Annotated in this window: 184 protein-coding genes and 3 pseudogenes; 71 read left to right on the forward strand and 116 right to left on the reverse strand. The window is 66.5% G+C overall.

Translation table 11 applies throughout. The annotated features are described in order from the left end of the window. The 5 genes and pseudogenes from RBB34_RS04685 to RBB34_RS04705 form a co-directional block, all read right to left on the reverse strand. A pseudogene (locus tag RBB34_RS04685) lies at nucleotides 1-248 on the reverse strand (IS630 family transposase); the annotation flags it as partial. Nucleotides 249-285: 37 nt separating this feature from the next. Next, nucleotides 286-1,572, reverse strand: a complete 1,287-nt coding sequence (locus tag RBB34_RS04690) for a TRAP transporter large permease subunit (protein WP_306118038.1) — start codon at nucleotides 1,570-1,572, stop codon at nucleotides 286-288. Then, entirely contained in the window at nucleotides 1,569-2,093 is a 525-nt protein-coding gene (locus RBB34_RS04695) for a TRAP transporter small permease (protein ID WP_306118039.1), read from the reverse strand. The genes RBB34_RS04690 and RBB34_RS04695 overlap by 4 nt, the downstream gene beginning before the upstream one ends. Next, the gene (locus RBB34_RS04700) at nucleotides 2,093-3,094 is read right to left on the reverse strand and encodes a TRAP transporter substrate-binding protein (RefSeq protein WP_306118040.1); all 1,002 of its coding nucleotides are present in this window, start codon (nucleotides 3,092-3,094) and stop codon (nucleotides 2,093-2,095) included. The genes RBB34_RS04695 and RBB34_RS04700 overlap by 1 nt, the downstream gene beginning before the upstream one ends. Nucleotides 3,095-3,168: 74 nt before the next feature. Continuing rightward, nucleotides 3,169-4,287, reverse strand: coding sequence for an aminotransferase class I/II-fold pyridoxal phosphate-dependent enzyme (locus RBB34_RS04705; protein WP_306118041.1), 1,119 nt, complete (start codon nucleotides 4,285-4,287; stop codon nucleotides 3,169-3,171). Between the two features lie 152 nt (nucleotides 4,288-4,439). Here RBB34_RS04705 and RBB34_RS04710 point away from each other — a divergent pair, with 152 nt between their 5' ends. Beyond that, nucleotides 4,440-4,823 carry a RidA family protein gene (locus tag RBB34_RS04710; protein ID WP_306118042.1) on the forward strand — a complete coding sequence of 128 codons (384 nt, stop codon included), beginning with the start codon at nucleotides 4,440-4,442 and terminating at the stop codon, nucleotides 4,821-4,823. A gap of 13 nt (nucleotides 4,824-4,836) precedes the next feature. On the opposite strand, the gene RBB34_RS04715 is transcribed toward RBB34_RS04710, so the two are convergent. The 3 genes and pseudogenes from RBB34_RS04715 to RBB34_RS04725 all read right to left on the reverse strand — a co-directional run bounded on the left by RBB34_RS04715 (nucleotide 4,837) and on the right by RBB34_RS04725 (nucleotide 6,891). Continuing rightward, nucleotides 4,837-5,631, reverse strand: a complete 795-nt coding sequence (locus RBB34_RS04715; protein ID WP_306118043.1) for a GntR family transcriptional regulator — start codon at nucleotides 5,629-5,631, stop codon at nucleotides 4,837-4,839. A 211-nt stretch (nucleotides 5,632-5,842) separates the two neighbouring features. Further along, a pseudogene (locus tag RBB34_RS04720) lies at nucleotides 5,843-5,941 on the reverse strand (IS66 family transposase zinc-finger binding domain-containing protein); the annotation flags it as partial. Continuing rightward, the gene (locus tag RBB34_RS04725) at nucleotides 5,932-6,891 is read right to left on the reverse strand and encodes a LysR substrate-binding domain-containing protein (RefSeq protein ID WP_306118044.1); all 960 of its coding nucleotides are present in this window, start codon (nucleotides 6,889-6,891) and stop codon (nucleotides 5,932-5,934) included. The gene RBB34_RS04725 and the pseudogene RBB34_RS04720, both read right to left, overlap by 10 nt. Nucleotides 6,892-7,002: 111 nt before the next feature. Between RBB34_RS04725 and RBB34_RS04730 the strand changes: the two genes are divergently transcribed. From RBB34_RS04730 to RBB34_RS04755, 6 genes are read left to right on the forward strand one after another with little or no spacing between them, the layout of a single operon-like run. Further along, a complete protein-coding gene (locus RBB34_RS04730) occupies nucleotides 7,003-8,703 on the forward strand; it encodes a CocE/NonD family hydrolase (RefSeq protein WP_306118045.1) in 1,701 nt (566 codons plus the stop codon). Next, nucleotides 8,696-10,384, forward strand: coding sequence for an ABC transporter ATP-binding protein (locus tag RBB34_RS04735; RefSeq protein ID WP_306118046.1), 1,689 nt, complete (start codon nucleotides 8,696-8,698; stop codon nucleotides 10,382-10,384). The genes RBB34_RS04730 and RBB34_RS04735 overlap by 8 nt, the downstream gene beginning before the upstream one ends. A gap of 13 nt (nucleotides 10,385-10,397) precedes the next feature. Further along, nucleotides 10,398-11,936 carry an ABC transporter substrate-binding protein gene (locus RBB34_RS04740; protein ID WP_306118047.1) on the forward strand — a complete coding sequence of 513 codons (1,539 nt, stop codon included), beginning with the start codon at nucleotides 10,398-10,400 and terminating at the stop codon, nucleotides 11,934-11,936. Nucleotides 11,937-11,988: 52 nt separating this feature from the next. Beyond that, on the forward strand, nucleotides 11,989-12,906 hold the full coding sequence (locus RBB34_RS04745; protein ID WP_306118048.1) for an ABC transporter permease: 918 nt from the start codon (nucleotides 11,989-11,991) through the stop codon (nucleotides 12,904-12,906). A 3-nt stretch (nucleotides 12,907-12,909) separates the two neighbouring features. After that, nucleotides 12,910-13,740 carry an ABC transporter permease gene (locus RBB34_RS04750; protein WP_306118049.1) on the forward strand — a complete coding sequence of 277 codons (831 nt, stop codon included), beginning with the start codon at nucleotides 12,910-12,912 and terminating at the stop codon, nucleotides 13,738-13,740. After that, the gene (locus tag RBB34_RS04755) at nucleotides 13,638-14,705 is read left to right on the forward strand and encodes a hypothetical protein (protein ID WP_306118050.1); all 1,068 of its coding nucleotides are present in this window, start codon (nucleotides 13,638-13,640) and stop codon (nucleotides 14,703-14,705) included. The genes RBB34_RS04750 and RBB34_RS04755 overlap by 103 nt, the downstream gene beginning before the upstream one ends. A 300-nt stretch (nucleotides 14,706-15,005) precedes the next feature. Here the strand turns inward: RBB34_RS04755 and RBB34_RS04760 are convergent. The 8 genes and pseudogenes from RBB34_RS04760 to RBB34_RS04795 all read right to left on the reverse strand — a co-directional run. Next, nucleotides 15,006-15,203, reverse strand: a pseudogene (locus RBB34_RS04760) (IS3 family transposase); the annotation flags it as partial. Between the two features lie 85 nt (nucleotides 15,204-15,288). Continuing rightward, nucleotides 15,289-18,423: a glycoside hydrolase family 38 C-terminal domain-containing protein gene (locus tag RBB34_RS04765; RefSeq protein ID WP_306118051.1), complete on the reverse strand. Its 3,135-nt coding sequence runs from the start codon at nucleotides 18,421-18,423 to the stop codon at nucleotides 15,289-15,291. A 6-nt stretch (nucleotides 18,424-18,429) separates the two neighbouring features. Further along, nucleotides 18,430-20,166 (reverse strand): ABC transporter ATP-binding protein, encoded by a 1,737-nt coding sequence (locus RBB34_RS04770; RefSeq protein WP_306118052.1) that lies wholly within the window; start codon nucleotides 20,164-20,166, stop codon nucleotides 18,430-18,432. Between the two features lie 4 nt (nucleotides 20,167-20,170). Beyond that, nucleotides 20,171-21,118 (reverse strand): ABC transporter permease, encoded by a 948-nt coding sequence (locus tag RBB34_RS04775; RefSeq protein ID WP_306118053.1) that lies wholly within the window; start codon nucleotides 21,116-21,118, stop codon nucleotides 20,171-20,173. Nucleotides 21,119-21,138: 20 nt separating this feature from the next. Beyond that, on the reverse strand, nucleotides 21,139-22,146 hold the full coding sequence (locus RBB34_RS04780; RefSeq protein WP_306118054.1) for an ABC transporter permease: 1,008 nt from the start codon (nucleotides 22,144-22,146) through the stop codon (nucleotides 21,139-21,141). Between the two features lie 68 nt (nucleotides 22,147-22,214). Then, nucleotides 22,215-23,954, reverse strand: coding sequence for an ABC transporter substrate-binding protein (locus tag RBB34_RS04785; RefSeq protein WP_306118055.1), 1,740 nt, complete (start codon nucleotides 23,952-23,954; stop codon nucleotides 22,215-22,217). 74 nt (nucleotides 23,955-24,028) lie between these two features. After that, nucleotides 24,029-24,709, reverse strand: coding sequence for an MBL fold metallo-hydrolase (locus RBB34_RS04790; protein WP_306118056.1), 681 nt, complete (start codon nucleotides 24,707-24,709; stop codon nucleotides 24,029-24,031). Between the two features lie 12 nt (nucleotides 24,710-24,721). Continuing rightward, nucleotides 24,722-25,549, reverse strand: coding sequence for a phytanoyl-CoA dioxygenase family protein (locus RBB34_RS04795; RefSeq protein WP_306118057.1), 828 nt, complete (start codon nucleotides 25,547-25,549; stop codon nucleotides 24,722-24,724). A 61-nt stretch (nucleotides 25,550-25,610) separates the two neighbouring features. Between RBB34_RS04795 and RBB34_RS04800 the strand changes: the two genes are divergently transcribed. Then, the gene (locus RBB34_RS04800) at nucleotides 25,611-26,543 is read left to right on the forward strand and encodes an AraC family transcriptional regulator (RefSeq protein WP_306118058.1); all 933 of its coding nucleotides are present in this window, start codon (nucleotides 25,611-25,613) and stop codon (nucleotides 26,541-26,543) included. Between the two features lie 65 nt (nucleotides 26,544-26,608). Here RBB34_RS04800 and RBB34_RS04805 read toward each other — a convergent pair whose 3' ends face one another. Both RBB34_RS04805 and RBB34_RS04810 read right to left on the reverse strand, forming a co-directional pair. Then, entirely contained in the window at nucleotides 26,609-26,914 is a 306-nt protein-coding gene (locus RBB34_RS04805) for a hypothetical protein (protein WP_306118059.1), read from the reverse strand. 71 nt (nucleotides 26,915-26,985) lie between these two features. Then, nucleotides 26,986-27,459 carry an ester cyclase gene (locus RBB34_RS04810; RefSeq protein WP_306118060.1) on the reverse strand — a complete coding sequence of 158 codons (474 nt, stop codon included), beginning with the start codon at nucleotides 27,457-27,459 and terminating at the stop codon, nucleotides 26,986-26,988. Nucleotides 27,460-27,657: 198 nt separating this feature from the next. Between RBB34_RS04810 and RBB34_RS04815 the strand changes: the two genes are divergently transcribed. After that, nucleotides 27,658-28,218, forward strand: coding sequence for a TetR/AcrR family transcriptional regulator (locus RBB34_RS04815; protein WP_306118061.1), 561 nt, complete (start codon nucleotides 27,658-27,660; stop codon nucleotides 28,216-28,218). A gap of 115 nt (nucleotides 28,219-28,333) precedes the next feature. Here RBB34_RS04815 and RBB34_RS04820 read toward each other — a convergent pair whose 3' ends face one another. Beyond that, entirely contained in the window at nucleotides 28,334-28,525 is a 192-nt protein-coding gene (locus RBB34_RS04820; RefSeq protein WP_306118062.1) for a hypothetical protein, read from the reverse strand. 179 nt (nucleotides 28,526-28,704) lie between these two features. Then, nucleotides 28,705-29,715, reverse strand: a complete 1,011-nt coding sequence (locus tag RBB34_RS04825; RefSeq protein ID WP_306118063.1) for a LacI family DNA-binding transcriptional regulator — start codon at nucleotides 29,713-29,715, stop codon at nucleotides 28,705-28,707. A gap of 226 nt (nucleotides 29,716-29,941) precedes the next feature. Between RBB34_RS04825 and RBB34_RS04830 the strand changes: the two genes are divergently transcribed. The 4 genes from RBB34_RS04830 to RBB34_RS04845 all read left to right on the forward strand — a co-directional run bounded on the left by RBB34_RS04830 (nucleotide 29,942) and on the right by RBB34_RS04845 (nucleotide 34,255). After that, nucleotides 29,942-31,258 carry an extracellular solute-binding protein gene (locus RBB34_RS04830; RefSeq protein WP_306118064.1) on the forward strand — a complete coding sequence of 439 codons (1,317 nt, stop codon included), beginning with the start codon at nucleotides 29,942-29,944 and terminating at the stop codon, nucleotides 31,256-31,258. 119 nt (nucleotides 31,259-31,377) lie between these two features. Beyond that, nucleotides 31,378-32,265 carry a sugar ABC transporter permease gene (locus tag RBB34_RS04835; RefSeq protein WP_306118065.1) on the forward strand — a complete coding sequence of 296 codons (888 nt, stop codon included), beginning with the start codon at nucleotides 31,378-31,380 and terminating at the stop codon, nucleotides 32,263-32,265. Next, nucleotides 32,262-33,116: a carbohydrate ABC transporter permease gene (locus RBB34_RS04840; protein WP_306118066.1), complete on the forward strand. Its 855-nt coding sequence runs from the start codon at nucleotides 32,262-32,264 to the stop codon at nucleotides 33,114-33,116. Before RBB34_RS04835 ends, RBB34_RS04840 begins: the two co-directional genes overlap by 4 nt. Further along, nucleotides 33,113-34,255 carry an enolase C-terminal domain-like protein gene (locus tag RBB34_RS04845; RefSeq protein ID WP_306118067.1) on the forward strand — a complete coding sequence of 381 codons (1,143 nt, stop codon included), beginning with the start codon at nucleotides 33,113-33,115 and terminating at the stop codon, nucleotides 34,253-34,255. The genes RBB34_RS04840 and RBB34_RS04845 overlap by 4 nt, the downstream gene beginning before the upstream one ends. 245 nt (nucleotides 34,256-34,500) lie before the next feature. Here the strand turns inward: RBB34_RS04845 and RBB34_RS04850 are convergent, their stop codons facing one another. From RBB34_RS04850 to RBB34_RS04930, 17 genes are all read right to left on the reverse strand, one after another. Further along, the gene (locus tag RBB34_RS04850) at nucleotides 34,501-35,676 is read right to left on the reverse strand and encodes a M14-type cytosolic carboxypeptidase (RefSeq protein WP_306118068.1); all 1,176 of its coding nucleotides are present in this window, start codon (nucleotides 35,674-35,676) and stop codon (nucleotides 34,501-34,503) included. A gap of 1 nt (nucleotide 35,677) precedes the next feature. Further along, nucleotides 35,678-36,730: an aldo/keto reductase gene (locus tag RBB34_RS04855; protein ID WP_306118069.1), complete on the reverse strand. Its 1,053-nt coding sequence runs from the start codon at nucleotides 36,728-36,730 to the stop codon at nucleotides 35,678-35,680. A 2-nt stretch (nucleotides 36,731-36,732) separates the two neighbouring features. Then, the gene (locus tag RBB34_RS04860; protein ID WP_306118070.1) at nucleotides 36,733-37,080 is read right to left on the reverse strand and encodes a TIGR04076 family protein; all 348 of its coding nucleotides are present in this window, start codon (nucleotides 37,078-37,080) and stop codon (nucleotides 36,733-36,735) included. Then, nucleotides 37,077-38,732 (reverse strand): hydantoinase B/oxoprolinase family protein, encoded by a 1,656-nt coding sequence (locus RBB34_RS04865; protein ID WP_306118071.1) that lies wholly within the window; start codon nucleotides 38,730-38,732, stop codon nucleotides 37,077-37,079. The genes RBB34_RS04860 and RBB34_RS04865 overlap by 4 nt, the downstream gene beginning before the upstream one ends. Continuing rightward, complete coding sequence (locus RBB34_RS04870) at nucleotides 38,725-40,398, reverse strand: hydantoinase B/oxoprolinase family protein (RefSeq protein WP_306118072.1); 1,674 nt, start codon at nucleotides 40,396-40,398, stop codon at nucleotides 38,725-38,727. Before RBB34_RS04870 ends, RBB34_RS04865 begins: the two co-directional genes overlap by 8 nt. Next, nucleotides 40,395-42,446: a hydantoinase/oxoprolinase family protein gene (locus RBB34_RS04875; protein ID WP_306118073.1), complete on the reverse strand. Its 2,052-nt coding sequence runs from the start codon at nucleotides 42,444-42,446 to the stop codon at nucleotides 40,395-40,397. Before RBB34_RS04875 ends, RBB34_RS04870 begins: the two co-directional genes overlap by 4 nt. 9 nt (nucleotides 42,447-42,455) lie before the next feature. Further along, complete coding sequence (locus RBB34_RS04880; RefSeq protein ID WP_306118074.1) at nucleotides 42,456-44,051, reverse strand: ABC transporter ATP-binding protein; 1,596 nt, start codon at nucleotides 44,049-44,051, stop codon at nucleotides 42,456-42,458. Next, nucleotides 44,048-44,890, reverse strand: a complete 843-nt coding sequence (locus tag RBB34_RS04885) for an ABC transporter permease (protein WP_306118075.1) — start codon at nucleotides 44,888-44,890, stop codon at nucleotides 44,048-44,050. The genes RBB34_RS04880 and RBB34_RS04885 overlap by 4 nt, the downstream gene beginning before the upstream one ends. Before the next feature lie 2 nt (nucleotides 44,891-44,892). Continuing rightward, entirely contained in the window at nucleotides 44,893-45,903 is a 1,011-nt protein-coding gene (locus tag RBB34_RS04890; protein ID WP_306118076.1) for an ABC transporter permease, read from the reverse strand. A gap of 9 nt (nucleotides 45,904-45,912) precedes the next feature. Beyond that, nucleotides 45,913-47,526, reverse strand: coding sequence for an ABC transporter substrate-binding protein (locus RBB34_RS04895; protein WP_306118077.1), 1,614 nt, complete (start codon nucleotides 47,524-47,526; stop codon nucleotides 45,913-45,915). Further along, nucleotides 47,523-48,254 (reverse strand): GntR family transcriptional regulator, encoded by a 732-nt coding sequence (locus tag RBB34_RS04900; protein ID WP_306118078.1) that lies wholly within the window; start codon nucleotides 48,252-48,254, stop codon nucleotides 47,523-47,525. Before RBB34_RS04900 ends, RBB34_RS04895 begins: the two co-directional genes overlap by 4 nt. Further along, nucleotides 48,251-49,063 carry an alpha/beta hydrolase gene (locus RBB34_RS04905; RefSeq protein ID WP_306118079.1) on the reverse strand — a complete coding sequence of 271 codons (813 nt, stop codon included), beginning with the start codon at nucleotides 49,061-49,063 and terminating at the stop codon, nucleotides 48,251-48,253. The genes RBB34_RS04900 and RBB34_RS04905 overlap by 4 nt, the downstream gene beginning before the upstream one ends. After that, nucleotides 49,060-50,235, reverse strand: coding sequence for a M14-type cytosolic carboxypeptidase (locus RBB34_RS04910; RefSeq protein WP_306118080.1), 1,176 nt, complete (start codon nucleotides 50,233-50,235; stop codon nucleotides 49,060-49,062). Before RBB34_RS04910 ends, RBB34_RS04905 begins: the two co-directional genes overlap by 4 nt. A 350-nt stretch (nucleotides 50,236-50,585) precedes the next feature. Next, entirely contained in the window at nucleotides 50,586-51,323 is a 738-nt protein-coding gene (locus RBB34_RS04915) for a GntR family transcriptional regulator (RefSeq protein ID WP_306118081.1), read from the reverse strand. Nucleotides 51,324-51,415: 92 nt separating this feature from the next. Next, nucleotides 51,416-52,414, reverse strand: coding sequence for a Gfo/Idh/MocA family oxidoreductase (locus RBB34_RS04920; protein WP_306118082.1), 999 nt, complete (start codon nucleotides 52,412-52,414; stop codon nucleotides 51,416-51,418). Further along, a complete protein-coding gene (locus RBB34_RS04925) occupies nucleotides 52,411-53,202 on the reverse strand; it encodes a creatininase family protein (protein ID WP_306118083.1) in 792 nt (263 codons plus the stop codon). The genes RBB34_RS04920 and RBB34_RS04925 overlap by 4 nt, the downstream gene beginning before the upstream one ends. Then, nucleotides 53,202-54,656: an aldehyde dehydrogenase family protein gene (locus RBB34_RS04930; RefSeq protein ID WP_306118084.1), complete on the reverse strand. Its 1,455-nt coding sequence runs from the start codon at nucleotides 54,654-54,656 to the stop codon at nucleotides 53,202-53,204. Before RBB34_RS04930 ends, RBB34_RS04925 begins: the two co-directional genes overlap by 1 nt. A 171-nt stretch (nucleotides 54,657-54,827) precedes the next feature. Here RBB34_RS04930 and RBB34_RS04935 point away from each other — a divergent pair, with 171 nt between their 5' ends. The 5 genes from RBB34_RS04935 to ugpC all read left to right on the forward strand — a co-directional run bounded on the left by RBB34_RS04935 (nucleotide 54,828) and on the right by ugpC (nucleotide 59,548). Further along, entirely contained in the window at nucleotides 54,828-56,102 is a 1,275-nt protein-coding gene (locus RBB34_RS04935; RefSeq protein ID WP_306118085.1) for an extracellular solute-binding protein, read from the forward strand. 143 nt (nucleotides 56,103-56,245) lie between these two features. Beyond that, nucleotides 56,246-57,130 (forward strand): sugar ABC transporter permease, encoded by an 885-nt coding sequence (locus RBB34_RS04940; protein WP_306118086.1) that lies wholly within the window; start codon nucleotides 56,246-56,248, stop codon nucleotides 57,128-57,130. Next, nucleotides 57,127-58,017, forward strand: coding sequence for a carbohydrate ABC transporter permease (locus RBB34_RS04945; protein ID WP_306118087.1), 891 nt, complete (start codon nucleotides 57,127-57,129; stop codon nucleotides 58,015-58,017). The genes RBB34_RS04940 and RBB34_RS04945 overlap by 4 nt, the downstream gene beginning before the upstream one ends. 8 nt (nucleotides 58,018-58,025) lie before the next feature. Continuing rightward, nucleotides 58,026-58,457, forward strand: a complete 432-nt coding sequence (locus RBB34_RS04950) for a RidA family protein (protein ID WP_306118088.1) — start codon at nucleotides 58,026-58,028, stop codon at nucleotides 58,455-58,457. After that, nucleotides 58,457-59,548: a sn-glycerol-3-phosphate ABC transporter ATP-binding protein UgpC gene (ugpC, locus tag RBB34_RS04955; RefSeq protein ID WP_306118089.1), complete on the forward strand. Its 1,092-nt coding sequence runs from the start codon at nucleotides 58,457-58,459 to the stop codon at nucleotides 59,546-59,548. Before RBB34_RS04950 ends, ugpC begins: the two co-directional genes overlap by 1 nt. 81 nt (nucleotides 59,549-59,629) lie before the next feature. Here ugpC and RBB34_RS04960 read toward each other — a convergent pair whose 3' ends face one another. Then, nucleotides 59,630-60,868, reverse strand: coding sequence for an MFS transporter (locus tag RBB34_RS04960; RefSeq protein WP_306118090.1), 1,239 nt, complete (start codon nucleotides 60,866-60,868; stop codon nucleotides 59,630-59,632). Nucleotides 60,869-61,179: 311 nt separating this feature from the next. Between RBB34_RS04960 and RBB34_RS04965 the strand changes: the two genes are divergently transcribed. Then, a complete protein-coding gene (locus tag RBB34_RS04965) occupies nucleotides 61,180-62,292 on the forward strand; it encodes a pyridoxal phosphate-dependent aminotransferase (protein ID WP_306118091.1) in 1,113 nt (370 codons plus the stop codon). 107 nt (nucleotides 62,293-62,399) lie between these two features. Here RBB34_RS04965 and RBB34_RS04970 read toward each other — a convergent pair whose 3' ends face one another. Then, on the reverse strand, nucleotides 62,400-62,666 hold the full coding sequence (locus RBB34_RS04970) for a sel1 repeat family protein (protein ID WP_306118092.1): 267 nt from the start codon (nucleotides 62,664-62,666) through the stop codon (nucleotides 62,400-62,402). 428 nt (nucleotides 62,667-63,094) lie between these two features. Further along, nucleotides 63,095-63,802, reverse strand: coding sequence for a glutathione S-transferase N-terminal domain-containing protein (locus RBB34_RS04975; protein ID WP_306118093.1), 708 nt, complete (start codon nucleotides 63,800-63,802; stop codon nucleotides 63,095-63,097). 158 nt (nucleotides 63,803-63,960) lie between these two features. On the opposite strand from RBB34_RS04975, the gene RBB34_RS04980 reads away from it, so the two are divergent. The 6 genes from RBB34_RS04980 to RBB34_RS05005 all read left to right on the forward strand — a co-directional run bounded on the left by RBB34_RS04980 (nucleotide 63,961) and on the right by RBB34_RS05005 (nucleotide 69,577). Next, on the forward strand, nucleotides 63,961-64,152 hold the full coding sequence (locus RBB34_RS04980) for a hypothetical protein (protein ID WP_306118094.1): 192 nt from the start codon (nucleotides 63,961-63,963) through the stop codon (nucleotides 64,150-64,152). After that, on the forward strand, nucleotides 64,149-64,328 hold the full coding sequence (locus RBB34_RS04985) for a hypothetical protein (protein WP_306118095.1): 180 nt from the start codon (nucleotides 64,149-64,151) through the stop codon (nucleotides 64,326-64,328). Before RBB34_RS04980 ends, RBB34_RS04985 begins: the two co-directional genes overlap by 4 nt. A gap of 52 nt (nucleotides 64,329-64,380) precedes the next feature. Further along, on the forward strand, nucleotides 64,381-65,901 hold the full coding sequence (locus RBB34_RS04990; protein ID WP_306118096.1) for an AMP nucleosidase: 1,521 nt from the start codon (nucleotides 64,381-64,383) through the stop codon (nucleotides 65,899-65,901). A gap of 37 nt (nucleotides 65,902-65,938) precedes the next feature. Then, entirely contained in the window at nucleotides 65,939-67,243 is a 1,305-nt protein-coding gene (locus RBB34_RS04995) for an MFS transporter (protein WP_306118097.1), read from the forward strand. After that, nucleotides 67,240-67,719, forward strand: coding sequence for a cupin domain-containing protein (locus RBB34_RS05000; RefSeq protein WP_306118098.1), 480 nt, complete (start codon nucleotides 67,240-67,242; stop codon nucleotides 67,717-67,719). The genes RBB34_RS04995 and RBB34_RS05000 overlap by 4 nt, the downstream gene beginning before the upstream one ends. A 133-nt stretch (nucleotides 67,720-67,852) precedes the next feature. Next, the gene (locus RBB34_RS05005; RefSeq protein WP_306118099.1) at nucleotides 67,853-69,577 is read left to right on the forward strand and encodes an electron transfer flavoprotein-ubiquinone oxidoreductase; all 1,725 of its coding nucleotides are present in this window, start codon (nucleotides 67,853-67,855) and stop codon (nucleotides 69,575-69,577) included. A 19-nt stretch (nucleotides 69,578-69,596) separates the two neighbouring features. Here the strand turns inward: RBB34_RS05005 and fghA are convergent, their stop codons facing one another. The 4 genes from fghA to RBB34_RS05025 are packed head-to-tail and all read right to left on the reverse strand — an operon-like array spanning nucleotide 69,597 to nucleotide 72,289. Then, the gene (gene fghA, locus RBB34_RS05010; protein WP_306118100.1) at nucleotides 69,597-70,439 is read right to left on the reverse strand and encodes an S-formylglutathione hydrolase; all 843 of its coding nucleotides are present in this window, start codon (nucleotides 70,437-70,439) and stop codon (nucleotides 69,597-69,599) included. Then, the gene (locus tag RBB34_RS05015; RefSeq protein ID WP_306118101.1) at nucleotides 70,436-70,849 is read right to left on the reverse strand and encodes a type II toxin-antitoxin system VapC family toxin; all 414 of its coding nucleotides are present in this window, start codon (nucleotides 70,847-70,849) and stop codon (nucleotides 70,436-70,438) included. Before RBB34_RS05015 ends, fghA begins: the two co-directional genes overlap by 4 nt. Before the next feature lie 8 nt (nucleotides 70,850-70,857). Then, nucleotides 70,858-71,139: a hypothetical protein gene (locus RBB34_RS05020; protein ID WP_306118102.1), complete on the reverse strand. Its 282-nt coding sequence runs from the start codon at nucleotides 71,137-71,139 to the stop codon at nucleotides 70,858-70,860. Between the two features lie 40 nt (nucleotides 71,140-71,179). Next, nucleotides 71,180-72,289, reverse strand: a complete 1,110-nt coding sequence (locus RBB34_RS05025) for an S-(hydroxymethyl)glutathione dehydrogenase/class III alcohol dehydrogenase (RefSeq protein ID WP_306118103.1) — start codon at nucleotides 72,287-72,289, stop codon at nucleotides 71,180-71,182. A 121-nt stretch (nucleotides 72,290-72,410) separates the two neighbouring features. Here RBB34_RS05025 and RBB34_RS05030 point away from each other — a divergent pair, with 121 nt between their 5' ends. The 3 genes from RBB34_RS05030 to RBB34_RS05040 all read left to right on the forward strand — a co-directional run bounded on the left by RBB34_RS05030 (nucleotide 72,411) and on the right by RBB34_RS05040 (nucleotide 75,334). Beyond that, nucleotides 72,411-73,022 carry a hypothetical protein gene (locus tag RBB34_RS05030; protein WP_306118104.1) on the forward strand — a complete coding sequence of 204 codons (612 nt, stop codon included), beginning with the start codon at nucleotides 72,411-72,413 and terminating at the stop codon, nucleotides 73,020-73,022. Between the two features lie 36 nt (nucleotides 73,023-73,058). Continuing rightward, complete coding sequence (locus RBB34_RS05035; protein WP_306118105.1) at nucleotides 73,059-73,877, forward strand: uracil-DNA glycosylase; 819 nt, start codon at nucleotides 73,059-73,061, stop codon at nucleotides 73,875-73,877. Between the two features lie 212 nt (nucleotides 73,878-74,089). Continuing rightward, nucleotides 74,090-75,334, forward strand: coding sequence for an MFS transporter (locus tag RBB34_RS05040; protein WP_306118106.1), 1,245 nt, complete (start codon nucleotides 74,090-74,092; stop codon nucleotides 75,332-75,334). A 12-nt stretch (nucleotides 75,335-75,346) separates the two neighbouring features. Here the strand turns inward: RBB34_RS05040 and RBB34_RS05045 are convergent, their stop codons facing one another. Continuing rightward, entirely contained in the window at nucleotides 75,347-76,300 is a 954-nt protein-coding gene (locus RBB34_RS05045; protein ID WP_306118107.1) for a DMT family transporter, read from the reverse strand. 291 nt (nucleotides 76,301-76,591) lie between these two features. Here RBB34_RS05045 and pepN point away from each other — a divergent pair, with 291 nt between their 5' ends. Beyond that, nucleotides 76,592-79,249, forward strand: a complete 2,658-nt coding sequence (gene pepN, locus RBB34_RS05050; protein WP_306118108.1) for an aminopeptidase N — start codon at nucleotides 76,592-76,594, stop codon at nucleotides 79,247-79,249. A gap of 368 nt (nucleotides 79,250-79,617) precedes the next feature. After that, complete coding sequence (locus tag RBB34_RS05055; protein ID WP_306118109.1) at nucleotides 79,618-81,930, forward strand: ATP-binding protein; 2,313 nt, start codon at nucleotides 79,618-79,620, stop codon at nucleotides 81,928-81,930. A gap of 136 nt (nucleotides 81,931-82,066) precedes the next feature. Here the strand turns inward: RBB34_RS05055 and RBB34_RS05060 are convergent, their stop codons facing one another. The 33 genes from RBB34_RS05060 to RBB34_RS05220 form a co-directional block, all read right to left on the reverse strand. After that, entirely contained in the window at nucleotides 82,067-82,552 is a 486-nt protein-coding gene (locus RBB34_RS05060; protein ID WP_306118110.1) for an acid-shock protein, read from the reverse strand. 59 nt (nucleotides 82,553-82,611) lie between these two features. Continuing rightward, nucleotides 82,612-85,584, reverse strand: coding sequence for a bifunctional [glutamine synthetase] adenylyltransferase/[glutamine synthetase]-adenylyl-L-tyrosine phosphorylase (locus RBB34_RS05065; RefSeq protein WP_306118111.1), 2,973 nt, complete (start codon nucleotides 85,582-85,584; stop codon nucleotides 82,612-82,614). 146 nt (nucleotides 85,585-85,730) lie between these two features. Next, nucleotides 85,731-87,152 carry a HAMP domain-containing sensor histidine kinase gene (locus RBB34_RS05070; protein ID WP_306118112.1) on the reverse strand — a complete coding sequence of 474 codons (1,422 nt, stop codon included), beginning with the start codon at nucleotides 87,150-87,152 and terminating at the stop codon, nucleotides 85,731-85,733. Next, nucleotides 87,149-87,820: a response regulator transcription factor gene (locus RBB34_RS05075; protein ID WP_306118113.1), complete on the reverse strand. Its 672-nt coding sequence runs from the start codon at nucleotides 87,818-87,820 to the stop codon at nucleotides 87,149-87,151. Before RBB34_RS05075 ends, RBB34_RS05070 begins: the two co-directional genes overlap by 4 nt. Nucleotides 87,821-87,990: 170 nt before the next feature. Further along, nucleotides 87,991-89,505: a Do family serine endopeptidase gene (locus RBB34_RS05080; protein ID WP_306118114.1), complete on the reverse strand. Its 1,515-nt coding sequence runs from the start codon at nucleotides 89,503-89,505 to the stop codon at nucleotides 87,991-87,993. Nucleotides 89,506-89,738: 233 nt separating this feature from the next. After that, a complete protein-coding gene (locus RBB34_RS05085) occupies nucleotides 89,739-90,965 on the reverse strand; it encodes an alpha/beta fold hydrolase (RefSeq protein ID WP_306118115.1) in 1,227 nt (408 codons plus the stop codon). 28 nt (nucleotides 90,966-90,993) lie between these two features. Next, nucleotides 90,994-91,467 carry a cytochrome c-type biogenesis protein gene (locus tag RBB34_RS05090; RefSeq protein WP_306118116.1) on the reverse strand — a complete coding sequence of 158 codons (474 nt, stop codon included), beginning with the start codon at nucleotides 91,465-91,467 and terminating at the stop codon, nucleotides 90,994-90,996. Beyond that, nucleotides 91,464-93,473 (reverse strand): heme lyase CcmF/NrfE family subunit, encoded by a 2,010-nt coding sequence (locus RBB34_RS05095; protein WP_306118117.1) that lies wholly within the window; start codon nucleotides 93,471-93,473, stop codon nucleotides 91,464-91,466. The genes RBB34_RS05090 and RBB34_RS05095 overlap by 4 nt, the downstream gene beginning before the upstream one ends. A gap of 136 nt (nucleotides 93,474-93,609) precedes the next feature. Beyond that, nucleotides 93,610-94,086, reverse strand: a complete 477-nt coding sequence (gene ccmE / locus RBB34_RS05100; protein WP_306118118.1) for a cytochrome c maturation protein CcmE — start codon at nucleotides 94,084-94,086, stop codon at nucleotides 93,610-93,612. After that, entirely contained in the window at nucleotides 94,083-95,282 is a 1,200-nt protein-coding gene (ccmI, locus tag RBB34_RS05105) for a c-type cytochrome biogenesis protein CcmI (RefSeq protein WP_306118216.1), read from the reverse strand. The genes ccmE and ccmI overlap by 4 nt, the downstream gene beginning before the upstream one ends. A gap of 89 nt (nucleotides 95,283-95,371) precedes the next feature. After that, nucleotides 95,372-95,809 carry a hypothetical protein gene (locus RBB34_RS05110; RefSeq protein ID WP_306118119.1) on the reverse strand — a complete coding sequence of 146 codons (438 nt, stop codon included), beginning with the start codon at nucleotides 95,807-95,809 and terminating at the stop codon, nucleotides 95,372-95,374. Nucleotides 95,810-95,902: 93 nt separating this feature from the next. After that, nucleotides 95,903-97,267 carry an ATP-binding protein gene (locus RBB34_RS05115; RefSeq protein WP_306118120.1) on the reverse strand — a complete coding sequence of 455 codons (1,365 nt, stop codon included), beginning with the start codon at nucleotides 97,265-97,267 and terminating at the stop codon, nucleotides 95,903-95,905. 13 nt (nucleotides 97,268-97,280) lie between these two features. Then, a complete protein-coding gene (locus RBB34_RS05120) occupies nucleotides 97,281-97,970 on the reverse strand; it encodes a response regulator transcription factor (RefSeq protein ID WP_306118121.1) in 690 nt (229 codons plus the stop codon). A gap of 82 nt (nucleotides 97,971-98,052) precedes the next feature. Further along, complete coding sequence (locus RBB34_RS05125; protein WP_306118122.1) at nucleotides 98,053-98,424, reverse strand: hypothetical protein; 372 nt, start codon at nucleotides 98,422-98,424, stop codon at nucleotides 98,053-98,055. An 86-nt stretch (nucleotides 98,425-98,510) separates the two neighbouring features. Next, complete coding sequence (locus RBB34_RS05130) at nucleotides 98,511-98,717, reverse strand: hypothetical protein (protein WP_306118123.1); 207 nt, start codon at nucleotides 98,715-98,717, stop codon at nucleotides 98,511-98,513. 45 nt (nucleotides 98,718-98,762) lie between these two features. Then, on the reverse strand, nucleotides 98,763-102,704 hold the full coding sequence (locus RBB34_RS05135) for a glycoside hydrolase/phage tail family protein (RefSeq protein ID WP_306118124.1): 3,942 nt from the start codon (nucleotides 102,702-102,704) through the stop codon (nucleotides 98,763-98,765). Between the two features lie 3 nt (nucleotides 102,705-102,707). Continuing rightward, complete coding sequence (locus RBB34_RS05140) at nucleotides 102,708-103,178, reverse strand: NlpC/P60 family protein (protein ID WP_306118125.1); 471 nt, start codon at nucleotides 103,176-103,178, stop codon at nucleotides 102,708-102,710. After that, the gene (locus tag RBB34_RS05145; protein WP_306118126.1) at nucleotides 103,156-104,052 is read right to left on the reverse strand and encodes a DUF2163 domain-containing protein; all 897 of its coding nucleotides are present in this window, start codon (nucleotides 104,050-104,052) and stop codon (nucleotides 103,156-103,158) included. Before RBB34_RS05145 ends, RBB34_RS05140 begins: the two co-directional genes overlap by 23 nt. Beyond that, nucleotides 104,049-104,663, reverse strand: a complete 615-nt coding sequence (locus RBB34_RS05150) for a TIGR02217 family protein (protein ID WP_306118127.1) — start codon at nucleotides 104,661-104,663, stop codon at nucleotides 104,049-104,051. The genes RBB34_RS05145 and RBB34_RS05150 overlap by 4 nt, the downstream gene beginning before the upstream one ends. Before the next feature lie 8 nt (nucleotides 104,664-104,671). Further along, the gene (locus RBB34_RS05155; RefSeq protein WP_306118128.1) at nucleotides 104,672-105,244 is read right to left on the reverse strand and encodes a phage tail tape measure protein; all 573 of its coding nucleotides are present in this window, start codon (nucleotides 105,242-105,244) and stop codon (nucleotides 104,672-104,674) included. Continuing rightward, nucleotides 105,237-105,467 (reverse strand): phage tail assembly chaperone, encoded by a 231-nt coding sequence (locus tag RBB34_RS05160; RefSeq protein WP_306118129.1) that lies wholly within the window; start codon nucleotides 105,465-105,467, stop codon nucleotides 105,237-105,239. Before RBB34_RS05160 ends, RBB34_RS05155 begins: the two co-directional genes overlap by 8 nt. Then, a complete protein-coding gene (locus RBB34_RS05165; RefSeq protein ID WP_306118130.1) occupies nucleotides 105,457-105,783 on the reverse strand; it encodes a gene transfer agent family protein in 327 nt (108 codons plus the stop codon). Before RBB34_RS05165 ends, RBB34_RS05160 begins: the two co-directional genes overlap by 11 nt. Next, nucleotides 105,780-106,193 carry a phage major tail protein, TP901-1 family gene (locus tag RBB34_RS05170; protein WP_306118131.1) on the reverse strand — a complete coding sequence of 138 codons (414 nt, stop codon included), beginning with the start codon at nucleotides 106,191-106,193 and terminating at the stop codon, nucleotides 105,780-105,782. Before RBB34_RS05170 ends, RBB34_RS05165 begins: the two co-directional genes overlap by 4 nt. A gap of 30 nt (nucleotides 106,194-106,223) precedes the next feature. Continuing rightward, nucleotides 106,224-106,628: a DUF3168 domain-containing protein gene (locus tag RBB34_RS05175; RefSeq protein ID WP_306118132.1), complete on the reverse strand. Its 405-nt coding sequence runs from the start codon at nucleotides 106,626-106,628 to the stop codon at nucleotides 106,224-106,226. Then, nucleotides 106,618-106,785 carry a hypothetical protein gene (locus RBB34_RS05180; RefSeq protein ID WP_306118133.1) on the reverse strand — a complete coding sequence of 56 codons (168 nt, stop codon included), beginning with the start codon at nucleotides 106,783-106,785 and terminating at the stop codon, nucleotides 106,618-106,620. The genes RBB34_RS05175 and RBB34_RS05180 overlap by 11 nt, the downstream gene beginning before the upstream one ends. Beyond that, on the reverse strand, nucleotides 106,782-107,120 hold the full coding sequence (locus RBB34_RS05185; protein WP_306118134.1) for a phage head closure protein: 339 nt from the start codon (nucleotides 107,118-107,120) through the stop codon (nucleotides 106,782-106,784). The genes RBB34_RS05180 and RBB34_RS05185 overlap by 4 nt, the downstream gene beginning before the upstream one ends. 2 nt (nucleotides 107,121-107,122) lie before the next feature. Beyond that, nucleotides 107,123-107,686, reverse strand: a complete 564-nt coding sequence (locus RBB34_RS05190) for a phage head-tail connector protein (protein WP_306118135.1) — start codon at nucleotides 107,684-107,686, stop codon at nucleotides 107,123-107,125. 99 nt (nucleotides 107,687-107,785) lie between these two features. After that, on the reverse strand, nucleotides 107,786-109,006 hold the full coding sequence (locus RBB34_RS05195; protein ID WP_306118217.1) for a phage major capsid protein: 1,221 nt from the start codon (nucleotides 109,004-109,006) through the stop codon (nucleotides 107,786-107,788). 77 nt (nucleotides 109,007-109,083) lie between these two features. Beyond that, complete coding sequence (locus RBB34_RS05200) at nucleotides 109,084-109,773, reverse strand: HK97 family phage prohead protease (RefSeq protein WP_306118136.1); 690 nt, start codon at nucleotides 109,771-109,773, stop codon at nucleotides 109,084-109,086. Next, nucleotides 109,748-110,134, reverse strand: a complete 387-nt coding sequence (locus RBB34_RS05205; protein ID WP_306118137.1) for a DUF6107 family protein — start codon at nucleotides 110,132-110,134, stop codon at nucleotides 109,748-109,750. Before RBB34_RS05205 ends, RBB34_RS05200 begins: the two co-directional genes overlap by 26 nt. After that, entirely contained in the window at nucleotides 110,131-111,294 is a 1,164-nt protein-coding gene (locus tag RBB34_RS05210; RefSeq protein WP_346432526.1) for a phage portal protein, read from the reverse strand. The genes RBB34_RS05205 and RBB34_RS05210 overlap by 4 nt, the downstream gene beginning before the upstream one ends. 84 nt (nucleotides 111,295-111,378) lie before the next feature. Further along, nucleotides 111,379-112,677, reverse strand: a complete 1,299-nt coding sequence (locus tag RBB34_RS05215) for a terminase family protein (protein ID WP_306118138.1) — start codon at nucleotides 112,675-112,677, stop codon at nucleotides 111,379-111,381. Further along, a complete protein-coding gene (locus tag RBB34_RS05220; protein WP_306118139.1) occupies nucleotides 112,577-112,969 on the reverse strand; it encodes a hypothetical protein in 393 nt (130 codons plus the stop codon). The genes RBB34_RS05215 and RBB34_RS05220 overlap by 101 nt, the downstream gene beginning before the upstream one ends. Nucleotides 112,970-112,990: 21 nt before the next feature. Here RBB34_RS05220 and RBB34_RS05225 point away from each other — a divergent pair, with 21 nt between their 5' ends. From RBB34_RS05225 to RBB34_RS05240, 4 genes are all read left to right on the forward strand, one after another. Continuing rightward, nucleotides 112,991-113,569 carry a DUF983 domain-containing protein gene (locus RBB34_RS05225; RefSeq protein WP_346432524.1) on the forward strand — a complete coding sequence of 193 codons (579 nt, stop codon included), beginning with the start codon at nucleotides 112,991-112,993 and terminating at the stop codon, nucleotides 113,567-113,569. Nucleotides 113,570-113,746: 177 nt separating this feature from the next. Further along, nucleotides 113,747-115,837, forward strand: a complete 2,091-nt coding sequence (locus RBB34_RS05230; RefSeq protein ID WP_306118219.1) for a PBP1A family penicillin-binding protein — start codon at nucleotides 113,747-113,749, stop codon at nucleotides 115,835-115,837. Between the two features lie 77 nt (nucleotides 115,838-115,914). Beyond that, nucleotides 115,915-116,502: a DUF1214 domain-containing protein gene (locus RBB34_RS05235; RefSeq protein ID WP_306118140.1), complete on the forward strand. Its 588-nt coding sequence runs from the start codon at nucleotides 115,915-115,917 to the stop codon at nucleotides 116,500-116,502. Beyond that, nucleotides 116,499-117,056, forward strand: coding sequence for a hypothetical protein (locus RBB34_RS05240; protein ID WP_306118141.1), 558 nt, complete (start codon nucleotides 116,499-116,501; stop codon nucleotides 117,054-117,056). The genes RBB34_RS05235 and RBB34_RS05240 overlap by 4 nt, the downstream gene beginning before the upstream one ends. A 7-nt stretch (nucleotides 117,057-117,063) precedes the next feature. Here the strand turns inward: RBB34_RS05240 and RBB34_RS05245 are convergent, their stop codons facing one another. Continuing rightward, complete coding sequence (locus RBB34_RS05245) at nucleotides 117,064-117,273, reverse strand: hypothetical protein (protein WP_306118142.1); 210 nt, start codon at nucleotides 117,271-117,273, stop codon at nucleotides 117,064-117,066. An 81-nt stretch (nucleotides 117,274-117,354) separates the two neighbouring features. Between RBB34_RS05245 and RBB34_RS05250 the strand changes: the two genes are divergently transcribed. Continuing rightward, nucleotides 117,355-118,272, forward strand: coding sequence for a hypothetical protein (locus RBB34_RS05250; RefSeq protein ID WP_306118143.1), 918 nt, complete (start codon nucleotides 117,355-117,357; stop codon nucleotides 118,270-118,272). 10 nt (nucleotides 118,273-118,282) lie between these two features. Here the strand turns inward: RBB34_RS05250 and RBB34_RS05255 are convergent, their stop codons facing one another. The 3 genes from RBB34_RS05255 to RBB34_RS05265 are packed head-to-tail and all read right to left on the reverse strand — an operon-like array spanning nucleotide 118,283 to nucleotide 121,077. Beyond that, entirely contained in the window at nucleotides 118,283-118,642 is a 360-nt protein-coding gene (locus tag RBB34_RS05255; RefSeq protein WP_306118144.1) for a DUF1491 family protein, read from the reverse strand. Between the two features lie 7 nt (nucleotides 118,643-118,649). Continuing rightward, nucleotides 118,650-119,555 (reverse strand): peptidoglycan-binding protein, encoded by a 906-nt coding sequence (locus RBB34_RS05260; protein WP_306118145.1) that lies wholly within the window; start codon nucleotides 119,553-119,555, stop codon nucleotides 118,650-118,652. Next, nucleotides 119,533-121,077 (reverse strand): HAMP domain-containing sensor histidine kinase, encoded by a 1,545-nt coding sequence (locus RBB34_RS05265; RefSeq protein WP_306118146.1) that lies wholly within the window; start codon nucleotides 121,075-121,077, stop codon nucleotides 119,533-119,535. Before RBB34_RS05265 ends, RBB34_RS05260 begins: the two co-directional genes overlap by 23 nt. A gap of 341 nt (nucleotides 121,078-121,418) precedes the next feature. Here RBB34_RS05265 and RBB34_RS05270 point away from each other — a divergent pair, with 341 nt between their 5' ends. Further along, nucleotides 121,419-121,733, forward strand: a complete 315-nt coding sequence (locus tag RBB34_RS05270; protein WP_306118147.1) for a DUF5330 domain-containing protein — start codon at nucleotides 121,419-121,421, stop codon at nucleotides 121,731-121,733. Between the two features lie 205 nt (nucleotides 121,734-121,938). Continuing rightward, on the forward strand, nucleotides 121,939-122,379 hold the full coding sequence (locus RBB34_RS05275) for a SufE family protein (protein ID WP_306118148.1): 441 nt from the start codon (nucleotides 121,939-121,941) through the stop codon (nucleotides 122,377-122,379). A gap of 29 nt (nucleotides 122,380-122,408) precedes the next feature. Here RBB34_RS05275 and RBB34_RS05280 read toward each other — a convergent pair whose 3' ends face one another. After that, nucleotides 122,409-123,209, reverse strand: coding sequence for a DUF6456 domain-containing protein (locus RBB34_RS05280; protein WP_306118149.1), 801 nt, complete (start codon nucleotides 123,207-123,209; stop codon nucleotides 122,409-122,411). After that, nucleotides 123,199-123,666: a helix-turn-helix domain-containing protein gene (locus tag RBB34_RS05285; RefSeq protein WP_306118150.1), complete on the reverse strand. Its 468-nt coding sequence runs from the start codon at nucleotides 123,664-123,666 to the stop codon at nucleotides 123,199-123,201. The genes RBB34_RS05280 and RBB34_RS05285 overlap by 11 nt, the downstream gene beginning before the upstream one ends. 195 nt (nucleotides 123,667-123,861) lie before the next feature. Between RBB34_RS05285 and RBB34_RS19835 the strand changes: the two genes are divergently transcribed. Then, nucleotides 123,862-124,185, forward strand: coding sequence for a hypothetical protein (locus RBB34_RS19835; protein WP_346432525.1), 324 nt, complete (start codon nucleotides 123,862-123,864; stop codon nucleotides 124,183-124,185). 70 nt (nucleotides 124,186-124,255) lie between these two features. On the opposite strand, the gene RBB34_RS05295 is transcribed toward RBB34_RS19835, so the two are convergent. The 5 genes from RBB34_RS05295 to RBB34_RS05315 form a co-directional block, all read right to left on the reverse strand. Beyond that, nucleotides 124,256-124,693, reverse strand: coding sequence for a MucR family transcriptional regulator (locus RBB34_RS05295; RefSeq protein WP_306118151.1), 438 nt, complete (start codon nucleotides 124,691-124,693; stop codon nucleotides 124,256-124,258). A gap of 312 nt (nucleotides 124,694-125,005) precedes the next feature. Then, nucleotides 125,006-126,604 (reverse strand): Na+/H+ antiporter subunit D, encoded by a 1,599-nt coding sequence (locus RBB34_RS05300; RefSeq protein ID WP_306118152.1) that lies wholly within the window; start codon nucleotides 126,602-126,604, stop codon nucleotides 125,006-125,008. Nucleotides 126,605-126,627: 23 nt separating this feature from the next. Continuing rightward, a complete protein-coding gene (locus RBB34_RS05305) occupies nucleotides 126,628-127,005 on the reverse strand; it encodes a Na+/H+ antiporter subunit C (protein WP_306118153.1) in 378 nt (125 codons plus the stop codon). After that, nucleotides 127,005-127,424: a Na+/H+ antiporter subunit B gene (locus RBB34_RS05310; protein WP_306118154.1), complete on the reverse strand. Its 420-nt coding sequence runs from the start codon at nucleotides 127,422-127,424 to the stop codon at nucleotides 127,005-127,007. Before RBB34_RS05310 ends, RBB34_RS05305 begins: the two co-directional genes overlap by 1 nt. Before the next feature lie 5 nt (nucleotides 127,425-127,429). Further along, nucleotides 127,430-129,799 (reverse strand): putative monovalent cation/H+ antiporter subunit A, encoded by a 2,370-nt coding sequence (locus tag RBB34_RS05315; protein ID WP_306118155.1) that lies wholly within the window; start codon nucleotides 129,797-129,799, stop codon nucleotides 127,430-127,432. Between the two features lie 252 nt (nucleotides 129,800-130,051). On the opposite strand from RBB34_RS05315, the gene msrB reads away from it, so the two are divergent. Beyond that, nucleotides 130,052-130,468: a peptide-methionine (R)-S-oxide reductase MsrB gene (gene msrB / locus RBB34_RS05320; RefSeq protein WP_306118156.1), complete on the forward strand. Its 417-nt coding sequence runs from the start codon at nucleotides 130,052-130,054 to the stop codon at nucleotides 130,466-130,468. On the opposite strand, the gene RBB34_RS05325 is transcribed toward msrB, so the two are convergent. After that, complete coding sequence (locus tag RBB34_RS05325; RefSeq protein ID WP_306118157.1) at nucleotides 130,465-131,103, reverse strand: glutathione S-transferase family protein; 639 nt, start codon at nucleotides 131,101-131,103, stop codon at nucleotides 130,465-130,467. The genes msrB and RBB34_RS05325 overlap by 4 nt on opposite strands. A 95-nt stretch (nucleotides 131,104-131,198) precedes the next feature. Between RBB34_RS05325 and RBB34_RS05330 the strand changes: the two genes are divergently transcribed. Continuing rightward, complete coding sequence (locus tag RBB34_RS05330; RefSeq protein WP_306118158.1) at nucleotides 131,199-133,307, forward strand: S9 family peptidase; 2,109 nt, start codon at nucleotides 131,199-131,201, stop codon at nucleotides 133,305-133,307. 126 nt (nucleotides 133,308-133,433) lie between these two features. Here RBB34_RS05330 and RBB34_RS05335 read toward each other — a convergent pair whose 3' ends face one another. The 4 genes from RBB34_RS05335 to RBB34_RS05350 all read right to left on the reverse strand — a co-directional run bounded on the left by RBB34_RS05335 (nucleotide 133,434) and on the right by RBB34_RS05350 (nucleotide 136,707). Beyond that, the gene (locus RBB34_RS05335) at nucleotides 133,434-134,363 is read right to left on the reverse strand and encodes a cytochrome c (RefSeq protein WP_306118159.1); all 930 of its coding nucleotides are present in this window, start codon (nucleotides 134,361-134,363) and stop codon (nucleotides 133,434-133,436) included. A gap of 135 nt (nucleotides 134,364-134,498) precedes the next feature. Next, a complete protein-coding gene (locus tag RBB34_RS05340) occupies nucleotides 134,499-134,945 on the reverse strand; it encodes a cytochrome c (protein WP_306118160.1) in 447 nt (148 codons plus the stop codon). Nucleotides 134,946-135,120: 175 nt separating this feature from the next. Beyond that, nucleotides 135,121-135,723 (reverse strand): superoxide dismutase, encoded by a 603-nt coding sequence (locus RBB34_RS05345; RefSeq protein ID WP_306118161.1) that lies wholly within the window; start codon nucleotides 135,721-135,723, stop codon nucleotides 135,121-135,123. Nucleotides 135,724-135,840: 117 nt separating this feature from the next. Next, entirely contained in the window at nucleotides 135,841-136,707 is an 867-nt protein-coding gene (locus RBB34_RS05350; protein ID WP_306118162.1) for a branched-chain amino acid aminotransferase, read from the reverse strand. Nucleotides 136,708-136,864: 157 nt separating this feature from the next. Between RBB34_RS05350 and RBB34_RS05355 the strand changes: the two genes are divergently transcribed. Then, on the forward strand, nucleotides 136,865-137,515 hold the full coding sequence (locus tag RBB34_RS05355; RefSeq protein WP_306118163.1) for a haloacid dehalogenase type II: 651 nt from the start codon (nucleotides 136,865-136,867) through the stop codon (nucleotides 137,513-137,515). Between the two features lie 163 nt (nucleotides 137,516-137,678). Further along, on the forward strand, nucleotides 137,679-138,428 hold the full coding sequence (locus RBB34_RS05360; protein ID WP_306118164.1) for a L,D-transpeptidase: 750 nt from the start codon (nucleotides 137,679-137,681) through the stop codon (nucleotides 138,426-138,428). A 54-nt stretch (nucleotides 138,429-138,482) separates the two neighbouring features. Here the strand turns inward: RBB34_RS05360 and RBB34_RS05365 are convergent, their stop codons facing one another. Next, nucleotides 138,483-140,123: a helicase HerA-like domain-containing protein gene (locus RBB34_RS05365; protein WP_306118165.1), complete on the reverse strand. Its 1,641-nt coding sequence runs from the start codon at nucleotides 140,121-140,123 to the stop codon at nucleotides 138,483-138,485. A gap of 187 nt (nucleotides 140,124-140,310) precedes the next feature. Here RBB34_RS05365 and RBB34_RS05370 point away from each other — a divergent pair, with 187 nt between their 5' ends. Then, nucleotides 140,311-140,682, forward strand: a complete 372-nt coding sequence (locus RBB34_RS05370; RefSeq protein ID WP_306118166.1) for a DUF2267 domain-containing protein — start codon at nucleotides 140,311-140,313, stop codon at nucleotides 140,680-140,682. Between the two features lie 69 nt (nucleotides 140,683-140,751). Beyond that, complete coding sequence (locus RBB34_RS05375) at nucleotides 140,752-142,125, forward strand: TIGR03808 family TAT-translocated repetitive protein (RefSeq protein WP_306118167.1); 1,374 nt, start codon at nucleotides 140,752-140,754, stop codon at nucleotides 142,123-142,125. Between the two features lie 6 nt (nucleotides 142,126-142,131). On the opposite strand, the gene RBB34_RS05380 is transcribed toward RBB34_RS05375, so the two are convergent. The 11 genes from RBB34_RS05380 to mgrA form a co-directional block, all read right to left on the reverse strand. Next, nucleotides 142,132-142,449: a transcriptional regulator gene (locus RBB34_RS05380; protein ID WP_306118168.1), complete on the reverse strand. Its 318-nt coding sequence runs from the start codon at nucleotides 142,447-142,449 to the stop codon at nucleotides 142,132-142,134. Between the two features lie 3 nt (nucleotides 142,450-142,452). Further along, entirely contained in the window at nucleotides 142,453-142,779 is a 327-nt protein-coding gene (locus RBB34_RS05385; RefSeq protein ID WP_306118169.1) for a type II toxin-antitoxin system RelE/ParE family toxin, read from the reverse strand. Nucleotides 142,780-142,836: 57 nt separating this feature from the next. Beyond that, entirely contained in the window at nucleotides 142,837-144,351 is a 1,515-nt protein-coding gene (locus RBB34_RS05390) for a phosphomannomutase/phosphoglucomutase (RefSeq protein WP_306118170.1), read from the reverse strand. Nucleotides 144,352-144,404: 53 nt separating this feature from the next. Beyond that, nucleotides 144,405-145,595, reverse strand: coding sequence for a glycosyltransferase (locus RBB34_RS05395; protein WP_306118171.1), 1,191 nt, complete (start codon nucleotides 145,593-145,595; stop codon nucleotides 144,405-144,407). Further along, on the reverse strand, nucleotides 145,592-146,737 hold the full coding sequence (locus RBB34_RS05400) for a glycosyltransferase (protein WP_306118172.1): 1,146 nt from the start codon (nucleotides 146,735-146,737) through the stop codon (nucleotides 145,592-145,594). The genes RBB34_RS05395 and RBB34_RS05400 overlap by 4 nt, the downstream gene beginning before the upstream one ends. After that, nucleotides 146,734-147,990, reverse strand: a complete 1,257-nt coding sequence (locus RBB34_RS05405) for an O-antigen ligase family protein (protein WP_306118173.1) — start codon at nucleotides 147,988-147,990, stop codon at nucleotides 146,734-146,736. The genes RBB34_RS05400 and RBB34_RS05405 overlap by 4 nt, the downstream gene beginning before the upstream one ends. Continuing rightward, the gene (locus RBB34_RS05410; RefSeq protein ID WP_306118174.1) at nucleotides 147,987-148,967 is read right to left on the reverse strand and encodes a hypothetical protein; all 981 of its coding nucleotides are present in this window, start codon (nucleotides 148,965-148,967) and stop codon (nucleotides 147,987-147,989) included. The genes RBB34_RS05405 and RBB34_RS05410 overlap by 4 nt, the downstream gene beginning before the upstream one ends. A 94-nt stretch (nucleotides 148,968-149,061) precedes the next feature. Then, entirely contained in the window at nucleotides 149,062-150,414 is a 1,353-nt protein-coding gene (locus RBB34_RS05415) for a hypothetical protein (RefSeq protein ID WP_306118175.1), read from the reverse strand. Between the two features lie 88 nt (nucleotides 150,415-150,502). Further along, nucleotides 150,503-151,774 carry a sugar transferase gene (locus RBB34_RS05420; protein WP_306118176.1) on the reverse strand — a complete coding sequence of 424 codons (1,272 nt, stop codon included), beginning with the start codon at nucleotides 151,772-151,774 and terminating at the stop codon, nucleotides 150,503-150,505. Nucleotides 151,775-151,938: 164 nt separating this feature from the next. Next, nucleotides 151,939-154,272, reverse strand: a complete 2,334-nt coding sequence (locus RBB34_RS05425) for a polysaccharide biosynthesis tyrosine autokinase (RefSeq protein ID WP_306118177.1) — start codon at nucleotides 154,270-154,272, stop codon at nucleotides 151,939-151,941. Nucleotides 154,273-154,840: 568 nt separating this feature from the next. Then, nucleotides 154,841-155,872, reverse strand: a complete 1,032-nt coding sequence (mgrA, locus tag RBB34_RS05430) for an L-glyceraldehyde 3-phosphate reductase (RefSeq protein WP_306118178.1) — start codon at nucleotides 155,870-155,872, stop codon at nucleotides 154,841-154,843. 226 nt (nucleotides 155,873-156,098) lie between these two features. Between mgrA and RBB34_RS05435 the strand changes: the two genes are divergently transcribed. Next, complete coding sequence (locus RBB34_RS05435) at nucleotides 156,099-156,977, forward strand: type II CAAX endopeptidase family protein (RefSeq protein ID WP_306118179.1); 879 nt, start codon at nucleotides 156,099-156,101, stop codon at nucleotides 156,975-156,977. A 245-nt stretch (nucleotides 156,978-157,222) separates the two neighbouring features. After that, nucleotides 157,223-157,381, forward strand: a complete 159-nt coding sequence (locus RBB34_RS05440) for a hypothetical protein (protein WP_306118180.1) — start codon at nucleotides 157,223-157,225, stop codon at nucleotides 157,379-157,381. Between the two features lie 52 nt (nucleotides 157,382-157,433). Here the strand turns inward: RBB34_RS05440 and RBB34_RS05445 are convergent, their stop codons facing one another. The 6 genes from RBB34_RS05445 to RBB34_RS05470 form a co-directional block, all read right to left on the reverse strand. Continuing rightward, nucleotides 157,434-158,189: a class I SAM-dependent methyltransferase gene (locus RBB34_RS05445; protein WP_306118181.1), complete on the reverse strand. Its 756-nt coding sequence runs from the start codon at nucleotides 158,187-158,189 to the stop codon at nucleotides 157,434-157,436. 76 nt (nucleotides 158,190-158,265) lie between these two features. Then, a complete protein-coding gene (locus RBB34_RS05450; RefSeq protein WP_306118182.1) occupies nucleotides 158,266-158,517 on the reverse strand; it encodes a GlsB/YeaQ/YmgE family stress response membrane protein in 252 nt (83 codons plus the stop codon). A 69-nt stretch (nucleotides 158,518-158,586) separates the two neighbouring features. Beyond that, the gene (locus tag RBB34_RS05455) at nucleotides 158,587-159,405 is read right to left on the reverse strand and encodes a universal stress protein (protein WP_306118183.1); all 819 of its coding nucleotides are present in this window, start codon (nucleotides 159,403-159,405) and stop codon (nucleotides 158,587-158,589) included. A 96-nt stretch (nucleotides 159,406-159,501) separates the two neighbouring features. Beyond that, the gene (locus RBB34_RS05460) at nucleotides 159,502-160,701 is read right to left on the reverse strand and encodes an SDR family NAD(P)-dependent oxidoreductase (protein ID WP_306118184.1); all 1,200 of its coding nucleotides are present in this window, start codon (nucleotides 160,699-160,701) and stop codon (nucleotides 159,502-159,504) included. A 20-nt stretch (nucleotides 160,702-160,721) separates the two neighbouring features. Beyond that, a complete protein-coding gene (locus RBB34_RS05465) occupies nucleotides 160,722-161,879 on the reverse strand; it encodes a thiolase family protein (RefSeq protein WP_306118185.1) in 1,158 nt (385 codons plus the stop codon). After that, entirely contained in the window at nucleotides 161,876-163,531 is a 1,656-nt protein-coding gene (locus RBB34_RS05470; RefSeq protein ID WP_306118186.1) for an AMP-binding protein, read from the reverse strand. The genes RBB34_RS05465 and RBB34_RS05470 overlap by 4 nt, the downstream gene beginning before the upstream one ends. Before the next feature lie 127 nt (nucleotides 163,532-163,658). Between RBB34_RS05470 and RBB34_RS05475 the strand changes: the two genes are divergently transcribed. Next, nucleotides 163,659-164,132 (forward strand): winged helix DNA-binding protein, encoded by a 474-nt coding sequence (locus RBB34_RS05475; protein ID WP_306118187.1) that lies wholly within the window; start codon nucleotides 163,659-163,661, stop codon nucleotides 164,130-164,132. Between the two features lie 8 nt (nucleotides 164,133-164,140). Here the strand turns inward: RBB34_RS05475 and RBB34_RS05480 are convergent, their stop codons facing one another. Then, nucleotides 164,141-164,851 carry an SDR family oxidoreductase gene (locus RBB34_RS05480; RefSeq protein WP_306118188.1) on the reverse strand — a complete coding sequence of 237 codons (711 nt, stop codon included), beginning with the start codon at nucleotides 164,849-164,851 and terminating at the stop codon, nucleotides 164,141-164,143. Between the two features lie 190 nt (nucleotides 164,852-165,041). Here RBB34_RS05480 and RBB34_RS05485 point away from each other — a divergent pair, with 190 nt between their 5' ends. The 7 genes from RBB34_RS05485 (at nucleotide 165,042) to RBB34_RS05515 (ending at nucleotide 170,692) form a co-directional block, all read left to right on the forward strand. Beyond that, nucleotides 165,042-166,088: a TRAP transporter substrate-binding protein gene (locus tag RBB34_RS05485; protein WP_306118189.1), complete on the forward strand. Its 1,047-nt coding sequence runs from the start codon at nucleotides 165,042-165,044 to the stop codon at nucleotides 166,086-166,088. A 78-nt stretch (nucleotides 166,089-166,166) separates the two neighbouring features. After that, the gene (locus RBB34_RS05490) at nucleotides 166,167-166,694 is read left to right on the forward strand and encodes a TRAP transporter small permease subunit (RefSeq protein ID WP_306118190.1); all 528 of its coding nucleotides are present in this window, start codon (nucleotides 166,167-166,169) and stop codon (nucleotides 166,692-166,694) included. Further along, nucleotides 166,691-168,037 (forward strand): TRAP transporter large permease subunit, encoded by a 1,347-nt coding sequence (locus RBB34_RS05495; RefSeq protein ID WP_306118191.1) that lies wholly within the window; start codon nucleotides 166,691-166,693, stop codon nucleotides 168,035-168,037. The genes RBB34_RS05490 and RBB34_RS05495 overlap by 4 nt, the downstream gene beginning before the upstream one ends. 75 nt (nucleotides 168,038-168,112) lie before the next feature. After that, the gene (locus RBB34_RS05500) at nucleotides 168,113-168,430 is read left to right on the forward strand and encodes a hypothetical protein (protein WP_306118192.1); all 318 of its coding nucleotides are present in this window, start codon (nucleotides 168,113-168,115) and stop codon (nucleotides 168,428-168,430) included. Nucleotides 168,431-168,471: 41 nt separating this feature from the next. Then, nucleotides 168,472-169,377, forward strand: coding sequence for an OmpA family protein (locus tag RBB34_RS05505; protein WP_306118193.1), 906 nt, complete (start codon nucleotides 168,472-168,474; stop codon nucleotides 169,375-169,377). A 135-nt stretch (nucleotides 169,378-169,512) separates the two neighbouring features. Beyond that, nucleotides 169,513-170,478, forward strand: coding sequence for a hypothetical protein (locus tag RBB34_RS05510; RefSeq protein WP_306118194.1), 966 nt, complete (start codon nucleotides 169,513-169,515; stop codon nucleotides 170,476-170,478). A gap of 37 nt (nucleotides 170,479-170,515) precedes the next feature. Further along, nucleotides 170,516-170,692: a hypothetical protein gene (locus RBB34_RS05515; protein WP_306118195.1), complete on the forward strand. Its 177-nt coding sequence runs from the start codon at nucleotides 170,516-170,518 to the stop codon at nucleotides 170,690-170,692. A gap of 169 nt (nucleotides 170,693-170,861) precedes the next feature. Here the strand turns inward: RBB34_RS05515 and RBB34_RS05520 are convergent, their stop codons facing one another. Beyond that, a complete protein-coding gene (locus RBB34_RS05520) occupies nucleotides 170,862-171,098 on the reverse strand; it encodes a hypothetical protein (protein ID WP_306118196.1) in 237 nt (78 codons plus the stop codon). A 30-nt stretch (nucleotides 171,099-171,128) separates the two neighbouring features. Between RBB34_RS05520 and RBB34_RS05525 the strand changes: the two genes are divergently transcribed. From RBB34_RS05525 to RBB34_RS05590, 14 genes are all read left to right on the forward strand, one after another. Further along, entirely contained in the window at nucleotides 171,129-171,338 is a 210-nt protein-coding gene (locus RBB34_RS05525; protein WP_306118197.1) for a hypothetical protein, read from the forward strand. Nucleotides 171,339-171,722: 384 nt separating this feature from the next. After that, complete coding sequence (gene dgoD, locus RBB34_RS05530) at nucleotides 171,723-172,895, forward strand: galactonate dehydratase (protein ID WP_306118198.1); 1,173 nt, start codon at nucleotides 171,723-171,725, stop codon at nucleotides 172,893-172,895. Next, nucleotides 172,895-173,671: an SDR family oxidoreductase gene (locus tag RBB34_RS05535; protein ID WP_306118199.1), complete on the forward strand. Its 777-nt coding sequence runs from the start codon at nucleotides 172,895-172,897 to the stop codon at nucleotides 173,669-173,671. The genes dgoD and RBB34_RS05535 overlap by 1 nt, the downstream gene beginning before the upstream one ends. A 24-nt stretch (nucleotides 173,672-173,695) precedes the next feature. Further along, nucleotides 173,696-174,670, forward strand: a complete 975-nt coding sequence (locus RBB34_RS05540; RefSeq protein ID WP_306118200.1) for a substrate-binding domain-containing protein — start codon at nucleotides 173,696-173,698, stop codon at nucleotides 174,668-174,670. A 55-nt stretch (nucleotides 174,671-174,725) separates the two neighbouring features. Further along, on the forward strand, nucleotides 174,726-176,261 hold the full coding sequence (locus RBB34_RS05545) for a sugar ABC transporter ATP-binding protein (RefSeq protein ID WP_306118201.1): 1,536 nt from the start codon (nucleotides 174,726-174,728) through the stop codon (nucleotides 176,259-176,261). After that, nucleotides 176,258-177,253 carry an ABC transporter permease gene (locus RBB34_RS05550; RefSeq protein ID WP_306118202.1) on the forward strand — a complete coding sequence of 332 codons (996 nt, stop codon included), beginning with the start codon at nucleotides 176,258-176,260 and terminating at the stop codon, nucleotides 177,251-177,253. Before RBB34_RS05545 ends, RBB34_RS05550 begins: the two co-directional genes overlap by 4 nt. A 3-nt stretch (nucleotides 177,254-177,256) precedes the next feature. After that, nucleotides 177,257-177,994, forward strand: coding sequence for a FadR/GntR family transcriptional regulator (locus tag RBB34_RS05555; protein ID WP_306118203.1), 738 nt, complete (start codon nucleotides 177,257-177,259; stop codon nucleotides 177,992-177,994). Between the two features lie 136 nt (nucleotides 177,995-178,130). Next, nucleotides 178,131-179,351: a hypothetical protein gene (locus tag RBB34_RS05560; RefSeq protein WP_306118204.1), complete on the forward strand. Its 1,221-nt coding sequence runs from the start codon at nucleotides 178,131-178,133 to the stop codon at nucleotides 179,349-179,351. A gap of 1 nt (nucleotide 179,352) precedes the next feature. Beyond that, nucleotides 179,353-179,610 carry a type II toxin-antitoxin system prevent-host-death family antitoxin gene (locus tag RBB34_RS05565; RefSeq protein ID WP_306118205.1) on the forward strand — a complete coding sequence of 86 codons (258 nt, stop codon included), beginning with the start codon at nucleotides 179,353-179,355 and terminating at the stop codon, nucleotides 179,608-179,610. Beyond that, the gene (locus RBB34_RS05570; protein ID WP_306118206.1) at nucleotides 179,607-180,008 is read left to right on the forward strand and encodes a type II toxin-antitoxin system VapC family toxin; all 402 of its coding nucleotides are present in this window, start codon (nucleotides 179,607-179,609) and stop codon (nucleotides 180,006-180,008) included. The genes RBB34_RS05565 and RBB34_RS05570 overlap by 4 nt, the downstream gene beginning before the upstream one ends. A gap of 413 nt (nucleotides 180,009-180,421) precedes the next feature. Continuing rightward, nucleotides 180,422-180,649, forward strand: a complete 228-nt coding sequence (locus tag RBB34_RS05575) for a type II toxin-antitoxin system prevent-host-death family antitoxin (protein ID WP_306118207.1) — start codon at nucleotides 180,422-180,424, stop codon at nucleotides 180,647-180,649. Next, a complete protein-coding gene (locus tag RBB34_RS05580; RefSeq protein WP_306118208.1) occupies nucleotides 180,646-181,038 on the forward strand; it encodes a type II toxin-antitoxin system VapC family toxin in 393 nt (130 codons plus the stop codon). Before RBB34_RS05575 ends, RBB34_RS05580 begins: the two co-directional genes overlap by 4 nt. 395 nt (nucleotides 181,039-181,433) lie before the next feature. Continuing rightward, on the forward strand, nucleotides 181,434-181,646 hold the full coding sequence (locus tag RBB34_RS05585) for an AbrB/MazE/SpoVT family DNA-binding domain-containing protein (RefSeq protein ID WP_306118209.1): 213 nt from the start codon (nucleotides 181,434-181,436) through the stop codon (nucleotides 181,644-181,646). Then, the gene (locus RBB34_RS05590; RefSeq protein ID WP_306118210.1) at nucleotides 181,646-182,026 is read left to right on the forward strand and encodes a type II toxin-antitoxin system VapC family toxin; all 381 of its coding nucleotides are present in this window, start codon (nucleotides 181,646-181,648) and stop codon (nucleotides 182,024-182,026) included. The genes RBB34_RS05585 and RBB34_RS05590 overlap by 1 nt, the downstream gene beginning before the upstream one ends. A 170-nt stretch (nucleotides 182,027-182,196) precedes the next feature. On the opposite strand, the gene RBB34_RS05595 is transcribed toward RBB34_RS05590, so the two are convergent. After that, entirely contained in the window at nucleotides 182,197-182,610 is a 414-nt protein-coding gene (locus RBB34_RS05595; RefSeq protein WP_306118211.1) for a type II toxin-antitoxin system VapC family toxin, read from the reverse strand. Then, complete coding sequence (locus RBB34_RS05600) at nucleotides 182,610-182,852, reverse strand: type II toxin-antitoxin system Phd/YefM family antitoxin (RefSeq protein ID WP_306118212.1); 243 nt, start codon at nucleotides 182,850-182,852, stop codon at nucleotides 182,610-182,612. Before RBB34_RS05600 ends, RBB34_RS05595 begins: the two co-directional genes overlap by 1 nt. Nucleotides 182,853-183,425: 573 nt before the next feature. Here RBB34_RS05600 and RBB34_RS05605 point away from each other — a divergent pair. From RBB34_RS05605 to RBB34_RS05615, 3 genes are all read left to right on the forward strand, one after another. Next, the gene (locus RBB34_RS05605) at nucleotides 183,426-183,845 is read left to right on the forward strand and encodes a putative toxin-antitoxin system toxin component, PIN family (protein ID WP_306118213.1); all 420 of its coding nucleotides are present in this window, start codon (nucleotides 183,426-183,428) and stop codon (nucleotides 183,843-183,845) included. Further along, nucleotides 183,842-184,102 (forward strand): toxin-antitoxin system HicB family antitoxin, encoded by a 261-nt coding sequence (locus tag RBB34_RS05610; protein ID WP_306118214.1) that lies wholly within the window; start codon nucleotides 183,842-183,844, stop codon nucleotides 184,100-184,102. Before RBB34_RS05605 ends, RBB34_RS05610 begins: the two co-directional genes overlap by 4 nt. A 123-nt stretch (nucleotides 184,103-184,225) precedes the next feature. Continuing rightward, nucleotides 184,226-184,606: a hypothetical protein gene (locus RBB34_RS05615; protein WP_306118215.1), complete on the forward strand. Its 381-nt coding sequence runs from the start codon at nucleotides 184,226-184,228 to the stop codon at nucleotides 184,604-184,606. Nucleotides 184,607-184,695 lie beyond the last annotated feature (89 nt).

Below are 184,695 nucleotides of genomic sequence, written 5' to 3' on the forward strand. Positions count from 1 at the left end.
ATCGTCGAACCAGTTTCGCCGCTGCCTCAGGACGTCCGGTCGATCCTGCTCGATGGCGTGGCCGGTCTTTTTTTCCGCGTCATACCATGACGCTTGAAAAAGCGGTGCAATCCCGCAACCGAAACCGACAGGCCGGTTTTGGCCAGCTCAACACGCAGCTCTTCAAGCGTGATGTCCTTGTTGGCTTTCCAAATGGCCAGGATATCGGCGGCCCGTTCTTCCACCCGGTGTGAGCGCATGTCGCCGCCTTGCGCCTTGGGCTTGAAGTGGCCGAACTGGCGGCGCCTACATCATCCCGGGCAGCCACAGCGTCAGTCCCGGCGCGAGGATCAGGACCGCCATCAGCAGTAGCAGCACGAAGAAATACGGCACGACCGCGCGGGCGATGCGCGTCATCGTCTCGCCGGTGATGCCCTGGATGACGAAGAGGTTGAACCCGACTGGCGGGGTCAGCTGCGCCATCTCGATGGTGACGACGAGAAAGACTCCGAACCATAGCGGATCCCAGCCTGCGCTCACCACGGCGGGAAGCGTGATGGGAAGCGTCACGACGATCATCGACATGCCGTCGAGGATGGTGCCGAGGACGAGGTACAGCACCAGGAGCAGAACCACCACGCCATAAGGCCCGAGATCGGCGCTGTCGATCAATCCGACCACGTAGGTCGGTACACCGAGATAGTTGAAGGCCACCGAAAGAAACGCGCCGCCGCTGGTGATCAGCGCCAGCATGCTCGAGGTGCGCACTGTCGCGACGGCGGCCTCGTTCAACGCTCTGAAACTGAGGTCGCGACCGAGGGCGGCGAGGCCGATGGCGCCGACCACACCGATAGCGGCGGCCTCGGTGGGGCTGGCGAAACCACCATAGAGCCCGACGATCAGCAGCAGGATCAGAGCGGTAATCGGCCCCAGCTTGCGGATGCTCCCGATCCGGTCGCTCCAGCTGAACGCGTCGCCGCCCCCGTCCCCCGTCCGGCGATAGAGCGTCAGCGCCATGGTCATCAGCGAAAAGCCGAATGCCAGCACCAGGCCGGGAACGATGCCGGCGATGAAAAGCTTCAGGATGGAGACTTCCGCCAGCACGCCGTAGACGATCATCGGCAGGCTGGGCGGAATGAGAAAACCGATCGTGCTGGCCCCGGCGAGCGAACCGACGGCGAGCGAGCGGTCATAGCCGCGCCTGTCGAGTTCGCTCAGCGTGATCCGTCCAACGGTCGCCGTCGTCGCGGCGGACGAGCCCGAGACAGCGGCAAACAGTGTCGAAGCGATGATGTTGATATGCAGCAGCCGGCCCGGCAGACGGGTCGTCCAGGGGGCGAGACCGCTGAACATGTGATCCGAGATCCGGGTGCGAAACAGCACTTCGGCCATCAGGATGAACAGGGGCAAGGCCAGAAGGTCGGTCGAGCTGACGGTGTTGAACAGGTTCTGCGCCAGCACCTTGTCGACCGGCAGTGAATGAAAATACGCCAGCCCGAAGATGCCGGTCGCCATCATCGATAGCCCGATCCAGAGGCCGCCGGCCAACAGGATCGCGAAAAGGCCGACAAGGACTGCGATTATCACGCTCATTTGCGCGCTTTCGGCTCCGGCAGTTCCTCGCCCGCCAGAAGCAGAGCGAACCGGGCGGCGAAGACACAGGCGAACAGCCCCATGCCGAGCGCGACAAAGCCTTGCGGCAGGGCAATCGGCAAGGAGAGTTCCCAGGACTTCGAACCGCGCGACAGGGAGGTGAGGCTGAGATTTGCGAGCGCCACGGTCGCGTAGCTGCTGACGGCCACTGCCAGTATCAGTACGACACCTTCGAGGACCCGTGCGGGAAATCCCCTGACAAGGCCGGACATGAGCGCGACCCGGACATGGCTGCCCGAACGCAGCGCCGGCGCCAGGCCGAGATAGAACATCGCCGACATCACGAAGGCGGCGAGTTCCCAGCTTCCCGCCAGCGAGTAGGACAGCAGATTGCGCGACAACAATTCGGCCAGAAGCACTGCGAAGATGAGCCAAAGCAGGATCGCGGAAGCGGTTTCCGCGATCCCCGTCAACAGGTTCACGCCGCGTTCGACGGCGTGAACGAAGGCGGGTCGGGTCATCACTTCCGCTCGTCGAGATAGGCGTCAAGCACCGGACCGGCCTGGGGACCGCCATTTTCGGCGAATGCCTCCCACTGCTTCTTCGCCGCGTCTTCCAGCGCGGCCGAGAATTCCGCGGTCGGGGCGGACACATTCATGCCGTTCTCGCCCAGTTCCTTCAGGCGCAGCGTATTCTCGGTCTCAGCACCTGCACGGAAATCCGGCTCCATCCGTTCGGCGATGTCGGTGATGATCTTCTGGTTCTCGGGCGAGAGCGCGTTGAACGAGTCGAGGTTCACGGCGACCACGGCGGTCGGGTTCACGTAGCTGATCGTGTTCACCGCACCCATGAACTCCCAGAACTTGCCGTCGACACCGGAGGTGGCGGACGTCGCGATACCGTCAAGTCCGCCGGAGGCGAGCGCCACGAGGGCGTCAGCCCAGGGCATCAGCACCGGCGCCGCGCCGACGTCGGCGAGGAAATCGGTGCTGGACTTGTTGGCGGTGCGGATCTTGAGCGCGTCGAGATCGGAGACGTCGGACACCGGATCCTTGGTGTAGAGCTGCGCACCCGGCCAGAATACGGAATAGAGGATCTTCTGGTTGTTGCGTTCGGCAATCTTCTCGTAGGTCGGGCTCGCCAGTTCATTCAGCTTCTTCGCATCGTCGAAACCCTGGGTCAGATAGGGCAGGCCCTGAATGGCGAAGAACGGCTCGTCACCGACCGCGGTATCCAGGTGATAATGGGCGATCGGCACGATCCCGTCGCGCACCGCGCCCAGCACTTCGGGACCCTTGAGGCCAAGCGACCCACCGGCCATGACCTCGATCACGACCTCGCCGTTGGTTTCCTCCTCGACCGCCTCGGCGAACTTCATCGCGTTCTGCGTGTCGAAGTTCCCGGCCGGGAAGTTGATATGCATCTGCCACGTGGTTTCGGCCTGCGCGGCGGTCGTGCTCAGGAGAAATGCGGCAGCTATGGCTCTGATTGTCATTGGGTGGTCCTCGCTCTGTTGGAACAACACTTGGTGGCTTCAGGTCTCGCGGTGCTGGCTTCTTTCCGAGTTTCGGGCCGGGGTTCGCGGTTCAGGGATGGTTACAACGCGTTGAAAAAGGTCTGCATGCGGTCCATCGCCATGGTGAGCCGTTCCGTGCTTTCCGATCCGAAGCACACCCGCAGCCTCCCCTCGCCGGCAGTCCCGTAGAAGGCGCCGGATTCGACCACCACGTCGGCCTCGTCCATGAGCCGGTCCGCGGCATCCTGGCTGCTCAGGCCGGTTCCGGAAATGTCGGGGAAGGCGTAGATCGTGCCCTGCGGCAACGCACAGCTGATACCCGGCATCTGGTTCAGCCGTTCCACAACGATGTTGCGCTTCCGGCGGTCCTCCTCGACCAGTTCCGACAGGACCTCGCCGGGGCCGAGCAGGGCGGCACGTCCGCCGTACTGGATGAAGGTATTTACGTGTGTCACTTCGGTGGCGACGATCTTGGCAATGGCTCGCAGCAGCGTCGGCGCGGCGGTGACGTAGCCGAGGCGCCAGCCATCCATCGCATAGGCCTTGGTGAAGGCGTACATAGAAACCGTCCGCTCCGACATGCCCGGCAGCGAGGCGATGCTGACATGGCCGGGGCCTTCGAAGACGATGTGGTCATAGACCTCGTCGGCAATCACATAGAGGTCGTGTCGCCGGACGACATCGGCCAGGCCCTCGAGTTCCTCACGCGTGTAGACCCGCCCCGTCGGATTGCAGGGATTGACGATGACGACGGCCTTGGTCCGGTCGGTGATCGCCGCCTCCACGGCGGCGGGATCGATCGAGAAATCGCCGGCCGGGTCGAGCTTCACCGGCACCGGTCGGGCGCCGGCCATCTCGATCTTGCCGAGATGCTGCGGGTAATAGGGTTCCAGCAGGATCACCTCGTCGCCATCGTCGATCAGCGCCATGAAGGCCGCGAAAGAGGCCTGGGTCAGGCCATTCGTGACGATGACGTCGTCCGGGCCGACTTCCAGGGCGTTATAGGCGCGCAGCTTTTCGGCGATCGCGGCGCGGAACGCCGGAAGGCCCGCCAGATCGCTGTAGTGCACCTCGCCGGCGCGAAGCGCGTCGACGGTCGCGTCGATGATGTGGCGGGGCGTCATTTGCGAAGGACGGCCAAGTTCCAGGTGGATCAGGTCTCGTGCCGGGTCGGTGAGCCCGACCGCCTTCGCGAACATTCCGTAGCTCTTTTTCGATGTCTGCGTTACGCGACGAGCGAGTTCAAGCATATCGCCTCTCGATGTTTGGCGGCACGGATCATTGCCGGTCCGGTTTCGACATGATAATCATCATTTGATCAAATGAGCAACTCCAAAAATGGTGCACCGAAATGGCTACGAGATGGACGATCTCATCAGGTTCGAAGTTCGAGACGCTTGCGGGTTACAGCCGGGCTGTCGTGGACGGAGAGTTCATCTTCGTCTCGGGAACCGTCGGGTACGACTTCAAGACCGGCGCGATCCCAGACGGTGCCGAGGCGCAAACCCGCCAGGCACTGGCGAATATCGCCGAGGCTCTGGACCAGGCCGGGGCAACGCTCAAAGACGTCGTGCGCGTCCGTGTTTACCTCACAAGGCGCGAAGACATCGTCCCGGTTTCCCGTATTCTGGGCGAAACCTTCAGCGACCCGCGGCCGACCAACACCACAGTGATCGTCACACTGGCCGAGGAAGAGATGCGCGTTGAACTGGAAGTCACAGCGCTGAAACGCTGAGCGCGACGCGCGCCTAACCTGCCATCCGGGCGAGCGCCGACTGCATCTCACGGCGCGTGCGGCGGATGTCCGCCTCGATTGCGTCGGCGGCGCGCCCGGCATCATGGTCGCGCAACGCGTCGACTATATCGCTATGTCCGGCGGTGTAGACCTCATGGCCATGTTTGCTGTGAACAAGTTCCAGGTGGTCCGAAAGAAGACGCATGTAGGGGCCGTACTGAAGCCACAGCGACTCGATCAGCGGCGGCAGGACGGTCGATCCCGATGCCTCGTAGATCGCGAAATGAAACGCGCGGTTTCGCATCAGCATGTCGAAGATATCACGGTGATTGCCGACCTCCGCATGGATCCGTGCGAGGCGGTCGATCTCGGCGATCGTGTCGTCATCGACGCGTTCTGCGGCAAGCTGGGTCGCCCGGCGCTCCAGCAGCACGCGGGCTTCGGTGATGTCGTCCAGCCTCTCAGCATCGACCGCCGGAACCCGGGCCGACCCATTGGTGCCGAGATCAAGGGCGCCTTCGGCGACCAGCCGGCGCAGTGCCTCGCGCGCGGGCATGTGGCTGGTGTTGAATACCTCGGAGATTGCGCCGATGGTCAGGATCTGGCTCGGATCGAAGCGCCCCACCGACAGGGCGTCACGCAGTTCACGGTAGACCGTTTCGCCGACGGTCATCCGGGACGAAACCGGCTTGAAATGCGAAAAACGTGGATTGGCGCTCATCTGCGGCCTTTGCTCGGCAATTTCGACCCTAAGAGCCTGCGCGTCCGACAAAAAAATCACATAGAACAGTTCGCCGACGAACGCCACATCGCGTTCTTCGGTGCAGGCCGATCCTCGAATCGTCGGCGCACCTCTGGATGCGCCAGCTCTTCACAGGATGACATCATTATCCGACGGTTGCGCCAATTTCAGGAAGCTGCCCCGGGCACCCTTCAAACTCGTCCTTTTAAGTCTACCCCAAACCGCAAGCGGTGTTCCGGTCACACCCTGGCGGTGCAATTCCGGTGCAGCAACTCGTCGCCGGAATCACGTCGAGCCTTTCCGAGACATCTTCGCCGATGCAATGCAGGCACCCGCCGCAGCCGCAGATCAGGCTCTGGGGCTCGATCACCTCGTCGCGCCATCTTCGGTTGCGACGCCGCATTCCCTCGATCTTGAGGAACTCGCTCCGACCGCGGACGCCCTTGCCGGGGCCATGCTGGCAGAAACGGTATCGAGTAGCTTCTGGCCGATGCGCGTAGGGGGCCGCTCGCTACGCACGATCGCGCTGAACTGAAAGGCGATTTCGGGCTGGAAACGACGGGCGCTCATTTGCGCATCGACGAACGCGCCGACCGTGAGGGGGTCGAGGATCGCCACGCCCATGCCGCGCTTGACAAAGGCGCAGGCGACGGCGGCGGTCTTCGTCTCCAGCACGACATTGGGCCGGACCTCGGCATCGGCGAAGATTTGTGCTACCCGGCCGCCCGACGGGACGCCGCGATCGAGTGCGATGAAGTTCTCGTTGTCCAGATCATTGACATCGACCTTTTCCCGATTGGCGAGCCGGTGGCCGCTCGGCATCGCGCAGAGCGCGGCCGCGCGCACCACCGGTATCTGCGTCAGCCCCTTGTGTGGGACCGGATAGGCCACAAAGCCGATCTCGCACCGATTGACGACCACATTGCGGACCACTTCCTCGAAGGAGCCGACGTCGACGCAAATATCCACATTGGGATAGCGTGCCCTGAAACCGGGCATGATGTCGGCCAGTCGCCCGAGCGCAAAGCTGGAGATCGAGGAGATACGCAACCGGTCGGTGCGAAACTCGGCGATGCCGCGGGCCACCTCGCGGATCCGATCCAGACCGGAAAAGCTGCGCTGGACTTCGGCGAAAAGCGCGTCGGCCTCGGGCGTGGGAAAAAGCTTGCCCGAACGGCGGGTAAACAGCGAAAAGCCGATATCGCCTTCCAGTTCGGCCAGATAGCGGCTCGCCGTGGGCTGCGAAGTGTTCAAGTACTCCGCTGCACGGGTCACCGAGTGGGTCAACATCAGCGCGTGGAAGACCTCGACGTGCCTCAGGCGCATTGGGATCGCTCCATATCACAATTGAATAGAACTGCCACGATTTAATATTTTTCACAATGGACCGACCTCACTACGCTCAATCCGGGATCGCGGACTGACCCAAGGGAGGACATGGTGCCATCGGTCCAGCTTTCGGAAGATCTTCCGTGTCCGCTGCGCGACGGAGTGGTGCTGCGCGCCGACGTATACCGTCCGGCCGATCGCGGTAAGTATCCTGTCCTCTTGTGCCGAACGCCCTACGACAAGAAGCGCGCCGAATACCGTGCAATCGCCGCTTGTCTGGCCGAACGCGGCTATGTCGCCGTGGTTCAGGACATTCGCGGACGCAACGCGTCCGAAGGACAATGGATGTGGCACATGTGCGCCGAGGGCCGCGCCATCGAGGCCGAGGACGGTTTTGAAGCCTGCCAATGGGCCGCCGGGCTGCGCGGTGCGGATGGCCAGGTCGGCACGTGGGGCAATTCCTATCCGTCCTGGCTGATCTGGCGGATGGCCGCCGCCCGACCGCCAGCCCTCAAAGCGATCTTCAATTCCGGTTTCGCAGCCCGGACGCTCGAGTGCACCTATGGCGTATTCGAGACGGGCATCCGGTTGCGCTGGCAGCACCATATGGCGGTTTCCTCGCGTCGTCGGTCCGGCGTCACGGGCTTCCCGCGCACCGTCGCCGAAGCAAACCACAACTGGGATCGGTTGCTGCGCGGCAGATGGATCTGGCACCTACCGCTCGACGAGGTGCCCGACGCCCTGTTTGGCCCCGACGCTGCGATGCAGAGACGGTACTGGTCCGAAATCGACCAGGAGCTGTGGGCGCTCGACGCGGATTATCCGATTGTCGAGGTGCCGACCATGACCCTCACCGGCTGGTGGGACCGGCTTAGCCAGTGCTCGTTCCATTTCACCGGGATGCGACGCGACGGACCCCCAGCGACGCGGGAGCTTCACCGATTGTCGATCGGCCCTTGGGTGCACGAGGTGGAGAGCCAGACGCCGTGGCAGGGCCCGCGCCCGCAGGCCCCGGCCGGCCGGCTCGACCTGGTCGGCGAACTGACCCGATGGTACGATCACCATTTGAAGGGTCGGGACACGCTCGATACACGCGGTCCGGTCCGGCTGTTCCTGCTCAACGAGTCCGGCTGGCGCCGGTTCGACGACTGGCCGCCGCAGGAGGCGCAGCCGACGCCGCTGTTCCTGTCGAGCGGCGGCGCGGCCAATACGCCGTCGGGCGATGGCACGCTCGTCTTCCAGCCGCCGGGCGCGCAGGCGCCCGACCGCTACGACTACGATCCCGCCGATCCTGTATTGAGTCTGGTCGGCCCGGACGGGCAGGCCGCCGCCTGCGACCAGGCGCCGCTGGCCGCGCGCCGTGACATCTTGGTTTACCAGACCCCGCCACTGACCGAGGACGTGGTGCTGGCCGGCCCGATTTCCTGCCGATTGTGGATCGCCTCGGACGCGCCCGATACCGATTTCTTCGTCCGGCTGATCGAGGTGGGCGCCGACGGCATGGCCGTCAACATCAGCCAGGGCCTGATGCGTTGCCGCTACCGGCTGGGATACGACCGGCCCGTGTCGCTGGAGCCGGACACGGCCACCACCATCGACATCGCCATGCTGCCGGTCGGTATTCGCTTCCGGCGCGGCGCGCGCATCCGCGTGGATGTGACCAGTTCGGATTTTCCCAGTTTCGACCGTAACCACAATACGGGCCGTCCCTTTCAATCCGACCCGGAGTTGCGTGTCGCCCGTCAAACGGTGTTTCACGACGTCGACCATCCGTCCCATATCGTTCTTCCGGTGCTGACCGATGGCTGACGCCGGCCCACCGCTGCTGAGCGTGCGCGACCTGCGTGTTCAGTTCGGCGGGGCCGAGGTCGTTCGCGGCGTCGATTTCGACGTTCGGCAAGGCGAGACGGTGGGTATCGTCGGCGAGAGCGGATCCGGCAAGTCGGTGACGGCGCTGTCGATCGTGCAGTTGCTGCCCTATCCCCATGCGCGGCACCGGACTGGCTCGATCCGCTTCGCCGGAACCGAACTGGTCGGCGCCGGCCCGGCCCAGATTCGCGCCGTTCGCGGCAACCGCATAGGCATGGTCTTCCAGGAGCCGATGTCCAGCCTCAACCCGCTGCTGACGATCGGCGAACAGATCGTGGAGGTACTGAGGGTCCACCGCCGCATCGACCGTCGTGCGGCGCGAGCGCGGGCGCTCGAACTGCTCGAACTCGTCGAAATTCCCGAGGCGCGGCGTCGGCTCAATGCCTATCCGTTCGAACTGTCGGGCGGCCAGGCACAGCGAGCGATGATCGCCATCGCGCTGGCCAACGAGCCGGACCTGTTGATCGCCGACGAACCGACGACGGCGCTCGACGTGACTGTCCAGGCCCAGGTTCTGGGTCTGATCGCCGGACTTCAGAAGCGTTTCGGCATGGCGCTGCTGCTGATCACGCACGATCTGCAGGTCGTCGAGAAGATGGCTCACCGCGTCTGCGTGATGTATGATGGGCGCATCGTCGAACACGGGCCGGTCGCCGAGGTCCTTCGCACACCGCGGCACGGCTACACGCGGATGCTTCTTGATGCCCGGCCGAGCGGTGGACCGGCGACCGTCGCTAAGGATGCACCCATCGTCGTCCAGGCCCGGGGCGTCGACGTGCGCTTTCCCATTCGCACCGGCCTGTTCCGTCGAGTGACGGGGTATCTGCACGCGGTCCGCAATGTGGATCTAGCGGTTAGGCGCGGCCAGACGGTGGCCGTCGTCGGCGAGAGCGGTTCGGGCAAGACAACGCTCGGCCGGGCGCTTCTCCGGCTCCAGCCGAGCGGCGGTCAGATCGTCTTCGGCGGCCGGTCAGTCGAAAGCCTTTCGCGGCAGGCGATGCGTCCGCTGCGCCGGCAGATGCAGATCGTCTTCCAGGATCCGATCGGTGCGCTCAGTCCGCGCCTGAGGGTGTCCGAGATCGTCGGTGAAGGGCTGCGCATCCACCGCTTGGGCACGCCGTCCGAGCGCGACCGCACGGTCGCTCAGGCGCTAGAGGAGGTGGGAATCGACCCGCAGACGCGCCATCGCTACCCGCATGAATTCTCGGGCGGCCAGCGCCAGCGCATCGCCATAGCCCGGGTTCTGGTCCTGCGCCCGAGTTTCATCGTCATGGACGAGCCGACCTCGGCGTTGGACCGGTCCGTGCAGGCGCAGATCGTCGATCTGCTCCGCGACCTGCAAGCCCGGCACGCGCTAGCCTATCTGTTCATCAGTCACGATCTGTCGGTCGTCAGGGCGATCGCCGACCAGGTCTTAGTCATGAAGCAGGGCGTTGTCGTCGAGCAGGGCAGCGCGAAAGACATCTTCTCCGCCCCGCGACATACCTATACGCGGGCGCTCTTCAAAGCAGCCTTCGACCTCGAAGCCGCGCGGTCGGGTGGGCCGGCTTCGTCCGAAGCGGGGTCGGCACCAGGTCCCGCGACCGCCCCAAACACGCCGACTCCGGTCGGTCGACCATGAGGATGGATATGCCATGAAACGAGATCTGCAACCTTGCCAGTTCGGGCGCCGGGCATCGGCCGCGCGCCTTGCCTCCACCGCCGGCGCGGCGCTGATCGCGGCCGCCGTGTCGGTCGGTTCCGCCCAGGGCCAGACGGTCACGCTTGCCCAGGGCGTCGACCCCGAATCACTGGATCCGGCTCTGGACACGCTGATCACCAGCGTCGGGGTGATGATGAACATCTACGATTCGCTTGTATGGCGCGATGCAGACGGAAACATCGTTCCCGGCCTTGCCGAAAGCTGGGAATTTCCCGAACCGGACCGGATGGAACTGACGCTGCGCCAGGGTGTCACCTTCCACAATGGTGAGCCGTTCAATGCCGATGATGTCGTCTTTTCCTATCAGCGCCTGTTCGACGAGGACAATCCCAGTCCGCTCCTGACATCGCTGCGCGGCTTCGTCGATTCGGTCGAGAAAGTGGACGACTACACCGTGGCGGTGAACATGCCCGGTCCGCGAGCGACCGTGGTGCCGACGCTGATCCGGGTGCCAATCCTTCCCGAGGAGACCTTCGCGGAGATCGGGCCGGACGCGTTCGGCTCGGCTCCCGTGGGCACCGGTCCATTCGAATTCGTGCGCTGGGACAAGAACCAGCAGATCGTGCTGGAACGCAACGAGGACTACTGGCGCGGGCCGGCCGCCATCGAGCGTTTCGTCGTTCGTCCGATTCCCGAGGATTTCAGCCGGTTCGCCTCGCTGCGCAACGGCGAGGTCGACATCATTGCCAATGTCACCGCCGAACGGGTCGAGGAGATAAAGGGCGATCCGGGTCTGAAGATCGGCACCGTGCCTTCGGTTCGCAACATGTTTGTCGGGATGCAGACCGCCGAGCCGCCCTTCGACGATGTGCGCGTTCGGCGCGCCCTCAACCATGCGGTCGACAAGCAGGCCCTGATCGACGTGATCATGGGTGGATTCGGACGGCAAAATGCCTCGGTCTGCACACAGACCCTATTCGGCGCCGCCGAGATGCCGCTGTTCGACTATGACGTGGACAAGGCCAGAACGCTCCTGTCCGAGGCCGGTTATGAGGACGGATTCGAGATAGAGATGCTTGGTCCGGTCGGTCGCTACACCAAAGACAAGGAGTTGCAGGAGGCGATCGCCGGAATGCTCTCGGAAGTGGGCGTGCGCGTCACCCATGTCCAGCCCGAATGGGCCGAGTTCATCCGCCTGTGGGTGGCCGAGGAATACCCGATGCATCTCATAGGCACCGGCAACCAGGTGGTCGATTGCGACCAGCATCTGGGCTACCGCATTCACGGCCCGCGCTACGGACGCTACTACCAGTCCGATGAGGTCGACGCGCTGGTCGAGGAGCAACTCCGTGAATACGACACCGAAAAGCGCAAGCAGATCCTCGCCGATATCCAGCGCGAGGTACGCGAGGACGCGCCCTGGATCTTCCTGTTCGATCTGGTCGATATCTACGGGCTGACGGCGCGTATCGACTGGCAACCGCGTCCGGACGAAATGGTCTGGGCCTACGACATCTCGGTAAGCGAGTGAACCATCGACGCCGGCGGGCCCCCATCCGCCGGCATCGCGCCGGAGACGCCCGATGCTGCGATTCCTGCTGATCCGCCTGGCCCAGATCCCGATCGTGATCGCCGTGGTCAGTCTGATCGTGTTCGTCTTTCTGAATGCGAGCGGCGATCCGGTACAGCTCCTGCTGCCTGTCGAGGCCAGCCAGGAGGACATCGCGCAAATGCGGGAGGCGCTCGGCCTCGATCGGCCGCTCCTGATCCGCTACTGGGAATTCCTGGTCAATGCCGTGCGGGGCGACTTCGGCATGTCTCTGAGGGCGCGCCGGCCGGCCATAGACATTGTGCTCGAGGCGCTGCCGGCAACGCTCGAACTGGCTGGCGCGGCGCTATTGATCGCAACGGCAATCTCGCTGCCGCTCGGCATCATGGCCGCAGTCCGCCGCAACGGCTTCATCGACGCGGCGGCTACGGTGATCTCCGTTTTGGGGCAGTCGATGCCGGTCTTCTGGCTGGGCATCATCATGATCATGGTGTTCTCGGTTCAGCTCGGCTGGCTCCCGGCCAGCGGCCGCGGGCACTGGACCGCTCTGATCATGCCCGCAGTGGCGCTGGGTTGGTACATGAATGCGCTGATGGCGCGCATGACGCGGGCCTCTATGCTCGAAGTCCTGGGCCAACCCTACATCCGTACCGCCCGGGCCAAGGGCCTGCCCGAGCACATGGTGGTGCTCAAACACGCCTTCGGCAATGCCCGCATTCCCATCGTCACCATATGGGGCCTCCAGGCCGGCGCGATGCTCACCGGGACTGTCATCACCGAGACAGTGTTCTCATGGCCCGGCATCGGTCGGGCGAGCATATACGCGCTTCAGGGGCGCGACTATCCGGTCGTTCTCGCCGCGATCGCGGTTTTCACCGTCATGTTTCTGATCATCAATCTCGTGGTCGATCTGATCTATTTCCTGCTCGACCCGCGCATTCGGCGGTCCTGATCGATGAGCGTCCTGATCCGCAATCCCAAGGCGCTGATCGGCATGGCCATCGTCGGCCTCGTCGTGTTCGCGGCGCTGTTCGCCGATCTGGTCAGCCCCTACGACCCCTACCGGCAGTCGCTGCGGGACCGCCATGTGCCGCCGCAGTTCGCCCTGAGCGAGGACGGCCACCTTCTGGGCACCGATCATGTTGGACGGGATCTTCTCAGCCGTGTCATCCACGGCGCCCGTATCGCGGTGATCGTCGGCATCGGCGCCGTCGGCGTTTCAGCTGTACTGGGCATGGCGATCGGGCTGGTGGCCGGCTTTTATGGTGGCATAGTGGGCTCCTTCCTGATGCGGGCGGCCGACATCAAGCTGGCGATGCCGATGATCCTGTTCGCCATCGCATGGATCGCCTTTTTCGGCGGCGGTCTGTTCAGCGTCATCATCGTCATCGGCCTTTGGGGCTGGGTGCCATATGCCCGCTATTCCCGCTCGGTTGTACTTACCCTTCGCGAATCGCTGTTCGTTGAGGCGAGCATCGCCATGGGGGCCAGCAACCGCACGATCATGATGCGCCATGTCGCGCCAAATCTGATTGGTCCGCTGGTCATCATCGCCACCTTGCAACTGGGCGAAGCGGTGCTGCTGGAATCGGCGTTGAGCTTCCTCGGCCTGGGCGTGCAGGCGCCCACCCCAACCTGGGGGAGCATGGTGGCCGACGGGCGCAACTACATCGACACGGCCTGGTGGACCGTCACCTTTCCCGGCCTTGCCATCACGCTGTTCGTGCTGGGCGCCAGCTTTCTGGGCGATGCGCTACGCGACTGGCTCGACCCGCGATCGGAATGAAACCGAAAAGGAACCGTCAGACCATGAAGTCGATTTATGTCCTCGTCACAATGGATGTCGAGCCCGCTCTAGCCGAAGGGTGTCGGCCGGAGGGGGCTTCGGGCCCGATGTCCTATGCCGACAGCGAACGTTTCATCGCCGGCTACGACGCCATCGCTTCCGAATTCGGCTTCCCCGTCACATACATGGTCCACCCGGAGGCGACACGTCAGCACGCGGCGCTGTTGCGGCGGTTGGCGGCGAACGGCGCCTGCCTCGGGTTGCACCTGCACCCCTGGAAGTTCGCCAGTGGCCGCTATCCGGATCATTTCGGCGCGCTGACCGGCCCGCAGCAATATGCCATCGTGTCCGAGGCTGCGGCGATCTGGATGGATGCCATTGGTCACCGACCGCCCTTTTTCCGCCCGGGCACGTTTTCGGCCAACGACATGAGTTTCGAGGTGCTGGAAACGCTCGGCTTCGAGGGCGGCTCGCTCTCGGCGCCAGGTCGCGTCTATCCGCATCTGAACGCTGTGTGGGCCGGCGCCGAGCCCGATCCCCATCGCGGCCATGCCGCGTTCCGCCAAGTGCCCGGCGAACTCGACTTCGTCAACATTCCTTTGAGCGTGGACCTGTCCGTACTGGAGGATCGTGACGGCCGGCGCTTCTTCTGGGACCTGCGGCCGGACTGGCTGGCGGCCGACTACCGGACCATCGCCACCAACATCGTCGGCCAGCTCATGATCCGCGATCCGGCGGTACCCGTCGTCCATGTAGTCACCCACAACGACAACGATTACTCCGATCCGGATGATCGCGTGTGCCGCAACTTCCGTTCCGTTCTGGACGCGGTGAACCGGGCCATCGGGGAGGCTGGCGCCAGGCCGGTCGGCGCGACTTTCGCCGACATCTGCCCACGGGTCCGCGAAACGGCCGCCCGAACCGGCCAAACGCCGCTCGCCGACGCCACCTTGTTGACCGGCTAGCTAAGGCAAGACGACGTACGCCACACAGAGAGACGGGTTGGGCTTGCCAGCCGCCACGAAACCGCAGGCCGATGGATCAACAACCGGGCCGAGTACAGCCGCCTGCCGTTGCGACGACGGGAGAGGGCGATGTTCCGGTTCCGGCGGATGCGAAGTCTGCAGAAGTTCGCCGCCGTCCATGGCACGGTGTACAATCATTTCAATCAGGAACGTCATCTCTACAGCCGATCAAACCTCAAGCGGAACCAAGCCGCCGCTCTTTGAACCGTCCCGGTTTTGCCGGAGGCTGACTTCGGTTAGTTACGCGGCCATGGGTTCGGTTTCCAGAGCTGCATGGAAGTTGGACTCGGCTTCGGCTGGCGGGATGTTCCCGATCGGTTCGAGTAGGCGGCGGTTGTTGAACCGGTCGACCCATCCAAGCGTTGCGTATTCGACGTCCTTGACGCTGCGCCACGGACCGCGGCGGCGGATGACCTTGGCCTTGAACACACCGTTGATCCGGATCTGACCGGATCGTCGGAAGGCCGCCCCGTTCATCTCTCACAAGGCCCAGTGAGCATTGCGGCTCGCTGGGGTCGAGTGGTCAAGTGCGCTCCTCAATGCACAAGCGAAGGGTCACGATCTCGTAGTTCCGCAGGGCGATACTGACATGTCCGTCTTCGATCAAAATGGGCTCCTCACCGGTCTCGAGGATACTGCATCTTGATATGGCGGACACGGATGGATGCAGCGTCAGGTCCACGCGACCGCGCGTGTTATGGGCCTCAAAAAGCCGAACGATCAGGCCGTTGCCATCTTCGGCGGGCTTCACCGTCTCGATAACGGCACGCGGGCTGTCACAGGCGACGATCGGCCCCCTGATCGCGCGGCCGCTACCAAAGCCCTTGAAGAACCGCGGCGGAAGGTTCAGTGCATAGGCCTCCTGCCGCACGGCCACGCGGGTATCGCCGACATGGGGCAGGAGCGCGTAGGTGAAACGATGCAGGCCCTGGTCGGCTATGGCGTCGGGCATCGTCGCCGACTTGATCAGCGACAGCCGCAGCACGTCGTCGCGCACGTCGTAGCCGTATTTGCAGTCGTTCAGCAGCGCCACGCCGAAATCGCCCTCGCTGAGATCGGCCCATTTCTGCGCCGGAACCTCGAACTGCGCGGCGTCCCAGCTGGTGTTGCGGTGCGTGGGCCGGTCGATCTGTCCCCATTGGATGTCGAACTCGGCCCTTGCGGCGCGGACCGCGACGGGGAAGGCCGCCTTCAGCAAGAGGTGCGTCTCGTGCCAGTCGACCTGTGTGTCAAAGTCGATCCGGGCAGAAAGGCGGGTCAGGCTGATCCGCTGGGTCAGGCGCGACTTGCGGAAGGCGCGGGTCAGCACGACCGTGCTGCGCAGGGGGCCGGTTTCGGAGATGGTCAGGCTGGTGAGACCGCCAACGACCTCGCCGCGATCCTCGAAGAAAATGTCGATGTCCCAGGCGTCCCAGCTGATGGGGCGGTCCTCGAACAGCTCCAGCTTGTTGCCAAGCGCGCCGTCCTTCAGGACCTGGCGGCGGACGCGCTTGTCGAAAACCGAGACCAGCATTCCGTGCGGCCCGATCTCGACCCGCAGCTGTGCGTTTTCCAGCACGGCCCCGCCAGCGTCGGTGCGCATGGCGGTCACACCGGCCTCGACCTTCGCCGCGGCATCGGACGACTGCAAAACGCGGGTGGCCAGCCCCGGACGTTCGGGAAGCTCAACGAGCACCCCGTCCTCCACCGCCTGACACCGCAGCGCTACACCGTCCTCGGACACCGGACCTACACCTGCCGGCAGCAGGGCCAGGCGCGGGCCGGGCAGTGGCGCGCCGTCGAGCACGAGAAACGCCGCGTCCGGCGGTGCGAGTGCCGCCACCGCCCGGTCCAGCGCCGCCTCCGCCATAACGGTCAGCGTGGCGAAATCGCGCGCGGCGTCCTCGAAGACCTGCGGGACAGAGGTGCCGGTCAGGATATCGTGGAACTGCAGCGTGCAGAGCGTCTGCCAGGCCTCGGTCAGATCGTCGGGCGCCTGCCCCGCCAGCATCGCCAGCGCCATGGCAAGCTCGGTATCGTGCAAAAGCGCCTCGGCCTTGCGGTTGGCGCGCTTGATCCAGCCATTGCCGGTCAGCACGCCGCGATGGCCTTCGAGGTAGAACTCGCCCTGCCAGACCGGCAGCGCCGGGGCCTTCTCTTCCAAGGTCTCGAAGAACCGGCGGACCGTCGAGGGCAAAAGCTGCGGCGCGCCCGGCATGTCGCGATAGACCTTGGCCTTGCGGATCAGGCCGTCAGTGGGCCCGCCGCCGCCATCGCCGTAGCCATAGGCGATCAGCATGTCCTGCACCCGGTCCTTGACCGTGTTGCGGGTCCAGGTGCCGACGACTTCCTCGGCCGTCAGGTCGGACTTGTAGTTGGTGGGGAACGGCAGGTGCTGCACCTCGCGCGGGGTCGTCAGGAACTGCGCCAGCACGCGCGAGCCGTCGATCCCCTCCCACCAGGTAGTCGAGGCGGGCATCTGGTTGTACTGGTTCCAGTTCACCTTGTTGGTCACGAACCAGCGCAGCCCGGCCTGTTTCATCAGCTGCGGCAGGCAGGCGGGGAAGCCGAAGGTGTCGGGCAGCCACAGCACCGGCGTCTCGGCGCCTTCACCGAAACGGCTGTGGCAATAGCGGCGGGCCAGCAGGATCTGGCGCACCAGCGCCTCGGGCCCGGGCATGTTGGCGTCGGGCTCCACCCACATGCCGCCCAGCACTTCCCAGCGGCCTTCGGCGACGCGGGCACGGATGGCCTCGAAGATCTCGGGGTAATCCTGCTCGGTCCAGGCATAAAGCTGCGGCTGGGAATGCGAGAAACGGAATTCGGGATGCCGTTCCATCATGCGCAGCACGTTGGAATAGGTGCGCGCGTTCTTCTGCCGGATCTGCGCGACGGGCCACAGATAGGCCACGTCCATATGGGCGTGGCCGACGCCATGCAGGGTGATGTCGAGCGGCGGGCCGGCGGTCTTCAGCCCCTGCAGCAGCCGCTCGGTGGCCGGCCCGACCGAGGCGTGAAAGCCCTCTTCCATCGGGTCGCGGGTGTCGAGCGTCAGGAACGCCGCATCCAGCGCGGTGAGGATCGCGTGCTTTTCGGGGCGATTGTCGTGGTACTCGCCGGTCAGATCCAGCGCGGTCTCGGCCAGGGTGAGGAAGCGTTGCAATTCGCGGTCGAGGTCGATCACGAAACATCGCTTGAGAAACAGGCGCGAGCGGTCGGCGGGGTCGGGCGGCCAGCCCGTCAGGCCGGTCCAACCATGCAAAAGCAACTCATGCGGCTGGCCATCGGCCAGCTCTGCCGGCAGTTCAACCGTGTGGTGGTAGCGGTCGGCCGAGGCATGCGCGCGCCCGTCGACATAGAGCAGCGCCTCGGGGTGGGTGAAGATATCACCGGCCGCCCCCAATGGCAGGTGCAGCGCCGGGTTCTGCCAGCCGCGCGGTACGGTGAAGCGCGAACGCAGCGCGAAATGCAGGTTCTGTTCGCCCCAATAGCTGTCCCAGTCCAGCAGGTCGCCCGGCGCCTTGCCCCGGCATAGCGACGTATCGGGCGTGACGGTGGCATCGCGCAGCGTTTCCAGGACGAACCGGTCGATGGGCACCCGTGCCCTGGCCACGCGCGGAGAGATCAGCCGCAGGCGCTGCGCGATCTTTTCGGCGGTCAGGCGCAGCCGGTGCGACACGTGGGGTCAGCCCTGGCTCAGCTCGAACCCGGGCACGGAGCCGCGATAGACGGTGTCCGGGCGGCGGTCGACCTCCGCCAGCTTGTCGAGCGCGGCGCGCGCGTCGTCGGCCGAGCCCCAGTCGCGGTCGAGCTCGGGCCAGGGGATCGAGTCGATCAGGAGCCGCGTATAGGCATGCTGCGGGTCGCCGATCACCTCCTTGGGCGGGCCGGCCTCGACCACGTGGCCCTTATAGAGCACCATGACGAAATCGCTGACATGGTAGGCGGTGGCCAGGTCATGGGTGATGTAGAGGATCGAGATCCCGTGCTGGTCCTTGAGATCGTGGATGTTCTTCAGGATCGTCGCACGCAGGCTGGCATCGACCATCGACACCGGCTCGTCCGCGATCAAGAGCTTGGGCGACAGCATCAGCGCGCGCGCCACGATCAGGCGCTGGCGCTGCCCGCCCGACAGTTGGTGCGGGTAGCGGTTGAGCACGGTTTCCGGCGCCAGCCCCACGGCGCGGCAGGCGTCCTCCATCGCCGCGCGGGTGTGGTCCGGACCTTCGCTGAGGCCAAAGCGCTCGAACGGGAACTTCAGCGCGTGGTTCACCCGGTAGAAGGGATTGAAACAGGCGTAAGGGTCCTGGAACACCGCCTGCACGTCCTTGCGGAAGGCCAGCTTTTCCGCCGCGTGCTGGCGATAGACGTCCTGCCCCCTGAACAGCACCTCGCCGGTGCTGGGAGCGTTGAAGCCCAGCATCAGGCTGCCCATGGTGGATTTGCCCGACCCCGACTGGCCGACGATCGAAATGATCTGCGGCACCGCCCCGTCCAGGCGGAAGCTCATCGGGTGCAGCGCGGTCACCGCGCCGTAACGCTTGGACACGCCCTTGAGCTCCAAGAGCGGCGTCGCGCTGTCCCCGCCGGCGGCCTTTGGGGCGGCGGACGGGTCCAGAAAGCTTTCGCCGCCGACCAGCGGCACCGAGGAGATCAGCTCCTTGGTATAGGGATGCCGTGGGTTTTCGATGATCTGCCGGGTCGGACCAAACTCGACCAGTTCCCCCTTTTTCAGCACCGCGATGTCGTCGACCGACTGCGCCATCAGGCCCATGTCATGCCCGATCAGGATCAGCCCCGCGCCGATCTTGGCCTGGACCTCGCGCAGGGTCTGCATGACATGGCGCTGGGTGATGACGTCGAGCGCGCTGGTGGGCTCGTCGGCGATGATGAGGTCGGGGTCGAGGCAGACGCCGATGGCGATGCAGACCCTCTGCTTCATCCCGCCCGACAGCTCGTGCGGAAAGAGCCGCCCGACAATCGTCGGGTCAAGGCCCACGCCCTCCAGCGCCGCGTCCGAGCGGCGCTGCAACTCCGCCTGGGTCACGGCCCCTTCATGGGCGATGATACCGTCCCAGATCTGGTGCTCGACCCGCATCACCGGGTTGAGCGAGTTCATCGCGCCCTGCGGGATATAGGCAATCTTGCGCAGGCGCACGCGGCGCATCTCTTCTTCGTTCAGCTTCAGGATGTCGGTCTTGCCCAGTGAATTCAGGTGGATCTCGCCCGCGCTGACAAAACCGGGGGCCGCCAGCATGCGCATCGCGGCCAGCGCCGTCGTGGTCTTGCCGGATCCGGATTCGCCGATGAAGCCGATGCGCCGGCCCTGCGGCACCGACAGCGAGACATCGGTGACGGCATGGACGACCCCGCGCGAGGTCGGAAAGTCGATGGAGACGTCTTTGATTTCGAGGACGGTCATGCGCCTAGAGCCTCCTCAGCCGGGGGTTGGAGACTTCGTCGAGGCCGAGATTGATCAAGAGAAGCCCGACGAACATCAGCGCCAGCAGGATCGTCGGAATGCCCCACCACCACCACATGTTCTGGATCAGCGCGCCGGAATTGATCGCGTCATAAATCACCCGGCCCAGCGTCGGCACCCGCTGCGGGCCAAGGCCCAGAACCTCCAGCCCGACCGCAGTGACGATGGAGGTGGTGACATTGGCGATGAAGGACCCGAAGAGATAGGGCACCAGGTTGGGCAGCATCTCGCGGAACATGATGTGCCCGGTCGAGGCGCCCGACAGGCGGGCCATCTGCACGTAGCCCGACTCGCGCATCGACAAGACCTGCGCGCGGATCAGCCGGGTGGGCGATTGCCAGACGAAGCACGCGATCAGCATCGCCATCATCGTCAGCGTGATGTCGCCATAGGCCGCCTGGAACACCACCAGGATCAGAAGCGGCGGGATGGTAATCATCACGTCCGAGCTGACCCGGATCACGTCGTCCGTACGCCCGCCCACGAAACCCGCGGTAAAACCCAGGAAAATGCCCAGCGACATCCCAATCACCGACGCCAGTACGCCCACGTAAAGCGAATTCGGCGCGCCCACGATCAGCAGCGCCAGAATATCCTTGCCCGAGACATCGGTGCCCAGCGGATGCGCCAGGGTGCCGACCTGGCCGCGGATGTTTTCGATCCCGACAGGGGCCTGCCTCGGCATGCCCGAGCCGGTAAAGACCAGGTCCATGTCCCAGAACAGGCGGCCGAGGAGGCCCAGCGCGATGATCCCCAGAAGGATACTCACGCCTGTGATCAGCTTGGGATTGCGCCAGGGATTGTCGAACCGCCGCATCCGCCGAAGTTGCGCCTTCGTCAGGCCTGCGGTGTCCGGTGCGGCCGTCTCCGGGGCCGCGGCGCCGGTTTGCATCGAAGGGTCCGCCATGCCGCTCACATTTCATGCCGGATGCGGGGATCGATCAGCGGATAGATCAGATCGACGAGGAACACCGCCAGCGCCGTCATCAGGATGATCACGAAACTGACCCCCTGGATGACCGGGAAATCCTGATCGAGGATCGCGTCATAAAGAAGTTTGCCCATCCCCGGATAGGCAAAGATCCGTTCCACCAGAACCTGGCCCGCGACCAGCCCGCCGATCTGCAGCGCGAAGGCCGTGACCTGAGGCAGGATCGCGTTGCGGATCATGTAGCGGTACAGGATGTAGCGCGGGCGCAGCCCCTTGGCCTTGGCCAGGACCGAGTAATCCTCGCCCTGCACGGTGATCATCAGCCCGCGCATGCCGAGCGCCCAGAACCCGAAGGTGACGATGACGATCGAGAGCGCCGGCAGGAAGCCGTGGTGCAGAACCGAAACGATGAAATCCCAGTCCCAACCCGGCTCGACATTCAGCCCGTAGGCCCCGGTCAATGGGAACCAGCGCAGCTGTGTGGCGAAGACGTACATCAGCAAGAGCCCCGACAGGAGCGGCGGGATCGCGGTGAACACCATCGCCGAGGGGATCGCGACCTTCCAGATCTTCGGCGTGTTCTCCCAGACCATCAGCGCACCCAGCAGGTTGCCGATGATGAAGGTGACGATCAGCGAGATGAACATCAGCCCCAGCGTCCAGGGCAGCGCGTTGCCGATCAGGCTCGCGACCGGCGTCGGGAAACTCGCCGTCGACAGGCCGAAATCGAATGTCAGAGTGTTCTTCAGATAGAGCAGGTATTGAACGATCATCGGCTGATCGAGACCGAAGCTCTGGCGCAACTGGGTCAGGATCGCGTCCGAGTTCTCGATCGATCCGCCGCCGGCGGCCATCCGTCCCAGCATCACGTCGACCGGGTCGACCGGGCTGAGGCGCGGAATGATCCAGATCAGCGTCGCCGCGATGAACACGGTCAACATGAAGGTGATCAGGCGGTTAATCAGGTAGGATACCGGGATTCGTCCCATCGGCGCCTCCGCTCTTGGGGTGCGAGACGGGGCGCGCCGGCGCCCCGTCTCGGTTGCAGGACGATCGATCACTCGGCCTTGGTCAGATTGTGGATGATCTGATGCGCCGAGTTCCAGTGGAAGAACGGGTGATTGTAGTAGTTGTCGTTGGTCGGCCACCCCTCCCAGTAGGTCGTGTTGAACGGCATCAGCTTGAATGCCTGCACGAGCGGGATGAACGGCATCTCGGCGTCGAGATACTGGTAGGCTTCGGCCACCATGTCCGGGATCTCGGGCGCGCCCAGCGGCATCGTCGCCATGGCGTCCACGATCTCGGAATACGCTTTGGCGCCTTCGCTGTCCCAGCGCGCGGTGTTGTTGAAGCCGGGGCTGCGCTCGCCCACCGGGACCACGTCCTTGACCGTGTAACGGCCCATCGAGGCCCAGGGCTCGTTCACCGACCCACAGGAAAGCCAGCTGTAGGACATGGTGTAATTGCCGAAGGGCAGCACCTCACCCCAGAACACGCCGTTTTCCACCGGCACCGCGCGGGCGTCGATGCCGGCGCGCTGCAATTGCTCGACGACCATGTCGATGGTGCGGGTGTATTCGGTAGAGGCGGAGTTAACGTGGATTTCGACGGCCAGCGTCTCGCCGTCCTTTTCGTAGTAGTCGCCGTTGCGGGTCCAGCCCTCGGCCTCGATCAGCGCCTGGCCGGCCGCGACATCGGCCGTCGGCGACAGCCCGTGGCCGGCCTCGACCACGGCGTCGATGAAGGGCGCCATCGAGCCGTATTGCGCGAACATCGTAACCGACGGTGTGGTGGCGCCTTCGGCGGCGATGTTCACGATCTGCGTACGGTCGATGATATGGGCAACGGCGTTGCGCATATTGGGGCTGTCCCAGGGCGCGACGGTGGTGTTGATCTCCAGCTGGCGCGCACAGGGGTCGGCCACGGCATAGGGGTAGTCCTCGAACCAGGCGATGGCGTTGGGATTCTGCGCCCGGATCGCCTCGAAGGTGCCGACCGAGAGGTTCTGCGCCGCATCGAGCTGGTTGCCCGCCAAAAGCTGCGCGCGGCTCTCTTCGCCGCCCGACTCAAGGAAGACCACCCGCTCGGGTTCCGGCAGGTCCATGAACCCGGTCTCGACGCCCCACCAGTCGTCGTCGCGATCCCAGATCGCCCGGTTCGACGCAGCGGAGGTGAAGGTGTAGGGGCCAGTGCCGATCGGCGGATTGAAGGTAAAGGTCGCGGGGTCCGCGGCCGCGGACCAGACATGCTCGGGCATGATAAGGAAGCTGCCGAAGATCCTGACCCCGAAATTCTCGACCACGAAGCGTGGGTTGGGCGCGTTCAGGGTGAACTTGACGGTCAGGTCGTCGATCTTCTCGACGCTGGCCACCTGGCCGCGCAGGGTCGAGACCTCGCGCGCGTTCAGCTCTTCGTTCTCCAGCGCCATATTGACGGTGAAGACCACATCGTCGGCATTGAACGCCTCGCCATCGGACCAGGTCACGCCGTCGCGCAGGGTGATGGTGAACTCGGTGGAGTCCGCATTGCCTTCGGCGCCGGTCGCAAGCCAGGGGTCCAGATCGCCCGTACCGTAGTTCAGGATGAAGAGCGGCTCCCACATCGCCTGGTGCGCGCCGTGCATGCGGCGGATGCCGGTACCGTCGGTCATCCAGTTGAAATTCCCGGGATCGCGGATCGTGCGGTCGAGATCGAAGATCACCGTGTCCTCACGCGCCACATCCTGTGCGGCGGCTGCGCCGGGCAGGGCAAGCGCCAGCGCAGCGGTTGCGAGAAGCAGTCGTCTTGTCGGGTTCATGTGTTTCCTCCCTTCGAGTTCTTGTTTGTCTGCCGCGGTGCTCCACGGTCGTTTTCAACTTATAATTGTTCGCTTTATCGCTTGTAATCCATGACGAGTACGCGGGTCTTGTCGCCCAGATCCGACCGGGACAGTTCAACGGTATGGGCACAGGCGAATTCCACCTGTTCGTCCTTGAAATGCGCCAGAAAACTGTCGATCCACATCGTGTTGCGCGGGCGGTAGGTCAGCGTGCGGAAATGCATCGGGATGATCAGCCGCGGCCGGACCCGGTGCACCATCTCCATCAGGTCGGGCAATTCGATGGTCAGATAACCGCCGGCCAGCGCCAGCAGCACGTCCACGTCTTCGAAGAAGGCCTGCTGCGCACGCGTCAGCGGGTTCCCCACATCGCCCATATGCGCGACCTTAAGCCCGTCGAGCTCGAAGCGGTACATGCCGTTCTGCCCCGGCACGGCGTGCTCGGGGTGGTGATCCCACTCCGCCGCCTCGATGGCACGCACCTGAAGCCCCGCCGCCACGGCACTGCCGCCCTGCTGCGCCGCGGTCAGCGCGTTCAGCACCTCCGGGTCGCCCGGGATCAGGTCCGCGCGGCAATGGGCATCGTCATCGTCCGACGAGATGATCACCAGGTCCGCGGTCTCCTGGATCGGCGCATAGCCCACGCCTTCGGGCGTGTAGGGATCGGTGATCACCGACCATCCGGTGCTGTCGGTCAGCTTGAACGCCGCGTGGCCGAACCAGGTGATCTGCATGCCCGGCGCCCGTCAGTTGTTGCCCACGACATGCGGGCTGGACGTCGCCCGGATATCGTCGTTCTCGGGCCGCGGATGGTGCTGCCACTGCCCTGTCGGGTCGCTGCCGCGCGCGACGATGGCCTCGACGCCCCTGGCCCAGTCAGGATCGGTGATCCGCACCTCGGGCGGGCAATAGCGCAGTGTCAGCCCGCAGCGGCGCCGGTCCGAAAGGTTCGCCACTGACCCATGCACGAGCATGTCGGCATGCAGCGAGATCTGTCCCGCCTTCAGCGCGTTGGTGAACGGCGCGCCATAGCGCTCGGCATCGGCGATCCCCTTATGGAACACGCTGTCGCGGCCCATCGCCGAGGTCGCGATGGCGCCCTTGTCATGGCTGCCCGGAATGAAGCGCATCGCCGCGTTTCCGGCATCGGCATCGTCGATGGCCAGCCAGACCGTCACGGTACGCGCCGGGCTCAGCGACCAGAAGCTTGCATCCTGGTGCCATGGCACCTGCTTGGGATCGCCGGGCTGTTTGGACAGGATCGCGCTGGCCCAGCACACGATATTCTCGCCGATGATGTCCTGCACATGGTCCAGGATCCGCGGATCGGTGGCGATGTCCCAGATGCCGGCCAAGCGCGCCTGGTAGCAGTTGATGCCATAGGCGCCGGCCTCGCCGAGATCGGCCATCAGCCCGTCGAAATAGCCGCGCATGCGCGCGATCTCGTCGGCGCCGAAAATGTCGAACGGCTGCACGAAGCCAAAGGTGTTGTACTGCGTGACCTCGGCCTTGGTCAGCTTCCGCGCCCGCTCGGGGTCGGCGGGCCGAAAGCCCAGATCCAGCGCCGCATCCATCATAACCCGTCCTCCCGGGCGCTACGCTAGCGCAGGGTCGGGCAAGGGCGCAGACCCGGCCTTGACAAAAACATATACAATATTGATCTTTTTCCGACCATTTCTGCACCTGCAAAAAGAGGGCAAGGGCGTGCGGTTTCCGCAGAAACTGTTCAGGATTGATACCTATCTCGACCGCGGCGAGGCGTTTCATTTCACCCGCAAGCCCTTGCCCGAGACGCCGCCGATCCTGGAACACCACCACGACTATTTCGAGCTGATGCTGGTGGAGCAGGGTCAGGTGCACCACTGGATCAACGGCGTCGAAGAGGTCCTCGAGCCGGGTCACCTGGTATTTCTTCGCCCCACCGACAGCCATGCCCTGCAGTCCGTCTCGGGCACTGGCGCGGGCATCCTCAACGTCGTATTCCGCCCGGAGACAGCCGAACATCTCGTCAAGCGTTATCGCGACGACGTCGCCGGGCGGTTCTTCTGGCAATCGGGGCCCCTGCCCGTGGCGCTCCGGCTGCGCGGTCCGCAGAAGGAGCGCGCGGTGAACGCGATGCTGTCGCTTCAGACCAGCCACCGCAGTCTCGCCCGGATCGAGCATTTTCTGCTGTCGGTGATCACCCATGTGCTGGACGCCGCCGAGGTCGTCGATGACCGCGCGCCAGCCTGGCTGCTCAACGCCTGCCGGGCTGTCCGCGAGCCGCGGGTGTTTCGGCAGGGCGCGGAAGGGTTCCTGGCTGCCGCCGGGCGCTCACAGGAGCATGTCTGCCGGCAGGCAAGGCGCCATCTGGGGCTCAGTCCGACGCAGTACGTCAACCGCATTCGCATCCAGCATGCCGCCATGCTTCTCGCTGGAACGGACCGGGGCTTGCCGGAGGTGGCCTCCGATTGCGGATTCGAGAACCTCAGCTACTTCCACCGCCTGTTTCGCGATCAGTACGGCACGACCCCGCGCAACTACCGGATGCGCCACCGGCAGAGCGCGCCCAGTGAAGGCCCGCTGTGACAATCGTGCGACGTTTGCAATTCGCTCTTGCTGGCAGTTTGCGGCTACACGGGGCGCGTCTCGGCTCAGTGGGCGACCGCAGACAAGCCCGCAAGGTTCAGCACGGCAGCGACTGCCCAGAACATGGCGAAGACGAAACCGACATTGCGCCCGTTGCGGGATATCCGTGGGTGATGGCCGAGCAACGGCACGCCCGCATGGTTGGCATGGGTCAGCGCCCTGGAAGGGCGCGGCAGGCCGGGGGCAAACAGGGGCAGCACGAAGTTCACGACCCATCGCGCCCACAGGGTGCGAACGACTTCCACAGCGTGGACCAGCGCGGGCGCAAGGCAGAGGAGCAGGCCGAGCGTGGAGGCAAAGCGCGTCGACATCTGAGTTTTCCTTGAAGGCGGGAAGAGACGAAAAGGCCCGGCCACCGGCGGCGCGTCCGGGCCTTTGTCCCTCACTCGGCGGTGAGCTGCGCGACGGCGCCGGTCCAGTCTTCGAGGTGGTAGACATGGGTTATCAGGCCGTCCTCGACCGTGACGATGTCGATCGACATGATCTCGAAGCTCTTGCCGGTGGCCGGGTCGACGCCGAAGAACGGGCCGACGGGCGTTCCGGTGGCAAGCCCGCGCACGACGAAGCGGTTGTCGCCGGTCTCGATGATCTCCTGGGGCTCCCAGGTCAGGTCGGGCACGACCTGGCCCAGGAACGCCACCGTGTCGAGCATGCCTTGCGCACCCTCGCCGCCGGGCGGTGTGGGGACCGAGACGACATCGGGCGAGAACAGCTCGAAATAGCGCTCAGACGTCGTTCCGGCCGGATCGGTCAGGATGTCGGAATAAAAGGCGCGCACCGTGTCGATGTCGCCCGCAAGGGCGGGTCCGGTGAGTGTTGCGGCGGCAATCGCACCGGCTGCGAGGGTCTGTCTCATTGGGCTCGTTCCTTCGGCGGGTTGGTGGGCAATGGATCGGAGCGCTTGCCAGGGCCTGCGCGATGGTTCGGTCTCCTGATTGCGTCCTGCGTTACCAGTTGGTACAAATATCGGAGCCATGCCGTCAAGGCTTAAAATACCAATCGGTATAAAATGAGCGATCACGATCGGAAACCCGCCCGCGGCAGGCCGCGGACGATGAATGCCGACAAGGTGCTGGACGTCGCGACGACCGCCTATTGGCACAGCGATCCGGCCGACGTGTCGGTCAACGCGATCTGCCAGATGGCGGGCATTTCCAAGCCCTCGCTCTACCGGGAATTCGGAAGCGAGGACGGGCTGACCCGGGCCGTTCTGGACAGCTACGCCGAGCGGGTGCTGTCGGCCGTGTTCGCGATCCTGCGCGGCGGACAGGGGCTAAAGGACACGCTCGACGCGCTGGTCGACTTCGCCAGCGCCGACCCGCGCATGGAAACCGGCTGCCTGTTCTACAAGATGCGCGCGGGCAAGCACCGGCTGGGGCCGCAAACGCGGGCGCGGGTTGAGGAGATCGACGCGGCCGCGCAGGCGGCCTATGTCGTCTTCCTGCAGTCGTGTCGCGACGCCGGCGACTGGCCCGACGGGCTTTCGGTGGAGGCCGGAGCGAAATACCTCGGCGAGCAGCTTGCGCTTGCCATCACCCAGCGCGCCTCGGGCGAAGATCCCGTCCGCATCCGCCAGATGATGACCCTCGCGCTCTCGGTTTTCACGCGGCCATGACGCGATAAAGGCGCGCGCCGATGCTGGACCATGAAGCTGACGCTCGACGGGCCGGCGGACGCACCAAAGCGCTCATGGAAAACCCGTCAATCCTGAGTTCGTGCGGCAGAGACCGTCAAATCCCGGCCCCCTCCCGCGCCTTTCGAAACCCGCTCCACGGCAGGCGCATCGCGTGCTTGCGGTGAAAACCGCTCACCGCAACGAATTTGCCTCGAATGCGCGAATTGTCCGTATGTCCGCTCGTCGCGTATCGATCCCTGATCGCCTTCACCAGTTCATCACTGGTCGCCGTGTTGATCCGCCTCATCTGATCTGCGCCCGTCCCAAAACCACAGGGGGAAACCAGATAAGACAACGGGCAAGTGTCCGGGACCGGTTCAGGCGAGGCAATGCGGCTTCTCTCCCTGATTTCGCGCCAAACTCCACGGTGGGCAATACGCGCTCTGCGCTCGATTGTCGCCTCGCACCAATGATGCAAGAGACCGTTCAAGCGCTTTCCCGGATGATCAGATCGTAGCCGACATCGACCATGCGCGTATCCGGTTCCATGCCATCGAGCCGGTCGAGCACCAGCCGAGCCGCCGTCTCGCCGATCTGCTCCGCCTTGATGCGGATCGTGGTCAACGGAACCGGCAGCAGCGCCGACAGCTTCAGATCGCCGAAGCCGGCGATCGCCACCCGGTCGGGGATTGCAACGCCCATGGCCATGCAGGCCATGACGGCGCCATGGGCTGGAATCTCGGCCTGAAAGAACACCGCATCGGGTGCCGGATCGAGCGCGAGGAGCCGTTCCATCGTCGCATAGCCGCTCTCCATCGTTGTCGGGTTGGGCACGGATATAACATGGTCGTCCGGTACCGATCGCCCCGCCTCGGCCATCGCCGACAAGAAGCCGGCCATGCGGTCCTCGGCCTGGTCGTTGTTCTCGAAAGCGCCGCCCACCAGCGCGATGCGTCTGTAGCCGCGGCCGATCAGATAGCGCGTCATCTCCTTGGCGGCACGGCGGTTGTCATAGCCCACGGCAATGTCGACGGCATCGGCGCGCAGGTTCCAGGTCTCCACGACCGGCCCCGAAAATGCCTGCAGGTGGCTGCGGCAGGATTCGGTATGCGTGAAGCCGGTCACGATGATGGCATCGGCCTGGCGGCCGATGAAGGTCCGAACCGCCTCGCTCTCCAGTTCGCTTGATCGTTCGCTGACCCCGAGCAGCATCTGCAGGCCCCGTTCGTGCAGCACGCCGGCCACGCCCTGGGCGAGATCGGCAAACAGCGAACTCGACAGGATCGGCACGACCAGCCCGACCATGTTCGAGCGGTTCGACACAAGCGAGCGCGCCGTCAGGTTCGGCACATAGCCGATCGCCTCGATCGTGCGCAGCACCTTCTCGCGCGTTGCCGGTTGAACCGTCTCGGGCTGGCGCAGCGCGCGCGACACGGTAATCAGCGACAGGCCCGATGCCTTCGATACGTCCTTGAGCGTCTTTGCCTTCTGCCCCAAGCGTTTCGCTCCGTTCCAGTTCGCCCCCGCAAGGCCCGTCAGCACGGTGCGCAAGGTTTCGGTGGTCTTTGTGGGCCGCCGGCATGCGCCTAGCGGAAATGGCCCCATCGCCATCTCTACTACGGCCGATCGCCTCTGTCATGGCTCAATGACGCACGAGTATCAATTCCTTGACATTCGTATGTCATTGTGATGAGTGATGAGCAAATTCCACGGGAGGAGCACCATGAAGATCACCCCATCGCGCCGCAGATTCCTTGCCGGCTCGGCGGCCATTGCCGCTGCCAGCGCATTTCCCATGCCCGCCGTCCGCGCCGCCTCCGGCACGGTCAGCGTATGGAAATTCGGCGGCACACCGACCGAGGTCGAGATGTGGCCGGAGCGGAACGCGGCCTTCGCCGCCGGTCATCCAGACATTGGGCTCGACTATTCCTATTTTTACGGCCAGATCCGCCGTCAGAAGATCCTCGCCGGGTTCCAGACCCGCCGCCTCGCCGACGTGGTCATCGCCTTCGGGCAGGATATCCCCGAATTCGCCGGCTTCGGCATGATCCAGCCGCTCGACCCGATCGCCGGCGACAGGATGGCCGGCTGGAAGGAGCGCATCGTGCCCGAGGTTCTGCAATCTGGCATGCATCAGGGTCAGCTCTACGGTCTGCCGACCTATGTCGACATGGCGAGCTTCTTGGCGATAGACATGGACGCGCTCAACGAGGCCGGCTTCGACCGCCCGCCCGCCACCTGGTCGGAGTTGCGCGAATACGCCAGAGCCATGACGAAACCCGACCGGCCCGGCATCGCCATGCCGGCCACGACCGCGCCGGTCGACATCAACATCTTCGAGGGCATCGCCTATGCCAATGGCGGGCGTGTTTTCGACGAGGCCAACAACACGGTCACGCTGAACGGGCCGGGTATGGTCGATGCGCTGCAGCTCTATGCCGACCTGATCGCCGACGGCTCAACGCCAGCGGGCAGTGCGATGACCGAGACCAATTTCCGCGACACCGCGACACTGTTCTCGCAGGGCCGCGTCGCCATGTGGGTCGGACTGTCCTGGCTGAATACGCCCTGGGGCACGCCGGACGACCTCAACTGGCAGGGCACGCCCTTCCCGCGCCCCGATACGGTCACCGGGGCGTTTGCGCCGGTCAATGCGATCATGGATCCCACCGCAATCCTGATGGTCTCGGCGCGCAGCGAAAACCCCGAGGCCGCGATCGAGTATCTCGACTTCTGGTCGCAGGACGAGCAACTGGCGCTGTGGGGCGGCGAACCCGAATTCGCCCGCGTCCCCGCCGGCAAGGTCGCCTGGGAACAGCCGACGCTTGCCGAAAAATGGCCCGGTTGGGTGGAGGCGTATCAGGCCGGCACGCTGTTCAAAGGGGCCGAGCCGATGCCGCGCTTCATCGGTGTCTCGGTCGTCGAGACAGCCCTGGGCAACGCTATCCAGCAGGTCGTGCTGGGCCAGCAAAGCCCGCAGGAAGCGCTGGACGCGGCGACCGAGGGTGCCCAGCAGCAGATCGACATCCTTCGCGGCTGACGCCGAAGGCCCTGCCCCGCGCAAGCCGCGGGGCCGGGGTTGCCCTGATCCCGCGCCACCGGCCGCGCCGGTCCGGTCCCCTGCCGCTCCCTTCGACGGCCCCATATGAGGAACGACGCATGAACCCCCGCGCGGACCGATGGCTCGCCTATTCCATGATCCTGCCGGTCGTGTTCGCGGTGCTCGCCTTCATCGTCGGGCCGACCTATGACGTGTTCACGCTCAGCTTCACCCGCTTTGTCATGGGGCAGGAGCTGGGTTTCGGCACGCTTGTCAATTTCCGCGCACTGTTCTCCGACCCGCTGTTCATGCAGGTGCTTGTCAACACCGCCATCTGGATTCTTGGCGGCACGTTTTTCTGCGTTCTGCTCGGCCTTGCGATCGGCGCCTATCTTGCCGTCGATTCGCCAATCACCACCGCCCTGCGCGCCTTGATCCTCCTGCCCTGGATCCTGCCTGATGTCGTCACGGCCATGGCGTGGAAATGGATGCTGCACGGCCAGGTTGGCATTCTGGGCCAGTCGCTCAGTCAGATCGGCCTGACCGATCGGCCAATCTCGTTTCTCGGCGATCCCGATCTTGTCATGTGGACACTCGTTGCCGTCGTGATATGGCGCAAGATGCCGCTCGTTGCGCTCATCCTGTGCGCGGCGATCCGGTCCGTGCCGCAAGACCAACACGAGGCCGGCAAGATCGACGGCGCCAACGTCTTGCAGCGCTTCCGCTTCATCGTCATGCCCCACATCGCCTTTTCGCTGACCGCCGTGACGGTGATCTCCATGATCTGGATCACCGCCGAGTTCACCCTGCCCTGGGTGATGACCGGCGGCGGGCCCGCCAATGCCAGCCAGATCATGGCGACCTACATCTACCAGCAGAGCTTTCAGTTCTTCAATTGGGGCGTCGGTGCGGCCATGTCGGTCGTCAATCTGGTCATGCTCATGGCCATTGTCGGCCTTTACCTTTACATCATGCGCCGGTCCTGGGCGTCAGGGGCAGCCCCGTGAGCCAGTCGCGCCCGATCTACTGGACGTTCATGACCCTGATAGGTCTTCTGATCGCGGCCTATGTGCTGTTTCCGATCTTCTGGCTGATCCTTGCGGGCTTCAAGCCGGCTGAGGAGTTGACGCAATTGCCGATCGCGTTCTGGCCATCGGAGCCCACGCTTGCGGCCTATCGTGACCTGTTTGCGCCGCAGACCCAGGCCGCGCAATTGCTCGACTGGCCGACGCTGATCTCCAACAGCTTCATCGTCGCGGTGTCCTCCACCGTCATTGTCGTCTTCTTCGGCACGCTGGCCGGCTATGCCTTTGCGCGGCTTTCCTTTCCCGGCCGTGACATCATCCTGGGGGGGCTGCTCATCAGCCGGATGTTCCAGGGCGCGGCGCTGCTATTACCGACCTACCGGCTGATGAACGCGGTCGGGCTGCAGGACTCGCTTGTCGGCCTGACACTGCTCTATTCGGCCTTCGGCCTGCCTTTCGCGACCTGGATCATCGCCAGCGGCCTGCGCGAAATCCCTTTCGAACTCGAAGAATCGGCCATGATGGACGGCGCCAACAGACTGCAATCCATGGTCATCATCGTCCTCCCGCTGGCAACCCCGGCGCTCATCACCGCGGCCATGTGGCATTTCGTCGGCGCCTGGTCCGAGTTTGCATTTGCCTCGATCCTCATCGAATCGCTCGACAAGAAGACGGTGACGATCGGCCTTGCCAGCTTCGTCGACTACTTCACGCTCGAGTTCAACCGCGTCGGCGCGGCGGCTAGCCTCGTCGCCCTGCCGATCCTCGTCATCTTCTTTTTCGGACAGCGCTACTTCACGCGCGGGCTGTTGCAGGGGGCGGTAAAGGGATGACGATTGCATCGGTCCATGCGCTGGCGCTCGATGTCGGCTTTTCGCGCCAGGCGCTGCAGACACGACGGGTCGCCTCGCCCATGTCGCGCTTTCCCGCCTTTGCCGAGAGGCGTGCGAGCTGGATGTGGCCGACCAAGAAGGCATTCGTGCGCATCGAGACCCAGGACGGCACCGTCGGCTGGTCATGCACCAATGGCGGTGAAGTCACGGCACTGATCGTGCGCGAGCATCTGGCACGGATGGTGGTCGGCCGCCCGCTCGACGAGATCGAAACACTCTGGGAACAGATGTTCCTGTCGCTGCTGCCCAATGACAGGTCGGGCTTTGCCATGATGGCGATCGCCGGCGTCGACATCGCGCTGTGGGACGCGCGCACACGCCAAACGGGCAGACCGCTGACGGAATTGCTGGGCGGCACGCGCCGCGAACATATCCATGCCTATGCGACGACACCTGATCCCGCCCGCCTGGCCGCCGACGGCTGGTGGGGCCTGAAAGCCGCAATGCCGCGCTGTGTGCAGGAAGGGGATGTGGGCCTGGACGAGAACGTGGCGCTGATGGAACACTTCCGCAAGATCGCCGGGCCGGACAGACGCATCATGCTGGACGCCTTCATGGCCTGGGACGCCGACTACACGCTGCGCTTTGCCGAGGCGACCCGCGATCTCGACATTTTCTGGATCGAGGATCCGGTCCCGCCCTATGACATTGCCGGACTGCGCCGCATCCGCAAGGCGGCCGGCGAAGGCATCCGCCTGGCACTTGGCAATTTCTGCTTCAGCCGATTCGACTGCGCCCCGCTGCTCGAGGAGGGTCTGGTCGACATCCTGCAGCCCGATGTGGCCTGGGCGGGCGGCATCACCGAAACGATCCGCATCATCGAGATGGCGGAGGCCGCTTGTGTTCCGGTCATCTTGCACAACACGTGCGAGCAGCCCTGGGCTTTGGCGCTGGCCGCCGCCCGCCAGAAGGTGCCGATCGTCGAGTTCGTCGACCGGGGCGAAACCTCCGAGCTTTACGGGTTGATGGGCGATCCGCCGGCACGCCGTGGCGGCTGCGTGGCGGTTCCGGCAGGCTCGAACACGCCGAGCGGGCGGGTCGCAGCGGCCTTCGCGGAGCTGACCGGCGCAAGCCAGTGATTGTGGGGGATGGGCCGACAACCGGCGTGGCACCCACCTCAGCACGCAGCCGGGGCCCTTGCGGGAGCAGACCGATTTCCATGCGGGCGTGGCCTGCATCCGCCGCATCACGGACAGTCTCTACCGGCTGCCTCGATTCAGTTCATCCCCGCCCGCTGCCCGCGTCGCGACAAGCAGACGCTCGTTGAGGTCGCAGGACCGTCAGGCCAGGGTGACGGCCGGGCGGCGTCGCAGGCCGGGCGGGTTCATACGTGTTCGAGATGGGAAAGAACCGCCAGAAGCGGCACGACGAGGCTGCGTCCGAAGGCGCGCGCGCGGTCCGGCGACCACCCGGTCTCGGGGACCGGATGGGCGGTGACATCCTTGAACGGCTGTTCGAGAAGCACCGAAAGCGCGTGCGGAAACCGGTTGCCGATCCAGTTCCACGCCATGCTCAGATCGGCCTGCGCCGGGCAGCCGCCGGGGTATGGATGGCCTTTTTCGTAATCGGGCGAGGCAAGCGCCCAGGCGTTCTCGAACGCGCGAAAGGGTGTCCAGCGGTCGGGATGCCATGCCGGCACGTTCTCCGAAGGCCAGATGAAGTTGCAGCGCAACTCGCCATCGGCGTGGCAGTCGAGAAAGAAATCCAGCCCGCGCGCGACGATCGCATCGCGGATCGCGATCACTTCCGGCTCGGTTTCCGGATCCGGTTCGGCCCAGGCGCGGTTGAGGTTGCGCCCGGCCGCGTTCGCGCGTGACAGTCCCAGCGCGGACCCGTCTGGATTGGCGTTGACGATCACGTTGAGTTCCGCCTGCGTGACCAGAACACGCGCCGCCGCGTCGTCGGGATCGAGCAGGCGCTCGAACAATCCCTCCAGAAAGAACCCGCCATGGGTTTCGGAGGGATGCTGCCGCGCCACGATCCACAGGACCGGTTTGCCGGGACCGGCGCCAATGGTGATCAGATCGATAGGGCGACCCTGCACCGACTGGCCGACCTCGCGCAGCGATGCCCGAGGATGGGCGAGCGCCGAGGCGATCAGCGCCGCGTCGCGTTCCGGCCCGAAGGGCGCGAATTCGCAGATCTGCACCATGTCCCGGGCCGGCGTCAGCGTAAAGCGGAAGCTCTGCCCGTCGTAGCGGGCTGGAATGCGCCGCCAGGTCTCGCCGCCGTCTTCGGAGACCAGCGGACCTGTGTCGGTCCATTTGTCGCCGTAGCCGTCGCGGTTGGCCATGCGCGCCGCCAAGGCCGCTGCCACGTCCTCGAACACGAAGGTCACGGCCCGCCCGCGCACGCCCGAGGCCCGAAAATTGTACCATCCGATGAAGTTCGTGCCCGGATCTGCCGGCACGCGCAGCCGGATGTTCGACGGATCGCGGGCGTCGATCACCTCGATACGCCCGGACGGAATCGCGGCTGAAACGGAGATGCCCACACTCACGTCAGGACTGGTTCAGATTGTATTTCATGATGCGGCCGTGCTGCCCGTCGCGGTCGCGTTCGAGGTCGAAGACATCGCCGTCAAGCATCGGCATCCGCGCGACCATCGCCTCGATCCGTGCCATATCGCTTGCGTCCAGTACGACGTCGAACAGCCTGGCATGCCTGTCCAGATGGCCGCCGTGGCGCACGCCCACGATGATGGCCGATACCGCCGGGTCCTGAAGCATCGCCTTCATCGCGACAGATGCAATGTCGGTGTCATGCTTGTCGGCGATCTCGCGCAACAGGCGCAATAGCGCCTGAAACGCGTCCCAGCCTCCAGTGTCCTCGATGATCAGCCGGTATTTCGTCAGCGAGCGGTTTTCGAAGCTCTCGGCAGGCATCGGCCGACCCAGCCACCTGTCCGACAGAAAACCGCCCGCAACCGTGCCATAGCACAGCAGCTTGATGCCATGGTCCGCGCAAAAGCCGATCATTTCGCGGCGGGCTCTGCGGTCGAGCAGCGAATATTGCAACTGGAACGCCGCCGGCCGGTAGCCGCCGGCGACAAGTTCGCGCATGCAGGCCGTGTTAAAATTGGTAGTCCCAAGCTGATCGATCTTGCCCGCCCGCTGGAAATCGCCCAGCCAACCTGCGACCTCGACATAGCGCGGGACCGACAGGTCCCACCAGTGAAACTGCACCAGATCAAGCCGCTCGACCCCCAGCCTGCGCAGCGAGCGGTCTATCGTTTCCTGCACCTCGCCCTTCGTGATTGTCGCAAGCCTATCCAGATCGGGGACGCACTTGGTGTGAACCTTCAGCGTCGACAGAATATCCGCACGGCCCTGCGCCATGCACGCGCGCCGATATGTGCCGATCAGGTCCTCAACGCCTGTGTAGATATCGGCACAGTCGAATGTGGTGATGCCCGCCTTGACGTAATCGTCCATCTCCGCGACCGCCTGCTGGGCGTCGACGGGACCATGGCCGCCGGCAAGGTGCCAACCTCCCTTGATGATCCGGCTGATCCTGAAACCTGGGACCAGATCGGTGCGTTCGACCTCGGACATGGCTATTCTCCGGCGTTGTTGGAAAGCGGCACGGCCGTCGTGTCCGCATGGCTGAACCGTCGCTTGCCGGTTCGTGTGATCCGCAGCCGCGACGGACAGTTCGGGTCGGGGCAGCCGACCTCGGAGTCGGTACTCATCCAATCATTGGCATCGGTCACACGCTGCTTGGCAGGCAGCAACGGCAGCACTGCCGAAAGAGAGTAGAGCGAGAAGCCCTGGCCGGGCGGAAACTTGATGACCTCGCCGTGGACCTCGAACCAGTCGCCTTCATTGCCGCAATAGATGCGGCCGGGGCCGCTGCGGACCAGTTCGACCCTCAGGTCGTAGAGTTCGAAGCTGTCGTCGGTCATGGTGCTGCCTTCCGTGTTGCCCTTAGTCCGTCCTCGATGTCTCGGCGCATGGCCGCGCTATCGCGCCTGCGGGCCGGCCCATGCCCGGCGCCGCCAGCGGTCTCCACGCGCACCCTGTCGCCCGGAGCAACCGCCGCGCGCCATGTCCCCGCGCGGCGCTCGCGCGGGGTTCCGGGGAAAAAGGTGAAGCGCGTCGGTTCGGGCTCGCCGCCGCCCGCAATCGACCATGGCCGGGTCCCGGTCTTCTTGGCGATGGTCAGGAATTCGCCCGGTGCGGTGAAGCACAGGTCGCGCACCAGGCCGGGCCCGCCACGATAGCGCCCATCGCCAAACGAATCCGGGCGCAATTCGAACCGGTCGACTCGCATCGCGGTGCGGGTTTCCAGCACCTCGATCGGCGTGTTGCGCACGACGGACTGGCACAGATGGCTCCCGGCCAGCCGCCCGTCGTGCCGCGACGTGGCGCCCCATCCAACGCTTTCGTTGTTCGACAGGGCATAGCGCTCGCCGGTATCGGGATGCGTGCCGATCATCATGAAGCCAGGCACGTCACCGCCCGAGGACGCCTGGATCCGGTCGGGCATGCCCTTGGCAAGCGCGGCGAAGATCAACTCCAGGGCGACGATGCCGGCCCATTGCGTGAAGGTTGGCGCGGGGTAGACGGCGTGAAACAACGTGCCCGGCTCGGCCTTGACCGTCAGCGCCCGCATGTGCCCGGCATTGCTTGGCTCGCCGGGCGACGTCAGCGCCTTGAACGCCACCTTCGCCGTCGCCATGGTCGAGCCGAAGGGCAGATTCACCGGCCCGCGCACCGCCGGCGACGAGCCGTCGAAGTCGACGCTCATGCGGCCATCGGCGTGGGTCACCGTCACCTTCATCGGGATCGGGGTTTCGTCGATACCGTCGCCGTCTAGCCAATCCTCGGCGCTCCATCGACCCTCGGGCAGGTCCGCAAGCGCCCGGTCCACGACTGCCTCGCCATAGGCGATCAGCGCCGCGATCCCCCGTTCGAGTGTGTCGGCGCCATAGCGCGCGATCAGCGCCGCCATGCGCCGTGTGCCGGTGGCGAGGGCGGCAAGCTGGGCGTGGATGTCGCCCATCAGACGCTCGGGCATGCGCGAGTTGAAACGGATGAGCGCGAGCAGTTCCGCATCAGGCACGCCAGCCTTGACCAGCTTGATGCCAGGCAACACCAGCCCTTCCTGATACATGTCGGTCGAATCCAGGACATAGCCCGGATCCTTCGCGCCCAGATCGATCCAGTGCGCGCGTACGCACAGCCAGGCAAACGGACGGGTGCGTCCCGGGGCGAACACCGGCGCGATCAGGCTGGCATCCGAGACATGCGCCGCGTTCCAATAGGGGTAGTTGGCGACAATGACGTCGCCTTCGACAACGTTTTCAGGTCCGACACGGCGCATGATCGTCGGCACCGCGAAGTCGTTGGCCCCTAGAAACCGGGTCAGGCCCGGCGCCTCGGCGATCAGATCGTACTTGGCGTCGTAGATCGAGATGCCGAAGTCCAGAACCTCGTAGATTACAGGGCTGAATGCCGTGCGGATCAACGTCGTGCGCATCTCCTCGGCAACATTGCCCAGCGAGGCGCGCAGGATTTCCACCAGACCACCGTCGATCGTGCCCACCTCATTCATGGCCGTAGTCCCGGCGCGCGCCCTCAGGCGTCACGTAGCCTTCGGCAAGATCGGCCTTGATCGCGTCGCGCGGCCGTTCCGACGCTGGCCCATAGCCGCCACCGCCGGCGCTGATGACGCGCACGCGCTCTCCGGCCCTGACCGCGACGCGCTGGGTCGAGACATTGCGTTCCTTGTCGGTCCCCGGAAACAGCACGATCTGGTTGGGCGTGCTGTTCGCTCCACCGGCAAGGCCCCAAGGCGGGCTTTTGGTCTTCTTGATCACCGTGAGGAATTCGCCATCGGTCAGGAACCGTATGTCGCGCGTCAGACCAAGCCCGCCGCGATAGCGTCCGGGACCGCCGGAGTCGGGCGTGACCTCGACGCGCTCCATCAGCATCGTGGTCTTCGTTTCCATGATCTCGGTCGATGTCGAGCGCACGATGCTTTCGGACAAGTGGATCAGCGCGTTCGACCCGTCGTGGGTCGGCGCGCCACCCCAGCCGACAGGGTCGTTGTTGGACACCGCGAACATCTGGCCGGTGTCGGGATGAATGCCGAGCATCATGAAGCCCGGCACGTCGCCCCCCGACGACGCAGCCAGCCTGTCGGGCATCGCCTGCGACAGTGCCTTGAGCACCAGTTCGAGGGCAACGATCCCGGTCCACAGCGTGAAGGTGGGCGCGGGGTAGACCGCGTGAAACAGAGTGCCGGGCTCGGCCTTGATCGACAGAGCCCGCATCTGGCCGGCGCTTGAGGGCTCGTCCGGCGTCGTCAGCGACTTGAACAGCACCTTGCACATGGCGACCGTCGCACCGAATGGCATGTTGACGGGCCCCTTGGTGGCTGCGGAAGACCCGTCGAAATCCACCTCGAACGTGTCGTCGGTGATGGTCACGCGCACCTGCATGTGGACCGGATCGGTGCCGATGCCATCGTCGTCGAGAATGTCGCTTGCGCTCCAGCTGCCCTTGGGCAGATCCGCCAGCGCCGCGCGCGTTGCCGCCTCGCCATGGGCATGCATCCCGGCCAGCGCGGCCTCGAAATCGTCGCGCCCGAACTTTCCCAGGATTTCGTGCATGCGTCGCTCGCCGGTCCTGAGCGCTGCGACCTGGGCATGCATGTCCCCGATCACAAGGTCCGGCATCCGCGAATTGAACCGGATGATTTCGATGATTTCGGGGTTCGCCTTGCCCTTGCGGTAGAGCTTGGTCGCCGGGAACACCAGCCCCTCCTGATGCATGTCGGTGGAGTCGAGCACGTATCCTGGATCCTTTGCGCCCAGATCCATCCAATGCGCACGCACCACGAGCACGGAAAGCAGATCGCCGCGCTCGGGGTCGAACACGGGCGCAAGCAGCGTCGCGTCGGAGACATGCGCGCCGTTCCAATAGGGATAGTTCGAGATGATGATGTCGCCTGGCGCCAGCGTGTCGGTCCCGTGATACTCCAGCACCTTGCGCACGGAATAGTCGTTGGCACCGAGAAAGAAGGTCAGGCCGGGGGCCTCGCCGATCAGATCGAGACGCGCGTCATAGATGGAAATGCCGAAATCCAGCACATCGTAGATCACCGGAGTGAAGGCGGTGCGCACCAGGGTGGCGCGCATCTCATTGGCGGCGGCGTTTATGTAGCTTTGCACGATCGCGGTAAAGGCGCCGTCGGCGGCGCGGGTGGCGGCGGTCATGCGTCGCTCCTCTGACTGGCGATGATCAAATGTCCATAGGCGTTCACCGCCACCGTCTGATCCGCGTGAATGACGGTCACCGACGTGCCCTCGTCTATCAAGGCCGGTCCCGACAGGCTGCTGAAGGGCGCGATATCGGCGCGGTTGTACACGGCGAAGGACACCATCGCGCGCTGAGCGAAGTCGAAGGCGTCTCGGTGGGCTTTGGGCGTGGGCGACGGCGCGGTCGCGGGCTGCTCGGCCTTGACCAGCGTCGGCCGCCGGGTTCGTCCGATGCCGCGCACACGGGTCGTCAGGATCTGCACCGGCGCGTCCATGCTGTGGCCGTAGAGCCCTTCGTGCGCGGCGGCGAAACGCTGCACCAGCTCATCGGCATCCAGCGTGGCGCCAACGGTCAGGGTCAGCGCGTGCTCCTGGCCCTGGTATCGCAGTTCCAGCTGGCGTTCCATCACGGCGTCGCCCTGCTGAACGCCTTGCGCGGACAGCGATCGCGCCGCGTCCGCTTCCAGGGTCTTGAACTTGGCGTCGAGCGCCTCGGCTGTCTCACTGCCCAGGATCGTCAGGTCGGTCTGGGCGAAGTCGTCGACGATATCCGCGCCCAGCATGCCCCATGCCGAAAAACCCGACGGAAGCAGCGGGACGATCGTGTCCTTCAGGCCCATCTCGCGCGCGACCAGCGGCGCGATCAGCGGTCCTGCCCCGCCAAAGGCCAAAAGGCTGAAATCCCTGGGATCGCGCCCGCGCTCCACGGTCAGCTGGCGCACCGCGCCGACATTATTGGCCAGGCTGACGTCGAAGATGCGCGCCGCCGCCTGCACCACGTCCAGCCCCAGCGGTTCGGCGATCTGCTGCTTGATGCCCTCGTTGGCGCCCGCGGCATCCAACGGCATGCGTCCGTCCAGAAAGCTTTCCGGATCCATGTAGCCCAGAACCAGTGCGGCGTCGGTTACCGTTGGCTCGGTGCCGCCGCGACCATAGCAGATGGGTCCCGGCACCGCGGAGGCCGAGCGCGGACCGACCTTTAAAAGGCCCAGGTTCATCGACGCGATCGAACCGCCCCCCGAGCCGATCGTCCGGATGTCATATGTAGGGATCAGAAGCGGCAAGTCCTCGAGCGAGGCTTCGTGCGCGACCATGGGCGCGGCCTGTTCGATCAGGCACACGTCGAGCGATGTGCCGCCGATATCGAAGGTGACCAGATCGGGCCTCTCGAGCACCTCGGCGATCAGCGCGCCGCCGACCAGCCCGCCGGCAGGGCCTGACAACACAGTCTGCGTCGGCGAGGACTTCGCCGCGTCTGCCGACATCGCGCCACCGCCAGAGCGCATGATCGCAAATCGACCCGAGAACGCCCGTGCTTTGAGCGCGGCGCGCAACGCGTCGATATAGCGCTCGAAAATGGGGCGAATGTACGCGTCGAGAACCGTCGTCGAGGTCCGTTCGTATTCGCGGTGCTCGCGGGTGATGTCCGAGGAGATCGAGACCTTCGTTTCTGGATACATCTCGCCGATGATCGCGGCGGTGCGGCGCTCGTGCTCGGGGTTTCTGAACGAGAACAGATAGGTGACCGCGATCGCCTCAATCCCCATATCTTCGACGAGGGTCTTGGCGGCGGCGCGCACCGCGTCCTCGTCCAGGGGCGTGATCTCGTTTCCCTTGTAGTCGAGCCGGCCCGGCACGCCGAAGATATGACGCCGCCGCACCAGGGATTCGGGCCGCTGGTACTGAAAATCGTACATGTGCGCGTCCGGTACGTTGCCCCGGCCGATCAGAAAGATGTCTCGGAAGCCTGCATTGGTGATGATGCCGGTCAGCGCGCCGCGCCGTTCCAGAACGGCATTCAGGCCCAGCGTCGTGCCGTGAATGAACAGCGAGACACTTTCCAGACTGTCGCGCAGCCTGCCGACCGCATCGATCACGCCATTGGCCGGTGCGCCGGGCGTTGTCGGCGCCTTCTCAAAGCGGAAAGCGCCGGTGGTCATGTCGAGTTCGACGGCATCCACGAAGGTTCCTCCGATATCGACGGCGATGCGGGTGTCGGCAGTCATCTCATAATCCTATCTGGCGTCGACATGGAGCCGCGGTGCGGCGTCCAGCAGGGCCCGTGTCTTGGGCGAGGACGGGTTGGTGAAGATGTCTTCGGTCGCGCCCTGTTCGACGATCCGGCCGGCGTCGATGACGACGATCCGGTCGCAAAGCGCGCGAACGGTGGCGAGGTCGTGGCTGACCATGACATAGGCGCGGTCGCGCCGTTCGGTCAGCCGGCGGATCAGGTCGAGCAATTGCGCCTGAACGGTTACGTCGAGCGCCGAGGCCGGCTCATCGAGCACCACAAGTTCGGGATCGATTGACAGGGCGCGCGCCAGCCCGACGCGCTGCGCCTGCCCGCCTGAAAGCTCGTGCGGTCGCCGCGTCCGGTATGACGGGTCCAGCCCGACCTCGACCAGCACCCGATCGATGGCCGCAGACCGCCGTGCTGCGTCGGGCTCGGTCAGGCGCAATGGGTCCGAAACGATGTCCTCGACCGTCATCCGCGGATTGAGCGCGTCGAACGGGTCCTGGAACACCATTTGCATGTAGCGCCGCAATCCGCGACGCTGGTTGAAACGCATTGCTGACAGCGTGTGGCCGCGAAATCTGATTTCGCCGCCGGTGGGTCGCAAGAGCCCCATGATCGCGCGCGACAGCGTCGATTTTCCCGATCCGCTTTCGCCGACGACGGCGATCGTGTCGCCGGTGCGGATGTCGAGATTGACGCCAGTCAACGCCGGTGGCGGCTTGCCTCCGAAGCGGGCGGGATAGCGTACTTCGACGTCGCGCAACGTCATCACTGTTTCGCCGTCACGTGATTCAGGCGATGTGGTCCTGCGCGTCGTGACGTCCGGCACGGCCGCGATCAGGCGCCGGGTGTAGGGACTTTGCGGTGCGGTGATCAGCTGCCGGGTCGCGCCCGTCTCGACGATCAGGCCCTTTTCCATCACCACCAGCCGGTCGCACACCTTCGTCAGCGCGGCGAGGTCGTGCGAGATGATCATTACCGCGCGGTCGCCGTCGCGTGCCTGCGCGGCGATCAGGTCCAGGATTTCGCCGGTCAGTGTCACGTCCAGCCCGGTCGTCGGCTCGTCGGCGACCAGCAGGCGCGGATTGCAGCTCAGCGACAGCGCAATCATCACCCGCTGCGCCATGCCGCCGGACAGTTGATGCGGGAAGTATTCGATCAGCGTTTCCGGTGCTCGCAACCCGACCGCCGCCAGCGCGGCGATCGCCCGCCTTTTGAGACCGTCGCCGGGCGCATGGGCCCTGAACCGGTCGACCAGTTGATCGCCGACCGTGCGTACGGGATTGAGCGCTGCGCGCGGGCTCTGAAAACACAGCCCGACCTCGCCGCCGCGAAACTGTCGCAACGCCTCGCCCTGCAGCGCCATGATGTCGGTGCCTGACAGCGTGGCGCTGCCGCTGGCCTGAGCGCGATAGGGCAGCAGATGCGTCAATGTGCGTGCGATCATCGATTTGCCGCCGCCGCTTTCGCCGACCACGCCCAGCACTTCGCCGGGCGCGACGTGAAGCGACACGCCGCGCAACGCCTCGACAATGCCCTGCGGCGTCGGGATCGAGACCTTTAGGTCGCGGATGTCGAGGAGGGCGGCGCTCATCGTTTCGCCTGCCGCTGCTGCAGCCCCTCGCCGATCAGGTTGAAGCCGAGCACGGTGATGAACAGCGCAAGGCCGGGAAACGTTGCGGTCCACCAGCGCCCGCCGACCATGTCGGCGGCCCCAGCCGAAATCATTGCACCCCATTCGGCCTCGGGCACCGGGATGCCGAGCCCAACGAACGACAGGCCGGCAAGGGTCAGGATGGCCCAGCCACAGTTGAGCGGCGCGATCACCAGGATCGGGGTCAATGCGTTCGGCAGCAGATGCCGCAGCATCAGCGACCGGTGCGAGTTGCCCGCACATTCCGCCGCTTCGATGAACGTGCGATGGCGCAACGCTACGACCTCGGCGCGGATCAGCCGCGCATAGGGCGGCGCATTGATCAGCCCGATCGTCAGGATCAGGTTCGGCAGGCTGGCTCCCAGGATCGCGGCAATGGCGAGGGCCAGGATGAACACCGGAAAGGCCTGCACGATGTCGAGCCCGCGCATGCCGATATCGTCGACCCAGCCGCCGGCATAGCCCAGCATCAGCCCGATCGCGGTTCCCAGAACGACGGACAGCGCGACGGCGGCCAGCGCGATGCCGATGTCGATCCGCGCGGCGTAGAGGACGCGGGCGAAGATGTCCATGCCGTTGCCGTCGGTGCCAAACCAGTGCGTCGCGCTGGGACCTTGGAGAAAGTGCAACGGGTCGATCTGCGTCGATCCCCAGCGCGTGATCCAGGGCGCGGCGATACCGGCCGCAAGCACGAGCAGGACGATTGCGGATCCGACCACGACGGCCGGTTCCATGCGCGCAATGCGCCGGGTCGGGGCGAGCAGAGGCGTCTGGCTCATTCTCAGATCCTCACCCGCGGGTCCAGGATCGCCTGGACGATGTCGGCGATGAGGAAGACAAGCACATAGGCCGTCGCGGTGACGAGGACGAAGGTCTGGATCACCGGGTAGTCGCGCACCTGCAGGCCACGGAGCGCCCATTGTCCGAGCCCCTGCCACGAGAAGACAAACTCGATCAGCACGCTACCGCCGATCAGATTGCCGAACACAAGCGCCGCCAGCGCCGGCAAGCGGCCAAGCGTCTGGCGCATCAGGTAGCCGTTGACCAGCTTGCGTTCGGGCAGGCCGTGCGCCGCGGCGCAGCGGTAACTGTCGCTCTGCATCACTTCGATCGCCGAGGCGCGAACCGAACGGATCATCGGCGCGGAAATCACGATGGCCAGTGTGACGACGGGAAGGGCGAGATGGCTGAGCGCGTTGACGAACGAATCCCATCGTCCGGCAAGAAGCGTGTCGACGGTGATCAGCCCGGTCACCGTCGGCACGGCGAAATCCGAACCGATCCGCCCCGTTGGTGCAGGCGCGATGCCCAGGATCTGGTAGAACAGCAGGATCAGCATGATGCCCAGCCAGAATTCCGGCAGTGAATTCCCGACGATCGCGCCGATGCGGGTCAGCATGTCGGGCAGTCTGTTAAGACGCCGCGCGGCATAGACGCCCAGCGCGACCGAGACGGCCAACGCGAGCAGCATCGCGAAGGTGATCAGCTCAAGCGTCATCGGCAACCGCTGCGCCAGGTCGGTTGCGATCGGGCGGTTGGTGGTGATCGACGTTCCGAAATCGCCCTGCAGCAAACCGCCAAGATAGCGCAGGTACTGGACCGGGATCGGCTGATCCAGTCCCAGCCGTTCGCGCGCCGCCGCAATATCGGCGTCCGTCGCCGTTTCCGGCACGATCAGCAAGACCGGATCGCCAGGGATCAGACGGATCAGGAAGAAGCTCGCGATGCTGACCCCGATCAGAACCGGGATCAGCAGGGCAAGGCGCTTGGCGATGAAGGCGGCGACGAGCACGGTTGTGGATCAGGCCGTCAGGTAGCGCAGCCGGAACAGCCCGTCGACCGGCTGCACCCAGCCGCCGACACGCTCGCTGACCGGAAGCAGGAAGTTGGGCTGCGCCAGGCAGAGCCACGGAACATCCTCGGCCAGTTGCTCCTGGACCTGCGCGATCAGCGCCATGCGTGTGTCGCTATCGAGTTCGCCTTGAAGCGAGGCGAGGATCCCGTCGACGACGTCCGAACTGTAATTGGCGTAGTTGAGGAACCCGCCCTCAGTCAGTGCCACGGCAAGAAGATACTCGACATCGTTCACCCACATCTGACCCGACGCGATCTGCAGCGGCGCCGTGCGGTCGCGGCGGCGTTGCTGCAGCGTTGCCGGATCGACCGTTTCGATCGTCAGCGTTACGCCGATCTCGGCAAATGCGGCCTGCAAAATGACCGCGATGCGCTCTTCGTCGACCGCGCCGGCGTTGATGACGATCGAGGTTTCGAACCCGTCCGGATAGCCGGCTTCGGCCAGCGCCGCGCGCGCGGCCTCAACATCGTAGTCGTACGGATATCCGGTGTCGCTGTGCCCCGGCATGTCGATCGGCACCGGGCTTTTGAGCGGGCGCGCGTCGTCATTGTAGACGCTTCTGATCAGCGCCTCATAGGGCACGGCCATCGCCAGCGCGCGGCGGACGCCGACATTGTCGAAGGGCGCCATGGCCATGTTCATCGGCACGAACACGAACTGGTTGTTGGGCGCGGACAACAGCGTCAGGCCGTCGACGTCCGCCATGTCCTGTGCGTCGCGCCGCGCCAGGCCGAGCGCGATATCGACATCGCCGTTTTGCAGCAGCAGGCGCCGGTTGGCTGGCGCCGGGACGACCTGCAGGCTGATGGTTTGCACCGCCGGCGGCTCGCCTGGAAACTCCGGGTTGGCCGTCAGCACGATCTCTTCGCCCGGCCGATACTCGGAAACATTGTAGGCGCCGCCGTCCTGCGGGTTCATGTTGACCCAGGCCTGCGCCCAGGGATCGTCGTCGGTGGCATGCTGCTTGACCAGTTCGCTGTCGTACACGTAGAGCGAGATGATCTGGATCTGCGAGCTGAGCGCCGACGGCGTCGCCTGTGAAAACTGGACGGTATAGTCGTCGATGACGGTGACCTGGTCGGCCTCGGTCAGTCCGATGATCCGGTAGATGCCGGCGACGTTCGCCTGCGCGGCAAATGCGCGATCCTTCGACCACTTGACGTCATGTGCGGTCAGTTCGTTACCCGATGGGAAGCGGATCCCCTTGCGCAGGCGCAGCGTCCAGACCGTGCCGTCCTCGTTCGAGGTCCAGCTTTCGGCAAAAAGCGGGACCACCGTCTCGGTATCGCCGACCCGGCCGCCCTCCACATCGCGCACGCCGTAGTCGATCATGTAGGGATAGATGTTCTTCATCACGGCCAGAGCGACGGTGTCGAACCCGAGAAAGTCCTGGTCCCAGCCGGACACATCGGCGGGTACGGCGATGCGCAGGCTCGACCCCTCTTGCGCGGACGCTATCCGGCCGAGCGGCAGCGCAAGGGCAAGGCCGAACCCGGCGCCGATCTGCAACACCTGCCGACGGGTCGTTTCCGAGGCAGTCGAAGCATCTAACTTGGTCATTTCAGGATCCTCTGTGTTGATGTTTGAGCCTCGGGCCTTGGCCGGCCCGTTATCGTTGTGGAATTGGGACGCGCCGCCACGGCGTGGTCCGAAAACAGCAGGGTCATCGCCCCCGAGATGTCGGCGACGATCGCGCGCTGCGCTGCCTCCTCGTCGCGGGCGCGCAAGGCCTCGACAACGCGGCGGTGATAGGTGTCGCCGGTGCCCATCGTGTCGCCCGCAAGCGCCTTGACCCGGGTCAGGTATGGGCCGAACTGCAGCCAGAGGCTTTCGATAAGCGGCAGCAGGACCTCGGATTGTGACGCCTCGTAGATGGCGAAGTGGAAATCGAGGTTTCTCGACAGGTCGGGCGTTCCGGTCGTCTCGCTCGCCTCCAAAATGGCCTCGATACGGGCAAGCTGATGCGGGCGCCACCGGCTGGCCGTCAGCCGCGCGGCAGTGCCTTCCAGGTTCTCGCGGACGGTCTTGAGATCGTAGAGCCGCGCCAAATCGAGCTGCGGAACCGCGACCGAGCGGTTGCCGTTGGCGACCACCAGGGCGCGCTCGGCCAGCAACTGGCGCAGTGCGTCGCGCACCGGCATCGGGCTGACGCCAAGCTGCTCGGCCAGTTTGCGATGGGTCAGGATTTCTCCGGGTTCGCGCTCGCCGCGCATTAGCTGCAAGCGCAACTCACGCGCGATGCGTATGTTGGCCGGCTCGGACGCGATGGCGCGCAGCGCAAAGCTCATGACGCCATCCCCAAAACCTTATGGATCAACAGGCTGTCGGGCTCGGCAAGCCCGTCGATGACGTCGAAATGGTGCTTGTCCGGTTCAGGCGTCCACGGCGCGCGCCAGGCGTAGGCGAGCCGGCGTGCCTGCCACAGGAAAGACGGGCTTTCCGCGGCGCCGACCCAGACGTGAACCTCGGCGCCCGTCATCGGACGCATCAGTGCGGGGCTTTCGGCTTCCGCCTCCTGCGGATCCAGGTGCAGGGTCTCGTTGAGCGTCGTCAGCGCGATCGGCCGCAGATCGCCAAGCGGCGAGATCGGCACGACCCGTTTGATCCGGCCGCCGAACGAGGGCTGGGGCGCCAGGGTGAGCATGCGCGCCGACAGGTGCCCGCCAGCGGAATGCCCGGTCAGGATGATCGGCCCAGCCACCAGATCGGCGGCGACCGAGAGGGCGTTTCGGATGTCGCATGTGATCGCACGAATGCGCACGGCCGGCGCGAGGCGGTAGCACGGCATCGCCACGGCCCAGCCATGGGCGCAGGCCCCGGCGGCAAGGTGCGACCAACTGCGCGGATCGTATGAGTGCCAGTAACCGCCATGGATAAAGACCACGAGCCCCTTTGGCGTGCCGTCGGGCAAGAACAGGTCGAACCACTGGCGCGCATCCGCGCCATAGGGCAGCCCCAAACGCGCCGTGCTTGCCGCCCTGTCGCGGAATTCCGCCGCCAGCGCCATCCAGCGAGGGGGAAATGAGTGCGCCTCCGGGATCGCGTCCGCATCCAGGTATTCGCGGTTCAATTCTTCCGGGGTCAAAAATGCGGTCATCGCAAGCTCCCGGCGACCGCGCCAATCGCCTCAAGCGTGCTGCGGCCCAGATCCGCGCAGCGCGCGGGCGACCAGCCCATGTCGGGATCGGGCTGACGGTGCGTGTCCTTAAATGGCATCTCGAGCAGGACCGACAGGCAATTGAACTCTTCGGCGACCCAGTTCCACGCCATGCGCAGGTCCGCCGTCTGGGGCGCGCCGCCGGGGTAGGGATCGGCAAGCGCGTAGGCGGGGCAGGCACGCTCCATCGCGTGTGCATAGTCGTCAAACAGCCTGGAAAGGCGCTCCGACCGGGACGGGATCTCAAGCGGGCCGCCAAGAAATACATAGGGCAGTTCTTCGTCCCCATGGACGTCAAGGCAAAAGTCGACGCCCTCGGCCCGCATCCGGTCGCGGATCAACACAACCTCCAGCGCCGTCGCCGGGTCAGGGTCCGCCCATGCGCGATTGAGATTCATGGCGCGCGCGTTCGTACGCGTGTGGCCTCTGCGCGAGCCATCGGGATTGACGGTCGGGATCACATGCAGATCGAGCGTGTCCACAAGATGCCGGCCCAGCGCATCAGCCGGATCGAGCAGTCGCGCCAGCAACCCCTCCATGAAGAAACCCGCCATCGTCTCGGATGGATGTTGACGGCCCATGAGCCACACCTTGGGCTTTCCGGGTGCCGGCGTACCGATCCGCAGCAAGTCGATCTCGTGGCCATCGGGCGTGGTGCCCAGCGTATCCAATCGCACGCGCGGGTCGGCGACCGCGCGGCCGATCAGCGCGGCGTGCCGCTGCATCGGATACGGGGGATAATAAGCGAACCACAGCGTGTCGGCGGCCTCTGGGCCGATAATGGTGAGCACGCCATTTTGGTAATGGGCGTCGCAACGAAACCATGTCTGCGCGTCACGCGAGCAGAAGGGGCGGTACCCGGTCCAGCAGTCCGGCACGTCTTCGCGGCCATCAAGCCGGGCGACGGCATCGGCGTTGTCGAACTCGATGCGGCAGCCGCGCCCTGCAAGTCCACTGACCCGAAAGTAGAACCATTGCAGGTCACCCGCCGTGGGATCGCCGCTCAGTCGGACCCGGATCGAGTCAGGCGCGTGAGCCCGCAAGACACGGATCGAGCCGGCCTCGAAACCCGCCGAGACGGTGACGGTCGATGTGACGGCGGTCGAAGGCACGAACATACTCCGCAAAACTGTGATCTCAGTTTAGGAAGCGAGATTTCACTTTGGCAAGAGGGCACCGGCATTTCCAGCAAGACGGCTCACATGATGAGAGAATGCCCGGAGAATGCTCGGGGCGCTGTCCACGCCGCTTGTGCGCCGCCAACGCAGCTTCCGGACATCGCCATGCGGGCGATGCCAGATTGTCCGCTCAGGGTCTGTTGAGTGTCAGCACGCGAGGCTGCGTTGGTGTCCGAAATCGTCGGCCGAGAAGCCCATCCTGCCGGGGTCGCGGCCTTGGTCAGTTCGGCGACCTTCGTCGATCGTTCGCGGCAAAGCCTTGCGGAGGTACGGCTAGACGGTGCTCACCGCCAGATGTTAACCGTCGCCAGGGTTCGCATCAGATGGTCCGAGACCAGGCTTTCGGCGCATTTCGCATCCCCCCTGGCGATGGCATCGACGATCGCCGCCAGTTCCTTGTGGGTCTGCCGGCGCACCGCGTCCGGGGCCGGCTTGTCGGTGTCGCGCCCATCGAAGGCGACGGCGCGCCGATCAGCCAGGATACTGTCCATGATCTGCATCAGGAACCGGTTCTTGGTGGCCATGAACAGTTGCTGATGCAGTGAATAGATCGCCTCCTTGAACTCCCGCCAGGTCGGCGCATCCAGCACGTCCTGCAAAATGCGCTGCATCCGGGCGATGTCGGCCGGTTCGGCGCGCGTTGCGACAAGATGCATCATGGCAGGCTCGAACAGCAACCGCCCCTCGGCGATCTCGAGAAAGGAAGGTACTTCCTCGTGGGCGGCCACATTGGTCTGGTCGAGCTTCTCGAAAACGCTCGAGGCATCCTCAGTCAAAAACGTGCCTGCGCCGACCTGGCGCCGGACCAGCCCCTGACGCTCCATCAGCGACAACGCGCTGCGCACTGCGGTCCGGCTGGTGTTGAGTTGACTGGCCAGTTCGCGTTCGTTGGGAAGCTTCGCGCCGGGAACCAACGACCCACTGGCGAGCGAACGCAACAATGCGCGATAAACCAGCGAAGGGCTGGCCTTTTCATTCGATATCACCGTCCCCGGATCGGGGAGTGGCCGTGCTTCGCTCATCGTATCAACCATTGGTTAGCGCCCGTGGCCGAACAACAGTGTCCGCAAGGCAAAGTCAACCATTTCGGACCAATAACGCGTCGGTCGGCCCGCTATCGTGCCACATCGGTTCTCTCGCCGGTCGTGGCCGACCGGGCCAGTGCATCGAGCACCGGAATTGCATCAAATGCCTCGCGCCAATCCTGCAGATAAGGTGCACCATCGCGGGTCGCGAGAACGAAATGGTCGATCTCATCGGCCAGATCGCCCGCGATTCGACCATTGACTTCCGGCCACAAATGCGTGTCGCCGCCCTGCATGACCTGATCGGTGACGGTGTAGAAGCCCTGGTCGGCGCAGTCGAGATAGGTCGCCGATTTCGTTCCGACCACTTCGAGCGTGGCGCGATAGCCGTTCATCAACCCGTCTGGCCAAGCCCAGCTGTAATCGATGATCCCGATTGCACCGCTTTCGAAGTTGACGATGGCCTGCAGGGCATCCTCATTGCCGTTGCCAAGGACCTGCCGCTTTTGCGCGTAGACCCGTGCGATTCGCGAGCGCGCCACCCATTGCATGGCATCGACATCGTGCACGCCCATGTAAAACAGAATCGAACTGCGATCGCCCAGCCGCGCCGCTGTCGAGCGAATGCCATGGCGCTTGGCGCGCATATGGATTACCTCGCCCAGACGTTCCGGTGCTGCTGCGGCATGCACCTGCACGTAACGTGGGTCGAAGCGCAGAATGTGACCAACCATCAGCCGGACGCCGGACGCTTCGACCGCATCGGCGATCCTGCGCGCGGCTGGTGTGGAATGAGCCATGGGCTTTTCGAGCAAGATCGTCTTGCCGGCGCGCGCGGCGGCCACGGCGGCATCGACATGCAGCCGGTCGGGCAGGCAAATGCTGATCGCATCGATGGCCGGATCGGCCAGGATCGCGTCATAGCCCTCGTGGGCGGTGGCGCCGGTCAACCGTTCGGCCTCGGCCCGCAATCGCGGGTCGAGATCGCAGACCGCGACCAGTTCTGCGGCGGGATGACGCGCATAAAGTCGCGCATGCCGCATGCCGAAAAATCCAAGGCCGATGACAGCCACCTTGATGCGCTTCATTCCAGTTGTTCCCCGTTGACTGGCCATGTGATGAATTCATCGATGAAGCCGGCGAGCGCGTCCGCGCAGGCGGCGAAATAGGCGGCGCCGGCCTGGGGGTCCGCCAGCGACGGGTCACCCAGCGTGCCCGATGCCGAAAGATCCGCGAAGTCGAGAAAGGTCGAAACCCGATTGCCGGCGAGGAGGTCTGTCGACAGATGGCGCGAGCCGGTTTCGGGATAGACGGTCTCGGCCTCATCGCCCACGAGTTCGGGGCGCAGATGCTGCATCATCGCGGTCTCGAACTCGCCGGCATGGCCCATGCCGCCAGGCGCCGATTTGCGCAGGCGGGCGATCTCGTTGGCGGCGAGCTGGAAATAGGTCAATCCGGCGATCCGCGCGCGGCCGCGATGGGCGTGGCCAAGCGTCGATGACAACACGCCAACAAGCGCGGCATTGCCGCCATGGCCATTGACCAGAACGATACGCCGGAAGCCGTGCGCGACCAGGCTACCGACGACATCGGTGACCAGCGACATGAATGTCTCGGCGCGCAGTGTCACCGTGCCGGCAAAGCCCATATGATGCGGGGAATAGCCAAACCAGGGGGCGGGCAAGACGAACGCGCCCGCGCAAGCGCGCTCGCAGCTCGCCACGCTCACTGCATCGGCCAGAATCGTATCGGTGCCCAGCGGCATGTGCCAACCATGCTGCTCCACCGAGCCGAGCGGCACGAGCAGCACGGTCGCGTCCCGATCAAGGGCGTCGACCTGGCGCGTCGTCAGTTCGTTCAGGCGAAACACAGTCATCACACGTCGACGGTGAAGGTGGCCGTCTTGAGGTCCGACATCGCCTCGAGCGAGTATCGCCCGCCGATACGTCCGACGCCGCTGTCCTTACCGGAGACGCCGCCGAACGGGATATGCAACTCCCAATAGTTGGATGTGTCGTTGACGTTGACGATGCCGGTGGGCACGGCCTCGATGAACCGAAAGGCACGGTCTATGTCACGCGTGAAGACCGAGGAAACCAGTCCGTAGCGATTGTCACGGGCCGCGGCGATTGCCTCGTCATCGGATGCGACACGGATCAGCGGTGCCACCGGGCCGAACGTCTCCTCGGTGTTGATCAGCGCATCGCGGCCAACGCCGGTCAGCACGGTCGGCGCGAAATAAAGGTCGGTGCCCAGAGCCGCAAGTCGCGAACCGCCCGCTACGGCCCTTGCGCCGCGGCCGACTGCGTCATCAACATGGGCGTTCACCTTGGCGGCGACCTCAGGGTTGTTAAGGGGCCCCATGGTCGTTGCCTCGTCACGCGGGTCGCCAATCACGATGGTGCCTGCGGCGGCCGTCATCCGTTCGGCAAAGGCATCGTAGACCGCTTCATGCACCAGAACGCGCTCGGAGGACGAGCAGACCTGGCCGGCATTGACGAAGCAGCCCGCGGCGGTGGCAGTCGCCGCCTTGTCAAGGTCGGCATCGTCGAGAATGATCACGGGACCGTTGCCGCCCAGTTCGAGCAGTTGCGCCTTGCCCGCCGCGCGCTGGGCAATCCTCTTGCCAGTCGCGGCACTGCCGGTGAAGCCGACGCCGTCAACCCCGTCATGCGAGACGATCTCGTCGCCCACCTCGGGCCCTGGCCCGGTCACGAAATTGAGCACGCCCGGCGGCAGATCGGCGTCGGCCATGACCTGGACGAGAGCCGCCCCGATCAGCGCGGTCGTCGGCGCCGGCGTCCAGACGATGGCATTGCCCGCGGCCAAGCCAGGCGCAAGGTATTCGACAGGGATGTTGACCGGGAAGTTCCACGGCGTGACCACACCGTAAACGCCGCGCGGGCGATAAAAGGTCAGCACCCGCTTGCTTGTGTCTTCGGCCGGTATGGTCCGGCCTTCGAGATACTTGACCAGATCGGCGGCCAGATCGAACCCGTCGGCGGCCTTGCCGACCTCGAACCTTGCCTCGGCGATGGGTTTGCCCTGCTCGCGGGTCAGCAGATCGGCCAGGGCCGCTTGCCGGCCGCGGATGGCATCGGCGATGCCGCGCAGCACTCTCGCCCGGTCCCAGAGGGAGGTACGGCCCCAACCCGGCTGCGCCTGGCGCGCAGCGGCGATCGCCTCTCGCGCGGCGGCGCGGGTGCTCCAGGCCATTGTGCCGATCGTTGCGCCGTCGATCGGGCTGACCGCGTCGTGTTGCGTGCCTGACGGGTCGTCTCCCCATCGGCCGGCTATGAAATTGGTGCGCCCATCGAAGCGGAATGACATGGAATCCCTCGCGATAAGTCAAAATGGGTTGCAATTGATTTCGATCGGTTTCTATAATGCGTGCGACAGCATTTCTGTCAACGGCATTGCCGCCGATGCGTGGGGGTGGATGAAAGCCACGTGCCGACGCGGCTGACAACGACTTGACATACCGAAAGGGAGATCCGGCAAATGAAACGTCTCTTGGCAGGAGCGCTGGTTGGCGGCGGACTTTTGGCCGTCCAGCCGGCGATGGCGGAGGATATCACCCTTGAATTCGTGGTTTGGAACTATTCACTCTCCACGATTCAGGACAACATCCGGATGTTCGAGGAGCAAAGTCCGGGCATCAAGGTCAACCTGACCGACTATGCCTGGCCCGACTATCAGGACAGCATGGTCCTTCGTTTCCGCGGCAATACCCGAACCGATGTGATCTATGGTGGTCAGGATTGGTTGCCCGCGTGGGCATCAGCGGGCTGGCTGGCGCCGCTTGACGACATTGCGCCCCCGGACACGCTTGAAACCCTGAAATCCGAGATGGCCGGCTTTGCGCTGTCGGACGTGACCTATGACGGCGAGGTGTATGGTCTGCCGTACTACGCCGACACGATCTCGTTCATATACAATCAGGCGATCCTCGACGAGCATGACATCGAGGTTCCGGGCACTTGGGACGAAGTGATGCAAGCGGCCGAAAAGCTCAAGGAAGCGGGCATGGACCGGCCGATCGTCTACGAATACAATCAGGAACTGCCCAATTTCTTCGATGCTTTCGTCGCCCAGGTTTATGGCCGCGGCGGCGACCTGTTCAACGAGGAGCTCAACGCGGTCTTCGACGATCCGGACAACGCCGCTTTCCAGCATCTGCAATGGCTTCGGGAGGCCTTCGAGAAGGAACTGGTTCAGCCGGAAAACCACGAGTCGAACATCATCACGACGATGAACACTGGCCAGCATGCATTCACGGTCGTTTACAATTACGTGCTGGCGGCGATGAACAATGCCGGTGAACAGCCCCTGGCGGGCCAGTTCGCGCTTGCGCCGATGCCGGGCGAAGAAGGCGCCACGCTCGGTTTCGCCAAGTTCTACGCTGTCACCGCGGATGCCGCAGCCGATCCGGAACGGGCCGAGGCCGCATGGAAGTTCATCGAATTCATGGCCGGCCAGCCCTACACGGTCGCCAAGCGCTGGGCCGTCGAGGACGGACTTGGCTTTGCGCAACTGCCGCTGCTCGAGGATCAGGATGTCGTCGACGCATGGGGCACGTGGACGGACATGCAGACCCATGCGGCGCAGGTTGAATCGGCGCGCGCGGGCACCTGGACCGAATGGACCGCCGTCTGGACGGCCTATTTCCGTCCGCTCCTGGCCAGCGCCATGGTCGGCGAGATCACCGTCGAGGACGCCATGACCCAGGGCGCCGAACGCTGGAACATGCTCCAGGAACAGTTCGCCAACCGCTGAAACGCCACGCAGGAGAAAGACCGACCGGGCCGCGCATCAACGCGGCCCGTTCTGTCCGACGCCGCATGGCCAGCGGCACGCATGCCTTCGACGACTTCCCGGCGCGACCGCTCGGCCGTCGGTACGGGCTCGGATCCAAGCACATGTGGACACGCAATCGCTTTCCCTTCCTTTGGCTCATGCCGGTTCTACTGCCGGTGCTGTTGTTCATTGGCGTACCGGTCGCGCACGCCTTCTGGACGAGCCTGCATCAGGTGATGCTGCTGTTTCCCGGCGAGCCCTTCGTCGGGCTGGACAATTACGCACGCGTGCTCGACACCAACTACTTCCGGACCGCGATGTGGAACTCGGTCTGGTTCATGGTTCTGGCCGCGCCGCTGGTCGTCGCGATCGGCACGGCGATCGCTCATTTCCTGCAGAGCCGGTTTGCTGGCTCGACCATCATCCGGTCCGTGGTGCTTCTGCCGTGGGTCCTGCCCGGCGCCATAAGCGCGGTGCTGTGGATCTGGGTATTTCATCCCAGCTTCGGCATCATCAACGGCCTGCTCAAGCAGATCGGTGCGATCGATGCCTCCATCCAGTGGCTCAATTCGCCCGACCTGGCTTTCTACTGCGTGCTGATCGCACATGTGTGGACGCAAATCCCGTTTGCCGTGATTCTCGTGATGGCCGCTCTGGCGGCGATCAACGGTGAAACGATCGAGGCGGCGACCATCGACTGTCGCAGCGGCTGGCGGCGCTTCAGATACATCGTCTTTCCCGAGATCAAGGCGATGATCGTCGTGCTTGTCGTCTACAACGCGCTGGTGGCCTTTACGACATATGACCTGGTCTACGCGATGACCGGCGGCGGGCCTGGCACGGCGACGACGCTGCTCGCCTTCCAGATCTGGCGCGAGAGTTTCGCCATGTACGATTTCGGGGCGGGCGCAGCGCTCGCATTCATCATGGTCGTCGTTGCGGCGGCACTGATCGTCGCCATCACCCGCGCGCTGCCCTCGGACCTTTTTGGAGAACGACCGTCATGAGCTGGCGTCGCCGACGACCGATGTCGACGTTCCTGATCTCGGCGCTGATCTTTGCATTCGCCGGCGGCCCGGTCCTGCTGGCGCTTTACGGCTCGGTCGTCCCCGACCGCGTGCTGCTGTCGCCCGAACGGTCTGTATTCAGCGAGGGGATCTCGCTGGAGAACTACCGCTACATTTTCACGGGGCAGTTGCCGGCGTCCTACGAGGTCGAGGGCGCGCAGCGTTCGATGATCTCCGAGGCCGCGCGCCAGGTGCCGCGCAGCCTTTGGAACAGCGCCCGCATCGCCGCCGCGGCCATGGTGCTCAACATCGTGCTCGGCGCCCCGGCTGCCTATTTCTTCGCGCGCTACGCCTTTCCGGGCAAGAGGATGAGCTTCATGTTCATCATCCTGTCGCCGCTCGTCCCGACGGCGGCGCTGGTGGTGCCGGTCTATCTTATCATGCAGCAACTGGGGCTGATCGGGTCGGTCTGGGGCATCATACTGGTGCATACCGCGCAGGCGCTGCCCTTCACGGTGCTGATCCTCTCCGTCTTCTTCCGCAGGCTGCCGGCCGAACTGTTCGAGGCGGCCATACTGGACCGGTGCAACGCCTTCCAGAGCTTCGTACGGATCGCACTGCCGCTCGCCCTGCCCTCCATCGGCGCAACCGGGCTTTTTGCGTTCATGTTGTCCTATTCGGAGTACATGTTCGCGCTCGTCCTGTCCGGAGAAGCCAGTTCGCGCCCCGTCTCGGTGGTCATGGCGGCGCTGGCGCGCAATACCGACGTGTCATGGAGCCTTCTGAACACCGGAATCTTCATCGCAATCATTCCAACGCTGATCCTGGTCGTCCTTGTCTGGCGCTTCGTGGTCGAGGGCCTGGTCAGCGGCTCGGTCAAGGGATAGGAGCATCGATGACCACCACACTGGGCACAAAGGCATCGCCAGCAAAGCAGGTTCCCGCCAACAGCGTCCGGCAGCACGCGACCGCCGGACCCTATTCGCCGGTCCTTGAGGTCGACGCGCGAAGGCTTGTCGTCCTGTCGGGCCAGGTCGCCGTGGCCATGGACGGCTCGGTGATCGGCAACAGCGTCGCCGAGCAGACGCAGGCCACACTTGCCAACTGCGCCGACAAGCTGCGCGCCGCTGGTTGCGACTTCGCGGACGTATTCAAGGTCAATGCATTCCTGACCGACATCTCAACCTGGGACGAGTTCAACGCCGTCTACGCCGATGCGATGCCCGAACCCCTGCCGGCGCGGACGGCCGTTCAGGCGGTACTGCTGCCCGGCTTCCTCGTGGAGATCGAGATGTGGGCGGTCAAGCCCGAGACGGAGGCGGACTGATGGCGCCGGTCGGAATGCGCGGCCTCCGCAAGGCATACGGCAATGTCGAGGCGGTGCGTGACATTTCGCTGGAGATCGAGAATCGCGAATTCGTGGTGCTCGTCGGTCCTTCGGGCTGTGGAAAGTCGACGCTATTGCGCATGATCGCCGGGCTCGAGGACATCGATGCCGGTGAACTGACCATTGCCGGCAAGCGCGTCAACGAAGTGCATCCGGCCGACCGCGGACTGGCCATGGTCTTCCAGTCCTATGCGCTGTATCCGCATATGAGCGTGGCGGAGAACCTGGCCTTCGGCCTGAAGATGTCGGGCATGGGCCGCGACGAGATCGAGAGCAAGGTGCAGAAGGCGGCCGGCATCCTGCAGATTGGCGAGCTTCTCAAGCGGCGCCCGAGGGAACTGTCCGGCGGTCAGCGCCAGCGCGTGGCGATCGGGCGGGCCATCGTGCGTGAGCCCGAGGTCTTCCTGTTTGACGAGCCCTTGTCCAATCTCGATGCCGATCTGCGCGCGCAAATGCGCGTCGAACTGGCCCGCCTGCACGGCGAACTCCAGTCGACAATGATCTACGTCACGCACGATCAGGTTGAAGCGATGACGCTCGCCCAGCGGATCGTCGTTCTCAACGGCGGACGTATCGAGCAGCAAGGCGCTCCGCTCGAGCTCTACGAACGGCCCGTAAACACCTTCGTCGCCGGATTTCTCGGTCAGCCGAAAATGAACCTGGTGCAAGCAATCGCGACCACGATCGACGGACAACCCGCACTCCGTCTGGGCGCCGACAGCGGTCCAATGATCACCATCGGGGGCGCTGCTCCAGCCGCGTTGAGGGCCGATCAAGAGCTCGTTGTCGGCGTTCGTCCCGATGCTGTTCAACTCAGCGCAACGAAGACCGGTCACGCAATTCCCGCCGCACTCGAATTGGTCGAACGCTTGGGCAGCGACGCGATTGCCCATGTGCGCATCGAAGGTGTCGATCCGATGATAACCGTAGAAACCCGTGAACCAGTACCGACAGAGCGGGGGACGCCGGTATGGCTCGAGATTGACGCGGCGGATTTGCACGTGTTTCGGTCGGACGGCGAGCGCTTGTAGCAGGGATTGGAGCGTGAACTGACGTGCCCGATCGGGTTCCCTTCCTGCTGGATTGGGCATTCGAGTACGGTCAGGGGGTGCTCACCGCTTTTGGCCCCTTGCGGACCGGACCGCCGATGGCAGGCGCGGTCGGGCGTGCCGCAACCGCGTTGCGAACCACAGCGAGGCAGCAAGCGGGGGGACGGAAAAGGCCACGAACATCGCCGCCGCTCCGAGCGAGGCGGCCAGCACGCCGGCGAGCGCGGGCCCAAGCACACTGCCGGCCGCCATGGCGAGCAGCGTCGCAGTGAAGCCAAGCGTGCCTCGCCCCGGAAACAGCCGCAGGCTCCAGAACGAGAACAGCGCGCTGACCATCATGATCGCGACACCGTGCAGTCCCGAGGCGGCGAGCACGCCGGACCAGGACGTCGGCGCCAGCGCGATCAGGACCAGCGACAGCGCACCGGCCGCGAAGATGCCGCAGGAAAGCGGCGCAAGGCCATAGCGCGCCTCGATCCGGCCGGTGGCCAGGCCAAGCACGCCGCACAGCCCGTAGCCGAAGAAGATCACCGTCGAGGCGGCGGCATCGGGCAGACCCGGCAGCCCGCCCGCTGCGACGACCCGGTCGGCGGCGAAGGACAGGAACACCGCGTTGGTCATGCCAAAGCAAAACGCGCTGGCGTAAAGCGGGGCGGCCGCGCGCTGGACGAGGCTGGGCGGGGGTGCCGCGACATCGTCGACCTGCACCGCACCAAGAGCTCCGTGCCGCCGCGCCCCGCGGCCCCATGACGGCACGCCGACCCGCACGGCCAGCGCCAATGCGAGCCCGCCGAGCGCAAAGCCGATCCACGCCGCGCGCCAGCCGATAAGCCCCTCGGTCACGGCGATCGCAAGCCCGGCCGCGGCAAGGACGCCGGCGGTGGTGCCCGTGGAGATCACGGAAAGCGCCCCGGCGCGCGCCTGACCGGGCAGCACACGCTCGGCCGCATCGTTGAACGGTGCCCAGCACAGACCCGCGCTGGCGCCGGCGAGCGCAATGCCGGCCGCAAGAAGGCCGGGCCCGGCCGCCGCCGCCACGGCCGCGAACCCCGTTGTCGCCAACACGGCGCCGGCCATGACCGGCAATCGCGGTCCGTAGCGCGGACCAAGCCAGGCCGTCGCCAGCAGCGCCACCAGGAAAGCCAGAAAGCCGCCGCTGGCGATCAGCCCCGCCATCGACGTCGACAATGCGAACTCGGTGCGGAAGACCGGCAGGAACAGCCCGAAGCCCATGCGCGCCGGGCCGAAGGCGACCGCCGTCGCAACGAACCCCGCTATCGTCAGTCGCCAGGCAGATGTCATCACGGACCTCACGGGACTCGGCCGACCCGCCAAGCTATTGCAACATCATGCCGAATGACAGGTGCGGGCGAGACGTTTCTCGGCCGAATGCGCCGCAAGGGAAGGTGGTCCGGTTCGGCTACCCCAAGCCGCTTGCTTGAAGCCGAAGCCTCTTGCTTGAAGGATGCGGATGCCGCGATCACGGCGCACCATGGCTTCGCCGGGGACTGGTCGGCCCGTCACCGCCGAACGGCAGAGCCGGACCGAAATCGACAGGCGCACAGCGGCGAAAATCTGCTATGGCGCGCCCTGAATTCGCATCGGAGCCCGCCATGCCGCCCCGCCCCAACACCATCGTCGCCGCCGCGCCCGACACCATTCCCTTCATCGCGCCCGAGCGGCTCGAGCGCGAGGCCGGCCGGCCCTTCGCCGCGCGCCTTGGCGCGAACGAGGGCAATCTGGGCCCCTCCCCCGCGGCCATCGCGGCAATGGAAAAGGCCGCGCGCGACGATGCCTGGAAATATCCGGACCCCGAAAACCGCGCCCTGCGCGAGGCGCTGTGCGCGCATCTGGGTACCGCGATGGACGAGATCGTCGTCGGGCCGGGCATTGACGGGCTTCTGGGCCTGATCGTGCGCATCTTCTCGGTGGCGGGCGCCGCCATCGTCTCATCGCGCGGCGCCTATCCGACCTTTGCCTATCACGTGACGGGCCATGGGCGACGACTTGTGACGGCCGAGTATCGCGACGACCGCGAGGATCTGGACGCGCTCGCCGCGCTTTGCCGCGAGGAGACGGCGCGCATCGTCTATGTGTCGAACCCCGACAATCCCATGGGCACGTGGTGGGACGCCCAAGACGTGACGCGCTTTTTCGACGCCGTGCCCGACAGCACGCTGATCGTGCTCGACGAGGCCTATGGCGAGACCGCGCCCGAGGGCACACTGCCGGCCATCGACACGGCTCGGCCGAACCTGTTGCGCCTGCGCACCTTTTCCAAGGCCCACGGGCTGGCCGGACTGCGCTGCGGCTATGCGCTGGGCCATCGCGCGCTGACCGCGCCATTCGACAAGGTGCGCGACCATTTCGGCGTGAGCCTTCTGTCCCAGGCGGGCGCGTTGGCGGCGCTGGGCGACAGGGCCTATCTGGCGCAGACGGTGCAACGGATCGCCGAGGCGCGCGAGCGGATCGCCGCGATCGGCCGGGCGAACGGGCTCACGCCGCTGCCCTCCGCCACCAATTTCGTGGCGCTCGACTGCGGCAGCGAGGGCGCCCATGCGATGGCGCTGCTGGATGCGCTGGCGGCGCGCGGGGTGTTCCTGCGCAAGCCGATGGTCGCCCCGCTCGACCGATGCATCCGGGTCAGCGTCGGCCGCCCCGGAGAACTCGACCATTTCGAGGGCGTGCTCGCCGAGGCATGCGCGGCGGTCGGAGAAGGCAGGTAGGCCGCCTTGCGCGGCGGGAGCGGGCCGCGCACATCGCCGTTTCCGGCCGTGCGCGGCCCCTCAGCGGTCGCCCCACCCCCGCTGATGGCAATCATTGACGGCAGCGCTCAGTGCCGGGTCATCCACTCGCGCGCGTCGCGCAGGGCGCGGGCCAGTTCGGCCTTGTTCATGCACTGGGCGATCTCGGCGCGCAGGGCCGCCGCGCGCGGCGAGCCCTTGATGGCGGCGATGTTGAACCATTTGTGCGCGGCCACCATGTCGACCTGCCCGCCGCGCCCGGTGGCGCAGACCAGCCCCATCTCGAGCAGGATGTCGGCATTGGCGCTGGCGCCCAGCCCGGCGAGGTCGGCGTTTTCGATTTCAAGACGTGCCATGATCTTCTTCCCGTTTGCTACCCTGTTTGTCTGCCGAGGCGCCATCGGGTGATGCCCCATCGTGGTTGCAAGCATGCAAGCAAGGATTCAACACATGGCTAAGCGGCGTTGTTAACGGGCCGCAAACGGGACAAAAACGCGCCGTTAACTTGACCTTTCGTTAGCAAGCCAAGCCCCTGAAATTGCACATTGAACGAGAGAAATTGCGCGGCCTTTGGCGGCCCGCAGGCAAGCATTGGGTAACCGTGCCCAGCGTTTGGACCTTTTCGCCCTTAGCGTGTGGCGTGTCCCGAAGGGCGATCTGGAGCGCGTTCGGTGGCCGGCCTCGTGCTCACGCGCTCCAGCGGTCCCGGGCGTGCGACGCTTGCATCGGTGCGCGATGCCCATGCGATGGATACCTATGCAATGCAAGTGTCGGGATCGGGCCGCTACCGCGCCCGCTGTCCGAACAGCACCTTCTGCGCCTCGGCGTCATCGCGCAGATCGGTGCGCTCGCGCTGCTGCTTGCCGACGGCAAGGCCGCGCTGCACCGCCGGACGCGCATTGAGCGTGTCGAACCAGCGCTTGAGATGGGGGAAGTCGTCCATGTCCTGGCCCTGGCGTTCCCACGATTGCGCCCAGCCGATGCAGGCCATGTCGGCGATCGAGTATTCGCCGGCCAGGTATTCGTGGCTCGAAAGGCGGGTGTTCATCACCCCGTAAAGGCGGTTGACCTCATTGGTGTAGCGCTCGATCGCGTAGGGCAGCCTTTCGGGGGCATACTGGCGAAAATGGTGGGCCTGTCCGGCCATCGGGCCGAGCCCGCCCGTCTGCCAGAACAGCCATTCCTCCACGGCGACGCGGTCTCGCTCCTCGCGCGGATAGAACCGGGCGAACTTGCGTCCCAGATATTGCAGGATCGCGCCGGACTCAAATACCGAGATCGCCTCGCCGCCGGGCCCTTCGGGGTCGATGATGGCGGGCATGCGGTTGTTGGGGGCGATCTTCAGGAATTCGGGCTTGAACTGGTCGCCCTTGCCGATGTCGACATAGTGGACCTGATAGGGCACGCCCAGTTCCTCGAGCATGATCGTGATCTTCCAGCCATTGGGCGTGGGCCAGTAGTGCAGTTCGATCGGCGCGTCTTGCGTGGTCATGTTCGCTCATCCTGTTTCGACGGCCCTCAAGATAGGCGCGAAGCGGCCCATCACAATGGTTAACGGCGGTTAACGACCCTGAATGGCGTCTGAACGGCGGTCTCAGCGGTCGTTCAGCGCGGCTTTGCCATGATGGCGGCGGGAAAGGGAACCACGCCATGCTCGCACGCCGCTTCACTGTCATCTGCCTGATCGCGATGGTCTTCGCCTACGCCTTGATCAGCCTGATCGAACGCTCGAGCCGGCCGGCCTATTCGTGGAAGGTCCAGTCCGAATTCCCGTGCGTGTTCGAGCGCGCGGGCATTTGCGCGGTGCCGCGCCAGTCAAGCGCAACGGGGGTGGACCAATGACACGAGCGAACCGCAACGCGACCATCGCGACGATGAGGGCCTGCGCGCGGGCCGCGCTGCTTGCCGCGCTGTTCATCGGGCCGTTGGCCGGGTTCGCCGCCGCGCGCGCCGACGAGGGCGCCAGGCAGGGCAACGGCGTGGGCTTTGTGCTCTATGTGTCGCTGATACGCCCGTGAACGGCGTCATCGCCGTCTTTCTTGCGCAATGTTTGTGCGTCTATAATGGTGCATGGACAAGCCGACAGACGATTCCCGCGAACATGGCCATGGCGGCAGCGACGGCCTTTTGACCCCGCCGCCGCAACGGCCGCGATTCTTCACCGATCCAGACGGCGCGGTCGAGGCGCTGCGCGCGCTCTATGACCGCAACACGCAATTCATCCGCACCCAGTTCGGTCGCCTCGCCAAGGGCGAGAGGATCGAAGGGCGGGTGCGCGCCTACTACCCGCAGCTTTCGGTCAAGACGGCCAGCTACGACCGCGTCGATTCGCGGCTGGCCTACGGCCATCTCGCCCAGCCCGGCCACTATGCCACCACGATCACCCGGCCGGACCTGTTCGGCTCCTATCTCAGCCACCAGATCGGGCTGCTGACCAAGAACCACGATGTGGCGGTCGAAGTGTCCGAATCGGGCACGCCGATCCCGTTGCATTTCGCCTTTCTGGAAGGCACCCATATCGACAGCGCACAGGCCGACCAGATCGTCGGCTCGCTGCGCGACATCTTCGACGTGCCCGACCTGAACGTTACCAATGACGACATCGCCAATGGCGATTACGAGCCCGAAACGGGCGCGCCGCTGCCGCTCGCCCCGTTCACGGCGCAGCGCATCGACTATTCGCTGCACCGGCTGTCGCACTACACCGCGACGAGCCCGTGGCACTTCCAGAACTTCGTGCTGTTCACCAACTATCAGTTCTATATCGACGAGTTCTGCGCCTGGGCGCGGGCACAGATCGCCGATCCCGAAACGGCATTTGCCACGCTCGTCGAGCCGGGCAATGTCGTCACGCGCGCCGGCGAAAGCGAGCCCGACGCCGGCACGCCGCCGGCCAAGCTGCCGCAGATGCCGACCTATCACCTGACGCGGCCGGACCGGTCGGGCATCACCATGGTCAATATCGGCGTCGGCCCCTCCAACGCCAAGACGATCACCGACCATATCGCCGTGCTGCGCCCGCATGCCTGGCTGATGCTCGGCCATTGCGCCGGGCTGCGCAACACCCAGCAACTGGGCGACTACGTCCTGGCCCATGCCTATGTGCGCGAGGATTCGGTGCTCGACGACGATCTTCCGCTGTCGGTACCCGTGCCGCCGCTGGCCGAAGTGCAGGTGGCGCTCGAACAGGCCGTCGCCGAGGTGACCGGACTTTCGGGATACGACCTCAAGCGCATCATGCGCACCGGCACGGTGGCGACGATCGACAACCGCAACTGGGAGCTGCGCGACCAGCGCGGGCCGGTCAAGCGGCTCAGCCAGTCGCGGTCGATCGCGCTCGACATGGAATCGGCGACGATCGCGGCCAACGGCTTCCGCTTCCGGGTGCCCTACGGCACGCTGTTGTGCGTCTCCGACAAGCCGCTGCACGGCGAACTCAAGCTTCCGGGCATGGCGACCGAATTCTACCGGACGCAGGTGAACCAGCACCTGATCATCGGCATCAAGGCGATGGAGACGCTGGCCAAGATGCCGCCCGAAAGGCTGCATTCGCGCAAGCTGCGCAGCTTTTCGGAGACCGCGTTTCAGTGACACAACCGCTCCCGCCACCGGAGAGCAGACCGACCCGATGCCCGCCCTGCCGCCTTCCACCGTGCCGCTCCTGATCGGCGCCTCCTCGCTGATGTTCGCCGGCGGGCTCAACGGGCTGATCCTGCCCGTGCGCGGGGCGCAGGAGGGCTTTTCGGCGTTTTCGCTGGGGCTTCTGGGCACCGGCTGGGCGATCGGCTTCATCGCCGGCTGCCTGATCGTGCCGCCCATGGTGCAGCGGGTCGGCCATATCCGCGCGTTCGGCGCCATGACCGCGCTGGCGGCGGTATCGATCCTTATGTCGCTGCTGCTCATGCATCCGCTCGCCTGGGTACCGCTGCGCGCGCTTGCCGGCTTCTGCTTCGCCGGCGCCCAGCAGATCATGGAGAGCTGGCTCAACGAGGGCTCGGGAAAGGACACGCGCGGGCGCGTCTTCGGCGTCTATGCGATGGTCAATCTGATCTCGAACACGGCCGGGCAGATGGTGCTGCCGCTCGGCGACACGTCGGCGGCCACCTTCTTCGTGCTCGGCGCGGTCTTCTACACGCTCGCCCTGATCCCCACCGCGCTCTATGCCACGCACCAGCCGCGACCGCTGACCGAGGTGTCGCTCGACATCGGCCGGCTGTGGCGCAACTCGCCGGTCGCTGTGTTCGGCATCGTGCTGATCGGGCTCGCCAACTCGACCTTCGGCACGCTGGCTGCCGTCTATGGCAACCAGATCGGCATGAGCGTGACCGCCATCGCCGTCTTCGTCAGCGCCACGCTGGTCGCCGGCGCCCTCGCGCAGGTGCCGGTCGGCTTTGCCTCCGACCGCGTCGACCGGCGCCTCGTGCTGATCGCGGTCTGCGTCGGCGCTGTCGCCACATCGGCGTGGTTCATCACCGCGGCGCCGCGCGACATCGTGCCGATCCTGATCGGCGCGGGCTTTTTCGGCGCGTTCATCCACACCATGTATCCGCTGCTGATCAGCCACGCCAACGACCACGCACCGGAGGGCGACTTTCTGCGGACCGCCGGCGGGCTGCTGCTGCTGTTCGGCATCGGGTCGGTGGCGGGCCCGCTGATCGCCGGCGGCATGATGAGCCTTGCCGGGCCGGAAGGCATGTTCGTCACCATCGCTGCGGCGCATGTGACGGTGATCGCCTTTGCCGCCTGGCGCATCGTCCGGCGCCCGGCGCCCGAGCACGGCGAATATGTGCGGGTGCCCACGGCCCGCTACAACACGCCGCAAAGCCTCGTGCTCAACCCGCAGGCCGCCGACAGCGACCAGCGTGAACAGGCGCAGGCGCGCGGGACGGCCGCGCCCTCGCCCGATGCCGCCGCAGGGGAGAAACCGACATGACACGATCGCTGCCGCCGCTTGCCATAAGGGCCGATCAGGCCGCGCCGCGGAAGAAAGCATCGAACTATCCCGAGCCCTTCGCCAGCCGCATGAAGGGGCGCGAAAAGAGGCCGCTGGGCACCGTGTTCGGGCTGACCAATTTCGGCGTCAACCTGACGAGGCTCGCGCCGGGAGGCGAGAGCGCGCTGCTGCACCGCCATTCGCGCCAGGACGAGTTCGTCTATGTGCTTGAGGGCCGGCCAACGCTCGTCACCGACGAAGGCGAAACCGAGCTCGCGCCGGGCATGTGCGCGGGCTTTGCCGCTGGCGGGCGCGCGCATCAGCTTGTCAACCGCGGCACGGACGATGCCGTCTATCTGGAGATCGGCGACCGTACGGGCGGCGATACGGCCCAATACCCCGCCGACGACCTGAAGGCGGCACTGGACGCGCACGGTCAATGGGTGTTCACGCGCAAGGACGGCTCGCGCTGGTAGAGCCCGGCCGGGACGCCGCGCCGCGCAGGCACGTGATTGAAGTTTGCAGCGCGGGACCGTAGATCGGGGCGGCGCGCGACGAAGCGTGCCTCGTGGCGGGCACCGGAGCGCACAGGCAATTGAAGGAGATTTCATGAGCGAGACCAACCGCGCCAGCGATCCCCGAGACGAGCCGCGCGAATCGATGGAGTTCGACGTGGTCATCGTCGGCGCCGGACCGGCGGGACTGGCTGCCGCCATCAAGCTCAAGCAGGTCGATGAGGGGCTCAATGTCGTCGTGCTCGAAAAGGGCGCTGAGGTGGGCGCGCACATTCTTTCGGGCGCGGTGATCGACCCGTGCGGGCTCGATGCGCTGATCCCGGACTGGCGCGAGGACCCGGACCATCCGCTCAAGACGCCGGTCACCGACGACCGTTTCCTGTATCTGGGACCGGCAGGTGGTGTGCGCCTGCCCAACTTCATGATGCCGCCGCTGATGAACAATCACGGCAATTACGTCGCCTCGCTGGGCAATGTATGCCGCTGGCTGGCCGGCCGTGCCGAGGCGCTGGGCGTGGAAGTGTATCCCGGCTTCGCCGCCGCCGAACTGGTCTTTGACGACGATGGCGCGGTCAAGGGGGTGGCCACCGGGGACATGGGCGTCACGCGCGCCGGCGAGCCGGGTCCGGCCTTCACGCGCGGCATGGAACTGCACGGCAAATATGTGCTGATCGGCGAGGGCGTGCGCGGCTCGCTGGCCCGCCAGCTCATTGCGCGCTACGCGCTCGACGAAGACCGCGAGCCGCCCAAATACGGCATCGGCCTTAAGGAACTGTGGGAGGTGGCGCCCGACAAGCATCGCCCGGGCCTGGTGCAGCACTCCTTCGGCTGGCCGCTGCGCAACCGGACCGGTGGCGGGTCTTTCCTGTACCATATGGAGGACAACCAGGTCGCCGTCGGCTTCGTCGTCCACCTGAACTACGCCAATCCCTACCTGTCGCCGTTCGAGGAGTTCCAGCGCTTCAAGACGCACCCGAACATCCGCGAGACCTTCGAGGGGGGCAAGCGCATCGCCTATGGTTCGCGCGCGATCACCGAAGGCGGCTGGCAATCGGTGCCCAGGGTGGCATTTCCAGGCGGGGCGCTGATCGGCTGCTCGGCCGGCTTCGTCAACGTGCCGCGCATCAAGGGCAGCCACAATGCGGTCCTTTCGGGGATCCTGGCCGCCGAGAAGACGGCCGAGGCGATCGCGGCCGGCAAGGCCAATGACGACGCCCTCCAAGCCTACGAGAAGGCCTGGCGGGACGGACCGATCGGCAAGGACCTGAAGACCGTGCGCAACGTCAAGCCGCTGTGGTCGCGCCTGGGCACGCGCATGGGCGTGGCGGTCGCCGGTGTCGACATGTGGATCAACCAGTTCACCGGCGGCTGGTCGCCGCTGGGCACGATGAAGCACGGCAAGCCAGACCATGCCGCAACCGAGCCGGCCTCGCGCCACAAGCCGATCGCCTATCCCAAGCCCGACGGCGAGGTCTCGTTCGACCGGCTGTCCTCGGTGTTCCTGTCGAACACCAATCACGAGGAGGACCAGCCCATCCATCTGCGGGTCGGCGACGAGGCGTTGCAGCGGCGTTCGGAATATGCCGACTATGCCGGCCTTTCCTGGCGCTATTGCCCGGCGGGCGTTTATGAATGGCTGGACAAGGACGGCAACACGATCGGCAATGACGCAACGCGCAAGCCCGACGATGCGGTGCGTTTGCAGATCAATGCGCAGAACTGCGTGCACTGCAAGACCTGCGACATCAAGGACCCGAACCAGAACATCACCTGGACGGTGCCGCAGGGCGGCGAAGGCCCGGTCTATCCGAACATGTGAGGACGGTCGGGCCGACCGGTCAGCCCGCCAGCGCCGCGGCATGGTGGGCGATGTGATCGCCCATGAAGGTGGCGACGAAATAGTAGGAATGATCGTAGCCGTCGCGCATGTTCAGCGTCAGCTTCTGGCCAGCGCGGCGGCACGCCTCGGCAAACCGTTCGGGCTGGAGCTGCTCGGCCAGGAACGCATCCGATCCGCCCTGATCGATCAGGATGTGCGCGCTGCTCGGCTGGCGGGTGACGAGCTCGCAGGCATCGTGGTCGGCCCAGGCCTGCCGGTCCTCGCCGAGATAGGCGGCAAAGGCCTTCTGGCCCCAGGGCACCTGGGAGGGAGCGACGATCGGCGCGAACGCGGAGACGGACAGGTAGCGCCCGGGATGTTTCAAGTGGAGCGTCAGCGCGCCATGGCCGCCCATCGAGTGGCCGAAGATGCCCTGCCGGTCCAAGTCGGCGTTGGGATGCAGCGCGGCGATCCGGCTGGGCAGTTCGTCGACCAGATATCGATCCATGCGGTAGTGGCGCGCCCACGGTTCCCGCGTGGCGGTCAGGTAGAAGCCCGCGCCCTGCCCCAGATCATAGGCCGCGTCATCGGCGACACGGTCGCCGCGCGGCGAGGTGTCCGGGAAGACGACCATGACGCCGTGCTCGGCGGCGTAGCGGTGAATGCCGGCCTTTTCATTGACGTTCTGCCAGGTGCAGGTCAGGCCCGACAGATACCACAGCACGGGCACTTTCTCGGTTTCGGCCTGCGGCGGCGCAAACACCGCAAAGCGCATGTCGCAATCGGTGACCGCGCTGGCGTGATCGTGCACGGTCAGCCAGCCGCCGGAGACCTTGTGGGACAGGACGGGGACGAGGGTCACGGCAGGTGCTCCGGCATGTCGTAGAGATTGACGAGCCTGCCAGACAGAACGTCGGCAAACTTGCGCGCGAGTTTCTTGTCGGCGGTCACGAGGGGCAGGTCGCGCGCCATGGCACAGGCGACGTAGAGACAGTCGTAGACGGCGTGGTGGTGACGGATCGCCAGTGCCAACGCGTCGGGCCGAAACGGGACGGCCGATTCGCTCGCAAACGCACCCTCGATCGCCGCCTGTATCCGTCGGACGACGTTCGGACTGATCTTGTTGGCGCGCGCATATGTCGTTAGAGCATTCGCCGTTTCATAGAACATGAAGTCGATGACGACCGGATCGTAGGTCTGCAGGCAAAGGCGGGCGGGTTCGCTCACCTGCGTCGGTGCGAAACCCGGAAAGACCGCGCTCGCATCGAACACCGCCTCCCTCATTCGTCGTCTTCGGCCAGGTCCGCGATACGCAGTGCCCTCTCCTCCTGCTCGGCCTTCATCTCGTCGAGGATGGTCTCGTAGGGGGGTGCGTCGGGCGGCAGTTTGATGCATTCGCGCATGGCGTCCATCTGCTCCAGCAACTCGGCCTTTGTGGGCCTTGCCGCATCCGCAAGCACATCGCGCACATATTGCTCGAGCGACTTCTCCGCGCCGGCTGCCTTCGCCTTCAGCGCGCGCACGACCTCGTCATCGAGATTTCTGACCAGTATCTGTCCCATACGTAAATGATAGCACGATGCTATCACACCTTCAACGCGGTCAATAGAGCACCACGGAGCGGATGCTCTCGCCGGCATGCATGAGATCGAACCCCTTGTTGATGTCCTCGAGCGGCATGGTGTGGGTAATCAGGCTGTCGATGTCGATGCGCCCGTCCATGTACATGTCGACGATTTTCGGCACGTCGGTGCGGCCCCTCGCCCCGCCGAACGCCGAACCGCGCCAGTTCCGCCCCGTGACGAGCTGGAACGGCCGGGTCGCGATCTCCGCGCCCGCCGGCGCCACGCCGATGATCACCGAGGTGCCCCAGCCCTTGTGGCAGCACTCGAGCGCGGTGCGCATCACGTCGACATTGCCGATGCACTCGAACGAATAGTCGGCGCCGCCGCCGGTCAGCTCGACCAGATGGCCGACCAGATCGCCGGATACCTGGCTGGGATCGACAAAGTCGGTCATGCCGAACCGGCGCGCCATCGCCTCCTTGGCCGGATTGGTGTCGACGCCGACGATCTGGCGCGCGCCGACCATCTTCAGGCCCTGGATGACGTTCAGGCCGATGCCGCCAAGACCGAAGACGACGGCGGTGGAGTTGGGCTCGACCTTGGCGGTGAACATCACCGCGCCGATACCGGTAGTCACGCCGCAGCCGATATAGCAGATCTTGTCGAAGGGCGCGTCCTTGCGCACCTTGGCGAGCGCGATCTCGGGCAGGACCGTGTAGTTCGAAAAGGTCGAGCAGCCCATATAGTGCAGCAGCTTGTCGCCCTTGTACGAAAAGCGCGAGGTGCCGTCCGGCATGACGCCCTGCCCCTGGGTCGAGCGGATCTTCTGGCACAGATTGGTCTTCGGGTTCAGGCAGTATTCGCACTCGCGGCATTCGGGCGTGTAAAGCGGAATGACGTGGTCGCCCGCCTCGACCGAGGTGACGCCGGGGCCGGTCTCGACGACGACACCGGCGCCCTCATGGCCCAGGATCGCCGGAAACGCGCCCTCGGGATCGGCGCCGGACAGGGTGAATTCGTCGGTGTGGCAGATGCCCGTCGCCCTGATCTCGACCAGCACCTCCCCTTCCCGGGGACCTTCAAGATCGACCTCGACGATCTCAAGAGGCTTGCCTGCTTCGAAGGCGACCGCCGCGCGCGATTTCATCACATGTCCTCCCCGTAGCCGCGTCCGGGGCCGGATTAGGCACATTCGGCCCGGCCGCGCAAGGCAGAATCAGCGCCCGCTTGTGACTTGCCGGCCCGGCCCAAAGCGGTACCATCGGCCCATGAGGCGCATCGGGTCCATCGCCGGACTGATCGCCGCGTTCATCGGCCTGACGAGCGGCATGGGCGCGGCCCAGGACGTGGCGGTCCGCGACCGGCCGGCGCTGACGGCAGGCTATGCATTCTCGGCCGAACTGGGCGGGTTTCGCATCACCGGGCTCTCCGGGCTGGGCACGCGCACCGATCCGGTGCGCATTGACAGCCAGGTGTTCTCGGCGACGCCGGTGACGCTCGTGATCCGGGCGACCAAGCCGATCAATCCGTTCGCCCATCCGCGCACCCATGCCACCGGCACGCTGCATTTCGAGTTCGACATCACCAACGCCTCGGGGATCGCCTGGATCGGCGCCGAGTTCGAACTGCAGGAGGTGCTGGGCGAGCCCAGCGTGTATGGCGACGGGTTGTCCTTCGACCAGCGCCGCATCGGCTCCTATCCGGTCACCTCGGACCGGTTCGCCGGCAACCGGCAGGATTTCGAGCCCCATGACCGCATCCTGTTCGAAGACGGCTTCGTCGATCCCGGCGAGCGGGTCGTCTTCCGGTTCCTGACCACCGACCTGACCCCGGCGCGCATCTTCTATCTGCGTTTCGATCCGCGCATCCCGGCCTCGTGAGATTGCATCGGGCGGGCCGGTTTGCGACAAGCGGTCATGGAGACAACGCGCGAGCAGCTGGCGACGCTATTGCGTCTTTACGCCGAAAGCGGGCTCGACTTCGCAATCGAGGCCGAGCCGGTCGACCGCTTTGCCGAGGCGGCCGAACCGCCGGCACCCGCGCGAGCGGCGGCGCCGGCCCGCAAGCCCGAGCCGGCTCCGGCGCGACCGGTTCAGCCGGCGGCGGTGCCGCCGGATGACGAGGCGGTGCGCCTTGCCATCGATGCCGCCCAGGCCGCCCACGATCTCGACGCGCTGGTCGCCGCGGCCCGGGCGTTCGAGGGCTGCAACCTCAAGCGCAGCGCACGGCACACCATCGTCGAGGGCGGCAACCGGCAGGCGCCGGTGATGCTGGTCGGCGCGGCGCCCTCGCGCGATGACGACCAGAACGGGGCGGCGATGAGCGGGCTCGACGGGCTGATGCTCGACATGATGCTCGGCGCGATCGGGCTCGATCGGCAATCGGACGTCTATTGCGGGTTCTGCGTGCCCTGGGCTGTGCCGGGCGGCGAACGCCCCACCGCGCTGCAACTGAAGATCTGCGCGCCGTTCATTCACCGGCAGATCGCGCTTGCCGGCCCGGCCGTGGTCGTCGCGCTCGGCAATGTCGCCGCCCGCCATCTGACCGGTTCGGACCGCACCATCATGCAGTTGCGCGGCACCTGGCGGCGCGTTGCGTTCGGCGAGACGGAAACCGATGTCACCGCGCTGTTCGAGCCGGGCTTCCTGCGCGATCAGCCGCGCTTCAAGCGCCAGGCCTGGCTCGACCTTCTGGCGCTCAAGGACAGGCTGGCGGAGGGTGGCCGAAGACACTGACGGCGCGTCTTCGCCACGCGGTGTCGCGGGCGGGCGCGCCCGGACCCGATGCGACGCATACAATCGCACATTACCCGCAAGCGGCTGTTCCGGAACGATTTTTGCGTATGGCTGCGTCATGCGCACCGACCTTTCCGGAACGCGCATCCTTTTGTCACAAATCGGGACTATCCGCCCGGTCCGCACCCTCGCCCCTGATCAAGGACACCCCCATGCTGCGCCACATCGTTCCTGTGACGGGGCTGATGCTCTCGACCTTCTTCCTGCTCGCCGGCAGCGGGCTGACGGGCGTGCTGCTGCCGCTGCGCGCGGGGCTTGAGGGCTGGAGCCCGGTCACCATCGGCTGGATCGGGTTCGGCTACGCGCTGTGCTTCACCGCCGGCTGCGTGATCGTGCCGCGCCTGGTGCGCCGGGTCGGCCATGTCCGCGTCTATGCCGTGCTGGCGACGCTGCTGGCCATGTCGCTGCTGCTGCATGCGCTGCTGATTCATCCGCTGGTGTGGATCGCGTTTCGCGGCATGGCCGGCTTCGCGCTGGCGGGCACGTACATGGTCGTGGAGAGCTGGCTCAACGAAAAGGCGACCAATGATTCCCGCGGGCAGATCTTCTCGGTCTACATGATCGTCAACATGGTCGGGCTGATGGCCGGCCAGTTCATGCTGATCCTGGCCGATCCGGCGACGACCACGCTGTTCATCCTGGCGGCCCTGCTGTACTGCCTGGCCGTGGTGCCCACGGGGCTGTCCAACGCCGTCTCCCCGCAGCCGCTGACCGAGGTGACGCTCGATCTGGGCAAGCTTTATCGCAACTCGCCGGCGGCGGTGGTCGGCATGCTGGTCGCCGGCACCGTGGCGGGGATCTGGAATTTTCAGGCGCCGGTCTTTGCCGAACGGGCCGGGCTCAGCGGCAATCAGATCCCGGTCCTGCTGGCGCTTGCGATGATCTCGGGCGCCATCTTCCAGTTTCCCCTCGGGCGCGCGTCCGACCGGATGGACCGGCGCTATGTGATGGTGCTCGCCGGCCTGCTCGGCGTGGCGGTGGCACTCGTCTACCAGATGGTGCCGGCGGCGACGAGCCTTGTGGGGGTGTTCGTGACGGTGTTCGTTCTGGGCGCGATCCTGTTTCCGATCTACTCGCTGGTGGTCGCCCATGCCAACGACTATGCCGCCCCGAGCGATTTCGTCGAGATCTCCTCGGGACTTCTGATCATTCACGGTCTGGGTGCGATGATCGGCCCGGTCGCCGGCGGCTTCATGATCGAGCGGTTCGGCCCGAGCGGTTTCTTCACCTCCATGGCGATCGCCTTTGCGGTGTTCGCCGGCTATGCGGGCTGGCGCATCACGCGCCGCGAGGCGGTGCCGACCGAGGAGATGACAGACTACAGTTACATGCCGGTCAGCCGCACCGGGACACCGGAGACGTTCAACCTCGATCCGCGCTCGGAGGAAAGCGAATAGCGGGTCCGGCGGTCAGCCCTGCGGGGTGACGAACTGGCGCGCCTTTTCGCGTTCCAGGCCCAGCTTGCGCTCGCGGTAGATGATGAAGATGCCCGAGGCGACGACGATGGCCGAGCCGACGAGCGTCTGCCAGGACGGAAACTCGGCGAACAGCACGATGCCGATGGCGATCGAAAGCACGATGGAGGTGTATTCGAACGGGGCGATCACCGAGGTCTCGGCATAGCGATAGCTCTGGGTGACGAGCAGCTGCCCGATGCCGCCGAAAAGGCCCGCCGCGATCAGCGCGGCCGCCTGCTGGGGCGTCGGCATCTGCCAGCCGAACGGGATCGTGAACAGGGCCAGGACGGAAGCCATCACCGAGAAGTAAAGGACGATCGTGGTGGTCTTTTCGGTGGTCACCAGCGTGCGCACGAGCACGAAGACGAAGGCGGCGACCGCCGCTCCGCCAAGCGTTGCCAGCGCGCCCAGCGCCTGGCCGGCCTCGCCCTGCCCGCGCAGCAATTGCAGGTTGGGCCAGGAGATGATCATCACGCCGGCAAAGCCGACCGCGACCGCGCCCCAGCGATAGCGGCGCACGACCTCGCCCAGGATCAACGCGCCCAGAACGACGGTGATCAGCGGGCGCGCATAGCCGATGGCGATGGCATCGGAGAGCGGCAGCCGGGTCAGGCCGAAAAAGCCCAGCGACATCGCCGTAACGCCGAAGACCCCGCGCCCGAGATGGCCGATGATGCGCTCGGTGCGCCAGGCCTCGATGAACTGGCGGGTGACGAGCAGATAGGCGCAGATCGGCAGCAGCGCGAAGAAGGAGCGGAAGAACACCATCTGGCCAGGCGGCATCGGACCGGCGAACTTGATCGCCGTTGCCATCGACAGGAAGGCGACGACCGAAGCGATCTTCAGGCCGATGCCCAGCAAGGCGGCATCGCGCGTTGTGGGGGTGGACGACAGGGAACGGGTCACGACGGATCCCGTATTGGACCCGCCCGACGCGCCGCGCAAGGCCACTTGCCGCTTTTCGAGGCGCCCCGTCACGGCGGCACCGCGACACGCCACGGCTGGAGCGCGCCCGGAGAACGCCGAGCCACCGAACGCGTTCCAGGTGACCGTGTCGTCGCGATCGCGGACGTGAAACCGGACCGATTTTCGCTGGAATTGCTCGGCACAAAGCCGATTGCAGCCATGACGACCCGTGCGCCATGGTGTAAAGGGCCGGGCAGCCCGCGCGGGCAGCCCAAGACAAGGCGGACATTCATGCGCACAGACACCGGTCAGACCGTCAAGCTGGAGGATTACGAGCCCGCCCCGTACCGGATCACCGACACCGATCTGACCTTCCGGCTCGACCCGAAGGCGACCGAGGTGATCGCCCGGCTCACCGTCGAACGGCGCGAAGGCGTGCCCGCGGGGACGCCCTTGACGCTCGATGGCGACGATCTGTCACTTGTCCAGGCGCGGGTCGACGGCGAGCCGGTCGCCGGCAACCGGCTGACGGCGACGCCCGATCAGCTGACGCTCGACGAGCCGCCCCACGCGCGGCGCTTTGCGGTCGAGATCGTCACGCGCGTCGACCCCGAGGCCAACAAGCAGCTCATGGGGCTTTATCGCACCGGCGGCAATTACTGCACGCAATGCGAGGCCGAGGGATTCCGGCGCATCACCTATTTCCTGGACCGGCCGGACGTGCTGTCGGTCTATACCGTGCGCATCGAGGGCGACGCCAAGGACAGCCCGCTGCTGCTGTCGAACGGCAACCGCGTGGAAACCGGCACGCTGGAGGGCGGGAGGCACTACGCGGTGTGGCACGACCCGCATCCCAAGCCGTCCTATCTGTTCGCCCTGTTCGCCGGCAATCTGGCCACGATCCATGACAGCTTCGTTACCGCCTCGGGCCGCGAGGTCGCGCTGGAAATCCATGTCGAGCACGGCAAGCAGGCGCGCGCGGCCTATGCGATGGAAGCGCTCAAGCGCGCCATGGCCTGGGACGAGGAGCGCTTCGGGCGGCAATACGATCTGGACGTGTTCATGATCGTCGCTGTCGCCGACTTCAATATGGGCGCCATGGAGAACAAGGGCCTGAACATCTTCAACGACAAGTACGTTCTGGCCGACCCGAAGACCGCGACCGATGCCGACTTCGCCTCGATCGAGGCGATCATCGCCCATGAGTATTTCCACAATTGGACCGGCAACAGAATCACTTGCCGCGATTGGTTCCAGCTGTGTCTGAAGGAAGGACTGACCGTCTATCGCGACCAGGAGTTCTCGGCCGACATGCGCTCGCGGCCGGTCAAGCGGATCGCCGATGTGCGGCTGCTGCGCGCCCATCAGTTTCCCGAGGACTCCGGCCCGCTCGCCCATCCGGTGCGCCCTCGCAGCTATCGCGAGATCAACAATTTCTACACCGCGACGGTTTACGAAAAGGGCGCGGAGGTGGTGCGCATGCTGCGCACCGTGCTCGGCCCGGACGGCTTCGGCAAGGGGATGGACCTGTATTTCGACCGCCATGACGGCGAGGCGGCGACGATCGAGGACTTCCTGGCCTGCTTCGCCGATGCCACGGGCGAGGATCTGACCCAGTTCGCGCTGTGGTACGACCAGCCCGGCACGCCGAACCTGGCCGTCTCGACGCGCTACCAGGCCTCCGAGAAGCGCTTCGTGGTCACCATCGACCAGTCGCTCAAGCCGCCGGTCGCCGGCGCGCCGCACGCGCCGATGCACATTCCGGTTCGTTTCGCGCTGATCGGCGAGGATGGCGCGCACGTGCCCTACACCGCGGTGTCCGGCGGGCGCGTGAGCGAGGACGGCAACGAACGCGTCCTGCACGTCACCCGGCCCAGCCACCGCATCGTCTTCGACGGCGTCGGCGAACGGCCGGTTCTTTCCATGCTGCGCGGCTTTTCTGCGCCGGTGACGGCGGTGCCGCAATCGCCCTTCGCCGACCGCACGTTCCTGGCGCGTCGCGATTCCGACCCGTTCTCGCGCTGGGACGCGCTCAACTCGCTGCTGGTCGAGGAGCTCAAGGGGGCGACGGCGACCGCGCGGGCCGGCGAGAGCGTCGAGGCCAGCGACGCGCTGATCGAGACCTATGCGGCGATCGCCGGGGACAGCGCCCTGGAGAACGCCTATCGCGCGCTGTGCCTGACGCTGCCGGGCGAGGCGGACGTGGCGCGCGAGATCGGCCGCGACATCGACCCCGACGCGATCCATGTGGCGCGGCGGGCGATCGTCGAGCGCCTGGCCAAGGCGTGCGAACGCGTCTTTGCGCGCATCTATCACGAGCTGCAGCCGCGCCGCGACTATGCGCCCGACGCTCAAGGCTCGGGCCGGCGCGCGCTGCGCAATGTCGCGACCGCCATGCTGTGCCATGCCGCCGGCGATACCGCGGTGGCCGAAAAGGCGCTGGCCGAGGCCGACAACATGACCGACCGCGCGCATGCCCTGACGGTGATGGCGCATCTGGCGCCCGAGGCCAGGACGACGCAAGACGCGCTCGAGGACTTCCGGATCGCCTTCCGCACCGAGCCGATCGTGCTCGACAAATGGTTCATGATGCAGGCGACGACACCGCGCCCCGAGACGGTGGAGCGGGTCCAGGCCCTGACACGGGCGCCCGGCTTTTCCTGGGAGAACCCCAATCGCGTGCGGGCCCTGATCGGCGCGTTCGCCACCGGCAACCCGGTCGCCTTCAACCGCGCCGACGGCGCCGGCTACGAGCTGCTCACCCAGGCGATCGCGCGCATCGACCGGTTCAACCCGCAGGTGGCCGCGCGGCTGATGACGGCCATGCGCTCATGGCACAATCTGGAGCCCGAACGCCGCAAGATGGCAAATGCGGCGATCACCGCGCTGGCCCGGAACAGCCATCTTTCGCGCGACCTGCGCGATATCGTCGACCGCACCCTGGGCTGACGGCGCAGACATTTCGCCGCCAATGGCTGGACAGCCCGAATCGCTTTTGATTCATTAGCGGTGATTCGGCCGTTCCGCGTTTCGTGCGTCCTGGTGGTCCGATTCCGGCACTTGCATGTCCATTGCATCACGCACGATGCGAGCGTCGGAGTCGAACCACTTGCAAGTCTTTGATTCTCTTGGAGCTTTGGATTTGGCATTCGGTTTCGTGGACGACAACACCCGCAAATCACATGTCAAGTTCGCTCCCCTGGTAGCGTCGGGTCTTTGCAGATGATCGGGCGGGCCCGGCGCAGGGTCGGCGATTTCGCGCAAGCGGGGGGCGAAAGGTGTCACTGAGCGAGACAAGCAGGGCCGAGCCTGGCGGCATGACCGGCCTTGCCCGCTTTCTGGCCGAACCCGCCTTCAAGCGCCTGCTGGCGCTCGAACCGTGGCTCAAGCGCTCGATCCCCATCCTGATCATGGTGTTCCTGGTCGTGGTGTTCGCGGCGCGGGCCATGGCGCTGATGGCCGATCGCGAGGCGGTGGCCGAAACCGCGCGGATGGAACTGGCGCTGCTCGCCGGCGTCGGCGCGAGCGCGATCGACGATGCCGCGCGCGGCGGATATGCGCCCGTCCGCGGCGCCGATTACGAGCGCATCCTGGCGCGGGCCCTGCCGGCGGCGGCGATCGGCGCGGGCCGCGCGTTCCTGGTCGCCGAACCCTCCGGGACCATCATCGCCCAGCGCGGCGGGCCGATGATGATCGGCAAGACGCTGGCCGAGGGTTTCGACGGCACCCAGCCGCTGACGCTGTTCGGGGCCGATGCGGGCGTGCAGCGCATCTGGGCCGAGGACGGCGAGCGTCTGGCCGCCGCAGCCCGGGCGGCCGAGGCGGGCGTGCTGCTCGCCGCGATGCAGCCGACGCAGGCCGTCTTCGCGCCCTGGCGCCAGCGCGTGTCGATGAACGTGGCGCTCTATGTCGCCATGTCGTCGATCCTGCTGGTGCTGCTTTACGCCTATTTCGGACAGGTGGCGCGCGCCCACGAGGCCGACCAGGTCTATTGCGAGACGCACAAGCGCATGGATCTGGCGCTGTCGCGCGGCCATTGCGGGCTGTGGGACTGGGATCTGGCGCGCGGGCGCATCTACTGGTCGCGGTCCATGTTCGAGCTTCTGGGCTACCAGTCGGTCAACGACGTTCTGTCCTTCGGCGAGGTTGCCGAACTGGTCCATCCCAGCGATGCCGACCTGTTCGAGCTGGCCGAACGCGCCGCAGCGCTGGAGATCCGCGGCGTCGACCGGATCTTGCGCATGCGCCACGCGCAGGGCCACTATGTGCGCCTGCGCATCCGCACCGAGATCGCCGAGAACGCCGGCCATGGCCATCACCTGATCGGCATCGCCGTGGACATGACCGAGCAACATCGGCTGACCGAATTGTCACAGATCGCCAGCCAGAACCTGAAGGCGGCGATCGAGAGCACCTCGGAGAGCTTCGCGCTCTGGGACAAGGACAACCGGCTGGTGCTGTGGAACTCCAAGTTCATCGAGACCAACGGGTTGACCGAGGATGCGGTGCATGTGGGCATGGCGCGCGGCGAACTCGATGCGACCATGCGCGCGCCGGTGACCGAACGGCGCATCCCGCAGGGCAGCGAGAGTGACGGGGCGGTGACGCTGGAGCGGCAGATCGCGGACGGGCGCTGGCTGCAGATCAACGAGCGTTCGACGCCCTCGGGCGGGACAATCTCGGTCGGCGCCGACATCACCCAGCTCAAGCTGCAGGAAGAGCGGCTGATCGAAAGCGAACGGCGGCTGATGGCCTCGATCCAGGACCTGTCGGTTGCCCGCCAGGCCGCCCAGGAAAAGGCGCTGGCGCTCGAGGACGTCAACCGGCGCTTTCAGGACGCCAAGGAGAAGGCCGAGGCGGCGAGCCGCGCCAAGACCGAGTTCCTGGCCAATGTCAGCCACGAACTGCGGACGCCGCTCAACGCGATCATCGGCTTTTCGGAGATGATGCAGCAGCGCATGTTCGGCCCGCTCGGCTCGGAGCGCTATGACGAGTATATCGGCGACATTCATGAGAGCGGGGCATTCCTGCTCAATGTCATCGACGACATACTGGACATGTCGCGCATCGAGGCAGGCCGGCTGGCGATCGAGCCGGAGACGATCGATCTGGGCCCGCTGGTCGAGGAGACGGTGCAGATGGTCTCGGTGCAGGCGCGCGCCAAGGCCATCACCATCGAGCAGACCATCGCCGAAGGAATCGGGCTGCTGGCCGACCGCCGCGCGATGAAGCAGATCATGCTCAACCTGCTGACCAATGCGGTCAAGTTCACCGGCGATGGCGGGCGCATCCGGATCAAGGCCCGAAGGGCCGGCGACCGGGTGGCCATCGCCATCGGCGACAATGGCTGCGGCATTCCGCAGGAGGCGCTCAAGCGGCTCGGCCGGCCGTTCGAGCAGGTGCAGAACCAGTTCTCCAAGAGCCACACCGGCTCGGGGCTCGGCCTGGCCATCTCGCGCTCGCTGGTCGAATTGCATGGCGGGGCGCTGACGATCCGCTCGCGGCCCGATGCGGGCACCGTGGTGGCGGTCCGCATTCCCGCCAATGGGCCCAAGGCACAGGACGAAGAAATGGATGCGTCGCGGGACGGCGCGGATCGTGAACGTCAATTCCCAACGCACGCGACATAGCGGCGTCATGCAGTCCGTGACGACCGGACCGGGCAAAGCGCGCCAGCGGCATGCGAGTGTCGCCAAGCGCCGGGGAGAGGGCAGCCCCTCTCCCCGTCAATGACCGGCGTGCCCGCCGGCGGTCGCCGTGATGGCCCTAACGGCCGTGACCGGCACCGTGGCGGCGGTCGCCGCGTGCGAAACGATGCGGCAGTTCGTCCTCGGTGACCTCGCCGGAATCGTCGAAGTCCATCAGCGCGAACATCTTCTGCTGGCGGTTCTGCAATTCGTCGACGGCGACCTTGTCGTCGCCATCGATGTCGAAGCGCCAGACCATGCGATCGGCAAAGCGCTCGGCACGGCGACGGTCCATCGCCTCGACGATTTCCTCGGCGGTCACGAAGCCGTCCGCGTTCAGGTCCGCGTCCTCGAAGCGCTCGAGCATGGGACGGGAAAACTCGTCGAACGTGACCGCGCCGTCCCGGTCGGCATCGATCCGCTCGAAGCGCATCTGGCCGCGCTCGCCCGGCCCGCCGCGCATGCCCCAGCCATGGCCGCGATCATCGGCGAAGGCGGTTGCGGTGGCACCGGCGCTGACGGCCAGCGCGAGGGCGACAAGGGTGGTCCTGGTGAAGATCGACATGGGCATAGCTCCTGCATCGTTCGTCATCCCCCGATGCGTGTGCCATGGCGTGCTTCCCGTCACGCGTCCGGCGATGGATCACCGATCACGGCACGGAAGATCTCCGCCACGCGCTCGCGGTGGCCCTTCAGACGCTGCTCGACGTGACCGATGGAGGGCACGTCGAGTTTCACGCATAAAAGGTCGACCAGCCCGCGCGGTGCCTTGTCCGGATCGAATGCCTCGGAGGTGCAAAGCCGCAGGGTATGTCCGACCGTCGTGTAATCTTGCGCAGCGTCAAGTAAATCCTTCTTCGCACCGCGTTCGACTACAGCGTCATCGAGCAAATCAAGAATATGCCGGGCGCCGGCCCCATTCAAATTAAGCTTTGGTAATGCTGTCAGGCGCCAGAACTGCGCCAGGAAATCGATGTCGACGGTGCCGCCCGAAACCCGCTTGAGATCCCAGTCGCCGCGCGCGGGCTTGTCGCGCAGCAGCCGCTGGCGCATGGACAGCACGTCGGCGCGCACCGTTCCGGCGTCGCGCGGCAAGTCGAGGATCGCGGCGAGTTCGGCGCCGGCGCGGGTGCACAGATCGGCATCGCCGGCAAAGATGCGCGCCCGGGTGAGCGCCATGTGCTCCCAGGTCCAGGCGTTGTCGCGCTGATAGTGCGAGAAGGCGCGCAGCGAGGTGGCGAGCGGCCCCTTGTTGCCCGACGGGCGCAGGCGGAAGTCGACCTCGTAGAGCACACCCTCGGTGGTCGGCGCCGACAGCGCGGCGATCAGGCGCTGGGTGACGCGGGCGTAATATTGCGAGGGCGCGATGGGCTTGTCGCCGTCGCTCTCCTCGACGCCCTCGGGGTGGTCGTAGAGCAGGATCAAATCGACATCGCTGCCCGCGGTCATCTCGCCGCTGCCAAGCCGGCCGAGCGCCATCAGGCAGCACTGCCCGCCCGGCACGTCGCCATGGCGCCGGGCGACCTGGGCGCGGGCGGCATCGAGCGTCTCGGAGATGACGAGGTCCGCGATCGATGTCAGCGCCTGCCCCATCTGCTCGGCGCTCGCCGCGCCGGTCAGAAAGCGCACACCGACAAGAAACCGCTGTTCGGCGGCGAAAATGCGCAGCCGGTCGAGCCGGTCCTCGTAGAGCCGGGCATCGCCGAGAAGGCCCGTCAGGCTCGCCTTGAGTTCGTCATGGTCCGGCAGGCCCTCGTAGAAGGCCGGGTCCAGCATGCCGTCAAAGACCAGCGGCCGCTTGGTGACGATGTCGGCCAGGCGCGGGGCGGCCGACAGGATGGTCATGACCAGCGACAGCAGATGCGTGTTGGAATGGAGCATCGCAAACAGCTGGATGCCGGCGGGAAGGCCTTTCAGGAAGGCGTCGAAACGCAGAAGCGCCGCGTCCGGCTGGCCGGTGGCGGCAAACGATTCCAGCAGCGCGGGGGTGAGTTCGGTCAGCCGCTCGCGCGCCTTTTGCGACTGCACCGCGCCATAGCGGCCGAAATGCCAGCTCCTGATGACGCCCCACATGTCGGCGGGGCGCTCGAAACCGAGCTGGGAGAGCGTCGACAGCGTGTCCGGGTCGGGGTCGTCGCCGGTGAAGGAGAGGTTGCCGGCGGTGGCGGCCAGCGTCTCGCCGTCCTGGAACAGGGCGCCGAAATGGCCCTCGACGGCGACCATGTGCGCGCGCAGGTCGAGCCGGAAGGCGTCGGCGTCGACATAGCCCATCAGATGCGCCACCGCCGCCATCCCCTCGGCGCTTTCGGGCAGGGTGTGGGTCTGCTCGTCGCCGATCATCTGCACGACATGCTCGACGCGGCGCAGGAAGCGATAGGCGGCGGCCATCTCGTCGCGCACCGAATCGGCGATCCAGCCGTCTTCGGCAAAGCGGGCCAGCATTGCGAGCGTGCGCCTGTCGCGCAGATGGGGCGCGCGACCGCCGGCGATCAGTTGCTGGGTCTGAACGAAGAACTCGATCTCGCGAATGCCGCCGCGGCCCAGCTTGACGTTATGACCCTCGATGGCGATGCGGCCGTGCCCCTTGTGGGCATGGATCTGGCGCTTGATCGACTGCACGTCGGCGATCGAGGCGTAGTCGAGATATTTGCGCCAGACGAACGGCGTCAGCTCGGCCAGGAGGCGCTCGCCGGCCTCGATGTCGCCGGCGACGGGACGCGCCTTGATCAGCGCGGCGCGCTCCCAGTTCTGCCCGCGCGCCTCGTAATAGGTCATCGCCGCATCGACCGAGATGGCAAGCGGCATGGCGCCGGGGTCGGGGCGCAGGCGCAGATCGGTGCGGAAGACGTAGCCATCGCCGGTGCGCTCGCCCATGATGCGGATGAGCCGGCGCACCGCCTTGGACAGGATGTCGCCAGCCTCGTGGGGCTCGGCCCATTGCAGCCGGTCCGGATGGTGGTCGAACAGGACGATCAGGTCGATGTCGGAGGAATAGTTGAGCTCGCCGGCGCCCAGCTTGCCCATGCCGAGCACGATCACGCCGGAGCCGGGCGCGGGATCGGCAGGGTCGGTCAGGGTCAGCTTGCCGCGTGCGTGCAAATCGCGCAGCAGCCAGGCAATGGCCGCCTCGAGCGCGGCGGTCGCCAGTTCGGACAGCCACCGGGTGGTCGTGTCGACGTCATGGGCGCCGGACAGATCGCCCAGCGCGATGAGCAAATGGGCGCGGTTCTTGTGGATGCGCAACTGCCGCGACAGCTCGGTCTCGCCGGTTTCGGGCGGCACCGCGTCCCTGGCCAGCGCGGCGAGGTCGTCGATGACCGCCGCAAGAAGGGCGTCGACCGGCGTGTCGAACAGCGCCTCGAGAAGGTCGGCATGGCGCTGCATGGCGCCCGCAAGGAATGGCGCATGGGTGGCGACGGCGAGAAGGAATTCGCCGACCGGATCGCCGGCCTCAAGGGCCTGTGCGAGACGGGCGGTGCCTGCGGACCGGGCAGCCTCCAGCAGCGAGGCCCGGCATCGATCGCGCGCCGCCTCGTCGCTGACGGCGATGGGTCGGGCGGTGAAGGCGTGGCCTTGCGCTCTGGCCGGCTGGGACACGACGGGCTCCGGTCTCGTTCGGCCCATCCTTAGCGGCAATCGGCCGGCGAGCAAAGCGGGGGCGGGGCTTGGGTTTGCGTGTGACGGGGCAATGGCGGTTCGCCCCCACCCCTACCGCGTGCCTCAGCGAAGCCGGGGTCAGGAGGCTAGTCGGGCGAGGCCGGCGCGGGGAATGACAGCACGGCGCACAGGCCCGGATCGTTGTCCTCGAGCCGCAGCGTGCCACCATGCTGGCGCTGGATGGCATCGACCAGCGACAGGCCGAGACCCGAACCGGCGCGCGACCGGCTTTCGTCGAGCCGCTCGAAACGCCTGAGCGCCCGCGCCCGATCAGCCTCGGCGATGCCGGGCCCGGTGTCGCAGACCGCCAGTTCGACGCGGCGCGCCACCTCGTCCCTGCGGCCCTCGAGCCGCACGACGCCACCGGGCGCGGCAAGGCCGTACTTGATCGCATTGTCGATGAGGTTTGTGACCGCCTGGCCGATGAGTTCACGATTGCCCTCGACGACCAGAGGGCCCGCGACGGCGTTCTCAAGCCGCCCGCCGGCGTCCTCGACCAGCGGCTCGTACAGTTCGGCAAGTTCGGCGGCAACGGCGGCCAGATCCACCGGCTGCGGCGTGAATCGCGTATAGCCGGCCTCGACGCGGGAGATCAGCAACATCGCGTTGAACAGCGAGATCAGATGGTCTGCCTCGGCGATCATGTCCTCGAGGGCATCGCGATAGCCGGCCTGGCCGGGGTCCTTGCGCAAGGCGTCCTCGGCGCGGTTGCGCAGGCGGGTGAGCGGCGTCTTGAGATCGTGGGCGATGGAATCGGAGACCTCGCGCAGACCGTTGTTGAGCGTTTCGATGCGCGCAAGCATGGTGTTGAGGCTGACCGAGAGCCGGTCGAACTCGTCATTGGCCGCGCTCACCGGCAGGCGGCGGCCCAGGTCACCGGCCACGATGTCGTCGCTCGCCGCCGACACCGCGTCGATGCGGCGAAGCGCGCGGCGGCCGACGAAGAACCAGATCAGAAGGCCGCCGAGCGCCATCAGGCCGAGCGCCAGGGCCACCGAACGGCGCACGATCAGGCGCAGCAATTGCGGTTCGGCCAGATCGCGGCCGACGAGCACGCGCAGCCCGTTGTCGAAGCGCGTGACATGGCCGATGGCGCGCGGGGCGGCGGCGCCGGGCCGTCCGTCGCGATATTTCTGGTAGTAGAACGGCTGGGGCACCCAGCCGCGGCTGTCGAGCACGCCCGGTTCGAGATCCTCGACATTGCCGGCGATAATGCGCCCGCGCGGGTCGGCGACCAGGTAGACGAAGGCGCCCGGCGCGCGCGAGCGCCGGTCGATCGCGACGACCAGGCTGCGCATGCCGCCGCGCGCATAGACCGAGGACAGGCTCTCGATCTCGCCTTCGACGGCCCGGCGCGTCTCGCCGACGAAGAAGCTGGCGGCGAGCGAGGTCATATAGACGACCAGCAGCACCGCGCAGACGCTGAACAGGACAAGGTACAGCGCCGACAGGCGCACCGCCGTGGTCTTCATCATCGCGCCAAGCCGGCGGGCGACGGCCATGGTCATTCGCGCATGACATAGCCGGCGCCGCGCACGGTGTGCAGCAGCGGCTTGTCAAAGCCCTTTTCGATCTTGCCGCGCAGGCGCGAGACATGCACGTCGATCACATTGGTCTGCGGGTCGAAGTGATAGTCCCAGACATGTTCGAGCAGCATGGTGCGGGTGACGACGCGGCCGGCATTGCGCATGAGGTATTCGAGCAGGCGGAATTCGCGCGGCTGCAGCGCGATGTCCTGGCCGGCCCGGGTGACCCGGCGCGTCAGACGGTCGAGTTCGAGGTCGCCGACACGGTAGCCGGTCTCCGCCTCGCCATTGGCCGAACGCCGCTGCAGGACCTCGAGCCGGGCCAGAAGCTCGGAAAAGGCATAGGGCTTGGTCAGGTAGTCGTCGCCGCCGGCGCGCAGGCCCGTGACCCGGTCGTCGACCTCGCCGAGCGCCGAAAGGATCAGCGCCGGCGTGGTGTGGCCCTCGCCGCGCAACTGGGAGACGACGGACAGCCCGTCGCGGCGCGGCAGCATGCGGTCGACGATCAGCGCGTCATAGCCGCCCCGCGCGGCGAGCAGATAGCCCTGCTCGCCGTCATGGGCGGTGTCGGCGCTGTGGCCGGCCTCGCCGAGCGCCTTCTTCAGATAGGCGGCCGCCTGGCGGTCGTCCTCGATGATCAGCACTTTCATGGGCGGTTTCTTACCAGCGGCACCGGGGTGCCGGAAGGGGTGCGACGACGGGCTGGAGGGGGAAGACCCGTCGCCGCCGGACCGAGCCACGGCAAGTGGAAACGGTCCATACCGGTCCGGAGGGGATGACATGGGGGAACACCCGGACCGGTGAGCTCTATCGGGGCGCGTCAGCCCTGCGGCAGCGGCACTGCGACGAAGCGGCTGGCGTTTTCGCCCTCAAGGCGCAGCAGCGCGGCGCCGCGACCCTGGTCGGCGACCTCGCCGATCCGCTCCTCGAGTTCGCCGGCCGATGCGACGGCCACGTTGTTGACCTCGCGGATGATGTCACCGGGGCGAATGCCGGCCTGGAATGCCGGGCTGTCCGGCTCAACATCGGTGATCAGCACGCCGTCGCCTTCTTCGGCCGGAACGACCGTCATGCCCAGTTCGTCCAGCGTGGACGGCTCGACCTGTTCGTCCGGCGTGGTCTCGCCGCGGGTGTCCAGCGCCATCTCGGTGGGCAGTTCGCCCAGTTCGACGTCGATGTCGCGCGCTTCACCGTCACGCTGCACGGTGATGGTGACATCGGTGCCCGGATCGAAAGCGGCGATCGAGCGGGACAGCTCGCGCGGACCCTCGACGGTCTCGCCATTGACGGCCGTGATCACGTCGCCGGCGCGGATACCGGCGGTCGCGGCCGGCGCGCCTTCCTCGGGGTCGGCGACGATCGCGCCCTCGGTGCGCTCAAGGCCGAGCGCCTCGGCGATCTCGTCGGTGACCGGCTGGATGCGCACGCCGAGCCAGCCGCGTTCGACCATGCCGTCGTCGATCAGATCGGACACGACGTCCTTGGCGACCGATGCGGGCACGGCAAAGGCGATGCCGACATTGCCGCCCGAAGGCGAAAAGATCGCCGTGTTGACGCCGACGACCTCGCCGGAGAGATTGAAGGTCGGGCCGCCCGAATTGCCGCGGTTGACGGCGGCGTCGATCTGCAGGAAATCGTCATAGGGGCCCGCACCGATATCGCGGCCGCGCGCCGAGACGATGCCGGCCGTGACCGTGCCGCCAAGGCCGAACGGGTTGCCGACCGCCACGACCCAGTCGCCCACGCGGGTTGCGAAGTCGTCGCCAAATTCGACATAGGTGAACTCGCGGTTCTCGTCGACCTTGAGCACGGCCAGGTCCGTGCGCGGGTCGGCGCCGACGAGTTCGGCATCGTATTCGGTGCCGTCATTCATGATGACGGTGAACTCGCTGCCGTTGTCGATGACGTGGTTGTTGGTGACCAGGAAGCCGTCGCCGGAGATGAAGAAGCCCGAGCCCTGGCTGATCGGGCGGGCACGACGCGGACGGTCCGGTCCGCGCTGGCCGAAGCGGCGATCCTCGAAGCGGTCTCCGAACTCGCGGTCGAAGAAGCGGCGGAAGGGATGGGATTCGGGCAGGTCCTCGAACGGGCTGCCGAATTCGCGACCGAAGCTGCGATCGGAAACCGGCTCGACCTGGGCGCGCACGCGCACCGAGACGACGGCGGGCGAAACCGCCTCGACGACATTGGCAAAGCCGGGCGCGACGGCCGGCGCCTCGAGCCGTACGGGCTCGGCAAGTGCGGGGCTGGTGAACTGGGCTGCGCTGTAGCCGGTGAAGCCGGCGCCGACCACGGCAGCGGCGATCACCGCGCTGGTGAAACGGGATTTGTGCATCAAGGTCATCCTCCTTGGAGATCGGGGTCGCGGCGCCTGAGCGCCCTTGGCCCGATATCTAGGAAGGACCGGCTTGCATGAACATTTCCGGCAGATGACAATTCGGTAAGGTTGGATCACGGCGGCGTGAGACAGGCGACGCGGCAGGGCGCGGGCATGGGCGCAAGACACGCAGCGCAATGCCGCCACCGCCATGCTTTCCAGATTGGGCGTGCGGAGCGGGAATGCCCGCCCTACCCGGTCTCGACGCGCGTCACCACCGTCGCATGGGCCTCGAGCGTCCTGTGCACCGGACACTTGTTGGCGATCTCCTCGAGCTTGTCGGCCAGTTCGGGCGGCACGTTGCCATCGACCGTGATCACCCGCTCGAAGCGGTCGATCTTGCCCTTGCCGTTCTTGGATTCCTCGGTGCAGTCGGCACAGTCCCTGGCATGCACCTTGGCATGGCTGACATCGACGGTCACCCGACCCAGGTCGAGCTTCTTGAACTGGGCATAGATGCGCAGCGTCATCGACGTGCAGGCGCCGAGCGCCGCCGACAGGAAGTCATAGGGGCTGGGGCCGGTGTCCGTGCCGCCGGCCGAGGCGGGCTCGTCGGCGAAGAAGCGATGGCGGCCGGCCTGCACGGCGTTCTGGAACTTGCTGTCGCCGGTTTCGCTCACGCGCACATGCTCGATGGCATCGAACCCCTGCGGAGTATCGGTCGGCAGAAGGCGAGAGGCCCAGCCGGCGATCACCTGGGCGACGAATTCGGCATCGTCCGCCGAGGTCAGCAGATGATCGGCTTTGTCCAATGAAACGAAGCTCTTGGGATGCTTCGCTGCCATGAAGATTCGGGTCGCGTTGTCGATGCCGACGGTCTCATCGAGCGGCGAATGCATGATCATGAGTGACGTGCGCAGCTTGCCGATCCTGTCTTCGAGGGAGGTCTGGCGGGCGGCCTCGACGAACTGCCGGCCGATGCGGAAGGTGCGTCCGGCGAGCGTCACCTCGCCCTCGCCCTCGCGCTCGATGGTCCCGATGTCGGCCTTGAAGCTCTCCAGCACATGCTCGGCATCGGCGGGCGCGCCGATCGTGACGACGCCGGCGACTTCCGGAATGTCGCCGGCGGCGGCGAGCACGGCCGTTCCGCCCAGCGAATGGCCGATCAGCAACATGGGCGCCTGCCCCGATTGGCGCATGTGGTCGGCGGCGGCGACGAGATCGGCAACGTTGGAGACAAAGGATGTGTTGGCGAACTCGCCCTCGGACGAGCCGAGCCCGGTGAAGTCGAAGCGCAGGACGGCAACGCCCAGCCGGGCCAGATTGGCAGCGATGCGCCGGGCGGCGATGATGTCCTTGGTGCAGGTGAAGCAATGGGCGAAAAGCGCATGGCCGCGCACCGGCCCGTCGGGCCGGTCGAAGCGGGCGGCAAGCATGTCGCCGGCGTGGGACGGAAAGGTGCGTTTTTCGACTGGCATGATGGACCCCCTTGGTTCGGGGCCGTACCTACGCCTGTCGCTCCTCACCTTCATCTAAAATCTTTGCGACGCGCGCCTGCTCGTCCTCCGTCAGCGCTTCGCCGAGCTGCGAACGGCTCTGGCGCCGGCTGAAGGCAAAGGCCGCCGTGCCGCCCAGGATCAGAATGATCGCCGGCGTCGCCCACAACAGCGCGTTGCGCGCCGAAAAGGCCGGGCGCAGCAGCACGAACTCGCCATAGCGGTCGACGACATAGGCGACGACCTCCTCATTGCTGTCGCCGGCGACGAGCCGGTCGCGAACCAGCACGCGCAGGTCGCGCGCCAGTTCGGCGTCGGAATCGTCGATCGACTGGTTCTGGCAGACCATGCAGCGCAGGCCCGCCGAAATGTCGCGGGCGCGCTCCTCGAGGGCGGGATCGTCGAGGATCTCATCGGGATTGACGGCCATGGCCGGCATGGCCATCGCCGTCAACAGCACAAGCGCGGCAAGCCAGCGTGTCATTCGGCGGGCTCCGGTGTGGCATTGGCCGCCAGCGGCTCGCGGCGGCGGCGGGCGGCCTGCGGCGCGCCGATGCGCAGACGGCGATCGGACAGGGAGATGCCGCCGGCGATCACCATCAGGATCGAGCCGTACCAGATCAGCGTAACCCAGGGCTTCCACCAGATGCGCACGACGATACCCTCGCCGCTCTCGGGCGGGTCGCCGAGCGCGACGTAATAGTGGCTGAACAGGCCGACGGACTGGATGCCCGCCTCGGTCGTCGGCATGCGGCTGGCGACATAGATGCGCTTTTCGGGCTCGACGGTGCCGATGAGGCGGCCGTCGCGGGTGATGGTGAAGATGCCCCGGTCGTAGGTGTAGTTCGGCCCCTTGCCCGGCGTCAACTCGTTGAACGCGACGTCGTAACCGGCAAAGGACGTCGTTTCGCCCGGCGTCATGCGCAGCACCGTCTCGTCCTCGAAGGTGGTCACGCCGACAATGCCGAGCACCGTCACGCCCAGCCCCGCATGGGCGAGCGCGGTGCCCCAGTTGGCGCGTGGCAGGCCCTTCAGCCGCGCCCAGCCCTTGGCAAGGCCGTTCTTGGCGAAGCCGGCCTTCTGCCACAGATCGGCGAACGAGCCGATCAGCAGCCAGAAGGCGACGAAATAGGCGAATGCGGACAGGACCGGCGCGTCGTAAAGGACGAAGGCCATGACGAGCGCGGCGACGAGCGCCAGCGCGGCGGCCAGCCAAAGCCGCTCGGCGGCGGCGTAGAGGTTGCCGCGCTTCCAGGCAAGCAGCGGGCCGAAGGGCACGGCCATCAGCAGCGGGATCATCAGCGGGATGAATGTGTAGTTGAAATAGGGCGCGCCGACCGAGATCTTCTCGCCGCTGACCGCCTCGACAAGCAGCGGATAGAGCGTGCCGACCAGCACCGTCGCGGTGGCCGTCGTCAGGAACAGATTGTTGAGGACGAGCGCGCCCTCGCGCGAGACGGGGTGGAACATGCCGCCATTGCGCAAGGTGCCGGCGCGGAGGGCGAACAGGATCAGCGAGCCGCCGATGAACACGACCAGGATCAACAGGATGAACAGCCCGCGCTGGGGATCGGTGGCAAAAGAATGCACCGAGGTCAGAACGCCAGAGCGCACGAGGAAGGTGCCCAGAAGCGAGAACGAGAAGGCCAGGATCGCCAGAAGGATCGTCCAGACCTTCATGGCCTCGCGCTTTTCCATCACCAGGGCGGAATGCAAAAGCGCCGTGCCGATCAGCCACGGCATGAAGGAGGCGTTCTCGACGGGGTCCCAGAACCACCAGCCGCCCCAGCCCAGTTCGTAATAGGCCCAGTAGGAGCCCATCGCGATGCCGGCGGTCAGGAACAGCCAGGAAACCAGCGTCCAGGGCCGCACCCAGCGCGCCCAGGCGGCATCGATGCGCCCCTCGATCAGCGCGGCCACGGCAAAGGCGAAGCAGATCGAAAAGCCGACATAGCCCAGATAGAGAAGCGGCGGATGGATGGCCAGGCCGATGTCCTGCAGGATCGGGTTGAGGTCGCGCCCTTCCATCGGCGCGGGCGACATGCGCTCGAAGGGGTTCGAGGTGAGCAGGATGAAAAGGGCGAAGGCGACCGTCACCGAGCCCTGCACGGAAAGCACCGCCGCCTTGAGCCGCGAGGGCAGATTGGCGCCGAAGAAGGCGACCAGCGCGCCGAACAGGGCCAGCGTGAGGATCCACAGCAGCATCGAGCCTTCGTGATTGCCCCACACGCCGGTGAACTTGAAGATCAGCGGCTTGTCGGAAAACGAATTGGCCCAGACGTTGCGCACCGAGAAGTCGGAGGTGACATAGGCCCAGGTGAGCGCGGCGAAGGACACCGAGACGGCAAGGAAGGTGGCGATGGTCAGCGGCGGGGCGACGGCGATCATGCGCGCATCGCGCATGCGCAGGCCGATCATCGGCACGACCATCTGCGCAAGCGACAGCGCCAGCCCGAGAACCAGCGCGTAGTGACCCAGTTCAACGATCATTGCCGGTGCTCCTGATTGGGCGCGATAGCGATACTCCGGTCAATGGCTGCTGCCCCCTGTGCACCCTTGAGGGGGAGATGTCCCGAAGGGACAGAGGGGGTGTGCGAAGGCCGGAAATCATGCTCGATCCTGCCGCCTAGTAGCCATCGCCCGCCGAAGCACCCTCGCCCGGCAGCCCGCCCTTCCAGACCCCCTGCTCCTTGAGCGCTTCGGCAACCTCGCGCGGCATGTAGGTCTCGTCGTGCTTTGCCAGAACGGTATCGGCGTAGAACGTGCCGTCGGGCTGCAAGCTTCCCTCGGCCACGATGCCCTGCCCCTCGCGGAACAGGTCGGGCAGAATGCCGCCGTAGCGAACGGTCACGGCGTGGTTGGCATCCTCGATGGCAAATTCGACGCGCGCATCGTCGAGCGTTTCGACCGATCCCATGACGACGAGCCCGCCGAGCCGCAGCCGGCCCTCGTTTTGCGCCGCGGCGGCCGGAGTGACCAGATCGGTGGGGGTGCGGAAGAAGGTGACCTGCTCGCTCAGCCCGGTCAGAACCAGCGCCACGGCCGCGCCGAGCACGCCCAGTGCCGAGAAGATGACGGCAAAACGCTTCTGCTTGCGGGTCATTGCCAGAACTCCTCTACATCGAGCCCCAATCCGCTGGTGAATTCGGCCAGACTGTCCAGAGCCTCGGGACGGTCCTTGTAGACGTCGTGCGCCCGTTCTAGTGCGTCGCGAAGCCCGTCTTCTTGATCAAGAACAATCCGGGCACGAATGAGGCGCTTCCAGCCCTCCAGATCGTCGGGCTGGGCGCGCAGGCGCTCGTCGAGCGAGGCGACCATGGTCTCGATCACCGCGCCCTGCTCTTGGGCATCGAGCTCCTGCATCTGCTCGACCGTCTGCCGGTCGAGCTGGGGCGGACGGCCCTGTTCGGCCAGGGCCGGCGCGGTTTCCTCGAGCCTGGCGAGCTGCTGGCTGGCGACCATGCGCCAGGCCGGGGCGGCCTGCTCGTCCTCGGCCAGCGCCGACCAGTGCCCGCGCGCGCCATCGTAGCGGCCAAGCTGGACGTCGGCGAGGCCGGCGAAGAAGCGGGCGCGGGGCTCGCCGGGTTCGGCGGCGAGCGCGCGCTCGAACAAGCGATAGGCCTCGGCGGTCACCATGCCCCCCGATGCCGTGACCAGCACCTCGCCGAGACCGGACAGCCGGGCCGGCGATTCGCCCATCAGCCGGATGGCGTTGCGATAGGCCGTCTCGGACTTGCCGACCTCGCCGAGCCGGAAATAGACCGGGGCGAGAACGTCCCAGCCCGCCCCGTCATCGGGATTGTCGCGCAGGTGATCCTCGGCGCGCACGACCAGCGCGCGCAGGCGATCCTGCGTTTCGGCACTGGCCAGTTCGGCGTCCTCGATCGCCTGCAAGCGGGCGGCCAGCGGCTGGGAGGGATAATCGGGCGAGCCGAGCCCGGTATACACGATCAGGCTGAGCCCGGGCACGAAGACGAGCGCGAAAAGGGCGAGCATGGCGCGACCACCCCGTTTGCGCGCCGAATCGCCGGGCGCGGCGCCCGAGGCCTTCATGCGATCCTCGACGGCAAGGATGCGGCGGGCGACCTCGTTGCGTGCCTGGGCCGCCTCGGTCTTCGAGATGGCGCCCCTTGCCTCTTCGGCGTCGACCTCCTGCAGCTGGTGGCGATAGACCGCGATGTCGTGCTCGTGATCTTCCCGGCGATCACCCGCTTCGTCCTGGCGCGCGGCGAAAAGCGGGCGGAACCCGATCAGAACCGTGGCGAGCGTGAGCGCTGCAACTGTCAGCCAGAAGACCATGGACAATCAGATATCCCCAGACCACGGCATTTCCAAGACGCAACGGATGCGACAAAGGGGCAAGCCCGCCATCGCCGCATCCGCCGACCCTAGGACAGCAGCGCCCAGCTACCGTCCGCATTGCGACAGGCGGTGCCGCGCTCGACGACCTCCTCGGTGCCGGCGGTGATCGTGTGCGTGAACTGCCGGCAGTCCTGCGAGCCGACGCGATAGGGCTGGGAGGGCACCACCTGCCCGGCCACGCGGCCGCCCTGGCCTTGCCAGGAGGCGATGTCCCCGGGCGCGGTGTACTCGAGCGCCCGATATTCGGTCTGCAGAGCCTGCAAACGCGCGGCGTCGTCCATGCCCAGTTCCGCCATGCGGCCGACGAGACCGCCCTGGAGCGGGGCGAGGATGCCGGCCATTTCCGGAGCGGGCCGGGTCGGCGCCAGCGGACTTGGCGCGACCGACATGGCGTCGCCGGCCACGCAGCCGCCAAGGGCGAGCGCGGCAAGGGCGGTGACAAGGGAAGAGACGATCGCTTTCATGGTCCCGGCCGTATGAACGTTGCGTTTGTAGGAGGCCAAACTTGTGGCAGCAATAGGGAGTTGCAGCGGCCCGGTCACATTTTGGACAGAACGTCAGCTCGGGGCGCGGGCGCGCGGAAGGGTGAGCGTGACCTTCAGCCCGCCATGCGCGCTGCGGTCGAGCGCGATATCGCCCCTGTAGGCCCGCACGGTCTCCACGACGATCGACAGGCCGAGCCCGCTTCCGGGCTTCGTTTCATCGAGCCTTTGGCCTCGGCGCAGGGCGGTCGCACGCTGTTCGGCCGAAATGCCCGGACCGTCATCGGACACGCTGACCTCGAACATGTGCGCGTCCTCGAGCGGTGCGATGGCGATGTCGATGTGGCCATCGCCCCATTTGGCGGCGTTTTCGAGCAGGTTGCCGCATATCTCCTCGAAATCCTCGCGCTCGCCGGCAAAGGCGATCGGCGTGGCCGGCAGGTGGGCGACGATCGTCTTTTCGGGATTGAGCTTTTCCATGACGCGCACCAGCTTCCGCACAGCTTCACTCGTATCGGTGCGAAAGGCGGTGCCGCCGGCCTGGGCCGCGATGCGCGCGCGGTGCAGATAGTGCTCGACCTGATCCTTCATCGATCGAGCCTGCTCGCCGACCAGATGCGGGTCGACCGGCGCGCCGCGCGCCGCCTCGTTCTGCAGCACCGAGATCGGCGTCTTGAGCGAATGGGCCAGATTGCCGACCTGCGTGCGGGCGCGCTCGACGATGCGGCGGTTGTTGTCGATGAGCGTGTTCATCTCGTCGACCATGGGCTGGATCTCGTCGGGATAGCGGTCAGAAAGGGCGTGCTCGTCGCCGGCCTGGATGGCGCGCAGGGCGCTGCGCACGCGGTTCAGCGGGCGCATGCCGACCACGATGATCACGCCGTTGAGCGCGATTACGCCGACACCGAAGACAAACAGGATCAGCGCCAGGTTCTGGGCGAGCGCGGCGATGGCCGCGTCGAACTCGCTCTGATTGCCGGCAAGCTGGAACAGGCCGATCCGCCCTTCGCCCAGATCGATCTCGGTCTCGACGACGCGCAGCAGATTGCCGGCCGGACCCATCGTCTCGAAGACGCGCCGGAACCGGTCGTCATAGGGCACTTCCGACAGCGGCGGGGTTTGCAGCGTGGCTTCGCCAAGGGAGGGCGACCGGCGTTCGCCGGCCGGTCCGCCGTCGATCAGCGACACGCGCCAGTACCAGCCCGAGCCGGCCTCCAGAAAGGCCGTGTCACCGAGGTTGGGCACGCCGGTCAGCGCGCCCTCCCCGGACACGCCTATCGCCGCGATGAGGTTGAAGAGCTGGGCCTGTTGCAGGTCGGCAAAGCCGGCCTGGGCATTGGCCCGATACTGTCCGATCAGCAGCCAGCCCAGAAGCGCAACGGCGAGCACCGTCCAGATCGTGGACAGGACGACGACGCGAGTGCGCAGCGAGCCGGTCACAAGGCGCGCGCGGTCACGAGCCGGCTTCGGCCCGGGTTTCGCTGTCCGGATCGCGCAGGCGGTAACCGAGCCCGCGAATGGTCTCGATCAGGTCGCAGCCGAGCTTGCGGCGCAACCGGCCGACGAACACCTCGACCGTGTTGGAATCGCGGTCGAAATCCTGATCGTAGAGATGCTCGGTCAGTTCGGTGCGCGAGACCACCTCGGACTGATGGTGAACGAGATAGGACAGCAGCCGGAATTCGTGGCTGGTCAGCTTCAGCGTCTTGCCATCGACCATCGCCTTGGAGGTGCGCGTGTCGACGACGAGCGGGCCGCAGGTGATCTCGGATGTCGCATGGCCGGAGGCGCGGCGGATCAGCGCCCGCACCCGGGCCAGCACCTCCTCGACATGGAAGGGCTTGGCGACATAGTCGTCGGCGCCCGCGTCGATGCCGGCCACCTTGTCGTTCCAGCGGTCGCGGGCGGTCAGGATCAGGACCGGCATGGCGCGGCCGTCCTCGCGCCAGCGCTGCAGGACCGAGATGCCGTCCATCAGCGGCAGGCCGATATCGAGGATCACGCAGTCATAGGGCTCGGTGTCGCCCAGGAAGTGGCCTTCCTCGCCATCGGGGGCCGTGTCCACCACATAGCCGGCCTCCTCCAGGCTCTCCTTGAGCTGCCGGTTCAGGTCAACGTCGTCTTCGACAACAAGAATGCGCATAGGGTCCGTCTCTCAATCACAATCCCATCGCCTTCGATCATAGGATTGCGAGGCCTCTATGCTGTGCTTTTTGTCACGCCTGTCACCGCGGGACAACCACGACCTCGCGGCGGGGCCGTTCACCCGAGCCGCCCTGGACGAGCAGCACGATGCGACAGACGGCGCGGCCGCCCTCCTGCGCCAATTCCGCGCCGACCAGCGTGGCGCCGCGCTGCACGGCCAGCGCCTCGCCCCTGGCAAAGCACGTGTCGGAGGCCAATTCGAGGCCGCCCGCGCCGTCGGCCCCATTCGAAACCGCCGCACCGGCCGGCACTGCCGCGGGCGCGGAAACCGAAGCCTGGGGCGTCGCCGGCAGCAGGGGCTGGGCCGAAACGGCCGTCGTCGCCGCAAATGCGGGGCCGGCGACTGCCAGCATGCCGATCATCGCGGCGGTCAGGAAAGCGCGTTTGTTCATCATGGCCTTCCCTATAGACAGGTGGACCTGAATACAAACTGAATGGCGCGGCGCACCGGCGACGGCCCGCGCCGCGCCCGCGCCGATCAGCCGATGCGCCTTGAGGCGGTGACGCGGCCGATGATGGCAATGATGCCGGCGCCGGCCGAGACGAGCTGGAGCGCCGCCTCGGCAAGGCCCTGACGCGCAACAGCGTCGATCGGAACGCCAAGGGCGGCGGCCGCCGTCGCGATGACGCTGACGATCGCCGCCCAGATGGTCCTGGACAGATACCATGGCTTGGTGTCGGGCATGTTGGCTCCTTTCTGAGGGGTGGTGAACGAACGGGCGCGCCCGCCTCAAAGGACCGGAAGCGTCGCCGTGGCGGCGATTCCCGACCCCATTCGGGCGCTGATCTGGGCAACGCGCAGACCGATCTGGGCCGGCATCGCGCCGTAGAGCGCGCTCACGGCGGCCGGATCGACGATGTGGGCCGGCGTTGTGGTTTCCACCGAGGCAAGCAGGCTCTGATCGGCGGCGAGCAGGTCGAGCACGTAGCGCTCGAACTCCTCGCCCAGCGGAACGTCGGGGCCGGTCCAGGCATCGCCGTCAAGGCGCGTGCGGCGGATCCAGCTCAGCGCGATGCCATCGTCCTCGGTGCGCCGCGCCTTCAGATGGACCGGGGAGAGCGGGGTCAGCGCCCGCTCGCCGCCGCGCGCCGGAAAGCTGGCGAAATAGCGCTCGGAGAAGGCGCGGCCGCGCGGGCCGACGCGCCAGTTCATGTCCAGACCGATCTCGCCGGCCAGCAGGCCCGCCGGACGCACATGGGCGTCGATCGCAACCGCGCGCGCGCCGACCGGCGCGGTCTCGGCGGCCGCATCCTCGGTGCCGAGCTGGCCGCGCAGGAGCCCGGTGAGCCGCCATTGATCGGCCGATAGCTCCTCGGCCTGGGCGAACTGGACAAGCTCGATCAGCCCGGACGGCTTGACGATCGCCAGAACGTTGCGGCCGCCGAGCAGCAGCGCCTCGGACACGGTGGCGAGCGCCCCGCCATAGAGCTGAACGCGCAGCGCGCCGGCGCGGTCGTAGCGGCCCGACGGGCCGGGCAGGAGCGGGTCGAGCAGATCGCCCATCACCGCGTTGGAGGGTACGATCTGGCGCTGCTCGAAACCGTCGCCGCCTGGCGAGGCGAGCACCGCCTGTGCCCGTTCGGGCACGGCGAAGACGGCCAGCCGCGCATTGCGCCGGGGCGCCTCGGCATCGATCAGCGGCAGGTCGAGGAACACTGCTTCGGGCGGGCCGCCGAACTGCCCTTCGGCGCTGTCGAGATGGGCCCGCCCCGGCAGCACCGGCCGACGCCGGTTGGGCAGGGCGCGGGCCACCGAGATCATGGCGAGCTGGAGCCGGTCGGTGATCTCGACGGCCTCGACGCGCCAGTGCCGCGACGGCGCGTCATCGAAGACGACGACGTCTCCCGGCTCGATGCCGGCAAAGCGCAGCGGCACCTGACAGCGCGCCCGATCGCGGCCGGCCCACAGCCGGTCGATCAACCGGTCGGCGAGATGCGCCGCGCCGTCGGCGTGCAGCGTGCAGGGCAGGTTGAGATCGACAAGGCGGGCGGTGTCGTGGGCCACGCGACGCGAGCGCGCCGAGGCGGCGATGTAGTCGGCCACCGCGTCCCGGTAGCGCACGATCACCTCGCCTGGCAGTTCGTCGGCCTGGCCGGTGACGAAGGCACGGTCGCCGGGTCCGTCGAGCCGGCAGATCCGTGCCGCCGGCAAGGTGATCGGCGCATAGACAGGGCCGTCAAGGCGCAGGCCGGAGCCGGCCGGCGCACCGGTATCGACGGCGTTCAGCCCGAATGCGCGCATGAGCGGCTCGAGGATCGCGCGGGCGCTGCGCGGGGTCTCGATGACCAGGCCCTGCGCGACGTCGGCGATGGCCCGGACGTCGGGCGCGGGCAGATCGTGCTCGCTAAAGATCGTCGCGATCGTCTCGGCGAGCGGCGCGGTGCCGAGCCGGCCGTTCAGCCAGTGGCCCACCAGCCAGTTGTCGCCGTCGGACCACACACCGCCATCGCGCGGAAAGGCGGGAAAGGGCCGGGCGTCCCAGGCCCACAGATAGATGCGCTCGGGGTCGACCATGGGCGTGACCATGTCGGGCGCGAGCGGGTTCTGCTCGGTGCCGGTCGCGGCCCAGTAGCGATGGTGCGCGGCAAGGAAGGCGCGCTGGTTGGCATCGCTGCGCGAGCCGTTGGACTGGTGCGGCCAGGCGCTCTCGGCCGACTTGGGATCGGTGAACACGTTGGGCTGGTTGGCGCCGGCATGAATTGCCGCGCAGCCCAGTTCGGTGAACCAGAACGGCTTGCTTCTTGGCACCCAGCCGGTGGGTTGCGCCATTTCGATGCCGCCGATGCGCTCGTAGTGGTCGTTGGACCACCATGCGACCAGGTCCTTGTAGCGATAGACCCATGGCTTGCCATGGGCGCCATCGGTGATCGGCGTGCGCACGCGGTCGAGCCGGTCCTGATAGGAGGCGTAGTACCAGTCGAAACCCTCGCCGGCGGCGATCTGCGCCTCCATGGCGGCGCTGTCGTCATGGGTCGCCATCGCGTCGGGATTGCCGGCATCGGACAGGGCGTCGCCATCGCGCCAGTCCGACAGCGGCATGTAGTTGTCGATGCCCACGGCATCGATATTGGCGTCCGACCACAGTGCATCGAGATGGAAGAACACATCGCCCGAGCCGTCCTGCGGGTGATAGCCGAAATACTCGCTCCAGTCGGCGCCATAGGTCAGCTTCGTGCCGACGCCGACGATGGCGCGGACATCGGCGGCAAGCGTCTTCAGACCGGCAACGAAGGCGAACTGGTCGGCACCGTCGCGCAGCCAGGTCAGTCCGCGCAGCTCGCTGCCGATGAGCATGGCGTCGACGCCGCCGGCCATCTGCGCCAGCCGCGCCAAATGCAGCACGAAGCGGCGATAGCGCCAGTCCGCCCCCGCCCCGCCGATGACGGACTGGCCGGAAACGGTGAGATCGCCCGGCTGGGTCTGGCCGAGAAAGGCGGCGATCTGGCTGGCCGCCGCGCCGGTTCGGTCGGCGGTGCCCGGCTCGCCGATGGCCGGATGGCAGGTGATGCGGCCGCGCCAGGGATAGGCCAACTGGCTGGCGCCGCCATAGGGGTCGGGCAGCGCGTTGGCTTGCGGCACGTCCATCATGATGAACGGGTGCAGCGTGACCTTGAGCCCACGCGCCTTCAGATCGGCGATGGCGGCGATGACACTGGCGTCGGACGGCGTGCCGCCATAGGCCGGCCGGTCGTCGACGCGGCTGACAAGACGCACCTCGGCGTCGCCGCGCGCAAGGCCGGCGACCTGCCAGCTCGTGCTTTCCTGGCCGATATGCGGCTCGGTGACGCCGGGGCGGATCTCGCACGCGCCGGCACGCAGATCGGTGCCGAACCAGGCAACGACCAGCGAAACATGGGTCAGGTTCGGACACAGCGCCTGCAACTCGTCGATCGAGGCCGACCAGTCATTGGCGTCGTGCAGGATGTGCCGGGTGAGTTCGACCGTGTTGCCGCGGCCGATCAGCGCGGTGACCGGCGTCGGCGAATAGCCGTGCTCGGTGGCGCCGGGAATGACGGTGACGGCGCGAATGTCCCGTTCGAGCTGGCCGACCGGGCGAACGACCTCTACCTGGATCTGCGGCACGCGATTGCCGAACGACTCGAGCGGCAGGCGGTCGAACACGATATAGGCGATGCCGCGATAGGCCGGCGCGTTGCCGGCGCCCTGCTTGGCCGCGATCAGCGGATCGACGCTCTGGCTCTCGCCGCCGTCATGGACGCGGAAGGTGATTTCGCTCAGATCGAGTTCGCGCCCGTCCGCCCAGATGCGCTTGACCATGCCGATCGGCCCTTCGCCGAGGGCGACGGCGAAATTGCCGTAATAGTGATAGGTGATGATGGTCTCGGTGACTTCGGCCGCGCCCTTGCCGCCACCGCCGCGCGAGCGGGTCTCGGTCCTGGTCTCCTCCTCGAAGCGTGTCGCCCAGATGACGGTGGTCGAAACGCGCGCATGGCCGTAAACGCGCGGGACGGGCGTGCCTTCCTCGGCGGTCATCGGGCGGGCGCCGTCAAGGCGCGGACCCTCGATGGTGCGGTCGACCGTCGTCGAGAACAGCGACTGGTCGACGTAATATCCGGCGAGCACGCCGGCGGCGGCACCGACGGCCGCGCCGACCGGACCGAATAGGCCGCCGACGGCGCCGCCGGCCACCTGGAGGACAAGGGTCGCCATGGCTCAGCTTCCGATCGTTGCAAGCGGGGGAAAGGCGAAGACGGCGGCAATGCGGCGCGTCCACCAGGGCGTCAGCGTCGTCAGCGAGACGGCGTGACGCTCGCGCGCCTCGACCATGGCCTGGGCTGCGACGAGCACGCCCAGATGCTTGGCCGGCACATGGGCCGACCAGCGAAAGACGACCAGATCGCCGGGACGGCGCGCCGTTGTCGGGACCTCGCGCATCTGGTCGCGGCAATAGCCGAGCATGGGCTCGCCGCGCGCGGCCTCGGCCCAGTCGGGCGAATAGCCGGACGGGTGGCGGGGCGTGGTTCGGTACACCTCGCGCCAGACGCCGAGCACCACGCCCAGGCAATCGGCGCCCACGCCCAGCCGCGCGCCCTGGTGTCGGTAGGGCGTGCCGAGCCAGCGGCGGGCGGCGGCAATGATGGCCGCGCGCGGCGGCTCGCCGTCAGGGAACGATGGGGCCGCCATCGAATTCCTCCTCGCCGCCGACATAGGTGAGTGCGCGATCATCGCCCGGCATGTGCGGGAAGCCGCGAAAGTTCGCCTCGTTTGCGAATTTCAGCCGACAGGTCCTGAACGCCTTGTCGCAGCCGGCGAACACGGTGACCGGATCGCCGGGGACGGGCGCATCGCCGACCGGCTTTTGCATGACAAGACGCACCGCGCCGGTGCCGTCGGGCCGCCGCGCGGTGGCGATGACGGCCGTGTCGCCCTGGCGCGGGCCGCCATCGAAGCGCAACGTGCCGAAATCGTACCATCGGGTCTCGAACGCGGTCAGTCCGGTCAGTTCGATCGTGTGCGGATCGATCATCGCGGCGACCGCGCCGGTGTCGCTGAATTGCGGCACGGACAGGTTCACGCCGCACCGCGCATCGCCCAGTTCGGCATCGCAATGGCGCGTGTAGTAGCGCCCCTTGGGCTGGTCGAGCGCGGCGGCGAGGCTGCGCAGTTCGACACGGAACGATTCGCCCTGCCGCGTGATCTCGCCGATGTGATAGCGCCTGACCAGCGAGGCGCTGTGCACGTGTTGCCAGTTGACCAGGTAAAGCGCCACCTGCGCGCCGTCATAGACGCCGGCCTCAATATCGGCCTCGGTGACAGCGGCCGAGGACAGAACGCCCGCCACATCGCTCATGTCGCCGCTCAGGCCGAGGGAAGCCTCGGCGGCGCCGGCGGTGAAGCCGGTGGCGGGCGCGCAGGCGACGCCATCGACCTCGAGCGTCCGGTCATGGTCGGTGAAGCCGAGCTTGACCCCGTCGGCGCGCGTGACGATCCAGACAAGGCAGACCGTCGTCGCATCCGATTGCAGATGGGCGTCAAGGTCCGGGTGCAGCGGCTTCATGCGGGCACCTCAAGCAGCACCAGATCCTCCATCTCGGCCGTCTCGGCGGTCGTGCGGGCGACGGTGAGCGCGCTTGCCTCGAAGCGCACGGCAAGGTCGTAACGACAACCGGCCTTGACCATGGCGCCCTGCCCCGGCGCAGCGTCGAGCGTGACGATGCCCGTCAGCGGGTCGACGGCGAAATCGGCCGGGGCGAGCGCGACGTCGTCGACCGAAACCAGAACGGTTCCCGCCTCGGGCTTGGTGATGGCGCGGCCGGACGGGGTTGCGAGCTGGAACGCGGTGGTTGCGCCGTCGCCGGTGCCGAGCGCGACGTCCTGGGCGGTCGGCGCACCGCCGCCCAAGGCCGTCGAATGTTCCAGCGGATCGCGAAAGCGAAAGGCCTTGAGCGGGCCGCCGCGCGCCTCGAAAAAGGTCAGGATCGCGCGGATCTCGGCGACCGGGCGCGGGCCGACGGGAATGGTGAAGCGGCGCAGCGCGTTCGCGGTGCGCGCGTTGCGGCTTTCATGGCCCGAAGCGAGCGCCACCACGTCGACCGGCCGGCGGCTGGAGACCGTCAGGCCGAAGGGCTGGCGCACCGCCAAGGTCACATCGTCGAAGGGCGTCGTCATGGCGATGCTCAGACCCCGCGCTGGCCGCGCGCGACGGCGCGGGCGAGCGCGGCGGTGATCTGCGATTGCGAACGCTCGAAGCCGGCGACATCGGGCGTTGCGATGTTGACGACGATCGTCGCTGCGGCGGCACCGGGCTGAGCGGCGACGCCGAGCCGTCCGTCGGCCGTGCGCTGCAGCGGCAGCACCGCCTCCGGTCCCGCCTCGCCCATCAGGCCCATGCGGTCGCCATGGGGGAAATAGGTCGGCGCGGCGATCACGCCGCCCGTGCCGGTGCCGGCGCCGACCACGCCGCCGCTGGCAAAGGGCACCACGCCCGAAAGGCCGCCGAACAAACGCGTGCCGAGCCCGGCGAGCATGGTCTGCAGCGGCTTGAGCCCGGCATCGAGGGCCCTGTCGGCAAAGGCGAGCGCGATGCGGCGCAGCGTGTCCTCCAGCGACCGGCCCTGGATGACCGCGCCCTTGAGCGCGTTGGTGATGGTCGAGGCAAAGCCGCGGGCGCGGTCCTCGAGCGCCTTGAAGGCCTGCTCGGCGCCGCTGAAATCCCAGTCGACGCCGATGGTGTAGGTTTGGTCAGTCATGGCCGTTGGCTCCTTGGGTCGGCGCGGCATCGGGAAATGCGGCCCTCAGGGCGGCAAAGGACGCCGGGTCGGGCGGTGTGACGATGCGGCGTTCGTGGGCGCGCATGGCCGCGGCGATCTCGCGCGGGGTCATGGCCCAGAAATCGGCCGGTGAAAGCCCGAGCACGCCCAGGCCGAAGCGCATCGTCATCGCCCAGGGAAATGGCGCGCGCTCAGCGCTCATCGTCGCCGCCGAAGGTCGCGGTCAGCAATTCGCCGACGATGGCCGCATAGCCGGCGAGCCCGCCCTCGACCTGCATCTCGGCGACGTCTTCGAGCGTAAGGCTGTGCCCGCCGCCTTCCAGTCCGGCATGGATGATGACCATCAGATCGTTCGCCGACAGCCGGCCGGAGGCGAAGCGCGCGCCGAGCGCGTTGAGGTCCTCGGCCCCGAAGGCGCTTTCGAGCCTGGCCAGCGCGCCCAGCGTCAGGCACAGGCACCGGTCCTTGCCGCCCAGATGGGCGAGGATCTCGCCGCGTCTGCGATTGACCAGCATCACGGTGCTCCGAAGGTGAGCTGGGAGGCCGATTCCAGCGCGATCTCGAAGGTCACTTCGCCATCGTGATTGCCGGCATAGTCGAGCGCGGTGATGGCGAAGGCGCCTTCCAGCGTGCCGAAATCGGGAATGACGGCCTGCCATTGCAGGATCGTGCCGTCGAAGAAGGCCTGGCGCACCAGCGCGTCCGATGCCTGGTCCTTGAAGATGCCGCTGCCCGAAAGCGAGGCGCGGCGGATGCCGGCGCCCGACAGAAGCTCGCGCCAGCGGCCGGCGGATTCGGCGTCGGTGATATCGACGCTCTGGGCGTTGAAGCCGATGCGCTTGGTGCGCAGGCCGGCGACGGTAACGAACACCTGCCCGGCCGTATCGAAAATCTTCAGCAAGATGTCCTTGCCGCGTTGCGCCGCCATTTGGGACTCCGTGCGTTGGTGTTGATCGGATCAGGCCGCCGGCTCGCACAGAAAGCGAAACCGAAGCTGGCCGAAAAAGGCGTGCTGGTCGCGCTCGCGCCGGAACGCCTTGCTCAGGGGGCTCGCGAGGACGATGCGCGTCGATCCGGCAAGCGGGTCGGCCGCATCGATGACCGCCTGGGCCCGGTCGGCGATGCGATAGAGTTCGGCGCGACTGTCCTCGCGCGACCACACGTGCACGGTGACGATGAAGGCTTCGCCGGCAAGGTCGGCCGTGCTCCAGTCGGTCGCCTCGATGCGGCGGATGATCAGGCAGGGCAGCGCGCGGCCGGGCGGAACCGTGTCGTAGATGCGCGCCGGATCGCCAAGATCGGACTTGAGGGCGGCATCGGCCGCCAGGACGGCGAACAGCCAGCGGTGCAGATCATCGATCATGGCGGGTGTCCTCGTCCGCGCCGCGCCTGTCGGGGTCGTCCTGCCGCCGCGCATCGCGCCCGGCGCGGTCGGCCGACTGCCGGTCGGCCGCCGCATGGGTCGCCACGCGCAGCGCGGCGATCAGGTCGGCGATGGTGGTCCTGACGGTCACGCTCATGCGCCCGGCTCCTGGCTGACCGCGCATTGCAGATAGCGGCCGGTGCCGTCCGGATCGTGCACGGTCCTGATGGTGTAGATGTCGGTGCCGGCGACAAGGCGCATGGCCGGGGCGATGTGCGGGTCGGCCCGCACGGTGACGACGGCATCGGTCACCTGCTCGTCGTCGCCGGCGCGCAGGGCGGCATCGGGGCGAACCGCTTCGATGGCGCCCCAGAGCGTTGCAACCGGCGACCAGGCGTCGGCGTGGCTGCCATAGGCGTCGGCGACGGGCGCGTGCCGCTCGAGCCGCACATGCGTGCGCAGGCGGCCCGGATCGATGTGAACGCTGTTCATGGTCACACGCCGATCCGACGCCAGGAGCGCGTCAGCCGCGCATAGATCATGGGTACCGAGACCGGCTGGTCACGCGCAGAGTAGACGCCGCGAAACTCGTACCAGTGGGCAAGCAGGCACAGCACGGCCCGGCGCAGCGTGTCCGGCACGTCGGCGCCGGTGTCGCCGAAGCCGGCGACGAAATCGATCTCGATGCCGTTGCTGCGCGAGGGAACGGCGCCGGGTTCAAGGCCGAGCCGGGCCGGACGCCGCATCACGTCAAGCGTATATTGCGCGCCGTCGAGCACGGCCGGGTTCCCGTCGGCATCGTAGACGGTGACGGCGGCGATCGCGGCGACCGGATGGCGCGGCAGGCAGACCGGGCCGTCCGGCGGATCGCCGACCGACAGCCGCCAGGTCTGGTTGACCAGCGCGACGCCGGCATCCTCGGCGACAAATGCGGCGGCGGCATCGACGAGTTCGGCGATCTGCGTATCCTCGCCGTCATGGGTGACGCGCAGATGCGCCTTGGCGTCGGCCAGCGTCACGGGCGGTGCGGCCGGCGGAACGAGCAAGCTCAGAACCATGTCCAATCCTTTGACGGGTAAATGGGCGGGCGGCCCGGCAGGGAGGCGGACCGGGCCGCCCGCTTCGGCGCTATCGGCGGGGGAAAGCGTCCCCGCCGGTCAGCTCACGCCGAACTTGATCAGCTTGATGGCGTCGAAGTCCTGCACCCCGCCGCCGACGCGCTTGGTCGTGTAGAACAGCACGTAGGGCTTGGCCGAATAGGGATCGCGCAGCACCGAAACGCCGCGCCGGTCGACGATCAGATAGCCGCGGGCGAAGTCGCCGAAGGCCATCGACAAGCTGTTCGAGCCGATCGCGGGCATTTCCTCGGCCTCATAGACCGAAAAGCCCATGAGCGAGGGCTTCTGGTCGGCGGTCGCCGGCGCCTTCCAGATATAGTCGCCATCGGTGTCCTTGAGCTTGCGGATTGCCGCCTGGGTCTTGCGGCTCATCATCCAGTTGGCGTTCTGGCGATAGCCGGCCTTGAGCGCATAGACGGTCTCGAGCAATACGTCGGACGCATCGGCCGCAGGCAGGTCGCCATCGGTGCCGGTGGGGATGTAGCCGATCGTGTCCCAGGCCCAGGACCCTTCGTCGACCATGGTGTAGTCGAGAAAGCCCCTGGGCTTGTTGGTGCCGTTGCCGGCAATGAAGGCGGCGCCCTCCTGCTCGGCGAAGGCCGCCTCGATCTCGGCGGTGATCCACTGGTCGATGTCGACGGCCGTGTCCTCGAGCAGCGCCGAGGTCGCCGCCGGCATGGCGTAGATCTCGGCGGTGGGAAAGGACAGTTCGGCGAGGGTCGCCGTGTCGGTCTCGGGGCGCGCGGCGGTCTCGCCGACCCAGCCGACCTCGGGGCCGGTCGTTGCAAACGGCTTTTTTAGCGTGGCGCCGGTCACCTGTCGCACGGTGGCGAGCGCGCGCATGGGCGACAGGTCGCGCAGCCGGCCGGCGATCGCGGTCTCGGTTTCCGGCGGCACCAGATAGCCGCCATCGGGACCCGAGCCGATCGACATCGCCTTGCCCTCGATGCGCCGCAGGGCCGTCTCGTCTCCCTTGCGCACATAGCGCTCGAAGGCCGCCTTGTGTTCGCTGGGCACGGCCCCGAACGCCGACCCGCCGGCCGGCGGGCGCGCCGCCTTGGCGATGAGCCGCTCGAGCACGCGCTTTTGCTCGTCGACGGCGTTGTTGATACGGTCGACCTTGTCGGCGGTGACGCTGTCCTCGCCGAGCGCGCTTTCGAGTTCGCGCAGGCGCTCGTCATTGGCGGTCTTGAACGCCTCGAAGGCGCGCATGAAGTCGTCGAAGGCCTCGGCGACGTCCTGCGCATGGCTGGCGGGCATCGGCGCGGCGGCCGGCGCCGCCGCCTTGACGCGCGGTGCGCGCGGCGGTGCGGTGTGCTGCTTCATGGGAAGCTCCTTTAATGGGGATGGAGGTGGCGGGCGGCGCGCCGGATGGTCTCGGCGAGCATCAGCCCGGCACTGGTTTCGCTCGCGGCGGCCTCGCGCGCGCCGTCAAGTGCGGCAAAGCCCTTGGATATGACGATCCGGGCCTGCCTGCGGGTCAGCCCGGCATCGCGCACGAGCCAACGTTCGAAATCCCGCCTGGTGGGCAGCGCGGCAGCCCGCTTGACGGCCGAGATCCGCGCCTGCGGCAGCATCGGGAAGGTGACGATCGAGATCTCCCACAGATCGGCCTCGATGATGCGGCGAATGCCGGTCGCCGGATCGGTCTTGCCGCGCACAGTGCGAAAGCCGATCGACAGCCCGTCCAGGCCGCCGGCACGCATCAGGGCGAGCACCTCGCGGCCCCTGGCAACGGCGGTGTTGATCCGGCCGCGCACCTTCAGCCCGCGCGCGTCCTCGGCAATTTCGATCCAGTGGCCGATCGGCTCGTCCGGATTGTGCTGGAACAGCATGCGGATGCCGGCCGCCCCTTTTTGGGCAAGCGATCTGGCGAACGCGCCGGGTACGACCGCCTCGCGACCCAGATCGACCGTGTCGAAGAGACTGGCATAACCGGAAAACACGCCGGTCTCGCTGACCGTCTCCAGTTCGGTGCCGGCGAATTTGTGCTCGATCGGGTCAGCTGCGGGTGGCGCGTTCGTCATCGTCGTCTCCTTGTCCCCTGGTCTTGCGCGATGCCCTGGTCGCGCGCGCGTCGGAACCGGTGCGCCGGTCGGCGGCGCGAATGGCCACGCCCAGCGCCCACCAGATCGTCAGCGAAGCCACCGCGGCGCCCATCAGCACGGTCTCGACCTCGCTGAGCACCTCGGCGATGCCGAAGCGGTCGGCGATGGCAACGCCCACCGTGGTGCCGAAGACGAAGCCGGCGGCGACGCCGGTCAGAAAGCGGATCGCGGCCTCGCGGCGGGTGTGCGGCAAAAGGTAGGCCAGCGAGATCGCCGAACCGGCGACCGCACCGACGGCCTTGGCGAGCCAAAGGCTGCCATTGGCGGGGATTTCGCTCATTGCGCATCCTTCCCGGTCTCGGCGTGATCGGGCACCGGCGGATAGCCGACGGCCACGCGCTTTTCGGCATCGGTCAGGAAGGAGGCCGCCTCGAGCCGCGAGAACAGCGCGTCGCGCTCGACGGCCAGGCCCTCGACCCGGTCGAGATCGCAGCCGATGCGCACGGATCCGGGGAAGAGCGGGCCGAGCCAGTGGCCAAACGCCTCTGTCGTGCGGCGAACCAGCGGCAGCACCGTCAGGCGGAAAAAGGCGCGCTGGGCCTCCTGATAGTTGGAATAGGTATTGTCGCCGGGAATGCCGAGCAGCATGGGCGGCACGCCGAAGGCGAGCGCGATGTCGCGGCAGGCCGCGTTCTTGGCCTCGATGAAATCCATGTCGCGCGGGGTCAGGCCCATCGCCTTCCAGTCGAGCCCGCCTTCGAGCAGCAGCGGCCGCCCGGCATTCATGGCGCCCGAATAGCCCTCCTCGAGTTCGCGCTTGAGCTGTTCGTACTGCTCCGGTGTCAGGTTGGAGCCGTCGCCGGGCGCGTAGACCAGCGCGCCCGAGGGGCGGGCGGCGTTGTCGAGCAGCGCCTTGTTCCAGCGCGCGGCGGCGTTGTGCACGTCGAGCGCGGTCAGCGCCGCCTCGAGCGGGGCGAAGCCGTCGGTCTCGTCGAGCGGGTTGAACAGGGCCATGTGCAGGAGCGGGCAGGCACCGTCATCGGCGTCGAGCGCGATGCGCCGGCTCTGGCTGCCGACCTCGTGGACCAGCGTGACGGGCCAGCCGCGATGATCGCGCTCGAAGCGCACGCGGTCGGGTCCCAGGCAGTGCAGATGCACGCGCCCGCCGACCGGCTCGGACCGCTCGACATAGGCATTGCCCGAAAGAAGCAGGTGCCCGTAGGCGGTCTCCAGGAAGGTGGTGTGCGACTGGTGCGCGTTGGGCCGGGCAATGATGGCGGCGAGCGGATGGTCGGGCAGCGTGCTCTCGCCGTCATGGATGCGCCAGGGCACGGCGGCGGCGGCCTCGGAGATCATGCGCACGCAGCGATGCACGATCGGGTTGCGCATGAAGCCCTGACGGGCGAGCGCGGCGAAGGAGGCCTGCGTCCAGTCCGCGTCGAGCTGGGTTTGCATGGCGACGAAACCCTGAAACGCGGCGGTTTTCGTCGCCGGCGGCATGGCCGCGCGATGGTCGGGCGCGCGTGCCGGTTCGCGCCGGCCGTCAAGCCAGCGTGGCAATCGTGTCATGTCGGTTTCCCTTGGTCAGATACCGCGGATGCGCGGGCGGCCAGGCCGCTCGGCGACCAGTTCGGCAATCGCCCATTCGAGCGCGTCGAGCCGGTCGGGCGAGCGGTGCGAACTGAGCCCGTCGAGCCCGAAATCGCACATCTCGTCCTCGAGCCTGGCGAGCACGCCCGCATGGGCCACCCGCCCCTGTTCATAGAGCGCGGCGATCGGTTCGGCGCGCCGCCACTTGCCGCGATGGGCGCGCACCGGCTTGACGTTCACCGTGTCGTCGACGGTCGCGATGACGCTTTGCACCATGTCGCCGCCCTGATTGACCTCGGCGACCAGGACATCGGCGCGCGCGGCGTGATAGGCCGCCACGGCGCGCCCCGCCCACTGGCGCGGCCCGGCCGCCTCGACGGTGTGATCGCCGATCACGACGATCCGCCCGTCCGGCGCCAGGCCCGCGACGATGATGCCGCAGGCATCCGAGGTCGCCTTGCTGGTGGCCGGCGGATCGACCGCGACGACCACGCGCCGCAGATCCGCGGGCACGCCGGCGCGGCAGCCGTCGAGCAGGGCCCGAGACCACAGCGCGCCGGTGCGTTCGGCGATGATCTCGGCATCGAGCTCCTGCCGACCCAGCCGCGTTCCCGCATAGCGGCGCTTCATGGCCTCCAGAAAGGACGGCGCAAGATTGTGCGCATTGTCGTCGGTGCGCATGCGTGTGGTCACCGTGGCGCCGTCGGCCATCAGTTCGGCCAGAAGCTTGAGCGGCCGCGGCGTGGTGGTTGCGATCAGCCGCGGCCTCTGGCCAAGGCGCAGGCCGAACTGCAGCATGTCCCAGCAATGGCGCGGATCGGGCCATTTGAGCAGTTCATCGCACCAGGCGGCGGCAAATTGCGGCCCGCGCAGGCTGCCCGGATCATGCGCCGAATAGGCCTGGGCCACCGCGCCGTTGGGCCAGACCAGCCGGCGGCGCGTCGCCTCGTAGACCGGCCGGTTATAGGCGGCGCAGGCCAGAATGCCCGCCGGCCCCTCGATCATCACCTCGCGCACATCGGCGATGGTCTCGCCGACCAGCGCGATCGGGCTGGTGATGGCGGCGGCATAGGGCGCGACCGCGCTTGCGACATGGTGCACCCATTCGGCGCCGGCGCGCGTCTTGCCCGAACCGCGCCCGCCCAGCAGCAGCCATGTCGTCCAGCTTGCATCGCGCGGCGGCTTTTGCGCCTCACGCAGGACCAGCGGGCCGCAGCGCAGCGCCACACGCCGGACAAACGCGCTCGCCCGCCGCCGATACCATGGCGCGGGCGCGTTCTTCACTTCGCTCATCGATGCGTTCTTCAACCGCCGCAAAAAAGGCCGATATCTCGGCCGGATCGTCCGCGCCCGATGCCTCGCCGGCCTCCGGCGCAAGGCGCTTGACCAGACCGGCCAGGGCATCGGCGGCCCGACCGACCGTGACGATGGCCTCGACGACCGGCTTCTGATAGGTGTCGGCGCCACGCGCCTGATCGAGCAGACGGCCCGCCTGCACAGACAGCGTCTCGGCCATGCTGACCACCAGATCGCGCGACAGCGCACCGCCGCCGGCCGGCGCGGTCTCGTGTTCGGAACCTGCCAAGGATACCCGTTTCTTCGAGGAATGAGGACCGGTCGCCACGTCCGCCCGCCGAAGCTGCGGCAGGGCGCCCTATCGATCCAGTTTTTCGATTATGGCACATTGATAGCAGAGCACCGTGACGGTGTCAAGAATAAATTCCTAGAGCCGTGCACCTTTTTTCAGGCCGTTTTTTCCATGTCCGATTCTGACCGCTCGCCGGCTCCGGCCGCGTACCCCGCGCTCGATCCGCTGAAGACCGGCCCGCGCGGGCTTTGCCCCCGCTGCGGCGTAGGCCGCATCTTCACCGGCTTTTTGAAGATCAAACCGCAATGCCCGCATTGTGGGCTCGACCTTGGTTTCGCCGATACCGGCGACGGGCCGGCCTTCTTCGTGATCTGCTTCACCTGCATACCGGTCGCGGCCTTTACCGTGTGGATGGAGGTCGGCGCCGGCGCGCCCCTGTGGCTGAACGCGCTCCTGACGCTGCCGCTGCTGGTCATCTTCTGCGTGCTGCCGCTGCGCCCGCTCAAGGGCTGGATGATCGCCCAGCAATATCGCCACGAGGCCGGCGAAGGGGTATGGGCCGATAAACCAAACATCCATCAAAACCGCGGCCAATAGACCGTTGCAGTTGCCCGCCGGGGCAAATTCCGGCAAGAAGCCCCGGGGCGGCGCAACCGGTCGCGTTGCGCGGCATTGTCTGGTGGGCAGGCAGCCATGAACGATTCCGACAATCCCGAGCGCGAGCCGGGCGCAAAGCACGATTCCAAGCCGACGGAGAAGACGTCGCCGTCGGCGATGATGGAGGTCGACGCCTTCATCGATTCGGGGCTGTACAATGCGCGGCTGGCGGCCGGCGAATTCTGGGACGGCGTGACGATCTTCTTTCGCCGCTTTCGTCCCTACGGCTTCAACCGGGCGATCTTCGAGGCACTTGGCGAGGCGATGACGCTGGGCACGGCGGCCGCGCTGATCATGCTGGCGCTGGCCATTCCCTCGTCGATGGAGGTGGCGCGCAACTGGGAAAGCCAGGAGCAGTTCGCCGTCACCTTTCTGGACCGCTATGGCCGCGAGGTCGGCCAGCGCGGGGTGCTGCATTCGGACGCGGTGCCGATCGAGGAACTGCCGGACAATCTGATCAAGGCCGTGCTGGCGACCGAGGACCGGCGATTCTTCGACCATTTCGGCATCGACATCGTCGGGCTGGTGCGCGCGATGACCGAGAACGTGCGGGCCAATTCCGTGGTCCAGGGCGGGTCGACCGTCACCCAGCAGCTCGCAAAGAACCTGTTTCTGACCAATGAACGCACGCTGGAGCGCAAGATCAAGGAGGCGTTCCTCGCCCTTTGGCTGGAAGCCAATCTGACCAAGGAGGAGATCCTCAAGCTCTATCTCGACCGCGCCTATATGGGCGGCGGCACGTTCGGCGTTGCGGCCGCGGCGCGCTTTTATTTCGACAAGGACGTGCGCGACGTCACGCTTGCCGAGGCGGCCATGCTGGCCGGGCTGTTCAAGGCGCCGGCCCGCTTCGCCCCGCATATCGATCTGCCGGCGGCGCGCGGCCGCGCCAACGAGGTGCTCACCAACATGGTACAGGCCGAGTTCATGACCGAAGGCCAGGTCACCGGAGCGCGGCGCGAGCCGGCGGACGTGGTGCTGCGGCAGGCCAATGACAGCCCCGACTACTTCCTCGACTGGGCGTTCGGCGAGGTCAAGGACTTCATCATCGACAACAGGTTGCCGACGCGCTCGGTGATCGTGCGCACGACGATCGACATGGATCTGCAGCGCGGCGCCGAGGAAGCCATCCAGTTCTTCCTGCGCAAGCAGGGCCAGGAATACAATGTCAGCCAGTCGGCCGCCGTGCTGATCGAAAACAACGGCGCCGTGCGCGCCATCGTGGGCGGGCGCGACTACGGCGTCAGCCAGTTCAACCGCGCCACCTCGGCCGAGCGCCAGGCGGGCTCGTCGTTCAAGACCTATGTCTATGCGGCGGCGATCTCGGCGGGACTGGACGAGACGACCGTGGTGCGCGACGAGCCGGTGACATGGCGCGGCTGGTCGCCGCAGAACTACAATCGCCGCTTTGCCGGCCGCGTCAATCTGGCGACCGCCTTTGCCCGATCGATCAACACGGTGCCGGTCAAGCTGGCCCGCGACCACCTGGGTGGCACTTCGCCCATCGTTTCGCTGGCCGAGAAGATGGGCGTGGAATCGCCTGTGATCTCGCACCACACCATGGTGCTGGGCACATCGGGCATGACGGTGATGGACCAGGCCACGGGCTATCTTTCGCTGGCCTCGGGCGGCGTGACCGGCCTGCGCCACGGCTTCACGCAGATCCGGGCGCAATCGGGCGAGGTCCTCTACGACCGGCGCCGCGACGCGCCGCGCACCGAGCAGATCTTCACGCCCGAGCAGGTCGAAACGCTCAATCGCATGCTGGTCAACGTCACCGAATGGGGCACCGGTCGCCGCGCCGCGCTGGAAGGCATCAAGGTGGCCGGGAAGACCGGAACCACGCAGTCCTATCGCGACGCCTGGTTCTCCGGCTATACGGGCAATTTCACCGCCGCGGTCTGGTACGGCAATGACAACTACACGCCGACCAACCGGCTCACCGGCGGCCGGCTGCCCGCCCAGACATGGCAGCGGATCATGAGTTATGCCCATCGCGGGATCGATCTGGCGCCGCTCGCCGGCGTCGAGGACTCGATCCCGGCAAGCCCGGAGCCGTCGGTTGAGGTCGCCCAGGACGATGCCGGCGCCCCGTTCGAGATGTTCGTGCTGTCCGAGCAAAGCGTGCGCTTTTTGTCCTCGCTCGACCGCAAGCTGGCGAACCTGCCCGAATTGTCCGAGAAAGAGCAGGAAGTTGCCGCAACGCGCTGATCGCCCGACGCGCCGCCGCATCGACCTGCGCCGACCCGCCCCGCCCGCGTCCGCGCGACGCTGAAACCGATGCGCCGATGATCCGCGACCTGACAACCATGCTGATCGCCATGGCCATCGCGCTGGGACTGGGAGCCTATACGGCCGAACGAACGACACGGGATTTCGCCGGCTTCGGCGCGCTCACGCTCGGCCTTTGGACCGCCTATCCCGATGCCGGTACACGGCAGGCCGACCCCTATGCCATGGCGGGCGCCGCCCGACGCACCGAGCTGTCGCTGGGCGACTCCGAGGGGCTTGCCTTCACCGCCGGCATCGACCTTGGGGGACGTGCGCTCAGCGGGCGCTGCGCCTACCGGATCGAGGGAGGCGTGCCCTCGGCACGGCTGTGGACACTGCGCATGACCGATGCGGCGGGCCGCGACATCGTCGCACCGCCGGGCCTGACGGCGCGCACGCACAGCCGCGCCATCGTTCGGCCGCAAGAGCAGGGCGAATTCGTGATCACCGTCTCGGACACCGCGCAGACCGGCAACTGGCTGCATCTGGACCATGGCGGTCCGATCCGCTTCGTGCTCACGCTCTACGATACCACCGTCGCCGGCGCGATGGCGCTGACCGAACTGTCCATGCCGACCATCCGGCGGATGGAGTGTCGGTCATGATCCGGCTCATATATGCGATCGTCATCGGCCTTGTCGGCGCGAGCGTCGTGCACCTGGCGATCGTCTTCCTGCTGCCGCGCTATTCCCAGAACAGTGCCTGGAACGCCATTGTCGCTGCGACAACGATCAACCAGCCCGTCGAAATGAACGGCGAGGGCGACGATCCGCGCCTTGCCCGGCTCGTGAGCCGCTTCGATCCGTATTTCCGCCAGGTCGTGTGCCGGTACGATATCAGCGAAGGCGGCATGCGGATCCATGCCGATGTCCAGGCGCCGTTGTGGACCGCGGCCATCTACGATTCGCTTGCCCTGAGCTACGCTTCGGGCAATGACCGGCTGACGGCCGGACAGCTGCTCGACTTCGCCATCGTCGACGACCGTCAGTTGCGTTTTGTCCGGCAGAACACGCCGAGCGTGCTGACGGACTCGGTCATCGTACCGGCCCGCGACACGCAAGGCTTCGTGATCGTTCGCGTCTTCGTGCCGGACCGCAGCTGGACGCAGCTTGCCGAATCGTTCGTGCAGGCCATTTCCTGCGACACGCTGACGTTCTGAACCCGGCTCACCGTGAGCCGGCCGCGCGCCCCGGCGTCTTGTCCGATCCGCCGCGGCCCGGTGCGTTGTCCGGTGCGAACCCCGACAAGGGCTCGCGGCGCACGCCGGTGAAGAACAGGACCTTCGCCGAACCGCATCGGGCCTCACGCGCGCGTGCGGACCGGGTTGCGCGCATGCCCGTGTGACGATACCCCGCCAATGCAACAATATCGGCCATCGGTGCCCCCTTCGTGCCTGTTGCAGCCGCCGCAAGAGTGAGAGCTTATGGTTAACGCATTGCTAATTGTTGGCCGCTAGCATGAGGGCGAGCCGCGACCGCATCGACCGCTTGCCGCAAAGTGCCGCCATGCGCAACGAACGCCTTGCCCTTATGCTGTGTGAACGCGTGGCGAACTTCGCCCGCATGGAACGCCCCTCGGCCGCCCACATGGCGCGCATCGACCGGCTGGTCGCCGACAATCTCGACCTGCTCGATTTCGACAGCCAGCGAACGCTGATCGGCCTGCTCGCGCCGCTGCCGACGACGCCGCGCACCCTCGTGAAGCTGATCTGCCATCGGGTGCGCGGCGATGTCGCCGCACCGTTCATCGCGCACTCGCCGGCAATCGAGGAGGCGATGGCGCTCGAGATCCTGGCCCGCCACGGCGCGGGCGCCCATTCGCGCGCCGTCGCCCGCCGAAACGCATTGCCGTCGTCCGTGATCGAGGCGCTGCGCGCGCTCGACGATCCGGCAACGGATCGGGCGCTCGAGCTTCGCCAGACGGCAACGCAAGTGCCGCCTGCGCATGCCGAAGCCGTGCCGGCGCCGGCCGATGCCGAAGCGCTGGCCGAGATGACCGAGTTCGCCGCAAGCGGCAAAAGGACCCTGTTTGCGACGGCCCTTGCCGACGCCACCGGCCTTTCCATGGAAAGCGCGATTGTCCTTTGCGAGGATCCGACCTCGCGCAACATGCTGTTCGCGCTGCGTTTCATCGGTTTCGACGAGGCGATGGCGACTGCGGTCTTCAGCGGCCTTGCCGGCGATCTCGCCCGCGACCCGCAGGTGCAGGCACGCTTCCGGCAGAGCTATGGCGCGATCACGCCGACCGCCGCGGCCGAACGGGTGCGCTCCTTCAAGCTCGAGGAGCTCGCGGTGGCCGAATGGCTGCACGTGAGCGTCGCCAATGATCCCGGCGCGGTTGCCGGCAGGCCGAAGCGTCTTTCGCGCGCGGGCTGAGGCTGTCGCTTCAACTTGCCAGCGCGATCAGCGCGTCGACCGGTTCGGTCCAGTTCTCGATCTCCACGAGCCAGAAATCGGGATCAAAGCGCGCCTCGCGCTCGGCGAAATCGCGCAAGGCCAAAGCGTCGGAAACGGACGGTCCGGGCACGAACATGTGGGCCTGCGCCACCGTGTCGCGGGCTCCGGAGAGGTCCGGCGGGGCGGGCTGGAACAGATCGTATCGACCGTCTTCGGCGCGGTGGAAGGCGACAAACAGCGTGCCGGCCTCGTCATTGCCGTGCCGGGCGACATAGGCGAAGCCGCCGCCGGCCTGCACCCGGCGGATCAGCGCGGCAACGAAGATCGTCGTCGTCAGCCGGGCGACCACGTCCGCCTCAGTCGATCAGGCCGATGGCCACCATCTTGTCGACGAGCGCGTCGTCGATCTCACCGGTGACGGGAAGGCGGAACAGGGCCTGGAATTCGCGCACGGCCGCACGGGTCTGCTCGCCGGCGATGCCGTCGACGGCGATCTTGTCATTTCCGAACGCCTTGAGCCCGGCCTGCACCTTGACGACACGCCGATCGGGCAATGTCGGGCTCGCGCCGTCGCCGGGCGCCGGTGCGCTCGCCGGCACGGGCAGTTCCTCGACCGTCGCGATCGGTGGGGCGGGCTGGACCGGCTCGCCTCCGGCCGATTGGGGACGCGGGCGGGGAATCGCAGCGGTCACCATGGTGTTGTTGCGCAGGCTGGTCAGCAGCTCTTCCGTGGTCAACTCGATGCCGCGCAGGCCGACACTGTGCTTGTACTCATCGACCGCCGCGCGGGTTTGCGGGCCCTTTATGCCGTCGATCGCGCCGCCATAAAAGCCCAGTTCGCCCAGCATCGTCTGCAATTCGACGATCGGCTCGGCCTGGGCCTGTCGCGGGCGCGCATCGGGGGCAGCCGGTTCGGGCATCACGATCCGCTCGACCGCAACCGGTGCGCGCTCTGGCCTGCGCGCCGGCTGATCGTCGAAGACGATGCGCGTGACGTTGCGACCGGTGCCGGCCGGTGCGGCGTCCGCGCCATGGCCGTGCCGCGCCGGACCGTCCTGCCCCCGCGTTTCGAAAATGGCCGAGGGGTGCGGGCCATCCTGCATGACCAGCGCGTTGACCGTTCCATAGCCGATGACGGCAAAGGCAAGCGATCCGGCGGCAAAGCGGCCCGGATATCGGGCAATTCCTGCGCCCAGGGCCCGTGTCGCCGCGTGAAGAAAGCCGCCATCGTCGTCAATGTCAGCCAGTTCGTCGCGACGCATCGCGGCCCTCCGTCTTGGTCGTCTCGTTATCGTCATTGCTTGCGCGCATGGCCGGCGCGTCTGCCGCAGCGGGCGGTTGGGCCGCTTCGCCATGCCCGGTTTCGCGGCCGCCGCGCGCGGCCGGTATGGTGACCGCCACCTTCGTGCCGATGTCGGGCTGGCTGTCGATCCGGACATTGCCGCCATGCAACTCGACCAGGCCCTTGACGAGAGCCAGTCCAAGACCGGTGCCTTCGCACTGCCGGGTATAGGCGTTGTCGGCCTGGCGGAAGGGCAGGCCTAACGCCTGAAGATCGGCCGCGCTGATGCCGATGCCGGTGTCGGCCACCGTCAGGATCATGTCGTCGGCGCCCACGGATGCATCGATCGTCACGCAGCCCTGTTCCGGCGTGAACTTGACGGCATTGGACAACAGGTTGATCAGCACCTGCTTGACGGCGCGCCGGTCGGCGATGGCGAACATGTCCGGCGCGGCGGGCCGCACATTAAGATGAATGGCCTTCGCTTCGGCCTGCGGCCCGATCAGGGCAACGGCCTCGTTGACCGTTTCGGCGAGATCGAACGTCTCCGGGACGATCCTGTATTGGCCCGCCTCGATCTTGGCGACATCGAGGATGGCGTTGACGATGCCCAGCAGATGCATCGCCGCGCCATGAATGAGATCGACATATTCGTCGCGCCGCCCGGCCGGAAGACTGGCCGCCTCCCCGCGCCGCAGCAGATCGGAAAAGCCGATGATGGCATTGAGCGGGGTTCGCAGTTCATGGCTGACCATGGCGAGATGGCGTCGCTCGCCTTCCGGGCCGGCTTCGCCGTCGCATTCGGTGGAAGCGGCGGGGCGATCCCCGCGCTCGCCGCCAGGGTGCCCAGCCGCAGGGGCGATCCTCGCCCGGACGCGACCGCCGGGCATCGCCTGAAGCGCAATGCGCGCGGGCGCAAAGCTCTGGCGGGTGCGGCCATCGGACTCATCGATCCGCAACTGGACGCTGGCGCTTTCGCAGTCGCCGGCGCGCAGTGACGAAAGGGCTTGCAGCCAGGCAACCCGGTCGCCGACATGGATGCGGTCGAGCAGCGCTTCGCCGGCGGCAATCACCAGGTCGGGACCGGCCCGGGCAACGCGGCCGTTGCGGTCGAGCAAGAGGGTTTCGGCATCGGCGGGCTGATCGGCGTCGCATGCCAGCGTCTCGGCGGGGGCTCGGGCGGGCGGCTGCGGATCGGCGGGCACTGCAGCGGCGGGCCGCACGGGCTCGGGCAGATGCAGGGCAGCCAGCGCTACCAGGCCGAAAAGGCTCGCCGAAATCAGCGCGGCGAGCGCCGCGGCCGGCGGGGCCGCTTCAGCGCCCAAGACCAGCGAATAGACACCGGCACCGGCGCAGACCGCAGCCAGGAGCATGGCGAGGATCACGGTGGCCGGGCGCCAGTTCGCGGCAAGGCGCTGGCGATGCGGTCCGGCCGGAGACGACAGCCATGCGCCTTTCGCACCGGCGAGAAGCGGAGCGAACGGCTTTCGTATCGAGGGCATGAACAAACGCACCGGCACACTTTCCGACATGCCGCCGGGCATCGGCGGCACCGGGACAATCCCATGCGAGCGTTTACGAATGGATAAATGCAGCACTCCCAACAGTGCATGGCGGGGCCACCGGCGCCGGGCCGGCGGGGGTTTGCGTGTTATGGTTAACGAAGTCGCAAAGGTGCTAACCGGCGAGAATCGCCACGGTCTTCGACGCGCGTCGAATTTGATGCAAATGTCTGTCAAAGGCGCCCGTTCGTTGCGACCCGGTCTTCATGCGGCGGTGCCAAGATAGGGCCGGGTTGGCCCTTTGCGCATTATGGCGGCAAGGGGTGGCGTGGGGAAATGCCATGATCGGATTGCTGCTGCGGACTTTCTTCTGGGCCTTTGTGGCGCTGGTCGCGCTGCCGAGCTTCGTTTCGACGCCGGCGCCCGAAGCGGCGGCCGAGGCGCCGACCCTCGACCGCACCGAGGCGTCGATCGCCGCGCTGCAACTGGCCGGCGGGCTGACATCGGATCTGGGCGAAATCTGCCATCGCCAGCCCATGGTGTGCGAGAGCGGCCGGGCCCTGGCCGACGCCACACTGGCACGGGCCAGGGAAGGTCTTGCGATCGCACGCGGGGTCGTGCTCGACGCGGCGCCTTCCGGCACGCCGCAGCCATAGCGGAGCATCGGCGCGCACGGACGACACGCGGCCGTCACGGCCGGGGATCCTGCTGCCGCCAAAGGCGACATTGCCAGGGGCGCGTGGCACCTGTTGCCTTGAGCTTGGCCGCCGCCGGCCATATCTTGATTCAAGAGGCGACAGGCGCGGCATCACCGATCTGCGCGATGTGGCCGAAACGCGAACAACAGCGCATTGGGATTTGATGACCGACACGACCATGGCCCGCGACATCGACGCGATCATCGACGATTTCGACCTGCTCGAGGACTGGGAGGACAAGTATCGCTATGTGATCGAGCTGGGCCGCGAACTGCCTGAACTCACCGACGAGGAACGCAGCGAGGCCAATCGCGTGCAGGGCTGCGTCAGCCAGGTATGGCTGGTTGCCGACCGCCTCAACGGGTCGGAGGCGGGCGAGCATCGCGTCGGTTTCCGCGCCGACTCGGACGCGCATATCGTGCGCGGGCTCGCCTCGATCATGGTCAGCGCGCTTTCGGGAAAACCGGCCGGCGAGATCATCGATTTCGACGCCGAAGCGCTGTTCCGGCGCATCGGGCTCGACAGCCACCTGACGCCGCAACGCTCCAACGGCCTGCGCTCGATGGTCGACCGTATGAAGGCCGAGGCCCGCGCCGCCCTGTGAGGCGGTCTGCCCGGACCTTGCCGGACCGGTCAGGGGCGCATGGCATCGGGGCGATAGTCGGCGCTGCCCCAGTGCCGCGTTCCGCTGCGGCGGGGCGCCGGCGGCGGGTTGTAGTGGCGGTCGAGCGCTCGCAGGGCCGCCGCGAGCATGACCTTGGCCGAGCGACGCGGCCAGCCGCGTTCGGTTTCCACCTGCTCGAGCCCTTTCAAGAAGCAGCACACATCGATCAGCACGCCCGCGAATTCCGGGCCGACCGCCTCGAGCGCCGCGTGCAGCCGGGCGCGCGCGTCCAGCGCCCGGTCGCCGAGATCGGCCGCCCCGGCGGCCGAAGCGGCGCCGGCGCGAACCGTGTGCGCGGGATCCCATGACGCGGTCACCTTCTGACGCAATTGGCCAAATTCGAAATCGGCACGCAACCTTTCGCCGGCCGCGCAAAGGTCCTCGTCGATGAGCGCCTGGCCATGGCGGGTTCGTGCCAGTCGCGCAAGCGGCGATTCGGCCGCATTGACGAGGGCGGGCGCGCCGGGCACGCGGCGCAGGTCGCGGTGCTGGCCGGCATGATCCCCGTCCGCCTTCATCCGGTTCAGGAAGGACCTGCCATCCTCGGTCACGACCACAACGGAACTGCCGCACTCGCCGCCAGGGGCGCGATCGAGCCAGCCCGCGCGAACCATCTCGGTCACCATCTCGGTGTCGCATGCAAGGGCTCGGCCGTCGGTCAGCCGCAGGAGAACCCTGGCGGCGCTGCGGGTCGGTTCGATGCGTGCCGGCCCCGCCCCTGCGATCGCGCCGACCAGCCGTGTGATGCGCCTTTGCCGACTATCGCTCATTGGACGCTCCAAGCACCGGCGGAATGGAAAAGGCGATGCGCGCAACCCGCTCGGCCATTGCGACGATCATGTCGAACTCCTCGTCATCGCGCAGATCCTCGATCAGATGGCATGCATACACGACGGTGCTCTTGTTGCGCCCGAAGCCGGCGGCAACATCGACCATGCGCAGGCCGAGTGTGACATGAGCGATATACATGCCGATCTGCCGGACGCGGGCGACCGGCTTGCCGCTGCGTTCTGGCGATCGCAATTGTCGCCCGCAGACCGAAAACAGCGCCGCCATCAGGTCGATCACGCCATCGCACAGGGCCGCCGTCTCCTCCTGCGACAGGGGCCTGCGGTCCGGCCCGCGCCAGTCCCGACCGTTCCAGTCGAGCTCGCCGGCATCATCGACCACAGCCTCGGGCATGAGGCGACGGAAGCGGTGGGCGATCATGTCGTCCAGTCTGTGCATTGCGACCTCCGCGTTTGAGGATTTTTTTCTTATAGCAGGTCGCGACGGGTTTGATAGGAATTTGGTCCTATTTCGGCTTGCGCCATGACATATCGAGGTTTTCCGGCGGATGCATGCGGGGACGAGCCGAACTTATCGAACCGGCCGAAGGCCCGCCTATCGTCGCGCGGCACGAAGCGAAGGGGTGGCAAGACGATGGAACGGCCGAACGAACCCAACCGGGCGGTGACCATGGACGTGGACTGGCTGCTGCGCCGGATGACGGACACGGAGCCGGGCAGGCTGGAGAACGCGCCCGCTGCAAGCAAGCGTCAATGGCTGACGATCGTCGAGCGGCACCTTGCACGCGAGCGCAACAAGGGCCTGGCCCGGCACTGGAGCTACAGCCTCAACCGCCATATTGCCCTGAAAGCGGCGCGCGACCGGCTGCGCGGCATGCTCGCCGCCGGCGCGGACCGCGCCGGCCCCGATGGTTCAGCCGGTCGTCGGCCGCGGCAAAGCGCGCGCAGGCATCCATAGCGGCCTGCGCGCCTGGCCGATGCGGCCGTCGGGCAGACAGCGGCGAAAAGACGAACCGGGGGCCGGCGGGCTACTTGCTCTTTGCGCGTGCGCCCGGCTTGCGGCCCAGGCCCATCTTGCGGGCAAGCTTCGAGCGCTGCTCGGCATAGGACGGCGCCACCATCGGATAATCGGCGGGAAGCCCCCACTTCTCGCGATATTCCTGCGGTGTCAGACCGTAATGGCTCATCAGATGGCGCTTGAGCGACTTGAACTTCTTACCGTCTTCAAGACAGATGATGTAGTCGCGCGTCACCGAGCGCTTCGGATTGACCGCCGGCGTCGGTTTGGCTTCCGGCTCGGCTTCGGCACCTGCCGTCGTCTTGCCCAGTGCATTGTGCACCTGCGAGATCAGAGTCGGAAGATCGCCCGCAGCAACCGGATTGTTGCCCACATAGGCGGACACGACCTCAGCCGTCAGTTCGACGAGCAGGCTGGAATCGGTGTCGTGTTTTCTATCGGTTTCCAACGGATAACCCCTTCTTGTCTTCTGAAGATTGGAAATTTGGACCGCTTGCAGGCTTCACTTTCAAACTTAAGCGATATCGAGTGTTCAATAGCCCATTAATAGTAGAGTTGCAACAGGCAGAACAGCTCGCATGCGCCATGGTTATCATGCCAGCAAGACGACCGGCGACAACCTGAACGCGCAACAAATGCGGCAAGCTGTACACATTTGTTGACTTGCCCGCGCGCCGCATTCTTCCCCCATATGGGAACGGCCGATTACAAAAAATAGATCGCCCTGTACTAAACCTTGCAATGCGTGTTCACGATTGCGCTACTGAACAGTGAGCGCAGGCGTCGTCGCCGTCCCGTCCCCGAATACCGCATCGATATAGCCCGTGGGCTGCATCAACTCGAAGGCTATTCTGTCCGAAACCTTGATGAATGGCTCGGGATAGACGCCGGCAATGACGGTCAGGGCCGTCAGGGCGATCAGGATCGGGTAGGCGGACCGGCCCATCGTGCCTGCCTGACCGATAACGCCCTGTTCGCCAGGTTCGAACTGGGAGGGACGCCAGAACGCCAGCGTGAAGAGCCGCATGAGCGCGATGGTCGTCACGAGGCCCGAGACCAGGATCGCCGCCGCCAGCCACCAGACGCCGACATCGATGGAGGCCTTGACCAGATAGATCTTCGGCCAGAGCCCGGACAGTGGCGGCAGGCCGGCCACCGACAGGCACAGAACCAGCGCAATGGCCGCCAGCCAGGGCATCTGCGTGTACAGCCCGCCGGCGCGCGCCAGATCGAAAGTGCCGGTCTTTGCGCCGACGACGCCGACGAGAAGATAGAGCGCGGTCATCACGATCATGGAATGGACGGTGTAAAAGGCGGTGCCGGACAGGCCCGTCGCGCTGCCGAGCGCCAGGCCGGCCAGCATGATGCCGATGCCGGAAATGACGAGATAGCCCAGGATGCGGCGCATGTCGGTCTGCGCCAGCGCGCCGAGCGCGCCCAGCATCATGGTTGCCGCCGCCACCACGCCGATCGCCACGGCCAGGTCGACGCGGTCGCCCGGGAAGATGGTCATGAAGATGCGCAAGAGCGCATAGACGCCGACCTTGGTCAGCAGACCGGCAAAGACCGCCGAAACCGCGATCCGCGGCGTGTGATAGGAGGCGGGCAGCCAGAAGTTGAGCGGAAAGGCGGCCACCTTCATGGCAAAGGCGAAGAAGAACAGCGCGGCGATGGTCAGGCGCGGGCCGACCTGGTCCATTTCGGCGGCCTTGCGGGCGATGTCGGCCATGTTGAGCGTGCCGAACAGGCCGTAGACATAGGCGACGGCAACCAGGAAGAGCGTCGTGGCAACCAGGTTGAGGAAGGCGTATTTGGTGGCGCCGTCAAGCTGCTCGGGACGCGAGCCGAGCACGAGAAGACCGAAAGACCCCAGCAGCAGCACCTCGAACCAGACATACAGGTTGAAGATGTCGCCGGTCAGGAAGGCGCAGGCGACGCCGGCCAGCATCATCAGCAGGAACGGATAGAAGCCGTAGCGCCTTTCGGTGTTGTCGGCTTCGCGCACCGCATAGATGCCCACGGCAAGCCCGACGATGCCGGTTGCCAGCGCCAGTGTCGCGCCCAGCATGTCGGCGGTGAAGGTGATTCCGAATGGCGGCAGCCAGCGGCCCATCGCCATGACCACCGTGCCGGACGTCAGCACATGGACGAAAAGGCCGATCTTGCTCGCCAGCATGAGCGCCAGACCGGTGAGCGCCAGGGCGGGCTGGCCGGCGGTGTTCTTGCGCGTCATCAGGCACAGCGCGGCAAAGGCAAAGCCGAGCACGAGCGGGGCGACCACCAGCCAGTCGGCCAGCGGCGGCGTCTGCATGACGAGCGCATCGGACAGCACGATCTGTGGTCTTGCCGTTTCGGCCATGTCGGTGCTCGATGTCCCTTGTCTCAGTAGCCCAGCGGCGGCACCGGCTCGTCGCGCGGTTCGGCGCGGCGCATCTCCTCGGTGTCGTCGGTGCCCAGTTCCTGATAGGAGCGCATGACCAGGACCAGCAGAAACGCAAACAGCGAAAAGGCGATGACGATCGCGGTCAGCACCAGCGCCTGCGGCAGACCGTTGGCGATGTCGGGCGTGCCGACATAGGCATCGGGCGGGATCAGCGGCGGCGTCTCGCGCGTGATGCGGCCCATGGTGAACAAGGTCAGATTGACGCCGTTGGAAAACAGCGCCGCGCCAAGAAGGATGCGGATGATGTATTGCGACAACATCAGATAGATCGAGACGGCGAAATACAGCCCGCCGAGAAATGCCATGGCCGTTTCCATCAGCCGCGATCCCTTTCCTCGAGGGCGAGCGCGATCGAGGCTATGGTGCCGACCACGACGAGATAGACCCCGATATCGAAGATGAGCGTGGTCGACAGTTTCAGCTCGACGCCTAGCACCGTCGGATAGATCCAAAGGCCGGTCATGTAGGGCACGCCGGCAAACAGCGAGAACATGCCCGCCATGGCGGCGATGAACAGGCCGAAACCGGCGATCGCCATGGGATGAAAGCGCAAGGCGCGCCGCACGGGCGAGACGCCGCAGGCAACGCCATAGACCGCCAGGGCCGAGGCGGCGATCAGCCCGCCGATGAAGCCGCCGCCGGGCTCGTTGTGACCGCGCAGCAGCACGAAGATGGAATAGAGGACCATCAGGGCCGTCAGATACGGAGCGATGGAACCGAAGATGACCGTGCGCATCGCCCTCAGACCTCCATGCCGGCCACGGGCCTGGCCTCGGACTTGCCGACGGGCGGGCTCGCCGGCCGGGCGCCGCGGCGCGAAACCACCCGCAACAGCGCCAGGATCGCAAGGCCGGCGATCATGACCACGCCGATCTCGCCGAAGGTGTCCACGCCGCGGAAGTCGACCAGGATCACGTTCACCACGTTGCGGCCCTGCGCTATGGTGTAGGAATACTGGTTGAAGAAATCGGTCAGCGTGCGGTCGAACTCGGTCTCGAGCACTTGCAGCGTGATCATGGTCAGCGCGCTTGCGCAGGCGAGCGCGATGGTGCCGTCAAACAGGGTCTGGCCGGCCGAACGGTGATCTTGCGGCGACAGGCGCAGGCGGATCATGGCGAGCGCCAGAATGACGACGGTCAGCGTTTCGACCATGAACTGGGTGAAGGACAGGTCCGGCGCGCCCATCAGCATGAACAGCACCGCCAGCGCAAAGCCCTGAATGCCGAGCGTGACGATTGCAGTGAGCCGGTTGGCGGCTCGGACGACGGCGATCAGGCCGGCGGCAGCGATCAGGATGACGACCCACTCATAGCCGTAAAGGTCCGGGAAGGCCGGCATTTGCGGCCATTCGCCGCCCGCCGCCATGGCGCGCCAAAGCCAGGCCGCGAGCAGCACGAAGGTCGCGGTCATGTAGAACTCCATGCGCCCGTTCTGCAGCGTGCGGGTCAGCGCCGTGGAGCCGATGACGAGGCCGCGCATGGCCTGGTCGAAACCGTGGTCGGGGCCCCAGCCGATCGTCGCGAGCAGCCAGGCCATGGCCGCGCGCAGATGCACAAGCGCGAAATAAAGCGCAATGCCAAGCCCAACGGTGACCAGCGACAGCGTCAGCGCCAGGCCGGGTTTGGGAATGATGCCGATTGTGATCTGCAGCGGCGTGCCGGCGACCGCGCTCGCCATCGGGCTGGAGACGAGGGCGTGAAACAGGCCCGAGAACAGCGCCGCGATCAGGCTGGTGGCGGCGAGCACCACCGGCCCGGCGACCATCAGCACCGGCGCCTCGTGGGCGGCCTTGGGCGTTGCGACCTTTTCGCCCAGGAACGGCTTGAGCGCGACGGCAAATCCGATCACCAGCATCAGCGCATTGCCGATGATCGCGGTAACGGTGATCGCCAGCGACCAGGGATCGGCGGCGGCGATGCCGTAATAGATCTCCTCCTTGGCGAGGAAGCCGACAAACGGTGGCAGACCGGCCATGGAAAAGGCCGAAAGCAGCGCCGCGCCGAAGGTGATCGGCATCGCCGCCATCAGCCCGCCAAGGGCGGTGACGTCGCGCGTGCCGGCCTCGTGGTCGACATTGCCGGCGGCCATGAACAGCGCGCCCTTGAACAGCGAATGGGCGACCAGATAGAGCACCGCCCCCTCGATCGCCTTTTCGGTGCCAAAGCCCGTCAGCATGACAAGCAGGCCAAGCGAGGCGACGGTGGTATAGGCGAGCATCAACTTGAGGTCGGTCTGGCGGACGGCCAGGAAGGTGCCGACGATCAGCGTGGTGCCGCCGAAGACGGGCAGGATCGTCTCCCAGGCGACCGTCTCGCCGAGCACCGGATTGAGCCGCATGAGCAGGTAGACGCCCGCCTTTACCATCGTGGCCGAGTGAAGATAGGCCGAAACGGGCGTCGGCGCTTCCATGGCATTGGGCAGCCAGAAGTGCAGCGGGAACTGCGCCGACTTGCTGAACGCGCCGCCGAGCACCAGGATCAGCGCGGCAAGGTAGAACGGGCTCTGGCGGACCAGATCGCCCGATGCGAGCAGCAGCGAGAATTCGCTGACGCCGGTGATGTTCCAGATGAAGATCAGCCCGGCCAGCAGGATCAGCCCGCCGCCGCCGGTGACGACGAGCGCCTGCATTGCGGCGCGGCGCGAGCGCTCGGCCCCATGCTTGAAGCCGATCAGCAGGAACGAGGTGATCGAGGTCAGCTCCCAGAACACGAAGAACATGAAGAAGCTGTCGGACAGGACCAGCCCCTGCATGGCGCCCATGAACATCAGGATGAAGGACAGGAAACGCCCCTGCTGGGGATGGCCCTTCATGTAACCGCCGGCATAGAGCACGATCAGCGTGCCGATACCCGAGATCAGCAGAGCGAAGGTGAGCGACAGCCCGTCGATCAGCCAGGAGAAATTGACATTGAAGGAGGGAATCCACTGCACGCCGCCGGTGACGCGCGCCCCGGCGGCGATGTCGTCGAGAAACCCCAGGAAGTGGATGAAGACCAGCGCCGGAACCAGCGCCAGCGCCCAGGCGGCGTGATGGCGCAGGTAACGCACCAGCACGGGAGCAAGGACCGCGGCGAAGAAAGGCGCAAAAAAGGCGAGAAACGTCAGATCCATCGGGTCTTGGCGTGTATCCTGAAGCGCCTTGTCCGGAAAACGAAGACAAATCGCGGAGCGGTTCTTGTCGTTGGCGCGGATTTAGAGGCCAAGCCATTGAGAGGCAAGACAGATCGGACGGGTATCGGCGCTTTTCAATGACAATTGCGACGAATTGCCCCCTTGGCGCAACGTCAGCGGGCCCGTGTTGTCGGCGCCGCGCTTGCCGCGCGGGCCATCGGCGCCTATTTCCGGTTAGCCAAGGAGACCCGCATGGACACCAAGACCAAGCCGAAGATCGTCAAGACCGACGCCGAATGGCGCGCCCAGCTGACGCCCGAGCAGTACAAGGTGACGCGCAAGCACGGCACCGAGCGTGCCTTCACCGGCCCGAACTGGGACACCAAGGATGCCGGGCTCTATTCATGCGTGTGCTGCGGCAGGCCGCTGTTCCGCTCCGAGACGAAATTCGACTCCGGCACGGGCTGGCCAAGCTTTTTCGCGCCCGTCGACGAGGACGCGGTGACAGAGCACTCGGACCGTTCCTTCTTCATGCGCCGCACCGAGATCCGCTGCGCCGATTGCGATGCGCATCTGGGCCATGTCTTCAATGACGGTCCGCAGCCGACCGGCCTGCGCTATTGCATGAACGGGGTGGCCATGACGTTCGAGCCGGACGCGAAGGGCTAGCCTGCCCGTTCGGCCTGCATGGCGGCGATGTGCCCGGCATCGATCGCCCTTGCCGCCCGGTAGGCCGGACGCTCGCGCAACCGCTCGGCATAGGCCTGGAATTGAGGTTGCGAGGGCAGTGTGGCGAACTGCAGGCCCCAGTCGACCTGCGCGCCGACATAGATGTCGGCCGCCGTGAAGCGGTCGCCGCAGACGTAAGCGCGGTCGGTCAGCCAACCGGCGAGCGCGGCGACCGTATCGTCGTAGCAGCCGAAGCCGAGCCGGCCGCGCACCTTTGGGTCGTCGGCGACCTCCCAGCCCATCGATCTGGCGATGACCGCCTGCTCGACCGGCCCGGCGGCGAAGAACGTCCAGCGCAGATAATCGGCCTTCTCGGCCAGGCTGCGCGGCGCCAGATCGGCATCGGGAAACGCCTCGGCCAGATAAAGGCAGATCGCCGCGGCCTCGGTGACGACAATGCCGTCATGGACGATCGCGGGCACCTTGCCCATGGGATTGATCGCCAGATAGTCCGGCGCCTTCATCGCCCGGCCATAGCCGACGATCTGCTCATCATATTGGACGCCTGCCTCGTGCAACGCCCAGCGGGCGATCTGCCCGCGGCTCATCGGGTTGGTGTAGAAGGTGATGCCCATACGCGCCTCCCCCGAACTTTCCGCCGGCCGGTAATTGCATTTGCGTGCGAGCATCGTACCTAAGCGGCCAACGCACAAGCCCTCCGGAGAATAGCATGCCCGCTCGGTTCGAAACGACGATGACACCGCCCGCCGCCGACAAGCGGCCCGTTTCCGACACGCGCCACGGCGTCAGCCGCACGGATGACTATGGCTGGCTGCGTGCCGACAACTGGCAGGCGGTGTTCAAGGACCCATCGGTGCTGGACCCGGACATCCGGGCACACCTTGAAGCGGAAAACGCCTACCACAAGGCGCTGATGGCCGACACCGAGGGCCTGCAGAAGACGCTGTTTGCCGAGATGAAGGGCCGCATCAAGGAAGACGACGAGACCGTGCCCGCGCCGGATGGCCCCTTCGCCTATGGCTCGTCCTTCGCCACCGGCGGCCAGCAGCCGCGTTTTTACCGGGTGCCGCGCGAGAACCGCGACGCCGAGCGCACCATCCTGCTCGACGGCGACAAGGAGGCCGAGGGCAAGGACTATTTCCGCCTTGCCGGCGCCGACCACAGCCACGATCATGCCAGGCTGCTGTGGGCTTATGACGACAAGGGCTCGGAATACTTCACCTGCCGGGTGCGCGATCTGGCAACGCTCGACGATCTGGGCGATGTGGTCGAGGACACTTCGGGCGGCGGCGTGTTCGATGCGGCGGGCGATGGCTTCTTCTATGCGCGCATGGACGACAATCACCGACCCTCGAAGGTCTTCTACCATCGGCTCGGCACGGCGCAGGCCGAGGACCGGCTGGTCTATGAAGAGCCCGATGCGGGCTTCTTCATGGGCGTCGGATCGAGCCGGCTGAACGATTTCGTCTACATCAACATCCACGATCACGAGACCAGCGAATTCCGGCTGATCCGCGCCGATGCGCCCGACGGCGAACCGGTGATGGTCGAGCCGCGCCGGAAGGGCGTCGAATACGAAATGGAGGAAGGGGGCGACGTCTTCTTCATCCTGACCAATGCCGACGGTGCCAAGGACTTCAAGATCATGACCGCGCCCGTCGAGGCGCCGCAAAAGGCGAACTGGACCGAGGTGGTGCCGCACGAGCCGGGCCGGCTGATCCTCAATCATCAGGCCTATGCGCGCCATCTGGCCTGGCTGGAACGAAAGGACGGGTTGCCGCGCATCGCGGTGATGGAACGCGCAACCGGCGCCGTGCACCACATCGCCTTCGACGAGGAAGCCTATGCGCTCGGCCTGCAGGGGTCGCTCGAATATGACACCGACGTGATCCGCTTCACCTATTCGTCGATGACCACGCCGAGCCAGGTCTTCGACTACGACATGGCGACGCGCACGCGCACGCTGCTCAAGACGCAGGAAGTGCCGTCCGGGCACGATCCCGAGGCCTATGTCACGCGCCGGCTGCAGGTGCCCTCCCATGACGGGGAAACGGTGCCGGTGTCGCTGGTGATGAAGAAGGACACGCCGCTCGACGGCTCGGCGCCGTGCCTGCTCTACGGCTATGGCTCATACGGCATCACGGTGCCGGCGAGCTTCAACACCAATTGCCTGTCGCTGGTCGATCGCGGGTTCATCTACGCCATCGCCCATATCCGCGGCGGCAAGGACAGGGGCTTTGCCTGGTACGAGAACGGCAAGCGTGCGCAGAAGACCAACACGTTCAAGGACTTCGTCGCGGTGGCTCGCTTCTTGAGTCAGCAGGGCTACGCATCGCCCAACCGGCTCGTCGCCCAGGGCGGATCGGCCGGCGGCATGCTGATGGGCGCGGTGATGAACATGGCGCCCGACGCGTTCGGCGCGATCATCGCCGAAGTGCCCTTCGTCGACGTGCTCACAACCATGCTCGACGACTCGCTGCCGCTGACCCCGCCCGAATGGCCCGAATGGGGCAATCCGATCGAGTCGGCCGAAGACTACGCGACGATCGCGGCCTATTCGCCCTACGACAATGTCAGGCCCCTGCCCTATCCGCCGCTGCTGGCGGTGGCCGGGCTGACCGATCCGCGCGTGACCTATTGGGAGCCGGCCAAATGGGTGGCGCGGCTCCGAGAGACGGCGCCCGATGGCGGGCCCTACATGCTCAAGACCAATATGGGGGCCGGCCATGGCGGTGCCTCGGGGCGCTTTTCGCGGCTCGAGGAGATCGCCGAGGTCTATGCATTCGCGCTGAAGGTGGTGGGGCTGGCCGGGGCATGAGGTGACGGCCCGTGCCCCCTCGCCCGATTGCGGGCAACGCGCACTTCGTTCGCCATGCCCCCGATGCCACCCTCCGCAAGCCCGGCGGGGACAGGGACATCGACGCGTTGGTGGACCGGCGGGCGGTCAGCGCGCATCCGGCATTGCCGGGATCGCCTTCAGATACGCCGCGATCGCGGCGCGATCGGCGGCCGGCACATTGGCGAAGTTCTTGACGACCGCCGCCATGGTCGAGCCCATGGAATCGAACTCCGGCGTGAATCCCGATTCGAGGCCGAAGGCGATATCGTCCTCGGTCCAGTCGCCAACGCCATCTTCATGCGCGGTGATGTTGGGGATGCGGCCATCGCCCTCCGGGTTCGGCGCACCGGCCAGCCAGCGCTCGTTGCGCATGGCGCCGGCGAAGTCGCGCGGCGTGTGGCATTCGCCGCAATGGCCCGGCCCCTCGACGAGATAGCGGCCCCGCAGGAGCATGGCGTCCTCGCCCAGTTCGGCGGCACCGATGACCGGGCCGGCATCGAGATAGGCACGTTTCCACAGGCCCAGCCCGCGCCGGATGTTGAAGGGGAAGCCGAGTTCGGTCCGGGCGGTCACGTCGCTTTCGACCGCCGGCAGCGTCTTCAGATAGGCCCAAAGATCGGCGACATCCCCGGGCGTCATCCTGGCATAGGAGGTATAGGGGAAGGCCGGGTAGTAGTGTCGACCCTCCGGCGAGATGCCGCGCAGCATGGCGTTGGCGAAATCGGCGAGCGACCATCGGCCGATACCGTCATCGGGATGGGGCGAGATGTTCGGCATGCCGAATGTGCCGTAGACCGTATCGAGCGCGGCGCCGCCGGACAGGATCCGCCGGTCCTCGCCCTCGGCATCGGCGTCCGCATGGCACGAGGCGCAGCCGCCAGCCCAGAACAGGGTCTGGCCATTGCTCAGGTCAGCTTCGTGCGCCTGCATGGCGGCGAGTGTCTGCTGGTCGAGCCGCATCGGCCGTGTGAGCAGCCAGAAGCCGGCGCCGACGACAGCGATGACGGTGAAGACGACGACGATTGCGCGGAGCATCGGCTCCTACCTTGAAATGCGGCGGGATAGGAGGTCCATCTCACGCAGGTTTGGCGCCAATGCGCAAGGCGCCATCAGGGACGGGACCAGCGGCCCGGCCGATGCGGCCGGACCGACACGCGGCAATGCTCCCGATCAGTCCTCGGGAACCTGATAGACCTCGTGGCAATCGCCGCAATTCTGCGCCATCGCCCCGAAGACCGGGCGGAATGCGTCGAGATCGGCCGGTGCTGCGGCGACCGCCGCCTCGGTATCGTCGATGAAGGCGGCGACGGCGGCATCGAAACCTTCGCGATCGGACCAGATCTCGGGCTTGGCGCGCGTGTCGCCGCCGGTCTCGCTGCCCTCGGGGAACAGGTCGCCGAAGACAAGCGCGCTGTCGCGAATCGATACGAAGGCGGCCAAGGCAGCCTCCGCGTCATACTCGGCCTGACCGCGCGCCATGGGAACCAGCACCCGCATGGCCTGGCCATTGTCCTTCATCAGTTGCTGGCGCTGTTCGATGACGTCGTCCTGCGCGACCGCGGTTGCAGCCGTGGCTGCCACGATCATGGCGGCGATGGTGGATTGTCTGAAAGGCATTCGTTGAACTCCCCGATTGGCATGCCGTTTCCATGGCCGCCGAACTGCGGCGCCCCGGCACCACCTGAGTGGCATTCGCCAGGGAATTCAAGTCCCCGATCGATGAACAAATTGTTAGAAAAAAACGACCCGGCGCGGCGGCCGGGTCGATGTCAGATCGCTTTGCGCGTGCCGCCTACGCTGCGGCAGACTCATATCTTTCAAGGACATAGTCCCAGTTGATGAGATTGTCGACGAAGGCTTCGAGATATTTTGGGCGCGCATTGCGGTAGTCGATGTAGTAGGAATGCTCCCATACATCGACGCCCAGGATCGGCTCGGCGCCATGCACGAGCGGGTTCTCGCCATTGGGCGTCTTCATGATCTCGAGCTTGCCGTCCCTGACCGCGACCCAGGCCCAGCCCGAGCCGAACTGGCCGACGCCTGCCGCGATGAAGTCGGCCTTGAATTTGTCGTAGCCGCCAAGGTCCGAATCGATGGCCGTCTGCAGCTTGCCGGGCAGCGAGGTGCCGCCGCCGCCCTTCTTCATCCACTTCCAGAAATGAATGTGGTTGTAATGCTGGCCGGCATTGTTGAACAGGCCCGGATTCTTGCCGTGCGACTGCTTGACGATCTCCTCGAGCGACAGGCCGTCCATGCCGGCCTCGGCCGCCAGCTCGTTGCCCTTGGTGACATAGGCCTGGTGATGCTTGTCGTGGTGAAACTCCAGCGTTTCGCGCGACATGTAAGGTGCCAGGGCGTCATAGTCATAGGGAAGATCGGGAAGTTCGAATGCCATTTTGGTATCCTCTCCATGGTGAACGGGACCGGCGCCACCGGCGGCGGCGATTGCTGAGCGGTGATGTAGACTTTCGCCCCGGCTTCGGCAACCACCGCAAGGCCGGCCTCGATGCGGTCAGCCCTGCGCCCAGTCCCAGTAGAGTTCGCGGGCCTTGCGGCTGACGGGGCCGGGCTGCAACTGGCGGTCCTCGATCCGGACAACGGGGACGACCTTGGAATGGTTCCCGGTCGAGAAGATCTCGTCGGCGTCGAGGAAGTCCTGCACCGTCAGGGTCTTCTCGAGCGTCCTGAAACCGTATTGCAGCAAAAGGTCGATGACGCGGGCGCGGGTGATGCCCGACAGGAAGCAGCGGTTGGGCGCCGGCGTCATCACCTGGCCGTCCTTGACCAGAAAGATGTTGGAGGTGCCCGTCTCGCAGACATTGCCCAGCATGTCGCGGACAAGGCAATTGTCGAAACCGCGCGACTTGGCCTCAATGATCGCCCGGCCATTATTGGGGTAGAGGCAGCCGGCCTTTGCGTCCGTCGGCATGGTCTCGATGGTCGGCCGGCGGAAGGGCGAAACGGTGAGGGAGAACCCCTGCGGCGCGATCATCGGCGCCTCGTAGAGCACAAGCGCGAAACGGGTCGAATCGGGATCGGCCGGCACGGCCATGTAGCCGCCGTGCTCGGCCCAGTAGATCGGCCGGATGTAGACCGCGGTGTTGCCGTCGAAGCGCTTGAGCCCGTCATTGGTGAGCGCGACGATGTCCTGCGCGCTCATCGTCGGCTTGAGACCCAGTGCGACGGCCGATGCGTTCAGGCGCGCGCAGTGACGGTCGAGATCGGGCGCCACGCCCTCGAACCAGCGCGCCCCGTCAAATACCGAAGAGCCAAGCCAGGTGGCGTGGGTGCGCGCGCCCATGATCGGCACATTGCCCTCGTGCCAGTCGCCATCGATATAGGTCCAAGTCAGGGACTGGGCATCGACCATCGCCGCCATGTCTCGTCGCGCTCCCGTTTCCGGCGGTCACGCATAGGCCCGTTCATCGGCGCTCGTCAATGCGGCCGGCGGCGAACGCGGCCGGCGCGCGCGGGCCTTGACGCGCCGACGCAATGGCCGATGATGCTCCGGATCGACCAACCCGCGCTGCCCAGCCATGTCCACGACCGGCTATGTCTTCGACGCCTATGGGACGCTGTTCGACGTCCACGCCGCCATGCGGGCCCATGCCGGGGCGCTGGGGCCGAAATGGGGGGCGATCTCGGCGACCTGGCGGGCCAAGCAACTCGAATATGCCTGGGTGCGCGGGCTGATGGGCAGCTACTGCGATTTCTGGCGCATCACCGCCGAATCGCTCGACCATGCGCTGGCCCTGCACGAGGTCGATGCGGACGGGCTGCGCGAGGCGCTGCTCGATGCCTATCGGACGCTCGACGCCTATCCCGATGCGCGCGAGGCGCTCGAACGGCTCGGGCGCAGCGGCGCGCGCATCGCGATCCTTTCCAACGGCTCGCCCGAAATGCTGTCGGCGGCTGTCGCTTCGGCCCGCTTCGACACGCTGGTCGACGACGTCTTCTCGGTCGACGCGGTCAAGGCCTACAAGACCGCGCCGGAGGTGTACCGCATGGTCACCGACGCCTGGGACATCAAGGCCGGAAAGATCGCGTTCGTGTCGGCCAATCGCTGGGACATTGCCGGCGCCGCCAGGTTCGGCTTCCGATGCGTCTGGGTCAACCGGGCCGGCGCGCCGGACGAATATGCCAGCTACGCGCCGGAGCGAATCATCGCATCGCTGGATGCGCTTTGACCCCGCATTGCTTGTTGCAGCTATGCAACTGTGCATCGCAAACGCGCCGGAAAATGTTCACAGGTGCCGCCAGGGAGCGGTTTTTGCCATGGCGCATTGTTCCCTTTGCCGCAAGACTGGCCTAGCAACGCTCCACCGCATCACTCTACTCTCAGAGCTTGACATGAACCGTTCCACTCGCCGCAATTTCCTGGGGATCGCTGCCGGCCTGCCGCTTGCCGTTGCCGGATGCACGACGACCGTCGACGAGACGACAGATCCGCCCGGCAGCGTCGGTGCAGAGCCGCTTCCCTTCGGACCGGGCGGGAGCTTCCCGCCCTATGAGCGCATGTATGCGAGCGTGACCGATGGCGGCTTCACGATTCCGGCGGTGCCCTACCAGAACATCGATCCGCGCTTCCTGCGCCAGGAGGTCCGCAATACGACCGGCGAGCCGGAGGGAACGATCGTCGTCGAAACGGGCAACCACTTCCTCTACTACGTGCTGCCGGGCGGCCGGCGCGCCGTCCGATATGGTGTCGGACTGGGCCGCGCCGGTTTCGAATGGTCGGGCAGCGCCGTTGTCGGCGCGCGCCAGCGCTGGCCGAAATGGTTCCCGCCGGCCGAGATGATCGAGCGCGAGCCCGAACTGGAGAAGTATCGCGGCACCGATCTGGACGGCGACAATGTCTGGGAAGGCGGCATGCCGCCCGGTGTCATGAACCCGTTGGGCGCCCGCGCGCTCTATGTCTACCAGGACGGCAAGGACACGCTCTACCGCCTGCACGGTTCGCCGGAGTGGAACTCGATCGGCAAGTCGGTATCATCGGGCTGCGTGCGGCTGATGAACCAGGACATCATCGATCTTTATGCGCGCGCGCCGCTCGATACGCCGATCATCGTGCGCTCGGCGCCCGGCTTCAGGCTCATCTGAAGCCGGCCGGCCACCGACGGCCAAGCGCGGCCCTGCCCGGTCGCCCGCGGGCGATCAGAAGCCGCGCTTGATGCCGCCCAGAATGCCGCGCGCAAGCGCCCGGCCCAGTTGCGTCGACATCGATCTGGCAAGCGATTTGATCGCCGCTTCGGTCACGGTCTGGCGTTTGTAGCTCGAACGCCGACGCGAGCGGCCGGAACGGCGCGAGCGGCGCGTGCGGCGCCTGCCGGACCGGCGGCGGTCGTCATCGTCATCATCGTCGTCGTCGCCATACTCGCCATCGGGCAGGCGCCACTGCGAACGGGCGCTGCGTTCGCGGCGCTCGTCTTCGTCCTCGCGCCTTTCCTCCTCTTCCTCGCGGCGGCGCGCCTCCTCTTCGGCGCGGGCTTCCTCCTGTGCGCGACGGGCGAGCATCTCGGTGGCCGAATCGCGGTCGACGGCCTCGTCATACTGGCCCATGACCGGGCTGAGCTTGACGATCCGGGCGCGCTCGTTGTCCTCCAGCGGGCCGAGCCGCGATGAAGGCGGGCGAATGAGCGTGCGCTCGACGATGCCGGGCACGCCCTTGTCCTCGAGCGTGGAGACCAGCGCCTCGCCAACGCCAAGCCGGGTGATCACCTTGAAGCTGTCGAAGTCCGGGTTGGGCCGGAAGGTGTCGGCGGCGGTCTTGACGGCGCGCTGTTCGCGCGGGGTGTAGGCGCGCAGGGCATGCTGGATGCGGTTGCCGAGTTGCGATAGCACCGTGTCGGGCACATCGAGCGGGTTCTGGGTGACGAAGTACACGCCCACGCCCTTGGACCGGATCAGCCGTACGACCTGCTCGACGCGCTCGACCAGCACCTTGGGCGCCTCGTCGAACAGCAGATGCGCCTCGTCGAAGAAGAAGACCAGGCGCGGCTTGTCCGGGTCGCCGACCTCGGGCAGTTCCTCGAACAGTTCCGACAACAGCCACAGCAGGAAGGTCGCGTAAAGGCGCGGGTTCATCATCAGCCGGTCGGCGGCGAGGATGTTGATCGCGCCGCGGCCGTCCGGCGTGGTGCGCATGATGTCGGCGATGCGCAGCGCCGGCTCGCCGAAGAAATGCTCGGCGTGCTGCTGTTCGAGCACCAGCAGCTTGCGCTGAATGGCGCCGATGGAGCGGCGATTGACCGAGCCATAGCGGTGCGAGAGTTCGCGCGCGCGTTCGGACATGTGCGTGAGCAGGCTGCGCAGGTCCTCAAGATCGAGAAGCAGCAGCCCTTCCTCGTCGGCGATGCGGAAGGCGATGTTGATGATGCCCTCCTGGGCGTCCGAGCAGTCCATCAAGCGCGACAGCAGCAAAGGCCCCATCTCGGAAATGGTGGTGCGGATCGGATGGCCCTTTTCGCCGAACAGGTCCCAGAAGATGACCGGAAATTCCTGGAACTCGTAGGGGTCAAGGCCGATCGTCCTGGCACGCTCGAGCAGGAAGTCCTTCGGCTCGCCCATGGCCGCGATGCCGGAGACATCGCCCTTGATGTCGGCGCAGAACACCGGGACGCCGGCGTTGGAGAACCCTTCGGACAGGATCTGCAGGGTGACGGTCTTGCCGGTGCCCGTCGCACCGGTGATCAATCCGTGCCGGTTGGCGTATTCGAGCTCGAGATGCTCCTTCTGGTTGAGCGTGTCGTCCGGCTTGCGGCTGGTGCCGACGAAAATCCGTTCGCTATCGATCATGTGCGCCCCGTGCCTTGCTCGTGGATGCAACGGCTATAGTCGGCGCGGGCCGTCCCGACAATGCCGGCCGCGGCGACGCTGTCTTATCCGCATCGCCGGCCTTGCCTTCGGCAATGGGTACTCTCCCCTTGATCCATCGCCACTGATCCGCCTATGACGTAAACGTCAAAGTCTTGCGGAGGCAGCCATGGACGAACTGATCGCGCGCATCACCGAGCATGTCGGCATCGATGCCGAAAAGGCGCAAAGCGCGGTGGGCATGATCCTGGGCTTCCTGCAAAAGGAAGGCCCGCAGGACAGGGTCGGCGAGATGATGGCCGCCCTGCCCGGCGCACAGGAACTGATCGACCGCGCCGGCGGCGGCGGTGGCGGTTTCCTTGGCGGGCTGATGGGCGGCGGCGTGATGGGACTTGGCCAGCAGCTCATGGGCCTGGGGCTGGGCATGGGCGAGATCGCCGGCATCTCCAAGGAGACCATGGCCTATGCCAAGGAAAAGGTCGGCGACGAGCCGGTCGACGAGGTCATCGGCTCCATTCCCGGCCTCAGCCAGTTCATCTGAGGCGGCCCGACCCGGCCGCGAACCGGCTGGCACGCGCCATGCTCCTGCACGGTCGGCAGGAGGGTGGCGATGGACAGGCGACAGTTTCTGACCCGTTTTGGCACAGCGGCAGCCGCGGCAATGACCGCGCCGGCCGCGCTGGCCGAAAACGGCACGGCCGGGATCGAGCTGGCCGACCTGCGCGGATCGGTCAGCGCGCTCGACTATCAGGTGCGGCCCGGCGCGGTCGACGATCAGTCCGCGCGTTTCCAGCGCATGCTCGATGACGCCGCGCAGCGCGGCGTGCCTGTCTTCCTGCCGGCCGGCCTCTATGTCATCTCGAACATCAAGCTGCCCGAGGGCGCGAGCCTTCACGGCGTGCCCGGCCGCACGCAGCTCGTCTATGGCGGCAATGGCCATCTCATCGCCGGCAACGATCTGGCCCGCGTCACGCTCGCCGGACTGACGCTCGACGGTGCCAATCGCGTCACCCGCAACGGCGCCGAGGGGCTGATCGATCTGCGCGGCGTCGTCGACGCGCGCATCGACGACGTGATCGTGCGCGGCGCGGGCCAGGACGGCATCTATCTGGAACGATGCGGCGGGCGCATCGAGCGCTGCACGATCACGGGCGCGGCGCGGTTCGGCGTCTATGCAGTCGAAAGCGCCGGGCTTTCAATCATCGGCAACCGGGTCAAGAGCTGCGCCAATGGCGGCATCATTGTCCACCGCTGGACCGAAGGCCATGACGGCACGATCATCGCCCGCAACCGGATCGAGGGCACCGGGGCGGGCCATGGCGGCACCGGACAGTGGGGCAATGCGATCAACGTGTTCCGCACCGACGACGTGCTGATCGCCGGCAACCGCATCGAGGGTTCGGCTTTTTCGGCCATCCGCGCCAATTCGGCCCGCAACATCCAGATCACCGGCAACAATTGCCGCGCCTCGGGCGAGACGGCGATCTATTCGGAGTTCAGCTTCGAGAACGCGGTCGTTTCGGCCAATGTGATCGATGGCGCGGCGAGCGGCATCTCGGTGACCAATTTCGACCATGGCGGGCGCGCGGCGACGGTCTCGGGAAACATCGTCCGCAACATCGTGGCGACCGGCCCCTATGCGGCCGAGCCGCCCGGCTTCGGCATCGGCATCGCGGTGGAAGCCGATACGGCGGTGACCGGCAACATGATCGAGGGCGTCGCGCTCTATGGCATCAATGCGGGTTGGGGCCGGCACTTGCGCGACTGCGTGATCGGCCAGAACGTGGTGCGCAATGCGCATATCGGGATCGCATTCTCGACGGTCGAGGGCGCCGGACAGGTGCTCGTGAGCAACAATCTGATCGACGCGCGCAATGGCGCGATCCGCGGACATCGCTGGGCCGAGATCGCCACCGGCGAGCTGCTGGGCGCGCGCCGCGGCATGCCGGCCAATGCGGTGCTGGCAAACAACCGGACGGTGTGAGGCGGGTCACACCGCGCGGCGCAGATCGAGTTCGGCGCCCTCATGGGCCGCCAGATAGGACAGCACCGCAAACAGATTGTCGGCGCGCGGATTGCCGTCCGGGCCAAGCATTCGCATCAGGCTCTTGGGGTTCTTGTCCAGATCCCGGCCCAAGCGCTCGAAACCGACGGTGGCGTTTACATAATCGCGCAGCATGATCTTGCCGCTCGCTATGTCGTCGGAAAGAAACGCGTCCAGCGCTTCACGCAGCAAGCCGAGCCGGAACTCGGGATCGCGCTGCGCGCGGGTTTTCACCGTTTGCTGAAATTCACGTGTCAGCGCCATGCCTCAAGCCTTGTCCTTTCGGGCCTTGTAGTCGGCCCACATCCACTTTGCGTTCTCAATGTCCCTTTGCTGTCTCCGCTTTGTGCCGCCAACAAGCAAGATGATCAGTTCCCGCCCGTCCCGACCGAAATACACACGGTAGCCGGGACCATGATCGACACGCCGCTCGAAAACGCCATCACCCACCGATTTCACATCGCCCAGATTTCCGCTTTCGATCCGAACCAATACGCGCCGCACCCTCAAGGCGGCGGTTGCGTCAAGTTCGTCGAACCAGTCCGCAAATGGCGACCGGCCCAGCGCAGTCTCGTACTCCTTCAGGACGAACATCGTTTATAGTAACACATACGCAACCATACTGTGCCCGTCCGATAATCTCAAGCGCGCTCAAAGCGTCTGGTTGTAGTCGCCCACCTCGGGGTTCTCGCGCAGCACCGCGTCCACCGCCTCGAACATCTGAACCTTGCGCGCGTCGGAGACCGGGCTTTCGACCACGACCACCAGTTCGGGCTTGTTTGAGGAGGCACGCACCAGGCCCCAGGTGCCGTCCTCGGCGACGATGCGCACGCCGTTGACGGTGACCAGCTCGGCGATCGGCTGGCCGCCGACCGTCTCGCCCTGCGCCTTCATCTCTTCAAAGCGCTTCACAACCCGGTCGACGACCTCATACTTGACCTCGTCGTCGCAATGGGGCGACATGGTCGGCGAGCCGAAGGTCAGCGGCAGCGCGTCATAGAGTTCGCCCATCGACTTGTCCGGATTTCGGTCGAGCATCTCGCAGATGGCGATCGCGGTCACCAGACCATCGTCATAGCCATGGCCGATGGGCGGGTTGAAGAAGAAATGGCCGGACTTCTCGAAGCCGGCGATCGCGCCGATCTCGGTGACCCGGCGCTTGATGTAGGAATGGCCGGTTTTCCAGTAGTCCGTCTCGGCGCCGTGCTCGGCCAGCACCGGATCGGTCTTGTAAAGGCCGGTCGACTTGACATCGGCGACGAATTTGGGATCCGGGTGCTGGGCCGCGATATCGCGGGCCAGCATGACGCCGACCTTGTCGGCGAAGATCTCGCGGCCCTTGCTGTCGACCACGCCGCAGCGGTCGCCATCGCCGTCAAATCCCAGCCCGACATCGGCGCCGTGCTCGAGCACGGCGTCGCGAATGGCGTGCAGCATCTGCATGTCCTCGGGATTGGGATTGTAGCGCGGGAAGGTGTGATCGAGTTCGACGTCCAAGGGGATGACCTCGCAGCCGATGCGTTCGAGCGCCTGCGGGGCGAAGGCGCCGGCCGTGCCATTGCCGCAGGCGGCGACCACCTTGAGCTTGCGCCCGATGCCGTGGCCCTCGACCAGTTCGTCGATATAGCGCTCGCGAAAGCCGCCGATCGCCTCATAGCTGCCGCCGCCCGGCGCCTCCCATTTGCCTTCGAGCACCAGATCGCGCAGCGCGCCCATCTCGTCGGGGCCGAAAGTCAGCGGGCGCTCGCAGCCCATCTTGACCCCGGTCCAGCCGTTCTCGTTGTGGGAGGCGGTGACCATCGCCACCGACGGCACGTCGAGCGCGAACTGGGCGAAATAGGCCATGGGCGTTATGGCCAGCCCGATGTCCTTGACATTGGCGCCGGCGGCCATGAGGCCCTGGGCAAGCGCCAGCTTGATGCCCAGCGAATAGGACCGGAAATCATGGGCGATGACGATGTCGGGGCCGGCGCCGCGCTGGCGGATGAGCGTGCCGAGGCCCATGCCGAGCGCCTGTATGCCCAGAAGGTTGATCTCGGGCGGGGTGTCCGAGCCGGGATGGCCGAACCACCAACGCGCGTCATATTCGCGAAAGCCCGTCGGCTTGACCAGCGGCGTGGTCTCGAACTCGAAGGTGTTGGGGGCGATCTGGGCAAGCGGTTTCATCATGTCTCCTGGGGCGATTGCGGCGCGGATTTCGGGGATGCTGGCAGCCGAACCTAACCGAGATCGGCCCTGGCGCCAATCGCCGCTTCGGTCCGCGCGCGGCTGGCGGTCCCGGGCGCCGAACGGTGCGGACGCGCATGTGGTTGCACCACCGTACGATAGGCCGTTTCGGCGCGTGCGGCGACGGCCGGCCAGGTGAACGCCGCGCGCACCCAGGCGCGGCCGGCCTCGCCCATCTGCGCGCGCCTTTCATCGGTCAGGACCATGGCCCGCGCCATGGCATCGGCCAGCGCGGCATCTGTGCCCTCCACCCACCAGCCGCAGCCATGCGTTTCCAGCCCGCCCCAGGGCGCGCCATGGCTGGCGACGACCGGTGTGCGGCACACCAGCGCCTCGGCCACGGTCAGGGCGAAGTTGTCGCGGCGCGTTGGCAGCACGAACAGGCCCGCTTGGGCCAGAAAGCGCGCCTTGTCGGGCCCGTAGAGCGGCCCGGAAAGCGTCACCCGCTTGAGCGCGAGAGCGTCGATCATCGCCCGCAATCGCCGCGCGTGGCCGGCCTCGTCCTGCCCGGCGATCGCCAGTGACCAGTCCGGATGGTCCGGCGCGATCCGTGCCCAGGCGCGCAGCAGGCGGTCGAGCCCCTTGATGGGATGAATGCGCCCCAGCGTGACGATGCGCTTCTTGCGCGGCGCGGACACATGCGGGGCGATGTCGTCGACGCCGTTTGGGTAGACCGCGATCGGCCCGGTCAGCCCGAAGGCGCGAAACTGGGCCGCCTCGGTTCGGTTGGTGGCGTGCAGCCAGGCGGCGCGACGCAGGCAGCGATCCAGATAGGCGATGCGGGCCAGCCGTTTCTTGACGCGGGAGCGGGCGAGGCCTTCGGGCGCAAACGCGTTGTGAGGCGAGACCACGAGCGGGCGGCCGGTGCGCGCCGCCCAGCGCTCGGCGACAAGGGCGGTGTGCTGCCAGACGCTGTGCAGATGGACGATGTCCGGATCGAACCGCATCAGGGCGCCGAACATGTCGGGCGCGAAGCCGCATTCGGCGGGCCCGCGCACCGGGAACGCGGTTGCCGGCGCGCCGCGCCACTGGACCGCATCGCCGGCCTGCCAGGCCCGATCGCCAAGGCCGAAAACATGCACATCGTGGCCGCGCGCGGCCAGATGCGCCGACAGCCCCTCAACGACATTGCGCACGCCCGAGGCATGCACCGAAAGCCGCGCGGCGATCATGGCGATCCTCATGGGACACCCTGCCCTGCGGCCACAGCGTTCATGCAGGCAAGGAAGCGCCTGGTCATGTCATCGAGATTGAACGCGGTCTGGGTGACCGCGACGGCCCGCCGCGCCATGGCGTCGAGCCGCTCTTGATCGTCGCAAACAGACGCAATGGTGCGGGCAAGCGCGCCGGCATCGCCTTCGGCAAAGGCGAGGCCCGTGGCACCGGGCTCGAAAGCGGCGATCTCGGGCATGTGATGCCAGCGATTGTCGTGGACGATCGCAGGCAGACCATAGGCCATGGCGTGGATGAGGCCGAGGCCGACCGCGCCGGGATAGACGAAGGCGCGGCAGCGATTGGCGATGGCGGCGATCGCGACCTCGTCGGTCAGCGCACCGTGCCACGCAATGCGCTCATCAAGGCCAAACCGCTCGGCCGCGGCCCTGATCGAAGGATCGGCGTCCCCGATCACGTGAAGGCGCATATCGCCGCAATCGGGCCGGCGCAGCGCATCGAGCAGAAGGCCGAAGCGCGCCTTGCCCGTCAGCCGGCCGATGAACAGCAGCGCGCGCCGGCGCGTGGCGGCGCGGTATGGGGCACGCAGGGCGCGGATCGGCGCGGTGTCGATGCCGTTGCCAAGCGCGAAGGCCGGCCGGGTGCCGCCGGTCCTGCGGTAGTCGGCGATCTCGCGGTCGGTATAGAAAAGGATGGCGTGCGCGTGGCGCATCATCCGAAGGCGCAGGCGCAGATTTCGGCCGGTGCTGGTCGCGCTCCAGAACTGGCCCCACCAGACGACGCGCGCGCCACACGCGCGTGCGCGCAGGAGCGTTGCGAGATTGGCCAGATTGCGCGGCTCGCCGCTGACGACGACGATGTCGCCCGGCCCGATCTGGATGCCGCCGGCGCCGCCTTGCCAGCAAAGGCCGAAGGGCAGCGGCCGAAAGGCCGCAAGCGGGGCCAGCCACGGCCGGTCGCAGGGCGCGCCGATCACCGCGTCGTGCTGCGGCGTCGCGTGAACGACAAGGCGCTCTTCAAGCACCGCGGCCAGGTGCTCGAAGAACGGCGCGCGATAGTGCGCGACGGTCGGATGCAGGACGACGATGCGCCGTGGTCTCGCGCAGGCCGGCGGCCGAGCGGTCCTCCGCGCAATGGCCTGTGGCGCGCTCATCGGGACCATCCGCCGAAAGGCCGTCGCGCCGCCAGGGCACAGGCGATGGTCATCGCCATGGCGATCCACAGCACGGTGTGGCCCCAGATGCCGCCGCTGACCATGGACTGGCCGAGCGCCTTGACCAGGACCAGCGCCGTGAACACGGCGAAACGCGGCGCGGCGGGATCGCGCAGCACCGTCCAGGCAGCGCGTCCGGCGATGATCAGCGCGATCATCAGGATCGCCGTGCCGGCCAGCCCCAGCGCGATCAGCGATTCAAGAAACAGATTGTGCGGATAAAAGCCGAAGGCGGTCTCGTAGATGCGGTCGCCGAACAGGGGATGATCGAGGAATTGCGTCCAGGCCGCGCGCCATTGTTCGAGGCGGATCTGCGCGCTGCCGCCGTCCAGGCGCATGCGCGCGAGCGTGCCGGCGAACAGGTCGAGGCGCAAGAGCGCCATGGCCAGCGCGGCAAAGACGCCAAGGCCGGCCAGAATCGCGACCGCGCCGCCGATCAGCGGACGCCGGCCGGAGGCGAACAGGACGATGAGTGCCAGCACCGTCGCGATCAGCGGGCCGCGCGACTTGGCATAGGCGATGACCAGAACGAGGATCGGCACGGCCAGCAGCGACAGGACCCGGACAAGCCGGCTGCGGTCGGCAAAGACCATCAGGAACAGCAGGTAGTCGAGCGCGAGCGCCGAAAGCGCGATGGGATTGACCTTGCCGAGCGCCAGACGCGTTTCGCTCGACCGGGCCAGCGCCTCGAGATTGAATGCAAGGCCAATCAGGAAGACCACCAGAAGTGCGCTCATGGCGCGCGCGAATGCGCCATCGTCAAGCCGGTCGGCGTTGACGGCCATGGCGATCGCGGGCAGCAGCGCCGATCCGAACAGGAAGCCGAACAGCACGTCCGGGCCGACATAGACCGGCAGGTCGCGGACAAACGCGTTTTCGGCTGCGCGCAGTCCGAAAAGCAGCATAAAGGCGCTCATCGGCATCAGCGCCCAAACGAGCGGCCGCCGCAGGCGGGTGGCGATGAGCGCGACGGACGAAAGGACGAGCACGAGCACGCCGGCGCGATAGAGCGTCGACAGGCCGGCGCCCTCGTCGATGAGGCGGGCGGCGAGCGGTGCGATGGTCCCGTAGCCGAACAGCGCGATCACGCACACGGCGGTCACATAGGCCGATGCCGGCACCGCGAAGGCGGAGCGCGTCATCGGCCCGCAGCGGGACGCGCCGCCGGCGCGTAGCGGGCGGGCGACGCTCACGGGCCGAGGCTCCGCGCGATCGTCCGAAGCCCTTGTTGGGCCAGCGCGGTAATCCGCGCGTCGGAGGGCCCTGGCGCGGTCGACGGTGCCGCTTCCAGCACAGCGCCCAGCGGCGCCGGCCTGTCCCAGGCGACCGGCAGATGCGGCCAGCCCATGGCTCGGGCGAGATCGGCGATCACCGAACCGTCCCGGACGATCGGGATCGCGCCGGCCTGCACCGCACGGCCGAACACGCCCGATGCCTGATCGTAGCGGGGCTGGTAACAACACCAGACGAACCGGGCGATGCCGTAAAGGCTCGCCAGTTCCCGATCGGTGACGAAGCGGTCGAACACCAGGGCGCCTCGTCTTTGAAGGGCCCGAACGAGAGGCCGGCACTCGGGCGCGACGCGGCCGGCGATGACGACGACGAAGCGGTCCGCGCAGGCCGGATCGCGGTCGACCATGGACAAGAGGCGGGCGAGCCCCTTGATCGGGGTGACGGTGCCAAGCGCGGCAAGAACGGCGCGACCACCCGCCATGGCGCGCACCGTTTCGGACAGCGGTGTGGCCGGCCAGTGGCCGGCGCCGCCAAGGCCGAACCCGTCCCAGGATTGCGGGTCGTGCAGCCAGCCGGTCGCGACCTGCGCATAGCACGCACGCACGGCAAAGGGCACGATCGTCAGGACGGCGATGCCGGGCACTCGGCGCAGCGCGGCAAAGGCCAGTCGCCGGGCGTGGCTGTTCGGCCGGCTCGCCTCGAAACAGGCCTGGGGACGGAGCATGAGTGCGACCGTGCGCCGCCTTGCGACCGCACGCGCCAATGCCACCGCGAAGAAGCCGAGCGGCTGGTCGTCGAGCGTGGCGAAAACGAGGTTGCGGGCGCGAAGGAGCATCCATGCCCGGCGCGGGCCGATGGTGCCGGTCGAACGGGCAAGGCCCAGGCGCTCGGAAAGCAGCGCCTGATAGATGGCACGGTGCCCGTTCGGCGTTGCCACATGAACCAGCCCCTCTGCCCGCCCGGCAAGGGCTTGCGGTCGCCGCGGGGCCGGCTTTGCGACAGGTTCGATGGGATCGGTGAGGGCCATGGCGTCAGCCGAACCCGGCGACGATGACCGCGCCAAGCAGGGCGAGGCCAGCCATCGAGACAGCGACAGGGCGCGCGTCGGCGACCTCGTGCAGGCGCAGGCCGAAATGCCGCAGATTGCCGAACACGACGACCAGCGTGCCGAGCGCCTGTCCCAGCGCGATGCCGGCGATGCCGGCAAGATCGCCGATGGCCCAGCCGGCCCAGCCGCCGGCGAGCGCGCCGCCTGCGCCCATGACGAACGCGCCGGCGATGTTCCAGCGCAGGACGCCGGCACCGACCGCGTAGTGATGAATGCCGACGCTCTGGGTGTTGGCGAGATAGGCCGGCACGACAATGGCGGTGGCGAGGATGAAGATCGGGTCGATCGCGCCGAACAGCACGAGGCTGACCAGCGGCGCGGCCAGGCAGACCATCGCCATGAGCGCCACCGTTCCCCATGCGATCCAGACATTCGCCCGGCGCATCAGCGCGGCCGCCTGCCCGCCCGGGCCGGTGCGTGCGAAGGCCGGCACCAGCGGCAGCGCAGCCGCGAGCACGAGCCCGCGCGCGCGGTCGACGAAGCGGTTGGCAAGCTCGTAGGTCGCCAGCAAAGCGAGACCGCCGAACTGGTTGATCACGATCCTGGCCAGCGGCTCGCGCATCTGCGCGGCCAGGTTCGCCAGTTGCAGGCGGCCGCCATAGCCCAGCGCCTCGCGCAGGGCCGGCCGGCTGAGCGTCGTCGGCAGCCAGCGCAAACCCGGCAGCCGGCGCATCAGGACCGCCCGGCCGGTCGCAAGCACCGTGGCCGCTTCCCCGGCGCGGGCCAGAGCCAGGCCGAACACGCCCTGCCCCGGCACGAGCGCGATGGCCAAGGCAACGAAGACGGCGCGGCCGGCCAGCGTCACCAGAGCGCGCAGATCGGTGCGCTGCAGGCCATCGAGCGCGCTGGTGGCCGCCGTAGCCAGAACGGACAGGTAAAGGACGGTCAGCGCGACGGGAAAGAGCGCCATCGCCTGGCCGTGAAGGGCGGGCTCGACCATGGCGCGGACGGCCCAGGCCAGCGGGATCGCGGCGAGAAGAACCACGACGGCATAAAGGGCGCCGAGAAATGCCAGGACGGTGTCGGCCAGCGCACGCGCCTTGTCGAGGTCGCGGCGGCCATGGGCTCGGGCGATGAGGCGCGCCAGTGCGCCGGCACCGGACAGATCGGCGAGCCGGGCGAGCCCGGTCACGCCGATTATCAGGACCCACAGCCCAAGGGCGGCGCGGCCGTGCCAATGCAGCACCAGCGCGTAGACAATGAAGATCGCGCCCATGGCGGCGAGGGCATCGATGAGCGACAGCGCCCCGTTGCGACCGAGGCCGGGGGCGCGCAACCGGCCGGTCAACCCCCGGGGAACGAGGCCGGACGGGACCCCCGGCCGCACCCGGCCGGCGAGTGCGGGTCCCTCGCCGCCGACCATGTCACTTGGCCCCGGCGCCCGAGACGATGATGCGCACCGTCTTGATGGCGATCAGAAGGTCGAGCCAGGCCGACAGGTTCTTGATGTAGTAAAGGTCGTAGCCGAGCTTGCGCCGCATATCGGCATCGGCGAGCACATGGCCCTGATTGACCTGCGCCCAGCCGGTCAGGCCCGGCCGCACCGAGTAGCGATAGCGATAGAACGGCAGTTGCGTCTCGTAGCGTTCGCCGGGCACCTGCTGCTCGGGTCGCGGCCCGATCAGGGTCATCTCGCCGCGCAGGACGTTGACGATCTGGGGCAGTTCGTCGAGGCGATGCCGGCGCAAGAAGCGGCCAAGCCGGGTTATCTGCGGTCCATTGCCTGCTGCTCGCTGGCGCATGGTGCGGAACTTGAGCAGGGTGAAGGGTCTGCCGCGCAGGCCGATGCGCCTCTGGCGGAAAAGTGCCGGCCTGCCATCGGCGGCAACGACCAAGAGCCACAACAGGCCCAGGGCGCTGGCCCAAAGGGGCGACAATGCGGTCAGAACGACAAGATCGAGGAGCCGCTTGGTGCCCAGATAGTCGAGCCTGGGCGTCACCGAGGCGATGTTGCCGTCCGCCAGATGCTCCAGCGTGACCTCGCCCGTAAGGTGCTCGATCACCTCCTTGGCGTGGTAGACGGGCACGTCGTCGAGCGCGCGATCGGCGATGAAGCGCTGCCAGACGGGCCCGTGATCATGGCGCAGATCGGCAAGATAGGCATCGATGCCAGCGACCGGTTCGGGTCCCACAAGCGGCGTCCATCGTACCCCGGACGTCCTGGGCAGACCCGCAACATCGCCGCCCGGGATGATGCCGATGCGCACGATGCCCGAACGGCGCATGAGCCAGGCAATGGCCACGAACCACAGGCAGGTCAGCGCCGCCGCCGCGAGCAGCACGGCGCGGTTGTGCTCGATGGCGAACAGCGCCAGAAAGGCAAAGGCAGCGCCGAAGGCGAGCAGGATCGACCAGATGGCCGAGGCGGCAAAACGCACGCCGGGAAACCGGTTCAGGCGCCGCCAGCCGAAACAGGCAAGACCGACCGCCACCGCCGATGCCCATGCGCTGGCCATGGCGGCGGGGTCCAGCCGAAGCGGCAGGGCGAACTGGCCCGTGGCGAGAAGCGGTATGCCGACGGCAAGAGCCAGCGCCATGGGCCACTTGAAGACGATCCGCCACAGCACGGTCATGCGCAGCGGCGACGCGCGGCCGGCCAGGGCATAGGAATTGAAGCCGAAAGCGTCGCCATCCATCTCAAACGCTCCTCGCGCCTGACGTGCATCGCGGACGGCGTTGGCCGTTGCCCCGTTCCGTGCCCGACGCGTTGCGACGACTCCGAACACCAGTCGCAAACAGCGTCGGGCACGGCGGGCCCTGCTCGAGCCTGGCAAGGAACGCGCCAGTACGAAGGTCGAGCTCAGGCAAGGTGACCTCTCACATCCGGCATGAAGGGTCCGGCGTCATGATCGGGAACGGGACCGGTGCCGCGGGCGCCGTGCCAGCGCCGGCTGGACCGACGACGCTGATCGGCGCGACGGTCGCGGCTGCGCGCTTGCGTGCGCGGCTGCTCGACCGGCTTGCGGGCATGCCTTGCGGGCAGGCGGGTCATGGCAAAGCCGACCGGATCGGCACCGACGGCCTGAAGACGCTTGAGCGCATCGCCGACATCGGCGCGGCGGGTCCCGGTGGCGGCGATCACGAAAAGGGTCGCATCGGTCCAGCGCGCAAGCGCCGTTGCGTCCGAGATGCCGTCGACGGCGGGCGCATCGATGATCACCAGATCGTATCGATGCCGGCAATAGTCGATCATCAGACCCATGCGGTCGGAGGCAAGCAGGCTGGCGGGACTGGGCGGCAAAGTGCCGGAGGTGACGAAATCCACCCGCCGGGCGGCACTGCGTCGGAAAACCGGCGTGCGGATACTGTCCCGGGCGGTGTTCGTGAGCACGTTGCTCAGGCCAAAGGCATTGTCGGCCCTGAACAGGGTATGCAGGCGCGGGGCGCGCATGTCGGCATCGATGAGCAGGACGCGCCGATCGATGGCGGCGAACTGTTGCGCCAGCAGGAAGGCCAGCGCGGTCTTGCCCTCGCCCGGCACCGCGCTGGTGATCAGCAGCGTGCGCATGGCATGTTCGCCGATCGAGGCCTGGAGCGAACCGCGCAGGATGTGGTGGGCTTCGTTGAGCTGGGCATTGCCGGCCAGCAACGCCTCCTCGAACCGTTTGGCACCGACGCTCGGGATCAGGCCGAGCACGGGCAGGCCGAATGCATGCTCGACGTCGTCGGGTCCGGCAAAGGCGTCGTTGCGGGCTTCGCGCACATAGATGGCGGCGATGCTGACGAAGCCCGCCATGAGAAGCGACAGACCGAGATTGAGGAGCGGCCGCGGAGAGGCCGGCTGGAGCGGCACGGCCGCCGGATCGATGACCGACGCGCCGGCACGGCGCAGATCCGCGCCCACGGAGACATCGTTGAGCGCGGCGACAAGCTGTTCGTATTGCGCCCGGGCCAGATCGACCTGGCGCCTGAGAATGGTGTAGCGGACGTTCTTGCGCTCGAAGTCGATCTGTCGGCTTTCCAGCGCGGCGCGTTCGGCGCCCAAGGCATCGACCTGCGCGCGCGCCTGGTCGCGCTGCAGGCGGACCGACTGTGCAAGCTCGGCGACCTGTCCGGAGATCTGGCGCTCGAGTTCACCGATCTGCGCCGACAGGCGTCGCATTTCGGGATAGCCGGGCTTGAGGGTCGTCTGGCGCTGGCGATAGGCGGCGCGCAGCCGCATGAGTTCGCGGCGGGTGGCCTGGATCGTTTCGCTGGCAAAGACCTGCGGCAGGGAAACCGCGGCACCGCTTTCGATCTGGGCGACAAGCCGGTCAAGATCGCGCCAGCGTTCGCGCGCCTCGCTCAGACGGGTGCTCACCCGATCGATGCTCTCCAGGATCATCGCCCTTTCATCGGCGTCGAGGGTGATGCCCGCCTGGCGCGCATAATCGATGAGCGCCAGTTCGGACCGTTCGAGCCGCTGGCTCGCGGTGCCGACCTGCGCCGACAGAAACTCGCGCACGATCGCGGACGCATGCTCGCGGCGGTCGAGCGACTGCTCGAGGAAGCTGGCCACGGCCTGATTAACGATGCGCGCCGCCAGTTGCGGGTCGCCATGCCGGAAGGCGATCTCGACGATGGCGGTGTCGCGCACGGCCGAGACCGTCAGACCGTCGGCAAGACGGTCGATCGCCCGTTGGCGCGCGGTTTCGGCCCACTGCCCGGCGGGACCGGCCGCGGCCGAACCCACGCCGGCGCTGGCGAAGCGGTCGATCAGGGCCGAAACCGACCCGGCGGCGAGAAAGCCCTCATGCCCGGTCAGATCGAGCGCCTCGACCACCCTGCCGGCAAGGTCGCGCGAGACCAGCCGGGACCGGGCCGTCTCGACGGCACGCAAACCAGGATCGGCCGCGGCAATGCCCAGTTCGGCGATTTCGCCGGTATCGGGCGCGACGATCTCGATCTTCGAGACCGCGCGATAGACCGGTGTCTGAACCAGCGTGATGAGCGCGCCCAGCAGCAGGCAGACCGAAACACTCGCCGTGATCGTCCAGCGATGGCGCCAGGCCAGCTTCGAAAGCATGATCGGATCGACGACAATCATGTCGTCGCCAGGCTGCCCGCGCCCGTCACAATGGTGGCAGACCGGTCCACCGGCAAAGGCGCGCGCGGCAGGGGCGCCCGTGTGCGCACGCCGCGTGGCGATGCTCATCGAGCCGCCCCGGTCTCGATCCGATGGCGATGATGCCGCGCAGGCAAATCGGAACCGCGAACAAGACTGGAAGGAGCCGTCAAAGCCGGATCGCAGATACAACTATAGAGTATCGAATAGGCTTTTCTGAACCGAACAAAATCGACTGTGACACGCGCACTCATTACACCGCCTGCCCCGATATCATTGTTTATAATTTACATTAAATTTCAGTTGTTATTTGCAGGCAATTGGCCTCGTGTTGAATTTAGACTAAAGTATGAAAGATTTTTTACGTCTTGTCAGATTTCTTACAGACGTTGCCTTGCGATCTATATTTAACATTGCATTCGCGCAAGCAACACGACCAGGAGTGGCAGGATTTTCTTCCGGTCGGCGAAAGGTAGACCGATTTTGACGCGATCGCATGCGTCGCGGGGAACCGGATACCGGATCAGCCGCCACTCGCTCCGGCTGCGGTGCGATCGGGCACGCAACCGGCCGACGCGCCAGGGAACGGCGCCCGTCCGCCGAGCCCGGCCCGATCTGCGGCCGACACGCGCGCGAGGCGGGCCGGCCAGGGCACGCCTCAGACCTCTTCGGACGATCGCGCCCACAGATTGATCGGCATGTCGCGGGCGTGCTCGTCGATCCGGGCCAGTTCGTCGTCGCTGAACTCGAGATTTTCGACCGCGCCCACGCAGTCGGCAACCTGTTCGGGCCGCGAGGCACCGATCAGCGCGGAGGTGATGCGGCCATGGCGCAGCACCCAGGCAATCGCCATCTGGGCCAGTGTCTGGCCGCGCTCGGCGGCGATCTCGTTGAGGCCTGCGATGGCAGGCAGGCATCTTTCGATCTGGGCCGGGTCGAGCGACTTGTCCTGGCTGGCACGGCTGTCCCGGGGAATGCCGCCGAGATATTTCTTCGTGAGCAATCCCTGGGCGAGCGGCGTGAAGGCGATCGAGCCGACGCCGAGTTCCTCCAGCGTCTCGCGCAGGCCGTCCCGCTCCACCCAGCGGTTGAGCATGTTGTAGGAGGGCTGGTGGATCAGGCACGGCGTGCCAAGGTCCTCAAGGATCGCCACCGCCTCGCGGGTGCGGCGGGCATTGTAGGAGGAGATCCCCACATAGAGCGCCCGCCCGGAACGCACGATATGGTCGAGCGCGCCCATGGTTTCCTCGAGCGGCGTTTCGGGGTCGAAGCGGTGCGAATAGAAGATGTCGACATAGTCCAGGCCCATGCGCCGGAGCGACTGGTCGCAGGAGGCGATGAGATACTTGCGGCTGCCCCATTCGCCATAGGGTCCCGGCCACATCGGATAGCCGGCCTTGGACGAGATGATCAGTTCGTCGCGATAGCCGGCGAAATCGCTGCGCAGGATGTCGCCAAAGGCCTCTTCGGCGCTGCCGGGCGGCGGACCGTAATTGTTGGCAAGATCGAAATGGGTGATGCCGTGGTCGAAGGCGGTGCGGCAGATGGCGCGGCGGGTGTCGTGGCGCGTGTCGTCGCCGAAATTGTGCCACAGGCCGAGCGAAACGACCGGCAGTTTGAGCCCGGAGCGGCCGCAGCGGCGATAGACCATGGTGTCGTAGCGGGTCTGGGCGGGATGATAGGTGTGCAAACGCTTGCCTCCCGATGCTTGCCTGAGAGCTGCCCGAGGATCACCGCGGCCCGACAAACCGGCCAGCAGCCCGTCGACAGTGCGGGGCGGCCCCGAGCGATGGCCCGGCATAACCCGATTGCCAGGGCCAGGCAATCGTCGTCAAAGCCGCGCTTATCATCGTGCCGGACGGATGCTATGACCATGGCGTCGGGGTGGGGGGACCCCGCCATCTCGCGGATCGCCCATGGCCTATGTTCGTGTCTGCCTGTTCATGGCATTGCTGCCGGTGCCGCTCGCGGCGATCGAGTGGGCGTTTGCGGCGTCGGGTTCCGGGCTGTCGCTGCTGGACACCTCCGGCGCCGGCCAGATCACGCTTTATGTGGCGATCCTGTTGTCGATCGTCGCCTTCCAGCGGCTTGTCGCGCGCGACAGGCCCTTTGGCTATCTGGTCCATTATTTGCGCCATTGGCGGCGAGGGCTGGGCGGCTTCGTGGCGATGGCCGCCTTCACCTTCGGCGTTGCGGCCGTCTTTTTGAGCGCGGTGGGGCTGACGGGCCACCTGACCATCTCGCCGGAGGCTCTGGCACGCCTGGATGCAGCCGTCATGTTTGCCACGGTGATCGCGATACCGATCGCCTTCGTGCTCGCATTTGCCGAGGAGCTGATCTTTCGGGCCTTTCTGCTGCGCTATCTGAGGTGGAACACGACGATGCCGGTGACGGTCGGGGCAGTCGGCTTCTCGTCACTGGTCTTTGCGCTGTCGCACAATCTGGCGAGTCCGTTTTCCTGGCTGACGGCCGACCAGGGCCTGCTGTTCGTCGGGCTGTTCGTTCTGGGCGTCGTGCTGTCGATCGCATATCTGGCGACGGGCTCGCTGCTTTGCTCGACGGGCATCCATGCCGGGCTGCTGATGGTCGAGGTGACGCGGCGGACAACGGACCTGTTGGTCGTCGTTCCCGGCCATTGGCTTGCCGGTGTCGGCCAGGACGTGCGCATGGCGCCGTTGAGCTGGCTGATGTTCGCCGGGCTTGGCGCCATCGTGCTCGCCCTGCGCCGGCCGCTTGCCCGCCGCTTCGCCATCGAGCGGCCCGTGGTCAGCCGCGGCCTGGTGCGGGCACCGTAGCGCCGGTCAACGAGCGCCGGCCGACCTTGCCGGCCCGAAAGGGATCAATCTTCTTCAAATGCCTTCACGCATTGCAACTATTCGTTGTTGATTCTGCCGATTTTTTAAGCAACAACGCTCCATGGGACAAGAAAAACCGTGTCTGCGCGCCCGTCTTGGCATTTCTTGTTGCAAAAAGACTCCAATTGACCATGCTACCGTTGCGTCAAGACGAACCTATCGCCTGTCATCGCGCGGAGGAGGCAATGCGCGTCACGGTTCCGTTATTGTTCGGTCGGCTCAAGATCAAGACGAAACCCGATCTGCGGCGCAGCGAGTACTATCGCGAAGTGCCGGTCATGCAGGTCGGCAGGCTCTACTTCATCTTCAGGCCCGGCCGGGCACGCGGCAGAAGGCGGCGCTGAACCCGCCGCCGACATGGCCCGCCATGTTCGGGCCCGGCGCATCGCGATGCGGCTATGGCAACACCGCGCAAAAGCGCAGGCGCACATAATCCGCCGTCCAGTTGCCCTTGGCGTCGCGCAGGGCGTGCGCGAGCAGATCCTCGGTCCGGCTGAGCAGCTCGTCGCGTTGCGCGTCGGTGAGATCGGACAGGCACGGGCTCGCCAGGGTGCGCAGCCAGCCGGTCATGCCGGTGGGCAGCGGCGTCGGACGCGGGATCAGGTCGCAGGACCGCACGTCGAAACCGTGCCGTTCGAGCCGGTCCCGCCATTCCTGCGGCGTCGGAAAGCGCCAGGGCATGCGCGCGGTCCCGTCGATCCCCATGCGATCGAAGGCAGCGATCAGCGCCGTGACGATGGCCGCGACATTGCCATGGCCGCCGAACTCGCCGACGAACCGTCCGCCCGGCTTGAGCGCCCCGCGCACGCCGGCCAGAACGGCGTCGTGATCGGGCATCCAGTGCAGCGCCGCGTTGGTGAAGACCGCATCGAAGCGCGCGTCGTAGTCAAGGCGCTGTCCGTCGAGCCGGCGCGTCTGCAGCCCCTTGCTTTGGGCGGCGGCGAGCATGTCGGCGGAGGCATCGACGCCGATGACATCGGCGCCGGTCTCGGCGATGCACGCGGTCAGCGTGCCGTCGCCACAGCCAAGGTCGAGTATGGCTTCGCCCGGCCGGGCTCGGAGCATGTCGATCAGCGGCTCGCCGAGGGCCGGCACGAAATGGGCGTTGCGCGCATAGTCGTCGTGCGACCAGCGCTGCGTCGAACCGGTCACGGCATCCTCCGCGCGGACAAGCTCACCGTTGCATGGCAGCGCGGCTGCGGTGCCGGCAAGCGATGGCGCGGTGGGGTCAGGTGGCGCGCTTGACCAGCGCGATGATCGCAAGAAGGATCACCGCGCCGATCGTCGCGCTGATGATCTGGCCGACGATGCCGCCCAGCGGCAGAAAGCCCGGAAACAGAAAGCCGGCGATCACCGCGCCGACAATGCCGACCGCGATGTTGCCGACAAGGCCGTAGCCGCCGCCCTTGATGATCATGCCGGCAAGCCAGCCGGCGATCGCGCCGATCGCCAGCATGATGATGAGTCCGACGATATCCATGATGTCCCTCCAAAATGGTAGCCGTCCACCCGACGTAGCGGGCTATCGTGACAGCATTGCGTCGCCGCCTCATACGGATGCGGCGGCCGCGTAGCTCGGCGCGGGCAGGACGAGCACCGGACAGTCCGCCTGGGCCAGCACATGGTCGAAGGTCGAGCCGAAGACTCTGTCGGGCAGGCTGTCATGACCGGCGCTGGTCATGACGATCAGCCGCGCGTCGAAGCGGGCAGCGGCCTTGACGATCGCGTCGGGCGGCGGGCCGGAAACGGTCAGCATCCGGGTCGCCATGCCCTCGATGTCGGGCACCACCGGCTCGTGCCGCAGGGGGCGCGTGCCGGCGTGAAGCAGCGTCAGGTGCTCGGGCGCACGGTCAAGGTGCCGCAGCAGGCCGGCGAGCGTGTCGACACCGATCTGCGGGTCCGGCTCCTCGTCCATGGCAAGCAGCACGCTGTCGAGCGCCATCGAACCGTCGGCGAGGACGAAACCGGCGGCGCCGTCGGGGATGATCAGGCTGGGGCGATGGGAGCCCTCGAACACCGCCTGGGCGATGGAGGGCTTGAGCCAGGCCGCAAGGCCGGTGCGCGGATGGCTTGCCATGACCACCAGATCGGCGGGGTGGCGCGCCAGATATTCGCCCACCACGCGCTGGACATTGCTGCCGACCGCTTCGACCTTGCGGATGTCGGGCAGATGGTCGGCCGCCTCGCCCCACTTGGACAGCGTGGCGCGCACGGCGGGAAACTCACCGAATGCGGCGGGCTTCCGGTGCGGACCATGGACGTGGCAGATGGTCAGCCCGGCCTCCATCTCCAGGGCCAGGCGCAGGGCGTGGCGAAAGGCCGTGGTGCTGGCGGGCGAAAGGTCGGTGGGATGAAAGACGGTGGTCATCGGCGCCGGTCTTGATGTTGGCAGGGGGCCGATCATAGCGCGCTGGCGCGATCTTGTCTTGGTCTGCGTCAGATGATCCGCAAGGCGGCCACGCGGCTAACGGCCGGCGGCGACCGGCGCAAGATCGCTGCCGCCGGCAAAGGCGCGGCGCCCGCCCAGCTCGGCGATCTCGCGTTCGAGCGCCTTGGGGTCGGCAGCCGCCCGGTCAGCGATGTCGCGCGCAATGGCGTCCGGAAACACATCCTCGACCCCTTCGTGCAGCGCTGCGAGCGTGCGTTCGGCAAGTTGCGCTGCGCCGATCTTCGGGCCGGGACGGTCGGCATTCGCCGCATGCGCGAGCGGGCCGGGATAGACCGCGACCACGCGGGCGCCGTGGACGGCCGCTTCGGCGCGCATCGACCGGACCACGGCGTTTGCGGCGGCCATGGACGCGCTATAGCCCGGCGCATCGGGGTCGGCGGCGATCGCCTCGATCGCCAGCAGGTCGACCCAGCTGCCTCCGCGCGCGCGCAATTGCGGGCCGAATGCCGCCCACAGCGCCATCAGATCGTGGCAGTTGGTCTTCATCTGGCTCCGCACCTGGTCGCGATCGGCCTCGGCCGCGGCCCTGAACCGCCAGGTGTTGACGATGATGTCGGGCGCCGGGACGAGCGCCGCCGCTGCCGCGAGCCCGGCCGCATCGTCGACCGGCAGCGATAGCGGCGCCCCGCGATCGAGCGTCGGCGGCTCCTTTGCACCGGGGACACCGAGCCACAGATGCGCCGCACCGGCCGCCGCGCAGGCATGCGCAAATGCGCGGCCGATCTCGCCGGAGGCATCGGTGATCAGAACCGTCCTGTCGGCCGGCATGATGGCGAAGTGGGTCAAGGCGGGATCCTCGCTGAAATGGATGCCGGGCGGCGTTGCGACCGGCACGGCGGCGCCCGACCGATCGAGCCGGAAAGACGCGGTGACCGCATCGCCGACCCGGCAATCCCGGTGGATGAAGGCAACGAGCGTGACGCCGCCGGTCAGCCTTACGAGGCCGGTGCGCAGGGGCGCGCGCTGCTGGAAGGCCGGTTCGATCGCATGATGCAGGTCGGCGCGGGCCAGCAGCACGCCGGCGGGCGGATGGGTGCGCCATGCCAGACGGTGCGACAGGCAATGGCCGCATGTCTCCTGGGGGGGATAATGCGCCTTGCCGCATTCAAGGCAATGCGGCAGTTCGAACAGGCCCCGGGCGGCGACGCGCGTCAGCCCGAGCGCGACGCGGCTGCGATGGCGCGGCGGCAGGGCAAGCGGCGCATGTTCGGTCATGGCGGTCTCCATCGGCGGCCTCATTGCCGGGCCAGAATGGCCGCGCCGGCGCTGAGCCCGCGATCATAGGCGATCATGCCGAAACCGCTGACCAGCGCCGTTCGGGCCCGGGGGACCTGCCGCCCCTCGGCGCGGCCGGTGAGCTGGCGCAGCGCTTCGGTGACACCGAGAAACCCGCCGCCCGCGCCCGCCTGGCCGGCGGAGAGCTGCCCGCCACCGGTGTTGACGGGAAAATCGCCACCGCTGCGCAGATCGTGATCGGCCACGAAACGCGCCGCCTCGCCCTTGTCGCAGAAGCCCAGGTCCTCGAGCTGGATGAAGCTCATGACCGGATAGTCGTCATAGGTCTGGACAAGGTCGATCTCCGGCGGCGTCACGCCGGCATCGCCATAGAGCGCGTCGCGGTCGAGCGCCCAGCCGCCGCGATATTGCACCTGGTCGTCGGCAAAGGCGTTGTGCCGCTCGCTCGACGACAAGAGCGCGCAGGCCGCAACACCCAGTTCGTCGGCTCTGTGGCGGCGCATGACGACGAACCCTTCCGCGCCGGCGCACGGCATCACGCAGTCGAGCTTGCGGATCGGCCCGGCAATGGGTCGCGAGGCCATGTAGTCGTCGAGCGTGATCGGGGCGCGCAGCATGGCCGCGGGATTTCCGGCCGCATTGGCGCGCTGGGCGACGCAGAGCCGGCCGAAATCCTCCGCCCGGGCGCCGAAGCGGCGCATATAGGCATCGGTGAGATAGGCGAACGACTGGTTCGGCCCGCCGGCGCCGACCGGGTAGAGCGCATCCTCGGTGGCCGCGCTCAGACGCGCGGTGATCTGGCGGAAGCCGCCGGGCTGGTTGGTGTCGCCGCCGATGCAGGCGACGATCTCGGCATCGCCGGCCTCGACGGCGCGCGCGGCGCGGCGCAGGGCGGCAATGGCGGAAGCGCCGCCGAGCGGAATCGTGTCCAGCCAGCGCAGCGAAAGACCGAAGGTCCGCGCCAGCGCGACGCCGCTGTCGGGCGCCATGGTGAAGCTGGCGACGGCGAGCCCGTCAATGGCGGACTTTTCGATGCCTGCACCTTCGACCAGCGCGCGCATGGCGCGGCCGAGGAAATGGGTCGCACCGTGGCGGGACTGGCGTGCATAGGGCACCGAGACCGGCACGGCGACAACGATGTCCTTGTAGCCGCTCATCGCCGGGCCTTCCGCAATGCCTGCTTGCGCGCGCGCAGGTCGATGCATCCGGGCGCGGAAAGCGGGTCCTGCGCCCATTCGCGCAGCGCCGCCTTCTGGACCTTCTGGGTCGAGGTGGTCGGCAGCCGGTCGGTGAAAACGACAAAGCCCGGCGCCTTGTAATAGGCCAGATGGCCGGCGCAGGCATCGAAGACACGGTCGGCGAGTTCGGCCCGGTCCGCACCCTCCATCGCCACGATGACGGCCATGACCTCCTCTTCGCGCAGCGGATCGATGGCGGCCGTGACCGCCACCTGCGCGACGCCGTCGAGCGGCGCAATCACCGCCTCGACCTCGGCGGCGGCGATGTTCTCGCCCGACCGGCGGATGATGTTCTTCTTGCGGTCGACAAAGAACAGCGCCCCGTCCGGACCCTGGCGCATGATGTCGCCGGTGTGCAGCCAGCCGTCGCGCCAGGCGTCCTCGGTGGCCGCCGCATCCTTGAGATACCCCGAGAAGAACCCGAGCCGCGGATCGTCGCCCGGCGCTCGCAATTGCAGTTCGCCGGGCTCGCCCCGGGCAACCGGCCGTCCGTCGTCATCGACGAGCCGGCATTCGAGCGCCGGGCCGGGCCTGTCGGGCCGTCCGATGCAGCGCGCACCGATGTGACGGCCCTGCGCGCCTTCGCCCGTATCGCACATGCTCCCCGCGCCGCCGGTTTCGGTCATTGCCCAGCCCTCGAGCAAGGGCACGCCGAAACGCGCCTCGAAGCGGGCGTGATGATCGGGATGGACACCGCCGCCGAGCCCGAAGCGCATGCCATGACCCCTGTCGGCGACGCTTTCTGGCAATTCGAGCAGGATCGCCGGCATGACGCCGAGATAGTGGAAACAGGTGGCGCCGGTTTCGATCGCGGTCTGCCACCACTGACGCGGATGGAACCGGTCCATGATGATCTGCGCGCCGCCGCTGCCGAGCATGCCCATGAAGGAATGGCCCATGGCGTTGACATGAAAGGTCGGAAGCGGCGTCAGCAGCCGTTCGGCGCCCGGGCGCAAGGCGATCGGACCGCCCTGCGCGGCATACCACCACGACCAGTTGAGGAAATACCGGTTGGAGAGCATGCAGCCCTTGGGGCGCCCGGTGGTGCCGGAGGTGTAGACGAGCGCGCATTCGGTCTGCGGCCCCGGCGGGTCTTCGTTCGCGGGCGCGGCGATCTGCGGCGGCGCCTCGTCGGGCGCGATCACGGGCAGCGACCGCCGCGCGGCCACCGCATCGACCTGACCGGCGCGCTCGGCCAGGCGTACCAGCAGCACCGCCTCGCTGTGGCCCAACAGATAGTCGAGTTCATCCTCCCGGTAGTCCGGATTGACCGGCACCACGCTCACGCCCAGCGCGTTCAGCGCCAGCCAGTGGATGAAGTGTTCGGGCCGGTTCTCCAAAAGAAGAGCCACGCGGTGCCCCGTGCCAAGGCCCGCAGCGGCATAGGCGGCCGACAGGGCACGGGACCGGGCCAGACCCTCGGCATAGCGCAACCGATCGCGGTCATGGCCCCAATGATCCTGCACCGCCCGCGGCAGGACCAGCAGATCGCGATCGCCATGGATCTGCGCCTGGCGCTCGAGAAGGCCGAAAACCGTGCCGGCCTCGATCAGTTGACTTTGCGTGATCATTGGCATTTTTTCCCGCGCCATGTCATCTGCCGGCATAGGAACACACTCCGAGGACCCGATCCCGATGAGCGACGAATCCCCGACGAACGCCCCCCCGGCACGTATGCCAGCCGCCGCGGACGCGCCGGTGGATCCGCGGCTGTGGTCGGAATTCGAGTATGCGCTGTGGCAATTGGGCAGCGCGTTCGCGCGCTGGCGCCGCGACTGCTTCGCCGCGGTCAGCGATGTCGGTCTGTCGGGCACGGAGGCCTCGATCCTTCACGTGGTGCACATCAACGGCACGCCCAAGGGACTGATGGAGATCAGCCGGCTGTTGCACCGGGACGACCTGCCCAATCTGCAATACGCCATCAAGAAGCTGATCAAGGTGGGACTGATCCGCAAGACCGGCACGTCGCGCAAGACGATGATGTACGAGGTTTCCCAGGAAGGCGCGCGCATTGTCGCCGCGTTTCAGCAGAAGCGGAGCGAGACGCTCATGAAGATGCTCGGCCATGTCTCCGGCCTGCCCGAGGACCTCGAGGAGATGATCACAAGGCTGCACCTTCTGACCGGCATCTACGACCAGTCGAGCGATCTGGTGCGCAGCCATCAGCCCTGACACGCAGTTCATTGCATCCGGTACCCCCCGTTGACGTCGAGCGTGGCGCCCGTCACCCAGTCCGCATCGGCCGAAACCAGATAGCTGACGGCGCCGGCGACATCGTCGGGCGCGCCGATGCGTCCAAGCGGTATGCGCGCGGCCAGGCCATCGACCGCGCCGGGGTCCATGGCCGCCTCGAACATGGGCGTTTCCACCGGGCCGGCGGCGACCGCATTGACGGTGACGCCAAGAGCGGCCGCCTCGCGCGCAGCAATCTTTGTCAGGCCCAAAAGCGCGGCCTTGGAGGCGACATAGGCGGCGCTGCCGCGATAGCCGCCGAGCTGGGCGGCGGCCGAGGACAGCAGGACCGCCCTTCCCCGTTCGACCCTGCGCGCCCGCCTGCGCGCCAGGAATTCGCGCAGACACAGGAAGGTGCCGGTGGTGTTGACGGCAAGCGAGGCGTTCCACTCCTCAAGCGGGGTCTCGGCAAGCGGCCTGGGCGCGCGGCCGCCGGGCATGATGCCGGCGCAGGCAACCAGCACGGAGACCAGCCCCTTGTCGGTTTCGACCGCATCGAAGCATGAGCGCACGGCCGTTTCGTCGGTGACGTCGCAGACGCGAACGGCGTCATCGCCATCGCGGTCCAGGCCGACCACGACGAGCCCGTCGGCGACCAGCCTGTCGCAAACGGAGCGGCCGATGCCGCCTGCGGCCCCGGTGACCAGTGCAACCCGCATGATGCCTCCCAGATGCTCGGGACGGACAGAGCTATCACAAAAATCGCTTTTTAAAAATGGTTTTTTGTAGCAAAAAAGATGTTTTAAACGTGAAGCATCTCGGCTATAGTGGCGCGGTTCGCACCAGACCCGCCCATCGGGAGCGAGGGCGGTCAAAGGTGGATGCGACCATGTCCAAGTGGAGGAACCCATGACCGCCAAGTTCAAGACGCTGCGCAATCTGGCCCTTGCCGCGACCGCCGGCCTTGCCGTCACAGCCGCACCGGCCGCCGCCGAAGAGGTCAAGCTGACCGTGCAGAGCGCCTGGCCGCTGACATTGCCGGCGAGCGGACGCGACGCGCAGCATTTCGCCGACACGATCAACGCCGCATCGGAGGGAACGGTCGAGATCGATCTGTTCGCGGCCGGCGCGCTGGTGCCGCCGCTGGAGATCTTCGATGCCGTCCAGCGTGGCACGCTCGATGCGGGCTACACATCGCCGCTCTACGTCGCCGGCAAGTTCCCCGCCGTTCAGCTGTTTGGCGGCGTGCCGTTCGGCCCCGACGCCTTCGGCTATATCGGCTGGGTCTACAATGGCGGCGGCCTGGAGATCTGGCGCGAGATCTACGGCGCACAGGGCGTGGTTACGGTGCCGTGCGGGCTGATGGATTCGGAGGCTGGCGGCTGGTATCGCGACCCGATCGAGAGCGTCGAGGACCTCAAGGGCCTGAAGCTGCGATTTGCAGGACTTGCCGGCGAGGTGATGCGCAAGATGGGCGCTTCGGTCGTCCTGCTCGCCGGCGGCGACATCTTCCCCAATCTCGAACGCGGCGTGATCGACGGCACCGAGTTCTCCATGCCGGCAATCGACAAGGCGGTCGGCTTCGACCAGATCGTCAAGAACTACTACCTGCCCGGATGGCACCAGCCGGCCGCGATCAACGAACTGATCATCAACAAGGCCAAGTGGGACTCGATGACCGATGCGCAGCGCAGCCTGATCGAGACCACCTGCCGCGAGACCATGCTGTGGGGCGTCACCTCGACCTACACCGAGAACGCTGCGGCCATCGACGCCTTCATCGACAATGGCGTGCAGATCCGCGAGTTTTCCGACGAACTGCTCGCGGCGTTCGAGACGGCCACGGCCGAGGTGATGGCCGAACAGGCCGAACAGGACGCCGATTTCAAGCGGACCTGGGAGTCGCTGTCGGCCTATCGCGCCACCGCCGAAAACTGGGAAGCGGTCAAGAACTGACCAGGGCGCGTGTCGGCGGCCTACGCCCCCGGGGCGCGGGCGCCGGCATGAACCGTCGCACTTGCTGGGGTCCGGACGATGCTCGATGACCTGCGCTCCGTCATTGGCGCGATCGAGGCGGTCACCGAAACGGTTGGCCGGGCCGGCGCGCTGGTCATGCCGCTGCTCATCGTCGTGGTCGTGGTCAATGTCGCCCTGCGCTACGGCTTCGGGCTGGGCCTGATCGAACTCGAGGAGCTGCAATGGCACCTCAACGCGATCACGGTCATGCTGTGCCTGGCCTATGCGCTCAAGCATGATGCGCATGTGCGCGTCGACATCCTCCACTCGGCGCTCTCGCCCCGGCAGAAGAGCTGGGTCAACCTGATCGGTGCGGTGACGCTGCTGATCCCGTTCTGCATCGGCATTGCCTGGTTCGCCTGGGGCAACGCCGCCTATTCATGGCGCATCGGCGAGGGCTCGCCCATGCCGAGCGGGCTGCCGGCGCGCTATCTCGTCAAGTTCCTGATGTTCGGCGGTTTCGTCCTGCTTCTGGCACAGGCGGTGGCGATGGCCGGGCGGTCGCTGCTGGTCATCATCGGTGCCGAAACGGAGGAACGGCCATGAGCATCGAGGTGCTGCTGGTCGTGGCGATGTTCGCCAGCTTCCTTGTCGGGCTGTTCGCGGGCTTTCCCGTCGCCTTCGTGCTCGGCGGGGTCGGCGTCGCCTTCGCGCTGCTGGGCGAGGTGCTGCCGGCAATGGGCGTCGATGTGATGGCCGGCGCCAATTTCATCGGCTTTGCCACCGACCGGATCTTCGGCATCGTGTCGAACTATTCGCTGGTGCCGATGTCGCTGTTCGTGTTCATGGGCTTCATGCTCGACCGGTCGGGTATCGCCGAAAGGCTGCTGGCGGCGATGGCCCGCGTGCTGGCGCGCACGCCCGGCGGGCTCGGCCTGTCGGTGGTCGGCATCGGCGTCGTGCTGGCCGCATCGACGGGCATCATCGGCGCGGCGGTGGTGCTGCTGGCGACCGTCGCCCTGCCGGCGTTCCGCAAGGCCGGTTACGACATCCCGCTGAGTCTCGGCACTGTGGCGGCCTCGGGCTGCCTGGGCATCCTCATTCCGCCCTCGATCATGCTCATCGTCATGGGCGATCAGTTGCGCCTTTCGGTCGGCGATCTGTTCATGGGCGCGGTGTTTCCCGGCCTTGTCCTTGCGGCGCTTTATGCGAGCTACCTGATCGGCCTCGCCATCGTCAGGCCCGCGGCCGCGCCATCGATGAAGGACGCCGGCCCGCTGGACTGGGACGCGGTCGTCGAGATCGTCAAGGCGCTGGTCCCGCCATTGCTGCTGATGGCGCTGGTGCTCGGCTCGATCTTCATGGGCATCGCCTCGCCGACGGAGGCATCGGGGCTCGGGGCGCTGGGCGCGATCGCGATCACCTTCGCCAACGGCGCGCTGAACTGGACGACGGTGCGCGAGACCTGCTTTGCGACGGCCAAGACCACCGCGTTCCTTTATGCGATCATGTTCGGCGCGACGTGCTTTTCGGTCGTGCTGCGCGGCTATGGCGGCGATGCGATGGTCGAGGAAGCCATCACCGGCATCAACCTGCCGCCCGAGGGCATATTGCTGATCGTCATGCTGGTGGTGTTCGTGCTCGGCTTCGTGCTCGACTGGATGGAGATCGTGCTGATCGTCGCTCCGCTCACCGTGCCCGTGGTGGTGGCGCTCGGTTTCGATCCGCTGTGGGTGGCGATGCTGCTGGCGGTGTGCCTTCAGACCTCGTTCCTGACCCCGCCCGTGGGCATGGCGCTGTTCTACGTCAAGAGCGTTGCGCCACCCGATGTCAACACCGCTCAGATCTATCGCGGCATCGTGCCCTTCGTGATCCTGCAACTGATCGGCCTGGCGCTGGTCTGGAACTTCCCGCAACTGGTCAAGTGGCTGCCGTCGGTGGCCTACTAGGCGACAAAGCGCCAAGTGGCCAAAGGCCGACCGCCGTGCTATGATTCATGCTTGTGTCATGAAGGGGAGGACGTCATGGCAACACGCATTAGCGGGGGGATTGCGGGGCTCCTGGCGCTTCTGGGCGCGGGCGCGCCCGCGGCGGCCGGCGAGACCGCGACGGTCTTCATGGCCCAATGCGCCGAGATTTCCAACTGGCCCGAGACGATGTGCGCGTGCATCGGCGAACTCGCCGAGACCGAGTTGTCCGATCAGCAGCAGGAATTCTTCGTGGCGATGGTCAGCAAGGACGAGGCGGCGATGCATCGCTGGCGCCTCAAGCTGACCGTCGCCGAACTCACGCAGGTCGGCATGCTGATGACCACCGGCGCGCAGCGCTGCGCGAACCGTTAAGCACGATGCCGGCCGGTGCCGGTCCATCGAGGGAGGGGACGATGCGAAGCCTTGCAGCGATCGTGGCGGTGTGCGCCGCGCTTGTTTCCGTCACGCCGGCAATCGCCGCCGAGATCGAAGACCATCCGCTGATCAGCAGCTATCCGGGCTCGGTGCCCACGCGGCGCGATGCCAGCGAGTTCGAGCGCTACCCGCTCATCGTCGGCGTCGTTCAGGACAGCCTGGACTTCGAAAGCCTCGATCTCGAGGGCCGGCTGACGCGGATCAACTATCAGAACCCGTCCGACCGGTCGGCTCTGGAGATCCTGGCCAATTACGAGCAGGCGATTGCCGGGGTCGGCGGCGAACTGCTGTTCAAATGCGTGGAAGCCGAATGCGGGCCGGCCTTCGCCGGCAGCCGCTGGGGGCGGTTCAACGACTCCATCCACCTGCCGGCGGTGGGCGGCTATGTGGCCGGCCGGATCGCCTCGGGCGAGGGAACCGCCTATGTCGCGATCGGTGTCGCCAAGAACCGCCACCAGATCGCCGTGCTCGAGGTCGCCGAGATGGAGACGGGGCTGGTCGAGATCGATCCCGACGCGCTGGGCGACGAACTCGACCGGCTCGGCCATGTGGCGATCCCGGGCGTGTTCTTCGAGGTCGGCAAGGCGACGCTGACGGCCGAATCGCAGGCCGCGCTCGAGGCGATGGCAACGATCCTCAACGATCGGCCGGACATGGCCGCCTGGGTGGTCGGCCATACGGACTGGACCGGCGACATGTCGCTCAACATGCGCCTGTCGGACGAGCGGGCCAAGGCGGTCGTCGCCGCCCTTGTCGATGCGCACGGCATCGAGGCGGGCCGGCTTGCCGGCCATGGCGTCGGCCCGCTGGCGCCGTCCGCGTCAAACGCCAGCGAGCCGGGCCGGCAGGCCAATCGCCGGGTCGAACTGGTCGTCGCGCCTTAGCCCGGCCGGCGTGCCGTTCGCAGGACGGGCCGCCCGGGCGTTGAGCTTTCGTTAACCGCGGCCGCAGGTGCCCGGCATGCGGTCACGCAAGGTTAGCCATCGCGCATGCATATGCATGACGGGCAGGAGGCCGTCATGGTTTGGGATTTTCCGATCGGGCGCACGCTTGCGATCGTGCTGCGAAGCTGGCCGTTCATGGTGCTGCGCGTATGCGTCTACGCGCTCTATGCGGCCGTGTTCGCGATCCTTGCCGCTTCGGGCGGGCTTGTGGGACACGAGCTCTTGCCGCTTGCCATAGACGGGATCGGGGCGCTGCAGGGCGGCATTTTCGGCGCGATGGGCGGGGTTGGCCTGGGCGCGCTCGTGGTGCGCATCGCGCGCGAATATACGCTGTATCTGGTCAAGGCCGGCCATATCGCGGTGATGGTGGAACTGATCGATCGGGGCGCCTTGCCCGGCGGTCGAAGCCAGCTCGGTTTCGGCTGGGACGCGGTGCGCGGCCGGTTCGCCCATGCAAGCGTCCTGTTCGGCATCGACCAGATGATCCGCGGCGCGCTTGCCGGTCTCAAGAAGACGATCATGCGCGCGGGCGCGGCGGTGCCGCTGGTCTCGCTCCTTGCCGGCGTGGCCCATGCGGTGGCCGATGTGGCGCTGGGTTCGCTCGACGAGATCATTCTCGCCCACACGCTGCGCACGAGGAGCGCCGATCCCTATCGCGGTTCGGCCGACGCGCTGGTGCTGTTCGCCCAGAACGGCGGTCGGATGGTCAAAAACGCGGCCTGGCTGACGCTGTTCATGATGCTGGCGTTCGTTGCGATCATGGCGCTGATCGTCGGCCCGTTCGTGATCGCCTTCGGCGCGCTCGAGGGGCCGGTTTCGACCTATGCGATCGTGGCGGCGGCGATTGCCGCGGTGTTCGTCAATGTCGTTGTGCTCGAGCCGTTGGCGGTCTGCGCGCTGTTGCAGGTGTTCGTCGCGGCAAGCGACGGGCAGAGCCCGGACCCGCAATGGGAGGCGCGGCTTTCGGCCATGCCGAGCTTCGTGCAATTGCGCCAGGGCGCCCCGGACATGGATGCGGGCGCGGCGGAGCCGGCCGCCTGAGGCACCGGATCCGGCGACGGCAGGCCAAGCGCGGCGTGTGCGCACGGCATGGTACGGGACGGAGCAGCCATGCCTTTCCAGCAAGACCGTCGTCACCGTCGATGGCGGCCCGCCGGTATCGCTGATCAATGTGGTGGCTGCCTCGGGCGCGCTCTACACCAATGGCGCGTTGAGCCTGCACAGCAAGGCCGATGACGCGCTGGCGACGCGGTGACGGCCTGCAGGGCGGCGCCCTAAGGGTCTGTGCGAGGTGCATGCGGCAATCGGCGAGGCCGCCGACAATGCGGCGATGATGGCCGCGCCAGGCTGAGTGCGCCTGGGCCGTCCCAGCAAGGACGGCCCCGGCTTCTGGCGGCCCGGATCGGCCGCCGGGCGCGTGACCGTCAAAGAAGGGTCCTGGCGGTCCAGACCCCCGGGTTCGCATCGCGCGGCGAGATGCCCATCCGGTGCAGGTCGGCCGCGGTGATGCCGATGTCCTTGCGGTACTCATGCGGCATGTCGGCGATCTTCCGGTTGGCGAGATGGCGGCGCTCGCGCTCGATCAGCCAGGCGATGATGCTCATGAAGCTCACGCGCGGCTTGCGGGGTCGGGCAATGTCGAAGTCGGTGATGGCGGTCATGGTCGATCTCCTTGATGGGGCGCTGGGCCGTTGATCGACGCTCGGGGCAAGCGGGCTCGGACCGGCCATGGCGTGTCCGGCCTGCAATGGGGCGGGCCGGGCCACAGCGCCAAGAAGGAGCCGGGATATCCCACGCCCGGAAAGGCGGCGGAGGCCTGCGGCGGGATCGACAACGTGTTTGTCGTCTATGTCGAAAGCCCGTTCGGCAATCGCGACCATCGCTATGACTGCGCCGACTGAGCGCAGGTGACACCGCACCGGCCGGTGAGCCCATCGCCGGCCGGAAGCCCGGTGCAACGGGCCAATGGCGTCCCGTTGCTTGCGCGCACGGCGAGCGGATTGCGCGGCGGTTTGCGGCCGCACCAATGCGTTTCACCGTAGGGTTCAAGATCGCCGGTTGAGCCGTCGGCAGGTTCGTGCCGGGTTTCGATCTTCGCCTCGTGGCACACCGCTTTGCGACGGGGCGGCGCCCGCTGGGTCGGAAAATGTGTCAGCGACCAGTTGCCCGACCGGGTCCGCGCACGGCCAGCATGGTGCGCCGGCGCGGCCGCGTGCCGGCGACAAGTGCCGGCCCTTGACAGGCACATGAAAATCAAAATAAATCATACATAAAGGAGGAAAGATATGCGGATTGTCTCGATCCGCTCGCGGGTTTGCCATGCGGGCATGCGCAACTGGGTCTTTGTACGGGTCGAGACCGACGTTCCCGGCCTTGTCGGCTGGGGCGAAGCGACGCTGGAATGGAAGACGCGGGCGGTCGTCGGCGCGATCGAGGATCTTGCACCGCTGCTCGTGGGCGCGGATCCGCGCGATATCGAACACTGCTACCAGGTGCTCACACGGCACGGATTCTGGCGGCTTGGCGTGGTCGGCATGTCTGCGGTCAGCGGCATCGAGATCGCGCTCTGGGACATATTGGGCAAGGCACTCAACGTGCCGGTCTGGCGGCTGCTCGGCGGCAAGTGCCGCCAATACCTTCGGGTCTATACCCATCTGGGCATGGGCGAGATGGATGCGGTCTATGAATCGTTTGATCCCGTCCGGCTCGCCGAAAAGGCCATGGCCGTTGTCGAGGCGGGCTATGATGCGCTCAAGGTCGTGTGCGTTCCCTACAGCCACTATCTGGGCGACCGGCGACAGATCAATGCCGTCGAGAAGGCGCTGTCCGGGCTGCGCCAAGCGGTGGGCGATGGCGTCGACATCATGGTCGATTTCCATGGCCGGCCGGCCTCGGTCGCGCTGGCGCGCGAGTTCATCGCGGCGGCGGAACCGGCGCGGCCCTTGTTCATCGAAGAACCGGTCCCGCCAGAGGACCTTGCAGGCCATGCCGCACTGACGGGTTCATGCAAGGTGCCGATCGCCTCGGGCGAACGGCTGATCGGCCGGCGCGAATTCGTTCCGGCGATCACGCAACGCGCCTTCGACGTGGCGCAACCCGATATCTGTCACACCGGCGGCCTGGCCGAGACCAAGAAAATCGCCGCCGCGTGCGAAGCGGCCGGCATCGGCGTTGCTCCGCACAATCCGCTGGGGCCGATCGCCGGGGTGGCGGCGCTGCATTTTGGCGCCTCAACGCCCAATTTCATCATCCAGGAAGAAATGTCAGGTGCGGTGCCCTGGTATGACGAGGTCGTCGGCTGGCCGATCGAGCGCCGGCCGGGCCGATGGGACATACCCGACATGCCCGGGCTTGGCATCGAGGTGAACGAAGATGCGATCGCCGCCCATCCCTTCGAACAGGAAGTGCTGCATGCGCGCAACGCGGTGCTGGACGATGGAACGGTGGTGGATTGGTGATGAACGGACGGCTCCAGGACAAGGTCGCGATCGTGACCGGTGCGGGCCAGGGCATCGGCGAGGCGATCGCCCGGGCGTTCGCGGCCGAGGCCGCCTGCGTCCTGATCGCGGAGAAAAACGCCGAAACGGGAGCGGCGGTCGCCGACGCGATCACCGAAGGCGATGCGAAGGCCGCCTTTGTACGCACCGATGTGACGGTGCAGGACGATATCGCTGCCATGGTCGAGACATGCCACAGCCGTTTCGGGCCCTGCGACATCCTCATCAACAATGCCGGCGCGAACGTCTTTTACGAACCACACGACATGCCGCAACATGAATGGCATCGTTGCATGGCGCTCGATCTTGAGGCCTGCTGGTCATGTAGCAGGGCCGTGCTCGACGACATGCGCGCACGCCGGTCGGGGGCGATCGTCAACATCGCCAGCGTGCACGGGTTCAAGATCATTCCGCACACCTTTCCCTATCCGGTCGCAAAGCACGGGCTGATCGGGCTGACCCGCGCCCTTGGCATCGAATATGCCGCCGAAGGCATCCGGGTGAACGCGATCGCGCCGGGCTACATCGATACGCAGATCGCACGCGATTACTGGAATACCTTCGATGACCCGGCGGCCGAACGCGCCAAGGCCGAGCGCCTGCATCCGCCGGGCCGCATCGGACAAGCCCATGAGGTCGCCATGACCGCTGTTTTCCTGGCCTCCGACGAGGCCCCCTTCATCAATGCCGAGACGATCACGATCGATGGCGGGCGCTCGGCCTTGTTCCATGACTGACCCGCATCCACAAGGGAGGAGACCATGACCCATATACGCTACGCAGCGGCGGCGATCGCCGCGATGACAATGACCGTCGCCGCCTCGGCCGAGGACGTCAAGATCGGCTACATCAACAAGATGGGCGATCATCCGTGGTTTGTCGCCGAGGTCGCCGGTGCAAGGGCGGCGGCAGAGGCGGCCGGCGCGGAATTCCTGGCGCAAGACGTCCAGTTCAACGCCGATCTGACCATCACCACGCTTGATACCATGATCGGCGACGGCGTTGACGGAATTGCCATCGTCGTGCCGGACCGCGCGCTTGGCCCGGTTGTCGCCGACAAGGCCAAACAGGCTGGCATTCCGCTGGTGGCCGTCGATGACGACATCTATTTCGAGGACGGCACGCAGGTGCCCTATGTGGGCATGAATGCCGAGAACATCGGCATGAATGTCGGCCGCAAGCTCGCCGAGATCTACAAGGCCGAGGACTGGGCTTCCCATGACGAGGTGCGCATCGCCTCGATCGAGGATCGCAAGGCCGACACCTGCATGCAGCGCAACCGGGGCGCCGAAGCCGCTTTCCTGGAGGCGGTGCCGGACTTCGATCCGGGCAACATCATCCGCGTGCCATACGACAACACCATGGTCTCCTCGATCGATGCGATGACCACCACCCTGACCGCCAATCCGCAAGTTACGCACTGGATCTTCTATTCGTGCAACGATGACGGTGTCCTCGGCGCGGCGCGAGCACTGGAGAACTCGGGCTACAGCGCCGATCAGGGTCTTGGCATCGGCATCGATGGGAGCCGGGCCTGCGATGCGTTCGGCTCGGGCCGGGCGAGCGCCTTCCGGGGCACGATGTGGCTGAACTCGGAAAACCACGGCGCGACCGCGGTGGAACTGCTGCTGGCCTCGATCACCGAGGGGGCCGAATTGCCGACGACAACCTTCACCGATCCCGAATACATCTCGGCGGACAATTTCGACCAGTACGAAGCGCGCCTGTGCAACTGACACCTTTCGGCGGGGGCGGCCCGGCCGGCCCCGCCCCTTTCCCGGAGGCGCGCCGATGAGCACTGCCGAAATCCTCACCCTAAAGGGCGTCAGCAAGGCGTTCGGCGTGGTGCAAGCCCTTGATGGTGTTTCGCTTGATCTGCGCGCGGGCGAATGCCTGGCGCTGGTCGGCGAGAACGGGGCGGGCAAGTCGACGCTGACGCGGATCATCGAAGGCGTGTTCGCGCCCGATGCGGGACAATTGCTGCTTGACGGGAAACCCGTGCAATTCTCGGGCCCGCGCGAGTCGCACCGCGCCGGCATCCGCGTCATCCATCAGGAACCGGAAATCATTGCCGACGTCTCGGTGGCCGAGAACGTCTTTCCCGGCGCACTGCCCGCCCGCCTTGGCGGGCTTGTCGACCGTGCGCGCCTTCATGCCCGGACCGCGGAACTGCTTAGGCTTTTTGGCATGGAACGGGAGATGACGCCGACGCAGATCTGCGCTGGGCTGGGCCCGGCGCAACGGCAGATGATCGAGATCATGCGCGCCGTGCATGCCGGCGGGCGGGTCATCGCCTTTGACGAGCCGACCTCGTCGTTGACCGGCGAGGAGACCGAACGCCTTTTCGCCGTCATCCGCAGGCTGCGCGCGGACGGTGTGGCGGTGGTCTATATCTCGCACCGGCTGGCGGAGGTGGTCGCCCTTTGCGACCGCGTCGCGGTTCTGCGCGACGGCAAGATGATCGATGTCGTGCCGATCGATGAGACCTCCGAGGAGGACATTACGCGCAAGATGGTCGGACGGACGCTGACCGAGATGTTTCCCGGACGCGCGCCGCCCGGCGATGCAACCGTTCTTTCGGTGCGCGCGATGACGACCGAGCACGTCTCCGACATTTCCCTTCAGCTGCGCGCCGGCGAGGTGCTGGGCATTGGCGGGCTGGTCGGGGCGGGCCGGTCCGAACTTGCCCGCGGCATCTTCGGTGTGGGTGCGCGGCTTGCAGGCAGCGTCGAGCTTGAAGGCAAGCCGCTGCCGTCGGGCAGTCCGGGCGATGCCATTCTGGCCGGCATCGGTCTTGCTCCCGAGGACCGCAAGCACGAGGCGCTGTTGCTGATGCGCTCGATCCTCGACAACGCCGTGCTGTGCATTCCCGACCGGGTCTCGCGCGGGGGCCTGTTCGATCGCCGGCGCGCCGAGGGGATCGTCGCCCCGATCGCCGAGCGCATGCGGGTCAAGGCGCCGAGCCTTCACACGCAGGTCTCCAACCTGTCGGGCGGGAACCAGCAAAAGGTGGTGCTGACACGCTGGCTGGCACGGGCCCCCAAGGTCCTGATCCTCGATGAGCCGACCCGCGGCATCGATGTTGGCGCCAAGAGCGAAATCTATCGGCTGATCGCCGATCTGGCACGCAACGGGCTCGGCATCATCGTCATCTCCTCGGAAATGGGCGAACTGCTTGGCCTGTCGGATCGGATCCTGGTCATGTCCGAGGGCCGCATAACGGCCGAACTTGAAGGGGCGGCGATGACCGAAGACGCAATCCTGCGGGCGGCGATGCCCTCCGGCCACGCCCCCGTCTTCGACGCTTTGCAAGGAGAAACACCATGACCTCGGACGTCACGCGCCCCTCCGCGAAGGCGACGATGGGGCCACTTGCGAGTCTTGCCGAACGCGTCGGCATTCACAATCTGAGCCTGATCCTTGCCCTGGTCGTCCTTTTGATCGTTTTTGGCAGCCTGCGCGGCGATGTGTTCTTTTCAAGCCGCAATGTCCTCAATATCGGCATGGGCGTGGCGATCCTGGGCGTTCTTGCGATCTCGCAGACCGCGGTGATCGTCTCGGGCGGTCTTGACATCTCGGTGGGTGCGATCGTCGGGCTGACGACGGTGACGACAGCGATGGCGATCGAGGCGACGGGACTGGCCGCGGCCGGTCCGGCTGCTGGACTGATCGTCGGCGCGCTGGCCGGTCTGTTCAATGGGCTCATCATCACCTATGGGCGCGTCAATGCGATCATCGTGACGCTTGGGACCATGGCGATCTTTCGCGGCATTGCCTTCATCATCTCGGATGGTCAGTCGATCTCCATCTTCAACGACACGTTCCGCTTGCTCGGAATCGGCCGTTTTCTGGGCATCCCGGCGCCGATCTGGGTGCTGGTCGGCGTGGCCCTGGTGTTCTACGTCTTTCTTCATCTGAGCGTGGTGGGCCGCAATGTCTATGCGATCGGCGGCAACCCGGTGGTCGCGCGGCTTTCGGGGCTCAATATCCGCGGCTATCGGCTGTCAATGTACGTGCTTAGCGGCTGTGTCGCCGGCATTGGCGGGGTGCTGCTGGCGGCACGGACGGGCTCGGGCCAGCCGATCTCGGGCTCGGAGGGCCTGGAACTGGAGGCGATCACGGCGGCGTTCTTAGGCGGTTGCGCCATGCAGGGGGGCAAGGGGACGGTGATCGGCGCGCTGCTGGGGGTTGCGATCATCGGCGTCTTGAACAACGGGATGATCCTGACCGGCGTGCCGACCTTCTACCAGATGCTGGCCAAGGGCAGCCTTTTGATCCTCGCCGTGCTACTGGCCGAATATCGGCTCAACAGGACCTAGGCGGTGAGCGCTGCGCCGGACGGAGAGGCAAGGCCGCGCGAGCGCGTCACGCGCGCGCTTGCCCAGCGAATCCTGTCGGGGGACATCCCGCCGGGCGAGAAGCTCCCCAATGAAGCCGATCTTGGCGCGCAGATGGCGGTCAGCCGGACCGCGCTGCGCGAATCGATCCGCATGCTCGCCGGAAAGGGGCTGGTCGAAAGCCGTACGCGCGCCGGCACAATCGTCCTGCCGCCAACGCACTGGAACCAGCTTGATCCGGATCTTCTGGCCTGGCGCGAGGCGCTGCCGCCCGACTATGCCTTCGTCAGGGCGCTGACGGAAGCGCGCGAGGTGATCGAACCGGCCGCTGCGGCGCTTGCAGCGCGGCGGGCGACGGCGCGCGATCTGGCGCGGATCGAGGCGGCCTATGAAGCGATGCAGGCGGCGGGTGGCGCCGATATCGATGCAAGCGTTCAGGCGGACGAGGCTTTCCACCGGGCCATTCTGGTTGCCAGCCACAATGCGGTCTTCGCCAATTTCGGTGCGGTGATCGGCTCGGCGCTGCGCAACAGCTTTCGCCTGACGACCTCGGCCTCGGAGAACTATGCGCTGACGCTCGAAAAACACGGCGATGTGCTCGAGGCGATCCGTCTGCGCCGCGACGAGGGGGCCCGCGCGCTGATGGGCGATCTGATCGGGATCGCCATTCGCGATCTGGCCAAGCTGAGCGCCGATGGCAACGCCGACATGCCGGACGGCTGACCCTGAGCAGCCTGCCCAATGCGGACGCGGCGGAGAACGCGCGATGACGTAACACCGGGTGTGTGGCAAAAACTGAAAGACAACCCCTTGCACCAGGCGTGCAAGCGCCCGGGGCCCTACATTTGGGCACCTGCAATTGGCCGCACTCAACGTGTTGAAAGGCCAGAACGGATGGCGAGAGTCCGGCTTCACCTTAAGTTGGGCGTTTGCGTGCATTGGCGTAACCATGACCAGATCCTCCTCGACCTATCGCATCCCTGCGTCGGACGTGCCCGATCAGCCGCACCGGCTGGTGCCGTCGGACAGGCTCGGCGAACTGATGGGCGTGACCGCCCAGAACCGATTGACCGGCAAGCTGGGCGAACTGCAGAAGCTGCTGATCTTTCCCGAAGGGACCAGCGCCGAAGAGGTCCGCTTCAAGGTGGTCCGGGCGGCCGAATTCTATGAAAGCCTGAAACCTGCCGATGGTGTCGAGGAGATGCTGGTCCAGCAAATGGTGGGCACGCACTTTGCGGCGCTTGAGTGCCTGCGCCGCGCGGCGCTGAACGGGCAAACCGAAGATGGCCGCGACATGAACCTGAAACATGCGGCCAAGCTTGAGGCGCTGTTCACCAAGCAGACGGCCGCGCTGGACAAGCGTCGCGGCAAGGGCCAGCAAAAAGTCACCGTCGAACATGTTAATGTGGCAGCCGGCGGCAAGGCGATCGTGGGTTCGGTCGAACGAGGTGACGGGCGATCGAGCGCGGTGACACAGAGCGCCGACAATGGGCGCGCAGCTGACGCGCCATCGCCGGCAGCCATCGGTCATGATCGGGGCGTGACAATCGATGCCAGATGGATGAGCGACGAGCCGCAAAAGGTGCCGGTGAGTGCCGGTGACCGGTCATTGGACAAGAGCGCGCCAAGAGCGCGCGGGCAAGACGACCGCCTTTACGATGCGGACCAGCCCTCAGGGCCGTCCAAGCCGAAGGCGCCAGACCATACTCAGGCGCCATCGAAGGAGCAAAGGCCGGACGAAAAGGCGGGCAAGGGCCGCAAGGCGATGGACGGTGATGGCACCGGCAATCGCAAGGCGAAGAAGAAGCCCAAAAGGACCGTGGGCCCATGGCCAACTGCGCGACTGGATCAGTGGCCCGGTGATCGGTGTCTCGCCTCCTCTTTTTGCAAAGACGGCGGCAGTTGCGCAGATAGGCGTCAACGGGCGTTTGGAACATCCGGTGCGCTTTCGATCGTGCCAGACGAATTTCGCATAGTCGCCATCGGGCGCGCCTGCGATCCGGCGCTATCGGGCCATCGGCGCGGCGCCGGCCTTGAAATAGTCCATAGAATGGTCCATTTTATGCGTGAAGGAGGGTGACATGCAGTTCACGGTGTCAGAAGCCAAGGCGAAGCTCACCGAGCTCGTGAAGCGGGCAGAGGACGGAGAGGAGATCGTCTTGACGCGGCATGGTCACGAGATCGTGCGCCTTGTCGCTCTCAAGCGCGCAACCAGCGTTCAGGATCGGCGGTCGATCATTGCCCATGCCCGGGCATCTGCTGCGCAGAAGCTGCGCGCCGGGGCGAGCGCTGCGCGCAGCGAGGACTTTCTATACAATGACGAGGGTCTGCCTTCGTGATCGTCGTCGATACGTCGGCGATGATGGCCCTTTTGCTGGACGAACCCGATGCGGAGACGATCGCTGACATTTTGGCGAACGCCCACGACCTGTCGATCTCGGCCGTCACTCTTGCCGAGGCCCGGATCGTCGCCGCGCGGCGAGATTTGACAGCGGAGATGGACAGCCTTGTCAAAGGGCTCGGGTTCGATGTGGAACATGTGACCGGCGACACGGCAAGGCGGGTCGCTGCGGCCTACGCGGTTTGGGGGAAGGGTATCCACCCGGCTGCTCTGAACTTCGGCGACTGTTTTGCGTACGTCACCGCCGTGACGAGGAACGCGCCGCTGCTTTATGTTGGTGAGGATTTCGCCCAGACCGACGTGCAGAGCGCGATGCCGCGAAACGCATCAGGCTGACCCATCGTGTTCAACGCATCGTCGCCGAGATCGACGTGTCGTTCGGTCCGCCTCGCGTGCAGGATGCCGCAACCCTTGATCCCGTTCCCGGCGACAGGGGATGGCAGCAACGACACGGCCTCGATCTCGTCCAGCCCCGGCGGTCGCGCGCCGCCGTCTTGTCACCTGTCCTTGCGGTCTTGGTTTTTCAACATCGGGCTATCGCTTCGCGGCTTGAGCCCGGATTGGGCGTTAACGGGCGTCTGGAGAGCGATATCCATGGTCAAAGGACGCGGACGTGCAGCAAGCGAGGTCTGCGCTCTGGTTGAAGATGACGCGTGTTCGCTCCCGTGCGGAGCGGCCGTTCGTGGTGCCGCCCTTGAACTGGGCCGAACAATCAACTAGCTTGGCAACTGGTTGGAGAAAGCGGGACCATGCGGGAAGTCGGATCGTTCGAGGCCAAGACGCGCCTGTCGGAACTGCTGGCGGCGGTTGAGGCTGGCGAAACCGTGACGATTACACGGCGTGGCAAGGCTGTCGCGCGGCTCGTGCCCGTTGGGTCAGACCGCCTGGACGCACTGCGCCGGTTGCAGCAGATCGGCGCGGGAGCGACAATGACCGTGGACGAGATCCTGTCCGCCCGCGACGAAGGCCGGCGATGACGCTGGTGATTGACGCCTCTGCCCTGGCGGGTTGGCTGATGCCCGACGAAACCGGCAGCGATCTGGTCGCACTCGCTGGCCGGCACGATGTCTTTGCCGCGCCGGCCCTGCTCTGGGCCGAGATCCGCAACATCCTCATCGTGGCCGAGCGGCGGGGCAGAATGTCCCGGGAGAAGGTGGACCAGGCGATCGAGACGATCGCCGAACTTGGGATCGTGCTCGATACAGCCCCGTCCAGCGCCGCGGTTGTTGGCCTGTGCCGCAGGCACCGGCTCACCGCCTATGACGCACCTTATCTTGATCTAACGCTGCGTGAGAACGCCGAGCTTGCAACGCTGGATGCCGCTCTCGCGCAGGCTGCGCGCGCCGAGGGCGCGAGCGTCGTATAGGGCTCGCTTTGCGCGAAGGTGCGCCAGCCGTGTCGCGAACAGAGTGAGACTTCAGGTGGTCTGTCACTGCGCGTCGTCGGGACTTTTGTCACAGGGCAGGTTGTCGGCCCATCGGCGATGTCGAAATCCGTGACGGCGGCCGACATGGCTACCCGCTGTCCAGAGCAGGGGGAGCAGCACGTTGGGGCCCATGGCAGATGCACCAATCCGGCTGGCGAGCGGTCGGCGCCGCAGGCTTTGAGTCTGATGTTCAACAAACTTGATTCCTGTTGAGCCCGGAACACTGACCGGATGGCTTCGGGCTCTCCGACCGGACGAGACCGGTGCGCGCACGTGCTTGAAGCGAAATCGACGATGTCTTACATTTACCCTATCGACAGAGCCAGAGTACGATGATGGCGGACACCGCGACCTTGTCCTCAAAGTTCCAGATCTCGATCCCCAAGGCGATCCGCGCGGCGCAGCACTGGGAAGCGGGCATGCGCTTTGCCTTCATCCCGAAAGGATCGGGCGTCTTGCTCGTGCCAATCCCCCGGCGCGATGCGCTCAAGGGGATCGCCAAAGGGGCCAAGGCCAAGGATTATCGTGACCGGACCGACCGCGCCTGATGGTCCTCGTCGATACCTCGGCCTGGCTCGAATGGCTGATCGGCTCGCCCACCGGGGACTTGATCGCCCCCAAACTGCCCGATCAAGGCCATTGGCTGGTTCCCACCATGGTGCAACTCGAGCTTGCCCAATGGCTCACGCGGGAACTGGGCGAAGACGAGGCGGATCAGGTGATTGCCTTCACGCAGGTTTGTCACGTCATGGACCTCGATACCGAGATCGCGCTTTTTGCCGCAGACGCCTGCCGCGCGCATCGACTGGCGACGGCCGATGCGATCATCTTCGCAACGGCCCAAGCGAAGAGCGCGACGCTGCTCACCTGCGACAGCCATTTCGCCGGACTGCCCGGTGTGACCCTGGTCGAAAAGGCCGCACCGTGATGGTCTTGAGCGGGCTGTTCGGCACGCCATCGCATCGCGCGACGGTCCCATGATAGGCGCCTCACTGCGGAAAAGCCCATTTGACAGGCCAAGCGCAATTCGCATTTGAACTTCGGCGGCGCCCTGCATTGGCGGTCGCCCTTGCCAGAGACCCCGTTGGATCATGCCCTTTAAGCGGCGACGTTGAACGGATTGATGGTCCTGGCTCCGGTTGGCGCAAAATGGGCGGTGTTGCCCGTGGCCACGGTCGCGTTGCGGGACAGGGCGCTGGCTGCGATCATCAAATCGGCGCCATGATGGCCGATCGACACGGACAAGCGCCCCCAGATGCGCGCGTCCTCGGCGCCAAAATCAACAATGCGGTCGGCAAAAAACGTCATGGTTGCATCGAGCCATCGGCGCAGATCGCCGGCAAAGACGGGATCGACGCTTTGCTGCCTGGCGATGCCGCGTTCGATCTCGCCGATCGTGATGACGCTGATGAACAGGTCCTGATCGGGAACGCTTGCAAGCCAGGCGGCAACACGCGGCGCCTTGTCGGCACGGCGTGTCGCCGACAAGACGTCGGTGTCCACAATGAACATCAGAATTCAACGTCACGCGGGACGGCGCGCGCGACGTCCTCGTCCACGCCCGGAAACGTCAGAAGATGGTCCTTGAAACTGCCGCGACGGTGGCGGGCAGCATCGAGCAACCGCCGATAGTCGGACGCCGCGATGACGACGACGGCCGGGTTGCCGCGCCGGGAGACCTCTTGCGGTTGGCCTTCAAGGGCAGCGTCGACGACGGCACTGAATCGGTTCTTGGCATCTTGCAGCGTCCACATGGGCGTTTTCCTATCTAGACAGCACGCTAGCCAGATATCGGTTCTGACTGGGTTGTTCAAGTGCCGATAGAGCCGCTTCGAGTGGCGCCGCGACAGGGCGCCAGTCCGAGCACGCCGCGCCCGCCCCGCAGACTGTCAAGCGACACCCAGATTTACGGGTTTCGGCGACACGCAGTTGTGCTGAAAGGTGTCGCGCAAGGGGTCGCTCCGGCTTTCCATGCCTCATCATGGCGGCTGCGCCCAGCGCGACACTCCGGCCCATGTGTGTCCGGCATTGCGTGTTCCTGCTCAGTTTGCCTGGCCGTGTGGACGCGAAAGCGGCGCTGGCGTTCGACCAGCCAGGCGATGTTGGTCGTGAACGCAATGCGGGGCTTGCGGGTTTGGGCAATGTCGAAATCCGTGACGGCGGCCATGGTCGGTCTCCTCGGTGGGGCGCGGGGCCGTTGATCTTTGAGAGCAACACTTCAAGGGCCGCGGTGTTGGCGGTGATGGCTCCTGGCGAACATCAAGGACGCTGACGTTCCTGCTACTCAGTTTTTTGACATCTTATGAGATGTTCCTACTTTGATTGCCATGAGACTGGTTCTGGACACAAACGTGATCGTTGCGGCATTCCGCAGCCGCAACGGGGCCAGCAATCTGCTGTTGCGGTTCGTTGACCGGGGCATGGTGACGCCGCTTTGTTCGACGGCGCTGTTTGTCGAGTATGAGGCGGTGCTGAGCCGCGAGAAAACTCGAAAGGCGACGGGCCATACCCTGGAGGATGTCGCGGGGGTCATGAGCGCGCTTGCCGCCGTTGCCGAGGGTGTCGATATTTCGTTTCGGACACGGCCCATGCTGGCCGATGCCGCCGATGAAATGGTGCTTGAGGCCGCCCTGAACGGCGGGGCCGAGGCCATCGTATCGCATAACGTCAAGGACTTCCGCCCGGCGCTCAAGCTGGGCGTGAGCATTGCAACACCGGGCGAGATCGTCAGGAGGCTGAACAGATGACGCAGAGCCAACGCTCCAAGTACCCCCTGCAACTGCCGCAGTCGCTCAAAGAGACCGCGGCGCGTCTGGCACAAGAGGATGGTGTGTCGCTCAATCAGTGGATCGTCTCTGCGGTCGCGCAGAAAATCGGCGCCGTGGAGACGGCCGACGATTTCCTCAAAGCGCGTGCCGGCACGGCCAAGCGCGGCGATCTGACAAGGCTTCTGGATCGTGTACCGGACGTGCCGCCCGCGCCCGAGGATGCCATCAAGGACTGATCGAACGCAGACCTGCATGACCCGCGCCACCCATTACGCCCGGTCCTGGTCCGACAATGAGAGCGAGGCGTGCGTCGATGATCGGCCTTGAGGACGACACCTCGATGAGCGGCTCTGGTCAAGATGGGCGCGATGCAGGTTCGCGTGCGGTCGCCCGACCTATCGCCTGGTAAGCGCGTCGGTCGCGCGCATGCGGACACCGGGGCCGGCCGTATCATCGGCGTCGATGAAGATGATGCCTGCCCTTTCCATTACCAGCCTGATCTCCTGCAGGGACTGGGTCCGGCTGGGTGGGACATCGTCGAAGCTTTCGAGCCTATTGATTGTATTCCGCGAAATGCCGGTGCGGCTACCGAGTTCGGCCGAACTCCAGTTGAGAAGGGCACGTCCCGCGCGGATTTGTCCACCAGTGATCAAATTTTTGCCATATTATATTTGCAAATTGCAAAGTTACATTTGCAAACTGGAGACATCTTATGGATCAGCGGATGCACCAAGGCTTGACCACCGAACTCACCCACTTCACGGCACTCCGCCAGGAGCTGCTCAAGGCCCACCCCGATCTGGACGACGAAACGCTCGCCGACACGCTC

The organism is Roseitalea sp. MMSF_3546, from assembly GCF_030732865.1.
Taxonomy (GTDB): Bacteria; Pseudomonadota; Alphaproteobacteria; order Rhizobiales; family Rhizobiaceae; genus Roseitalea.

Bases quoted from the DNA above. Each gene is read 5' to 3' on its own strand.
- RBB34_RS05460 (WP_306118184.1), bottom strand. From the start codon at position 160,701: ATGACCGAACATGCGCCGCTTGCCCTGCCGCCGCGCCATCGCAGCCGC.
- RBB34_RS04900 (WP_306118078.1), bottom strand. From the start codon at position 48,254: ATGAGCTTTGCGCTGCGCGCCATCGCGTCCGAGCCGGCCAACATACGC.
- RBB34_RS04705 (WP_306118041.1), bottom strand. From the start codon at position 4,287: ATGTTCGCGAAGGCGGTCGGGCTCACCGACCCGGCACGAGACCTGATC.
- RBB34_RS05175 (WP_306118132.1), bottom strand. From the start codon at position 106,628: ATGATCGATGATCTGCACCGCTGGCTGTTCGCCGTCCTGGCGGCCGAT.
- RBB34_RS04980 (WP_306118094.1), top strand. From the start codon at position 63,961: ATGCTCGCACGCCGCTTCACTGTCATCTGCCTGATCGCGATGGTCTTC.
- RBB34_RS05575 (WP_306118207.1), top strand. From the start codon at position 180,422: ATGCGGGAAGTCGGATCGTTCGAGGCCAAGACGCGCCTGTCGGAACTG.
- RBB34_RS05240 (WP_306118141.1), top strand. From the start codon at position 116,499: ATGATCCGGCTCATATATGCGATCGTCATCGGCCTTGTCGGCGCGAGC.
- RBB34_RS05005 (WP_306118099.1), top strand. From the start codon at position 67,853: ATGAGCGAGACCAACCGCGCCAGCGATCCCCGAGACGAGCCGCGCGAA.
- RBB34_RS04845 (WP_306118067.1), top strand. From the start codon at position 33,113: ATGACGATTGCATCGGTCCATGCGCTGGCGCTCGATGTCGGCTTTTCG.
- RBB34_RS04710 (WP_306118042.1), top strand. From the start codon at position 4,440: ATGGCTACGAGATGGACGATCTCATCAGGTTCGAAGTTCGAGACGCTT.
- RBB34_RS05565 (WP_306118205.1), top strand. From the start codon at position 179,353: ATGCAGTTCACGGTGTCAGAAGCCAAGGCGAAGCTCACCGAGCTCGTG.
- RBB34_RS04740 (WP_306118047.1), top strand. From the start codon at position 10,398: ATGAAACGAGATCTGCAACCTTGCCAGTTCGGGCGCCGGGCATCGGCC.
- RBB34_RS05090 (WP_306118116.1), bottom strand. From the start codon at position 91,467: ATGACACGCTGGCTTGCCGCGCTTGTGCTGTTGACGGCGATGGCCATG.
- RBB34_RS05355 (WP_306118163.1), top strand. From the start codon at position 136,865: ATGTCCACGACCGGCTATGTCTTCGACGCCTATGGGACGCTGTTCGAC.
- RBB34_RS04930 (WP_306118084.1), bottom strand. From the start codon at position 54,656: ATGTCATTCCGCTTCGATGGGCGCACCAATTTCATAGCCGGCCGATGG.
- RBB34_RS04870 (WP_306118072.1), bottom strand. From the start codon at position 40,398: ATGACCGCCGCCACCCGCGCCGCCGACGGCGCCTTTACCGCGATCGTG.
- RBB34_RS05465 (WP_306118185.1), bottom strand. From the start codon at position 161,879: ATGAGCGGCTACAAGGACATCGTTGTCGCCGTGCCGGTCTCGGTGCCC.
- RBB34_RS04790 (WP_306118056.1), bottom strand. From the start codon at position 24,709: ATGCAGATCACCTGGTTCGGCCACGCGGCGTTCAAGCTGACCGACAGC.
- RBB34_RS05400 (WP_306118172.1), bottom strand. From the start codon at position 146,737: ATGAGCGCGCCACAGGCCATTGCGCGGAGGACCGCTCGGCCGCCGGCC.
- RBB34_RS04770 (WP_306118052.1), bottom strand. From the start codon at position 20,166: ATGACCGTCCTCGAAATCAAAGACGTCTCCATCGACTTTCCGACCTCG.
- RBB34_RS05590 (WP_306118210.1), top strand. From the start codon at position 181,646: ATGGTCCTCGTCGATACCTCGGCCTGGCTCGAATGGCTGATCGGCTCG.
- RBB34_RS05365 (WP_306118165.1), bottom strand. From the start codon at position 140,123: ATGATCGATAGCGAACGGATTTTCGTCGGCACCAGCCGCAAGCCGGAC.
- RBB34_RS05235 (WP_306118140.1), top strand. From the start codon at position 115,915: ATGATCCGCGACCTGACAACCATGCTGATCGCCATGGCCATCGCGCTG.
- RBB34_RS04730 (WP_306118045.1), top strand. From the start codon at position 7,003: ATGGTGCCATCGGTCCAGCTTTCGGAAGATCTTCCGTGTCCGCTGCGC.
- RBB34_RS04895 (WP_306118077.1), bottom strand. From the start codon at position 47,526: ATGACCAAGTTAGATGCTTCGACTGCCTCGGAAACGACCCGTCGGCAG.
- RBB34_RS05305 (WP_306118153.1), bottom strand. From the start codon at position 127,005: ATGGAAACGGCCATGGCATTTCTCGGCGGGCTGTATTTCGCCGTCTCG.
- RBB34_RS05470 (WP_306118186.1), bottom strand. From the start codon at position 163,531: ATGATCACGCAAAGTCAACTGATCGAGGCCGGCACGGTTTTCGGCCTT.
- RBB34_RS04880 (WP_306118074.1), bottom strand. From the start codon at position 44,051: ATGAGCGCCGCCCTCCTCGACATCCGCGACCTAAAGGTCTCGATCCCG.
- RBB34_RS05260 (WP_306118145.1), bottom strand. From the start codon at position 119,555: ATGCGTCGCGACGAACTGGCTGACATTGACGACGATGGCGGCTTTCTT.
- RBB34_RS04920 (WP_306118082.1), bottom strand. From the start codon at position 52,414: ATGAAGCGCATCAAGGTGGCTGTCATCGGCCTTGGATTTTTCGGCATG.
- RBB34_RS05030 (WP_306118104.1), top strand. From the start codon at position 72,411: ATGAGGCGCATCGGGTCCATCGCCGGACTGATCGCCGCGTTCATCGGC.
- RBB34_RS04695 (WP_306118039.1), bottom strand. From the start codon at position 2,093: ATGACCCGACCCGCCTTCGTTCACGCCGTCGAACGCGGCGTGAACCTG.
- RBB34_RS05085 (WP_306118115.1), bottom strand. From the start codon at position 90,965: ATGCCAGTCGAAAAACGCACCTTTCCGTCCCACGCCGGCGACATGCTT.
- RBB34_RS04960 (WP_306118090.1), bottom strand. From the start codon at position 60,868: ATGACATCTGCCTGGCGACTGACGATAGCGGGGTTCGTTGCGACGGCG.
- RBB34_RS05075 (WP_306118113.1), bottom strand. From the start codon at position 87,820: ATGAAAGTGCTGATCATCGAGGACGACCGCCAGGCGGCCGCCTATCTG.
- RBB34_RS05595 (WP_306118211.1), bottom strand. From the start codon at position 182,610: ATGTTCATTGTGGACACCGACGTCTTGTCGGCGACACGCCGTGCCGAC.
- RBB34_RS05350 (WP_306118162.1), bottom strand. From the start codon at position 136,707: ATGGCGGCGATGGTCGATGCCCAGTCCCTGACTTGGACCTATATCGAT.
- RBB34_RS05610 (WP_306118214.1), top strand. From the start codon at position 183,842: ATGACGCAGAGCCAACGCTCCAAGTACCCCCTGCAACTGCCGCAGTCG.
- RBB34_RS04780 (WP_306118054.1), bottom strand. From the start codon at position 22,146: ATGGGACGAATCCCGGTATCCTACCTGATTAACCGCCTGATCACCTTC.
- RBB34_RS05095 (WP_306118117.1), bottom strand. From the start codon at position 93,473: ATGATCGTTGAACTGGGTCACTACGCGCTGGTTCTCGGGCTGGCGCTG.
- RBB34_RS05025 (WP_306118103.1), bottom strand. From the start codon at position 72,289: ATGAAATCGCGCGCGGCGGTCGCCTTCGAAGCAGGCAAGCCTCTTGAG.
- RBB34_RS05285 (WP_306118150.1), bottom strand. From the start codon at position 123,666: ATGCACAGACTGGACGACATGATCGCCCACCGCTTCCGTCGCCTCATG.
- RBB34_RS05210 (WP_346432526.1), bottom strand. From the start codon at position 111,294: ATGCCGCCGGCGACGAAAACCGCCGCGTTTCAGGGTTTCGTCGCCATG.
- RBB34_RS04775 (WP_306118053.1), bottom strand. From the start codon at position 21,118: ATGCAAACCGGCGCCGCGGCCCCGGAGACGGCCGCACCGGACACCGCA.
- RBB34_RS05150 (WP_306118127.1), bottom strand. From the start codon at position 104,663: ATGACGACGCCCTTCGACGATGTGACCTTGGCGGTGCGCCAGCCCTTC.
- ugpC (WP_306118089.1), top strand. From the start codon at position 58,457: ATGGCGCCGGTCGGAATGCGCGGCCTCCGCAAGGCATACGGCAATGTC.
- RBB34_RS05265 (WP_306118146.1), bottom strand. From the start codon at position 121,077: ATGCCCTCGATACGAAAGCCGTTCGCTCCGCTTCTCGCCGGTGCGAAA.
- RBB34_RS05495 (WP_306118191.1), top strand. From the start codon at position 166,691: ATGAGCATCGAGGTGCTGCTGGTCGTGGCGATGTTCGCCAGCTTCCTT.
- RBB34_RS05200 (WP_306118136.1), bottom strand. From the start codon at position 109,773: ATGACGAACGCGCCACCCGCAGCTGACCCGATCGAGCACAAATTCGCC.
- RBB34_RS05230 (WP_306118219.1), top strand. From the start codon at position 113,747: ATGATGGAGGTCGACGCCTTCATCGATTCGGGGCTGTACAATGCGCGG.
- RBB34_RS05585 (WP_306118209.1), top strand. From the start codon at position 181,434: ATGGCGGACACCGCGACCTTGTCCTCAAAGTTCCAGATCTCGATCCCC.
- RBB34_RS05120 (WP_306118121.1), bottom strand. From the start codon at position 97,970: ATGCGCATTCTTGTTGTCGAAGACGACGTTGACCTGAACCGGCAGCTC.
- RBB34_RS05605 (WP_306118213.1), top strand. From the start codon at position 183,426: ATGAGACTGGTTCTGGACACAAACGTGATCGTTGCGGCATTCCGCAGC.
- RBB34_RS05360 (WP_306118164.1), top strand. From the start codon at position 137,679: ATGAACCGTTCCACTCGCCGCAATTTCCTGGGGATCGCTGCCGGCCTG.
- RBB34_RS05420 (WP_306118176.1), bottom strand. From the start codon at position 151,774: ATGGATGGCGACGCTTTCGGCTTCAATTCCTATGCCCTGGCCGGCCGC.
- RBB34_RS04970 (WP_306118092.1), bottom strand. From the start codon at position 62,666: ATGGCACGTCTTGAAATCGAAAACGCCGACCTCGCCGGGCTGGGCGCC.
- RBB34_RS05060 (WP_306118110.1), bottom strand. From the start codon at position 82,552: ATGTCGATCTTCACCAGGACCACCCTTGTCGCCCTCGCGCTGGCCGTC.
- RBB34_RS04810 (WP_306118060.1), bottom strand. From the start codon at position 27,459: ATGAGACAGACCCTCGCAGCCGGTGCGATTGCCGCCGCAACACTCACC.
- RBB34_RS05130 (WP_306118123.1), bottom strand. From the start codon at position 98,717: ATGCCCGACACCAAGCCATGGTATCTGTCCAGGACCATCTGGGCGGCG.
- RBB34_RS04820 (WP_306118062.1), bottom strand. From the start codon at position 28,525: ATGAGGCGGATCAACACGGCGACCAGTGATGAACTGGTGAAGGCGATC.
- RBB34_RS05375 (WP_306118167.1), top strand. From the start codon at position 140,752: ATGGACAGGCGACAGTTTCTGACCCGTTTTGGCACAGCGGCAGCCGCG.
- RBB34_RS05070 (WP_306118112.1), bottom strand. From the start codon at position 87,152: ATGACCATGGCCGTCGCCCGCCGGCTTGGCGCGATGATGAAGACCACG.
- RBB34_RS05080 (WP_306118114.1), bottom strand. From the start codon at position 89,505: ATGCACAAATCCCGTTTCACCAGCGCGGTGATCGCCGCTGCCGTGGTC.
- RBB34_RS05550 (WP_306118202.1), top strand. From the start codon at position 176,258: ATGACCTCGGACGTCACGCGCCCCTCCGCGAAGGCGACGATGGGGCCA.
- RBB34_RS04865 (WP_306118071.1), bottom strand. From the start codon at position 38,732: ATGAATGAGGTGGGCACGATCGACGGTGGTCTGGTGGAAATCCTGCGC.
- RBB34_RS05270 (WP_306118147.1), top strand. From the start codon at position 121,419: ATGATCGGATTGCTGCTGCGGACTTTCTTCTGGGCCTTTGTGGCGCTG.
- RBB34_RS04965 (WP_306118091.1), top strand. From the start codon at position 61,180: ATGCCGCCCCGCCCCAACACCATCGTCGCCGCCGCGCCCGACACCATT.
- RBB34_RS05145 (WP_306118126.1), bottom strand. From the start codon at position 104,052: ATGAAGCCGCTGCACCCGGACCTTGACGCCCATCTGCAATCGGATGCG.
- RBB34_RS05335 (WP_306118159.1), bottom strand. From the start codon at position 134,363: ATGCTCCGCGCAATCGTCGTCGTCTTCACCGTCATCGCTGTCGTCGGC.
- RBB34_RS04990 (WP_306118096.1), top strand. From the start codon at position 64,381: ATGGACAAGCCGACAGACGATTCCCGCGAACATGGCCATGGCGGCAGC.
- RBB34_RS04940 (WP_306118086.1), top strand. From the start codon at position 56,246: ATGTGGACACGCAATCGCTTTCCCTTCCTTTGGCTCATGCCGGTTCTA.
- ccmE (WP_306118118.1), bottom strand. From the start codon at position 94,086: ATGACCCGCAAGCAGAAGCGTTTTGCCGTCATCTTCTCGGCACTGGGC.
- RBB34_RS05380 (WP_306118168.1), bottom strand. From the start codon at position 142,449: ATGGCGCTGACACGTGAATTTCAGCAAACGGTGAAAACCCGCGCGCAG.
- RBB34_RS05000 (WP_306118098.1), top strand. From the start codon at position 67,240: ATGACACGATCGCTGCCGCCGCTTGCCATAAGGGCCGATCAGGCCGCG.
- RBB34_RS05455 (WP_306118183.1), bottom strand. From the start codon at position 159,405: ATGACCACCGTCTTTCATCCCACCGACCTTTCGCCCGCCAGCACCACG.
- RBB34_RS05055 (WP_306118109.1), top strand. From the start codon at position 79,618: ATGACCGGCCTTGCCCGCTTTCTGGCCGAACCCGCCTTCAAGCGCCTG.
- RBB34_RS19835 (WP_346432525.1), top strand. From the start codon at position 123,862: ATGGAACGGCCGAACGAACCCAACCGGGCGGTGACCATGGACGTGGAC.
- RBB34_RS05535 (WP_306118199.1), top strand. From the start codon at position 172,895: ATGAACGGACGGCTCCAGGACAAGGTCGCGATCGTGACCGGTGCGGGC.
- RBB34_RS05185 (WP_306118134.1), bottom strand. From the start codon at position 107,120: ATGAACAGCGTTCACATCGATCCGGGCCGCCTGCGCACGCATGTGCGG.
- RBB34_RS05280 (WP_306118149.1), bottom strand. From the start codon at position 123,209: ATGAGCGATAGTCGGCAAAGGCGCATCACACGGCTGGTCGGCGCGATC.
- RBB34_RS05520 (WP_306118196.1), bottom strand. From the start codon at position 171,098: ATGACCGCCATCACCGACTTCGACATTGCCCGACCCCGCAAGCCGCGC.
- RBB34_RS04805 (WP_306118059.1), bottom strand. From the start codon at position 26,914: ATGTCGACGCGCTTTGCCTCCACGCTCGGCCTGCTCCTCTGCCTTGCG.
- RBB34_RS05505 (WP_306118193.1), top strand. From the start codon at position 168,472: ATGCGAAGCCTTGCAGCGATCGTGGCGGTGTGCGCCGCGCTTGTTTCC.
- RBB34_RS05135 (WP_306118124.1), bottom strand. From the start codon at position 102,704: ATGGCGACCCTTGTCCTCCAGGTGGCCGGCGGCGCCGTCGGCGGCCTA.
- RBB34_RS05325 (WP_306118157.1), bottom strand. From the start codon at position 131,103: ATGGGCATCACCTTCTACACCAACCCGATGAGCCGCGGGCAGATCGCC.
- RBB34_RS05225 (WP_346432524.1), top strand. From the start codon at position 112,991: ATGAGGACCGGTCGCCACGTCCGCCCGCCGAAGCTGCGGCAGGGCGCC.
- RBB34_RS04725 (WP_306118044.1), bottom strand. From the start codon at position 6,891: ATGCGCCTGAGGCACGTCGAGGTCTTCCACGCGCTGATGTTGACCCAC.
- RBB34_RS04985 (WP_306118095.1), top strand. From the start codon at position 64,149: ATGACACGAGCGAACCGCAACGCGACCATCGCGACGATGAGGGCCTGC.
- RBB34_RS05315 (WP_306118155.1), bottom strand. From the start codon at position 129,799: ATGGATCTGACGTTTCTCGCCTTTTTTGCGCCTTTCTTCGCCGCGGTC.
- RBB34_RS05510 (WP_306118194.1), top strand. From the start codon at position 169,513: ATGGTTTGGGATTTTCCGATCGGGCGCACGCTTGCGATCGTGCTGCGA.
- RBB34_RS05180 (WP_306118133.1), bottom strand. From the start codon at position 106,785: ATGAGCGTGACCGTCAGGACCACCATCGCCGACCTGATCGCCGCGCTG.
- RBB34_RS04830 (WP_306118064.1), top strand. From the start codon at position 29,942: ATGAAGATCACCCCATCGCGCCGCAGATTCCTTGCCGGCTCGGCGGCC.
- RBB34_RS05390 (WP_306118170.1), bottom strand. From the start codon at position 144,351: ATGAAACCGCTTGCCCAGATCGCCCCCAACACCTTCGAGTTCGAGACC.
- RBB34_RS04785 (WP_306118055.1), bottom strand. From the start codon at position 23,954: ATGAACCCGACAAGACGACTGCTTCTCGCAACCGCTGCGCTGGCGCTT.
- RBB34_RS05345 (WP_306118161.1), bottom strand. From the start codon at position 135,723: ATGGCATTCGAACTTCCCGATCTTCCCTATGACTATGACGCCCTGGCA.
- RBB34_RS04935 (WP_306118085.1), top strand. From the start codon at position 54,828: ATGAAACGTCTCTTGGCAGGAGCGCTGGTTGGCGGCGGACTTTTGGCC.
- RBB34_RS05340 (WP_306118160.1), bottom strand. From the start codon at position 134,945: ATGCCTTTCAGACAATCCACCATCGCCGCCATGATCGTGGCAGCCACG.
- RBB34_RS05490 (WP_306118190.1), top strand. From the start codon at position 166,167: ATGCTCGATGACCTGCGCTCCGTCATTGGCGCGATCGAGGCGGTCACC.
- RBB34_RS05540 (WP_306118200.1), top strand. From the start codon at position 173,696: ATGACCCATATACGCTACGCAGCGGCGGCGATCGCCGCGATGACAATG.
- RBB34_RS05250 (WP_306118143.1), top strand. From the start codon at position 117,355: ATGAGGGCGAGCCGCGACCGCATCGACCGCTTGCCGCAAAGTGCCGCC.
- RBB34_RS04945 (WP_306118087.1), top strand. From the start codon at position 57,127: ATGAGCTGGCGTCGCCGACGACCGATGTCGACGTTCCTGATCTCGGCG.
- RBB34_RS05140 (WP_306118125.1), bottom strand. From the start codon at position 103,178: ATGGCGGCCCCATCGTTCCCTGACGGCGAGCCGCCGCGCGCGGCCATC.
- RBB34_RS04745 (WP_306118048.1), top strand. From the start codon at position 11,989: ATGCTGCGATTCCTGCTGATCCGCCTGGCCCAGATCCCGATCGTGATC.
- RBB34_RS04995 (WP_306118097.1), top strand. From the start codon at position 65,939: ATGCCCGCCCTGCCGCCTTCCACCGTGCCGCTCCTGATCGGCGCCTCC.
- RBB34_RS04835 (WP_306118065.1), top strand. From the start codon at position 31,378: ATGAACCCCCGCGCGGACCGATGGCTCGCCTATTCCATGATCCTGCCG.
- RBB34_RS05300 (WP_306118152.1), bottom strand. From the start codon at position 126,604: ATGGCCGAAACGGCAAGACCACAGATCGTGCTGTCCGATGCGCTCGTC.
- RBB34_RS05500 (WP_306118192.1), top strand. From the start codon at position 168,113: ATGGCAACACGCATTAGCGGGGGGATTGCGGGGCTCCTGGCGCTTCTG.
- RBB34_RS05215 (WP_306118138.1), bottom strand. From the start codon at position 112,677: ATGAGCGAAGTGAAGAACGCGCCCGCGCCATGGTATCGGCGGCGGGCG.
- RBB34_RS05425 (WP_306118177.1), bottom strand. From the start codon at position 154,272: ATGAGCATCGCCACGCGGCGTGCGCACACGGGCGCCCCTGCCGCGCGC.
- RBB34_RS04815 (WP_306118061.1), top strand. From the start codon at position 27,658: ATGAATGCCGACAAGGTGCTGGACGTCGCGACGACCGCCTATTGGCAC.
- RBB34_RS04735 (WP_306118046.1), top strand. From the start codon at position 8,696: ATGGCTGACGCCGGCCCACCGCTGCTGAGCGTGCGCGACCTGCGTGTT.
- RBB34_RS04950 (WP_306118088.1), top strand. From the start codon at position 58,026: ATGACCACCACACTGGGCACAAAGGCATCGCCAGCAAAGCAGGTTCCC.
- RBB34_RS05385 (WP_306118169.1), bottom strand. From the start codon at position 142,779: ATGTTCGTCCTGAAGGAGTACGAGACTGCGCTGGGCCGGTCGCCATTT.
- dgoD (WP_306118198.1), top strand. From the start codon at position 171,723: ATGCGGATTGTCTCGATCCGCTCGCGGGTTTGCCATGCGGGCATGCGC.
- RBB34_RS05370 (WP_306118166.1), top strand. From the start codon at position 140,311: ATGGACGAACTGATCGCGCGCATCACCGAGCATGTCGGCATCGATGCC.
- RBB34_RS04915 (WP_306118081.1), bottom strand. From the start codon at position 51,323: ATGAGCGAAGCACGGCCACTCCCCGATCCGGGGACGGTGATATCGAAT.
- RBB34_RS05485 (WP_306118189.1), top strand. From the start codon at position 165,042: ATGACCGCCAAGTTCAAGACGCTGCGCAATCTGGCCCTTGCCGCGACC.
- RBB34_RS04795 (WP_306118057.1), bottom strand. From the start codon at position 25,549: ATGGATGCGGCGCTGGATCTGGGCTTTCGGCCCGCCGACCCCGAGCGG.
- RBB34_RS05160 (WP_306118129.1), bottom strand. From the start codon at position 105,467: ATGAGCGCTGAGCGCGCGCCATTTCCCTGGGCGATGACGATGCGCTTC.
- RBB34_RS05195 (WP_306118217.1), bottom strand. From the start codon at position 109,006: ATGCCCGCCAGCCATGCGCAGGACGTCGCCGAGGCCTTCGACGACTTC.
- RBB34_RS05190 (WP_306118135.1), bottom strand. From the start codon at position 107,686: ATGGTTCTGAGCTTGCTCGTTCCGCCGGCCGCACCGCCCGTGACGCTG.
- RBB34_RS05450 (WP_306118182.1), bottom strand. From the start codon at position 158,517: ATGGATATCGTCGGACTCATCATCATGCTGGCGATCGGCGCGATCGCC.
- RBB34_RS04855 (WP_306118069.1), bottom strand. From the start codon at position 36,730: ATGTCCGAGGTCGAACGCACCGATCTGGTCCCAGGTTTCAGGATCAGC.
- RBB34_RS05040 (WP_306118106.1), top strand. From the start codon at position 74,090: ATGCTGCGCCACATCGTTCCTGTGACGGGGCTGATGCTCTCGACCTTC.
- RBB34_RS05125 (WP_306118122.1), bottom strand. From the start codon at position 98,424: ATGAACAAACGCGCTTTCCTGACCGCCGCGATGATCGGCATGCTGGCA.
- RBB34_RS05480 (WP_306118188.1), bottom strand. From the start codon at position 164,851: ATGCGGGTTGCACTGGTCACCGGGGCCGCAGGCGGCATCGGCCGCTCC.
- pepN (WP_306118108.1), top strand. From the start codon at position 76,592: ATGCGCACAGACACCGGTCAGACCGTCAAGCTGGAGGATTACGAGCCC.
- RBB34_RS05020 (WP_306118102.1), bottom strand. From the start codon at position 71,139: ATGGGACAGATACTGGTCAGAAATCTCGATGACGAGGTCGTGCGCGCG.
- RBB34_RS05110 (WP_306118119.1), bottom strand. From the start codon at position 95,809: ATGAAAGCGATCGTCTCTTCCCTTGTCACCGCCCTTGCCGCGCTCGCC.
- RBB34_RS04905 (WP_306118079.1), bottom strand. From the start codon at position 49,063: ATGACCGCATTTTTGACCCCGGAAGAATTGAACCGCGAATACCTGGAT.
- RBB34_RS05615 (WP_306118215.1), top strand. From the start codon at position 184,226: ATGGGCGCGATGCAGGTTCGCGTGCGGTCGCCCGACCTATCGCCTGGT.
- RBB34_RS04975 (WP_306118093.1), bottom strand. From the start codon at position 63,802: ATGACCACGCAAGACGCGCCGATCGAACTGCACTACTGGCCCACGCCC.
- RBB34_RS05245 (WP_306118142.1), bottom strand. From the start codon at position 117,273: ATGGCCGATATTGTTGCATTGGCGGGGTATCGTCACACGGGCATGCGC.
- RBB34_RS05310 (WP_306118154.1), bottom strand. From the start codon at position 127,424: ATGCGCACGGTCATCTTCGGTTCCATCGCTCCGTATCTGACGGCCCTG.
- RBB34_RS04860 (WP_306118070.1), bottom strand. From the start codon at position 37,080: ATGACCGACGACAGCTTCGAACTCTACGACCTGAGGGTCGAACTGGTC.
- RBB34_RS05580 (WP_306118208.1), top strand. From the start codon at position 180,646: ATGACGCTGGTGATTGACGCCTCTGCCCTGGCGGGTTGGCTGATGCCC.
- RBB34_RS05170 (WP_306118131.1), bottom strand. From the start codon at position 106,193: ATGGCGGCGCAACGCGGCAAGGACATCTTGCTGAAGATTTTCGATACG.
- RBB34_RS05600 (WP_306118212.1), bottom strand. From the start codon at position 182,852: ATGTGGACGCTGCAAGATGCCAAGAACCGATTCAGTGCCGTCGTCGAC.
- RBB34_RS04925 (WP_306118083.1), bottom strand. From the start codon at position 53,202: ATGACTGTGTTTCGCCTGAACGAACTGACGACGCGCCAGGTCGACGCC.
- RBB34_RS05205 (WP_306118137.1), bottom strand. From the start codon at position 110,134: ATGAGCGAAATCCCCGCCAATGGCAGCCTTTGGCTCGCCAAGGCCGTC.
- msrB (WP_306118156.1), top strand. From the start codon at position 130,052: ATGGACACCAAGACCAAGCCGAAGATCGTCAAGACCGACGCCGAATGG.
- RBB34_RS04885 (WP_306118075.1), bottom strand. From the start codon at position 44,890: ATGAGCCAGACGCCTCTGCTCGCCCCGACCCGGCGCATTGCGCGCATG.
- RBB34_RS05330 (WP_306118158.1), top strand. From the start codon at position 131,199: ATGCCCGCTCGGTTCGAAACGACGATGACACCGCCCGCCGCCGACAAG.
- RBB34_RS05275 (WP_306118148.1), top strand. From the start codon at position 121,939: ATGACCGACACGACCATGGCCCGCGACATCGACGCGATCATCGACGAT.
- RBB34_RS05035 (WP_306118105.1), top strand. From the start codon at position 73,059: ATGGAGACAACGCGCGAGCAGCTGGCGACGCTATTGCGTCTTTACGCC.
- RBB34_RS04750 (WP_306118049.1), top strand. From the start codon at position 12,910: ATGAGCGTCCTGATCCGCAATCCCAAGGCGCTGATCGGCATGGCCATC.
- RBB34_RS04690 (WP_306118038.1), bottom strand. From the start codon at position 1,572: ATGAGCGTGATAATCGCAGTCCTTGTCGGCCTTTTCGCGATCCTGTTG.
- RBB34_RS05395 (WP_306118171.1), bottom strand. From the start codon at position 145,595: ATGAGGATCGCCATGATCGCCGCGCGGCTTTCGGTGCATGCCTCGGGC.
- RBB34_RS05435 (WP_306118179.1), top strand. From the start codon at position 156,099: ATGGCCTATGTTCGTGTCTGCCTGTTCATGGCATTGCTGCCGGTGCCG.
- RBB34_RS05155 (WP_306118128.1), bottom strand. From the start codon at position 105,244: ATGACTGACCAAACCTACACCATCGGCGTCGACTGGGATTTCAGCGGC.
- RBB34_RS04875 (WP_306118073.1), bottom strand. From the start codon at position 42,446: ATGACTGCCGACACCCGCATCGCCGTCGATATCGGAGGAACCTTCGTG.
- ccmI (WP_306118216.1), bottom strand. From the start codon at position 95,282: ATGGTCTTCTGGCTGACAGTTGCAGCGCTCACGCTCGCCACGGTTCTG.
- RBB34_RS05440 (WP_306118180.1), top strand. From the start codon at position 157,223: ATGCGCGTCACGGTTCCGTTATTGTTCGGTCGGCTCAAGATCAAGACG.
- RBB34_RS05545 (WP_306118201.1), top strand. From the start codon at position 174,726: ATGAGCACTGCCGAAATCCTCACCCTAAAGGGCGTCAGCAAGGCGTTC.